The sequence below is a fragment of the Hydrogenophaga luteola genome, assembly GCF_042648585.1.
GTDB classification, from domain to species: Bacteria; Pseudomonadota; Gammaproteobacteria; order Burkholderiales; family Burkholderiaceae_C; genus Hydrogenophaga; species Hydrogenophaga luteola.
The window spans coordinates 165,480-387,556 of sequence record NZ_JBHRXX010000010.1; the positions used below are offsets into that span (position 1 = coordinate 165,480).

The window sequence follows — 222,077 nt, forward strand, 5'->3', positions numbered from 1 at the left end:
TCGGCGTGGCCTCCACCAAGGCCTTCACCACCCAGCTGGCCGGCCTGTTCTTGCTCACGCTGGCCCTGGCCCAGGTGCGCGGGCGCCTGTCGGACGAGCAGGAGGCGGCGCACCTCAAGGCCATGCGCCACCTGCCTGTGGCCCTGCAGGCGGTGCTGGCGCTCGAACCCCAGGTCATCAGCTGGGCCGAGGATTTCGCGCGCATGGACAACGCGCTGTTCCTGGGCCGCGGCCTGCACTACCCGATCGCGCTCGAAGGCGCGCTCAAGCTCAAGGAAATCAGCTATATCCACGCCGAGGCCTACCCGGCCGGTGAACTCAAGCACGGCCCGTTGGCCCTGGTGACCAGCGCCATGCCGGTGGTGACAGTGGCGCCCAACGACGCGCTGCTGGAGAAACTCAAGAGCAACATGCAGGAAGTGCGGGCCCGCGGCGGCGTGCTCTACGTGCTGGCCGACGCCGACACCCGCATCGGCAGCGGGGAAGGCATCCACGTCATCCGCATGCCCGAGCACTACGGCGCGCTCTCGCCCATCCTGCATGTGGTGCCGCTGCAACTGCTGGCCTACCACACGGCGCTGGCCCGGGGCACCGATGTCGACAAGCCACGCAACCTGGCCAAGAGCGTGACGGTGGAGTGAGCCTTTCTTGTGGAGACCAGCAGGTTTCGTTGATCTCCATTGGTTCCTGCTTGTCAGCTTCGGTGACAGAATGTTCCACACCAGCAGCCAGCGGCCCATTGCATGCCACAGGAACCACAGACAGGTGCAGGACAGGAAACCGGGAGGACCCTGAACCGCAGGGGCCTGCTGTCCTGTCTGGCCTTGGGCGTGGCGGCGCTGGCCGGCTGTCAACCGCCGCCCCAGGCACCGCTGAAGCTGGGTTTGAACCCCTGGGTCGGCTACGACCCGATGGTGCTGGCGCGCGAAAGGGGGCTGCTGGATGCGGCGCAGGTCAAGGTGGTGGAGCTCGCTTCCAGCTCGGAAACCATGCGCTACCTGCGCAACGGCTTGCTGGACGGCGCTGCACTGACGCTGGACGAGACCCTGCGCCTGGCGGATGACGGGGTGGATCTGCGCATCGTGCGCCTGCTGTCGACCTCGGCCGGTGCCGACGTGGTGATGGCGCGCCCGGACATCCGCACCCTGACCGACCTGCGCGGCCGCTCGATCGCCGTTGAGCGGACCACGGTGGGTGCCCTGATGCTGCAGCGACTTCTGCAGGCCGGAGGCCTGCAGCCACACGAGGTGCAGGTCCGCAACCTGGAGGCCTCGCGGCATCTGGCCGCGCTGCGCAACGGACTGGTCGATGCGGTCGTCACGTTCGAGCCCCTGGCCGGACCACTGCAGGCCGAAGGGTTGCGACCGCTGTTCGACAGCCGGCAGATGCCGGGAGACATTGTGGATGTGCTGGTGGTCCGCGCAGAGGTGTTGTCGGCCCGTCGGTCGCAGGTTGAGGTCGCCGTGCTCGGCTGGCGCCGCGGGCTCAGTGCCCTGGAGAGCGATCCCCAAGCGAGCGCCGAGCTGCTGTCGGCGGGGGTCGATCTCTCGCCCGGTGACTACCTGACCACCTTGAAGGGGCTCAAGTTCTACAGCGACCAGGAAAGCCAGGCGCTCCTGTCCGGCCGGCCGCGCGCGCTGGGCCAGCAGTCGGAAGGTCTGGCGATCACCCTTGGATTCATGGGCCTGATCCGGGAGACTCCGGACTGGGGGCGCCTGCTGGACGAGGACTGGGCCGACCGCCTGCGGACCCTCGAGGGTGCGCAACCGTGATGCAGGCACTGCACCACGGTCTGCTGGGCATGTCCGGCCGCCGGCTGGTGCCGATGCTGATCTTTCTGGTGGCCTTGCTGGCGATCGGCATCCGGTACCAGTACCAGATGGACCAGATAGTGGTCGAGGTGGAGTCCATCGAAACCCAGCGTCTGCGCGACCGTCTGGGGATCGACCAGAACCGCATCGATGTGCAGATGGGCATGTCCGACCCTCTGACGCTGCGACGGATCGTGAGTTCGCTGGGCCTGCACGATGGCCTGGACCACGCCTATCTCGTCAGTCCCCAGAATGCGGTGCTGGCCTCGCTGTCGCGGGCCGACATCGGACGGTCGCTGGACGAGGCACTGTCACGGGTCGGCGAGAGCGAGCGCCTACGGACACTGCTCACCGGGCCGGCGCGCACCGGGATCGACATCTCGGTGGACCGGAAGGCCTCGCTGCTGACGGGATGGGTCCCCCTGCTGGACGGGCACCGCCTGGGTGTGCTGGTGGACATTGGTGTTCCCCTGGCGCAGCGCCGGCAACTGGCGCAACAGGAAATGGCCGCCGAGGCGCTGGCTGCCCTGGGTGTGGCGACCCTTCTGGCGCTGTTGCTGCACCTGATCTGGTTCCGGCGGGCTCAGAAGCTGGTCTCGGCCCTGGACCGCATGGGCGCCGGCGACCTGTCGGTGCGCGCCGGGCTGACCGGGGAGGACGAACTGGCGCAGATCGGGCGCGCCACCGACCACATGGCCCAGCAACTGCAGGCCGACCGGACCGTGGCCCTGCACCTGATCGAACTGGTCAACCGCTCGCCGCTGGTGGTGATTGAGTGGCGCCTGGAGCCGGGCTGGCCCGTGCACTATGTCAACGACAACATCCGTCAGTGGGGTTACGACCCGCAGGCGCTGGTGGCGGGGGGCGTGCCGTTTGTCTCGCTGCTGCACCCGGACGATGCGGGGTGGGTCGGGGCCGAGGTGGACCGCTTCCTGGAGCACGGGCCGGACGAGTACCACCAGGAATACCGGATCCTGCGGGCCGACGGGGCCATCGCCTGGGTGCACGATCACACCCGCTATGAGCGCAACGAACTCGGGCAGGTGGTGCGCATCAGCGGCATCCTGCTGGACATCAGTGCCCAGAAGGAGGCCCAGCAGGCCCAGCGGGAGCAGGCCGAGCTGCTGCGCATGTTCTACGAGCTGCCCTTCCTGGGCATGGCGATTTCCTCGCCGACCGACAAGCGATGGCTGCAGGTCAACGATCGGCTCTGTGACATGCTGGGGTATTCGCGCGAGGAGTTGCTCGGCAAGAGCTGGGCGGAACTGACCATGCCGGAGGATCTCCAGCGCAATGCCGGCCTGTTCGAAGAACTCATGGCGAATCGGCGGGACGGGTACCGCGTTGCAAAACGGTACTTGCGCAAGCATGGGAACCCGATCCACGTGGAGGTTGACGTGCGGGCCCTGCGCGATGCGGGCGGTCAGGTCCAGCAGGTGTTCACGACGGTGCAGGACGTAACCGAACGCCAGCGCTACGAGCTGGCGCTGCAGCAGATGCAGGACCAGATGCTCAAGGCGCAGCGCCTGGGCAACATGGGCAGCTGGACGATCGACCTCCGCAACCGCCGCTTTGTGGCCTCGCTGCAGGCGCTGGTGATCTATGGCACCGACCCTGCGCGCCACGAGATGTCGCTGGATGAAGCCGACGCTCTGGTGGTGCCCGAGGACCGGGCGCTGGTGCGGGAGGCCGTCCGGCGCGGTGCCGTCACCGGTGAGCCCTGCGACCTGCGCTGCCGGGTGCAGAACCCTGAGCGCGGCGTGCGCCACCTGCACGTGCGGGCCGAGTTCGAACGCGAGGACGGGCAGTTCGTGCGCTGCGTCGGCATGGTGGTCGATGAGACCGAACTGGTCATGGCACAGCGCGACCGGGACCGCCTGATCTCGGTGCTGGAGGCGACCCCGGACATTGTGAGCATGGCCAACCCTCAGGGAGAGGTGTTCTATTTCAACCGGGCCGGCTACGAGGTGCTGGGGCTGCCCCAGGACGCGCCGCTTGCGGATGCGATCGGCCGCGTGCACCCCCAGTGGGCCGTACGGCTGGTGAAGGAGGAAGGCATTCCGGTTGCGATCGCGCAGGGCCGCTGGCTGGGCGAGACGGCGGTGAACGGAGCGGATGGCCGCGAGATCCCGATGTCGCAGATGATCCTCTCGCACCACGGGTCGGACGGGCAGCTGATGTACCTATCCACCATCCTGCGCGACATTTCCGAGCGCAAGGCGGCCGAGGCCACGTTGCGCGAACAGGGCCGGGTGCTGGCCGAGGCGCAGGAACTTGCGCGCATGGGCAACTGGCGCATCGATCTGCGGTTGCGCCGGGTGTCCTGGTCGAGAGGCCTGTTTTCGCTGTTGGGCTACGACCCGGATGCCGACCAGGCCTCGATGGAGAACTTCCTGGTCAGCATGCACCCGGACGACCGTGCGCGCATGGAGCGCACCATGCAGGAGCACCTCGGTGGCAAGGACGGCGATACCCGTGTGGTCGACCACCGTGCGGTGACGCCGACCGGTGTTCGGTACCTGGAAACCCGGGCGCGGCTGTCTTGCGACGACCAGGGGCAGCCGGTGGGCCTGTTCGGCACCACGATGGACGTCACCGAGCGGGTGCTGGCTTCGCAGGTGGTGACCGATCTCAAGGACATGCTGGAGCAGGCAGAGACGGTGTCGCTGCTGGGCAGCTGGGCCGGCGACGCTGAAACGCAGCGGCTCAATGTCTCGGCCCAGCTGTTCCGCAACCTGGGCCTGGAGCCGGCGAACCGGCCGCCGACGGATGCGCAGTACCTCGACCGCATCCACCCCGACGACCGTCCCATGGTGATCGAGGATATGCAGACCATCCGAGCGGGCGAACCGCCGCAGGACTTCGTGTTCCGCACAAACCCCGCCCACGGCCCCGTACGCTGGATGCGCCGGACCGCGCGCCGCATCGACCGCAGCGCCGAGGGCCTGCGGCCGCGCTACATCGGCACCCTGCTGGACATCACCGAATCGGTGCAGGCCGAAGAGCAGCTGCGGCACATCAACCAGGCGCTGGAGCAACGCGTGGCCGAGCGCACCGCGCAGCTGATCCAGGCGAACCAGGAGCTGGAGGCGTTCTCCTACACCGTGTCGCACGACCTCAAGGCGCCGCTGCGGGGCATCGACGGCTACAGCCAGCTGCTGGTCGAGGAGTACGGCGAAAAGCTCGACGAGGAGGGCCGGCATTTCGTGCACCGCATCCGCCACGGGGTGCAGCAGATGGGCGAGCTGATCGCCGACCTGCTGGAGTACTCGCGCATGGAGCGGCGCGACATGGCGGCCGCTCCGGTGGCGATCCGGCCGCTGGTCGAATCGATCCTGGATGGCTTCCATGCCGACATCGAGCGCCAGGGTGTGCAGGTGCGCACCAGGCTGGACGACTTCACGCTGGCGCTGGACCGCGAGGGCATTTCGGTGGTGCTGCGCAACCTGATCGGCAATGCGCTGAAGTTCAGCCGGGACAGCCACCCGCCGGAGGTCGAGATCGGCAGCCGCCTGGAAAACGGGCGCCGTGTCCTCTGGGTGCGTGACAACGGGGTGGGTTTTGACATGAAATACCACGATCGCATGTTCGGCATCTTCCAGCGCCTGCATCGGGCGGAGGAGTTTCCGGGCACCGGCGTCGGCCTTGCTCTGGTGGCCAAGGCCGTGCAGCGCATGGGCGGACGCGTGTGGGCCGAAAGTGCCCCGGGCGCCGGCGCCACCTTCTATCTGGAGTTCTCGCAATGAACACGGCTGTGCAACCTCCTCCGATCCTCCTGGTTGAGGACAACCCGATGGATCTGGACCTGACCCTGCGCGCGTTCACCAAGAAGCGGTTGAGTAACCACGTACAGGTGGCGCGCGACGGCGAGGAGGCGCTGGCTTTCATGGCGCGCTGGGATGCGGGTGAGCCGGTGCCGGCGGTGATCCTGCTGGACATCAACCTGCCCAAGGTCAACGGGCTGGAGGTGCTGCGCCAGCTCAAGGCGCACGAGCGCTTCCGCCGCATCCCGGTGGTGGTCCTCACCTCCTCACGCGAGGACCGCGACCTCACGACCGCCTACGACCTGGGCGCCAACTCCTACATTGAGAAGCCGGTGAGCTTCAGCAAGTTCATGGAAGTGGCCGAGCAGATCGAGCTGTACTGGTGCGTGCTCAACGAGCGGCCCGGCCGGGTCTGATCAGAGGTCCAGCACCAGGCGCGCGCTGCTGGCGCGCGAGCAGCAGGGCAGGAACTGGTTGTTCGCCGCCCGCTCCTCGGGCGTGAGGTACTGGTCGCGGTGGTCGGGCACGCCGCTTTTCACCCCCGTCAGGCAGGTGCCGCAGACGCCCTGTTCACACGACATCGGAATGTCCAGGCCGGCCGCCAGCAGGGCGGCCAGTGCCGTCTGGTCGGCCGCCACCGGAATCACGCGGCCGCTGCTCGCCAGTTCCAGCTCGAATCCGCCGTCACCCGCCGTGCCGGTGGGCGCGGCCGCGAAGTATTCGCGGTGCAAGCGCGCCTCGTCCCAGCCCTGGGCGCGGCCTTCGGCCAGCACCGCCTCCATGAACCCGGTGGGGCCGCAGACGTAGAGGTGGCTGCCGGCCGGCGCGCTGCGCAGCGTGGCGGATAGGTCCAGCTTCTGCATCGCCGGACCGTCGTCGAAATGGTGGTGCACCCGGTGTGCGTAGGGAGCGGCCGCCAGCTGTGCCACGAACGGCGTGCGTTCGCGCGTGCGCGTGGCGTGGTGCAGGGTGAAGGCGCCGCCCTGCGCCGCCAGCTGTTCTGCCATCGCCAGCAGCGGCGTGATGCCGATGCCGCCAGCCAGCAGCAGGTGGTGCTGTGCCGACGGGTGAAGTTCGAACAGGTTGCGCGGCGCGCCGATGTCCAGTTCGGTGCCGACTTGCAGCTGGTCGTGCACCGTGGCCGAGCCGCCGCGCGAGGCTGCGTCGCGCAGCACGGCGATGCGGTAGCGGTGCGTCTCGCCCGGCGCGTTGCACAGCGAGTACTGGCGCACCAGGCCGCCGGGCAGGTGCACGTCGATGTGAGCGCCGGCGCTGAAAGCCGGCAGGGCGGTGCCGTCGGTCGCCACCAGGTCCAGGCTGCAGATGTCCAGCGCCTCGCCCTGCCGGGCTGCCACGCGCACGCGGATGAGCTGGCTCATGCTGCCGCTTCCTTCTCGGCTGCGATCACGCGCTCGATCACCTTGCGCGACTGCACGCCCCCGGTGTCGATGTTGAGCTTGAGCAGCGCGCGGTCGGGGAAGGCGCTGAGGTTCTTCTGCTGGCGCTCCAGCATGTCGAGGTCTTCCGCAAAGATCTTGCCCTGGCCTTCGCGGATTTGCGCGGTCAGCGCCTTGTCGCCCGGATTGAACTTGCGCGCCATGCCCCAGAAGTAGTGCATCGAGGTGTTGGTCTCGGGCGTGATGAAGTCGATCACCTTGCTGTAGACCTTGTGCTCGGCCGGCGCGTCGTAGCCGCCGTGGCCCGCGTGGGCCACGCCCACTTCGATGATCACGTGGCTGGGCGGGGTGAAGCGGCAGATCTGCCAGCGGTCCACGGGCACGTCGTCGGCCAGGCCCTTGGCGCGCAGTGCGGCCTTCCAGAACGGCGGTGCGGGGATGTCGGTCATGAAGCGGCTGGTCACCACCTCGTCGCCGTTGACCGTGGTCTTGCAGGGCGTCTCGTCGATCTCGGGCTGGCCGATGCTGGTCGCGTGCACATAGGTTTCGTGCGTCAGGTCCATCAGGTTGTCGATCATCAGGCGGTAGTCGGCCTTGACGTGGTAGAGCCCGCCGCCATAGGCCCACTCGGGGTTGTCGTGCCACTCCATGTGCGGGATCAGCGCCGGGTCGGCCTTGTCCTTCTCGCCGGGCCAGACCCAGACGAAGCCGTAGCGCTCTTCCACCGGGAAGCTGCGGATCGCCGGGAAGCCACCGACGCGCTGGCCCGGCATGGCGATCGTCTTGCCGTCGCAACCCATCTCCAGCCCGTGGTAGCCGCAGACCAGCTTGCCCTCGCACACGTAACCCAGCGACAGCGGCGCACCGCGATGCGGGCAGAAGTCCTCCACCGCCGCCACCTTGCCCTCGTGGGCCCGGTAGAACACGATGGCCTGGTTGCAGATGGTGCGGCCCAGGGGCTTTTCGTCGATCTCGTCGGCCGTGCAGGCCACATACCAGGTGTTGACGGGGAACATGTGGGTCTCCTTGGTGGGTGGTTTCTTCATTCAGTATGCTGAATGAAGCGCATTGTAAGAACGGCGTGCAAAGAAAAAAAGACCCCGGAAGTCCGGGTTAACCCTGATCCGAAGGGGCGGTCGATTGTTCGTTGAGGTGCACGAACTTGCGCAGCAGGCGCAGGAACTCGTCCCGCTCGCGGGGCTCCAGCGGCTCCAGCAGGCGCGAGTACATCGGGTGCACGCGCGGCAACATGTCGGCCAGCACCGCTTCGCCGTCGGCGGTCAGGCGCAGGGCTCGCTGGCGCCGCGGCAGCAGCTCGCGCACGATCCAGCCTTTGGCGTCGAGGCGGGTGGCGATGTCGGCGGTGGTGGAGGTGTCCAGCGCCACCCGGTCGGCCAGTGTCACCTGGTCGATTCCGGGTTCGGCCTTGAGCGCGCGCAGCACGGCGTACTGCACCGGCGTGACCTGCCGGCCATGGGTGTCGTGAAAGGTGGAGACCGCGAGCTGGTGCGCGCGGCGGATCAGGTGGCCGGGTTCGGCCTGCAGCGTCAGGTCGGTCGAAGTGTCCGTGTTCACGTGGTGCTCGGCGGCTGTGGTGAGCCCGGATCTTAAGCGCGCACCTGCGGCAAGGTGCAGAAACTCAGCACGCGCGCAGCCGCGCCAGGATCGACTCAAAGTCGGGAGATTCGACGATGGACAGGATGGCGAGTGCGTAGGACGCTTCGGCGGCCTCCTGGCTGAACAGGCGGCTGAGCGTGCCGGGCGCCAGCAGGCGGTTGACGCGGGTGCCGGGCGCCGTGGCGCGGATATCTTCGAGCACCTGGGCGAGGGGCAGCGCAGGCGTGCCCTTGGGAAAGCCCAGGGTTTCGACAAAGCTTGGCGGTTCGATGACGGGCTGGGCTGCCTTGGCGGCGACCAGCCACGGATCCGGCTGGGGCAGGGCGCCGTAGGCGGACTCGGTGAACAGCTCGCGGGTTTGGGGGCACATGGTGTGGCGGAAGGCGGTCTGACGGGACAGGAGCGGTTGCTGCAGCAATCTTGCCCCGGTTGCTGTCGCGGACGGCTGTCAGGACTGACAGGGGGCCTGCAGTGCCGGCCCCAGGGCGAGACTTTCCGCACACGGTGTGACCTGGTGGCATCGGCGCAGGCCGGCATGGTCATCGCGGCACTCGCATGGCATCATGGCCCGACGGTCCTGCAAGGGGCGGGGCCATTCGCTGGAGGTGATCGCCATGCTGAACATCCTGATTCCGGTCGACGGTTCCTCTCACGCGCTGCTGGCGGTGCACCACGCGGTGCGGCTGGTGCACGCGGGGTTGCGGGCGCGTTTTGTGGTGGCGAACGTGCAGGAGAGCGCGACACTGTACGAGATGGTGGTGGCGCACGATCCAGAGGTGCTGGAGAAGGTGAGCGAGGGTGCGGGGCTGGACCTGATGCGGCCAGCGGTGGCGCTGCTGGAGGCGGCCGGTCAGAAGGTCGAGAAGGAAGTGGCCAGCGGTGATCCGGCGAACACCTTGATCGACATCATCGAGCGGTACGGCTGCCACGCGGTGATCATGACGGCGGGCACCGGCGGGGGCTTGCGGGCGGCCCTGCTGGGTTCGGTGACCCAGCACCTGGTGGACCACTCGCCGGTGCCGGTGACGGTGGTGCGGGAGCCAGTCGCGCCTTCCGAAGAAGACGCGTAGTTTTCTTTCTCCGGCGGCCTGTCTTCGTACGTTGCGTTGTTGGGGACTCCCCCTCTTTGCGCCAACGGCGCGGGGTGACCACTCCGCTCATGTCCCCCGGACCGGCTGCGCCGGTCCTCCCCCTTTACTTCGCTGCGTGATCACCCCGCGCCGTTGGCGCCCGCACGACTGTGGGCAAACCTCCGTGGGTGCGCCTGCAATGTTTCGCCCGAAAGCGGTTGGGTGCCCTGCAGAGCGAAGTAAAGGAGGAGACGGCCGCAGGCCGTCGGGGGACATGAGCGGCGCAGGGCACCCAACCGCTTTCGGGCCAGCGAAGGAGCAGCCGAAAAACGCCGCGAAAGTCGCTTTCCCGGGTTGAACTGAAATTACGTTTAGAGAAACGTATTTACCAATAAGAAATTCTGAGCTACAGTACGCCCCGGACCAAACCACCCGGCCGGCAGACCAAAACACGCCGGTGCAGACCACGCAGGAGACAGACCTCGATGGGAACCTACAGCTACCCCACCTTCCCGTACCGCGCCCCCGCCGACCTGATGGCCGGCGCGCCCCAGCGCAAACCCCTCATCGTCATCGGCGCCGGCCCGGTCGGCCTGGCCGCTGCCATCGACGCCCGACTGCAGGGCCTGGACGTGCTGCTGTTCGACGAAGAAGACAGCGTCTCCTTCGGCTCGCGCGCCGTCTGCTACGCCAAGCGCGCGCTCGAAATCCTCGACCGCCTCGGCGTCGGCGACCCCATCGTCGACAAGGGGGTGAGCTGGAATGTGGGCCGCACTTTCCTGCGTGAGGAAGAGGTCTACCGCTTCAACCTTGTGCCCGACGCCGGCCACAAGCGCCCGGGCATGATCAACCTGCAGCAGTACCACCTGGAAGAGGCGCTGGTCAAACGCGCCACCGAACTGGGTGCCGACCTGCGCTGGAAGTACAGGGTGGCGGGTGTCACGCCCCTGGGCGACAACGGCAGCGCAGGGGCCCGCGTGAGTGTCGAAACCCCGGACGGGAACTTCGAGATCGACGCCGACTGGCTGATCGTGGCCGACGGCGCGCGCTCCAACGTGCGGCGCCAGCTGGGGCTGGACATCGAGGGCCATGTCTTCAAGGACCGCTTCCTGATTGCCGACGTGGTGATGAAGGCCGACTTTCCGGCCGAGCGCTGGTTCTGGTTCGACCCGCCGTTCCACCCCAACCAGAGCGTGCTGCTGCACAAGCAGAGCGACAACGTCTGGCGCATCGACTTCCAGCTCGGCTGGGACGCCGACCCCGAGGAAGAGAAGAAGCCCGAAAAGATCATCCCGCGCGTGAAGGCCATGCTGGGCGACGAGCGCGAGTTCGAACTGGAGTGGGCCAGCATCTACACCTTCCAGTGCCGGCGCATGAAGAACTTCCGCCACGGCCGCCTGCTGTTCGCCGGCGACGCGGCGCACCAGGTCTCGCCCTTTGGCGCGCGCGGCGCCAACTCCGGCTTCCAGGACACCGACGACCTCTTGTGGAAGCTGGCGCTGGTGATCAAGGGACAGGCGCCGGAGGCGCTGCTCGACACCTACGACGCCGACCGCATCTACGCGGCCGACGAGAACATCCGCAACTCCACCCGTTCCACCGACTTCATCACGCCCAAGAGTGCGGTCAGCAAGCTGTTCCGCAACGCGGCGCTTGAACTGGCACGCAGCCAGCCCTTTGCGCGCAAGCTGGTGAACTCCGGTCGCCTGTCGATGCCGGCATTTCTGGTGCATTCGGCGCTGAACACACCCGATGTCGACGCCTTCGACGGCAACATGGTGCCGGGTGCGCCCATGGACGACGCGCCAGTGCGCGTGGCCGGCCGGGACACCTGGCTGCTCGACCAGTTGGGCAACCGCTTCGTGTTGCTCGCTTTCGTCGACGACCCGGGCCAGCTGGAGCTGTCGTTGCGCGCCCAGGCCGCAGCGCTGGCCGCCGGAGCGGTGCCGGTCGAGACCGTGCTGGTCACGCCACACGGCGGCAGCGCCGCCGGATTCACCGTGCTGCAGGACCGCGACGGCCTGTTCGCCCAGCGCTACGACGCCCGCCCGGGCACGACCTACCTGGTGCGTCCCGACCAGCACGTGGCCGCCCGCTGGCGCCGCGCCGATCTGGCCGCCGTCCGGGTCGCGCTGGCCCGCGCCACCGGGCAGGGATTGACCGCGGCATCCCAACAGCCCGAAGCCGTCGCCGCCTGAACCCGAGGAGACCTTGATGAGCCTGCAACTGCAACCCAATCTCGCCGAGCCCGGCCAGCGCTATTTCCGCGACTTCACGCCTGGTGACGATTTCTACGAGGCACTGATCGAGACCCACCGCGACCTCAGCGACGAACAGAGCCAGATGCTGAACGCCAAGCTGATCCTGCTGCTGGCCAACCAGGTCGGCGACATTTCTGCCCTGAAGCAGGCCCTGGCCATCGCGCGCGAAGGCGTCTGAATCTCATTCCTGAAGGAGACCTCCATGAACATCCGCAAGATCCACCATGTCGCCTATCGCTGCAAGGACGCCAAGACCACGGTCGAGTGGTACCAGAAGCACCTGGGCATGAACTTCGTGCTCGCCATCGCCGAAGACCAGGTGCCCTCGACCCACGCGCCCGACCCCTACATGCACCTGTTCATGGACGCGGGCGGCGGCAACATCCTGGCCTTCTTCGAATTGCCCAACTCACCCGAGATGGGCAAGGATCCGAACACACCCGACTGGGTGCAGCACATCGCGCTGGAGGTCGACACCGTGGCCGAGCTGGAATCCACCAAGGCCCGGCTGGAGGCGGCCGGCATCCCCGTCGTGGGCGTGACCGACCACACCATCTTCAAGTCGATCTACTTCTTCGACCCCAACGGCCACCGTCTGGAGCTGGCGGCCAACACCGCCACGCCCGAGATGATGAAAAAACTCGACGATGTGAAGTGGGACATGCTGGACGAGTGGAGCAAGACCAAGCGTGCGCCCAAGCACGCCGCCTGGATGCACGAAAAAGAACTCGCCGCCAGCTGAAACTGGGGGGTGAAAACCCCTCAAGTTCCGGTTTAGGTGGTCGAAAACCCGGAGGACCAGCGGAATTGTCATGGCCGCTGACCCGTTGAAGAGGGGTTTTCCATGTTGAACATCAGTACCAGCCAGCCCGTGAGCTGGCCGACCGCGGCGCCAGTGTCCGTGGCGCCGGTGCCTGCCGTTTCGTCGGTCGGGGCTGCACAGCCGTCTGCACGAGATCCCCAGGCCGATTCGGGCCGCGGCGGTCAGGGTGCGCGCGGCGGCGTTCCGTCCACGGTCCGCACCGGCCAGGACGCTGGTGCTGGTGCGCCCAACGTGCAGCCGGCGCCCATTCTGCCAAGCGGTCGCAAGGACGCCGAACGAAGTTCACCCGCCGACTACCTGGCCGATGCCAAGCTGCGCGCCGAGCAGCGCCAGGAAGAAGAGCAGAAGGCCCGTGAGCAGGCGGAGCAGAAGCTCCAGCTGCAGGAAGTGCTGACCACGGTATGGAAGGCCAGCGCCGCCGTGGTCGATGTGGTGCTTAAGCGAGAGCAGGAGGCCCCCGCTGTCGACGCCTCGGCGACGACCGGGGTGCGGGACGTGGGGGCCGCGAACCAGCGGCCCGTCGCCAACGACGCCCAAGGGAACCTGCCGGGCATCGAGGCCGTTCCGGCCGCGCTGCGGCGGGAACAGGAGCCGGTGGCCTACACCGAACAGGGCGCCAGCACCTGGCCACCACTGGAAACCGGCAGCCTCCTCAACCGTCGGGTCTGAACACCGGGAGGCCAGGGCGCTGCCCCGTTCAATCTTCCCAAAAAAAACAGCAGGTCGTTGACCTGCTGTTTTTTTGGGCCGAACCGGTGGCGAAGCTTCAGGCCGCCTGCACCGCCTCGAAGTCGCGCAGGGCCTGGCGGGTGAGGTCGGCTTCGCGCAGCAGCTGCTGGCCCAGTTCGGAAGGCACCGGGTCTTCGGTCTGGGTGGCGATGTGCTCGATCTGGGCAGATGTCCTCACCAGAGCGCGGAAGCCCATCAACATGGCCGTGCCCTTGAGCTTGTGGGCGTTGTAGCCAATGGACTGGCGATCACCGTCGAGCAGGGCCTGGCTCAGCACATGCACCGTGCCTTCGGGCGGCTCGAACAGGGTCTTGAGCAGCTCGTCCAGCGACTCCTCCGGCATCATGTCCAGGATCTCGCGGTAGGACTCGGGGTCGACCAGACCCACCGCCACATGGCTCAGGTTGGGCAGGCGCACCGGCATCTCGTAGGACGACAGCGGGAAGGGGCTGGAGGCGCGCAGGGTGGACGGGTCCAGCTCTTCCACGGTCATGCCGGGATCGTCCAGCAGGCCGCAGCGGCGCAGCGCCCGCTTGAGGTCCTCGGCCTGCAGCGGCTTGCTGGTGAACTCGCTCACGCCGACTTCCAGCGCCCGCTTGCGCGTGTCGTTGACGACGTCGGCGGTCACCAGGATCACCTTGATCTCCGACACAGGGCCGTCGATCCGGCGGATCGCCTCGGTGGTCGCCAGGCCGTCGAGCACCGGCATGTGGTAGTCCAGCAGCACCACGTCGAAGGGTTCGCACGCCAGCAGTTGCAGCGCCTCCTGCCCGTTTTCGCAGAAGGTGGCCTCGTGGCCCATCTTCTCGAGCAGGATGCTCATGTACTTCAGGTTGATCGGGTGATCCTCGGCCACCAGCACCTTGAGCTTGCGCTGGATGCTGCCGATGACCGAGACCGGCTCTTCCTCGACCGGGGCCTTGGTCTCCGGCAGGTCCAGGTGCACGGTGAACACCGAGCCCACACCCGGCTGGCTGCTGACCTCGATGTCGCCGCCCATCATGCGGGCCAGGTTGCGCGAGATCTCCAGACCCAGTCCGGTACCGCCGATGCGGCGGCGCAGTGAGTTGTCGGCCTGGTAGAAGCGGGTGAACAGGCGGCTGACCGTTTCTTCGTCCATGCCCATGCCGGTGTCGCGCACGGTGAATAGCACACCGGTCTTGCCCGCGGGCGCCCGGGTCAGCTCGGCGATCACGCTGCCTTCGCTGGTGAACTTGATGGCGTTGTTGATCAGGTTGAACATGATCTGACGCAGGCGCGTGGCGTCGGCCTCGACCCAGCCGGGCAGGTCGGCCGCGGCGTAGATGTTCAGCTCCAGGCCCTTGTCGCGCGCGGCGACCTGCATCAGGCCGTCGACCTCGTGCACCACGCTGGGCAGGTGGATCGGCGCCACCGTCAGCTTGAGCGTGCCCGACTCCATGGTCGAGACGTCCAGGATGTCATTGAGTACGCCCAGCAGGTGCATCGCGGAGTCGCGCGCGGTGCCCAGGTAGTCGCGCTGCTGGCTGCTCAGCGAGGCGTTGTCCAGCAGGTTGAGCATGCCCAGCAGGCCCTGGAACGGGGTGCGGATCTCGTGGCTCATGTTCGCCAGGAAGACGCTCTTGCCATGGTTGGCAGCCTCGGCCTGGTCACGGGCTACCTCCAGCTCCTGGCTCAGCTTCTGCAGCGTGGCGTACTGACGCTGCTGCTTGCGGATGTGCTGCACCAGCAGGCCGACGAAGAGCAGCATCACTGCGATCTGCGCAGCGGCCAGGCCGATCACCAGCAGGCCCTGCTGGCGCAGCTGGGTGTTGCGCTCGTCGACGAATCGGGCCACGGCGCGGTTGGCCTCGCGCGTGAGCTCACCCATCAGCGGTTTGAGGTCCTCGATGGCACGGTCCAGCCGGGCCAGCTTCCCGGGGCTGGCCGCCAGCGCCTGCGGATCGGCGAACAGCGGGTCGGCAATCTGGTTGAAGTCCTTGACCTTGGCCATGGTCGAGGTGTATTCGAAGGACGCTTCAAGCAGGTCGCGGCGCGGTATCTTGGTCAGCAGGTCGATGCGGCTGAGGTAGACCTCGTAGCGCTCCAGCAGCTCGTAGCCGTCGACCGTGCCGGGCGCCTGGAGGGCGTCCATGATCGCGTGTTCGAGCCGCCCCAGCTCGCGTTCGAGCTGGTAGGCCTGCCACATGATGGAGTCGACCTGGTTGGTCGACACATCGTCGAGCATGCGGTACTGGCGCCACTGGATCCAGCCCAGTGGCGTGAGAGTGATGGCCAGCATCAGCGAGATGGCCATGGCCCATTGCCGACCTTGCCAGCGGGCCAGATTCGGCAATTTGATGGTCATTGGATGTCCAGTGCCTTGAGCTGCCAGATGGAGCGCTCGTAGTAGGTCGAGGTGCGCAGCTCGGCGCTGCTGTCGAACGGATAGACCACGAACAGCGGGCCCTTCTCGCGCACCGGGATCGGCTTGTCGTCGATTAGGCGGGCGACGATCACCTTGAACTTCGCGGCGTCGGCCGCAGGGATGGTGATCTTGTAGTCGTTGATCGCCACGGCGCTGATGCTGGTACCGCTGGCCTTGACGGCGGCCAGCACGTCGGCCAGCAGCGGGCCGGTGAACTTCACCGGCTTGTCGAACCAGGGCGTGCTGGTGGTGAACGTGTGCTGGGGCAGGGCCTCGATCATCTTCATGTCGAAGCGCGCCACGTCGCCAGCGTTCTTATCGGCGATCTTGCCGCTGATGACTAGGATGGGGCGCTCTTTGGGCGTGTCCAGGGCCAGCGCGGCGCTGGAGAGGTTCAGCGCGCAGAGCAGGGCGCTGGCTGTGAAGAGGCGGCGGTTGTTCATGGCGGTTTCGCGGATCAGCGTGTGTGGGGTGAATGGGGGCTCAGATGCGGTGCCGCACCAGGGCGGGGTTGCTGGCCAGGCGGTTGAGCAGGGCCGGGGCGATCTGCTTGAGGGGCAGGACCTCGTGCGCCGCGCCGGCCTGGATGGCCATGCGCGGCATGCCAAAGACCACGCAGCTGGCCTCGTCCTGCACGTAGTTGTAGCTGCCAGCGTCCTTCATCTCGCGCATGGCCAGGGCGCCGTCGGCGCCCATGCCGGTGAGCATGATGCCCAGCGCATTGGGGCCAAGCACGCGCGCGGCCGACTTGAACAACACCTCCACCGAGGGTCGGTGGCGGTTCACCGGTTCGGTGTCTTCGACCACGGCGACGTAGTTCGAGCCGCTGCGGTCGATGCGCAGGTGGTGGCCGCCCGGGGCGATGTAGGCGTGGCCGGGCAGGATGCGCTGGCCGTCGCGAGCCTCTTCGACGCGGATCTTGCACAGCGAGTCCAGCCGGGCGGCAAAGCTGGTGGTGAAGCCCGGCGGCATGTGCTGGGTGATCACGATCGCGGGCGAATCCGCTGGCAGCGGCGTGAGCACCTCGCGGATGGCCTCGGTGCCCCCGGTGGAGGCACCAATGCAGATGATCTTTTCGGTAGTGGCCAGACGCGGCAGCGGCGCCCGCGGGGCCTCAGCCGCTGCCGCAGCCGAGGTGGCCTGGGTGGTGGCGCCGGGCGCAGCCGGCGTCGGGGCCAGGCGCCGCACATGTGCAGCCGCAGCGATGCGGATCTTGTCGACGATATCGCCGGCCAGTTCGTTCAGGCCGCTGGTGATGCCGATGCGAGGCTTGGCCACGTAGTCGACCGCGCCCATTTCCAGCGCACGCAGCGTGATGTCGGCGCCCTGTTCGGTCAGCGTGGAGACCATCACCACTGGCATCGGCCGCAGCCGCATCAGGCGCGAGAGGAACTCCAGCCCGTCCATGCGCGGCATCTCGACATCCAGCGTGATGACATCGGGGTTGAGCTCGCGGATCATCTCGCGCGCCACCAGCGGGTCGCTGGCTGCGCCCACGCACTGCATGTCGTGCTGGCGGTTGATGATTTCGGTCAGCAGGCTGCGCACCAGCGCCGAGTCGTCGACCACCACCACCTTGATCTTGGCCATTGTTGTGCTCCCTCAGAACAGGTCCACCGAGCCGCCGGCGTTGGTCTTGGCGACCGTTGCGGCATTGCCCTTGCGTTCCTGCGTTTCCAGCGTCTCCGGGTGCGAGTGGGCCAGGCGCTTGACCATGGCCTTGCCCGTCGCCGGGAAGTAGCAGACCTTGCGCGGATAGATGTCCAGCACGTCCTTGGAGATGACGGCGATGCGTTCGGTCTGCAGGTAGTCGAGCACGAAAGCGGTGTTGCGCTCCCCCACGTTCATGGTGGTGAAGCTGTGCATCACCTGGCCACCGCCGAACACCTTGGCCTGCATGCTCTCGCGCCGGGCGCCGAGCTTGATCATCTCGTTGATCAGCAGTTCCATCGCATACGAGCCGTAGCGGCCGGAGGTGTCGCCGGCGCCTTCGGGCAGCATGAAGTGGTTCATGCCGCCCACGCGCACCTTCGGGTCCCAGATGCAGGCGGCGATGCACGAGCCCAGCACCGTCATGATCATCATGTCGTCGGTGGTCACGTAGTACTCGCCGGGCAGCACCTTGACGGTGTCGACGTTGAAGTGGTGGTCCCGGTAGAAGAACGAGGCCTCGCCCGGCTTGGGCGTGCGGGCCTTGAGGATCTCCAGGCTGCCGCGACCCGCCGGGGCGGCCATGGCTTTCAGCGCAGCGCCGGCCAGTGGCGGCGTGGGCGTGCTGCGGACCCGGGGGGCGGCGTCAAATGCGCTCATAGACCGTCTTTCCCCGCAGCGTGAACAGGCTGCGCGCGTCGCTGAAGTTTTCGGCGTGACCGACGAACAGCATGCCGCCGGGCTTCATCACGCGGTGGATGCGCTCGAGCACCTGGCGCTGTGTGGCCGTATCGAAATAGATCATCACGTTGCGGCAGAACACCACGTCGAACGGCTCGCGGAACGGCAGGTCGTGGATCAGGTTGATGGTCATGAACTCCATGTGCTTCTGGAGTTCGGGCTTGACGCGCATCAGCCCGGCGTTGGCACCCTTGCCGCGCATGAAGTGGCGCTGCAGGCGTTCGGGGCTCAGGCCCTTGACGCCGTCGGCCTTGTAGACACCGCGCGCCGCGGTGGCCAGCACCTTGGTGTCGATGTCGCTGTTGACGATGTGGAAGCTGCCAGAGGCGCCCAGCGTCTCCGCAGCGGTCATCGCGATCGAATAGGGCTCCTCGCCGGTGGAAGCGGCCGAGCACCAGATCTTCCAGTTGTGCGAACGCCTGGCCGCCAGCATCTCTTCGAGCACGCCGAAGTGGTGCTGCTCGCGGAAGAAGGCGGTCAGGTTGGTGGTCAGGGCGTTGATGAACTCCTGCCACTCCGGACCGTCGTGCTGCTCCAGCGCGTCCAGGTAGCTCTTGAAGCTGGTGTGGCCGGTCTCGCGCAGGCGGCGCGAGACGCGGCTGTAGACCATGGCGTGCTTGCCGTCGTGCAGGCTGATGCCCGCCTTTTTGTAGATCAGCGCCTTGATGCGCGAGAAGTCGGCGTCGGACCAGACGAACTCGCGCCCCTGGGCCAGCGGACCGTCGTCGAACACCGGCAGATCCAGCGTGGACGCCGAGGGACGGGAAGGGGTGCGTGTCTGCTGCAGCATCGGTTGTCCTTGGGACCGGTCCGTTCAGTGGCGCGAGCGGCGCACCAGGCCTGAGGTGTCCAGGATCAGGGCGACCTTGCCGTCGCCCAGGATGGTGGCGCCCGAGACGTTGGGGACCTTGCGGTAGTTGGACTCCAGGTTCTTGATCACCACCTGCTGCTGCCCCAGCAGCTCGTCCACCATCAGGGCCACCCGCGATCCCTCGGCCTCGACCACGACCATGATCGGGCTGCCGCCATGGAACTCGAAGCGCGGCACGCTGAAGATCTTCTCCAGCTCGATCACCGGCATGTACTCCTCGCGCACCTTCACCAGCTGCGCACCTTGCGCCACGGTGTTGATGTCGCTGGGGTTGATCTGGAAGGACTCGATCACCGAAGACAGCGGCAGGATGTAGACCTCGTCGCTGACGCGAACGCTCATGCCGTCCATGATGGCCAGGGTCAGCGGCAGGCGCACCTTGACGCTCATGCCGTAGCCCTCGGCGGAGTCGATCTCCACCGTGCCACCCAGCGAGAGGATGTTCTTCTTGACCACGTCCATGCCGACACCGCGGCCGGACACGTCGGTCACCACCTCGGCGGTGGAGAAGCCCGGCGCCATGATCAGGTTCCACACCTCGGCGTCGGTCATCGAATCGGGCGCATCCATGCCCTTTTCGCGTGCCTTCCTGAGCAGCTTCTCGCGCGAGAGGCCCTTGCCATCGTCGCGCACCTCGATCAGGATGCTGCCACCCTGGTGCGAGGCCGAGAGCGTGATCGTGCCGTGCTCGGTCTTGCCTCGGGCCAGGCGCTCCTCCGGCATCTCGATGCCGTGGTCGCAGCTGTTGCGGATCAGGTGGGTCAGCGGGTCGGTGATCTTCTCGATCAGGCCCTTGTCGAGTTCGGTGGCCTCACCGTGGGTGATCAGCTCGACCTTCTTGCCCAGCTTGGAGGCCAGGTCGCGCAGCATGCGCGGGAAGCGGTTGAACACCACCGACATCGGGATCATGCGGATCGACATCACCGCTTCCTGTAGGTCGCGGGTGTTGCGGTCCAGGTCGACCAGGCCGGCCAGCAGCTGCTGGTTGGCGGTGCTGTCGAGTTCGCGGCTCTTCTGAGCCAGCATGGCTTGAGTGATGACCAGTTCACCCACCAGGTTGATCAGCTGGTCGACCTTGCTCACGGACACGCGCAGCGTGCTCGATTCCAGGCCGCCGGCAGCGGCCGGGCGTGCCTCGGCGCGCGCTGCCGGTTTGGCCGCGGGGACGGGAGCGGCCGGGGCCGGGGTCACCGGGGTGGCTTCTGCCACCGGCGCGGCCGGCGCGACCGCCGCAGGGGTGCCCGGTGCGTCGTCGAAGAAGCCGAAATCCTTGCCTTCCCCTGCGATCGATGCGGGGGCGGGGGCCGGTGCTGCGCTGGCGCTGGAAATCTGGATCTGCTCCTTGCTCACATGGAAGGTGAACAGGTCCAGCAGGTCGCTGTCGCTCGACCGGGTGAGCACCTCGAACGATCGGACCTTGCCGTCGTCATTCGTGGATTCAATGCGCCCGAGACCGGCGATGTCGCGGAACAGCTCGGCGATGCCGTTGGCCTGGTCCAGGTGGTCCAGCGGGCCGATGCGGATGGTCAGCTTTCGCTCTCCTTCGGCCAGCGCCACAGCGGGTGCAGGCGCAGTTGCCTGCACCGGGGCTGGCGCGGCGGCCACAGGTGCCGCGACGGGGGCTGGAATTGGCGCCATCACGGCGGCGGTGCCGTGCGCCAGCGCGCTGATGCGCGCCACCAGCTCGCCCGTGGGCGGCGGCTCCACGCTCTGGCCCTGGTGGCGGGCGAGCAGCAGCTTGAGCGCGTCGGACGATTCCAGCAGCACATCCACCATGGGCGGTGTGGGCTGCAGCTCGTGGCGGCGCAGCTTGTCCAGCAGGGACTCCATCTGGTGCGTCAGCTCGGCCACATCGGCAAAACCGAAGGTGGCGGCGCCGCCCTTGATGGAATGGGCGCAGCGGAAGATGGCGTTGAGTTCCTCGTCGTCGGCCGTCTCCAGGTCCAGCGCGAGCAGCATCTGCTCCATCTGGTCCAGGTTTTCGCCGGCTTCCTCGAAGAAGATCTGATAGAACTGGCTCAGGTCGATGTTGCCACCGGCGGAGGAGTGTTCGTGGGTTGCTTCTGCCATGGGGCGCTCCTCAGCGGATCACTTTCTGGATGACCTCGATCAGGCGACCCGGATCGAAGGGTTTGACCAACCAGCCGGTGGCCCCAGCGGCGCGGCCGGCCTGTTTCATCTGGTCGCTGGACTCGGTGGTCAGGATCAGGATGGGCGTGGCCTTGAACTTGGCGTTCTCGCGCAGCTTCTTGGTCAGGCCCAGCCCGTCCAGACGGGGCATGTTCTGGTCGGTCAGCACCAGGTCGATGTGGTGGGACTGCGCCTTCTCAAGCGCGTCCTGTCCATCGACAGCCTCCACGACATGAAAGCCTGCCCCTGTGAGGGTGAAGGACACCATCTTTCGCATGGAGGCCGAGTCGTCGACGGCAAGAATGGATTGCATGTGGGTTCTCCGTGGTTCGTTCGGATATCGGCAAACAGATGGGGCTCTTTAGAACAGGTCGATGGAACCAGCGTCCATCTCGTTCTGGGTGACCGGGCTGGGGCGGTCGGGGGTTGGGTCCAGGCTCACCGGCAGTTCGTCTTCCTCCGGCTCCATGGCCTCTTCGGCCAGCTTCCAGGCGCAGCCCTGCAACACCTTGCCGGTGTGTGCGATCAGCTGGGTCGCCATGTCGTGGAACTGCAACTCGGTCACGGCCTGGTGCAGGCTGCGGCGGATGTTCAGCAGGTCGTCGTTCTCGTTGCCGGCCAGGTGGGCCAGGGCGTGGTTGGCGGTGGAAAAGCGTTCCATCAGGTTGCCGGTGGCGTGGTCGAGCAGACCTTCCAGTCGCTTGAGGTCGGTCATGGCCATGAGCAGGGAGTCCTGGACATCGGCGACCAGATTCACTGGCAAGTTGACAGATGGCGAGGTCTGGGGCGTCATCGGCGGGTCCTTGTGGTCGGGCTTGAGGGTCGTTTTCGAGACCGCTCCAGTGTGTTGGGGCAGTACAATTTTCAGGATCTGTGACAGGCTGTATCGGCAGAAAACGGCCCGAATTCAGCGCTATTTCGAACACTGCGAGCCGCATGCCCGATACCACTGAATCCCGTCCTGTCCGCATCCTCCACCTCGAGGATTCCCGCGTCGACCACGCCCTGGTCAAGTTCGCGCTGCAGAAAAGCGGTCTGAACCACGACATCCAGCTGGTCGACACACTCGACGACTTCGAGCGCGAGCTGCGCGAGAACCGCTACGACATCGTGCTGGCCGACTACCACCTGCCCGGGTTTTCCGGGCTGGACGCCTGGGAACGGCTGCAGGAGATCGGGATGGACCTGCCGTTCGTCATCCTCTCGGGTGCCATCGGCGAGGCCGCGGCTGTCGAGGCCATGCACCGTGGCGTCAGCGACTACCTGCTCAAGGACAGCATGAACCGGGTGGCGCACGTCATCCAGCGCGCCATCGAGGTCTCCGAAACCCGCCGCGCCAAGGCCCGGGCCGACGCCGAACTGGCCGACTCCCAGCGCCGCCTGGCCGAACTGGCCGAGCACCTGCAGACCAGCATCGAGCAGGAACGCGCCGACATCGCCCGCGAAATCCACGACGACATCGGCGGCTCGCTGGCCGCCGTCAAGCTTGACCTGGCCTGGATCGCCCGCCGCCCGGCGCTGGAGCCCGAGGTGCGCCAGCACATGGACACCGCGCTGGAGATGCTGCAGCACGCCCTGGGTGCCAGTCAGCGCATCATGATGAACCTGCGCCCGCCCATCCTCGACCAGGGCCTGGTGGCCGCGGTGCTGTGGATGGCCAGTGGTTTCGAGAAACGCAACGGCACCCGTGTCACCGTGCGCCGTTCGTCCGAGCACATCGACGTGCCGCGCGCCGTGCAGCTGGTGGCCTACCGCACCGCGCAGGAAGCGCTGACCAATGTGGCCAAACACGCCCGGGCGACCGCCGTCGACATCGACCTGAGCGACCGCGAACGCGTGCTCACGCTCGAGGTCAGCGACAACGGCCAGGGCCTGAGCGCCGACGCCCTGCGCAAGGCCAAGTCCTTCGGCCTGCTCGGGCTCAAGGAACGCGCCGCCAAGGTCGGCGGCTGGCTGGACATCAGCAGCTCATCGCGGGGCACCTCGGTGATCCTCTCGGTGCCGCTCGATGGCGAGGACGGTAACCACCACAGGGACGAAGAACAATGATCAAGGTCATCTTGTGCGACGACCACGCAGTCGTCCGTCGCGGCATCCGCGACACCATCTCGGAAGCGGTCGACATCCAGGTCGTCGGCGAAGCCGGCAGCTACCCCGAGCTGCGCGAACAGATGCGCAAGACCGAGTGCGACGTGCTGGTGCTCGACCTCAACATGCCCGGCCGCGGCGGGCTGGAGGTGCTGGCCGCGCTGCGCGAGGAGGGGTCGCAGGTCAAGACCCTGGTGGTCTCGATGTACCCCGAAGACCAGTACGCCATCCGCTGCCTGCGGGCCGGCGCGCGGGGATACCTGAACAAGGCGGGCGAGCCGGCCGAGATGATCGCCGCCATTCGCACGGTGAACCAGGGCCGCAAGTACGTCACGCCCGAGGTGGCGCAGATGCTGGTGGACAACCTGAACGCGCCCGAAACCGAAGAGCTGCACGCCAGCCTGTCCGAGCGCGAACTGCAGACCTTGCAGAAGATCGCCTCGGGCAAGAAGCTCTCCGAGATCGCCGACGAGCTGATGCTCAGCCCCAAGACCGTCAGCGTCTACCGCGCGCGGGTGCTGGAGAAACTGCACCTGTCGAACAACGCGGAACTGACGGTGTATGCGATCCGGAACAGTCTGGTGTGATGGGTTGCTGGATAAAGGGGTTCACAGCAGTGGATTGATGAATGAGTCAGTGGCCTCAAGCAAATGCGCTGCTGTTGCAGCAAGTAGTACAGCCGCTCAGGGCGGGCCCGGGAAAGACGCTGGTCGCTGTGCACTATGGGCTGTTTCCATATGAGGCGGAATCGTTCCGACTCAGCGAGTTGGGGCCGTTGTCACTGGATGCAGAGGTTCGGCTGTGCTTTTCGGACGGCACCAAACTGTTTGTCAGCTGGACCCAAACAGCAGGCTGGTCGGAAACGAACTCGCTTGCCGTGGCCGTTTCTTCCTTTCACTGCGCAGGCTCGCTTGTCTATGAAGATGCAAGCCTCCTTTCCAACTGGACGTCCTGTCTTGGCGCCCGCCTGGTTGCTGCAGATGTACTCGGTTGGCTCGAAACGCCCGCCTTTTTGAGGCTGAAGTTCGAGCATGCGTCGATTCTGATAGGAGTGGGCTACGAAAGTGGGTTCGGCAATGCCGACCGCGTTATCGTGCGTCCACACGAAGACATGTGGCTTGACGAGGCTGTTGTTCTTTGGAGTTCGCATGCTGGCGGTGCGTAGTGCGTCGGCCCTAAACGAACCCCATATCGAAAACAGATTGGGTTGCCAACGCAGTGTGGATTCATGTGTCGAAGTGATGTCCGGTTGGAAGCTGCATTGGTGCCCCGTGTGAGCTGGAGCACCTTCTCTTCCATTTGTTGGGCAAGGCGTACCGGTTTGTTTTGTGAGATTTCTGTCAGTTGATGGGGGCATATGGGAAGCAATGTTCAGGGGTACCAGATGGTGAGACCCCCAACCCAGGACGAGGTGGAACTACTGGCTGTGATCTTGGGTGTCAGTGTTTCTCTGGCGGCATTGGCGTTTCTGTGTGTGGTGGGTGCCGCTTTAATGGTGGCGGTGAGGACGCGATTGCCAGGACGGTTTAGCGTTCTTTTGAGTGTCCTGGTGTTGCCGCTTTGGTGGGTTTTCGAGCAACTTTGGGGCGGCAGCCTTGAGTTGACGTTTGGACCAGTGGCTCAGTTGGTTTCGGTGATCTTCTATTCGGCGTTCGCTGTGGTGTTCTCATTTGGATTCGTCAGGATGTGCCGCGCTTTTCTCGCGGTCTCTGCCGTGGATTCGCGCGATAGGTGAGTTTGTTACGTGAGCCAACTTGGCGTAGCTTCCTGACGGCGGACGATCCAGATCGCAACATCACCATGCACCGCCGCACCGCCTCCCTCATCCTGCTCGTCACCGCCGCCGGCCTGTTCACTGCCTGCAGCAAACCCGACCCGCAGACCGCGCTGGAAGCCGCGGTGCAGCAGCTGCAGGACCACCTCGAAGCCCGGGACAGCAAAGCCGTGCTGACGATGCTGGACACGCGGTTCCGGGCGCAGGACGAGTACGACGCCGAGTGGGCGCGCAAGACCATGGCGCTGATGTTCCTGCGCTATGCCAACGTGAAGGTGATCGCGGTCACGCGCAGCAGCCGCATCGACCCGCCGGGTTCGAGCATCGGCATCACCGAGGCTCAGGTGCTGTTCACCGGGGCGCAGGGCCTGATCCCCGAGCGGGCTTCGCCCTATTCGGTGCAGCTGCAGTGGGCGCTGGACGGGTCGGACTGGAAGCTGCGCGACGTGCGCTGGGAGTGAGCCGCAGGCTCAATTTCCGGTGAACATGCCGGTGGCGAGCTTCATCAGCGCCACCACCGGACCTTCCAGCATGGGCAGGGTGACGGCGATGCCCAGCAGGCCGGTGGTGAGGGTGAGCGGGAAGCCGATGGCGAAGGCGTTCATCTGCGGCGCCACGCGCGAGATGAAGCCCAGCACGATGTTGACGAACAGCAGCATGCCGACCATGGGCAGCGCGATCCACAGGCCGTAGCGGAACACGACCGAACCCAGTTCGTGCAGGCGCATGCGTTCGATGGCCTCGAACGCGCCGGTGCCCAGCGGGAAGGTCTCGAAGCTGGCCACCACGGCCTGCAGCACCATGAGGTGGCCGTTGAGCACCACGAACAGCAGCATGGTGCTGTTGCCGTAGAAACGGCCGACGGCGCTGGTCTGCTGGTTGGTGCTGGGGTCGAAGAAGCCGGCGAAGTTCAGGCCCATCTGCAGGCCGATGACTTCGCCTGCCAGTTCCACGGCCGCGAACACGATGCGCACCGCCAGGCCAATCGCCAGGCCGATCACCACCTGCTGCACCACCACGCCCATGGCCTGCGGGTCGGTCAGGCCGATCACCGGCTGGTCGGCCAATGCCGCCTGGGCGCAGATGGCCACCAGCATGGCCAGCGCAACGCGGGCGCGCATGGGCACCGAGCGCGCCGAGAAGATGGGCGCGCTGGAGAACACCGCGAGGATGCGCAGGAAGGGCCAGAACACCGGCGCCACCAGCGACATGATGTCCGCTTCAGTGAACGAGAACATGGCGCCGCGTGATCGATCAGATCGCGTGGTTCGGAATGGCCAGGATGGTGTTGCGGATGAACTCGACCAGGGTGGTCATCATCCACGGGCCGGCGATCGCGAACACGGCGATGGCGGCGATCAGCTTGGGCACGAAGGAGAGGGTGGCTTCGTGGATCTGGGTGATGGCCTGGAACAGGCTCACCAGCAGGCCCACGCCCAGCACCACGGCCAGCACGGGCGCGGCTACCATGAGCACCATGAAGAGGGCGTTCTGGCCCATCGTGAGGGCGGCTTGGGGGTCCATGGGGTTTCCTTGACTATGTGGCGAACGAGGCTGCGAGGGAGCCCAGCAGCAGGTTCCAGCCGTCGGCCAGCACGAACAGCATCAGCTTGAAGGGCAGGGCGACCAGCACCGGCGAAAGCATCATCATCCCCAGCGACATCAGCACGCTGGCGACCACCATGTCGATCACCAGGAAGGGGATGAAGATCATGAAACCGATCTGGAACGCGGTCTTGAGTTCGCTGGTGACGAAGGCCGGCACGATGACGCGGAAGGGCGCGGTCTCGGCCTTCACGTCTTCGGGCAGCTTGGCCAGGCGGGCGAACAGCTCGAAGTCGCTCTGGCGGGTCTGCTTGAGCATGAAATCGCGCATCGGGCCCTGCGCGCGGTCCAGCGCCTGGTCGAACGGGATCTGGTTGCTGGTGTAGGGCTGGTAGGCCTCGTTGTAGACCTTGTCCAGCGTCGGTCCCATGACGAACAGCGTGAGGAACAGCGAGAGGCCGATGATCACCTGGTTGGGCGGCGCGGACTGCGTGCCCAGGGCCTGGCGCAGCAGCGAGAGCACGATGACGATGCGGGTGAAGCCCGTCATCAGCAGCAGCACCGCGGGCAGGAACGAGAGCGCGGTGAAGAACAGCAGGGTCTGGATCGGCACCGAGTAGCTGGTGCCGCCCGCGCCCTGGCCGACCACGATGGGCAGCGCGGCGTTGCCGGTCTGCTGGGCCCAGGCGGGCACGGTGGCCAGCAGCAGGAGCGCCAGGCCGAGCAGGCGGGCGCCGCGGAAACGTTCAGCGGTTTGCATCACCGTCCTTGCGGAACAGGGCCAGCCGCGCGGCGAAGCCGGCGGGGGCGGGGGTATGGCCCGGGGCGGCAGGTGCCTCGGTGGCTTCGGGCGGCAGCGGCATCTGGTGCAGCGCGGTGACGCTGCCCGGCGAGACGCCGAGCACGAGGCAGACCGCCTGCTCGCCCTGGCCGACCTGCAGCGTGACCACGCGCTGCTGCGGGCCGATCGCGACACCGCCCAGCACCTGCAGGTGCGGGCCGGCGCGGTTCGCGGCGCCGGGCAGGTGGCGGCGGTAGCGTTGCAGCAACCAGGCGATGCCCACCATGACGATGAGCAGCACGATGGCCGGGGCGGCGTTCTGGAGCATGGGCAGCCTTCAGCCTTTGGAGAGACGGCGCATGCGCTCGGACGGCGTGACGATGTCGGTCAGGCGGATACCGAACTTGTCGTTCACCACCACCACCTCGCCCTGGGCGATGAGGTAGCCGTTGACCAGCACGTCCATGGGCTCGCCGGCCAGCGCGTCGAGCTCGACGATGGAGCCTTGTGCCAGCTGCAGGATGTACTTGATCGGCACCTTCACCCGACCCAGTTCCACCGTCAGCTGCACCGGGATGTCCAGCACCATCTGGATGTCCTGCACGACGTTGCCCGCGCTGGTGGCAGGTGCCGAGGGGTGGTCGTCGAACGCGGGCGCGCTGTCGTGGGCGCTGGCCACGGCCTGTTCTTCGAGGGCCTGGGCCCAGTCGTCGGCAACGGAATCGTTCATGGTGTCGGTGTTCTCAGTGGACATACGGATCTCCTTGCCAGGTCTTGTCGGTGCTGTTGCTCAGCTTGCGGTCGATGCGCAGCGCGTATTTGCCCTTGTGCGTGCCGTACTGGCACTCGAACAGCGGCACACCGTCGACATGGGCTTTGATGGCGGGGTTGCGGTCCAGCTCGATGAAGTCGCCGACCTGCATCGCCAGCAGCTGTTCCACCGTGGCGTCGGTCTGGGCCAGCTCGGCGACCATGGTCACCTCGGCCGCCTGGATCTCCTGGCCCAGCAGCTTGACCCAGCGGCGGTCGACTTCGATGGCATCGCCCTGCACGCTGGAATACAGCACGTCGCGAATGGGTTCGAGCGTGGCGTAGGGAATGCAGATGTGCAGCGAGCCGGTGATGTCGCCAATCTCCAGCGTGAAGCTGGTGGAGACCACGATCTCGCTGGGGGTGGCGATGGTGGCGAACTGGGGCTGCATCTCCGAACGCTGGTAGGCCAGCTCGATCGGGTACACGCCGCGCCAGGCCTTCTTGTATTCCTCGGCCACCACCTCGACCAGGCGGTCGATGACGCGCTGCTCGGTGGGCGAGAAGTCGCGCCCCTCGATGCGGGTGTGGAACTTGCCGTTGCCGCCGTAGAGGCTGTCGATCACGCCGAACAGCAGGTTGGGTTCGCACACCACCAGGCCATTGCCGCGCAGCGGGCGCACGGCCATGATGTTGAAGTTGGTGGGCACCGCCAGCTCGCGCAGGAAGGCGCTGTACTTCTGCACCTGCACGCCGCCGACCGACACCTCCGGGCTGCGCCGGATGAAGTTGAACAGCCCCAGGCGCAGGTTGCGCGAGAAGCGCTCGTTGACGATCTCCATCGTGGGCATGCGCCCACGGACGATGCGTTCCTGGCTGGAGAGGTTGTAGACCCGGACGCCGTCGGTGGGGACGTCGTCCTTTTCGAGCTTCTGGCTCTCGCCCGTGACCCCTTCCAGAAGGGCGTCGACTTCTTCCTGGGACAGAAACGAATCGGCCATGGCGTCAGGTCCCCTGGGTCACTGCACGATGAAACTGGAGAAAAGCACACCCTCGATCGGGTTGGGCGCGGCCTTCTTCTTCTTTTTCTTGCCTTTGGGGGAGGGCTCCGGTTCGGCGTCCGGGTGCTCGTAGTCGTAGCCCATCACATCGGAGATCTCGGCCATGATGTCCTGCGTCAGGGCCTGCTTGCCGTCCGCGCGAAGCATCTGTTCGGCGGTGCGCTGCGAGACCAGGATCAGGATGCCGTTGCGGATGCTGGGCATGTAGGTTTTCATGTCCTCGCCGGTCTTGGCATCGGCCAGTTGCAGCGTGATGCCCAGCTGCGCGAATCGGTTGCCGCCCGGGTCGGCCAGGTTGACCACCATGCTGTCCAGCGGCAGGAAGGTCGGCGGGGTCTTGGGGTCGCGCAGGGGGGCGGCGTGGCCCTCGTCCTCGGCCGTCACTTCGGTGCCGTCCTCCTCGTCTTCGCTGTGGGACTTCTTCAGCAGGAAGAAGGCCGCACCCGCGCCGACCAGCGCCAGCACCACCACGCCGATGATGATGAACAGCAGTTTCTTGCTCTTGGGTTTGGCTGGGGCCTCGCCATTGGCGGGGGCGGCAGCAGCGGCAGCAGACATGGACATCCTCCGGAAGGGCGCCCCGCGGGGGGCGATGCCCGCCGAAAGGAACGGCGGGCTGTGGAGGAATTATTGGAGCCACCCCCCCCGGGCGTAGCCCTGAATAGCGCCGGAAAACCCCGCTATTCGCCGGCTCCGCGCGGCCCGGTTGGCGTTCTCAGACGAACAGGTCCAGCGGCCGGCTGCCGTCGCTGCGCGGCCGTGGCGTGGCCGGCACGGCGCTGCCAGCCGGTGCCGTCGCGGTGTCGGCACGGACCGATGGCGCGCCGGTACGGGCGGGGGCTGCGGACGGGCTGCCCTGCCCCTGCTGGCCGCGCTGGTCGCTGACGTTCACGTCGCCCAGCTGGATGCCGCCGCGCTGCAGCAGGTCGGCCAGCGTGCCCTCGGCGTTCTGGCGCAGTTCGGCGCGCGCCTCGGCGTTGTCGGTACGGAAGCTCAGGTCCAGCTCCTGGCCGGTGAGCGAGAGCCGCACGTCGATGGCGTTCTCGCCGTCCTCGCCGATGCGCAGGCTGGCCTGGCGCAGGTGCGGCGAGGCGAAGCTGTCGAGCCGCTCTTCGGCCTCGGCATCGGCCTGTGCCAGCGTCTCTTCGTAGGTCTCGTCGCGTGCGTCGCTGCTCAGCCCGTCGCGGGTGTCGGTGTGGTCGCCGCCGTCGGCGCCCGCCTCGCCGCCGGTGCCCGGCTGGCCGCTGTGGTCCGCACCGCCGGCCATGGGCACCACGCCGCCCTGCAGCGGCACGGCCGTCAGCGGGGCGTCGGGCGTGGTCTCGTCGCTGATGGTTTGCGCAAAGCGCTGGTCGAGCGCCACCGTGCTGTGCAGCGGCAGCGATGGTCCGGTGTCGACCCGCACCGCGGCGCGCTCGACGCCCGGGCCCGACTGGGCCTGGGTGTGGTGCCACTGCTGGAGGGCGCTGGTGCCCGCCATCTGGGCGGTGCTGCGCCAGGCCGCGGGCCGGGCGGCGGCTGGCGCCGGGGCGCTGTTGCCTGCGGCCGGCGGGCTGGCGTTGGCCGCCGAGAGCTGGGCCTGGGTCTGTTCGTCCAGCGCCTCGGGTTGGTCCAGCACCTGCATGCCCTGCAGCGTGTCGGCAGGCGCTCCGTCGCTCGCCAACACCTGGGGGGGCGTTCCGGTGTCCGGGGAGGGGCCGGCCAGAGCGCGCGGGCCGGTGGCGGTGCCGCTGGCCAGGACGCCCGATGCGTCGGCGGTCGCAGAGGCCGCAGTCGGTGCGTCGGTGCTGGGGACTGCGGTGGTGGATGTGCCTGCGGAGGGCAGGGCGGCCCAGGCCATCATGGCTTCCAGCTGGGCTTCGCCAGAATCGGTCGCCGGGTTACCGGCCGTCTCCTGCACCAGTTCGGCCGGCGCGTCGGCGGCCAGGGGCAGCGTGTCGTTGGTGGCGCTCAGCAGCGACAGCAAGTTGGCGAACAGGTCGGCGCCGGTCTCCTGGCCACCGGGTTTGCGGGCGCCCTGGGCGCCGTTGCGACCGGCGGCCTGGGCCGCCTGGGTCGGTCCTGCGGACGCGCTGTGCGAGGTGGAGGGGGCGGTGCTGCTCATGAACGGGCTCCGTGGACGGCCGAGAGGGCCTGGCGCAGGTGGATGGTCAGGGCCATCTCGTCGGTGGCCTTCTGTTCCTGGCGCATGGCGCGGTGTTCGATCGCCTGCTGCTTGCGCTCAGCGTACTTGCGCAGGCCGGCGACGTCGCGCTCGGCGGCGTAGACCTGGGCCTGGGCGCGCTCGACCACCTCTTCCCGGCTGCGCTGCACCGCCTGCTGGAACTCGATGGCGTGGGTGATCTTTTCCATGAACTGGCGGTGGTGGTGCAGCAGGTTGGCGTCCACGCCACCGGTGGTGCTGCGCTGCGCCCAGCGCTGCAGGGCCTCGTCGGCGTAGTTGCGCAGCTGGTTCATCTGGGCCTGCGCCGCCTGCAGTTCACGCTGGGCCTGGCCGAGCGCAGTGAGCGCGTCGTCGCGGCGCCGGGTGGCCAGGTCCACCACCTTGTGCAGGGTCTGCAGGTTGCTCATGCGTGGGTTCCTTCATACAGGTTGTGGTGGGCGTGCCCGCGCGCACCGCGGCCGTTGCGGGCGGGCTGGTCTTCCTGCAGCGCCACGGCCAGCTGCTGCAGGCTGTGTTCCATGGTCGCCGCCTCGCGCATGTCCTGCATCAGGAAGCGCTGCAGCGCGGGATAGAGCACGATGGCGCGGTCGGTTTCGGGGTCGCTGCCAGCGGCGTAGGCGCCCAGCTGGATCAGGTCGCGGCTCTTCATGTAGCGCGAGTAGTAGTTGCGGAACTTGCGCGCCAGCTCCAGGTGCTGCGGCGTGGCCACGTTGTGCATCACGCGCGAGGCCGAGGCCTCGACGTCGATGGCGGGGTAGTGGCCCGACTCGGCCAGCGCGCGCGAGAGCACGATGTGGCCGTCCAGGATGGCGCGCGCCGCGTCGGCGATCGGGTCCTGCTGGTCGTCGCCTTCGGACAGCACAGTGTAGAAAGCGGTGATCGAGCCCACGCCGTTGAGGCCGTTGCCGCTGCGCTCCACCAGCTGCGGCAGCTTGGCAAAACACGACGGCGGGTAGCCCTTTGTGGCCGGCGGCTCGCCGATGGCCAGGGCGATCTCGCGCTGCGCCATCGCGTAGCGGGTGAGCGAGTCCATCAGCAGCAGCACGTGCAGCCCGTCGTCGCGGAAGCGCTCGGCGATGGCCGTGGCGTAGGCCGCGCCCTGCATGCGCACCAGCGGCGGCGCGTCGGCCGGCGCGGCCACCACGACGGAGCGCTTGCGGCCGTCTTCGCCCAAGATGTCCTCGATGAATTCCTTGACCTCGCGGCCGCGTTCGCCGATGAGGCCGACCACGATCACATCGGCCTTGGTGTAGCGGGCCATCATGCCCAGCAGCACCGACTTGCCGACGCCGGAGCCGGCGAACAGGCCCAGGCGCTGGCCGCGGCCGACCGTGAGCAGGGCGTTGATGGCGCGCACGCCGGTGTCCAGCGACTCGCGCACCGGGTCGCGGTCCATCGCGTTCAGCGGCGCCTGGTTCATGGGCTCGATGTCGACCTCGGTGATCGGGCCCATGTGGTCCATGGGATTGCCGTGCGAGTCGACCACGCGGCCCAGCAGCCCGCGGCCCAGCGGCAGGCGCAGCAGCCCGCGGTCGCCGGCCGATGGCGGCTTGTTGACCTGGCCCATGCGCGGCACCGGGCGGTAGGGTGCCAGCGGGGTCACGCTGGCGCCACTGGCCAGGCCGCGGGTGTCGCCCGCGGGCATCAGGAAGGCACGGTTGCCCGCAAAGCCCACCACCTCGGCCAGCACCGGCTCGCGTTTGCCGTTGGCAATCAGGCACTGCGAACCGACCGGCACGCGCAGGCCCACGGCTTCGAGTACCAGGCCGGCCAGGCGGGTGAGCGTGCCGCGCACCTCTAGCGGGGTGTGCACGTTGGCCCCGATGCGCAGGTCGTCCATGTACTGGGCCCAGCGGCCGTCGGGTTCAGACATCGCCGGCCTCCGGATTCCAGGGTTCGTCCAAGCCCAGGTTGCCCAGGGCCCGTGCCCAGCGCTTCTCGATGGTGGCGTCCACCGTCGCGCCCGGGGTCTGCAGCAGGCAGCCGCCGGGGGTGATGGTCACGTCCGCCACGAAGTCGGGGGCGTTTTCTCCCAGGGTCTCCACCAGCGCACCGCGCATCAGCGCGAGGTCGTCGGGGTGCATGCGCACGGTGGCGGGCAGGCCGTCCTCGACGATCTGCTCCAGCGCCTCGCCGATCACGGCGCGCAGGTGGCCGGTGTTGCTCTGCAGCTCCTGCCGCACCACCTGGCGCGCGACGTCGCAGGCCAGGTCCAGGATCTGGCGGCCGATCTTCTGCTCGGCGGCGATCAGCTGCTCGGCCATGCCGTGCAGCATCTGGCCCATGCGCACGCCGGTCTCTTCGATGGTGCGGCGCATCGCGGCTTCAAGCGCGTCGCGCACCTCTTTGCTGCCGGTGTCGTGGCCGTGGGCGAAGCCATCGGCATAGGCCTGCTGGCGGGCCTCGTGCAGCGCTTCCTCCAGGGCCCTGTCGGGTTCGGACTCGGCCGCCACCGCCACCGCGGCGACCGGGAGCGTGTCGCTGCCGTCCATGGACGAGAAGTGCCAGGCCGACACGCCGTCGATTTCCTCCCGCGGGATAAAGCGGGTGTGCGCGCTGGGCTTAGACGAAGCCTTCATCGTCGCCTCCGCCGATCGCGATCTGACCCTCTTCGGACAGGCGCCGGACGATCTTCAGGATCTCTTTCTGCTGGGCTTCCACCTCGGACAGGCGGACCGGTCCGCGCGATTCGAGGTCGTCGCGCAGGCCTTCGGCGGCGCGCGAGGACATGTTGGTGAAGACCAGTTCGCGCAGCTCCGTGGAAGCGCCCTTGAGCGCGATCACCAGCGACTCGGACGCCACTTCCTTGAGCACCAGCTGGATCGACTTGCCGTCGAGTTTGAGCAGGTCTTCGAAGGTGAACATCTTGTCCATGATCTTCTGGGCCAGGTCGGCGTCGAAGTTGCGGATCGACTCGATCACCGAGGTCTCGATCTGGTTGCCCATCATGTTGATGATCTCGGCCGCGGTCTTGACGCCGCCCATCGAGGTCTTGCGGATCTTGTCGCCACCGGCCAGCACCTTGTAGAGCACCTCGTTGAGGTCCTTGAGCGCGGTGGGCTGGATGCCTTCGAGCGTGGCGATGCGCAGCATCACGTCGTTGCGGGTGCGCTCGGTGAAGTTCTTCAGCACGTCGGCGGTCTGGTCCGATTCGAGGTGCACCAGGATGGCCGCGACGATCTGCGGATGCTCGTTGCGCAGCAGCTCGGCAATCGACAGCGGGTCCATCCACTTCAGGCTCTCGATACCCGAGACATCGCCGCCCTGCAGGATGCGGTCGATCAGCAACGCGGCCTTGTCGTCGCCCAGGGCGCGCCGCAGCACCGATCGCACGTAGTTGTCGGTGTCGGACACCAGCAGGCTCTGCGAGGAGGCCACCGAGGTGAACTTCTGCATCACCTGATCGACCCGCTCGTGGGACACGGCGCGGGTCTTGGCAATGGCCTCGCCCAGCTTCTGAACTTCCTTGGGGCTCAGGTGCTTGAAGACCTCGGCCGCCTCTTCCTCGCCCAGCGTCATGAGGAAGATAGCGGCGTCCTGGATTCCCTGTTCTTCCATGATCGTCTTTCCTTGGCTCGCTTACGCGGGCGCTTCGCCGTTGACCCAGCTCTTGACGATGTTGGCCACCGCCATCGGGTTTTCCAGCGCCAGCCGCTTGGCGTCCGTGAGGCGCTGGTTTTCCTCCGGCATCGGCAGGCCTGGGCGCTCGGGCGCTTCGTCGAGCACGGCGTCGAGCTGCTGCACCTTGGCCTTTTCCTCGGTCTTGGTGACCACTGGCTGGCGCATCATCTTCATGCCCGGGCGCACCATGCCCATGAGGATCAGCAGGGCCACGCCCAGGGCACCGACCGGCCAGGCCAGGCTGCGGGCCAGTTCCATGTTCTCGGGCTGCTTCCACCAGGCCACCGGCACTTCCTCGACCGGTGCGGGAACGTTGAACACGGCGTTGACCACGTTGACGGAATCCCCGCGATCCTGTTTGAAACCAATGGTCTCGCGCACCAGGGCGGTCATCTGCTCCAGCTGCTCGGGCGGGATGGCTGTCGTGATGACCTTGCCCGTCTTGTCGGTGACGCTGCGGTGGTTCACCACCACGGCGGCGGTCAGGCGCCTGACGGTGCCGCTGGCCTCGCGCACGGTGCGCACGGTCTTGTCGATCTCGTAGTTGATGACCGATTCCTTGCGCATCGTGCCGGCCTTGTCGGCGTTGCTGGCCACGCCCAGCGGCGCGGCGGCGCCGTTGATGGGGGCGGTGCCGGTCGCAGGGGGCTGGTTGGTGGTGGCGCCGGGCACGCCCGCGGGCTGGGCCTGGGCGGGGGTGCCGTCCTCGACGAGCTGCTGGCTGCGCACAGCGCCGGGCTCGCCGCCCTGGTTGGGACGGTGCTGCTCGGAGGTGGACTCGGCCAGCGAGAAGTCGATGTCGGCGCTGACCTGGGCCTTGACGTTGCCGGCGCCCACCAGGGGCTCGATCATGTCCAGGATGCGGCGGGTGTAGAGCTGTTCAACCTGCTGGGTGTATTGCAGCTTCTGGGTGTCGGCGCCTTGGGCCATGCCGTCGGGCGTGGCCGAGAGCAGGGTGCCGGCGTCGTCCACGATGCTGACCGCCTTGGGGTTCATCTCGGGCACGCTGGAGGCGACCAGGTGCACGATGCCGGCGATCTGCGCCTTGTCCAGCGTGCGACCGGGGTGCAGGGTCAGCAGCACCGAGGCGCTGGGCTTCTGCTGCTCACGGAAGAAGCCGTTCTGGTTGGGCAGCGCCAGGTGCACGCGGGCGGCCTGCACCGACGAGAGCGACTGGATCGAGCGGGTCAGCTCGCCTTCCAGACCGCGCTGGAACGTCAGACGCTCCTGGAACTGGGTCATGCCGAAGCGGTTGGCCTCCATCAGCTCGAAGCCGCTGACCGAGCCCTTGGGCAGGCCCTGCGAGGCCAGGCGCAGGCGGGTGTCGTGCACCTTGTCGGCCGGCACCATGATGGCGCCCCCGCCCTCGGTGTACTTGTAGGGCACGTTCATCGTCGTCAGCTGCGCGATGATGGCCCCGCCATCCTTGTCGCCCAGGTTGTTGTAGAGCACCTTCCAGTCGGGCTGGCGGCCCATGAAGAACAGGGCGATGGCGATCGCCAGCAGACCGAAGGCGCCCAGGCCCATCTTGATCTTCTGCGCGCGGTCCAGGCGCGAGAGTCCGGCGCTGAGCGCGTTGCGGTTCTCGGGTGCAAGGTCCATTTCGGCGACGGCGGTGCTCATGGCGGGGGGCTTCGAAGTGGGTCGGCAAGTGGGGGAATCTTCCCTGTTGCGACCGAGTATCCGGTCCCGCTCACCCCGGCATAGCCATGAAAAAGGCCGCCTTTGACCCCCTATTCCCGGCGCGCGGAAGGGGGCCTCTCACTAGCATCGAGTCCTGCACCCGTCAGAGTGAAAGGACACCGCCATGGACCTGCGAATCAATGCCCTGAACAGCCAGGCCGTCAACGGCATCGGCCGCCCTGCGGCTGCGCGCGGTGGCGCGTCGGCCGGCGTGGGCGGTGTCGGCAGCGGCTTTGCCGACAACTTCAAGACCGCCCTTCAATCGGTGAGCAAGGCCCAGAACGAGGCCTCCCAGCTGCAGAACGAAGTGCAGAAGGGCAACCCCAACGTAAGCCTGGAAGAGACCATGCTCGCGATGCAGAAGGCCCAGATCGGCTTCCAGGCCACCATGCATGTCAGAAACCGCATGGTCCAGGCCTACACCGACATCATGAATATGAGCGTTTGAACAAAGCCCGCGTGGCGGGCTTTGTTCAGTGCACCTGTTTTGCGTCCATCAGCTGTTCGAGGTCGCCCAGCCAGGGTTCGGCCAGGCAGCGGATCTCGGCGTCGGCGCGCAGGATGCGCTGCATGATCTTGGCCTTTTCCTTGCGCTCGTCGGGCGCCAGCTTCATGTTGCGCGACTTGTGGCGCAGCTGGGCGATCAGCACCGCGCAGGTGCCCTCCAGGTGAACGATCTGGTCCCAGTCTTCCACCCGGGCGGCCTCCAGCATGCGCTGGCTGGCAGATTCGATGGCTTTGTAGTAGTCCAGCAAGCTGTGCTCCATGATCAGGCTCCACGGCCCGCAACGGGCTGCAGGTAGGCGGGGCCCGGGCCCCCGATGAGCTTCCACGACTGCGCCACGGGCTCGATGAGTTTGCTCACCTCTTCCAGCGCCGCGGGATCGTTGCGCAGGTTGCCCTGGGTCAGCCGCAGCGTGCTGTAGGCATAGAGATCGCGCAGGTTGGTGGCGATCTCGCCCCCCTCGCGCAGGTTCAGGCCGGCCTTGAGTCCTTCTTCCAGGATGCGCACGGCCTTGCCGAGCGCGGCACCCTTGGCGGCGATGTCGCCGCGCACCATGGCGCCGCGGGCTTCGGAGATCGACTGCAGCAGGGCGTCGAACAGCAGGCCCACCAGGGTGTGGGGGTCGGCGCCCTGCACGCTGGTTTCGGCGGCAACGCGTTTGTAGGCAGAGGCGGCGCGGTGGCTGGCAGAAGTGAACATGGTGTCGGTTCCTTGTTGCTGATGCCTTTTTTTATCGGCATCGGCGAGAGGGACTGTAGTCACGGAAGTGTTCATTTGCGTCAGCTCTTGTTCCACATGATGATCTGCTGGCTGACGAAAGCGCTCAGGCCATTGAGCGAGCCCACGGCAGCGTCCATGGCGTTGTACTGGGCCAGCAGGCGCTTCTCGGAGCGCGCGGCTTTGTCGTTGACGCGGTCCTGGTCCAGGGAGTTGCGCTTGATCGAGGCCTTCAGGGCATCGGTCTTGTTGGAGACCGTGCCGTCGGCGTCGATCAGGCCCTCCGCAAAGCTCTTGATCTTCCAGCCGAAGCCGGTCGCCGTGGCGTCGTTGCTGGTAGACGTGAACAGGGCCTTGAGGTCGTCCAGGTTGTCCATGGCGGCGTCCATCTTGGTCGCGTCGATTTCCAGCTTGCCTCCGGACTTGAGTTCGATGCCGACGTCGGAGAGGCGGCTGTAGGGCGTGCTGGCGGACACCGATCGCATCATGCCGCGAAGGGCGTTCTGCAGGCCCACCGTGGTGGCGTCGCCCTGCAGCGGGCCGGCGGTCTTGGTGGCCTCGTCGTAGCGCAAGGCGCTGGTCAGCGTCGTGTTGAGCGTGTTGTACGCATCGACGAAGGCTTTGACGTTGCTGCGGATGGCCTCGGTGTCGTTGGTGACATCGATGTTCACAGGCGCGGTGGTCTCCTGGCTGAGCTGGATCGTCATGCCCGTGAGGGTGCCGCTGAGCGTGTTGCTGGCCGAGGTGACGGGCACGCCGTTGATCGTGGCCTGCGCGTTCTCGGCGCTCTGCGAGCGCGACATGCCGTTGGCATTGCCGACGCTGAAGGCCAGGCGCGAGAGGCCGGCGGCGTCGGTGTCGTCGCCGTCGTCGTCGGCGACCGTGATGCGGAAGGCGTTCTCTTCACCCGTGGCCTTGGAGCGCACCAGCAGGCGCTCGCCCGAGGCGTCGCGCAGCACGGTGGCGCTCACGCCAGCGTCGGACTCGTTGATCTTGGCGGCGATGTCCGATAACGAGTCGTCGCCTGCCTCAATGTCGATGGTGACCGGTGTGCCGCTGCCTGCGGTGAAGCTGCTGCCGCTCCATTGCCCAAGTTCGATGGTCATGCTGCCGGTGCCCATGGCGGTGCCCGTGGTCACGGCAGCGGAGGCGGTGGACTGGGCCTTGGCCAGGTTCTGCACCTCCATGGTGATCGAGGTGGCGGGCGCGCCGGCCTTGACCGTCACGCCGACAGCGGACGGGTTGGACGAGGTGGCCTTGACCGGGTCCCAGCCCGAGGCTTTGGACAGCTTGGCCGCCGCATCGCCCAGCGCCGACACCTGGGACTTGATGGTGCCCATGGTCGAGAGCTTGGTCTGCAGGGAGGTGGCCTGCGTCTTGAGCTGGGTCAGCGGCGCCTTTTCCAGGGCGACGAGTTGCGAGACGATGCTCTGGATGTCCAGGCCGCTGGCGATGCCTGGTGACGAGATGGTGGCCATGGGCGCTCCTTGTCATCCCCGACGGGATGTACCCATCGCACGCGGGCTGCATGCGATCGGTGCATGCCCCGAAAGACGACGCGACGGGGCACCGGGGTGCCGCCGTCGCCGGTCGCCACACCCGAAGGTGTGACGAAACGGTGTCGTGAATCAGCGCAGCAGGGACAGCACGCCCTGGGGCAGCTGGTTGGCCTGCGCCACCATGGCGGTGCCGGCCTGTTGCAGGATCTGGCCGCGCGAGAGGTTCGAGGTTTCCACCGCGAAGTTCGCGTCCACGATGCGGCCACGGGACGCAGCCAGGTTCTCGGACGCGACCTGCAGGTTGGCGATCACCGAGTCGAAGCGGTTCTGCTTGGCACCGTAGGTGGCGCGGGCGGTCGTGATCTCGTCGATGGCGGCGTCCAGGTCGTCCATGGCGGCCAGAGCACCAGAGCTCGTGCCGATGGCGCCGGCCACGACGGCCGTCACGCCCGAGCCGGCGGTCAGATCGGTCGTGTCGATGTCGATCTGGTCGGTGGTCACGTTGTCGGCGCCGACCTGGAAGGTCAGGGAGGCCGAGGTGTTCAGCAGGTTGGTGCCGTTGAACTTGGTGCCGTCCAGCACGCGGGTCACTTCCAGGGCCAGTTCCTGGTATTCCTCGTCGAGGTTGGCGCGGTCGTCGTCGGAGTTCGAACCGTTGGCCGACTGCACGGCCAGTTCGCGCATGCGCTGCAGCGCGTCGCCGACGCGGCCCAGTGCGCCTTCAGCGGTCTGCGCCAGGGAGATGCCGTCGTTGGCATTGCGGATCGCGACGTTCATGCCCTTGACCTGCGCGTTCATGCGCTCGGCAATGGCCAGGCCAGCGGCGTCGTCCTTGGCCGTGTTCACACGCAGGCCGGAAGACAGGCGCTGCATCGAGGTGGACAGGGAGCCGGTGGACTGGGCCAGGTTGCGTTGTGCATTGAGGGACTGCACGTTGGTGTTGATGGTGCTCATCGTTAACTCCTAAAGTTGGACAAAGTAATCCGGCATTGCTGCCAATCTCAACGCCCGTCTTTCGACGGGCCGCCATGACCGGTGCTCGTTGCCGCCAGCCGGTTGGCCCTCGGGCCGCTGACCGTCTCGCCGCGTTGCTTGCCGGACGACGAACCTTTTAGAAGTTCGTTGAGATGCTTTTCGGTGGCCCTGACATATTCTTTAGCCCCGCGCTATACCGAATCGGCGAAATAAGCAAGGGTTGCACGTCCCTGTTCCGGTCTTAGTGCCGCCACCCGCCCACAGGGGTGCGCGCCGGCGGGTGCTCGGTGGACACCCGGATGAGTACCTAGGTTGTAGGAAGAAATCCGACACGGTGTCGGGTGCGCGCCGACAGTGCGAACAGCCGTTTCCCGATTCAAGTTTTTTTACCGGCCGACACAATTACTCACACCAAGTCAGCAGATGTAGCAACCCGCCAGCAACGCCGACCGACCTCTAGGAGAAACACCATGGACAGCGAACAACTCTTGGCTGAAATCCGCGAAGCCAACCTGACCTACCTGATGCTGGCCCAGAACCTGATTCGCAAGGACCGCGCCGAAGCGCTGTTCCGCCTGGGCCTGACCGAAGAGGCTGCCGACCTGCTGGGCATGCTCTCGACCGCCCAGCTGCTCAAGATCGCTTCCACCAACATGCTGCTGTGCCGCTTCCGTGTGGACGACGACCTGGTGTGGAACCTGCTGACCAGCCACAACGTGAAGAAGGTCGACAACGCCACCACGACCCAGCTGCACGCGTCGATCCTGATGGCCGGCAAGTTTGCCGAGTCGATGGCGAACACCACGCACTGAGCTTTTACCTTCCGGAGCACGCACCATGGCCACCGCAAAAAGCATCCTCAACGAGTCGCGCGACATCGCCCGTGCCGTGGCCCTGATCCAGCTCGGTGCCCGCCTGCAGGTTCTGGAGTACGAAACCAGCCTGTCGTATGAGCGCCTGCTGCGCCTGTACAAGGAAGTGGCCGGCAAGTCGCCCTCCAAGGGACAGCTGCCGTTCTCGACCGACTGGTTCCTGACCTGGCAGCCCAACATCCACGCCTCGCTGTTCCTGAACATCCACGAGTACCTCTCCAAGACCAGCGACCTGGAAGAGATCGACACGGTGATCAAGGCCTTCCGCCTCTACAGCGAGCAGATGCAGGCCAGCGCCATCGAGCCTCTGCTGTCCGTCACCCGCGCCTGGCGCCTGGTGAAGTTCGTGGACAGCGGCATGCTGACCCTGACCAAGTGCTCCTGCTGTGGCGGCCACTTCGTGACCGAGCCCTACGAGAACGCCAAGAGCTTCGTCTGCGGCCTGTGCGAGCCGCCGGCCCGCGCCGGCAAGGGCAGCGCCAGCGGCGGCCTGCGCCTGCACTGAACGCGCGCTCCGTTCAAACCCTGAAAAGGACCCTTGCGAGGGTCCTTTTTGCGTTTCTGGCGGACCTCAATCACCCCTAGAGTTGGACCGATAGGAAAGACAGTCGTTGGGGCTTTGCGCTCCGGGTTCCGTTTCAATTCAAGGTTCACTTCATGTTTGTCATCGTCGGCTTCCTGATCTCGATGGCCTGCATCTTCGGGGTCTACATCTTTCACGGCGGCAACATTGGCGTGATCCTCAAGGCGCTGCCGTTCGAGATGACCACCATCTTCGGCGCCGCCATCGGCGCCTTCCTCATCAACAACCAGATGAAGGTGGTCAAGGCCACGCTCGCAGGATTCGGCCAGTGCTTCAAGGGCAGCCGCTTCACCAAGGCGCGCTACATGGAGCTGCTGGCGCTGCAGTTCGACATCCTGCAGAAGGCGCGCAAGGAAGGCCTGATGGCCATCGAGCAGGACGTGGAGAACCCCGAGCAGTCGGCGCTGTTCAAGAAGTACCCCGTGATCTCGGCCGACCACCACGTGGTGGAGTTCATCACCGATTACCTGCGCATGATGGTTTCGGGCAACCTGAACGCCCACGAAATCGAGTCGCTGATGGACGCAGAGATCGAGACCCACCACCAGGAGGCACACGCCCCGGTGGCGGCCATCGGCCGCCTGGCCGGCGCGCTGCCGGCCTTCGGCATCGTGGCCGCCGTGCTCGGTGTGGTGAACACCATGGGCTCGGTGGGCCAGCCGCCGGCGGTGCTGGGCGGCATGATCGGATCGGCCCTGGTCGGCACCTTCCTCGGCATCCTGCTGGCCTACGGTGTGTTCGAACCGCTGGGTGGCCTGCTGGAGCAGAAGACCGAAGAGGCATCCAAGGAATTCCTCTGCATCAAGACCACGCTGCTGGCCTCGATGCAGGGCTACGCGCCCTCGACCGCCATCGAGTTTGGCCGCAAGGTGCTGTTCTCTGATGTGCGCCCGAGCTTCTCCGAGCTGGAAGGCCACGTCAAAGGGAAGAAGTGATGGCCGACGGCAAGAAGCTCCAGCCCATCATCGTCAAGCGCGTCAAGAAGGGCGGGCACGCGGCGCACGGCGGCGCGTGGAAGATCGCGTACGCCGACTTCGTGACGGCCATGATGGCCTTCTTCCTGCTGATGTGGCTGCTGGGCTCGACCTCGTCGGGCGACCTCAAGGGCATCGCCGACTATTTCTCCAATCCGGTCAAGGTCACGCTGATGGGGGGCAACGGCACCGGCAACAGCGACTCCGTGCTGCCCGGAGGCGGACAGGACCTCTCGCGCCGCGCCGGCCAGGTCGACACCGGCGACGCCGAACGCGCGGCCAAGCTCATGGGTGCGCAGATGGCGCGGGCCGAGCTCGCGCGCAGGGACGCCCAGCGCATCGACGCGCTGCAGGTCAAGCTCAACGAGTTGATCGAAAGCAACCCGGCGCTGTCCGAATTCAAGTCGCAGATCCGCATGGAGAAGACCGCCGACGGGTTGCAGATCCAGATCGTCGACGACCAGAACCGCCCCATGTTCGACGTCGGCAGCGCCATGGTCAAACCCTATATGCGCCAGATCCTGCGCGAGATCGGCGGGGCCATCGGCGACATGGAGAACCGGCTCGCACTATCGGGCCACACCGACGCCACGCCCTACGGCAGCGGCGACCGCGGCTACAGCAACTGGGAGCTGTCGTCCGACCGCGCCAACGCCTCGCGCCGCGAGCTGGTGGCCGGCGGTCTGCCCGACAACAAGCTGGCGCGCGTCGAGGGTCTGGCCTCCAGCCGGCTGCTGGACGCCAACCAGCCCGACGCGCCGATGAACCGGCGCATCAGCATCCTGGTGATGACCCGCGAGGCCGAGGAGCGCATGGCGCCCACCGGCGACGGCACGGCGCTGCGCCCACCTGTTGCCGAGGTGCCCGCCGAGCCCGCTGCCGGGGCCATGCCGGTACCGCAAGCCGGCGCAGAAACGGCCGTTCCCCAGGTTGAAGCGCCCGTCGAACCGGTGCGCAAGCTGCCGATGGGCCTGCCCGATCTTCAGAAACTGGCAGAAGTGCCGAAACCCCGAGAAGAGGCTGGGCCTGTCAAGCCCCGCTAACCGCCACTGTTTCCTGACAGGAGACCCCACCATGTCCACCCCGATGAAATTCCTGATCGTTGACGACTTCTCCACCATGCGCCGCATCGTGCGCAACCTGCTCAAGGAGATCGGTCACGCCGACGCCGATGAGGCGGAAGACGGGGTGATCGCGCTCAACAAGCTCAAGAACGGCAGCTTCAACTTTGTCGTCAGCGACATCAACATGCCCAACATGAACGGCTTCCAGCTGCTGGCCGAGATCAAGAAGGACGAGGCGCTCAAGCACCTGCCGGTCCTGATGGTGACGGCCGAGGCGCGCAAGGAAGACATCGTGATGGCCGCACAGGGCGGCGCAGCAGGCTACATCGTCAAGCCGTTCACCAAGGCCACGCTGGAAGACAAGCTCGCCAACATCTTCAAGAAACTCGGCCTCTGAGCCCAGCGGGAGTTCACATGTCAAAGAGCAACAGCCCGGGCAACCCGGAAATGTTCCAGCAACTGGGCTCCATCACGCGCCAGCTGCACGACGCCCTGAAGGAACTGGGGTACGCCGACAAGCTCAAGGGCACGGTCGACCAGCTGCCCGACGCGCAGAGCCGGCTCTCCTACATCGCCCGCCTCACCGGTGAGGCGGCCGAAAAGGTGCTCAACCACGTGGACGGCGCTAAGTCCGAACAGGAGCTCATCACCGAGCGTGGTCGCCAGCTGACCTCCACCATCGCTGCTGTGCCGGGTCTGGCCAAGGCCATGCCGGAGCTGCTGAACTGGGCGAAGGACGTGGTCGAGCTCAGCGAGAAGAGCGACGCGCGCCTGACCGAGATCATGATGGCGCAGGACTTCCACGACCTCACCGGCCAGGTGATCAACCGGGTGGTGCAACTGGCCGCCACCATCGAGGAACAGCTGCTGGCCCTGCTGCTGCAGTCGGCGCCTTCCGGCGCCCCGGGCCAGGACAAGGCCTACGACATGAGCGCCCTGCAGGGGCCGGTGGTCGACCCCGAAGGCCGCACCGACGTGGTGGCCGACCAGAAGGACGTGGACGATCTCCTCGCTTCCCTCGGATTCTGAGTTTTCAGTTTTCGCGCTGGGGGAATAGGGCGGTGCTTCACCGCCTTTTCACGCATTCATTTCGGGGGCCGACTTCCACAATCTGACTCAAGTTTTCCTGAGCCAGACCGATGTCCTCCTCCCAAGACAAGAACCTGCCGGCCACCGCGCACCGCCTGAAAAAGGCGCGCGAGGAAGGCCAGCTGCCGCGTTCGAAGGAGCTGTCCAACTTCGCAGTGCTGGGCGGTGGCGCGGTGCTGCTGATGCTGCTGCTGCCGATGGGTTTTGCGCATCTGCAGACCGCACTGGCCTCGCAGCTGCGCTTTGACCACAGCGCGCTGCTGCAGCCCCAGCTGCTGATCGAACGCCTGCACGCCAGCCTGGGCCTGGGCCTGGTGGTGTTCATGCCCCTGGGTCTGGCCACCCTGGCGCTGGCCGTGTTCGCCGCCTTCGCCTCGGGCAGCTGGACCATCACCACCCACACCATGGCCCCAGACCTGACCCGGCTCAGTCCCATCGCCGGGCTGGGGCGCCTGTTCTCCAAGCAGCAGCTGTTCGAGACCGTCAAGCTGGCGGTGATGACCCTCATCGTCGGCTTTGTGGGCTGGAAGTTCCTGTCCTCACACATCGCCGGCTTCGCCAGCCTGCTGATGCAGCCGCTGGAGGGCGGCCTGGGCCAGCTGGCGCAGTGGATGCGCACCGGCGTGGGCATCCTGCTGGGGGTGGTGATGCTGTTCGCGCTCATCGACTTCCCGATGCAGAAGTTCCTGCACGCCCAGCGCCTGCGCATGTCGCGCGAAGAGGTCAAGCAGGAACACAAGCAGAACGAAGGCGACCCGCACGTCAAGGGCCAGCGCCGCCGCCGCCAGCGCGAGCTGGCGCACCGCATCAGCATCGGCGCCGTGCCCAAGGCGGATCTGGTGGTGATGAACCCGACCCACTACGCGGTGGCCATCCAGTACGACGACGCCACCATGAGCGCGCCGCGCGTGATCGCCAAGGGCGCCGACCTGCTGGCCCTGCGCATCCGCGACGTGGCCAAGGAACACAAGGTGCCGGTGCTGCAGTCGCCCATGCTGGCGCGCGCGCTCTACGCCCACGCCGAGCTGGACCAGGAAATCCCGTCCGCCCTCTACACCGCGGTGGCCCAGGTGCTGGCCTATGTCTACCAGCTCAAGGCCGCGCTCGCCGGTCGTGGTGCCATGCCCGGCGCCGCGCCCGATCCGCAGGTGCCGCCCGAACTCGATCCGCACTGGAAGCAACCTCCGACCCGGGGAGCCGCTGAATGAACGCCCAACTGAAATTCCTGCAGCAGTGGTTCGGCCGCCACGCCGCGCTGGCCCAGGGCCTGGCCGCACCGATGCTGGTGGTGCTGGTGCTGGCCATGATGGTGCTGCCGCTGGCGCCCTGGGTGCTGGACACCTTCTTCACGCTGAACATCGCGATCGCGCTGGTGGTGATGATGGTGGCGGCCTACATGCGCGCGCCGCTGGACTTCTCGGTCTTCCCCACCGTGCTGCTGCTGACCACACTGCTGCGCCTGTCGCTGAACGTGGCCTCCACGCGCGTGGTGCTGATGGAGGGCCACACCGGCCCCGGCGCCGCGGGCGCGGTGATCGAGGCCTTCGGCCACTTCCTGATCGGGGGCAACTTCGCGGTCGGTTTCATCGTGTTCGCCATCCTGGTGGTGATCAACTTCGTGGTGATCACCAAGGGCTCGGAGCGCATCGCTGAGGTCTCGGCGCGCTTCACCCTGGACGCCATGCCGGGCAAGCAGATGGCCATCGACGCCGATCTGGGCGCGGGCCTGATCAACGAACAGGAGGCCAAGCGCCGCCGTGCCGAGGTGGGCGAAGAGGCCGAGTTCTTCGGCTCCATGGACGGTGCCTCCAAGTTCGTGCGTGGCGACGCCATCGCCGGCATCCTGATTCTGTTCATCAACATCATCGGCGGCCTGGTCATCGGCATGGTCCAGCACGGCCTGTCGGCCGGCGAGGCCGCCGACAGCTACATCCTGCTGGCCGTCGGCGACGCGCTGGTGGCGCAGATCCCGGGCCTGCTGATCTCGGTGGCCGCCGCCATGGTGGTTTCGCGCGTGGGCAAGGAGCAGGACCTGGGCGTGCAGATGGTTGAGCAGATGTTCATGTCCTCGCGCGTGCTGGGCATCACGGCCGGTGTGCTGTTCCTGCTGGGCGTCATTCCCGGCATGCCGCATCTGGTCTTCCTGACCTTCGCCGCGGCCATCGGTGGCCTGGCCTGGTGGCGGCTGCAGGAAGAGCGCCGGCCCAAGCCCGCCGAGCAGCCGGTCGCCCCGCCCAGCGATGGTGAGGCCACCTGGGACGACCTGCAGCCGGTCGACCTGCTGGGCCTGGAGCTGGGCTACCGCCTGATTGCCATGGTCGACAAGAACCGCCAGGGCGACCTGCTCACCCGCATCAAGGGCGTGCGCAAGAAGTTCGCGCAGGAGGTGGGCTTTCTGCCGCCGGCCGTGCACGTGCGCGACAACCTCGAACTGCGCCCCAGCGGCTACCGCATCACCCTGCGCGGCGTGGTGGTGGGCGAGGGTGAGGTCTTCCCCGGCATGTTCCTGGCCATCGACCCGGGTGGCGTGGGCACGCCGCTGATCGGTACCCCCACCAAGGACCCTGCTTTTGGCCTGCCCGCGCACTGGATCGACGAGAAGCAGAAAGAGAACGCGCAAATGGCCGGTTTTACGGTGGTTGATTCCGAGACCGTGCTGGCGACCCATCTTTCACACTTGATGCAAGTCCAGGCCGCCAAGTTGCTCAGCCGGACGGAGACCCAGGACCTGGTCGAACACGTGACCCGCCTGGCCCCGAAACTGATCGAAGAGGTCGTGCCAAAAATGGTCCCCGTCGCCACCTTCCAGAAAGTGCTGCAGCTGCTGCTGGAAGAGTCGGTGCACGTGCGCGACATCCGCACCATCATCGAATCCCTGGCCGAACACGCCGGCAGCACCTCCGACCCGGTCGAGCTGGCCCGCCGCGTGCGCACCGCACTGTCGCCGGCCATCGTTCAACAGATTTACGGCGGTTCGGTCAAGGAACTTGAGGTCATCGCGATCGAACCCGGCCTGGAGCGCCTGCTGATGCAGGCCCTGACCGGCAACGGTGCCGGTGCGCTGGACCCTGGCGTGGCCGAGACGCTGTCGAAGTCGGCCGCCGAAATCGCCAACCGTCAGGAAGAGCGGGGCGTGCCCGCCTGCCTGCTGGTGCCCGACGCCATCCGCACCGCGATGGCCCGCCTGCTGCGCCGCGCCGCACCGCGCCTGCAGGTACTCGCCCACAGCGAGATTCCTGAAACCCACCTTATCCGTATCGGCCCGATTCTTGGGGAGCTTGCAGCATGAACATCCAGCGATTCACCGCCCCGACCTCGCGCGAAGCCATGGCCAAGGCCCGTCAGGCCTTCGGCGACAGCGCCGTCATTCTCTCCAGCCGTGCCACCGACGGGGGCTTCGAAGTGATGGCCGCCGCCGAAGAAAGCCTGGCGCCCGTGGCCCAGCCCGGTTCGCTGGCCAGCCGCGCCGAGGAGCGCATGCCGGTCATCCGCACCCGCCGCGCCGATCCGCCCGCCTTCCGCGACTCGGTGCAGGACGACACCGAGCAGATGGCCATGAGCACGCTCTCGTTCCAGGAGTACGTGCGCGAGCGCATGCTGCGCAAGCGCCGCGCCGCCATGGAGGGCGAGGGTGCCGAGAACAGCGCACCGGCCGCCCGCGAGGCCGCCGCACCCCGCGCTCCCGCCGCCCGCGTGCAGGCCCCGACCGAGCGCCCCGCGCCGGTGCGCCTGGCCATGCCGCCGGCCCCGATGGCCACGCCCGAGCCTGCGCCGATCCGCACCCGAGCCGCCGCACCGGCCCCGGTCTGGTCCGACAGCGAGGCACTGGCCCCGCGCGCCGCCTCTGCCGCCTCCGCCAGCGAAGGCCGCATGGCGGTCGAACTCTCGGCGCTGAAGGACATGATCGAGGAGCGCTTCAACACGCTGGCCTGGCTCGGCTCTTCCAAGCAGAACCCCATCCAGTCCACGATGATGCTCAAGCTGATCCGCGCCGGCTACTCGCCTGCGATCGCCCGCGCCGTGCTCGAACGCATGCCGGCCGACACCGGTGCCAGCCAGGCCGTGCGCTGGGTGATGGACACCCTGACCCGCAACCTGCGCACCGCCACCCCGGGCAGCGGCCTGTGCGACGAAGGCGGCGTGGTCGCCCTGATCGGCGCCACCGGGGTCGGCAAGACCACCACCGCCGCCAAGCTCGCTGCGCAGTGCGTGCGCCAGCACGGCGCCGCCAGCGTCGGCCTGATCACCCTGGACACCTACCGCGTCTCGGGTTACGAACAGCTGCGCGCCTATGGCCGCATGCTCGGCGTCGTCGCCCACCTGGCACACGACCGCGCCGCGCTCAAGGACCTGCTGGACCTGCTGTCGAGCAAGCGCATGGTCATCATCGACACCGCCGGCCTGGGCCAGCGCGACCAGCGCATCCAGGAGATGCTGGACGTGCTGGACATGCCCTCGGTCAAGAAGGTGCTGGTGCTCAACGCCGGCTCCCACGGCGACACGCTGGACGATGTGCTGACCTCGTTCAAGTCCAGCGGTCTGCACGGCGTGGTGCTCTCCAAGGTCGACGAAGCCGTCAAGCTCGGCCCGGCCATCGACGCCCTGGTGCGCCACCAGGTGGTGCTGCGCGGTGTGGCCAACGGCCAGCGCGTGCCCGAAGACTGGCAGAACCCCGATGCCGCCACGCTGGTGCGGGTGGCCATGGGCACCGAGGGCAAGTCGGCCTACGACCCGGTCGCCACCGACATGGGCTTCTATTTCTCCCAGGCCTCCTCGCGTGGCATCCAGCTGGGGGCTGGCCATGTTTGAAGCTGGTTGCGACCAGGCCGCCGGCCTGCGCGCCCATCCGATGCGCGAGGGCCCGGCCCTGCTGGCGGTGGCCAGCCCGGCCCAGCCGGCCAGCGCCTACGAGCTGCTGTGCCACCTGTCGGCGCAGCTCAAGGCCCAGGGCCGCCTGCCGGTGATCCTGGACGGCACCGCCACCGAAGCCGCCGAACGCCGCAGCGGCGACGGCCACCACCTGGGCCTGCTGCACGCCCTCAACGACTCCGCCATCTGCGGTCTGGGCCATCCGGCCGACGGCCACGAGTGGCTGGTGATGCCCGCCGCCCAGGGCCTGCGGGCCCTGCAGCGCACCGCGCTGACCGCCGGCGGGACGGTGGCGCTCTCGCGCCTGCTGGCCCCCTTCACCAGCGGCACCCTGCTGCTGTTCTTTGCGCCCGCCCACGAGCTCTCGCCGCTGTGCAGCGAGCTGCAGGCACGAGTGGTGGTGCCGGTGCTGCCCCATCCACAGGCGGCCATCGACGCCTACGGCGCGGTCAAGCTGCTGCACATGGCCGGCGCCCGCCCGGTGCTGGCGCCCGTGACCAGCGCCGACCCCGACCAGGCGCTGGACACCGTGCTGGCCACGGTCTGCGACTGCGCGGACCGGCACCTCGGCTTGGACCTAGAGCGCTGGAGCGAGCCCGTGTGGGCCGCCTGCGCGCAGGAACACGCCCTGACCCGGCCCCAGCGCCAGGACACCTTCCACGGTCTGCGCGACAACCGGTTTGCCGCCACCGGACCGTCCCCTGTGGGCGCGATGCCCTCACTCTGGAGTTGAACGACATGTACACCGCCAAAGGCACCCTCAACCGGGACGACCAGTTGCGCAAGTACAGCCCGCTGGTGCGCCGCCTGGCCCACCACATGATCGCCAAGCTGCCGCCCAGCGTGGAGGTCGACGACCTGATCCAGGTCGGCATGATCGGCCTGACCGAAGCCATCGCGCGCTTCGAGCCCTCGCAGGGCGTGCAGTTCGAGACCTTCGCCAGCCAGCGCATCCGCGGCGCCATGCTCGACGAGCTGCGCGAGGGCGACTGGATGAGCCGTGGCTCGCGCAAGAGCCAGAAGGACATCGAGCAGGCCGTGCACCGCCTGCAGCAGAAGCTGCACCGCGCGCCGATGGAATCCGAGATCGCCGCGGAACTGGGCATGAGCCTGGCCGACTACCAGCACATGCTGGCCAAGGTGCGCGGCACCCAGCTGGTGTACCTGGAAGACATCAGCGGCCGCGACGACGACGAAGAAGGCTTCCTGGATCGCCACATGGGCGACGACGAGGCCGACCCGTCGAGCCTGCTGCAGGACCAGCGCATGCGCATGGCCCTGGTGGAAGCGATCAAGAACCTGCCCGAACGCGAGCAGCAGATCATGTCCATGTACTACGAGCACGACATGAACCTCAAGGAGATCGCCGCCGTGCTGGGCGTCACCGAATCGCGCATCTGCCAGCTGCACAGCCAGTCGATTGCCCGCCTGCGCACCAAGCTGCGCGAGCACTGAGCCGACCGGTCCCCAACGCCAAGGAACCCCCATGTTCGAAGCCGAATTCCCCCGCCTGGTCCGCATCGAGCGCTTGCTCCAGCGCCAGGACTACGCCGCGCTGGAGACCCTGGTCGTCAAGGAAATGCCCCGGCAGCTGCTGAGCGAGGAGACGCTGGACGCTGCCCGCCTGCTGCGCCAGAACGCCACCGTCGTTTTCCTGGCCTCGCTGGCGGTCGAGAACCTGCCCAAACCCTTCCGCTTCAAGGCCTGGCTGGCGGTCTACCAGTCCATCGCGAACGGTGCGGCCACCGCCGAACTCGCCGCACTGCCCGGCCGCCACCCGCTGCGCCTGATCGCTGAAGCCATGGTCCGCAAGACCGCGGTCGATGCCGCCGTGCTGAAAAACGGCCACGGTCCGCTGGACGACTGGTGCCACGCCGCCGAACTGGCCATCGACCAGCAGCGCTTCGATCTGCTGGAGCAGATCGTGCGCGAGCTGGTGCGCCGCAAGCCCGGCGTGCAGGACTGGCTGCGCTTCACCCAGGTGCTCATCTCAAGGCACATCCACATTCCCCAGACCGCCGACACCGTCGCCCTGGGCCGCGCCTACAGCTGCATCCGCGACCACCTGATCGCTCGCCTGCCCGCGGTCGACAAGGTGCGCAGCCGTCTGGCGCTGTACATCAGCCAATGCCACTTCAGGGCGGGCAACTACGCGGCCGCCATCGAGGCGGCCCGGCACGCCACCTCGGCGGACCACCGCATCCACGCCGCCTTCGATACGGCGCGCGCGCACTGCTTCTCGGGCGACCTGGACCAGGCCCTGGTGTGGATGGACCAGGTGCTCGAACTTCAGTGCGCGCGCGGTCCAGTCCAGACGCCGCAGCCAGTGACCGAGGTCCACGCTGGCCAGGCGCCCAAACAGGACAAAGGGCCGCCCAAGACGATCTTCGACCCGGTGCAGGCCTCCGGGGCCTTGCTGGACCTGCAGAACGCGCTCGAGCCCATCGGCAAGAAGGCCTTCCTGGTCTCGGGCACGCTGCTGGGCTTCCACCGCGAAGGCGGTCTGCTGGCGCACGACAAGGACATCGACGTCGGCATCATCGGCTGGGAAGACCAGTACGAGGTGGTCAACGCGCTGCTGCAGAGCGGCCGCTTCGGCATGGACCTGCGGCGCCTGCACGGCCACAAGACGTACCACGTTCCGGTGCGCCACATCGGGACCGGCGTGAGCATCGACATCTTCGTCTACCACGAGGAGGGCGGCAAACTGGTGACGGGTGTCCAGTCCGAATTCGGCTACCTGCAGAAGTTCGCCTTCACGCCCTTCGGCCTGAACAAGACCGGCTTCCTGGGCATCGAGTTCTACGTGCCCGACGACATCGAGCGCAACCTGGCCGAGAACTTCGGCAACTGGCGCCAGTCGGACCCCGACTACATCTCGCACCTGCAGTCGCCCTCGACCGTCGATGTCGGCGGCAAGGTGTTCCAGATCGTCGGTCGCATCCGCGCGCTGGAGGCGATCAACGCGGGCAAGCTCGAGAAGCTCTCGCGCGTCATCCAGATCATGACCGAGCACCAGGACCGCCCCGGCGGCATGTCGCCGCACATCCTGGAGCTGCTCCAGACGGCCTACGACCAGCGAACCGTTGCAGAGGTGGCGTGATGAACGATTTTGCTTTTGTCCTGCTGGCCGGTGGCAGCGGCACCCGGCTCGATTCCCCGATTCCCAAGCAGTTCATCCGCGTGGCCGGCAAGACCATCGTGGAACACAGCTTCGACGCCCTGCACAGCTACGCGCCCGACGCGCGCATCGTGATTACGGTGCCGGCCGACGCACTGGAGATGGCGCGCAAGCTGTTCAAGGACACTCGGGCCGAGGTCATCGTCGGCGGTTCCTCGCGCCAGGCCTCGGCCTGGGCGGCGCTGAAGTACCTGCGCGCCGACCCGCCGAAGAACGTGATCCTGCACGACTCGGCGCGGCCCTTCCTGAGCCACCAGATCATCCACGACGTGGTCGACGCGCTCGAATCGCACGAGGCGGTGGACGTGGCCATCAAGACCAGCGACACCATCATCGTCGAGCGCGACGGCTTCATCCAGAGCATCCCCAAGCGCGACCACATCTACCGCGGCCAGACGCCGCAGGGCTTCCGCTACGGCGCCCTGGTCAAGAGCTACGAAGAGATCGGTCCCGAGAAGATGGGCGAGTTCACCGACGACTGCGGCATCTACATGGCCTGCCACCCGATGGGGCAGGTGCGCATCGTCAAGGGCAGTTCCGAGAACATCAAGATCACCGACTCGGTGGACCTGGTGCTGGCCGACGAGCTGTTCCGCATCCGCCAGCAGCAGCTCGCGCCCAACCTCAACGGCCTGGACCTCAAGGGCAAACACTCGGTGGTGTTCGGCGGCAGCGCCGGTATCGGCAAGGCCATCGTGCAGATCCTCGAAGAAGCCGGCAGCACGGTGCACAGCGTCTCGCGCCGCACCGGCTGCGACATCGCCGACCACGACCAGGTCGAGGACACCTTCGGGCGCCTGATGAAGGAATGGGGCCGCATCGACCACGTGGTCAACGCCGCCGGCCTGCTGATCAAGAGCCCGCTGGAACAGCAGTCGCCCGCCGACGTGGCGCAGCAGGTCTCGGTGAACCTGCTGGGTTCGCTCAACGTGGCGCAGTGCGCGCACGCGCCGCTCAAGGAGTCGCACGGCATGCTGCTGCAGTTCTCCTCGTCGTCCTTCACCCGCGGCCGTGCCGACTACTCGGCCTATTCGGCCTGCAAGGCGGCCATCGTCAACCTGACGCAGGCGCTGTCGGACGAGTGGAAGGACGACGGCATCCGCGTCAACTGCATCGTGCCCGGCCGCACCGACACCGGCATGCGCCGCAGCAACTTCGCCGGCGAAGACCAGCGCACCCTGCTCAGCCCTTACGAGGTGGCGCTGGCATCGGCCAAGCTGCTCAGCTCCAGCGACACGGGCGTGATCGCCCGCGTCTGATACCGCAACCATTCATTCCGTACCGTGGAGAACCCCATGAGCCAATGCCCCGTCTGTGGCGGTGAAGAAGACATCGTCGCCCACACCTGCCGCGTCAAGCCGTACCAGGGCAAGACCATGCGCGGCCACCAGTGCCGCTCCTGCGGCCTGATCCGCTACCCCGAGAACCTGGGCAGCTACGTCAAGATCATTGCCCGTCAGTCGTCCGAGGCTGCACTGCGCGAACTGCGCAACGCCAACGACGAGCGCCCGGGCCGCGAGTTCTACATGGCCGAGATGGGCATGGAGATCGTGGGCAAGCACAACGCCAGCATCAGCTTCTTCGGCTCGGGCCTGAACACCGACCATGTGTGGGTCAAGCGCATGTACCCCGAGGTGCAGACCAAGCTGGTCGACCTGGAGAACATGCAGGAGGCCGAGAACTTCGAGCCCATCGCCGAGGCCACACCGTCGGACGTGGTCATCGCCTCCGAGGTGATCGAACACTTCACCGAACCGGTGGCTCACTTCGAGTCGCTGCTGCGCCTGCTCAAGGACGATGGCATCCTGATCTGCAGCTCCAACATCTACGACGGCAGCAACATCACATTCCACCAGTACCCCTTCGTGCCGGGCCATGTGGCCTACTGGACGCCGCTGTCGCTGATCAAGGTGGCGGCCGACCACGGCTGCTTCGTCGACTTCCGCACGCCGGAAGTGGGCCTGACGCGCGGTGGCCCACGCAAGAAGTACATCATCTTCTACAAGCGCACCGAGACCCTGTTCCGTATGAGCAACTACTTCGGCACGCACATGCACGCACCGTCCGAGAAGGCGTGAGCGGCTCAGGAGCCTGAGGTCGGCAGGTCTGCAGCCCCGGCGTTCATGCCATAGCGGGTGTTCAGCAGCACCCGTATGGCCGCCGCGATGGCGTCGCATTCGCCAGGATTCAGCGGGCTGAACTGCGCAGTCCAGGCGTCCGAATCGGCGAACGCCGGAAACCGCGGCGGCTCGCCCCATTGCCAATCGGGATGCGTCGCCTTCGGGCTTCGCCCAAACACATGCAGGTGCACCCTGCGGTGTAGCCGGGGGGTTTTGGGGCCCATCGGATGGGCCTTCTCGTTGAGCGCGTTGTTGCCGGCCTCCCAGTAGTTGAGGCACCCTCCGTCGAGCTGCGGCAAGGTGTCCAGCATCGCCTTCCCGGTGGCAGCCACCAGGCAGGCCAATCGCGTCAGCTCATCGGGCGTGAGCTCGCTTCGTTCCCAGACCGGCCGCGGCGGGTGGACCAGCAGGTGCCCGCCGTCGCTGCGGTGGTTCATCGGCCGCGCAGGCAGATCCACGGTGCCGCCCGCGCAAACCACGAGGGTGCGATGCAGGTTCATTTCAATGTCTCCAGAAAGCAGGGGAAAAAGGGCATCCGCGCCACGTGCAGTCAGCGCTTGTGCGGCTTGAGGCAGTCCATCGCCGTGGTGGCCAGCAGCAGCGCCGCGCCGCCATAGATCCACGCGGCCGGCACGACGGGCAACAACAGCCCAGCCAGCACCGGACCACCGCCGGCGCCCATGTCGCGCCAGACAGACCGCGTGGCCAGGGCTTGTATGCGCCCTGGCCCCGGCGTGCGAAGCGCGACCAATGTGGGCAGCAGCGGCAGCAGCAGGGCGCGCAGGATCACGATGGCCAGTGCGCAGCTCCACAACCAGCCGAAGCCGAAGCCCGCGATGGCGATCGACGTGAGTACCGCGAAGACCACCAGCAGCACGGTCGGGTCGTGCTTGTCCGCCAGGTGCCCGCCCGAAGACGCCAGCACGATTTCCGCCAGGTAGCGGACCGACAGCAGCAGACCCGCCACGAGGACTGGTTGACCCGGCAGCAGGTCCCGACCCAGGTAGGACAGGCCGATGATGAACAGGCCGTCCAGCACCAGGCCTTCAACGAAGGAAAAGCGGTCGAGGCTGCCCGGCAGCTTGCTGCTCTTCTTCTCTGGCTGGGGCTCTGCGTGGGGCGCGTCGGGCAACTGGCGGGCCACCGCCACCGCCACCAGCGCGGCCATCGCGAACAGGAAGAAGATGATTTTGGGGCCCGCCCACAGCGCACACACGCCACCCAGGGGCAGCGCCAGCATCGGCCCCAGGGCCGTCACCGCGCGCGAGCGGCCGGCCCGGCGCGCGGCGCCGGCCGGTTCCGCCGTGGCCAGGGCCTGTGTGGCCAGGTTCAGTGCTGCGAACGCCAGCCCCCACACCAGCCGGAGGCACAACAAGGCGATGAAGCCGGTGAGGGTGGCGTAGCCCAGCGCACACACCGCCGCCGCCAGCGCCGCCAGCGTGCAGGTGCGCCGCTCGCCGTGTCGGGCATAGGACCGCGCCACCGCACCGTACCCGGCGATGCGCACCAGGCGGTTGGCCGCCAGCAGCATCCCGGCCTCGGGCAGGCTGACTCCAAAGGCCGGCGCAAACATGGGCAGGAGCAGGTAGAGCGCTGTGTCCCCGGGCAGGGACAGCCCCAGCACCCAGGCGGCGCGGCGCGAGTGTTGGTCGGTGAGGAGGAGGGTGTCGGGTGTGGGCATGGGGTCATGGTGCGCAGCGCCGCCACGCGCGACAAACGGTTTTGCTGCGCGGCATGCGTGAGAAAATTGCACGCATGCCGCCCCGCCTGCCTCCGTTGAACGCTGTCCGAGCTTTCGCGGCCGCTGCGCGCCACCAGAGCTTCACGCTGGCCGCACTGGAACTGCACGTGACGCACAGCGCCATCAGCCGCCAGGTCCAGGCGCTGGAGGCCCATCTGGGCGTGGTCCTGTTCGAACGCAGGACCCGGCAGGTGCTGCTCACGGCCGCCGGTCACCAGTTCCATGCGCAGGTGGGTCCGGCGCTCGAGCAGATCGGTGCCGCCGCCGAGTCGCTCAAGGGCAGCGCGTCGCTGCGCACGGTGAAGATCAACGTCAGGCCCTCGTTCGCGGTGCGGTGGCTGATCCCGAGGCTGCCGGGGTTCGTGGCCCGGCATCCGGACATCGAGCCGCAAGTGATGACCACCACCTTGCCGCCCGACAAGGCGCTCGACGCCTACGACCTGGCGATCCGGCGCGGCACCCAGGGGTGGCCGGCGGCGATGGAGATCCATCCGTGCCTGGACGACGAGGCGGTTGTGGTGGGGTCGCCCGCGCTGTGGGCCAGATGCCCTGTGCACGAACCTGCGGCCCTGGCGTTCCATGTGCTGCTGCTGTCCCGATCGCGCAGCGAGGACTGGGAGCACTGGAAGCGGCTGGTGCGCGCGCCCGGGTTGATGCCCTCCGGCTGCCTGCAGTTCGAACACCTGCACTTTGTGCTGCAGGCGGCCGTGGACGGGCTGGGCTTCGCCCTGGCGCCAACCTCCCTGATCGCACACGACGTGGCGTCGGGGCGTCTGGTCTGCCCCTTGCCCGATGTGCGGATGCCTTTGAGCGGCCATTGCATCGGAGTGGCACCGAACGCGTCCCCGCAGACCCAGCCCTTTCTTCAGTGGCTGCTGGACGAGATGAAGACCACCATCGACATAGGCCCGCCATGAACCTGCGATTCGTCGAAGCCTTTCACTGGGCGGTGTCCCTGGGCAGCGTGACCCGGGCCGCTCAGAAGCTGCACATCACCCAGTCCGCGCTCTCGGCACGCATCTCCGCGCTGGAGGAGGAACTGGGCACGGTGCTCGTCGACCGGCGCGACAAGCAGTTCCGCCTCACGATTGCGGGGCAGCGCTTCCACACGCTGGCGCAGCAGTTGCTGTCGATGCAGCGCCAGATCAAGGAAGCCATGGGCCACAACAGCGGCGACATGGTCACCGTGCGCATCGGTGCCATCGAGTCGGTGGTGCACAGCTGGCTGCCGCGCTGGCTGGTGCAGATGCGGGCCGACCAGCCCGACTTCGCGTTCGAGCTCACGGTGGAAACCTCGCCGGTGCTGGTGGACCAGGTGCGCCGCGGCGCGCTCGACCTGGTGTTTGCGGCCATCCCCGCCAACGACGCCGGACTGCGCTCGGTGGCCTTGCCGGCCATGCAGATGTCCTTCGTCGGCCACCAGGACATGCACCTGGCCCGGCGCTACCGGCTCAACGACCTGGCCTGTCTGGAGCTGCTGACCTTCCAGCGCGGATCGCAGCCGCACCAGGCGTTGCTGGAGCTGTTCCAGGGCGACGAAACACCCACGCCCCGCATCCACACCATCTCCTCGATCTCCGCCATGGTGCAGCTGGTGGAGGCGGGATTCGGGGTCGCCACGCTGCCCTCCGAGGTGGTGTCCGCGCTGGCGCACCGCTCGCCCCTGCGGGCTCTGCCGGGCGCCCCGGCGCTGGCGCCGCTGCCCATCCACGCCAGTTACCGCGAGGACCCCACCAGCACGCTGACGGAGTCGCTGCTGGCCTCGGCCACCGCGCAACTGAGGTCCTCGCGCACCCGATCGAAGCCCTGAGTGCACCGCGCCGGTGCTTAGGGTTAACCTTGATAGGGTTAATACGCACTCGATCAGGTCATCGATTTTTTCGATGAGGTCGCGCGCAAATTTCTCGTTGGATGAATCCGGGCGCAATGCCCAGAATCCGCGCCATTCACCCATGGCCGATCCCATCCAACATGAACAGCACCGTTCCGCATCACCTGCATGAAAGCTCCAGCGCGCTGGAGGTTCGCCTCGCCGCCCGGTCCGGCCAACTGACCGGGCACACCAGCGGTCTGGCCCGCCAGCATGTGCAGGCCAACCTCGCCATCCTGCCCAAGGCCCTGGCCGACGACTTCCTGCGCTACTGCCAGCGCAACCCCAAGCCCTGCCCGCTGCTGGCCGTGGGCGAGCCGGGGCAGTACCGCCTGACCGAGCTGGGCCACGACCTGGACATCCGCACCGACCTGCCCCGCTACCGTGTGTGGCAGGCCGGCGAGCTGGTCGACGAGCCCACCGATCTCGCCGCCGTGTGGCGCGACGACATGGTGGTGTTCGCCCTGGGCTGCTCGTTCTCGTTCGAGCACGGCCTGCTGGCCGCCGGCATCCGTCTGCGCCACGTCGAACAGGGCCGCAACGTGGCGATGTTCAGGACCAACATCCCGACCCGCCGCGCCGGCCCGTTCCAGGGGCCGATGGTGGTGACGATGCGCCCGCTCAAGGCCGCCGACGCCATCAAGGCGGTGCAGATCACCTCCCGCGTGCCGGAGGTGCACGGGGCGCCGGTGCACATCGGCGACCCGTCGCAGATCGGCATCAGCGACCTCTCCCGCCCCGACTACGGCGATGCCGTCGAGGTCATGCCCGACGAGCTGCCGGTGTTCTGGGCCTGCGGCGTCACACCGCAGGCCGCCATCGCGGCGTCCAAGCCCGCGTTCTGCATCACCCATGCGCCCGGCTGCATGTTGGTGACCGACCGTCTCAACGACCAACTCGGCCTGGGATGACCCGGCCCTTTTCCAACCCCACCCCACGAGGAACCGACATGACCATCTCCAAACGAACCCTGCTCGGCGCCAGCGCCGCCCTGGTGCTGCTGGCAGCGGGCCCGAACGCCCTGGCCCAGTCGCCCGCCAAATGGGACCTGCCCACCGCCTACGGCGTCGGCAGCTTCCAGACCGAGAACCTGCAGACCTTTGCCAACGACGTGGACAAGGCCACCGGCGGCAAGCTCAAGATCACCCTGCACCCGGGTGCCTCGCTCTACAAGGCCAACGAAATCAAGCGCGCGGTGCAGACCGGCCAGGTGCAGGCCGGCGAGTTCATCCTCTCGGGTCACAGCAATGAGAACCCGCTGTTCGGCACCGACTCGCTGCCCTTCCTGGCCGACAGCTACGCCGAAGCCCGCAGGCTCGCGCAGATCGAGCGCCCCTACATGGAGAAGCTGCTTGCCAGCCAGGGCATGAAGCTGCTCTACACCGTGCCATGGCCGGGCCAGAGCCTCTACAGCACCAAGCCGGTGGAGTCGGTGGCCGACCTCAAGGGCACGAAGATGCGCGCCTACAACCCGGCCACCTCGCGCATCGCGCAGCTGGCCGGCGCGCAGCCCACCACCATCCAGCTGGCCGAACTCGGCCAGGCGCTGGCCACCGGCACGGTGGAGAACTTCCTCACCAGCAGCGCCAGCGGTGTGGAAAGCAAGCTCTACGAAAGCGTGAAGTACTTCTACCGGGTCAACGCCTGGCTGCCCAAGAACGCGGTGGTGGTGTCACAGAAGTCCTTCGACGCGCTGGACAAGCCCACGCAGGAGGTGCTGCTCAAGGCCGCCGCCGAGGCCCAGGAGCGCGGCTGGAAGCTCAGCGAGGCCAAAGACACCGAGTACCAGAAGGCGCTGACCGCCAAGGGCATGCGGCTGGCCGATCCGAGCCCGGCCCTGAAGAAGGACCTCAAGGCCATCGGCGACAAGCTCACCGCCGACTGGCTGGCCACGGCGGGCGCCGACGGCAAGGCCATCATCGACAGCTTCCAGAAGCCCTGAACCGCCATGAGACGCCTTCTGGATTCGGTCTACGCCGCGCTCGCGTGGCTGGCCATGCTCGGCCTGGCCGCCACCTTCGGCATCATCGCGCTCGGGGTGCTGGCCCGCCAGCTGCACTGGGACGTGCAGGGGCTGGACGGTTACGCCGGGTACGCGATGGCCGCTGCGCTGTTCCTGGCGCTGCCCGCCACCTTTCAGCGCAACGAACACATCCGCGTCACCCTGCTGATGGAGAAGGTCTCCGGGCGGTGGCGGGGTGCGCTGCAGGTCTGGAGCCTGGTCGCCGCCAGCGTGCTCAGCCTGTTCCTGACCTGGGCCTGTGTGCGGCTGGTGTGGATGTCCCGCACCACACACGACATCGCGCAGACCATGGACGCGACGCCCCTGTGGCTGCCGCAGCTGAGCATGGCCATCGGTGCCGCGGGACTGGCCCTGGCCTGTATCGACGCCACCGCCAGCCACTTTGCCGGTCGTCCGTTCTTCAAGCATGCCCCGGCCGGCGAAACGGCCCGGGTCGAATGAGGAGACCACCATGGATGCCCTGATTGCGCTGCTCCTGATCGTCTTCATGCTGGTGGTCCTGGGCTCCGGCCTGTGGATCGGCCTGTCCCTGCTCGGCGTCGCGGTGGTCGCGATGCAGTTCTTCACCGAACGCCCGGTGGGCGACGCCATGGTGCTGACCATCTGGGGCAGCACCACCAGCTGGACGCTGACCGCCTTGCCGCTGTTCCTGTGGATGGGCGAGATCCTGTTCCGGTCCAGGCTGGCCGAAGGCATGTTCCGCGGTCTCGCGCCGTGGCTCAACCGCCTGCCCGGGCGCCTGCTGCACGTCAACGTGATCGGCTGCACCATCTTCGCGGCCGTCTCGGGCTCCTCGGCCGCCACCTGCGCCACCATCGGCAAGATCACCCTGCCCGAGCTGGACAAGCGCGGCTACCCCGACCGGCTGTCCGTCGGCACGCTCTCGGGCGCGGCCACCCTGGGCCTGCTGATCCCGCCCTCGATCATCATGATCGTCTACGGGGTGGCGGCCAACGTCTCGATCGCCGAGCTGTTCATGGCCGGCGTGATCCCGGGCGTGCTGCTGGCGCTGCTGTTCATGGGCTACATCGTGTTCTGGGCGTTGCGGCACCCCGATCAGATCCCGGCCGCCGACGCCGCGCTCACGCTGAAGCAGAAGCTCTACGAAGGGCGGCACCTGCTGCCGGTGGTGGCCCTGATCGGTCTGGTGCTCGGCTCGATCTACACCGGCGTGGCCACCGCCACCGAGGCCGCCGCGCTGGGTGTGGCGGGGTCGCTGGCACTGTCGGCCATCGAAGGCTCGCTCTCGCGCCAGCGCCTGCTGGACGGTCTGGCCTCCGCCGCGCGGGTCTACTGCATGATCGGCCTGATCCTGGCGGGCGCCTCGTTTCTCACGCTGTCGATGGGCTTCATCGGCCTGCCACGGCACCTGGCCGAGTTCATCGGCGGCCTGGGGCTCTCGCCCTTCGCGCTGATGGTGATGCTGGTCATGTTCTTCATCGTGCTGGGCTGCTTCCTCGATGGCATCTCCATGGTGGTGCTGACCATGGCCGTGCTGCTGCCCACCGTGGAGGCCGCCGGCTTCGACCTGGTCTGGTTCGGCATCTTCATCGTGCTGGTGGTGGAGATGGCGCAGATCACGCCCCCGGTCGGCTTCAACCTGTTCGTGATCCAGGGCCTGACCAAGCGCGAGATCACCTGGATCGCCCGGGTCTCCATGCCGCTGTTCCGGCTGATGTGCGCCTTCGTGCTGTTCGTCTACTTCGTGCCCGGCACCGTGACCTGGCTGCCCGGCCTGATGCAGTAGCCCCCGCGGCCCTCTGCCCTCCCGTCCCTTCCGACCCAGGAGACTCCCATGCGCCGACGCAACATGCCGGTGGCCCTCGCGGCCGCCCTGGCAGGGTGGAGCACCGCCCGCCATTGCCTGGCCGCCCCGCCCGCGGCCTGGACCGTGGCCACCGGCTACAAGGCCGACGGCTACCACGCCAGCACGCTGGCGTGGCTGGGCGCTGCGGTCGAGCAGGCCACCGGGGGCGCGCTGCGCTGGACCGTGGTGGCCGAGGGCAAGCGGGTGCCGCTCGCCAAGATTCCCGAGGCGGTGGCGACGGGCCAGCCCGAGGCGGGCGAATGCATCATGACCACCATGGCCAGCACCTGGCCGGTATGCGGCGCCGACGCCATTCCGTTCATGACCCGCCACATGAACGACGCACGCCGCCTGTGGAAGGTGCAGCGGCCGGTGGTTGAAAAGGCGCTGGCGTCGGCGGGGCTTGTGCCCCTGTACACCGCCCCATGGCCGGGGCAGGGCCTGTACTGCACCGAGCCCGTGCGCAGCGCCTCGGACTTGCGCGGCCGTCGCATGCGCACCTACAACGCCACCACGCGGCGCATCGCCGAGATGCTGGAGGCGGTGCCGGTCGAGGTGCCCATGGCCGAGGTTGGCCAGGCGCTGGAGAGCGGGCGCATCGACAGCATGATCACCTCGTCCGTGACCGGTGTGGAACAGCAGGTGTGGCGCTGGATGCGCCACTTCTACGACCTCAACGCCTGGATGCCCAAGAACCTGGTCATGGTCCACCACGGCGCGCACCAGTCGCTTGATCCCGCGGTGCGCCAGACGCTGGCCGAGCTGTCGCTGCAGGCCGAGCAGCGCGGCTGGGCCGCCGCCGAGAAGGCGGCCCAGCAGTCCGCCCAGACGCTGGCGGGCAACGGCATCCAGGTCGAACCCACGCCCACGCAGCTGCGCGGCACCCTGGTCCGCATGGGCGAGCGCTTCGCGCGCGAATGGGTGCGTGAGGTGGGCCCCCAGGCCAACCAGATCTTCATTCCCTATTTCAGTCAACAGTGAATTCCGACATGACCGACATGAACCCGACACACGTTCCCCCTTCGCTGCGCTGGCAGTTCTGGATCGACCGGGGCGGCACCTTCACCGACCTGGTCGGCCGTGCACCCGACGGCGGCCTGCACACGCTCAAGCTGCTGTCCGAGAACCCTGAGCAGTACAAGGACGCGGCAGTCGAAGGCATCCGCCGCCTGCTCGGTCTGGCGCCCGGCGCGCCCATCACGCCCGAGTGGGTGGAGTGCGTGAAGATGGGCACCACCGTGGCCACCAACGCGCTGCTCGAACGCAAGGGCGACCGCGCCGTGCTGGTGACCACGCGGGGCTTTCGCGACGCGCTGCGCATCGCTACCCAGGCCCGGCCGCGCCTGTTCGACCGCCACATCGTGCTGCCCGAGCTGCTGTACGAGCGCGTCATCGAGGCCGAGGAGCGGGTGGGCGCCGACGGCGTCTGCGTGACCCCGCTGAACGAAGCTGCGCTGCGCGTGGACCTGCAGAAGGCCTACGACGAGGGCATCCGCGCCTGCGCCATCGTGTTCCTGCACGGCTGGCGATCGCCCGCGCACGAGATGGCCGCCCAGGTCATGGCGCGGGCCATCGGCTTCACCCAGGTCTCGGTGTCGCACGAGGTCAGCCCGCTGATGAAGTTCGTGCCGCGCGGCGACACGACGGTGGTCGACGCCTATCTCAGCCCGATCCTGCGGCGCTACGTGCAGCAGGTGGCCGACCAGATGCCCGGCGTGCCGCTGCTGTTCATGCAGAGCTCGGGCGGTCTCACCCAGGCCGACCACTTCCAGGGCAAGGACGCCATCCTCAGCGGCCCCGCGGGCGGCATCGTGGGCATGGTGCGCACCGCCCAGGCCGCCGGCCTGCACAAGGTGATCGGCTTCGACATGGGGGGCACCTCGACCGACGTGAGCCACTTCTCGGGCGAGTTCGAGCGCGCCTTCGACACCGAGGTGGCCGGCGTTCGCATGCGCGCGCCGATGATGAGCATCCATACCGTGGCCGCCGGGGGCGGATCGATCATCCGCTTCGACGGGCACCGGCTGCGCGTGGGTCCCGAGTCCGCGGGGGCGAACCCGGGGCCAGCCAGCTACCGCCGCGGCGGCCCGCTGGCCACCACCGACGCCAACGTGATGCTGGGCCGCATCCAGCCAGACCACTTCCCGAAGGTGTTCGGCCCCGGCGCCGATGAGCCGCTGGACCGCGAGGTGGTGGTCGACCGCTTCGCGGACATGGCCCGCGCGATCAACGCGGCCCGCACCGTGGCGGGAACGCCCGCGGTGACCGCCGAAGAAGTGGCCGCCGGTGCCCTGCAGATTGCGGTGGCCAGCATGGCCAACGCGGTCAAGAAGATCTCCGTGGCCCGCGGCTACGACCTGGCCGACTACGCGCTGCAGTGCTTCGGCGGCGCCGGTGGCCAGGCCGCCTGCCTGGTGGCGGACGCGCTGGGCATGGGGCGCATCCTGGCGCACCCGCTGGCCGGCGTGCTCAGCGCCTACGGCATGGGCCTGGCCGACCGCACGGTGATGCGGGAAGGCTCGGTGGAGCGCACGCTGGACGAGCCCGGTCTGGCCGCGGCGCGCGGGCGCGCGCTGGCCCTGCGCGAGGAAGCGCTGGAAGAGATGCGGTCCCAGGGCATCGACACCCAGGCGGTGACCACCGGCTTCAAGGCCCTGGTCCGTTACGAGGGCACCGACACCGCGCTGCCCTGCGCGCTGGGTCTGAACGAAACACCGGCCCACGAAATGGCGTCTCTGCGCGATGCCTTCGAGACCGCTTACCGCCAGCGCTTTTCCTTCCTGATGGCGGACCGTGCGCTGGTGATCGAGTCGGTCAGTGTGGAGGCCAGCCTCGCCGGGGAGCCGGTGCAGGGCGGCGGGGCCACGGCGGCGGGCACCGCGCACCGGCCGGACCCGGTGACCACCATCCGCATGTACTGCCTGGCCGATGAACAACCCGCCGGCTGGCGCGACGCGCAGCTGTTCCAGCGCGAGGCGCTGCGGGTGGGCGCGACCATCGATGGCCCCGCCGTGGTGGCCGAGCGCAACGCCACCACCGTGGTCGATGCCGGCTGGCAGGCCGTGATGACCGGGCGCGGCAACCTGCTGCTGCAGCGCACCCGGCCGCGTGTGCAGGCGGTGGCCGTGGGCACCCAGGTCGACCCGGTGATGCTGGAGGTGTTCAACAACCTGTTCATGAACATCGCCGAGCAGATGGGCCTGCGGCTGCAGAACACGGCACAGTCGGTGAACATCAAGGAGCGTCTGGACTTTTCCTGCGCCATCTTCGACGGCCAGGGCCAGCTGATCGCCAACGCGCCGCACGTGCCGGTGCACCTGGGCTCCATGAGCGAGTCCATCCGCTCGGTGATTGAGCGCAACCCGGACATGCGGCACGACGACGTGTTCGTGCTCAACGACCCCTACCACGGCGGCACGCACCTGCCCGACATCACGGTCGTGACGCCGGTGTTCCTGTCGGTCGCCGACCGCAAGCCCGCCTTCTATGTGGCCAGCCGCGGGCACCACGCCGACATCGGCGGCATCACCCCCGGGTCCATGCCGCCGTTCTCGGCCACCATCGAAGACGAAGGTGTGCTGATCGACAACATGAAGCTGGTGCGCGGAGGCCGCCTGCAGGAGGGCGCCCTGCTGTCGCTGCTGCGGTCGGGTCCGCACCCCAGCCGCAACCCCGAACAGAACCTCGCCGACCTGCGCGCGCAGATCGCCGCCAACCGCAAGGGGCAGGAGGAGTTGCTCACCATGGTGCGCCAGTACGGCCAGGACACTGTGCGGGCTTACATGCAGCACGTGCAGGACAACGCCGAAGAGTGCGTGCGCCGGGCCATCACCGCCCTGCGCGACGGCCAGTTCGAACTGCACATGGACAACGGCGCCTGCATCCGGGTGGCGGTACGTGTGGACAGCGCGCGCCGTTCGGCGGTGATCGACTTCAGCGGCACCAGCGAACAGCAGCCGAGCAACTTCAACGCCCCGCGCTCGATCACCATGGCGGCCGTGCTGTATGTGTTCCGCACCCTGGTCGACGACGCGATCCCGCTGAACGCCGGCTGCCTCAAACCGATTGAGGTGATCGTGCCAGAGGGCTGCCTGCTCAATCCGCGCCACCCCGCAGCGGTGGTGGCCGGCAACGTCGAGGTCTCGTCCTGCGTGACCAATGCGCTCTACGGTGCCCTGGGGGTGATGGCGGCCAGCCAGTGCACCATGAACAATTTCACCTTCGGCGACCACGAGCGGCAGTACTACGAGACGATTGCCGGCGGTTCCGGCGCCGGTCCGGGGTTCGACGGCACGTCGGTGGTGCAAACCCACATGACCAACTCGCGCATGACCGATCCGGAGGTGCTGGAGTGGCGCTTCCCGGTGCGGGTCGACGAATACGCCATCGCCCGGGGCACGGGCGGGGCAGGGCGCTGGAAGGGCGGCGACGGCGGCGAGCGGCGCATCCGTTTCCTGGCACCGATGACGGCTTCGATCCTCAGCAACGGCCGCCGCTACGGCGCCTTCGGTGCCGCGGGTGGTCAGGCGGGCAAGCCCGGGGCCAACTGGGTGGAGCGGGCCGAGGGCAAGGTGACGGACCTCTCGCACATCGGAGAGGTGGCCATGCAGCCGGGGGATGTGTTCGTCATCCGCACGCCCGGCGGCGGCGGATGGGGCCAACCGGTCGCCGAGGCGGCGTGACAGATAGAGCCGATTCAACCAGTCACTCATGACCGCCACGCCCCCTCTGCGGATCGCCGCCGCGCAGTCATCGTCCCTCCCCGGCGATGTGCGCGGGAACCTGTGCCTGCACCTACCGTTTGTCGAGGCCGCGGCAGCGGAGGGTGTGTCGCTCATCCTGTTTCCCGAGCTGTCGCTCACCGGTTACGAGTTGCCGCTGTTGAAGCGCCATGTCCTGTCGGCGGACGCTCCGGTGCTGGAGCCGCTGCGCAGGCTGGCTCGGCTGCGCCGCATCGCAGTCGTTGTGGGCGCGCCGGTGCCGGGGGTGTCGGACGCACTGCCTGCCATCGGCGCCATCTGCCTCTGCCCCGATGGTTCCAGCGCCATCTACCGCAAGCGGTTCCTGCACGCCGGCGAAGCGCAGTTCGCCTCACCGGGGGAGGTCAACGCCCACGGCCTCGACGTCGGCGACCAACGGGTGTCGCTGGCCATCTGCGCCGACACCGTTCACGCCGAGCACCCCCGCTGGGCCAGGGCCGCCGGGGCGACGGTCTACGCCGCGGGCGTGCTCTGGAGCGGTGCGGGGTACGCCGCGGATGCTGCCATCGTGCGGAACTGGGCCGCCGCACATGACATGGCGGTGCTGGTCGCCAACCATGGTGCACCCACGGGCGGTCTTGTTGCGGCAGGACGGAGCGCGCTCTGGGGCCCGGGCGGGCAGCTGCTTGCAGCAGCTCCTGCCACTGGCGATCACCTGGTGCTGGCCGAACGGTGTGATGGAGGGTGGCTGGGCACCGTCCGGAAGGTGGATGTCGAATGAACCAGACGCCGGAACAACGCCTTGCAGCGCTTGGAATTTCGTTGCCCGAGCTGACCGCTCCTCGCGGCAGCTTTGTCACCTACGTCCGCAGCGGAAAGACGATTTATCTGTCCGGCAAGGGGGCGCCCCTTCGACCGGCGGGTGTGCCTGTGCCGAAGGTGGGCGCCGAAGTCAGCGTGGCCGACGCGAGACAGTGCGCCAGAGAGGTGGCCATCTATCTGCTGGCGGCCATGAAGGAGGCGCTCGGCGGGTTCGAGAACCTCCGCCAACTGGTCAAGGTGTTTGGCATGGTGAACGCCACGCCCGATTTCACCGAGCACACCGAGGTCATCAATGGCGCGTCCGATCTGTTCGTGGATGTGCTGGGCGCTGAAAAGGGGTCTCACGCACGTTCGGCCGTGGGTGTCGGGTCGTTGCCCAAGGGGTTCGCCGTTGAAATCGAGGCCATCGTCGAGCAGGTCTGACGCGGCACTTTGCGGTTCGGGCGTCTTCTACGCCCGCAGCACCAATCAGGCCGAGAGGTAGGCTTGGCCGGCGCCGCCGGTGGAGGGGTTCTGGCCGGCGAGGCGGCCGTAGGTGCCCGGTGCCTGCTGGGGCAGCAGGCTGCGCACGGCGCGCTGGCTCTGGGCCTGGGCGCGCAACACGGCCTGGCGCAGCAGTCCGAAGCGGTGGGCGGCCTGCAGCATGTCGTCGCGCAGGCGGCTGCCGGGCACAGCGAAATCGGCGGTGCGCGGGGCTTTTTTCAGCACCGTCTGCACGTGCTGGCTGGCACGTTCGACGGCCGGGGCGTCGCCTTGCAGCAGCGCTTTCTCCAGCCCGTCCAGACCGACCTGCAGGGCGGCGATCCAGGGGTGGGGCGAGGTGCGCTGGTTCATGGCGTGCTCCTGGGGGAGATGGATCAGCCGCGCGGTGCGCCGGTGTTGGCGCTGAGCATTTCGGCGGCGTTGGACAACATCTTGTCGGCGATGGCCTCGGCGTTGACCTTGAAGCTGCCGTCGGCGATGGCCTGTTTCATGGCCTCCACCTTCTCGGCGTTGAACACATCGCTGCCACCGCCGCTGGACAGGGCCTGCGAGGCGGACGACGACAGGGTCACGGTGACGCCGGCCTGGGGCTGTGCCGTCGCGGCGGCCAAGCCTCCGGCGGCAGCGGCTTCGGCGCCTGCGTTCGGCTTCTCGGCGGCCTTCTGGGGGCCGCCAGCCACGGAGCCGATATAGGAATCCGGTGCAGAAGATTCGACTTTCATTTCACTCTCCAGACCCCGCATTTGGGGCGTTGTGGAATGACTATCGGCTCAAAAGCGGGGGGACTTGAGCCCTTTTTCGTGGAGTACATCACAAAAGTCCCGCTAAATCTGGATAAAAAAGGTTTCACAAGCGCACGTCGACCGTCTGGCCGTCGCGCACGGTGCCCGTCACGATGCGGCCGCCGGCCAGGCGGACCCGCACGCTTTGCCCCGGCACCCCGGCGGTCAGGGCCTCGCCGCTGACCACCACCTGGAAGCCGGCGCCGATGCTGCTGACCCGCACCTGGGCGCCCGGCCCGAAGGCGGCCACCGGCCGCACCATGTTCTGACGGATGGCCTGGCCGGGCTGCAGTGCGTAGGCCGCCTGCTGGCCGACCCAGCGGTCCGGGTTGGCCAGCACCGCGTAGGGTTGCTCCGCCCAGTCCATATCGGCCATTTCCGCGTCTTCCTGAGCCAGCACCGAGCCGGCCGGCACCGGGCGCTTGAGCACCCAGCCCGGGCCCCAGGCCTTGACCGTGACCGGCATGAACACATTCCAGCGCACCGGGCCGTCCAGGCAGCGCAGGCCGATCCGGCTGCGGCCCCACAGCCGCGTGCCCGGTGGCAGGTAGGGCTCGATGTGGGTGCAGGGCGTCAGCTTCAGTCGCGAGTCCAGGGAGCCGAACAGGATCTCGGGGCGCAGCGCGCCGCCACCGTCCGGCCCGGTGACCGAGGCCAGCGCGGGCTGCACCCACTCGCGCGCCATCTGTTCGAGCTGCGCAAATTCGCTCTGCGAAGCCACCGCCTGTGCGCGCGCCAGGCCGGTGGCCATCAGGCCGGCCAGCAGCCAGCCCAGGGCGCGTGAAAAGGGGTAAAGACAAGTTCGCATAGGGCCACTGTAGGTCGGATGAAGAGCTCGCTAAGGACCGAAATGCGGGTCAAACCCGCGCTTTCTTTCGGCGTTGTCGACCCTCAAGTTTTCGCACACTTGTCCGCAACCCGGTGCCTGTCCCTGTGGCGCCGCCTTCCTTCAACCTGCGGGAGAACACCATGCTCGAACAGATGACCGCCCGGCTCGACGCCTATGGCCAGTCGCTGATGCTGCGTTCGCACCGCCAGCAGGTGATCGCCAGCAACATCGCCAACGCCGACACCCCGGGCTACGTCGCGCGCGATTTCGATTTCGCCGCCGCACTCAAGGACGCCAGCGGTGGCACGAACCGCCAGGGCCTGGCCCAGACCGCGGCCGGCCACATGCGCCTGTCCGGCCCCCAGCCCGGCGACCCCAAGATGGGCTACGCCGTGCAGACCCAGCCCAGCCAGGACGGCAACTCGGTCGATCTCGACCGCGAGCGCGCCAACTTCGTCGACAACACGATCCGCTACGAGTCGACGCTGCGCTTCATCAATTCCAACGTGAAGACCATGCTGTCCGCCATCACGGGGCAGTGAAGGAGTCCCTCATGTCCATGTTCTCGATCTTCGGCGTCAGTGGCAGTGCGATCAGCTCGCAAGCCCAGCGCCTCAACGTGGTGGCCAGCAACCTGGCCAACGCCGACGCTGTGGCCGGCCCCGACGGCCAGAGCTACAAGGCGCGCCAGGTGGTGTTCCAGACCGTGCCCATGGGCGACCAGGCCACGGCCGGCGTCAAGGTGCAGAACATCACCGAGAGCGAGGCCCCGGGCCGCCGCGTGCACAACCCGCACCACCCCAGTGCCGACGCCGAGGGCTATGTGACGCACTCCAACGTCAACCCGGTGGAGGAGATGGTCAACATGATCGCGGCCTCGCGCGCTTACCAGAACAACGTCGAGGTCATGAACACCGCCAAGTCGCTGCTGCTCAAGACGCTGCAGATGGGCCAGTCGTAAAGGGAATCCCACCATGAGCCTCATGAGCCCCCTGGACCTGAGCAACCTCGGCACCACCGTGGGCAGCACCACCGGCGCCGGTGGGAACACCACCAACGATCCGCAGGCGATGCAGGACCGTTTCCTCAAGTTGCTGGTCGCGCAGATCAACAACCAGGACCCGCTGAATCCGATGGACAACGCCCAGATGACCACGCAGATGGCGCAGATCAACACGGTCAGCGGCATCCAGCAGCTCAACGAGACACTCAAGGGCATGGCCGACCAGATGGCCTCGTCGCAGGCGATGCAGGGCACCACGCTGATCGGCAAGGACGCGCTGGTCGAGGGCGATGCCCTGGCTTTCGACGGCAGCACCGGCAAGGGCGCCTTCACGCTCGACGGCGCCGCCACCAGCGTCAAGGTCGACATCATCGGCAAGAACGGCGAGACCCTGCAGACCCTCGACCTGGGCGCGCGCGAAGCCGGCCAGCACGGCTTCGAATGGCCCGCCGGCGCGATCGACCCGAACCAGGTGGCCAAGTTCTCCGTGCGCGCCAGCAACGGCAGCACCCCCGTCACCGACACCGAACTGCAGCGCGTGCGCATTGCCTCCGTGGGCCTGTCCAACGGCGCCATGAGCATCCAGCTGAGCAACGGCCGCACCCTGGCGTACGACCAGGTGCGCGGCTTCATGTAACCCATCCGCATCCGATTTCCACCCCCCGAAGGACACCACCATGGCATTCCAGCAAGGACTTTCCGGCCTGAACTCCGCCAGCCGCAACCTGGACGTGATTGGCCACAACATCGCTAACGCCAACACCGTCGGCATGAAGGCCTCCCGCGCCGAATTCGGCGAGATCTATGCCAGCTCCATCAACGCCGCAGGCAGCGCCAACGCCGGCATCGGCGTGCAGGTGTCCGCCGTGGCGCAGCAGTTCACGCAGGGCAACATTTCCGTCACCGGCAACTCGCTGGACGTGGCCATCAACGGCAACGGCTTCTTCGAGCTGACCATGCCCGACGGCTCGCTGGCCTATTCGCGCGCCGGCATGTTCAAGCTCAACCGCGACGGCGACATCATCAACAACCTCGGTGGTCAGCTGATGGGCTATCCGACCGATATCGAAGGCGTGCGCCAGGGCTTCGAGTCGCAGCCTCTGACCCTGCCCACGGGCGGCCCGATCCCGGCCCGGGCGACCACGGCCATCGACACCCAGGTGAACCTGGATGCCCGCGCGCCGATCGCGGCCGCCGTCGTACCGCCCACGCCGTTCGGCACCTATGGCACCTCCGTCATCGCCTACGACCAGCAGGGGCTGGAGGTTCCGGTCAGCCTGGTGTTCGAAAAGATCGGCAACAACCAGTGGAACGTCTACACCGGTGTCAACGGTGCCGACCCGGCGGCGTCGGTGCCGTTTGCGCTGAACTTCTTGGCCGATGGCACCCTGGACCCCGCCACGGTGATTCCGCAGCTGCAGCTGGCCTCGCCCAATGACCCGGCGCAGACCTTCATGGTCGATCTCGGTTTTGGCGACACCACCCAGTTCGGTGTCGACTTCGCGGTCAACGAGCTCACGCAGGACGGCTACCGCCCCGGCGAACTCACCAGCCTGAACATCAGCGACGCCGGTGTGATCATGGCCCAGTACTCCAACGGCCAGTCGCAGGCGGCCGGTCAGATCGCGCTGGTCAACTTCCGCAACGTGCAGGGCCTGCAGCCCAACGGCGGTGGCAACTGGACGCAGACGTTCGCCTCGGGCGAACCGGTTCGCGGCGCGCCGGGCGAAGGCAACATGGGCCTGCTGCGCTCCGGCGCGGTAGAAGACTCCAACGTCGACCTCACCGCCGAGCTGGTGAACATGATGACCGCGCAGCGCGCCTACCAGGCCAATGCGCAGACCATCAAGACGCAGGACCAGGTCCTGTCGACCTTGCTGAACATGCGCTGATCGTCTGACGCGACTTCTTTAGGAGCCCTGCATGGACCGCATGATCTTCACCGCCATGACCGGCGCCAACGCCGCTGCCCACCGGCAGCAGCTGCTGGCGAACAACCTGGCCAATGCGTCCACGCCGGGTTTCCGCGCCGAGCTGGCCACTTTCCGCGCGGTGCCGGTGCGCGGCGACGGCACCAGCTCCCGGGTGTTCGCACTCGAAGCCAGCGCCGGTCACTCCGAAGTGTCCGGCCCGATCAACCCGACCGGTCGCAGCCTGGATGTGGCCGCGCGCGGCAACGCCTGGTTCGCGGTGCAGGGCCTGGACGGTACCGAGGCCTACACCCGCGGCGGCGCCTTCGAGGTCAGCGCCGACGGTGCCCTGGTGAACGCACACGGCCTGCCGGTGCTCGACGACGGCGGCTCGCCCATCAGCGTGCCGGCCAACGCCCAGCTTTCTTTCGGTGCCGACGGCACGCTGACCGCGCGCGTCGGCGACCAGGCGCCGCAGCGCGTGGCCAAGCTCAAGCTCGTCACACCGAACGACGAGAACCGCCTCAAGCGCAGCGAGGACGGCCTGTTCCGCCCGGTGGTGGGCGAGGCGCTGGACGCCGATGCCAACGCCCGCGTGCAGGGCGGGGCGCTGGAAGGCAGCAACGTGAACCCCATCGAGGCCATGGTCGGAATGATCGCGGTCTCGCGCCAGTTCGAGCAGCAGATGCGCATGCTGCAGAACGGTGAAAAGAACGACCAGACCGCGTCGCGTCTGCTCAACATGAACGCCTGATAGGAGCACACCATGATCAACTCCCTCTGGATTTCCAAGACCGGCATGCAGGCCCAGCAGACGCAGCTGGACGTGATCTCGAACAACATGGCCAACGTGTCCACGAACGGCTTCAAGCGCGCCAGCGCCGTGTTCGAGGACCTGATGTACCAGAACCTGCGCCAGGTCGGCGCGGCCGACACCGAGCAGAACAACCTGCCCACCGGCCTGCAGGTCGGCCTGGGCGTGCGCACCGTGGCCACCTCGCGCCAGTTCAGCCAGGGCAGCCTGCAGCAGTCGGGCAACCAGCTGGACATCGCCGTCAACGGCCAGGGTTTCCTGCAGGTGGCGCTGCCCGACGGCACCACCGGCTACACCCGCGACGGCAGCCTGCAGGTCGATTCGCAAGGCCGGCTGGTGACCTCCAACGGCATGGCGATCGCGGGCGACATCACCGTGCCCGCCGAGGCTCAGAGCGTGACCATCGGCAGCGATGGTGTCGTCACCGCCAAGGTGCCGGGCAATGCCCAGCCCCAGCAACTGGGCAACATCGAGCTGGCCACCTTCATCAACCCGGCCGGCCTGGAGCCCCGGGGCCAGAACCTCTACACCGAGACCGTGGCCTCGGGCAACCCGGTGACCGGCGCGCCCGGCACCGCCGGCATGGGCACGCTGATGCAGGGCTATGTCGAGACCTCCAACGTCAACGTGGTGCAGGAACTGGTGACCATGATCCAGACCCAGCGCGCCTACGAGATGAATTCCAAGGCCATCCAGACGTCGGACCAGATGCTTCAAAGGCTGGGGCAACTCTGATCACGACCATGAAACACCTCCTGTTGCTCGCCGCGGTCGCGCTCAGCGGCTGCATGACCAAACCGGTCGATGTGGTGCCGGTGCGACCCATCAACTATGTGCAGACCACTGCGCCCGCGCAGACCGGCGGCAGCCTGTTCTCGGCGGCGCGCTACCGGCCCGCGTTCGAGGACCCGCGCGCGCGCCTGCCAGGCGACACACTGACGATCCAGATCACCGAGAAGGTCAGCGCCAGCCAGTCGTCCTCGGCCAACATCAACCGCACCGGCAGCGCTTCGGGCTCGATCTCCGCCATCCCCGGCATCGTCGCCAAGGAACTCACGCGCGACCGCAACTTCAACCTCGGCGGCGAGTCGGGCAACGAGTTCGCCGGCAAGGGCGACAACGCCAACGAAAACGACTTTTCGGGTGTCATCACCGTCACGGTGCAGGAGGTGCTGCCCAACGGCCACCTGCTGGTGGCCGGTGAGAAGCAGATTGGCATCAACAGCAACGTCGACGTGCTCAGGTTCTCCGGCACCATCGATCCGCGCCACATCCGCCCGGGCAACACCGTGGCCTCGACCCAGGTCGCCAACGCGCGCATCGAGTCGCGAGGACGAGGCGCCGTGGACGAAGCGCTCTCAATAGGCTGGTTGGGACGGTTCTTTTTGAATGTTTTCCCGTTCTGAGGCTGCCTAGCATTGCCCTCATGAACCCGCAGCACCGCTCCCTTTCCCTCGACGCCAGCCTGCGCCGCCTGCTGGCCTGGTCCGCGCTGGCCATCGGCCTGCTGATCGGGATGGGCTGGCCGCTGCCGGCCAACGCCATGCGCATCAAGGAGATCGCGGCGGTGCAGGGCGTGCGCACCAACCAGCTGACCGGTTTCGGCCTGGTGGTGGGCCTGGACGGCACAGGCGACCAGACCACCCAGATGCCCTACACCTCGCAGGGCATGAACAACTACCTGCAGCAGCTGGGCCTGACCCTGCCGGCCGACGCCAAGGTGCAGATGAAGAACGTGGCAGCGGTGCTGGTGACTGCGCAACTGCCCGCGTTCGCCCAGCCGGGGCAGATGATCGACGTGACCGTCTCGTCCATGGGCAACGCCAAGTCGCTGCGCGGCGGCACGCTCATCACCACGCCGCTCAAGGGTGCGGACGGCGAGATCTATGCGCTGGCCCAGGGCAACCTGCTGGTTGGCGGTGCCGGTGCCTCGGGCGGCGGAAGCAAGGTGCAGATCAACCACCTGAGCGCTGGCCGCATCCCGTCCGGGGCGCAGGTCGAGCGCGCCGTGCCCACGGCCTTTGCCTTCGGCGACACCATCGACCTGGGCCTGAACTCGGCCGACTTCCAGACCGCACGCCGCGTGGCGCAGGCGATCAACGAGCGCATGGGCGCCGGCGTGGCCAGTGCGCTGGACGGACGCCTGGTGCGCCTGCGCGCGCCGGCCAACCCCGATTCGCGCGTGAGCTTCATGGCCGAGATCGAGGAGATTCCGCTGGAGGCCACGATCCCTGTGGCCAAGGTGATCATCAACACCCGCACCGGCTCCATCGTCATGAACCAGGCCGTCACCCTCGGCCCCTGTGCGGTGGCGCATGGCAACCTCTCGGTCAGCATCAGCTCGACGCCGGTGGTCAGCCAGCCCAACCCCTTGTCGCAGGGCCAGACCGTGGTGGCCGAGAAGACCGACATCAAGATCAGCCAGGACAGCGGCGCGCTCATCAAGATGGACGCTGCGCCACAGCTGGCCGACCTGGTGCGCATGCTCAACGGCCTGGGCGCCACGCCGCAGGACCTGCTGGCGATCCTGCAGGCGATCAAGGCCGCGGGCGCCATGAACGCCGAGCTTGAGGTGATCTGACGCCATGGCTTCGTTGTCCCCCACCACCCAGGGCCTGGCCGCCGATCCCGGCGCGCTCAACGCACTGAAGTACAGCGCCGCCAAGGAAGGCGACGGTGGCAAGGGTGCGCTCAAGGAAGCGGCCAAACAGTTCGAGTCGCTGTTCATGCGCGAGCTCATCAAGAGCATGCGCGACGCGACCCAGAAGTCCGGCCTGCTCGAAGGCGAAGGCAGCGACCTCGGCACCGACCTGCTCGACCAGCAGCTGGCGGTGCAGCTCTCTGGCCTGCCCGGGGGCTTGAGCGAGTCGATCGAACGCCAGCTCAGCCGCCAGATGAACGCGGCGCAGGCCAAGGCCGGCACGGCCACCGACGCCTCGGGCGAGACCCCGGCCGGCGCGCCGTCGGCCAGCACCGCCGGTGCGGGGGCTCCGGTGGAGTTCAAGCCGCTCAAGCGCTCGGACCTGCGCAACCTGCTCAAGTACGCACCGGCCACGCCCGCGACCGGCGCCGAGGCATCCGCCGCCACCGACCAGACCTCTGCCGCCGCACGGCGCGCCATGTCGCCCAGCCAGCGCCATGCCGCCTTCGTGCAGCAGCACCAGCAGGCGGCGGCCACCGTGGCGCGCGAATCGGGCATTCCGGCCGGCTACATGATCGGCCAGGCCGGCCACGAGACCGGCTGGGGCAAGAGCGAGATCCGCATGCGCGACGGCACGCCGTCCTACAACCTGTTCGGCATCAAGGCCACGTCCTCGTGGAAGGGCAAGGTGGCCGAGGTGACGACCACCGAATACGTCAATGGTGTGCCGCGCAAGACCACGGCGCGCTTCCGAGCGTACGACTCCTACGCCGATTCCTTCCGCGACTACGCGCGCCTGATCACGCGCAGCCCGCGCTACGACAAGGCCATGGACCAGATCGGCTCGGTGAACGGCTTCGCCAGCAGCCTGCAGCGCGCCGGCTACGCCACCGACCCGCAGTACGCGGCCAAGCTCAGCCGGGCGATCAACATGACGCTCAACCTGCAGCGTGCGCAGGTCTCGGCCCTGAACTGAGCGCAGGAACACCGCCATGTCGTCCGCACTCAACATCGGCTCCCAGGCCCTCACGGCCAACCTGTCGGCGCTGCAGGTCATCGGGCACAACATCGCCAACGTCAACACCGCCGGCTACTCGCGGCAGACGGTGGAAATGCGCAGCGCGGGCTACCAGGCGATGGGCGGCTTCTTCCTCGGCAAAGGGGTCGAGCTGGGCACCGTGGCTCGCATGCACGACGCCTACCTCACGCGCGAGGCCCAGCTCTCCAGCTCGGTGGCGTCCGCGGACAGCGAGCGCCTGGCGCGGCTGGCGCAGCTGGAGAACATCTTCCCGACCGGTGAGAGCGGCCTGGGCGCGGCGATGAACGACCTGCTGAACGCCTGGTCGGACGTGGCCTCGTCGCCCACCAACATGGCCGCGCGCTCGGTGGTGATCGGGCGCGGCGAGGAGATCGCCTCGCGCCTGCGCGACACCGCAGGCCAGCTGGACATCCTCAACACCAGCGCCCGCCAGCAGGTGGGCGACACGGTGAACAACATCAACCGGCTGGCCGAGGACATCGCCAAGATCAACCAGAAGATCATGGAGAACCAGGGCAGCGCTGGCGAACCCAACGACCTGCTGGACCAGCGCGACCAGCTCATCGGCGAGCTCAGCAAGCTGGTGCAGGTGAGCACGGTGAACGCCGACGACGGCCGCATCAACGTGTTCGTCGCCGGCAGCCAGCCGCTGGTGCTGGGCAGCGGCGCCGCCCGCCTGGCTGTGGTGCCCGACAGCACCGACGGTGCGCAGCAGCGCATCCAGTTCCAGCAGGGTGGCTCTTCCATGGAGCTCGCCGGCAGCGCCCTGGGCGGGGAGCTGGGCGGCGTCATGCAGTTCATCGACGAGGACCTGAAAGACGTCACCAACCAGATCGGCCGCATGGCGCTGGCACTGGCCACGACGGTGAATACCCAGCACGCACTTGGCGTGAATCTGCAGGGCGGCACCGGCGAGCCCTTCTTTGTGCCGCCGGCCGATGTGGCCGGCCTGCCCGTGCCCACCAACACGGGCAATGCGGCGATGCATGCCGAGGTGAGCGACCCCACGGCCCTTCAGCCGTCGGACTACCAGGTCAACTTCACGGCCACCGGTGTCGACATCGTGCGCCTCTCCGACGGCCAGATCAGTTCCTTCGCCGGCCTGCCCGCGGAGCTCGACGGCCTGAGCTTCCAGATCGACAGCGGTGCCGCGGCCACGGGCGACGGCTTCCTCGTGCGCCCGTTCGCAGCGGTCGCCCGCAACATGCAGATGGCCGTGAGCGCGGCCGACCGCCTTGCCGCGGCCAGCCCGGTGATGGTCGCGCCCGGCAGCGGCAACACCAGCGGCATGGGCATCGTCAGCCTGTACCCCGTGGAGCCCTCGGCCAACCTCACCGACCCGGTGACCCTGACCTTCCTGGCCGACGGCAGCTTCACCGCCACCGGCCTGGGCCCGGGCAACCCGCCGCCCGACAACGTGGGCCCGCCCGCGAGCTACAACTACACGCCGGGCCAGCCCATCGTGCTCAACGGCTGGAGCCTCACGCTGCGTGGCAACCCGTCTGCGGGCGACAGCTTCGCCATTACCGCCGCGCCCAGCACCAACTACGGGCAGAACGGGGGCAACGCCGGCGGCATGCTCGCGCTGCGCGACCTGGCCACCTTCGACGGCGTCTCGCTCGCCAACGGCTACAGCTCGGTGCTCTCCGACATCGGCACGCGGGTGCAGGGCGCGCAGTTCGCCGCCAGCTACTCCGGCCAGGTGGCCGCCAGCAACGAAGCGGCGCGCGCCGCGGTCTCGGGCGTCAACCTGGACGAGGAGGCCGCGCGCCTGCTGCAGTACCAGCAGGCCTACCAGGCCGCCGCCAAGTACATGCAGATCGCCCAGGGCACTTTCGACACGCTGATTCAGACCATGCGCTGATCCACCGGAGCACCGACATGAGAGTCGCCACCGCCCACGCCTACGACACCACCATCGCCCAGATCACCAAGCGCCAGGCGGAGATGGCTGCGCAGCAGGAGCGCATTTCCAGCGGCAAGCAGGTGCTGCGCGCCAGCGACGACCCGGTGGCCGCCGCCCTGTCCGAAGCGGTGCAGACCCGGCTCTCGCGCGTGCAGACCGACCAGCGCGCGCTGGAGTCCTCGCGCACCAGCATCCAGCAGGCCGAGAGCGCGCTGGGCGAAGCGGGCGACCTGGTGCAGCGGGTGCGCGAACTGATCATCGCGGGCGGCAACGCCGGCTACGGCCCTGCCGAACGCCAGGCGCTGGCCAAGGAGATCGAAGGGCTGCGCGAGCAGCTGTTCGCGGCGGCGAACCGCCAGAACAGCAGCGGGCAGAGCCTGTTCGGCGGACTGGGCGGCTCGCCCGTGCCGTTCGTGCAGGAGTTCGGCAGCGGCAGCAACGAGGTGCGCTTTGATGGCCAGCGCGGCCAGAAGGCCGCCGGCGACAACCAGCTGCCCAACGCCATGGACGGCGAGGCCATCTGGATGCGCATTCCCGCTGGCAATGGCACCTTCTCCATCGACCTGGCCGCCGGCAACACCGGCAGCCTGCGCGCCGACACCGGCCAGGTGAGCGACCCCTCGGCGCTCACCGGCCACGACTACCGCATCGACTTCAGCGGCACCGCCGGTGCCATGCAGTACAGCGTGGTCGACGTGACCACCGGCACCCCCGTGGCCGGCCAGACCGGCATGCCCTACAGCAGCGGATCGCAGATCGAGTTCGACGGCATGTCCTTCCAGCTCACAGGCGATCCGCGCGCCGGTGACCAGCTGGACATCACCCCGTCCACCGCGCCGACGGACATGTTCCGGGTGATGCAGGACGCCATCGACACCTTGCGCCTGGACAACGGCAGCAGCGGCGACGCCGCCCAGCGCACCCACAACCTGGGCCGCGCCCTGACCGAACTCGACGCTGGGCACGAGCGCATGCTGATGGCCCGTGCGCAGGCCGGTGAATGGCTCAACCGCGCGGACGCCATGGACAACATGCTCGGCAACCGGGAGGCTGACCACACCATCGAGAACTCCCGGCTCGTGGACATCGATCTGGTCAAGGCCTACTCGGATTTCAAGACCATGGAAGTGGGCGCCCAGGCGGCGCTCCAGTCCTATGCCTCGATCCAGAAGCTCTCGCTGTTCCAGTACCTGGGCTGACACCGGACCCGCTGCATGAGCCACACCGTCCTTGACAGCGTCGCGATGGCCTACCAGCCGGTCTGGAACCGGCACCGGCTGCTCGCGGCGGTGCGCCTGACGGTGCTGCCGACCGACCCGGCCTCGGTCGACGCAGCCCACCTGATGCAGGTGCTGGGCGACGACTGGCCGGTCGCCGCGCCCATGCTCATCCTCGCGCTGGAATCGCCCTCGCTGCTGCATCAGGCCCTGCGCTGCGCGCCGGTGCCCAACACCTGCCTGGAAGTGCCGTCGGCGCTGTTCGGCCACCCGGAAAGCCTGGCCCTGCTGTCCCAGGCCGTGCAGCACGGCCACCAGCTCATCCGCCGCGCGGACTTCGCCGAGGTGCGCCACCAGTACAACGTGCCGCTGGACGTGCGCAGCCTGCTGCACCTGGACGCGGCCGACGCCCTGGAGGCTCTGCAGTGCCGGCCCAGCGCGGCGATGCCCGCGCCAGCCCGGCCCAGTCCGATCCGGTCGGGACAGATCTACCGCAACGTCTGCAGCCGGGCGCTGGCCGACCACTGCCTCGACGAGGCGGGCGCCTGGGGGGTGCTGGGATGGCCCGACGAAGACGTGCTGCACAGCACCCGCCACCGCGCGCCCGGCTGCGACCCGGTGGCCATCGCCCTGATCCGCCAGGCGCTGGAAAAGGACGCCTCCATCGAACGCGTCGAGCGCTACGTGCGCCAGGACCCGGTGCTGGCCTACCGCCTGCTGCTGCGCGTGAACTCTGCGCTGTACGGTGGCCGGCACGAGATCGGTGCGCTGCGCCACGCCATCATGATGCTGGGCTTCTCGGCGCTGGATCGCTGGCTGGTCGAGCAGCAGGCCGGAGCCGACGAGGACATGGCCCTGCACCCGGTGCGCTACGGTCGCGTGATGCAGGCGCGGCTGGCCCAGCACCTGCTCGACCCCGGGTCCGACGAGGCGCTGCGCGCCGAGGTCTACACCACTGCCATCTTCGGTCAGCTCGACCGGCTGCTGCACGAGCCGCTGGCCCAGCTGATTGGCCACCTGCCGCTGTCGCCGCGCGTCGCCGATGCCCTGCTCAGCCACATGGGGCCCTACTACCCGCTGCTGGACGTCGCACGAGCGCAGGGCGACGCCGACCGTATCGACCGGCTGCAGGGCATCTGCGAGCGACACGAGGTCTCTCTGGAACACGCCAACCGCGGCCTGCTGCGCATGCTGGCCACCAGCCGCGACCACGGGCTCGCACCCGCTCCACAGGCTCCCTTGAGGGGAGTCTGAAGCCCGTGGCCGCTACCATGCGCGGATGAACGCGCAGACCCGCACCGCCCACCACACCAGCGCCCTCGTCCTGTTCTCAGGCGGACAGGACTCCACCACCTGCCTGGCCCACGCGCTCGCGCGCTACCCGCGCGTCGAAACGCTGGGCTTCGACTACGGCCAGCGCCACAGCGTCGAGCTGCAGGCGCGCACCGTGGTGCTGCAGAAGCTGCGGGAACAGTTCCCGGCCTGGAGCGACCGACTGGGCGAAGACCACCTGCTGGATCTCGCCGTGCTCGGCAAGGTCAGTGAAACCTCGCTCACCCGCGACATGGCCTTCAAGATGGAGTCCAGCGGCCTGCCCAACACCTTCGTGCCCGGCCGCAACCTGCTGTTCCTCACGCTCGCAGCCGCGTTGGCCTACCGGCGCGACATCCAGGTCATCGTCACCGGCGTCTGCGAAACCGACTTCAGCGGCTACCCCGACTGCCGCGACGACACCATGAAGGCGCTGCAGGTGGCGCTGTCCCTCGGCATGGACCACCGCTTCCTCATCGACACGCCGCTGATGTGGATCGACAAGGCCCAGACCTGGGAGCTCGCGCACGCACTCGGCGAAGACTCGGGCATCGTCAACGGCGGCCACTCGCTGGTCGACCTGATCGTCGAACACACCCACACCTGCTACCTCGGCGACCGCGAACACCGGCACGACTGGGGCTACGGCTGCGGCAGCTGCCCGGCCTGTGAGCTGAGGGCGAGGGGGTGGGCGGGGTACCGCACGCTGCGATGACCCCGGCCGGCGCCGCAGCACGGCAGACCGGCTTTTTGTGTGCGTTTGTATCTGCACACAAATGGTGCTGACCGACGATGCGCGGGCGTCGCGGCACGTGGCCATGACAGGCTGTTACGTGTCTGAAACAACCCGCCCGCAGTGATCCCTCGGGCGGTGGATTCGCCCGCGAGGGGGCGGGCATAGCATCGCCGCCGCTGGAGACGTGCCGCACCGCGACACCTGTCCGGCACCGCGGCGGATCATCGAGAGCAGCGCTGCAGAAGTACAAGCTCTGGAGAGCAGCCTTCGCCCACGTGAATCTGTCACCCATGTCTGAGCGGACCACCGTGTCCGCGCCTTTCAGGAGTGTCACGATGGATCAGAAACACCATGCCCGCAGCCACGGGTACAGCACCGACAACGCCAACCCTACGCGCAGCAACCTGCAGAAGCCCGGCCGCTTCGGCCTGCTGTTTCCAGAGCTCGCCGCCGTGCCCTGGACCACCGGCAACCCCATGCAGGACGAGACCGTCCTGCGCGAACTGGGTGAGGCCATGCACGTGGCCGAACGCAAGGACGGCGCGATTCCCGCCGGCTTCACCTACTTCGGCCAGTTCGTCGACCACGACATGACCTTCGACCCCACCAGCCTGGGCGAGAACGCGGTGGACGTGGACGACCTGGTCAACTTCCGAACACCCGCGCTCGACCTGGACAGCGTGTACGGCTCCGGTCCGCGCGACCAGCCCTACCTCTACCAGCGCAACACCACCACCGCCTCGGCGCAGATGCTGGTCGGGCCGGCGCAGGCCGTACCGCCCCAGGCCCCGGGCGGCGGCGACGCGCAGGTGCAGGCCCTGGACGGCGCGCTCTACGACCTGCCGCGCGTGGCCGACGGCCTGCCCGAGCGCACGGCGGTGCTGGGCGACAAGCGCAACGACGAGAACCTCATCGTGGCGCAGCTGCACCGCACCATGCTGCACTTCCACAACGCGGTCAGCCTGCGCTTTCCCGAGCTGTCGTTCGCTGACGTGCGCAAGGTGGTGACGCACCACTACCAGCAGATCGTGCTGCACGAATTCCTGCCGGCGGTGGCGGGCGCCCAGGCGGTGGAGAACGCGCTCAAGGAGCTCAAGTACTACCTGATCGGCCCGGGCTACCTGGCCAGCTCGCCCTACATGCCGCTGGAGTTCTCGGGCGCGGCCTACCGGTTCGGTCACAGCATGGTGCGACCGGCCTACAACTTCAACAAGGTGTTCAACTTCGCAGCGGGGCCCCAGCTGGCGGACTTCCGCCTGGCGTTCGCCTTCACCGGTGACGGCGGCTTCACCCCCGACCCCAGCATCCCCGGCGGCACACGCTATCCCACCAACTGGCTGCTCGACTGGCGCCAGATGTTCGACGGGCTGGGCGCCACGGCGCAGCGCGCCTTCGCCATCGACGCCGCGCTCACCGACCGGCTGCGCATCGGCAACGCACCCGACTCGCCGTTCCTGGCGCAGCTGAACCTGCTGCGCGGCGCGAAGCACTACAAGCTGCCCTCGGGCCAGGCGGTGGCCGCACGCATGGGCATTGCGCCGCTGACGGCGGCGCAGCTGCAGTCCGGTACCGCGGGTGCCGTGGTCCAGAAACACCAGCTGACCCACCAGACGCCGCTGTGGTTCTATATCCTCAAGGAGGCCGAGGTGCTGGAAGAGGGGCAGCACCTGGGGCCGATCGGCGGCACCATCGTGGCCGAGGTGATCGTGGGCCTGATCAAGGACGACCCGGAAAGCGTGCTCAATGCCGGCACGCCGCGCGCCCTGCCGAAGGCGGGAGCCCACTTCACCATGGCCGACCTGTTCAAGTTCGTCGAGAGCATGAAGGGGCAGGGCAACATACCGGCCGCCGGGGTGATCAATCCGCTGGGGTGAGGCGCGTACGGCCTGCGGGCCGGTCCTGCCTGTGCGCCCTTAGACTGTGGCCTACCTTGGGGAGATCCAGCGCATGGCCACCATCCGAACAGGCAACCGGTCCGCATTGCTCATCGTCGACGTGCAGGTCGGTGTCGTCGCCGCTGCGGGCAACATTTCCCGTCAGATCGACGCCATCACGCTCGCCGTGCACAAGGCCCGTGATGCGGGTGTGCCCGTCATCTGGGTGCAGCACGACGACGATGAGTTGCCCCGGGGCAGCGCCGAATGGCAGTGGGTGCCGGCGCTGCAGCCCCAGGTGGACGACATCCGCGTCTACAAGCGGCACAACTCATCGTTCGAACAAACCACGCTGGAGGCCGAGCTGGCGGCGCACGGCGTCGCCCACCTCGTGCTGTGCGGGGCCGTCACCGGCTGGTGCATCCGCGCCACCGCCTACGCCGCGCTGGAACGCGGCTACGACCTCACGCTGATCGGCGACGGCCATATCGCCAAACGCCTGGACGCTGGAAATGGCTACGCGGTGGAAGCCGACGCCATCGTGCGCGAGTTCAATGCCGTGCTGCCCTGGCTGTCGTACCCGGGGCGCGGGAACTGGGTGGTGGCGGCAGCGGAGCTGGTGTTGTGAGCACCGAGGACCAAGATGTCCTGCGCACGGCCTCGATCGACTGGTTTCACCAACTGGCTGAACTCGGGTCAGACCAGATCGCTGCTCGGTTTTCCTCGGCAAGCCTGGCGCGGCTTCAGGCCCATGTGGTGCTCTGTCTGGACGGTGCCGAGCTCCCTGCGATCAGGACGCCAGCGCAATTCTCTGAAACGGTGCTCGACCTACGCGCCAACGAAAGTGATTGGAACCGGGCAACGATGTCGGCGATCATCCGGGCCGACGACCTGATGCTCGCAGGCCAGACGGAAGAGGCGGTTGAGGTGTTGCTGTCGTTTGCCGCCTCGTGCCCATGGGTGCTGTTTCGCGAGGCGGCTGAAAACCAGGCGGGCCTGCTTCCTGGCCACTGAATTCGGACGTTTCCATCATGCTCACCACCTTCCTCACCATCGCCGTGCTGCACTGGGTCGCCCTGGTCACGCCGGGCGTGAACTTCGTGCTGATCCTGCAGCTGGCGGCGGGCAGTCCGCGCAGCGTGTCCCTGTCGGCGGCGGCGGGCATCACGACCGTGACCTTTCTCTGGGCCTTGCTGGCGATCCTGGGTATGGGGGCGGCGTTCTCCGCCCACCCGGCGCTGCGCCAGGCGTTCCAGATCGCCGGTGGCGCCTACCTGTGTTACGTCGCGTGGAAGCTGTGGCGCGCGCCGGCGGCCGTCGCCACCGAGGTGACGGCCGTGACGACCAGCCGTGCGGCGGCGTTCCGCATGGGCTTCATCACCAATGTCTTCAACCCCAAGACGGCGTTGTTCTTCGGCAGCGTGTTCGCCACCGCGCTGCCGCCCTCGCCAGGGCCGGCGGTGCTGGCTGGCGCGGTGCTGCTGTGCTGGTTCAACGCGGTGGTGTGGCATGTGTTCCTGGCGCTCGCGTTTTCGCACGGCCGCGTCCAGTCCGCCTACCAGCGAGGGCGCACGGTGTTCAACCGCGGGGCGGCCGGCCTGGTGGGCGCCTTCGGGCTGCGCCTGCTCGTGACGACGGTGCAGGAACTGCGGGCACGGGTCTGAGGCCGGTTCCAAGGAGGGCGCACCGCATGTTTTCCCACATCTTCATCGGCGTGGCCGACTTCCCGCGGGCCCTGGCGTTCTACCGCGCCCTGATGCCCGTGCTCGGTGTGCAGGAGCGCTTCTGCGAACCCGGGCGCCCTTGGGCCGGCTGGCAGTCGTCGCCCGACCCGCGCCCGCTGCTGCTCATCGGAACCCCTTTCGATGGCCAGCCGCACACACCGGGCAACGGGGCGATGACGGCCTTCATGGCCAGCAGCCGCGCCATGGTCGACCGAGCCCACGCGGCCGCACTGGCCCATGGCGGTCGCTGCGAAGGGCCGCCGGGGCTGCGGCCCGAGTACCACGCGAACTACTACGGTGCCTACTTCCGCGACACGGAGGGCAACAAGCTGTGCGTGGCCTGCCACGACCCCGAGGCGCCTTGACCCGGCCTCTCGCCCGCGGCCACGGAATCAGGGCTGCTGGCCTGGCCAGACGCCGGTGGCCATGAAGATGCCACCCATCCAGGTCGGCTGCACCTCGAAGCGGGTGAGCCGCGGGGCCAGTTCGCTCCAGGGCTGCGCCAGACCGTCCAGCGAACTCACCGAGTACAGCGCCGCACCGAGCACGAACAGGTTGACCGGCCAGACCCAGGGCGCTGCCCACTGAAGTCCGGTGGCGACCACGCGCGCGCCGGGCGCGAGGTGGGCCAGCACGTTGTCAAGCGCGCGCGGGTTGCGCAGGATGTCGTGCGTGAAGTGGAACAGGGCGGCATTGGCCTGGCCCGGCCACTGCGCCTCTTCCACCGGGGCCTGCACCAGCCGCAGCTGTTGTGCGTGCTGGTCGATCAAGCGCAGGCGTGCCCGGGCCATCATCTCGGGGCATTGTTCGATGCCGACGATGTGGCCGGTGGGGCCGAGCTGGTCGAGCAGCGGCCCGAAGCTCAGACCGGTGCCGCAGCCCACGTCGAGCACGGTCTCGCCGGGCCGCAGGTCCAGGCGCTGTATCGCCTCCCGGCGCAGGGGTTCGAACGGTTCCAGTTCGCTGTCGTACCGGTCGGCCCGGGCCCTGTACTGTTGCAGGGCCTGGTGACGGGCCGGCGACGGGCGCCTGGTCGCAGACGGCAGGTGTGTGTCCACGGCGTATCTCCACCACGGAAAGCACCCAGCCTACGGCGGCGCAACCTGCCGCGCAAGGCCTTGCCGGCCGAGAGTGTTACCAGGCGTCGCTCAGCGCGCCGCCAGGGTGAAACGGGCTCCGTCCGCGGCGCCGGGTTCCAGCTCCCAGCGCTGGGCATGGAAGGCCGCGACCGTGGGCCGGTGGGCGATGGACACCAGGGCACCGTTCTGGGCCCGGACCAGCGCGTGCAGCTTTTCGTAGACCGCGTGTTCGGCCGCCTCGTCCAGTGCGCTGGTCGCCTCGTCGACGAACAGCCAGCGCGGCTGCTTGAGCAGGGCGCGCGCCACCGCCAGCCGCTGCTGTTCGCCGCCCGAGAGCTTCTGGCCCCAGCTGTCTTCTTCGTCCAGCCGGTCGGCCAGGTGCGGCAGCAGGGCGTCGACCAGCGCCTGCCGCAGCAGGTCGTCGCTGTAGCGGTCGGCTGGTTCGGGGTAGGCCAGCGCCTTGCGCAGGCTGCCCACGGGGAAGTAGGGCCGCTGCGGCAGGAACATCACGCGCTGTTCAAAATCGGCCGGTTTCTGCAGCTTGCCTTTCGCCCAGGGCCAGATGCCGGCCAGGGCACGGAACAGGGTCGACTTGCCGCTGCCGGACGGGCCCTTGACCAGCAGGCTGTCGCCCGCCTTCAGGCTCAGTCCGCCGGCCGACATCAGCGCGACACCGCCCGGCAGCGCCAGGTCCAGCGCCTCTATCTGCAGCGTGTCGGTCTGGGTGGCCGGCGCCGATTGCAGCGGCGCCGCCTGCAGCGCCTGGAAGCTTTCTTCGAAGCTGGTGATCCGGTCGGTGGTGGCGCGCCAGGCGGCCAGGGCGTCGTAGTTGTCGACGAACCAGGACAGCGAGTCCTGCACCCGGCCGAAGGCCGAAGAAATCTGCATCAGCTCGCCGAGCTGGATCGCACCGCTGAAGAAGCGGGGCGCGGCGACGATGAAGGGAAACACCACCGCGGCCTGGCCGAATCCGTTGGTGAACCAGATCAGGCGCTTCTGGGCCTTGATGAGCTTCCAGTAGTTGTCCAGCACCGCACCGAAGCGCTCGCCCAGGTGCTGGCGCTCCACCGGTTCGCCGCGGTCCAGCGCGATCGATTCGCTGTATTCGCGCACGCGCACCAGGTGCACCCGGAAGTCGGCCTCCACGCGTTGCTGCTGGAAGTTGAGCTTGATCTGCGGCCGGCCGATGTAGTGCGCCAGCACGCTGCCGATGGCGCAGTACAGCACCGCCATCCAGACCATGAAACCGGGAATCGTGTACGAACCCCCGTTGAAGTCGAACGAGAAGCTGCCCGAGAGCGTCCAGAGGATGCCGACGAAACTCACCAGCGTGATCACCGAACTCAGCAGGCCCATCGACAGACCCAGCGTCGAGCTGGTGAACAGGTTCAGGTCCTCGGCAATGCGCTGGTCCGGGTTGTCGGGCGGTGCGTCGGTGTCCTTGGCGAAGCGGTTGAGTTCGAGCTGGTAGAAGGCCTTGTTGGACAGCCAGCGGTCGAGGTAGTGCTTGGTCATCCAGGTGCGCCAGCGCATCTCCAGCACCTGGCGCAGGTAGAAGCGGTAGACCGCGATGATGATGAAGCCGAAGGCCAGATAGGTGAAGCGGCCCAGCTCGCGCCAGAACGTCACCTGGTCCTTGTTCTGCAGCGCGTCGTAGAACACGCGGTTCCACTCGTTGAGCAGCACCAGCATGTACACGGCCGCGAGGTTCAGCACGATGATCGCCGCCAGCAGGCCGCGCGCCTTCCACTTTTCCTCCGAGTTGAAGTAGGGGACTGCGAGCGCAAGCACCTTGCGGGCAAAGGCGCGAAAGCTCTGGAATTTGTTCATGGATCAGTTGTTCGAAATGCCGCTGGCCACATGCCCGGCCGGCACATGGAGCGAGGCCGATTCGATGTGGCCGGTCTGGTCGTCGAAGAAGAAGTCGGGTTCGAACTCGCGCAGGAACGGCCCCTTGGGCAGACCACCCAGGAACATGGCCTCGTCCACGTCGATGCCCCAGTCCATCAGGGTGCGGATGGCGCGTTCGTGCGCCGGTGCCGAGCGCGCCGTGACCAGGGCGGTGCGGATGCGCATCGCGTTCGTGCCCTCGGCCTGCAAGCGGTGCAGGGCTTCCAGCAGGGGCTTGAACGGGCCACCCGCCAGCGGTTGCGCGGCCTTGTCGCGCTCGTGCTGCTGGAAGGCGTTCAGGCCCTGCGCCTGGAACACGCGCTCGGCCTCGTCGGAGAACAGCACCGCGTCGCCGTCGAAGGCGATGCGCACCTCGTGCGGGTGGGCGTCGCTGGCATGCACAGACTGCGGATAGACCTGTGCGGCCGGCACGCCCGCGTCGAGCGCCGCGCGCACATCGGCCAGGTGGGTCGACAGGAACAGGTTGGCGCGCAGCGGTCGCAGGTAGCGCCAGGGCGGTTGGCCGCGCGTGAAGCTGCCGCGCTGGATCGGCAGGCCGTAGTGCTGGGCCGAACGGAACACCCGCATGCCCGACACCGGGTCGTTGCGCGAAAGGATGACCACCTCGACCCGCTGGGACTGCGGGTCGTTGAAGGCCAGCAGCTTCTTCACCAGCGAGAAGGCGACCCCCGGCTGGGCGGGCTGCTCCAGCCGGTCCAGCTGCAGCTTCATGTAGGCCCGGTCGTCGCCGGTCTCGAAAACGCGGTTCTCTTCCTCGAAGTCGAACAAGGCGCGCGAGGAGATCGCGACCACCAGCTGCCCGTCCAGCGTCACCGGCATGGTGGCCTCACTTCACAAGTTGATTCAGTTGAATGATAGGCATCAGCACTGCCAGCACGATCAGCATCACGACCACGCCCATGGCCACGATCAGCAGCGGTTCCAGAATGGTCGCCAGGTGCATGGCGCGGCGCTGCACCTCGGCGCCGAGCTGAACGGCGGCGCGCTGCAGCATCACCGGCAGCTGCCCGGTCTGTTCGCCCAGCCGCGCGAACATGGACACCAGCGGCGGAAAGCGCTTCTTGCTGGCCAGCGCGGACGCCAGTGGCGCGCCCTCGCGCACCAGCACCAGTGCGTCCAGCGCGTCGGCGCGCATTGACCGGTTGGACAGGGTCTCGGCGGCGGTCTGCAGCGCGCGCAGGATCGGCACCCCCGCCGCCGCGAGCATGGCCAGCGTGGCAGCAAAGCGGGCCGCGTTGTAGCCGCGCGCCAGGCGCCCCACCAGAGGCAGGCGAAGCCAGGCCGAGTCCATGCGCAACCGCAGCGCGTCGTTGCGCCGGGCCAGGACCAGCCCCACGCCGGCCAGCACCAGCAGGCCCAGCATCAGCCAGCCGTAGCTGCGCACGAAGTCGCTGATGGCCAACATCACGACGGTCAGGAAGGGAAGGGCGCGCTTGCTGCCCGCGAACACGCCCGCCACCTGCGGCACCACGTAGCTGACCAGGAACACCACGATCACGATCGCCACCACCGTCACGATGGCCGGGTACAGCGAGGCGCCGATCAGCTTGTTCTTGAGGGCCTCTCGCGTTTCGAGATCGTCGGCCAGGCTTTCCAGCACCGTGCCCAGCTGCCCGCTCTGTTCACCGGCGGCGATGACGCCGGTGTAGATGGGCGAGAACTCGCGCGGATGCTGCCCGAGCGCGGTGGCGAAGGCCGCACCGGCGTTGACCTCGGCGCGCAGGCTGGCCACCAGGCGGCGCTGCTCGTCCTTTTCGGCTTCCTCGGCCAGCGCAGAGAGTGCGCGCTCCAGCGGCAGACCCGAGGACACCAGGCCGGCGAGTTGCCGGGTCCAGACCGCCAGCGTGGTGGCGTTGAACACGCGACCGCCCCAGAGCGTCATGTTCAGCCCGCTGCCACGGCCGCCGCTGTGGGACGACACCGCCGGCTCGACCGCCAGCGGCACCAGGCCCCGGCCCCGCAGCATGCTGCGCGCCGCCTTGGCGGTGTCGGCGTCGATCAGACCTTTCTGCGTCGCGCCCTGCGCGTTCAGCGCTTCGAAGGAGTAGGCGGGCATGAGAACGCTCAGTCTCGGGTGACGCTCAGGACTTCGGCTTCCGACGTGATGCCTTCGTCGATCAGCCGCTGGCCGTCGGCGCGCATGGTGCGCAGGCCCGCGGCTTCGGCAGCCACGAAGATCTTGCTTTCGGCGGCGCGGTTGTGGATGAGGGAGCGGATCTTGTCGCCGGTCACCAGCAGCTCGTAGATGCCGGTGCGGCCCTTGTAGCCGGACTGGTTGCAGTGCGCACAGCCCACCGGCTGCCAGCGGCCGTTGGCGTCCTGGCGCTTGCACTTCGGGCAGAGCTTGCGCACCAGGCGCTGCGCGAGCACCCCCAGCAGCGAGCTGCTCAGCAGGAAGGGCTCGACGCCCATGTCGATCAGGCGGGTGACGGCGCTGACGGAGTCGTTGGTGTGCAGCGTGGCCAGCACCAGGTGACCGGTGAGCGAAGCCTGGATGGCGATCTGTGCGGTCTCGAAGTCGCGGATCTCACCGATCATGACCACGTCCGGGTCCTGGCGCAGGATGGCGCGCAGGGCGCGGGCGAAATCGAGGTCGATCTTGGCGTTGACCTGGGTCTGGCCGATGCCGGGCAGCTCGTACTCGATCGGGTCCTCGACCGTCATGATGTTCTGCTGCGTCGCGTCCAGCCGCTGCAGCGAGGCGTACAGCGTGGTGGTCTTGCCCGAGCCGGTCGGCCCGGTCACGAGAATGATGCCGTGCGGCTGGTGGATCAGCTTCTCGAAACGTTCGAGCACATCTCCCTGCATGCCGACCGCCTCCAGGTTGAGACGGCTCTCGCTCTTGTCCAGCAGACGCAGCACCGCGCGCTCGCCATGGGCGCTGGGCAGGGTGGAGACGCGCACGTCGACCGCGCGCGTGCCGATGCGCAGGGAGATCCGGCCGTCCTGCGGCAGGCGCTTCTCGGAGATGTCCAGCTCGGCCATGATCTTCAGGCGCGAGATGAGTGCGGCGTGCAGCGCCCGGTTGGGCTGCACCACCTCGCGCAGCGTACCGTCGACGCGGAAGCGCACGCTCGAATGGCGCTCGAAGGGTTCGATGTGGATGTCGCTGGCGCCGTCGCGCGCGGCCTGGGTCAGCAGCGCGTTGAGCATACGGATGATGGGCGCGTCGTCCGCTGTCTCCAGCAGGTCCTCAATGGCCGGCAGCTCCTGCATCATGCGGCTGAGGTCGGCGTCGCTCTGCACCTCGCTGACCACCGCCGCGGCGCTGGACTCACCCTGGGCGTAGGCGGCGCTGATGCGCTGGGTCAGCAGTTCACCGGGCTCCCACTGCAGCTCCTCCACGTCGTGGCAGCGGAGGATCTCCGACAGCGCAGAGAGCCGGCGCGTCTGCGCATCTTCGTCTTCGGCGGCGCTGGAGCTGCCCCGCAGGGTCAGCCGCCCGTCCTCCTCTTCCAGCAGCCAGAGGTTCTCGCGCGCGAATGCGTAGGGCAGCGGGTGTTTCATCGTGGCTCCGTCAGTTCGACGGCGCGGCCGGTGGCGCAGGCGTGGCAGCAGGAGCGGCCGGGGGTGTGCTTTCGGGAGCGCGCTGCGGCGGCATGACCGGACCCACATTCACGGGAACCACAGCGCTGGAGGAAGGCTGCGCGTCCTTCTGCGCCGACCGCATCAGTTCGTAGCGGTCGAGCGAGAAGCTGTTGGTGGAGCGTGCGTCGCGCAATACCACCGGCCGCAAGAACACCATCAGGTTGGTTTTCTTGCGGTTGCGGCTCTCGCTCTTGAAGAGGTTGCCAAACAGCGGGATGTCGCCCAGACCAGGCACCTTCTCCTGGTTGCCGGAGTACTCGTCCTGCAGCAGGCCGCCCAGCACCACGATGCCTCCGTCGTCGACCAGCACGGTCGATTCGATGGTGCGCTTGTTGGTGATGAGGCCGGTGGTCGAGTTGACCGACGACGCCTGCACGCTGCTGACCTCCTGGAAGATGGTCATCTTGATGGTGCCGTTCTCGCTGATCTGCGGTTTGACGCGCAGCGTCAGGCCCACGTCCTTGCGCTCGATGGTCTGGAACGGATTGACGGAACCGTTGTTGCCGGTGCCGGCACCGGTGTTGGTGAACTGGCCGGTCACGAAGGGCACGTTCTGGCCGATCACGATCTTGGCTTCTTCGTTGTCCAACGTCAGCAGGTTGGGGGTGGACAGGATGTTGCCGTCGCCGTTCTGCTGCAGGAAGCGCGCCAGGAAGCCCAGCAGGTAGATGCCGTTGCGGCGCGAGGCCATGCCGAAGTTCAGCCCGGTCCCCGGCGCCTGGATGTTGGCGGTGTCGGCCTGGGCGATGGGCAGCAGGTTGGTCAGGATGTTGTTGCCGCCGGTGCCGAAGTTGGTGCCCAACAGCCCGACGGTGTTCTCGCCGAGGTTGCCCAGCGGGCCCTGCCACTGGATGCCGAACTCGGCCGCCTTGTCGGCGTTGACCTCGGCGATCAGGCTTTCCACATAGACCTGCGCGCGGCGCGAATCCAGCTGGTCGATCACGGCGCGCAGCTGGCGGTACTGCGGCTCGGGGGCGGTGATGATCAGCGCATTGGTTGCCGGGTCGGCCTGGATCTGGCCGCCGGTGGACGGGCCGGCGCTTGCCGTCACTGGCGTTGTGGCAGGGTTGGCGGCGGTGCTGGGCGTCTGAGAGGTGCCACCGGTGCTGTTGCGCACGGTCGTGACGCCACCCGACCCGGCTGCTCCACTGCTGCCTTCGCCGGCCATGGCCGCTCGCAGCGTGGTCGCGAGGTTGACCGCATCGGCATTCTTCAGATAGACGACGTGGATGTTGCCGGCCGCATCAATGCTGCTCGGGCGGTCCAGCTGAGCCACCAGGGATCTGGCCAGGGCCAGGCGCGCCGGGTTGGCGGCCCGCATCACGAGGCTGTTGCTGCGGGGTTCGGCGATCAGGGTGGTCTTGTACGAGGTGTCCCCCGCCTGCCCGGCGGCCGCTACCCCCGTGCTGCCGGGTTCGATCAGCTTGAGCACCATGGGGGCCAGGTCGGCCGCCAGGGCGTGCTGCAGCGGAATCACTTCCACGTCGGTGGCGCCAGCGACATCCAGCGACGCGATGATGCGCCCGATGCGCTGCAGGTTGTCGGCATAGTCGGTGATGACCAGCGAGTTGTTGCCCGGGTTGACGTTGATGGTGTTGTTGGGGCCGATCAGTGGGCGCAGAACGGGCACCAGATTGTTGGCCGATTCGTGGTTGAGGCGGAAGATCTGGGTGACGATCTGGTTGCTGGCGGGCAGCTGGCTGACCGGGCCGGCACTGACGGTGTTGCTCTGGAGCTTGGCGTCGGCCTCCGGCACGATCTTGTAAAGCCCCCCCGTTTCAATCAGCGAAAAGCCTTGCAGGCGCAGCGCGGCGGCGAACTGGTTGAGGGCCACGATGGGGGCCACCGGCCTGTCGGTCGACAGGTTGACGGTGCCCTTGACCCGCGGGTCCACCACGACATTGCGCCCGGTGATGGTGGCCATGGTGCGGGCCACGGCTTCAATCTCGGCGCCGACGAAGTTGAGCACGACCGGCTCGGCAGCGTTCTTGGACTGGGCCCATGCGGTCGGGGCGCCCAGGGTGCCGGTCAGCACGGCGAGCGCCAGTGCCAGCACGGCGGGGGAGTGGGTCGATTTCATCGGTTGATCCTATCGCGAAGTCTCGCTCTGGCTGTTAACCAAACGTCAACAGGGTACGGGCGCCGTCGCGGCGGCCAATGATGCTCAGCAGGTTGGCCAGCGCCGACTCCTGGCCTGGTGCGGCCGATGCCACGCCCCGGAAACGCAGGCGACCGCCCGACCACTGACCATCGCCATCGAGCAGCAGGCCGCCTTTGAGCGTGGCCAGTTTCAGTGCGGCGTTGTCTCCACCACCCTCCGAGCGGAACTCGACGCGGTAGCTGCCTAGGGGGCGCAGAGTGGATACGCGCGTGGCGAGGTCGTGGGCCTCCACCACCAGCAGCCCGTCCAGACGGGGGCGCCCGCCGTTCAGGGCCAGGGAGAACCCGGGCGACTGCAGCAGCAGTTGTCCGTCCATGCGCAGGGTGTTCCACGGTGTGCCCAGGCCCACCAGCATGGCGGCCGGCCAGCGGCTGCTGAAGGCGTCGACGTGCACATGCGCACCGCCGAAGCCGGGACGCAAGGCGATGGCCATCGGCTGTTCGGTGCAGCAGGGCGAGACCAGGCTCACGCGCAGCACCGGGCCCTGGGACCAGCCGGGACGCAGTTTCCAGCGAAGTCCCTGTGGCAGCGCCGTCTGCCCGCGGCTGCCCTCGCCGCCGCTCAGAAGCACATCGCCTTGCCCGCTCCACACCGTGCCCGCGGTGTTGAGCAGTTGCACTTTGCCGCTGGTGTAGTGCGAGAGCAGGGCGCCCACCCACAGGGCGGGCGCAAACGCGACCAGGGCGAGCAGCGCGCCGAAGAAGGCCCCCAGCCAGGCCCAGCGTGCGGGCTTGCGGTGTTCTGTCATTGGCCCAGTCCCGGACCGGCCAGCACCACCTGTCCTGTCCATGAGGGGTTGTTGCCGCTGCGCTGGAGCTGCACCTGCACCGGCACCACGCGGGCGTTCACGCGCACCTGCTGCAGCCACTGTGCCAGGGTCGCTGCCGGAATCTCCCGCAGGGTGACGGTGACGCGATCGCCCTGTTGCGCGAGCTGCGCGCCGGCGCCCAGTCCGCTGGTGGCCTGCTCCAGCGCCTGCCTGGCCACTTCGGGTGCGGGCACAGGGGCGGCGTTCTGGGTGCGGATGATTTCCGCGCTGGCCGCCAGTTCCTGCATGCGCCCCAAGGCCTTGTCCAGCTCGTTGTGCTGTGTGCGTGCCTGCCGCAGGGTGGACACGGCCGGTGCCAGCGCCACCCACCACAGGAGCGCCATCCCCACCACCCAGGCCGCAAGGCGCAGCGCCTTCTGCTGGCGGGCAGGCAGACCCTGCAAGGAGGCGCCGAGGCGCTGGCCCACCCGGGCGAAGGGCGAAGAAACAGTGATAGATCGTTTGGCAGACATCAGGGAGCCTTCGCCTGGACATTCAACATGCCCGAATCCGAGCTGACCTGCCAGCCCCGCGAGGCCATGGCCTGTTGCAGCGCCATCAGTCGGTCTTCGGGCAGACCCCCGATGCCCAGCCTTGCTTCGCCACTGAGGAAGTCGATGCTGCTCAGCGATGCGCCGGGCTCGGTTGTCGCGATGAAGGCGAGCATGCCTTCGAGATCCTGTGCCGACAGGGTGCCACTGGCCTGCTGCAGCCGGGTGAGTTCGCGCTGCATCTGCACTGGGGCGTCCAGCACGAGGCCGACTTCGGGGAAGGTGCTCTGCAAGGTCTGCCGGATAGCCTGCTGCTTGGCCTGAAGGGCCGAACGCTCCTTCCAGGCCATCGCGTTCACCCCACCCAGGACGGTCAGCACGAGCGCCGCCAAGGCCCATCGCGCCGGTTTCCATGGTGCGGCGCTGGCAAAGTGGCGCCATCCTTGCCGCATGCGCTGCGTGCGCCGTGCTCCGCTGGACAGCCGGAGATCGAACTGGGCGAGGTTCCAGTCGGACTGTGCGCAGCGCAGCAGCCAGTCGGCGGTCGGCATGAGGTCGAAGCGCTGGTTGCACACCTGTTCGGCCAGACCGATGATCGACGGGTCCGCGAACCAGCTCGTGGTGGCTGGGTCGGACGCCGCGGTCAGGGTGTACTCTGGGCCTCGGCCGGTTGAAGAGCCTAGGCTGCCGAAACTGGAGTCGCCGAAGGTGCTGGCCGGACCAAAGGAGCTGTCGGGGCCGAACCTGCTGTCGGTGCCGAACCGGCTGGTGGCGCCGTAGGTGCTCGAACCATTCTCGCGCAGGGGAATGCTGCGCACCCCCAGCGGGCTGGCGGTGGACAGCCAGACGCGGTTGCCTTCGTCGTGCGCCCAGTGCACGGTTTCACCGTATTCAGAACCTCCCGCCGACGTGGGCCAGAGGGCTGGCACGATGCGTGTGGCGGGCCGTCCCGCCGCTTCGAGGGCCTGGAGCCAGGCCTGGAGCCAGGCCTTGTTGCAGGCCGCGACCCAGAGCGTCTGCCCGGGACGGCTGCCCGGTTCGAGGGCCATGTGAAGCTCCGCGGGATCGTTGAGCAGCCGGTCCTCCAGCATCCCGTCCAGGGCGGCCTTCACGCGGGCGCTTGCCACCTTGGGCAGGGCCACCCGGTGCCAGGACACGAGACGGGGCGGCAGCATCAGGACAACATCGTCGTCGGCGGGCAGCAACGACAGCGCGCAGCCCCCGTGGTCCGACACGACCCGGCCGTTGGAAGAAAGCGCCCAGTCCAGCACCGAAGTCGATGTGGGCATGGCGGCGCTGAAGTTGGTCGGAGTGAGGATCAGCACGTGATAGAGGGGCTGCAATGCCCCGTGGGTACTGGGCGGAGGACTATTTTAGGGACGAGCCGGGGCCAGCGGATGAAGCGGGCTCTCATGATGGCGCCACCCGTTCGCGCCAGTGCACCCGGGTTCTCAAGCCATCACGTTGAACCAGCGAACGTTCTTCGATCACGGTGTCGTCCAGTCGAAGACGGATGTACACCTCAAAAAACCGGCTGCGCACATCATGGCGCTGGCTGCCGACCGATTGCTGACTGGCGCCAGGGATGCGCTGGATGGCATCCTCCAGTTTGGTGAACGGCGCGGTGTCCCGTGCAGCCACCACCTGCTGGGCCAGCGCCAGGTCCAGGCCCTGTACGCTGGCGCTGAGCACTTCGGGCGTGACTGTGTTCAGGTTGAGAAGGGTGCGTTCGGGTAGGACCGTCACATGAGGCCGCAGGGCCTGCAGGGTGGTCGGACTCAGGCCCAGCCAGGCCAGCTGAGCGAAGCGCTGGGGTGTCAGCGGCGAGGTGGACGGTTCCGGGTCATTGAGGGCCCGTTCGGTGGTCTTGAGCAGGTTGGCCGACGCCGCTTCCAGTTCGGGCTTGGGCAGGTTCAGCAGGGTGAACAGGCGCTCGAACATGGCAAGGTCGGTGGTCGACAGCTCGACCTTCGATTGCGAACCCGTCTGGCTGACCCTGACGAGGTTGCCGAAGTTCAGCTTGGATTGGGCATCCTTGATCTCGCCGGACAGAAACGCGGGCATCAGGTCGTCCGCGCTGTTGTTCTTGTCGGCGGCGAGAAAGGAAGACAGTCGGGCTTCTTCCAGAGGGGTCGCCCAGGGTTCGCCCAGGTGATCGGCGGCGCCACTGGTGCGGTTGCTGCGTCCGTCTTCGCGCAGGATGAGCCTCGCCCAGTCCAGGGCACCCACCAGGATCCAGCCGGCCTGAAGGCGTTGCCGTTCGGCGGCCTCGACTTCGGAAGAGCGCCACTGCTGCCAGAGAGCCGCCGAGGCCAGGGTCGCCACCAAGGTGACCGTGAGCATGGCCAGCAGCAGGGCGGCCCCGTGTTCTCTGGACGAAGCGTGCGTCTTCTTCATCAGCGTGCAGCCAGAAGGGACGGGCGCACCCAGTCGCTGGACAGCGTTCCGGAGAGGCCCCGTCCCGCCGAAAGCGTCAGCACCAGCCGCACGCCGTTGGGGATCGCGTCGTCGCCCCCCAGGGTGATGCCAGCGTTCTCGTTGCCGACAGACGACTGCGGGTTGCCCCAGGTTTCCCCGCGGTGATAGAACAGCTGCCATTGGTCGATCGCAGCCAGTGTGACCTGGGTGTCGCGTGGATCGATTTCTGCTGGCGAGTCGATCCAAGCCGCGGCCCGATCCCATGCATCGGCCAGCTCGTCACGGCGCTTGATCGGTCCGGATTGCCAGCGCATCCACTGGGTGCCGGCCGCATTGCCGGACTGCAGGCGGGCCCAGGCCACCACTCGGATGCCATCGCTGCGCAGCCCGCTCTCGGCGGCGTCCCGCCGGGTCAGCCGCAACACCCTGCCGTCGAACGCCAGCGGGCTGAGCTCCTTCGTGTCCACCAGTGCGTCCAGGTCGGCGGCCCATTGGCCCAGCGCCGCCTGCAACCGCAGCAGTTCGTCGGCCCGCTCCTGGGTCAGGGCCTGGGTTCGCTGCATGGCATCGATCGAGCGCCAGCTCAGCATGGCCAGCATGGACATCACCGCCAGCGCCACCAGCAGTTCGACCAGGGTGAAGCCCCGTTCGTGTGGCCGTGCAGTCGGGTTACCCGCGCGCATCAGTACCGCCCCATCACGGTCGACAGGCTCAGCAGCCGGACTTCGTTGCCATCAACCGCACCCTCCACGATCGCATCGACGCGCTGGAAATTCGGGTTGGGGGTGGGCTGCACCGACAGCCTCACTTTGAGGGTACGGCCCGCCTGCTGGCACTCGCTGGTGCTTTCACCGGTGCCCGGCAACTGCCGCAGCAGGCGCAGCCGGATGAGCTCGTTTTCGGCGCACAGCTGCGCCAGCCACTGGTCGCTCTGGCGTGCGGCGGCCCGTGTGAGCGCCGAGGTCGCCTGGGAGCCGGCGGCCAGCGCCACGGCCACCACGGCCAGGGCCACGAGGATCTCGATCAGCGTGAAGCCGCAGCTGTGCCGGTTCATGGCGTGGATGGATCAGCGATCACGGCAAAGGGTGCGAGGCCGTCTGTGCCCAGCACCAGGCGCTGCTCGCCTCGGGCCAGTTCTATGCGCTGGGCGGCGATCAGCGGTTCCGGCCCGAGCAGCAGCTCCGAAGTGCCGGGCGGCTGGACCACGCGCACCCGTGTTTCCGGGTGGAGCCAGCTGCGGGGTCGGGTCAGTGAGTCTGCCGACTTGGAACGCGATGTGATGCCCTGGAACTCGAAACCCTCTCCATTGGGTTTCCAGCGCACCGGCACGCCGCTGGCTCGCGACTGCGCTCTCGCCGACTCGAGCAGTGCGGCCAGCCGGAGAGACTCGTTCTCCAGCGCCGTGGAATCGCTGTCCCGCAAGGAAAGACTCACGCCGGCGGTGGCCAGCGCGATGATGGACACCACCACCAGCAGCTCCAGCAGTGTGAAGCCGCGTGTGCGGATGTTCACTGCCAGCTGCCGATATCGGCGTCCTTGCCCTCTCCGCCGGGTTGACCATCAGCGCCCAGCGACAGCACATCCACCTCGCCGTGCACACCGGGGTTCACGTACTGGTAGGGCTGGTTCCAGGGGTCGGCGGGCAGCTTGTCGAGGTAGGGGCGCCAGTTGGGCGGCACCGGCGCAGCGGTGGGCCGGGCCACGAGTGCGGTCAGGCCTTGCGCACTGGTGGGGAAGCGCTGGTTGTCCAGCTTGTACAGCTTGAGCGCCTGCATGAGGTTGTTGACGTCCGTCCTGGCGGCGGTCACGCGCGCATCGTCGGCACGGTTCAGGACGTTGGGCACGATGAGGGCTGCCAGCACACCGATGATGACCAGCACCACCATCAGCTCGATCAGCGTGAAGCCGCGCTGGCGCCGACCGTGCGCAGGCGAAGGACCAAGGGTGGGGATCGAAGTGACAGAGGCAGATTTCAAGACAGGCTCCCGGAAGCGCGCGGCGCGGTGCGCCGGAGAAGGTGGATGATAATGTGTTCATGCTCAAGACACCTTCCCTTGCAAGCCTCACGGCCGGCCTGCTCTGGCTGGTGGTGGCACTGCTTTCGGGTTACTGGATGTTGCAGTTGTGGGGCCGAGGACCGCTGGTTCCCGTGAGTGCTCTCGGCACCCCGCCGATCCAGTCGGACGCGGCGGGTGTTGCCCGCGTTCTCGGGGCCGTGCCCGAGGCGCAAGCGGCTGCTCCGGTGGCGCCGCCCCTGTCATCCCGTTTCAGGCTTCTGGGGCTGGCCAGTCAGCCAGACCAGAGCGGCTCCGCGCTGATTGCCATCGATGGACAGCCGCCGCGCCCCGTGGTGGTTGGTGATGTGGTCGATGGTGAACTCCGACTGCTCTCGGTCGGGCCCAAAGTAGCCCGCCTGGGCAAGACTCCTGGCGACCCGGCCGCGCTGGAGCTCAATCTCCCGGAGCTCGTGGAGTCCCGGTGAGCCATGCGCCATCTGCCCCCAGCCCGTCCGCCTCGCTGCTGGACCAGCTGGCGGCGGAACTGGGGCGATTCCCTCCGTTCGCCGAGATGGATTCGGGGCACGTCAGGGCTTTTGTGGAGGGGTCTCGGCAAGCGTACTTCGCTCCCGGCGAGGCGCTGGTGAGGCCCGAGGATGGACCCGCCAGCGAGCTGTTTTTCATCCGCCGCGGCGCGGTGGTGGGCAAACGGGGCCTTTCCGATGTCGCCGGCGGGGCGTTTGAATACGAGGCCGGAGATCTGTTCCCGATCAGCGCCGTGCTCGCCCAGCGCGCCACCAGCACCGCCTACCTGGCCACCGATGACACCTTCGTGCTGCGCCTGCCGGCCGAGCAGATGCAGGCCCTGGCGCAGCGCAGCCCGGTGTTCGGGGACTTCCTGAACCGGCGTGTGCTGCGGTTCCTGGAGCTTTCACGCGCGGCGCTGCAAGCGGCCTACGCATCGAGGGTCCTGGCCGAGCAGTCGATGGAAACACCGCTGGAGCGGCTGTGCCGCCACGCGCCCGTCAGCTGCGCGCCCGGCACGCCGCTGCGCCAGGCGCTGGAGGACATGCACCGGTTGCGCATCGGGTCTATGTTGGTGGTGGACGAAGGGCAGCGCCCCGTCGGCATCCTCACCCGCTACGACGTGCTGGACCGCGTCGCACTGGCCGGAGTGTCACTGGACGTGCCGATGTCGGCGGTCATGGTGGGGCCGGTGCACGCGCTGGAGTCTGACCGCTGCGCCCAGGAGGCGGCGCTGCTGATGTCGGCCAAGGGCATTCGCCATGTGCCCGTGACGCAGCAGGGGCGGCTGGTGGGCATCGTGTCCGAGCGCGACCTCTATGCCCTTCAGCGCATGAGCCTCAACCAGGTCAGCGAGCGCATCCGCCAGGCGTCAGATACCGCCGCACTCCAGGCGGCCGCCAGGGAGGTCCGCGAGTTTGCGCGGCACCTGCTCGGCCAGGGTGTGCAGGCGCTGCAGCTGACCCAGCTGATCAGCCACCTCAACGACCTGCTGACGGCTCGGCTGGTGGCGTTGAAGGCCGCCGAACACGGTATTGATCTGCAGCGTTTCTGCTGGATCGCCCTGGGCTCCGAGGGACGGGGTGAGCAGACCATTGCGACCGACCAGGACAATGCGCTGATCCTTGCCGACGACGTGGATCCTGGTGAGCGGGACGCCCTGTTGGGCATGGCACAGGACATCAACCAGGCCCTGGACGCCTGCGGCTACCCGCTGTGCAGGGGCAACATCATGGCCGGCAACCCAGGGTGTTGCCTCACGCTGTCCCAGTGGCAGCACCGTTTCGAGCAGTGGATTGAGCATGGGGCACCCAAGGATCTGCTCAATGCCAGCATCTATTTCGATTTTCGCGCCCTGACCGGGCAGGTGGGCCTGGCCACCGGTCTGCGCGGTTTCGTGACCCAGCGAGCGTCGGCCAATCCGCGTTTTGTGCGCCAGCTGGCGGTTAATGGTCTCGTGCAGGCTCCCCCGTTGAACTGGCGCGGCCAGATCGACACCACGCCCGTGGGTGGTCTTGACACGCTGGACCTCAAGCTGCAGGGCACGGCCATCCTGGTCGATGTGGCCCGGCTGTATGCGCTGGCCAACGGCATCGCAGCCACCTCGACCCGGGAGCGGTTCGAAACCGCGGGTCCGAAGCTCGGCGTCCCTGCCCGCGAATACCAGGCCTGGGTGGCCGGGTTCGAGTTTCTGCAGATGCTCCGTCTGCGTGCCCAGCTCGATGGCAGCTCGGTGGGCGACAACCCCAACCGCATCGCGGTGGGCGCACTCAACGACATCGACCGCCGCATCCTGCGCGAGACGCTGCGGGTGGTGCGCAGCCTGCAGCAGCGTGTGCAGCTCGACTACCAGCGATGAGTGCAGCGCTTCTGGCGTCCGTGCGGTCGTGGTGGGGGCTTCAGGATCCAGGAGCGCCTTCCGATGCTCGCCGCTGGGTGGTCGTCGATGTGGAAACCAGTGGACTGGACGCAAAGAATGACCGGCTCCTGGCCATCGCAGCCATCGGTCTCAGGGTTGGTCCTGCGCCGGTATCGCGGCCGGAGATCGTGCTGGGCGACAGCTTCGAGGTGGTGTTGCGTCAGGACGCGGTGTCCAATCGCGACAACATCCTTCTGCACGGTATCGGGGAACAGCGCCAGCGCGACGGTGTGGATCCTGCGGCAGCGCTGCAGGCCTTTGTCGACTTCATCGGCGAATCGCCGCTGCTGGCCTTTCACAGTGCCTTCGACGAGACCCTGATCGACCGCCATTGCCGGCGACACCTCGGACACCGACTGCTCAACCCATGGCTGGATCTGGCCGATCTCTGCGCCGTGACCCATGAGGAGGTGCAGGCCAGGTCGCTGGACGATTGGATGGCGCATTTCCACATCCAGTGTCCGGCCCGGCACCAGGCGTCCGCCGACGCGCTGGCCACGGCCGAGTTGTTGCTCCGGTTGTGGCCTCGCATCGCACTGGAGGGTGGTCGTTGGCGCGACCTTGTCAGGCTGGCCGGACGCCGGCGCTGGCTGGCCGAGCGCTGAGGGCGGACTGGGCCGCCGGTCAGTGCTGGAGCAGTTGCTGGGCCGCTTGCAGCAGCGGCCAGGCCAGCAAGGCCCCGACGCCCTCGGCGCTGCGCAGCTCCATGTCCAGCAGCGGATTGGCCTGGAGGTGGATCAGCAGGAGCCGGTGTCCAGGCTCGGCCGAGCGGTGAGCAAACACCAGGTAGTCCGCCACAGCCGGAACAAAAGCGCGAGCCACCAGCGCGGCGGTTCCGGCCACGAAGCCATCGACCAGCACCACCCGTCGCTCGCTGGCGGCCTGGATCATCGCGCCGCACAGCATGGCAATCTCGAAACCTCCCATGGCGGCCAGAGCCGCCGGCGCCGAGATGGCGCGGCGGTGCCTGCTGGCGGCGACGAACAGCCGCTCCAGCTTGCGCTGTCCGAACACCTCGTCGGCCTCCTGGTCCTTCCCGCAGGCATCGGACAGCGGAACCCCGCAGAGGCGGGACAACAGCAAAGCCGCCGAGGCTTCACCTGCAACGCCGATGCTGCCCAACGCCAGTACATTGCCAGGCAGGTGGCGCACCACATCCATGCCCGCCTGGATGGCTGCGCGTGCCTGCGCTGGCGACATGGCCGGTGCCAGTGCCGCGTTGCGGGTGCCGTAGCCGATCTTGCGCAGAAGAAGGGTGGCGGCGGTCTCGGTGCCCTCGGGCAGCTGCAGGTGATGCGCGACACCGGCATCCACCAGGGTCACATCGAAGCCATGGAGCCTGGCCAGCGCGTTGGCCGGGCTCCTGCCTGCGAGCAGCTCGCAAGCGCATTGATGTGTCAAGTCTTGAGGGGACTTTGATACACCTTCATCTGCTAGGCCGTGGTCGGAAGCAAACACCACCAGCTGGGGAGACTCGAGCCGACTCTCCTCCAGTCTGTGTCCGGAGAGGTGCTGGATGCGGGCCAGTTGCATGGCCAGTCCCTCAAGACGCCCAAGAGGTGGCTCCTGCCCATGGATGCCCCGCAGACGGTTCTGCACCATCTGGTCGAGTTGGGTGTTCGCCGTCTGAGACACTTCAGGCCATGGCGGCAATACCCGGTCGTCGCTGTCCGTTGACAGGTCCGCAAGGGGGCCGGGCCGTTGGTTCATGGGCTTGCTCAGCTCTTGAGAAACAGTCGATACACCGGATTGTGGGTCTCTTCCACGCAGGGGTAGCCCAAAGTCCCCAGAAACTTTGCAAACGCCTTGTCGTCTTTGGGCGGCACCTGCAGCCCGACCAGAATCCGGCCATAGTCGGCACCCTGGTTGCGATAGTGGAACAGGCTGATGTTCCATCCTGGACGCATCAGGCTCAGGAACTTCAGCAGCGCGCCGGGTCGTTCCGGAAACACGAAACGCAGCAGGCGTTCGTCCTGGGCCAGAGGCGAGTGGCCGCCCACCATGTGTCGGATGTGTTCCTTGGCCAGGTCGTCGTGCGTCAGGTCCAGCGACTCGAAACCCCGCTTGCGGAAGTTGCTGGCGATCTTGGTCGACTCACCTGGTCCTTGTGTGGTGAGACCAACAAACACATGGGCTACTTTCGCGTCACCAATGCGGTAGTTGAACTCGGTGATGTTGCGCGGGCCGCCGGGCAGCGTGTCGAACGACTCGAGGAAGCGCTTGAAGCTGCCCCGCTCCTCGGGAATGGTGACTGCGAACAGCGCCTCGCGTTCCTCGCCAACTTCTGCCCGCTCGGCGACAAAACGCAGGCGGTCGAAGTTCATGTTGGCCCCGCACAGGATGGCGGCGTAGGTCTCGCCCTTGGTCTTGTGCTTGGCCACGTACTGCTTCATGGCGGCCACGGCCATCGCGCCCGACGGTTCAACAATGCTGCGGGTGTCCACAAAAATGTCCTTGATGGCGGCACAGACAGCGTCGGTGTCCACCACCACGAACTCGTCCACCAGGCCGCTGGCGATGCGGAAGGTTTCTTCTCCCACAAGTTTGACCGCGGTGCCGTCGGCGAAGAGCCCGACGTCTCCGAGCGTGACCCTCTCTCCCGCCTGGACGGACTTCAGCATGGCATCCGAGTCGACCGTCTGAACGCCGACCACCTTGATCTCGGGGCGTACGGCCTTGATGTAGTTGGCCACGCCGGAGATCAGGCCTCCCCCGCCAATGGCGACGAACACCGCGTCCAGATGGTCTGACCCGAGGCTTTGCAGCTGGCGCAGGATCTCCATCGCGATCGTGCCCTGTCCCGCGATGACGTCCGGATCGTCGAATGGGTGGACAAAAGTAAGCCCTTCCTTTTTTTGGAGGTGAACCGCGTGCCCATAGGCATCGGAATAGCTGTCGCCGTGGAGCACCACCTCACCGCCAAAAGAGCGAACGGCGTCCACCTTCACCTGGGGTGTGGTGGTGGGCATGACGATGACCGCGCGCGTGCCCAGCTTGTGGGCACCCAGCGCGACGCCCTGCGCGTGGTTGCCAGCCGAAGCGCAGATCACGCCTTTGCGAAGCTGCTCGGTCGTCAGGTGCGCCATCTTGTTGTAGGCGCCCCTCAACTTGAAACTGAACACCGGCTGCTGATCCTCGCGCTTGAGGAGCACCTTGTTGTGGAGGCGGCGACTGAGGTTGCGGGCCGGCTCCAGTGCAGACTCCACAGCGACGTCATAGACGCGCGCATTGAGAATTCTGGTGAGATAGTCCGAAGGGCTGAGCGGGGCTCTGGTGCGAGGCGCCAGTGCCGCGGCCCCCTTCTTGTTGGATCGTGTGGTCATTGTTAGTCCTGTCCAACGATGATAGCGAGCCGAGGCCTCGAAAAAAAACCCGGACTGGTGGAACCGGTCCGGGTTTGAATCCACCCGTAGAGGGCAGAGGAGACAACCTTCAATACAATGCCGCTATTGTATCGAGAAATGCTGCGGCGCAACACAGTCCGACGTGTTTTTGCTAGCTTTTAGGGAGCTGACTCTCGATCTGTCAGATTTTTCACAACCGACACACCTATGGAATGCACCGTGACCTGGACCGGCGCCGCCGGCACCCGCTCCCACATGGGATTTGTCGCAGAAACCGGTAGTGGCCACGTTTTGACCATGGATGGCGCGCCGGATGCCGCCAAGCCTGAGAATGGAGGAGCGAATCTGGCGCCCAGGCCGATGGAAACTGTGCTGGCCGGGACGGGCGGGTGCACTGCCTACGATGTGGTCCTGATTCTCAAGCGGGGCCGCCATGATGTGCGGGGCTGCAGCGTGAAACTCACGTCCGAGCGCGCGCCGACTGATCCGAAGGTGTTCACACGGATCCACATGCATTTCACCGTGACCGGTCGGGCAATTCCCGCGGCTGCCGTGGAGCGCGCCATTGCGATGAGCCACGAAAAGTACTGCTCTGCCAGCATCATGTTAGGCAAGACTGCGGAAATCAGCACCAGCTTTGATCTGCTGGAGGGCTGAGCGGCCTGCCTTTGTCTAGATGCGGTGAGCCAAGGTGGTCATCACCTTGGCGGCGGCCTTCATGAGTACCTTGGCTGGCAAAGGTAGTTCCACTGCGCCCGCATGCTGGGCTTCCCGGGCATGCCGAGCCTCATCAGCTTTCATCTGGGCCACGATGGCACGTGATGCCTGGTCAGAGGTGGGCAGCCGGTCCATATGAGAGGCCAGGTGATCCTCGACCTGGCGCTCGGTTTCGACCACAAACCCCAGGCTGATGCCGGACCCCATCCGTCCGGCGAGCAGTCCGATTCCGAACGCCCCTGCGTACCACAGCGGGTTGAGGAGGGACGGGTGGGCGCCCAGTTCATCCAAGCGCTTCCGTGTCCAGGCCAAGTGGTCGGTCTCTTCCCTCCCCGCCGCTTCCAGTTGTTGCGCCAGTCGTTCTCGTTGTGGATGGGTGCTGTTGCGCGCAGCCATCGCCTGAGCGGTGTAAAGCGCTTGTGCGCACACCTCACCGACGTGGTTCACGCGCATCAGTGCACCAGATAGTGCCTTGTCCTTTGCACTCAGACGGGTGTTCTGGACTTCAGCCACTGTGTTGCAGGGGCGAGTCGTCCGCGGCTGTGCAAAGAGGGTTCGCAAAGCAGAGTCGGCAGCAACCAGAAGAGAGTCCATGGGTTTTGCGGTCATGAAAATTGGCAAATGGATTGTCGCTTGATGATTCGCACAAGGATGATTACTAATGTTCTAGGTAATCGCCCGAATAAGGGCTTTTCCTTGTTGTCCATGAACGACAAACAAGGCCGAAAGCTTTGCGCCCCTAAAGTCCTTCTGGTGCAATGAAGACACTTCCAGTAACGGAGGTTGGCTCGGAGGCTCAGACCGCCGGCCCATTCATTAACCTTGGAGATTCCCTCAATGAAAAAGACCCTGATTGCTCTGGCCGCTGTGGCTGCCACCGGTGCCGCGTTTGCACAGTCTTCCGTCACGATCTACGGCAAGGTCGACGTTGGCATTCGCAAGATGAGCGATTCTTCGGCTGATCTGTACACGCCCCATGGTTCGCGTTTGGGTTTCCGTGGTGAGGAAGATTTGGGTGGCGGACTGAAAGCCAAGTTCCAGATTGAGCACCGCTTCCGCCCTGACGATGGTACCGATGCAGGTTACACCGCTGCTTCCACCAACCCCACCACCGGTGTGACCACTCCTGCTGTGGCGCGGTTCTGGAACGGCCTGTCGACAGTTGGTCTGGCCGGTGGCTTCGGCGAGTTGCGCCTGGGTCGCTACTACAGCGCCAACTTCCTGGGGGCCAACAACAAGGCCGACCCGTTCGGTGGCGATGGTGCTGCAGCCCTGCGTGGTGTGGGTATGCTGACGACTGCTCCTTACATCCGGACTGCCAACGTCATTCACTACAGCGGTAACTTCAGTGGTGTGAACGTGGCCGTATCGACTGGCCTGAAAGAAGGCGCGGCGAAGGCCCACAACAGCATCGCGGTGGGCTACGCCAATGGTCCTCTGGACGTGGGGGTCGGTCGTGACAACGGTCAAGACGATGGCAACCTGACCAACCTGTACGCAACCTACGACCTGGGCGTTGCCAAGCTGGCCGTTGGTATGGGCCGCCGCTCCACCGCTGCCGGCGTCGACACCGACGGCCTGTTGGTTGGCGCCACCATTCCTGCTGGTCCTGGTCGTGTTCTGGTGGGTTACGCCCGCAACAAGACCGACGACGTGACCAACGCTTCCAAGGTGGGTCTGGGTTACTTCTACCCGCTGAGCAAGCGCACGACCATTGAATTCACTGTGGGCAGCGACAGCAAGGCCACCACCAACAAGCGTGGCTACGACCTGACTCTGCATCACAACTTCTGATGGTCTGTCGGCCAGCAAGCGCTGGCTGATGCACAAAAATCAAAGCCTGTCTTGGGAACAAGACAGGCTTTTTTTGTTCCTATCAGCGACCTTCTGTGCCGGTGCTGTTGGGGTGTCGCCAAAATCCCACAGCTTGCTATCTTTTTACGGGTTTTCCCTCGAAGTGGGAGAAGGCTCGCGCTACCATGAAGTGTCAGTTTCTCAACCGGGCTGCAAAGCCCAGCATTAAAGGATGTTGATATGAAGAAATCTCTGATTGCTCTTGCTGTTCTGGGTTCGGTGGCCGGCGTGGCCCAAGCCCAATCCTCCGTCAGCGTCTACGGCGTTGCTGACGCTGTGCTGCACAAGGACAAAGGCGTGTCCGCTGCTTTGACCTCGGGTGGTGTGAGCGGCAGCCGTCTGGGCTTCAAGGGCACGGAAGATCTGGGCGGTGGCCTGAAGGCCAACTTCCTGCTGGAGCACGGCTTCAAGATCGACACCGGCATGCAAGGTCAGGAAGGCGCTTCGTTCAACCGTCAGGCCTACGTTGGCCTGTCGGGTGGTTTCGGTGAGTTCAAGCTGGGCCGCATTTGGACCGCCTATGACGACATCTCTGGCGCTACCAACCCGGTGTTCGACTCTGTTCTGTCCCCGACCAATGTCTGGGCCAGCTCCGGCTACGCTGCCAACCCGTCCAACGGCATCTACTACGCTTCGCCGGCCATGGGCGGCGTGAGCGGTGCTTTCAGCACCAACCTGAAGGAAGGTTCGGGCAACCAGTCCAACGCTTTCCACGTCAAGTACGAAGGTGGCCCGGTGTACGCTGGCGTTGCTTACCAAGTGGACAAGACCGCCACTGGCGATACCAAGTTCACCCGCGTGAACGGTTCCTACGACTTGGGCGCTGCCAAGCTGCTGGCTGGCTACGGCAACGTGAAGGCCGGTAGCGTCAAGACTACCGACCTGACCTTCGGCGCCGACGTGCCGCTGGGCGCCAATCTGGTGCTGTCCGCTGGTTATGCCTCCTCCAAGACCGACGGTGCCGAGCGCCTGTCCGGCCTGGGTCTGGGCGTTGCTTACTCGCTGTCCAAGCGCACCACCGTTTACGGCGGCTTCCTGGACACGAAGAACACCGGTCCCGACACCCGTTACGGCTTTGGCCTGAAGCACACCTTCTGATGACGGCGGCTTCGGCCGCTTGAGTCTGAAAGTGAAAAAGCCACTTGGCAGCGCCAAGTGGCTTTTTTTTGTGCTTGTTGTTTACTGTTTGGGGGCAGATGCCGCACTGGGCTTGGCGGTTTTGTCGGTGGGTGACTTGGCGCTAACGACAGGTTTGAAGGCTTCGCCGTTCACCGTCAGACCTTCTGCAGACAACTTGGCTGCCCGCTTCTCGCCAATGCCGGGCATGCGTTCGATCAGGTCTGCCCAGTCCTTGAACTTGCCGTTCTGGCGGACTTCAAGGATTTTGGTCGAGGTGCCAGGGCCGATGCCCTTGATGCTGTCCAGATCGGCCGGATTGGCGGTGTTGACATCCACGGCTGCAAATGACGTGGCCGCGAACGCGGCGATGAACAGAGACAACAGCTTTTTGTACATGGGTTCCTCCTTGAAAATGAACGGGCTGTGTTGAGCGTGGGCGCTTGGGTGAGCCCACGGCGAAAAATGTATCGAATACCCTGATTTTTGACTTCCCCAGAGCGGGGTACGCACGGGCCAGAGGCGATAGACTGGAGTGCGGTTACTTTTTGTCGCAGAAACAAAGTTCGTGGGGTATGGATGCGCGGCGCAATGAAAAACCGTTTGATCAGGGCATTGCCGGGCGCTGTGGTGGTCTCGCTGCTCGTCGCCTGCGCGGCACATGCACCTCAGTTTGGAGAGCAGAGTCAGGCTTCACTCGCATCACCGAGCCGTGGTGAGGGCTCGTATCAGCAGGCGCAGTGGCGCACGGCCGTCGATGAACTGCTGAAAACTCCACCAGGCGGAGATGCCTGGCAACCCTTTCTTCTGCCCGGGAAGCGCTTCGCAGATTTTGAGTTGGCCGGGCAATCTGCGCGTGCGGCACTGTCGGTGAGCGCCGATGGATCGGTCAGCATTCTGCGCAAGCGGTTCGACAAAGCTCTTCCAGACGTCGACCGGATTGCTTTCTCGTGGAAGGTCGACGGTCTTCCCGACGATGCCCGTCTGGGTGAGGCGGGGAAGGACGATGCGCCTGTGCGGATTCTGCTGTCGTTCGACGGCGACCGAAGCAAGTGGACGGGGCGCAACCATCGCATGTCCGAAATGAGTCGTCTGCTCACAGGGGAAGAGTTGCCCTATGCCACGCTGATGTACGTCTGGGCGAACCACGATGCCCCAGAGACAGTCATCGTCAACGCACGAACCGACCGCATCCGCAAGGTGGTGGTGGAGAGCGGTGCGCAGCAGGTGGGACGCTGGCGGGACTATCAGAGGAACATCCGCGAGGATTTCGTCCGGGCATTCGGTGAGGAACCCGGACCCCTGCGTGCGGTGGCAATCATGACCGACACCGACAATACCCAGTCCAGCTTGCGCGCCTGGTACGGCAGCATGACTCTCACCGTTCGATGAGTCTTGTGGCATCTTGCCTAGGTGCTCCCTAGGGTTAGCACGCTTGGGTGGCTGGAACAGTTGTTGCAAAGTCTTTGTACGTTCTGCGGCTGCTCTCTATGGGTGCGGCCAGTGTCCAGCCACGCGTCTCAGATCGTTCTTCATGTTTGCATTTGTCTTACGACGCATGGCCCAGGCTGTGCTCGTCATGGTCAGCGTGGCGCTCATCGCCTTCATGCTGTTTCAGTACGTTGGCGACCCAGTGGTGTTTCTGCTGGGGCAGGACGCCACACCGGAGCAGATCAGGAACCTTCGCACCGATCTCGGGCTGGACCAGCCCGTGGTGGTGCAGTTCTGGCACTTTCTGGTCAACGCGGTGCAGGGTGAATTCGGCATCAGCTTGCGCCAGGGGGCCAAGGTCTCGCGCCTGATCGCCGAGCGCCTGCCTGCCACGGTTGAACTGGCGATGGTGGCCGCTGTGCTCGCCTTGCTGCTGGGCATCCCGATGGGGGTGTATGCGGCCCTGAAGCGTGGCACCTTTGTGAGTCAGCTGTTCATGACCGTCTCTCTGCTGGGGGTGTCCCTGCCAACGTTCCTGATCGGCATCTTGCTGATCCTGGTGTTCGCTGTGAACCTGGGCTGGTTTCCGAGCTTTGGTCGTGGCGATGTGGTCCAACTGGGATGGTGGAGCAGCGGGCTGCTTACCGCCAAGGGGTGGCACCACATTGTCTTGCCGGCGCTGACGCTGGCGATCTTTCAGCTCACGCTGATCATGCGCCTGGTCCGGGCAGAGATGCTGGAGGTGCTGCGCACCGACTACATCAAGTTCGCCCGCGCTCGTGGGCTGACCAACCGGGCGGTGCACTTCGGCCACGCGTTGAAGAACACGCTGGTGCCCGTGATGACCATCACCGGCCTGCAGCTCGGGGGGCTGATTGCTTTTGCCATCATCACCGAGACGGTGTTCCAGTGGCCTGGCATGGGCCTGCTGTTCATCCAGGCCGTGACCTTCGCCGACGTTCCGGTGATGGCCGCCTATCTCTGTCTGATCGCATTGATCTTTGTCGTGATCAACCTGGTGGTCGATCTGCTCTATTTTGCGGTCGATCCCCGTTTGCGCATTGAAAGGGCCGGAGCCCACTGATGATGCCTCACACCTCCCGCATCCGCGCCCATGGCCGCGCGTTCGCCCACATCGCGGCCCTGCACCCTGAACTGACGGCGCTGCGCCGCGAGCTGCACGCCCACCCGGAACTCGGTTTCGAGGAGCACTACACCGCCCGGCGGGTGGTCGAATCCCTGAAGGTCTGTGGTGTGGATGAGATCCACACACAGATCGGCAAGACCGGCGTGGTGGCGCTGATTCACGGACGCCGCCGGGACAGCGGTCGGATGATCGGACTGCGCGCCGACATGGACGCGCTGCCGATGACCGAGCTCAACGACTTCGCCTGGAAATCGACCCGGGCGGGTCTGATGCACGGCTGCGGACACGACGGGCACACCGCCATGCTGATCGGTGCGGCCCGCTACCTGGCCGAGACGCGGCGCTTCGACGGCACGGCGGTCCTGATCTTCCAGCCGGGCGAAGAAGGCTTTGCAGGCGCCAAAGCCATGATCGAGGACGGGCTGTTCGAGCGCTTTCCGGTGCAGTCGGTCTACGCCATGCACAACTGGCCGCAGATGCGGCCCGGTACCGTGGGTGTGAACCCCGGGCCGATGATGGCTGCGGCTGACCGCATCACCATCGAAGTCACCGGCAAGGGGGGACACGGTGCGCACCCCTACCTCACGGTGGACCCGGTGCTGGTCTCGGCCCACATCATCACGGCGGTGCAGAGCATCGTCTCGCGCAACGTGCGGGCCATCGACAACGCGGTCATCAGCCTGTGCTCGATGCAGGCGGGCGATCCAGGGGCCTTCAGCGTGTTGCCTGGCAAGGCCACGATGGTCGGTACGGTCCGCACCTTCAGCCCCGAGATCCAGTCGCTGGTCGAGCGGCGGTTGAACGAGGTGTGCTCCGGCGTAGCGCTGGGTCTGGGCGCCTCGGCGCACGTGCGATACGAGCGCATCTATCCCGCCACGATCAACACGCCCGACGAGGCCCGGTTCGCCACCCGCGTGGCGCGCGATCTGGTGGGCGACGAGCATGTCGACTCGGAAATGGACCCCAGCATGGGCGCCGAAGATTTTTCCTTCATGCTGCAGGTCAAACCCGGCGCCTACCTGCGGCTGGGGCAGGGCGGTGAGGGCAGCTGCTTCCTGCACAACAGCCGCTACGATTTCAACGACGAGGTGCTGCCGCTGGGTGCGGCCCTGCACGCCGGCCTGATCGAACAGGGCATGCCCCTGTCCGACGACACCCCCTGAGCTTTCATCCAACCGACCAGGAGAAACCATGAATTTCAAGCATTCGCTGATCGCCTCCATCGCTCTGGCCGCCGTCGCGGGCACGGCGATGGCGCAGACGGTGCGCATTGGCAACCAGGGCGACGCCTTGTCGATGGACCCGCACTCGCTCAATGAGTCCCTGCAGCTGAGCGTGACGGGCAACGTCTATGAAGGCCTCGTGGCCCGCGACAAGGATCTCAAGCTCGTGCCGGCGCTGGCGACCAGCTGGAAGCAGACCTCGCCAACCGTGTGGCGCTTCGAACTGCGCAAGGGCGTGAAATTCCACGACGGCAAGCCGTTCACGGCCGACGACGTGCTGTTCTCCTTTGCCCGCGCGGCCGGCGAAGGCTCCGACATGAAGAGCTACACCAACGACTTCAAGGAAGTGCGCAAGGTGGGCGACTTCACCGTCGAGATCGAGACCAAGGCGCCGTTCCCCATCCTGCCCGACCTGCTGGCGCTGGTTTACATCATGAACAAGCAGTGGGCCGAGGAGAACCAGGCCACCCGGCCGGTGGATCGTCGCAAGGGCATCGAGAACGCGGCCTCCTTCCGCTCCAACGGCACCGGTCCTTTCCGCCTGCGCGAGCGCCAGCCCAACGTCAAGACCAGCTTCGTTCGCAACGGCAGCTACTGGGGCAAGATCGAAGGCAACGTGGTGAACGTGGAGTACACGCCGATCGGCAACGACGCCACGCGTGTGGCGGCCCTGCTGTCGGGCCAGGTGGACGTGATCGAACCGGTGCCGCTGCAGGACGTGGCGCGCATCAACGCCAGCGGCAAGTCCAAGGTGCTGCAAGGGCCGGAGCTGCGCACCATCTTCCTGGGCATGGACCAGAAGCGCGACGAGCTGCTGTATTCGAACGTCAAGGGCAAGAACCCGTTCAAGGACAAGCGCGTGCGCCAGGCCTTCTACCAGGCCATCGACATCAACACCATCCAGCGGGTGGTGATGCGCGGTGCATCCAAGCCCACGGCGCTGATGGTCGGCCCCGGCATCAACGGCTTTGACGCCGCGATGAACACCCGTCTGCCCTACGACCCCGAGGCCGCCAAGAAGCTGCTGGCCGATGCCGGTTACCCCACCGGGTTCGAGGTGGCCATGAACTGTCCGAACGACCGCTACGTGAACGACGGCGACATCTGCCAGGCGGTGGCCGCGAACCTCGCGAAGATCGGGGTCAAGATCAACCTGCAGGCCGAGACCAAGGGCACCTACTTCCCCAAGATCCTCAAGCGCGACACCAGCTTCTACCTGCTGGGCTGGACGCCGGGCACCTACGACTCGCACAACGCGCTGAACGCGCTGATGCGCTGTGTGGACGAGAAGGGCAGCGGCCAGTTCAACCTGGGTGCGTACTGCAATCCGAAGGTCGACGAGCTGACCAACAAGATCCAATCGGAGACCGACAAGCCCAAGCGCGACGCGATGATCAAGGAAGCCTTCAAGCTGCACGCCGACGATGTCGGGCATCTGCCGCTGCACCAGCAGGCCCTGGCCTGGGGCGTGGCCAGCAACGTGCAGCTGGTGCAGCTGGCGGACAACTTCATGCCGTTCCGCTTCATGTCGGTGAAATAAACACCCCCGCGCCGCCTGCGGCGTCACCCCCTCAAGGGGGCGCCAGCAGCGGCCCGGCGGAGCCGGTTCCGCGCAGGCCTCGCCTGAACTGCCCTTCGCTCGCTTTTTTTGAGACCCATCCATTGATTGCGCTTGTACGACGCTGGCTCGACAGCGATGTCGGCCACAGTTTCCGTGCCTCGCCCACCGCCATGGTGGCGGCGCTGATCGCGTTCGTCTGCGTGTTCTGTGCGGTGTTCGCGCCCTGGGTGGCGCCGCACAACCCGTTCGACCTGGCCACGCTGGAACTGAGCAATGCGCGCCTACCGCCAGCCTGGATGGAGGGCGGCAATCCCGCCTTCCTGCTGGGCACGGAGGACCAGGGGCGCGACATCCTCTCGGCCCTCATGTACGGCGCGCGCATTTCGCTGGCGGTGGGCCTGACCTCGGTCGTGCTGTCGGTGCTGATCGGGGTGGTGCTGGGGCTGCTGGCCGGTTTCCTGGGGGGCTGGGTGGACGCCTTCCTCATGCGCCTGTGCGATGTGATGCTCTCGTTCCCGCCGATCCTTGTGGCGCTGCTGATCGCGGGTGTGGGTCGGGCGCTGTTTCCCAACTCGCAGGACGAGCTCGCGTTCGGTGTGCTGGTGCTGGCCATCACGCTGACGGGCTGGGTGCAGTACGCCCGCACGGTGCGCGGCTCTACTCTCGTCGAGCGCAACAAGGAGTATGTGCAGGCCGCCCGCGTGACCGGCGTGCCGCCGCTGCGCATCATGCGCCGCCATGTGCTGCCCAACGTGATGGGGCCGGTGCTGGTGCTGGCCACCATCCAGGTCGCCACCGCCATCATTATCGAAGCCACGCTGTCCTTCCTCGGCGTCGGCGCACCCATCACCGCGCCCTCGCTTGGCACGCTGATCCGGGTTGGCAACGACTACCTGTTCTCGGGCGAGTGGTGGATCACCGTGTTCCCCGGCGCCATGCTGGTGCTGATCGCACTCTCGGTGAACCTGCTGGGCGACTGGCTGCGCGACGCCCTCAACCCCAAACTGCGATGAGCCTGCTGCAAGTCAAGAACCTGGTCGTCGAGTTCCCGGGCCGCCGCGGCACGCTGCGCGCGCTGGACGATGTGTCGTTCGACATCGCGCCCGGCGAGATCCTGGGCGTGGTGGGCGAGTCGGGTGCGGGCAAGTCGCTCACGGGGGCGTCCATCATCGGCCTGCTGGAGCCGCCGGGACGCATCGCGGGCGGCGAGGTGTTGCTGGAGGGGCGCCGCATCGACAACCTGCCCTTCGCCGAACTGCGCAAGGTGCGCGGGCGGCAGATCGGCGCGATCTTCCAGGACCCGCTCACCTCGCTGAACCCGCTGTACACCGTGGGTCGCCAGCTCACCGAAACCATCCGCACCCACCTGCCGGTGAGCCAGGCCGAGGCGCGCGAGCGGGCGATCCAGCTGCTGCGCGACACCGGCATCCCCGCGGCCGAGCAGCGCATCGACCACCACCCGCACCAGTTCAGTGGCGGCATGCGCCAGCGGGTGGTGATCGCGCTCGCGCTGGCCGCCGAGCCCAAGCTCATCGTGGCCGACGAACCGACCACCGCGCTGGACGTGTCGATCCAGGCGCAGATCATCACCCTGCTCAAGACCATCTGCCGCGAGCGCGGCGCGGCGGTGATGCTGATCACGCACGACATGGGCGTGATCGCCGAGACCTGCGACCGCGTGGCCGTGATGTACGCAGGCCGCGTCGCCGAGATCGGGCCGGTGCACGACGTGATCCACCGACCTGCCCACCCCTACACCGCGGGCCTGATGGCCTGCATTCCCGACATGACCCAGGACCGCGAGCGCCTGCACCAGATCGACGGCGCCATGCCACGGCTGAACGCCATTCCGGCGGGCTGTGCCTTCCACCCGCGCTGCGACCGCGCGTTCGACCGCTGCCACGCGCAGCGGCCCGACCTGATGCCGGCCGCGTCGACCCGGGCGGCGTGCTGGCTGCACGCCGATGCCACAGGAGCTTCGTCGTGAGCGCCGATGCCTCGGCGCAGCCGCTGGTGCGCGCCACCGACCTGGCCAAGACCTTCGACGTCTCGGCGCCCTGGCTCAACCGTGTGCTGGAGCGGCGTCCGCGCCAGCTGCTGCGTGCGGTGGACGGCGTGAGCTTCGACATCCAGCGTGGGCAGACGCTGGCGCTGGTGGGCGAATCGGGTTGCGGCAAGAGCACGGTGGCGCGACTGCTGGTGGGGCTGTACGAACCCACGCGCGGCGGCTTCCAGTTCGACGGGCAGGACGCGCACGCGGCGTTCAGGACGCCGCAGGGGCGTCAGCTGCGCCGCCGCATCCAGATGATTTTCCAGGACCCGTACGCGAGCCTGAACCCGCGCTGGCGCGTGCAAGACATCGTGGCCGAACCGCTTGTCGAACACGGTCTTCTGTCGGGGGCCGGCGAGCTGCGCGAGCGCGTCGGCGAACTGTTGCAGTCGGTGGGGCTGTCGCCGCTGGACGCGGCGAGGTTCCCGCACCAGTTTTCTGGCGGCCAGCGCCAGCGCATTTCGATCGCGCGGGCCCTGGCCACGCACCCGGAGTTCCTGGTCTGCGACGAGCCGACTTCGGCACTGGACGTGAGCGTGCAGGCGCAGGTGCTCAACATCATGAAGGACCTGCAACGGCGGCAGGGCCTGACCTACCTGTTCATCAGCCACAACCTGGCGGTGGTGCGGCATGTGAGCGACCAGGTGGGGGTGATGTACCTCGGGCGCCTGGTGGAGCTGGCGCACAAGCACACGCTGTTCGACAGTCCGCGACACCCGTACACGCGCATGTTGCTGGACGCGATCCCGAAGATCCACGACACCGGCAAGGCCCGCACGCCGGTGCAAGGCGAGGTGCCGAACCCGCTGGACCCGCCGGCCGGGTGTGCGTTCAATCCGCGCTGTCCGCATGCGAACGAGCGCTGCCGGGTTGAGCGGCCGGTGCTGCTGGATGTCGGTGGCACCCGTGTGGCCTGCCACGCGGTGGAAGAAGGCCGGATCTGATCGAAGGCGGGTGGGCGTTGGCCCGGACGAGGGGCGCTCCCCGCAGCGAAATAAAGGAGGAAGCCCGCGCAGCGCGCACGGTCACGCGTAGCGTTTACTTCTCAGGTTGTTTTTCATTTCCTTGAGCAGCGGCTGCAGCTTGTTGCCGCCGATGCGCAGCGCCAGGCAGGTCGCCACCACGTCGATCACCATCAGGTGCATCAGACGCGAGGTCATGGGGCTGTAGCGGTCGTAGCCCTCGGGGTGATCGGCCGCCAAGTGGATGTGGCCGGCGGTGGCCAGGGGTGAGCCACTGGCGGTGACGGTGATGACGGTGGCTCCGTGTTTGCGCGCGATGTCGGCCGCGTCCATCAGGTCGCGCGTGCGGCCCGAGTTGGAGACGATCACCAGGCAGTCGCCCGGGCCCAGCAGCGAGGCGCTCATCACCTGCATGTGGCCGTCGCTGTAGGCGATGGCGTTGATGCCCAGACGGAAGAACTTGTGCTGCGCGTCCTGCGCCACGATGCCCGAGTTGCCCGCACCGTAGAACTCGATGCGGCCCTTGTTCTTGTAGGTGGTCAGCAGCGCTTCGACGGCTTTCTCGATGGAGTGCGTCGAGGCGTCGTTGCGGTATTTGAGAAAGGCCGCGACCGTGTTATCAATCACCTTGACCAGCACGTCGCTGACCTTGTCGTCCACGTCGACGCTGCGATGGATGAAGGGCACGCCTTCGCTCACGGTGCCGGCCAGCTTGAGCTTGAAATCGGACAGGCCGTCGTAGCCCATGCTGCGGCAGAAGCGCACCACGGTCGGCTTGCTCACATGGGCACGGTCGGCCAGCTCGGAAACCGGCAGGCTGGCGAAGCTGCGCGGGTCGAGCAGCACGAGTTTGCCCACGCGCTGTTCCGCGGGCGCCAGTGAGGGCATGGAGGCTCTGATTCGGTCAAGCATGCGAAAATGGTAACCCAGTTACATCTTTCTGTGAAACCTCGACAACCCTGAGAGAGAGACCGATGAACCAGCTCGATGCCCTCAAGCAGCTCACCACCGTGGTCGCCGACACCGGCGATTTCAACCAGATCGCCGCCTACTCGCCGCGCGACGCGACGACCAACCCGTCGCTGATCCTCAAGGCGGTGCAGAAGCCCGAGTACGCGCACCTGCTGCAGGAAACCGTGGCCAAGTACGGGCAGCACGGTGTCGACGAGGTGATGAACCGGCTGCTGGTGCGCTTCGGCATCGAAATCCTCAAGCATGTGCCCGGCCGCGTCTCGACCGAGGTCGACGCGCGCCTGAGCTTCGACACCGAAGCCACCGTGACGCGCGCGCGTCGCATCATTGACCTCTACCAGGGCGAGGGCGTGCACGTGGACCGCATCCTGATCAAGATCGCCTCGACCTGGGAGGGCATCCAGGCCGCGGCGCGGCTGGAGCGCGATGGCATCCACACCAATCTGACGCTGCTGTTCTCGTTCTGCCAGGCGGTGGCCTGCGGCCAGGCCAAGGTGCAGCTGATCTCGCCCTTCGTCGGCCGCATCTACGACTGGTACAAGAAGCAGGCCGGCGCGAAATGGGACGAGGCCGCCATGGCCGGTGCCAACGATCCGGGCGTGCAGTCGGTGCGCGCCATCTACAACTTCTACAAGAAGCACGGCATCGCCACCGAGGTGATGGGCGCGAGCTTCCGCAACGTGGGCCAGATCACGGCGCTGGCCGGTTGCGACCTGCTGACCATCAGCCCCGACCTGCTGGCCCAGCTGCAGGCCAGCGAGGCGCCGCTCGCCAAGGCCCTGGACGCCCAGGCCGCCCAGGCCATGGACATCCCGTTCGTGCAGTACGACGAAGCGGCTTTCCGCTTCGCGCTGAATGAGGACGCGATGGCGACCGAAAAGCTGGCCGAAGGCATTCGCGCCTTCGTGGCCGACACAATCAAGCTCGAAGCGATGATGCGCTGAGCGCCCGGATCAGCCGATGCGGTGGAACCGCCACCGCAGGCGCTGGGTCATCGACTGGCCCTGCGCAAGGTGGCGCAGTCCCGGTCGGCCCGGCAGGTGGACCGCGTCGATCGGGTGGCTGACCGGTTCCAAGCAGAAGCTGGGACCGTGCTCCGGCCGGAACAGCAGCAGGCAGCCGTCCCCAGTCGGCGTGGTGTCCTCCACGGTCAGGGCCCAGCCGCTTTCCGGCCATTCGATGCGGGCCGTGCCGTCCCAGCCGGTGAAGGCGTTGTCGATCAGCGACCCGTGGGCCTCGATGCCGGCGCTCAGGTCCCAGTCCGGTGGCACGGCCGCGTGGGCGAGGGGCAGGCGGTCGGGGTGGCTGAGCCAGACGCCGCTGACCCGTGCCTGCACCCGGGTGCCCGGCGTGCGCAGCAGCCAAGGGTGCTGCCCGAGGCCATAGGGCAGGGAGCTCTCGCCCCGATGGGTCACCGACAGGGTCTGTTCGATGCCGTCGGGCAACAGCTGGTAGCGCTGCGTGGCGATGTAGTCGTAGGGGCTGCCCATGAAGCGGCGCGAGGCCAGCCGCAACTCGATCTGCCGCTCGTCGTGGGTGACCACGTCCCAGGCCCGCAGCCAGCCTTCACCGTGGATGGGGCAGGCCTCCCCGGCGCGGTTGGGCGCCAGCGGATGGAACACACCGTCCTGCTCGAAGCCGCCGCCGCTGATGCGGTTCGACCAGGGCACCAGGGGCAGCGAGGCCACGCTGAACGGATCCGGGTCGCCGAACCAGGGGCGCCAGAGGTGGAACGGCACCTCGGGCTGGCGTGGGGCCGCACCGGCCTGCGGGTGCAGCAGCCAGGCGGCGGCACTGCCGCCGAAGCCGGGCACCAGGCCCAGGCGCTGGCGCCCGTCGTCGAGCCAGTGCACGGTGTGCGCGCCGCAGCGGGTGATGAAGGCGGTCGTGGTGTCGGCGGTCATCGTGCGCCCATCGCCAGACCGATCACGCGCTCGGCGACACAACGGCCCTGGGCCTTGCCACCTTCGATACCGCTTCGGAAGTGGATGCCGGCGTACATGCGGGAGATCGCAGCCTCGTCGGCTGCGGCCCGGAAGCTGGCGAAGCTGCGCGGGCCCCAGCCGCGGTCGTTGTGGGTGTTGTCGGTGAAGCGGGTGCCCGCACCGAACTCCTGTTCCAGCACGCCGGCGGCCGCCGACGACAGCACCGAGTGGCCCGAGGGGTATTCGGGAAACGGCGGCGTGTGCATCAGCGTGGGCACCCACTGGCTGTCGATGGTCAGCTGCACCGCCGTCACCGGCCGCAGCAGGTTGACCGTGTACTTGGTCTTCCAGGTGGCGATGAAGGCGTCGGCCATGGCCAGGTGCAGGCGCGCATACACCCGGGCCGCGCGCGCCAGGCTGGCCTTGCCGGTGCGCAGCTGGTCGGTGGCGATGAAGGACCAGTGACCCGCAGGCGTGGGTGTTTTCAGCGGGTCGTCGGCCCAGTACAGCGAGACCTGCCGCTGCTCCTGCGTGGCGGCCTGGCTGATGCGGTGGACCTCGGCGGTCTCGCGCTGGAATGCCGAGCCGGCCTCTTCGGAATAGGCGGGTGGCGGCGGGGCCTGGCAGGCGTCGGCGGATGGCAGCGCGAACGGCCGCACCGTGCCCCACCAGGGCAGCAGCGCGGCGGCGTAGGCTGGCGGTGTGGGCGACCACTGGCCGGCGCCGCTGGGCGGCACGTAGTTGGCCTGGTGGCGGCGCAGCGGGCCCCAGGCCTCGTGGCCGCCGTCGGTGCGGGCCCAGGTCATCAGCGCCATGGCCATCAGCTTGCCGAAGGTCTCCGAGCGCGTGCGCACCTCGGCGTTCACCCGCTGCGGGTCGAAGTCGCGCGCGAGCTTCTGCGGCAGGCTGCGTTCGAGCAGGTCGATGCGGTTCTTGTTCTCGGCACTGGCGTGCGGAAACATCATGCGCGTCATGCTGGCCATCGCCGTGTGCGCCACGGTCGGCCAGTGCAGCGCCTCGTCCGGCTGCGCCCAGGGCAGCGACTGCAGCTCGTTGAGCTGGCCGGCCAGGCTGCGCTGCCCCGGCAGGCCGGGCACCACCGACTCGTACAGCGCCAGGCTCAGGTAGGCCAGCGCGCGCGAAGCCACCGGCGGACTCATGCCCGGGGTCTGCTGGGTCAGCAGCAGGGCCAGGGCGAACCACTCGGTGGCGACCTCGGCGCTGTAGGCGTCGGCCGATGGCGTTGCGGCGGTAGGAACCGAGGCGGGCGACTGGGCCTGGGCGGCAGGAAGCCCGGCGCACAGCGCGGCCAGGCACAGCAGCCCGCGCGACAGGGGGCGGCGGATCATGGTGCTCTCCAGGGGCTCAGCCCCGAGGGGGTGAGGTTGTAGAAGCGGTCGGCCTCCACCGGCTGCCAGGCGCTCCAGCCACCCTGTGGCCATTGCACGCGCACCTGGGCGCGCTCGCCGCCGCCGAGGCCGAAATGCATCCAGCCCAGGTGGCCGCTGGCGTGGCCGCCGCCCACGGTCAGCTCCTGGCGCAGCACGGGCGCGCCTTCGTCCGCGCCCGGCCGCACCTCGACCCAGGCGCCGATGGCGTCGCGGTTGCCGCCCTCCTGCTGCAGCCGCAGCTGCAGCCAGTGGGCGGGTGGCGTGGCGCTCGCGGGCAGCTGGCGCCAGAGCTGCGCCCGGTCGCCGCGGTTGACCACCACCACGTCCAGCAGACCGTCGGCGTTGAAATCGGCCACCATGCCGCCGCGGCCGCGCAGCACGCTCGCCAGTCCCGCGGTGTGGCCGGCCTCGACGAACTGGCCGTCGGCGGTCTGCAGCAGCAGGTTGTTCGGGTCCAGTGCGGCGAAGTCGGGCATGGAAGAGACGTTGCCCTTGACCACGAACAGGTCGGCGCGGCCGTCGTTGTTGAGGTCCGCGAACTGCGCGTGCCAGGCGGTCGAGGGCCGCACGTCGCCACCCACGTAGGGCCGGTGCGCGGTGGCGCCGCGCTTGAACGCGATGTCCATGTAGCGCGGCTGGGTCGCGCCGGCTTCCAGCGTCTGGAGCTTGTTGTCGGACATGCTGGTGAGGTAGAGCTCGGGGAGGCCGTCGCCGGTGATGTCGTGGCTGGCAATGCCCATGCCCCAGATCTGCAGCGGCTTCCAGCCGTCGGCCGTGCCGAAGCGCACCGGCTCGGCAGCGGCGGGGATGCGCCAGAGCTGCTCCTCGCCGCCCTTGTAGTACTCGCGGTCGTTGCTCACGCGCAGTGCGGCGCTGCCCGAGCGGTTCCAGTCGGAGAACAGCATCGACAGTGCGCAGTGGCCCGGCGTCAGCGGCTGCACGGGGCCGAATCCACCGCCGCCCGCCTTCGGGCGGATGAACAGCGTGGGCGTGCAGCTTCCCCACGGGAAGTCGGGCTTGGCGCGGTCGACGTAGGTGCCGATCGCCAGCGTGGGCCAGGTCTGCCCGGCCTCCCAGGTGGCCGAGAAGGCGGTGTGCCAGCCGTTGCCGGTGTGCAGGTTCCAGGCCTCGTTGGCGCGCTCGAAGCGGCACTGGCCCTGGCCCCGGTACACCTGCACCTCGCCCACGCGCAGCACCACCAGGTCGGTGAGGCGGTCACCGTCGATGTCCAGCGGGTAGGCGCCAATGGCATTGGTGGTCTCCAAGCCCGAGCGGAATTCCTGCAGCTTCAGCGCCCCGCCGCGCGCGCTGCGGTTGCGGTAGAGCCGTGCCTTGCCGACACCCGCGGTGACATACAGCTCGGGCAGTCCGTCGTCGTCGCAGTCGAAGCTGGCGACGCCGCCGCCCACCATGTACTCGTCCTCGCCCTCGAAGCGGCTGAACAGGCCGGCGCTTTCGGTCTCTTCGACGAAGCGCGGCACCGCCGGGCTGGCGGCCTGCGCCCGCAGGGCGCCGGGCAACACCAGGAACAGGGCCGCACACAGGGCGGGCAGCGACGGAATCGACGGGGACACGGCGGGCCTTTTCGGGGGAAAGTCGCTGCCGATCTTATTAAGTTCACTGATCAAACTATGTCGGGTTTGTCCCAATGGGAAGCGCCGTGGCGGCATCGAATAATTAGTTTGTCGTTCGTACTAAATGGCTGCCGGCGAGGGGCCAGCGCACGATGTGTCCAACCAATCCGTTCAATAACCGCGGCCCGCAAGCAGGCCGTTCACTGGAGACAAGGATGAAACTGAAGACAACGTTGACCGCTTTGGCGCTCGGTCTGGCCAGCGCTGGCGCGTTCGCCCAGGTGGTGGGGGTGAGCTGGTCCAACTTCCAGGAAGAGCGCTGGAAGACCGACGAGAAGGCCATCAAGGACCAGCTGGCCAAGCTCGGCGCCAGCTACATCAGCGCCGACGCCGGCGGTTCGCCCGAGAAGCAGCTCTCCGACGTGGACTCGCTGATCGCCAAGGGCGCCAAGGTGCTGATCATCCTGGCCATGGACAAGGACGCCATCCTGCCCGCCGTCAACAAGGCCAGCCAGCAGAAGATCCCTGTGGTCGCCTACGACCGCCTGATCGAGGCGCCCGGTGTCTTCTACATCACCTTCGACAACGTCGAGGTCGGCCGCATGCAGGCCCGCGCCGTGCTGGAAGCCCAGCCCAAGGGCAACTACGTGATGATCAAGGGCTCGCCCACCGACCCCAACGCCAACTTCCTGCGCGGTGGCCAGCAGGAGGTGCTGGAAGCGTCGATCAAGAAGGGCGACATCAAGATCGTGGGCGAGGAGTACACCGACGGCTGGAAGCCGGAAGTGGCGCAGAAGAACATGGAGCAGATCATCACCAAGACCGGCGGCAAGATCGACGCCGTGGTGGCGTCCAACGACGGCACGGCTGGTGGTGTGGTGGCGGCACTGACGGCCAAGGGCATCAAGGGCATTCCGGTCTCGGGCCAGGACGGCGACCACGCCGCGCTGAACCGCGTGGCCATGGGCTCGCAGACGGTGTCGGTGTGGAAGGACGCGCGCGACTTGGGCCGCGACGCGGCCACCGCCGCCGTGTCCCTGGCCAAGGGCCAGAAGGTGGCGGGTGCCACGACCTGGGCCGGCGGCGAGAAGAAGGTGTCGTTGCAGGCGCAATTCCTCAAGCCGGTGCCCATCACGGCCAAGAACCTGGACCTGGTGGTCAAGGCTGGCTGGATCAAGAAGGAAGACCTGTGCAAGGGCGTGGACGCCGCCAAGGGCCCGGCCGCCTGCAAATGACGCGACGCCTGAATCTGAGTTCGTTTTTCTCCTGATGGATGGAGGCCCTCGGACCGCGGGCTGGGTTCAGCCCGCGGTCCTTTTTTCTGGCGGAGTGCGTCTGTGAGTCCTGTTCCCAATGTCCTCAGGCAACTGGCCATCGACTGGCGGCTGGTGTTGATGGGGGCGGTCCTGGTGGCCACCGCCATCGTGTTCAACATCCTCTCGGGCGGCCTGTTCCTCTCGCCCGAGAACCTCTACAACATCGCCCAGCAGACGGCGGTGGTCGGCATCGTCGCCACGGTCGTGGTGCTGGTGATCGTTGCGCGCCATATCGACCTCTCGGTGGGCTCGGTGATGGGCTTTGTCGGCGTGCTGATCGCGACGCTGATGTACACCGCCGGCTGGCACTGGGTCGAGGCCTCGCTGGCCGGACTGGCGGTGGCGATTGCGGTGTCGCTCTATCAGGGCGCGCTGACGGCCATGCTCGGCGTGCCGTCCTTCGTGGTCACGCTGGGCGGGCTGATGTCCTTCCGAGGCGCGGCCTTCCTGGTGGCCGACGGCAAGACACAGCCGGTCAACGACGCTTTCTTCCAGCGACTGGGCGGTGGCTTCGACGGCGCCATTGGCGTGCAGGCCAGCTGGGTGCTGGCCGCCGTGCTGGTGGCAGCGCTGGTGCTGCAGACCGTGCTGCGCCGACGCGCCAAGGCCGCCTACGACGTGCCCAACCCGCCGCTGTGGCTGGACGCGCTGGTCGCGGCCGTGCCGGCGCTGATCGTGGTGGGTTTCGTCGCCACCATGAACGCTTATCAGATCCCGAGCAAGGACGCGCCGCAGGGCGTGCCGATCCCCGTGCTGATCTGGGGTGCCGTCGCGCTGGTGCTGTCCTTCATCGTGCATCGCACGCGTTTCGGTCGCTACGTGTTCGCCATGGGCGGCAACCCCGAGGCCGCGGCCCTGGTCGGCATCCCGGTGCGCCGGGTCACGCTGATGCTGTTCGCCCTGATGGGTGTGCTGATCACCATCGCCGCCATGGTCTCCATCGCGCGGCTGAACGCCGGCACCAACTCGCTGGGTACCGGCATGGAGCTGTACGTGATCGCTGCGGCCGTCATCGGCGGCACGGCGCTGGCCGGCGGCAGCGGCTCCATCCTCGGCTCGGTGCTGGGCGCGCTGATCATGCAGAGCATCGACAGCGGCCTGCTGCTGCTGGACATCTCGATCGGCCTTCGCTACGTGATCATCGGCCAGGTGCTGATCGCCGCGGTGGTGTTCGACGTGGTCTATCGCCGCATCACCGGAGATCTGTCATGAGCGCCCCGCTGGTGGAAATGCGCCAGATCGGCAAGTCCTTCGGCGGCGTGCGTGCGGTCGACGACGTGTCGATCAATCTCTACCCTGGCGAGGTCGTGGCCCTGCTGGGCCACAACGGTGCCGGCAAGTCCACGCTGATGAAGATGCTGGCCGGGGCCTACCCCATCGACAGCGGCGAGGTTCGGATCAACGGCGAGAAGGCCCACATCCGCACCCCGGTCGACGCCCAGCGCTGCGGCATCGAATCGATCTACCAGACCCTCGCGCTGGCCGACAACCTCGACGCGGTGGCCAACCTGTTCCTGGGCCGCGAGTTGCTCACGCGCTGGAACACGCTGGACGACCACCGCATGGACGCCGAGGCGCGCAAGGTGTTCCACCGTCTGAACAAGAACTTCAGGAACGTGCGCACGCCGGTGCGCCGCCTCTCGGGCGGTCAGCGCCAGGTGGTGGCGATCTCGCGCGCCATCTACTTCAACGCCCGCATCCTGATCATGGACGAGCCCACCGCAGCGCTGGGTCCGGAAGAGACGGCAATGGTCGGCAACCTGGTGCGACAGCTCAAGGCCGAGGGCGTGGGCATCTTCCTGATCACCCACGACATGCCCGACGTGTTCGGCCTGAGCGACCGCCTGGCGGTGATGAAGAACGGCCGCCTGGTGGGCGCCTACCGCACCCCCGACGTCACCGAGGACGAGGTGTTGGGCATGATCATCGCGGGCAAACAACCTGAAGGAAAGGCGCAGACCCACAGCCTCTGAGGCCTGGCGCGTTCCACCACACCGCATGAAAACCACCGGCGACCAGCAACTTGTCAAACGCATCAACCGCAGCGTGCTGTTGCGGCTGCTGCGGCGGCGCAGCGGCCTCTCGCGGGCCCAGCTCGCGCAGGAGAGCGGCCTGACCAAATCGACGGTCAGCCTGCTGGTGCGCGAGCTGATCGACGAAGGCTGGGTCACCGAGACTGGTCTGGCCACCGCGCAGGGCCTGGGCCGGCCGTCGACGCCGCTGCGGCTCGACGGCAGCCGCCGCGCCATGATTGGCGTGGAAATCGCGGTCGAGTCGCTGCGGGTGGTGGGCGTGTCGCTCACCGGTGAGGTGCTGTGGTCGGCCGAAGAACCGCTGACGGACCGCGATCCAGGGGCCGTGTGTCGCCAGGCGGCGCAGCTGGTGGTGCGCGCACACGCCGAACTGGCCGCCCGCCCGGTGCTGGTGTCGGGCGTGGGCATCGGCCTGCCGGGTGCGTTCGACGAGGCCAGCGGCACCGTGCGCTTCGCGCCCAACCTGGGCTGGCGCAATGTGGCTTTCCTGCCGCTGATCACGCGGGCCTTGGCCGAGGCGGGCTGCCCGCCGGTGGCGGTGCACGTGCAGAACGAGGCCGACACCGCAGCACTCAGCGAATACGAGTTCAGCGATGGCGACGCCATGGATTCGCTCATCTTTGTCACCTGCGGCGTCGGCGTGGGCGCCGGCATTGTGCTCAACGACCGCCTGTTTACCGGCTTGCAGGGCATGGCCGGCGAAATCGGCCACAGCATCCTGCAGATCGACGGTCCGGCCTGTTCCTGCGGCCGTCGGGGCTGCGCCGAGACCTTCTTCGGCGCGCGCGCACTGGGCCAGCTGCCCGACCCGGCGCGCGGCGGCGTGTACCTCGGCGTGGTGTTGCAGAACCTCTGGACCACCTTCAACCCGGGCGCCCTGGTGGTGGGCGGCTCGTCCTGCGAGCAGCACCCGGGCATCGTGCGCACCGCGCGCGACACGCTCGACGCCTACGCCACCAGCGCAGGTGTGCCGCCGCCGCCGGTGCGCCCGGCGCGCTACGGCCTGCTGGCTTCGGCCGTGGGCGCGGCCGCCCTGGTGCTGCACCACGAACTGCGGCCCATGCACGCCCCCGTCGTCAACCAACTGCCGGACGCTGCCCCTGCGCCCGAGCCCGCCGCACAACCCCTCGTCCACTGACACCCCACCCCATGTACATCGGCATCGACATCGGCACCTCCGAGGTGAAGGCCCTGCTGCTCGGCCCTGAGCAGCGCGTCATCGGTTCGGCCGGCTCGGCGCTCAGCGTCTCGCGGCCCCACCCCGGCCACAGCGAGCAGAACCCGGCCGACTGGTGGGCCGCCACCCTGGCCGCTCTGGCCGCGCTGCGCGCCGCGCACCCGGCCGAATACGCGGCCACCGAGGCCATCGGCCTGTCGGGCCAGATGCACGGCGCGGTGCTGCTGGACGCGCAGGACCGCGTGCTGCGCCCAGCCATCCTCTGGAACGACACGCGTTGCGCTGCCGAGTGCAGCGAGATGATGGCCGAGCTGCCCGCGCTCAGCGAGCTCGGCGGCAGCCTGGCCATGCCCGGCTTCACCGCGCCCAAGTTGCGCTGGGTCGCGCGCCACGAACCCGAGATCTTTCAGCGCGTGGCCAAGGTGCTGCTGCCCAAGGACCATGTGCGCCTGATGCTGACCGGCGAACACGTGAGCGACCTGTCCGACGCCAGCGGCACGCTCTGGCTCGACGTGCGGCGGCGCGACTGGTCCGACGAGCTGCTGGCGCTGACCGGTCTTTCGCGCGCCCACATGCCGCGCCTGGTTGAGGGCAGCGAGGCCAGCGGCCAGCTCAAGGCCGACGTGGCCCAGGCGCTGGGTCTGCGGCCGGGCACGGTGGTGGCCGGTGGTGCGGGCGACAACGCCGCCAGCGCCGTGGGCATGGGCGCGGTCGAGGCGGGCCAGGGCTTCCTGTCGCTGGGCACCAGCGGCGTGCTGTTCGTGGTCACGCCCGACTACCAGCCCAATGCGGCCAGCGCCACCCACGCCTTCTGCCATGCGGTGCCGGGCCGCTGGCACCAGATGAGCGTGATGCTCTCGGCCGCCAGCGCGCTGCAGTGGGTGTCTGACCTGCTGGGCGCTGCAAACGCGGGTGAGGTGGCCACGCGTGCCACCTCCCTGAGTCCACAGGACCGCACCGCATCCCCGCTGTTCCTGCCCTACCTGAGCGGCGAGCGCACGCCGCACAACGACGCCAATGTGCGCGGCAGCTTCCACGGTCTGGACTTCGACACCGACGCCGCGCGCCTGGGCTACGCGGTGATGGAGGGCGTGAGCTTCGGCCTGCTGGATGGTCTGGCCGCGCTGCACGCCGCAGGCAGCAGCGTCTCGCGCCTGTCCCTGGTGGGCGGCGGTGCGCGCAGCCCCTTCTGGGCGCAGATGCTGGCCAGCGCACTCGATGTCGAGATCGTCACCCACGGCGGCTCGGCCGTCGGCGGCGCGCTGGGGGCGGCCCGCCTGGGCGCGCTCAGCGTGGGCGCGCCGATGGCCTCGGTCTGCCTGCCGCCCCCTGTCGACACCGTCTACTGCCCCGACCCTGCCGAGCGCGCGCTGCTCGCACCGCGCCACGAACTGTTCCGCAGCCTGTACCGCAGGCCCTGATCACCTTCACCGAACGACTTCACCCGAGACACCCATGAGCACCTATTTCTCCGACATTCCCGCCATCGCCTACGAAGGCCCAGAGTCCACCAACCCGTTGTCCTTCAAGTGGTACGACAAGGACCGCCTGGTGCTGGGCAAGCGCATGGAGGACCACCTGCGCTTTGCCGTTTGCTACTGGCACAGCTTCTGCTGGAACGGCTTCGACCCCTTCGGCTACGACGGCACCTTCGAGCGCCCCTGGCAGCGCGTCGCCGACCCGATGGCTGCGGCCCGCATGAAGGCCGACGCCGCGTTCGATTTCTTCTCGCGCCTGGGCGCGCCCTACTACTGCTTCCACGACCGCGACGTGGCGCCCGAGGGCAGCACGCCGCGCGAGAGCGTGAACCACCTGCACGAGATGGTCGAGGTGCTGCAGGCCAAGCAGGCGCAGACCGGCATGAAGCTGCTCTGGGGCACGGCCAACCTGTTCAGCCACCGCCGCTTCATGTCGGGCGCGTCCACCAACCCCGACCCCGAAATCTTCGCGCTGGCCGCGCTGCAGGTGAAGGAGGCGATGGACGCCACCCTGAAACTGGGCGGCGAGAACTACGTGCTGTGGGGCGGGCGCGAGGGCTACGAGACCCTGCTCAACACCCGCGTCGGGCAGGAGCTGGACCAGATGGGCCGCTTCCTGAACATGGTGGTGGACTACAAGCACAAGATCGGCTTCAAGGGCACCATCCTCATCGAACCCAAGCCGCGTGAGCCGTCCAAGCACCAGTACGACTTTGACACCGCCACGGTCTACGGTTTCCTGCAGCGCCACGGGCTGGAGAAGGAGATCAAGGTCAACATCGAGGCCAACCACGCCACGCTCTCGGGCCACAGCTTCGAGCACGAGATCGCCACCGCCATCGATCTGGGCATCTTCGGCTCCATCGACATGAACCGCGGCGACATGCAGTGCGGCTGGGACACCGACCAGTTCCCCAACAACATTCCCGAGACCGCGCTGGCGCTCTACCTCATCCTGCAGGGCGGCGGCTTCACCACCGGCGGCCTGAACTTCGACGCCAAGGTGCGTCGCCAGTCCATCGACGCCGAGGACATGTTCCACGGCCACATCGGCGGCATGGACGTCTCGGCGCGCGCGCTGCTGATCGCAGAGCAGATGATCACCGACGGCCAGCTGGCGCGCCATGTGGAAGCGCGCTACGCCGGCTGGAACACGCCCTTCGGCCAGGACCTGATGGCCGGTCGCCTGGGCCTGGACCAGGTGGCCGAGCGGGCGCTGGAGCGCAACCAGGACACGCGGCCAGTCTCCGGGCGCCAGGAGCTGCTGGAGAACCTGCTCAACCGCTACATCTGAGCATTGAACTGAACCGGGAGCGCGCATGAAACCAGTGGTGTGGGGCGTGCTGAGCACGGCCAAGATCGGCATCGAGAAGGTGATTCCGGAGATGCTCGCCAGCCCGCTGGTCGAGCTGCGTGCGATCGCATCGCGCAGCCTGCCGTCCGCGCAGGCGGCAGCGGGCCAGCTGGGCATCCAGCAGGCCTACGGCAGCTATGAGGACCTGCTGGCCGACCCGGCCATCGAGGCCATCTACAACCCGCTGCCCAACCACCTGCATGTGCCGCTGACCCTGCAGGCGGCCGCGGCCGGCAAGCACGTGCTGTGCGAGAAGCCGTTCGCCCTCAGCGCGGACGAGGCGCTGACCGTGCAGGCCGCGGCCACCCGGGTGCACATCGAAGAAGCCTTCATGGTGCGGCACCACCCGCAGTGGCAGCGCGCCCGCGAACTGGTGCGCACTGGTCGCATCGGCACACCGCGCGCCGTGCAGGTGTTCTTCTCCTACTTCAACGACGACGGCGCCAACATCCGCAACCAGGCGGCCATCGGCGGCGGCGCGCTGTACGACATCGGCTGCTACGCGGTGCTGGCGGGGCGCTACCTGTTCGAGGCCGAGCCGCTGCGCGTGGTCTCGCTGGTCGACCGCGACCCGGCGATGGGCGTCGACCGGCTGACCAGCGCCCTGCTGGACTTCGGTGGCGGGCGGCAGGTGAGCTTCACCGTGTCCACCCAGAGTGTGCCGTTCCAGCGGGTGCAGGTGGTCGGCACCACCGGCCGCATCGAACTGTTCATCCCCTTCAACGCGGCGCGCGGCGGCCAGATGCGGCTGGCGCTGGACGAGGGCGGGGCGCTGGACGGCAGCGGCGTGACGGTCGAGACCCTGCCTGCGGCCGAGCAGTACCGGCTGGAGGTGGAGGCGTTTTCGCGCCGGGTGCGTGCCGGCACACCGCCCGACGCGTCCGGGCTCGGTGACGCGGTCGCACAGGCCCGCGTGATCGATGCGCTGTGGCAGTCCGAGCGCAGCGGAGGCTGGAAGTCGGTTGAGTAACGACAGGTGTGACAGTTGGTGGGGCTAGCCAAAAGCCGAGTGAACTTTGTCACGTGACGTGGGACTTTCCAGTCCTCGTTGCTGAAAATCCATCAGTTTCCTGAGAAGGCGTCGATACAGTACCTAGTACCGCGTCGTCTCGCGCGACAGCCGCATGTCGCCGACGAGGCATGTCGTTTTCTCATGGATTCACTCAAGCTAGGTCTGGTCGGTCTCTCCGCCGCAGAAGAGTCACTGGTTCAGACACTGTTTCGCCTACACAAAGTCGATCCGTCGTTCATCTGGACCTTGGCGACTTCCTCGCCTTTTGATGCGCTGCTGGTGGATGCCGGCTGCGACCCTCTCTCATATCAGACCCTGCGGGGCAGCGGGACCGCGGTCAAAGTTCTTGGGCGACTTAATGACGATGCCGAGGGGGTGATGCCTCGCCCTATCCGGTCCGACCTGCTGGTGCACTGGCTCAACTCCATCGAGGTCGGCATATTGCACGGTGGCCACGATCAGTTCGCTTCGACCGCTGGTCAACAACAGTCGCAAGGCGCGGGCGGCGGGTGGCGCGCAAGCCGTCTGCACGGGAAGGTGTCGTCTTTGCTGGGCATCGAAGCCGGGGATGCTATGGACCCGTTCATCGCGGGAGATTGCCTGTTCAAGCTCAAGCGCTGGCCGCCGCCGGAGTTGCTGTTGGGCGATGTGAACAGGATTCGGATCGCCACCCTGTTGTCCCGAAAGCACCTGAGCCTCAAAGATCTGGCGTCGTTGTCCCGTGTGCCTGCAGACAAGTGTTCGATCTTTGTGCGGACCCTGTTCAAGGAACAGCTGCTCGAGTCGAAACCGGTATCCGTGGCTGCGAAGTCTGCGGTACCTGATGCAGCCGCGGCGGTCACCATGACGTCGCCCTACGCGGCAGAGGAGCAGGACAGCTCCTCTGCGCCTGCCACTCCCCCAAGGACACGCGGCCTCGGGAGTTCGCTCATCGCCAGCATCCGCAAGCGGTTCGGAATTCTCTGAGTCATGAAGGAACACAAAATCATCATCACCGGCACCATGGGGGCCGGTAAGACGACCGCCATCGCTGCAGTCAGCGAAGTGCCGCCCATCGTCACGGATGTCACGAACAATGACCGGTCTGTCGACAAGGAGCTGACGACCGTCGGTTTCGACTACGGCGTGCTGACACTGGACAACGGCGACCGCATTCGTTTGTTCGGTACACCCGGTCAGGAGCGCTTCCGATTCGTGTGGTCCGTGATCGCCAAGCGCGCACTGGGCCTGATCATCCTTCTGGACAACTCCCGGCCCCAGCCGCTGGCCGATCTGTCGGTGTATCTCGATGGGTTTGGTGATGAGCTGAAAACCATGCCCTGCGTGGTGGGTGTGGGACGCACGGAGACGCATCCCTTACCCGGTGTCGAGGACGTGGCCGCCGCGCTGGAACTGCGCGGATATCTTTTTCCCGTGCTGCCCGTGGATGTGCGCCAGCGCGGGGATGTGGTGCTGCTCATCGATGTCCTGCTGTCGCAGCTCGAAGCCGATATGTTGTGAAGTTGAAGGCCTTGTTTTAGATGAATCCCGAAGAACTCTTGAGCGCTCTCTCCATCAACCTCGCCAACCGCAGGGCGCAGGAAATTCTGGAGGCGGGCATGGGCGTACAGGCGGTGGTGTTGGCCACCGTGGACGGGTTCCCGGTGGCCTCGTCGCTGGCAGGCAACGGTGATGCCGGTCGCATCGCGGCGTTGGCCAGTTCGATCGCCAGCATTGGCTCTGTGGCCACCCAGGAGGCGGGTCTGGGCCGCTGCATCAACCTGGTCCTGAACACCGACCAAGGCTTCGCCGTGGTACGGCAGTTCGTCCTGGAGCGCGTCGAGTTGGTGCTGATTCTTGTCGCAGACGGCAGCAGCTTGCTCGCGCAGGTGATGTACCAGGCCAATCAGTTTGCGAAGGGCATGGCCCAGTCATGATGCGACCCGAGTCTTTGCGCGAAGCGCTCAGCGACATGGCCGCACAGCGTGGCTTTCAGGCGGCCGCATTGGTGGAACTTGACGGCGGCATGGTCTGGCATGCCGAAGGAGACGCGGCATTGTGTGATGCCGTGGTGTCCACCGTGTCCGACTACTGGCGTCTGTACCGACGCAACCGGGAAGTCTTCTCGCCCGTGGGCGAATTGCAGGTGGCCATCCTGTTTCACCGCGCTGCGCGTATCACGGTCAGTGAATGCGGCCCTGGTCTGATTCTCGTGATCATCACAGACAGGGACGCGGACGTGGACTGGGAGCGATGGAAGAAAGCGCATGCCCGGTTGTCAAAGGGCCTAAGGGCCGCTTGAGCAGTTTCAGTCTTGATACGACCGTTTTGGAGTCTGCGCAGCAGGATGGCCGTAACCGAAAAACACTGCGCTAACCACGAGGAAAATTCGAATGGCAACCATTAAACAAACGCTCGACGAAGTTCTCACCCTGGACGGTGCAATGTGCGCGGCCATTGTGGACAGCACCAGCGGCATGATGCTGGGTAGCGCCGGGACCGGTGTGGATCTGGAAGTGGCGGCTGCGGGCAACACCGAAGTCGTTCGCGCGAAAAACAAGACGATGCGCGCACTGGGCCTCAACGACGTGATCGAAGACATGCTGATCACCCTCGGAAAGCAGTACCACATCCTGCGTCCCTCCTCTCGCAAAGAAGGTGTGTTCATCTATGTGGTGTTGGACAAGTCCCGTTCCAACCTCGCCATGGCTCGCCGCAAGGTTCAGGACGTGGACAAGGAAATGACGTTCTGACAGCCGATGCCACGCGCAGCCGGTCAAACGAAAAGCCCCGCGAGGAGAATCGTGGGGCTTTTTTCTTGGGGGCGCATGCTCATGTCCGAGGCCTGTCATGTATTGCGGGCCTGCGTGGCACGGCACGATCCATCGAGTTGGCGATGAAGTCTCCGATGGGCACCTGGTCGCTATGGTTGGCTTCAGTCCGTCGGGAACCGGGGTGGCATGCCGTCCTGCCACTGGCGCGGTGTGAGGCCGGTAAGGTCGCGAAAGGCGCAGTGCAGGCCGCACACCGAGCGGAAGTCGACCGATTGGGCCTGTGGCAGAACCCGGCAGCACAGCTCAGATTCCACCGCATGGTTGCCATGCGTACATGAGCTACTACAACACGCAGGCCTTCCTCGGCGCTCGGTAGTCGCCCTCAGGCTTCCTGCCTCGGGGGTGCGCCCATTGCAACGCAAAAGCTAGCGCGTGCTAGCCTGCGGCCATGTCCGATCTGCTCTCCCATCCGTCCTTCGTCCGCTTCTGGTGCGCCCGGGTGGCGGCCGTTGCGGGCACCCAGATGCTGATGCTCACCATCGGCTGGCACATGTACGAGCTGACCGCCAGCGCCTGGGACCTGGGGCTGGTCGGGCTGTTCCAGTTCGTGCCGGCACTCGCGACGACGCTGCCCGCCGGTCACGCCGCCGACCGCCACCACCGGGCCCGCATCGTGGCCCTGTGCCTGTCCGCGCAAGCCGCCGTGGCGGTGCTGCTGGTGGGCGGCACGCTGGCGCACGCGGTCTCGCGCGAATGGCTGCTGGCGCTGTCGGCGCTGCTGGGGGCGGTCCGTCCGTTCCAGATGTCGGCCCAGCAAGCGCTGCTGCCGTCGCTGGTGCCGGCGCCGCTGCTGGCCCGCGCCACGGCCGTCACCTCGACGGGCACCCAGGCTGCCGTCATCGGCGGGCCGGCCCTGGGCGGGCTGATCTTCGCGGTCGATCTGAACGCGGTCTACATCGTGTGCACGCTGCTGTTCCTGGGCGCCGCCCTGGCCTGCCTGTGGGTGCGTTATGAGCGCCCACCGGTCGTGCGTGAGCCGGTCAGTGCGGCGACCCTGCTGGCAGGTGTGCGCTATGTGTGGGGCCACCCGGTGCTCCTGGGGGCGGTCTCGCTGGACCTGTTCGCGGTGCTGCTGGGCGGGGCGACTGCACTGCTGCCGATCTTCGCCAAGGAGATCCTGCAGGTCGGTCCCGAAGGGCTGGGCGTGCTGCGGTCGGCGCCGGCGGTCGGGGCGCTGGTGGCGGGTGTGGTGCTCTCGCGCCATGCGCTGGAGCGGCGCGTCGGCCGCACGCTGCTGGTGGCGGTGGCTTTGTTCGGGCTGTGCATGGTGGTGTTCGGCCTGTCCACCTCGTTCTGGCTGTCGCTGGCGGCGCTGGCGGTGTCCGGCGCGGCCGACATGGTCAGCGTGGTCATCCGCCAGACCCTGGTGCAGCTGGAAACACCCGACCAGATGCGGGGTCGCGTGGCGGCGGTCAACACGCTCTTCATCGGCGCCAGCAACCAGCTCGGCGAGTTCGAGTCGGGCGTGACCGCCGCGGCCTTCGGGCCGGTGGGCTCGGTGGTGCTGGGCGGACTGGGCACCCTCGGCATCAGCCTGGCCTGGTGGCGCCTGTTCCGGCCGCTGGCGATGCGCGACGCGCTGACCGGGCCGCAGCGCGTGTCCTGATCTTCCGGCCCCCCAGCAAGGCCCAAAGAAAAAGCCCCGCAAGTGGCCTTGCGGGGCTTTTTCTCTGGCAGGGGGGCCGAAGCCCCCGGGCCGGGTCAAGGCATTACATGCCCATGCCCATGCCGCCCATGTCGCCCATGCCGCCGCCGGCGGGCATCGGAGCCTCGTCCTTCGGAGCCTCGGCGACCATGCACTCGGTCGTCAGCATCAGGGACGCCACGGAAGCGGCGTTCTGCAGCGCGGTGCGGGTGACCTTGGTCGGGTCCAGGATGCCCATTTCGATCATGTCGCCGTAGGTGTCGTTGGCAGCGTTGAAGCCGAAGTTGCCCTTGCCTTCCAGCACCTTGTTGATCACGACGGAGGGCTCGCCACCGGCGTTGGCCACGATCTCGCGCAGCGGGGCTTCGATGGCCTTCAGGACCAGCTTGATGCCGGCGTCCTGGTCGGGGTTGTCACCCTTGATGGCGCCAGCGGATTGCTTGGCGCGCAGCAGGGCCACGCCACCACCGGCGACGATGCCTTCTTCCACCGCAGCGCGGGTGGCGTGCAGGGCGTCTTCCACGCGGGCCTTCTTTTCCTTCATCTCGACTTCGGTGGCGGCACCGACCTTGATGACGGCCACACCGCCGGCCAGCTTGGCCACGCGCTCTTGCAGCTTCTCGCGGTCGTAGTCGCTGGTGGCTTCTTCGATCTGCACGCGGATTTGCTTGACGCGGGCTTCGATGTCAGCGGCAGCGCCGGCGCCGTCGATGATGGTGGTGTTTTCCTTGCCCACTTCGATGCGCTTGGCCTGGCCCAGGTCGGCCAGGGTCACCTTCTCGAGGGTCAGGCCCACTTCTTCGGCGATGACCTTGCCGCCCGTCAGGATGGCGATGTCTTCCAGCATGGCCTTGCGGCGGTCGCCGAAGCCAGGGGCCTTGACAGCGACGACCTTCAGGATGCCGCGGATGGTGTTGACCACCAGGGTCGCCAGGGCTTCGCCTTCGACGTCTTCGGCAATGATCAGCAGCGGACGGCCGGCCTTGGCCACAGCTTCCAGCGTGGGCAGCAGATCACGGATGTTGCTGATCTTCTTGTCGAACAGCAGAACAAACGGGTTGTCCAGCAGGGCGGCCTGCTTCTCGGGGTTGTTGATGAAGTAGGGCGACAGGTAGCCGCGGTCGAACTGCATGCCTTCCACGACATCCAGCTCGTTTTGCAGGGACTTGCCGTCTTCCACGGTGATCACGCCTTCCTTGCCGACCTTGTCCATCGCGTTGGCGATGATGTCGCCGATGGAGGAGTCGCTGTTGGCGGAGATGGAGCCGACCTGGGCGATTTCCTTGCTGGTGGTGGTGGGCTTGGAGGCCTTCTTCAGCTCGGCGATCAGGGACTCGACAGCACGGTCGATGCCGCGCTTCAGATCCATCGGGTTCATGCCGGCGGCCACGTACTTCATGCCTTCGCGCACGATGGCCTGGGCCAGCACGGTGGCGGTGGTGGTGCCGTCACCGGCGTTGTCGCTGGTCTTGGAAGCGACTTCCTTGACCATCTGGGCGCCCATGTTCTGGAGCTTGTCCTTGAGTTCGATTTCCTTGGCCACGGACACACCGTCCTTGGTCACGGTGGGGGCGCCGAAGGAGCGCTCAAGCACCACGTTGCGGCCCTTGGGGCCCAGGGTGGTCTTGACCGCGTTGGCCAGGACGTTCACGCCTTCAACCATGCGGGCGCGGGCTTCGCCGCCGAAAATGACGTCTTTTGCTGCCATGTTGATTTCTCCGATTCAGTAAATGGGGATGGATGAGGGGCGAATTACTTCTCGACGACTGCGAACAGGTCGTCTTCCTTCATGACCAGCAGTTCGTTGCCGTCGACCTTGACGGTCTGGCCGCTGTACTTGCCGAACAGAACGCGGTCACCGACCTTGACGTTCATGGCCGACAGTTCGCCCTTGTCGTTTTTCTTGCCGGGACCGACGGCCAGGACTTCGCCCTGGTCGGGCTTCTCAGCGGCGGCGTCGGGGATGACGATGCCAGAGGCGGTCTTGGTTTCGCTGTCAATGCGCTTGACGATCACGCGATCGGCGAGAGGACGAAGGTTCATTGCATCTCCTGAAATGGATCAAATGTTGGGGGTCAGATGGGCGGGGCCACTGGCCATGGGGCAGGGCCCCGCGGATCGACTGGGAATCGGGTGTTAGCACTCAACTCCAGCGAGTGCTAATCATAAGGGCCACCCCTGCCCATTTCAAGTGCGTACCGGGAAATTCCCCGGTACCGCCTGGACTGCCACTTGGCAGTCATTGGCAGACTGGCAGTGCTCCAGCGGCCCAAGGGCGATGGCAAGTGCCTGAATCCAAAGGCTTTTGTGTCTGGCACGGTTTTTGGACAGTGGCTGGCATCGGCAGTCCTTCCCCACCCACCACCATGTCCACCACGACCGCAGCCACCGCCGCATCGACAGCCAGTCCCGAGCCGGACACCGTTGAAATCTCCCTGTACGAGTCGCGCAAGAAGATCCAGACGCGTTCGGTCAGCGGCACCTTCACCCGCCTGCGCTGGGCCGCGGTGTGGTTCACCCAGATCCTGTTCTACGCGCTGCCCTGGTTCAACTGGAACGGCCGCCAGGCGGTGCTGTTCGACCTGCTCTCGCGGCGCTTTTACCTGGGTGGCCTGGTGCTCTACCCGCAGGACTTCATCTACCTCACCGGCCTGCTGGTGATGTCGGCGCTGTCGCTGTTCCTGTTCACTGCGGTGGCCGGGCGCCTGTGGTGCGGCTACGCATGTCCGCAGACGGTCTACACCGAGATCTTCATGTGGATCGAGAAGAAGATCGAGGGCGACCGGGCGGCACGCATCCGGCTGGACGACGCGCCCCTGAGCGGCACCAAATTCGCCCGCCGCGGTGCCAAGCACCTGGCCTGGGTGCTGTTCGCGCTGTGGACCGGCTTCACTTTCGTGGGCTACTTCACGCCGATCCGTGCCCAGACCGCCGAGGTGCTGGCGGGCACCATGGGCGCCTGGCAGACCTTCTGGATCTTCTTCTACGGCTTCGCCACCTACGGCAACGCCGGTTTCATGCGCGAGCAGGTCTGCAAGTACATGTGCCCGTACGCGCGTTTCCAGAGCGCGATGTTCGACAAGGACACGCTGATCGTGACCTACGACGACGCCCGCGGTGAACCGCGCGGGTCGCGCGGCAAGAAGGTCGATCCGAAGGAAAAGGGCCTGGGCGCCTGCGTGGACTGCACCCTGTGCGTGCAGGTCTGCCCGACCGGCATCGACATCCGCAAGGGCCTGCAGTACGAGTGCATCGGCTGCGGCGCCTGTGCCGACGTGTGCGACGAGGTGATGGACAAGTTCGGCTACGCGCGTGGCCTGGTGAAGTACTCGACCCAGAACGCCATGACCGGCGGCTGGGACAAGGCGCAGATCGTCCGCCGGGCGCTGCGCCCGCGCGTGCTGGTGTATTCGGCCATCCTGGGGGCCATCGCGGTGGCGGTGGGCGTGAGCCTGTACCTGCGGGTGCCGATGAAGGTCGATGTGATCCGCGACCGCGGCGCGCTCGCCCGCATGGTGGAGCAGGGGCGGATCGAGAACGTCTACCGTCTGCAGATCATGAACGCCACCGAAGAACGGCAGCTGATCCGGTTGGCGGTGGAGGGCATGGAGGGCATCGCCCTGGCCTCGGAGCCCGTGGTGGACGTGCTGCCGACCGAGGTGCGCACGCTGGCCGTGCGGGTGCAGGTGCCCCCGGGCGCCGCGAGCGGTTCACACCCCATCGTGTTCCGCTTGCAGTCGAGCACCGATTCCGCGATCCGGCTCGACGAGAAGACCACCTTCCTCGTGCCACGCTGACGCCTTTGCGCGCGATTTGCGCGCGGGGGAAACCCGCGCGGGTATCGCGCCGTGCTTGCGGTCACAATGCCCGCCCAAGGGAGTTGACCAAGCACTGAAAGCCGTTGGCTGTGGCCCCTTCTTTTGCCCTCACTTCTTCCACCCCCTCTGTTTTTGACCGCGCGGTGTTCCAGGCGGCGGCTGCCGGCACGGCGCTGCTGCTGATCTGGACCGCCTGGCACTACCCCGGCCTCACCCTGGCCCTGGTGGGCTCGTGCGCGGTGATGTTCTGGGTCTGCGCCTGGTCGGCCACCCGGCTGCTGGGTTACCAGCGGACGCGCGCATTGATGCTGCTGGCCCTGGGCCTGGGCTGGTTCGCCGAACAGATGGGTTCCTCGCGCGGCTGGTTCTTCGGCCGCTACACCTACACCGAGGTGCTCGGCCCGCGGCTGGGGGACGTGCCGCTGGCCATTCCCCTGATGTGGTTCGCGCTCGCGCTGATCGGCTATGTGATGGCCTCGCTGATGCTCTGGCGCCGGCCGGTCCATGCCCATCCGGATTTCCGGAGCGGCCTGCTGACGGCCTGGCTGGCGGCCATGGTGATCACCGCTTTCGACCTCGGCGCCGACCCGTACTTCGTGTTCGTGCTCAAGGCCTGGATCATGCAGAAGACCGACGGCGGCTGGTTCGGCGAAACCCTGCAGGGATTCGCCGGCTGGATGGCCGTGTCGCTGGTCATCGTCGGCAGCTTCCAGGCGCTGGCCGCCCCGCGTCGCTCGCCACCGCCCGCGGATGGCCTGCCCCTGGCGGTGCTGGTGCCCATCCTCATCTACGCCTCCGGGCTGGTGTTCCAGGTGCTGCTGGGCCACCCCATCGAGGTGCGGGCCATCGCCTTCTTTGCGATGGGCCTGCCGGTGGTCGTGGCCTGGGCGGCCTGGCGCCAGTGGTCCCACCCGCACCAGCGCGCCGCCCATGCGCGGCCCCTGGCCGGGCTGGATCTGGCCGCCCAGTCGATGCAGGCCGACCCGACCGCGGACGACACCATCACCGCCCTGATCGGCCGGCGCACGGGCGACAGCGCGGTCACAGGGGAGGGGGCGACCCGCCTGGCGCAGGCCAACCAGCTGATGTCGGCCTGGACCCACAACGCGGCGCTGGCACCGGGCTGGGCGGCAGGCCGTCAGGCCGACCCCGAGGTGGCGGCCGCACTGGAGGCCTATGTGGCGAAGGCCCGTGCGCTGCCGGACTGGGCCGACCCGGGCAAGATCGCGCGGGCCGAGGCGATCTTCATGGAGCACGGTCCGCTGTCCTGCACCCTGCTGTTCTGCTCCAGCCTGCCCGAGTGCTACGTGATGCCGCAGCTGGCCGAGGTACTGCACATCGCCGGTCAGTTGGAGCAGCACACCGAACACCGCATCCGCCAGACCGCTGCCATGGTGTTCCCGGTGATGATGAAGGGCGGCCTGACCGACCCCGAGGGCTCGGGTGTGGCCCAGGTGCTCAAGGTGCGGCTGATCCACGCCACGATCCGCCACCTCATCCTGCGAGGTGATCCGCAGACCGTGCGCGGCCGCGTACTGCCGCAGGTGCTGGCGGATGCCGACCGCCGCATGCACAGCGCACTCGCCGCGCACGGCTGGGACGTCGACGCCCAGGGCCTGCCCTGCAACCAGATCGAACTGGCCTACACCCTGCTGACCTTCAGCTACTCCTTCCTCAAGGGCATGCGCACCCTCGGGCAGGGTCTGCCGCGCGAGGACGAAGAGGCCTACCTGCACGCCTGGAACGTGATGGGCCATGTGTTGGGCGTGCGCCGCGAGCTGATGGCCTGGACCATGGACGAGGCGGCGGCGCTGTTCGACCTGCTGCAGGCCCAGGCCCCGCTGCTGCCGGGCCAGGCCGACCCGCGGCCGCCGCTGGGCCGGGCGCTCGTGGCGGCCATGGCGCATTCGATCCGTGTGCCGGTGCTGCGCGGCCTGCCGGTGCCGCTGACCCGGTGGCTGATCGGGCCCGAGACGGCGGCCCGCATCGGCATCGACGAGCATGTCTCCTGGGCCACGCGGCTGGTGTTCCAGCTTGGGCGCCTGCTGGTGGGCGTGACCGACGGCGTCGTCGGCCTGGTGGTGCCCGGCTTTTCGCTGTCCCGGCTGTTCACCCGCGCCGTCGGCTATCACCTGCTCACCCGCTTCCTGATGAACCAGACCCGGCCCCTGGCGCTGCCGGACCGGGTGCTCCATCCCATGGGCGAGCTGATCGCCGGCTGGAGCGACGACCCGTTGGCACCGGACTGGGTGAACCGGCTGGAAGACCGGCTGACCACCACCGGCGACTGGCACCGGCGGCCGATCCTCGGCGTTCACGCGACAGATGGCGCCAAGGCCGGATGAATGGCGTGATCTTTGTTACATCTGCGCGGTGCAGCCGCTACGATCCGGCCATGCCGTCTCGCGCCATTGCCCACATCTGCACCCGTTTCCACGTCTGTTGGCGCATGGTGTTGCTGGGACTGCTGGCGCTGGCCGCGCTGCTGCCTCTGGCGGCTCGGGCCGATGAGGTGCCGGGCGAGGGCGACATCACCCTGTCCACGCGGTTCTGGATCGATCCCTCGGGCAGCGCCACCGTGGACCAGGTCGCCGCCGAGCCCGCGGGCACCTGGGAGGCGATGGACCACTACCGCTCGTTCGAGCTCGGGTCGTCGGCGCTGTGGGTGCGCATCGAGCCCGGTCCGCTGGACACCCAGCGGCGCTGGTTCCTGCTGCTGACGGCCTCCGCCTTCACCAACGACGCTCGCCTCTACACCCGCGCGGCGGATGGAGGATGGACCGAACAGCGCGCCGGTGACCACCTGCCGGTGGCCCAGTGGAGCCACCCCGACCAGACGCCGGTGTTTGCGGTGGCCCCCGGGCTCACCGAGCCGCTTTGGCTGCGGCTGACCAACTCGCCGACACCCACCAGTCCGCGACTGCAGCTGTTGACCGAGGAGAACCTGCAGTCCAAGCGCTACACCACCTTCCTGTTCATCGGCGGCTACCTCGGGTTCGGGCTGCTGGTGCTGTTCCTGGGCTGGGTCCACGTCCGGCTCTACGGCGACCGCGCTTTTGTCGCCTACTGTTTCTATGTGGCGTCCATGCTGGGGTTTCAGGCCTCGTTCACCGGCATCGGGGGGCTGTTTTTCTGGCCTCACTGGGCCACCTGGAACGACGTGGCGCCGTCGTTCTTCATGCTCTGGCTCACCGGCTCGGGCATCTGGTTTGTGCGCGAGGCCTGCGCGGTGCCGCGCCATTCCCAGAGGGTCGACCGCTTCGTGGTGGCCTGGGCGCTGTTCGGCATGGTCTATTCCCTGGTCTACGCGGCCCTGCTGTCACCGCTGGCCTTCAAGCTGCTCAATCTCTACGGCCTGCTGTCGGTCCTGCTGAGCATCGCGCTGTGCCTCTGGACCTGGCGCCGGGGCGAGACCTACGCGGGCTGGCTCTTCCTGGGCTTTCTGCCGGTTCACTTGGGTTATCCGTTTCCGGCGCTGCGCAGCGCCGGCGTGCTGCCCGACAGCCTGGCGACGCAGTACGGTGTGCTGATCGGCTCGGCGATCGAGATCCCGCTGCTGCTGTACATCCTGCACCGCCGGGCCAAGGACTTCAGCGAGAACCGGGCGCGACTGCGCGCGATGGAAAGCACCGACCCGCTGACGGGGCTGACGATCGCGCCGGTGCTGCGCCTGCGCCTGCGCGATGCGCTCAAGCGGGCGCGCCGCTCGGGGCATCGCTGCGGGGTGATGCTGGTGGAGCTGTCCAACCACGCGGACATCGTGGCGCGCGAAGGGCGCGAGGCCGGAGACCGGGCGCTGGTGGTGGCGGCGTCCCGCCTGAGCGGCGTGGTGCGCGACGTGGACACGGTGTGCCGCATCTCGGACACCCGCTTCGCCATGCTGATCGAAGGTCCGCAGAAGCCCGAGCTGCTCAAGCTGCTGGGCCAGCACGTGGTGGCCAAGGGACTGGAGAAGGTGCCCAACCTGCCAGTCGACCTGCCGCTGCGCTTCCGCCTGGTCTCCAGCACCCCGCCAGACGACAAGGACTCGCTGGAAGACGCGGTCAGCGATGAGCGCCTGCTGGAGCGCCTGAACCGGGCGCTGGATCGCCTTTCCGACGATCCGCGCAAGGTGGTGCTGCACCTCTCGCAGCCGCCGCTGCAGGTCTGAGCCCGGCGGTGGGCCGGGTGCTCAGACCGTCAGGTCGGCCATCGAGGACTTCGGAAAGTCCATCTCGGGTTCGGGCCCATCGAACGGCAGCGTGAAGTAGAAGGTGCAGCCCTCGCCGGGCGCGCTCTCGGCCCAGATGCGACCGCCGTGGCGCTCGATGATGCGCTGCGACAGCGCCAGGCCGGTGCCCGTGCCCTCGAAGTCCATCGAGTGGTGCTGGCGCTGGAACATCACGAACAGGTTGTGTGCCTTTTCCAGGTCGAAGCCCACACCGTTGTCGTGCACGTAGAAGGTACGGCCACCCACGGGGTTGATCTTCCAGCCGACCTCGATGTGGGCCTTCTCGCGCGGCCGCGTGTACTTGACCGAGTTGTTCAGCAGATTGCCGAAGGCCTGGGCCAGCAGCATCGCGTCACCGCGCACCACCGGCAGGTCGTCTTCGACCACCCATTCGATGTTGCGGCCCTGGCTCTCCTGTTTCAGGTGCGCGATCAGCCCCTCCAGCAGCGGTGCCATCGGCACCGGCTGGGCTTCGATGGCCACACGGCCGAGGCGGGCGTATTCCAGCAGGCCTTCGATCATGTGGCTCATGCGTTTGCTGGCCTTGTTGATCGAGTTCAGGTACTGCTGCGCGATCGGGTCCTTGACCTCGCCCAGCTGCTCCTGCAGCAGGGTGACGAAGCTGCTGATGTGGCGCAGCGGCGCACGCAGGTCGTGCGAGACCATGTGCGAGAACACGTCCAGGTCCTTGTTGGCCGCCACCAGCTGCTGGGTGCGCTCGGCCACCCGCTTTTCAAGTTCCTTGTTGAGGTCGTTCATCACGTCCTCCAGGCTCTTGGCGGCGGTCATGTCGCGCGTGATACAGGACAGGCCCTGCAGTTCGCCAGCCTCGTTGCGCAGCGCCGTCAGCACCGTGTGCGCCCAGAAGCGCGAGCCATCGTCGCGCAGGCGCCAGCCGCGGGTCTCCCACTGGCCGTGGGCCGTGGCCAGGCGCAGCACCTGCGCCGGGTCGACCTCGTCCTCACCGGCGTTGTCCACCGCCAGCAGCCGCAGGTAGGGCTTGCCGATCATCTGGGTGCGGGTGAAGCCGTGCAGGCGCTGGGCGCTTTCGGTCCATTCGGTGACGGCGCCCGACTCGTCGACGAAGTAGATGCAGTGGTCCTGGATCGCGTCGACCATCAGGCGGTAGCGCTGCTCGCTCTGGAACAGCTCGGCGGTGCGTTCGCGCACACGCTCTTCGAGATCGCGGTTGGCCTCCAGCACGAACTCCTCGGTGCGGCGGCGCTCGGTGATGTCGTGCAGCTCGATGAAGATGCCTTCGACGGTGCTCAGCTGGAAGTCGGGAATGTAGTGAATCTCGTAGAAACTGCGCGAGCCGTCGGCCTCAAGGCGCTCTGCCTCGAAGGTCTGCTTCTGGCCGTTGAGGGCGTCGGCCACGTGCGGCAGGATGTCCGGCAACTGCTCGGGGTCCACCAGCTGGCTGAGGTGGGCCCCCACCATCTCGCTCACCAGTCGGCCGCTGCGCGCCGCATGGGCGGTGTTGGCAAACCGGCAGATCAGGTCCTTGTCGTAGTACGCCAGGTGCGTCGGTATGCGGTCGGTGATGCTGCGCAGGAAGGCGTCGTGTGCGGCCAGCCGCTGCTCGGCCGCCTTGCGCTCGCTGATGTCGGTGACCGTGGTGTTGCTGTAGAGGAAGCGGCCCTGCGCATCGACCACCGAGGTCGAGGAGCACAGGGCGTGGAAGCGGGAGCCGTCCTTGCAGCGAACCTCCAGCTCCAGCGGATCGGTGCGGCCCGTGTCGATCAGGTTCTGCATGCGCACGCGCATGAGCGCCGCCCACTCCGGCTCCAGCAGCGATGCCAGGTCGCGATGCTGGTCGATCAGTTCCTCGCGCTCGTAGCCAAGCCAGTCCAGCAGGGTACGGTTGAGGTTGACGAATCGCAGGTCGGCGTCCAGCGACAGGTACCCGCAGGGGGCCTGGTCATACAGCGACTGTGCACGCTCCAGGGCGATCTTGAGCTCCTGCGTGCGCAAAGCCACCAGGCGTTCAAGTTCGGGACTGGCGGTGTCGGTCCGATCCGGGCAGACAGGGGTTTCCATGGTTCCAGGCTCCAGGTCGTGGCGTTGCAAAAGGCATGAGTTGCCGTTCCATCCGTATCGGCGACCGGACGGAAAACTTCAGGCATTGTGGACCTGTGACCCGCCACTTGGAACCATAAAAAAGCCCCGCGATGCGGGGCTTTTGTCCAGAGGAAGGCAAAGGACTTACAGTCCTGCGGCGGCGCGCAGCGCCTCCACCTTGTCGGTGCGCTCCCAGCTGAACTCCGGCTCCTCGCGGCCGAAGTGACCGTAGGCGGCGGTCTTCTCGTAGATCGGACGCAGCAGATCCAGCATCTGGATGATGCCCTTCGGCCGCAGGTCGAACACCTCGGCGACGATGGCCGAGAGCTTCTCGTCGCTGATCTTGCCGGTGCCTTCGGTGTAGACCGTGATGTTCATGGGCTTGGCCACGCCGATGGCGTAGGCCACCTGGACCTGGCACTGGCGCGCCAGGCCCGCCGCCACCACGTTCTTGGCCACATAGCGGGCGGCGTAGGCGGCCGAACGGTCGACCTTGGACGGGTCCTTGCCCGAGAACGCGCCACCGCCATGCGGGCAGGCACCGCCGTAGGTGTCGACGATGATCTTGCGGCCCGTCAGGCCGCAGTCGCCCTGCGGGCCGCCGACCACGAAGCGGCCGGTCGGGTTGATCAGGTAGCGGGTGTTCTGCAGCCACTCCTTGGGCAGCACCGGCTTGATGATCTCTTCGATGATGGCCTCGTTGAACTCGGGCTTCATCTTGTCGCCAAGGCTCCACTCGGGCGCGTGCTGGCTGGACAGCACCACGGTGTCGATGCTGTGCGGCTTGCCGTCCACGTAGCGCATCGTCACCTGGCTCTTGGCGTCCGGGCGCAGGAAAGGCAGGCGGCCGTCCTTGCGCAGCTGGGCCTGGCGCTCGACCAGGCGGTGCGCGTAGTAGATGGGCGCGGGCATCAGCTCGGGCGTCTCGTCACAGGCGTAGCCGAACATCAGGCCCTGGTCGCCGGCACCGGTGTTGAGGTGGTCGTCGGAGGCGTGATCCACGCCCTGGGCGATGTCGTTGGACTGCTTGTCGTAGCAGACCATGACTGCGCAGCCCTTGTAGTCGATGCCGTACTCGGTGTTGTCGTAGCCGATGCGCTTGATGGTGTCACGCGCCACCTGGATGTAGTCGACGTGGGCGTTGGTGGTGATCTCACCGGCCAGCACCACGAGGCCCGTGTTGCACAGCGTCTCGGCGGCCACGCGCGAGCGCGGGTCCTGCTTGAAGATCGCGTCGAGGATGGCATCCGAGATCTGGTCGGCGACCTTGTCGGGGTGGCCTTCGGAGACGGATTCGGACGTGAAGAGGAAGTCGTTCGCCATATAAACTCCAGAGTGTTTGAACCGGCGTTGCCGGTTTTTCTGGGTTCGGCGAACGCTTTAGCGGCATTTGTGAATCGCCCCGCAATTAGTTCAATAACTCGGCGATGGGCGGATTTTACGCCCATCCGCATGGCGGCAGCGTGTTGACCGAGCCTGGAGATGCGCTCAAAAGCGGTGGCGTGACCCGCCTTCTTGTTGGTTTGACGGCTTTGTATCCACTCCTGTTCCGGTTTCTGTCGCGCCTGCCCCTGCCACTGCTGCATGGCCTTGGCTGGCTGTTGGGCTGGCTGAGTTTTGCCCTGTCCGGTCGCTACCGGCGCACGCTGTTCAATCACGCGGCACAAGCCGGGTTTCCCCGTTCGGTGGCACTCGCTTCGGTGGCGGAGGCGGGCAAGATGGTCACCGAGCTGCCGCGCCTCTGGCTGGGGGCTCCCGTGCACCTGGAGTGGGAAGGCCGAGAGCTCATCGAGCAGGCCATCGCCGAGGGCAATGGTGTTCTCTTCCTGACCCCACACCTCGGGTGTTTCGAGGTCACGGCACAGCTGTTTGCCCAGCATTTCGGGGACCGCATGCCGGTGACGGTGCTATACCGTCCGGCGCGCCAGCCCTGGCTGCGCGAGATCATGGAGCAGGCCCGCAGTCGGCCTGGGTTGCTCACCGCACCGACCACGCTCGCCGGGGTCAAACAGCTGATCAAGGCCCTCAAGCAGCGCCAGGGGGTGGGACTGTTGCCTGACCAGGTGCCGCCCGAGGGGCAGGGGGTCTGGGCACCTTTCTTCGGCCGTGACGCCTACACGATGACGCTGTCGGCCCGGCTGGCGCTGACAGCAGGGGCTCGCGTGTTGCTCATTTGGGGCAAACGCCTATCCTGGGGGCGAGGCTATCGGGTGTGTCTGCGACCCTTCCGCCCGGAGGCGGGCGGGCAGCTGTCGTCCGATCCGCAGGAGGCGGCGCACCAGATCAACCTCGCCATGGAGTCCCTGGTGCGGGAGTGTCCTGCCCAGTACCTGTGGTCCTACGACCGCTACAAGTCGCCGTCCGGGATCAGCCATGCGGCACGGCTGGAGGCCGAGCGCTCCTCATGACCGCTTCTTCAACTTCGCGCGGCCCGATCCTGAAGACCATGCTGAGCCTGGCGGTGCTGGGCATGTTGCGCGTTACGCGCCACCTGCCGCTGTCCTGGCTGCGTGCGCTGGGTGCGGTGCTGGGCTGGCTGTTGTACGCCCTGGTGGGCCGCCGCCGCCGCATCGCCGAGATCAACCTCGGGCTCTGTTTTCCCCAGCAGGGCGCGGCGCAGCGCCGGCGCATGGTGCGTCGGCATTTTGTGCTGTTTGCCCAGGCCTGGCTCGACCGAGGATGGCTTTGGCAGGGGCACCCGGAGCAGGTTCGCAGCCGCCTGCGCCTGCGCGGCGCGGTGCACGAGCTGCAGAGCACCGCCCCGACGCTGCTGTTCGCACCCCATTTCGTTGGCATGGATGCGGGCTGGATCGGGCTGACGGCCCATGTGGAGCGCCGTTTCTGTGGTCTGTACGCCCGCCAGCGCAACCCGGTGATGGACCAGTGGATGGCCGAAGGCCGGCGCCGCTTTGGCGAGCCGCACATCGTGGCCAAGAGCGCCGGGCTCAAGGCACTGGTCAGCGCGTTGCGGGCCGGGGAGCCGCTGTACTTGCTGCCCGACATGGACTATGGGCCCCGCGACTCGGTGTTCGTGCCGTTCTATGGGGTGACGGCGGCGACGATTCCCTCACTCTCCCGATTTGCGCGCATGGGAGGCGCGCGGGTGCTGCCCATCCTGAGTAGGCTGACGCCGGAGGGCTACGACATCACGGTGTTGCCTCCCTGGCAAGACTTTCCGACCGAGGACGTGGTGGCCGACACCGCGCGCATGAACCGGCTGCTGCAGGAGTGGATCGACGAAACACCCGAGCAGTACTACTGGGTGCACAAGCGTTTCAAGACCCGGCCAGCGGGTGAAGCCTCGTTCTATCGCTGAGTGTCAACGTCGCCGACATCGTCCGCAGGCGGCGGGGTGGTCGGGGCTTCATGGGCCCAGTCCCACAGCAGCAGCGCCACCTCGTCCAGGCCATGCTTCTTGAGCGCGGAAAACAGGCGGACCTCACCACCGCCGGCCTGCAGCTTCGCGATCGACAGCGCTTTGTTGGCCTCTGCGCGGTTGAGCTTGTCTGCCTTGGTCAACAGCACCAGAAACTTCAGACCGTCCTCGACGCGAGGGCGGATGATTTCCAGCAGGGCCTCATCCAGCTCGGTCAGCCCCAGGCGCGGGTCGCACAGCAGCACCACAGCACGCAGGTTTTCCCGCGTGACCAGGTAGTTGGCCATCACGCGCTGCCAGCGCAGCTTGGCCTCCTTCGGCACCGCGGCGTAGCCATAGCCCGGAAGATCGGCCAGCACCGCATCGGTGGTTCCCTGCTTGCCCAGTGCAAACAGGTTGATGCTTTGCGTGCGACCCGGCGTCTTGGAGGCGAAGGCCAAGCGCTTTTGCTGGGTCAGGGTGTTGATCGAGGTCGACTTGCCAGCGTTGGAGCGCCCGACGAAGGCGATTTCCGGCAGATCCAGGGCCGGCAGGTGCTCGAGCTGTGGCGCGGTGGTCAGGAATCGCGCCGTGTGTAGCCAGCCATGGGCGATCTTGGGGTCCGGGCGCGTGGGGCGCGGGGCGACGGAGGAGGTGGTGGGGGCGTGGGTCATCAGGGGTATTACCAATGGGCCATTGTAAAATCCTCCGGTTGCCTTCCGTTTCCCTGCGAATTCCAATCAACCCGACGCCGTCCCTGTGACGACAGCCCCAGACATGAAATTGCCTGCATCACTTCTTTGCGCCGCCGCAGCGGCCGTTCTGTCGTTCAGCGCTCATGCTCAGACCGCCAAGCCCGACCTTGCCAAGGGTGCTGCCCTGTATGGCCAGGTGTGCGTGGCCTGTCACGCGGCCGATGGCAACTCGACCACGCCCGCCAACCCCAAGCTCGCGCGTCAGCATCCCGAGTATCTGGTCAAGCAGCTGCAGGAGTTCAAGTCGGGCAAGCGCGACAACGCGGTGATGAAGGGGTTTGCTTCCGCCCTGTCCGACGAAGACATGCGCAATATCGCCTACTGGCTGGCCGACCAGAAGGCCACCACCGGTTTCGCTACCGAAAAGGACCTGGTCCGTGTCGGTGAGCGCATCTACCGGGGTGGTATCCAGGATCGCCAGATCGCCGCCTGCGCCGGCTGCCACGGTCCCACCGGTTCGGGCATTCCGGCACAGTACCCGCGTCTGTCGGGCCAGCACGCGGAATACACCCGCACCCAGCTCAATGCCTTCCGCGCCGGCACACGCAACAACAACGCCCAGATGACCGGCGTGGCCGCCAAGATGAACGACATGGAGATCAAGGCCGTGTCGGACTACATCGCCGGCCTGCGCTGACCGGATCACCCCCGCGATGTCCGGGGATATAAGCGACCAATAATATTTGGCGGGAAAATGCGGGTGCGATTGCATGCCGGTTGAACCGCCAGCCCACTGACGACTCACAACAGGGTGTGTTCTGGCTGTCCCGGAACCGCCCTGTTTCTGTTTTCAACGCCTTCATGACCGCTTCCACCCAAGGTTTCCAGCTCCGATCCGGTTCCCGTGTGCTCGGCAACATGGTGGAGCTGCTGTCGTCGATGCGGTTCGCGATCTCGCTGCTGACGGTCATCTGCATCGCTTCGGTGATCGGCACCGTGGTCAAGCAGCACGAACCGCTGAACAACTATGTCAACCAGTTCGGGCCATTCTGGGCCGAGGTATTTGGCAAGGCCGGCCTGTTCACGGTCTACAGCGTCTGGTGGTTCCTGCTGATCCTGGCGTTTCTGGTGATCAGCACTTCCCTGTGCATCGTCCGCAACACCCCCAAGATCTTTGCCGACTTCAAGGCCTTCAAGGAGAACATCCGCGAGCAGAGCCTGAAGTCCTTCCCGCACCGGGCGGAGAGCACGCTGGCCGAACCCCCGGAAGCGGCGGCGCACCGGGTGGGTCAGACCTTGCTGGCTTCCGGGTGGCGGGTGAAGTTGCAGTCGCGTGCGCTCTCTGACGGGCAAGGCTGGATGGTCGCGGCCAAGAAGGGTACGGCCAACAAGATCGGCTATCTGGCGGCGCACAGCGCCATCGTTCTGGTGTGCATCGGTGGTCTGCTGGATGGCGACCTGATCGTGCGGGCCCAGATGTGGTTCAACGGCAAGAGCTCGTTCAGCGGCGGCGGCATGATCGCCGATGTGCCGGCACAGCACCGCCTCTCGCCATCCAACCCGACCTTTCGCGGCAACCTGCTGGTGACCGAAGGCACCAGTTCGTCCACCGCCATCCTCAGCCAGTCCGACGGTGTGCTGCTGCAGGAGCTCCCTTTCTCTGTTGAGCTCAAGAAGTTCATCGTCGAGTACTACGACACCGGCATGCCCAAGCTGTTTGCCAGCGATATCGTGATCCACGACCACGAGACGGGTGAAAAGAAGCCCGCGCGTGTCGAGGTCAACCACCCGGCCAACCACCGTGGCATCAACATCTACCAGAGCAGCTTTGACGACGGTGGTTCGAAGGTGAGCCTGCAGGCCTACCCGATGGGCGCCGTGGTCGCTCCATTCGAGATTTCGGGGGTGATCGGTGGGTCGTCTTCGCTCACCAATGGCGACAGCAAGCTGACCCTGGAATACACCGGGCTTCGGGTCATCAACGTCGAGAATTTCAGCCAGGACGACAGCGCTGCCACCGATGTGCGCAAGGTCGACCTGCGCGAGTCGATCGAGAGCCGGCTGGGTTCGGGCCACAAGACGGTCACTGAAAAGAAGCTGCGCAATGTCGGCCCCAGCATCACCTACAAGCTGCGCGACGCGGCGGGGCAGGCGGTCGAGTTCCACAACTACATGCTGCCGATGGAGCTCGACGGCGCCCGGGTCTATCTGATGGGTGCCCGCGAAACTCCGTCTGAACCGATGCGCTATTTGCGCGTGCCGGTGGATGACAAGGACGGCATCGAAGGCTTCGTGCGTCTGCGCTCGGCACTGGCCGATCCGGCGATGCGGGCCCAGGCCGTCAAGCGCTACGCCGCGCTGGCCGTGGAGCCGGACAAGCCAGAGCTCGGCCAGGCGCTGGAGGCTTCGGCGCAACGGGCCATCAGCTTGTTTGCCGGTGCCGAGAAACTGCCACCCGCCAAGGACGCGCCCCCCGGGGCGGACGCCGAGATCCGTGGCGGCCTTCCGGCGGTGTCTGCATTCCTTGAATCCAACGTGCCCGAGGCCGAGCGTGAGCGCGCCAGCGAGGTATTGGTGCGTATCCTCAACGGCACTTTGTTTGAACTGGCTCAGCTGGGCCGGGAGAAGGCGGGTCTGGCGCCGCTGCCGCGGGACGACGCGACCCAGCAGTTCATGTCGCGCGCGGTGCTGAGTCTGAGCGACAGCTTCTACTACCCGGCGCCGATGACCTTCCAGCTCAAGGATTTCCAGCATGTGCAGGCCAGCGTATTCCAGGTGGCGCGCGCCCCTGGGCAGACCATCGTCTACCTGGGCTGCGTGTTGCTGATCCTTGGCGTGTTTGCGATGCTGTATGTGCGCGAACGCCGCGTCTGGATCTGGCTGGCGCCCGGTGCAGACGGCCACAGCCAGGCCTCCATGGCCCTTTCGTCCAACCGCAAGACGATGGAGTCGGACCAGGAGTTCGAACAGTTGAAGACCCAATTGCTGAAGGTGAATGCATGAACACTGCAACCCAGACCTTTGAACTGAAGAACAACCGGCAGGGCGCGGGCCTGGGCCCGGGTTTCCTCGCGAGCCGCACGGTGTGGGACTGGCTGTTCGCTGCCCTGGTGATCGGAGGGGCCGCTTGGGCGTTTGTGCGCTACGACGCCGCGATGGACATCTACGAAAAGTGGATCCTGGTGGGCACCGCTCCGGTGCTGATCTGGCTGGGCTGGTTCTGGCGCCCGATGAGCCGGCTGATGGCAGTGGTGGCAGTCCTGTCCTTGTTGGCGATCTGGCTTTATCTGCCACCGGACGGCGGGGCTGCTGTGCTGGCGCGAGCCGACACCGTGTTTTTGCTGAAGTACTTCATCTCCAGCCAGTCGGCCATTCTCTGGATGAGCATGCTGTTCTTCATGAGCACAGCGTTCTACTGGTTCGGCATGTTCTCGCGCGACGGCAACACCTTCGAGACGCTGGGGTCGCGCCTGGCCTGGGTGGCGGTGACGCTGGCCCTGGTCGGCACCATGGTGCGCTGGTTCGAGAGCCACCAGATCGGCCCCGACATCGGCCACATCCCGGTCAGCAACCTCTATGAAGTGTTCGTGCTGTTCTGCTGGATGACAGCGGCCTTTTATCTGTACTACGAGGACCAGTACAAGACGCGCTCCATGGGGGCTTTCGTGATGCTGGTGGTCAGCGCGGCGGTCGGTTTCCTGCTCTGGTACACGGTGGTGCGCGAAGCGCACCAGATCCAGCCGCTCGTGCCGGCGCTCAAGAGCTGGTGGATGAAGCTGCATGTGCCGGCCAACTTCATCGGCTACGGCACCTTCGCGATTTCGGCCATGCTGGCCTTTGCCTACCTGATCAAGCAAAGTGCCGCCGAGACCCGCTGGTACAAGCTGGCGCCGCTGTTCGTTCTGGGGGTGGTGCTGTGCTTTGAACCCATCGTGTTCCGCCAGGGCGCGGCCGAGAAGGGCGGCAGCTATTGGTTCATTTATTTCGGCATTTCGGCCCTGATCGTCGGTGGCATCCTGGCGGCGCGCGGTCGCATTGCGGCGCGCCTGCCCAGCTTCGAGGTGCTGGACGACGTGATGTACAAAGCCATCGCGGTCGGCTTCGCCTTTTTCACCATCGCCACCGTGCTCGGTGCCTTCTGGGCCGCCGAGGCTTGGGGGGGCTACTGGAGCTGGGACCCCAAGGAAACCTGGGCCCTGATCGTCTGGCTGAACTACGCCGCTTGGCTGCACATGCGCCTGATGAAGGGGCTGCGCGGCACGGTCGCGGCCTGGTGGGCGCTGGTCGGCCTGGCGGTGACCACGTTTGCGTTCCTGGGCGTGAACATGTTCCTGTCGGGGCTTCACAGCTACGGCGAGCTCTGATCGCCGAACTTGTAAGAAACTGGCGGCTCCCACGACGGATGTCCATCCTCAGGAGCACGCCATGATCGTCCGGCCCACCGACAACGGTTTCCAACACCTCGTTCCCAGCGAAATCACCTCACGCAGCGCCTACCTCGGTCGACGGGAGTGGATGCAGCGCATGGCGCTGGGGGCGGGCGGTGCGGTGCTCGCTGCTTGGGCCTCGCGCGATGCGCTGGCTCAGACCGCAGTCGGTCGGCCTGGCAAGCTGTTGCCTCTTCCGTCCGTGCGGTCTTCGGTCGCGGGTGCCATGGCCACCGACAAGGTCACCGCCTACGAACACGCCAGCACCTACAACAACTTTTACGAGTTCGGCACAGACAAATCCGACCCGGCGGCGTATGCGAAGACCCTGAAACCGCGCCCCTGGACCGTGTCGGTCGAGGGACTGGTCAACAAGCCGCGGACCTTCGGTATTGACGACCTGATGAAGCTGGCACCGATGGAAGAGCGCATCTACCGCCTGCGCTGCGTCGAAGGCTGGTCGATGGTGATCCCCTGGGTGGGCTTTTCGCTGGCTGAGTTGATCCGCCAGGTGGAGCCCCAGGGCAGTGCCAAGTACGTCGAGTTCGTGACCTTGGCCGATCGCAATACGATGCCCGGTGTCACCTCGAATGTGCTGCTCTGGCCGTATGTGGAGGGTCTGCGCATGGACGAGGCTCGCCACCCGCTGACCCTCCTGGCTTTTGGCATGTATGGCGAGGTGCTGCCGAACCAGAACGGAGCGCCGGTGCGGCTGGTCGTGCCGTGGAAATACGGTTTCAAGAGCGGCAAGTCGCTGGTGAAGATCCGGTTCGTGGAGAAAGAGCCGAAGACCGCGTGGAACATCGCAGCGCCACAGGAGTACGGCTTCTATTCCAACGTGAACCCGGATGTGCCGCACCCGCGCTGGAGCCAGGCGACCGAGCGCCGAATCGGCGACGAGGGCGGTCTCCTCGCCAAGCGGCGCAAGACCGAGCGCTTCAATGGCTATGAGGCGCAGGTCGGGTCTCTCTACGCCGGCATGGACCTCAAGAAGTTCTACTGATGCGCTGGCTGGGCCACCCGGCGGTCAAGCCGGTGGTGTTTGTGTTGTGGCTGCTGCCTGCGGCGTGGCTGGTATGGGCGGCGTTCAATGACCAGCTCGGCGCCAACCCGGCCGAGGCGTTGATCCGTTCGCTGGGCGACTGGAGTCTGCGCGCGCTGGTGCTGGTGTTGATCGTCACGCCGCTGCGCGTGTGGCTGGGCTGGCCGCAGCTGGCGCGGTTGCGCCGCATGCTGGGGTTGTTTGTGTTCTTTTATGCCAGCCTGCACTGGCTGGCCTACGCCTGGTTCGACATGGGTTTCGTGTGGCGGGACATCGTGGCCGACGTGCCCAAGCGGCCGTTCATCCTGGTCGGGACACTCGGCTGGCTGCTGTTGCTGGTGCTGGCGGCCACGTCGTTCAACCGGGCGATTCGCTGGCTTGGGGCTGCCCGATGGCAGGCCTTGCACCGCTCCGTCTATGCCGTCGCCGCGCTGGCGGTGCTGCACTTCTTCTGGATGCGGGCGGGCAAGCAGGACTTTGCGGAAGTCGCTGTGTATGCCGCGATTTTCGGCGGTCTGCTGGGATGGCGGCTGCGGCGCTGGCTCAGGCGCCCCCTGCAGGGCTCGCAAGCGAGTGGGCAAGTCAGCGTGCGGGAGCGGTAGTGTTCTCGACAGGTTCGGGTGTTGCCGGGTTGTTCGCCGCAGCAGGCGTGGCGGGCTTCGCTCCGGCGGGAGCCGCAGCCTTGGGGGCCGGCATGTAGAGAGGGCCCTTCTGGCCACAACCCGCGATCACCGTCGAAGCGACCAGCAAGGCCACGGTCGACCATGCTCTGCAACGGGAGATACGGCCACCTACAATGGTTTCGTTCGACATAGTGGTGGCATTGTAATGACCGATTCCGAATACATGAACCTGGCCGAAGCGCTCCTCAAGGCCGTGGAGCGCAGCTGCGACCGCATCAACGATGAGAGCGATGCCGACCTGGACAATCAGCGGGTGGGAGGGATGATTACGCTGACGTTTTCCAACCGCAGCCAGATCATCATCAATCTGCAGAAACCGCTGCATGAGGTCTGGATGGCTGCGCGCGCGGGAGGGTTCCACTACCGGTGGGATGGCGCCCAATGGATCGATACCAAAGGGCATGGTGAGTTTTTCGACCATTTGTCGCGCTGCGCCAGCGAACAGGCGGCGGAGCCGCTGCGCTTCAGTTCCTGAACAGATCCAAGATGCTGCGCCGGTCCTCGCCCTCGGCAGGCGGCTTGCCTGTGTCGCCCGCGTCCTGATCGCCCGAGCCGGGGTCTCCGGTCGATGTGGAACCTGGCCAGGGGTCGTTCAGCCCCAGTCCGCGCACGCCACGGCCCGGACCGTATTCCTCGTAGTACCACTCGTTGCCGACGTGGATCACCCCGGCCGGGGCCTCGATCTCAGCTACCGGCACACCCTTGAGTGCCTCTGACATATAGGAAATCCAGATCGGCAGGCTGAGGCCACCACCGGTTTCGCGGCTGCCCAGGTTGCGTGGCGTGTCGTAGCCGACCCAGGCGGCCGCCACCACGGTGGGCTGGTAGCCGACAAACCAGGCATCCATCGAATCGTTGGTGGTGCCGGTCTTGCCATACAGGTCGGGGCGCTTGAGAACGGCCTGGGCACGCGCCGCCGTGCCCGAGCGCGTGATCTCCTGCAACAGATTGCTCATGACAAATGCGTTGCGTGGTTCGATGGCTCGCTGCGATTCGGCGGGAGCCTCGGGCTGGCTTTCGTACAGCACCCGCCCCTTGTGCTCGACCACCTTGGTGATCAGCGAGGGTGTCACCCGATAGCCGCCATTGGCGAACACGGCGTATCCGGCCGCCATCTGCATGGGGGTGACGGCGCCGGCGCCCAGGGCCATGGTGAGATACGGCGGGTGCTTGTCGGCCTCGAAGCCAAAACGGGTTACCCATTCCTGGGCGCTTTGTGTGCCTACGAGCTGCAGCACACGGATGGAGACCATGTTCTTGGAGCGCGCCAATGCGCGCCGGACCGACATCGGCCCTTCAAACTGACCATCGTAGTTCTTGGGTTCCCAGGGCTTGCCGCCGGTTTCCGCGGCGGAATAGAACAGTGGTGCGTCGTTCACCACCGTCGTCGGTGTCACTCCCTTTTCCAGCGCTGCCGAGTACACGAATGGTTTGAAGCTGGAGCCGGGTTGGCGCCAGGCCTGCGTCACGTGGTTGAACTTGTTTTTCTGAAAATCGAAACCACCCACCAGGGCACGAATCGCACCGTTGCGAGGGTCCAGCGCCACAAACGCAGACTCCACCTCCGGCAACTGTGAAATCCGCCAAGCGTTGTTCGGCCCTTTGACCACCCGAATGACCGCACCAGGCCGGATGCGGACATTCGGCGCTGCGCGCTCGCTCAAGCCCGACGCTGCAGGGCGCAAACCTTCTCCCGTGATCTCAAAGGGGTCGCCGTCCTGCCGGATGGCCACCACCTTGCGCGGGCTGACGGACAGCACCACGGCCGACAGCAGATCATCGTTGTCGGGACGCTCGTTGAGGGCATCATCGATGGCATCCGCCTGTGCGGTTTTGTCTTCGGGCAGGGTGACGAACTGTTCGGGGCCGCGGTATGCCTGACGGCGCTCGTAGTCCAAGATGCCCTGGCGCAATGCACGATAGGCCGCTTCCTGTTCGTTGGCCTTCAGGCTGGTGGTGACCACCAGGCCGCGGGTGTAGGCCTCTTCGCCGTATTGCTGGACCATGGCCTGGCGGACCATCTCGGCCACGTATTCGGCATGCACCTTGAGCTGGACATGCATGGGTCGAAGCTTGAGTTGCTCGGCCTTGGCTTGCTGCGCCTCGTCGGCGGTGATGAAGCCGTTTTCCAGCATCCGGTCAATGATGTAGAGCTGCCGGGTGCGGGCCCGCTTCGGATTGCTGATCGGGTTGTAGGCCGATGGGGCCTTGGGCAGGCCAGCCAGCATAGCTGCCTCGGCGATGGTGACATCCTTGAGCTGCTTGCCGAAATAGGTCTGAGCTGCGGTGGAGAACCCGTACGCGCGCTGACCCAGGAAGATCTGGTTCATATAAATCTCAAGGATTTGCTCCTTGGTCAGCAGATGCTCCAGCTTGAATGTCAGCAGCACCTCGTAGATCTTGCGGGTATAGCTCTTTTCTGCGGAGAGATAGACGTTCCGCGCCACCTGCATCGTGATGGTGGAGGCGCCCTGACTTTTGGCCTGTCCCAGATTGGCGAGCGCCGCTCTTAGCATGCCCCGATAGTCAACCCCGCTGTGCTCGAAGAATCGGGAGTCTTCGATGGCCAGCACCGCATTCTTCATGACGTCCGGAATGTCCTTGATGGACAGCAGATTTCGTCGCTCCTCTCCGAACTCCCCGATCAGTTGGCCATCAGCGGTGAGCACGCGCAGCGGCAACTTCGGCCGGTAGTCGGCCAGGTCTGCTACGTCAGGGAGATTGGGGTAGGCCACCGCCAGCGCCAACCCCACGCCCATCAGCACCGCCAACGTTGACGCGACCGCAAGCCCGGCGAGGGTGGCCAACCCCTTGCCAATCCATCGAAGCACGAGGGGCGCACCGGTCGGGTTGTCGGGTCGTGATGCGTCGGTTTCTTGGGCCATGCGTTGGTTGGAAAGCTGGGTTGGAACATCGAAACTCAGGCCCCTGAGTGACGACCCGGAACACTGGCTCCATATTGTCGGCGGTCAGGGCTTGCCGCGGTCTTGGGGGTGGTGTTCCCCGGTCTGCCCCCGACTTTTTGCGTATGCTTTTGACAACGTTTCTGTTTGTGCCAAACATGTAAATTCTTTGCTGCACAAGGGGCTTGCTGCTAGCATTGAAGTGATTTCTTAAGTCCGGCGCCCTCTGGCGCCACCATTTCTGGGGGCCACCTTGATCTCATTGGGGTCGTTTTTCAGCCGGGATCCGGCGCCGCTGCTGGGCATCGATGTGAGCTCGTCGAGTGTCAAGCTGGTTGAACTGGGCCGCAACCGATCTGGAGATCTGGTTCTTGAGCGATGCGCCATTGAGCCACTGGAGCGGGGCTGGATCACCGATGGCAACATCGAAAAGTTCGACGAGGTGGCGGAGGCGGTTCGCCGGGTGGTGCGCAAGAGCGGCAGCAAGACAAAAAACGTCGCTATGGCTCTGCCGGCATCGGCTGTGATCACCAAAAAAATTGTGCTGCCCGGCGGCCTGTCGGATAAGGAGCTGGAGGCTCAGGTTGAGTCCGAGGCCAATCAGTACATCCCGTTCTCACTTGACGAAGTGAGCTTGGACTTCTGTGTGATTGGTCCGAGTGCCAATTCCGTCGGGGATGCCGAGGTGTTGATTGCAGCATCTCGCAAGGAAAAGGTGTCTGATCGCCAAGGCCTCGCTGAAGCAGCTGGGCTGAAGCCGGTGATCATGGATGTGGAGCCCTTTGCCTCCCGGATGGCTGCGGGCCGTGTGATCGAGACGCTGCCCAACCAGGGTGTCGACTCACTGGTTGCACTGTTTGAAGTGGGTGCGATGACCACGAGCATGCAGGTGATGCGCAACGACGATGTGTTGTATGAGCGTGACCAGGCGTTTGGCGGTGCGCAGCTGACGCAACTGATTGTTCGACAGTACGGGTTTTCTGCCGATGAGGCGGAAGCGAAAAAACGTTCGGGTGATCTGCCGGACGACTATCGATCTGCTGTTTTGGAGCCGTTCATCGAGAGCATGGCTCAAGAGGTTGGCAGGGCGCTCCAGTTCTTCTTTACCAGCACTCCACACAACAAAGTGGATCACATCTTGCTGGCTGGTGGAAGTGCCGCACTGCCCGGATTGACTGAAGCTGTGACCCATCAAACCTCCTTTGCGTGCATGGTGATCAACCCGTTTGACGGCATGGAAATGGCGTCCTCGGTTCAAGCAAGAAAGATCGCCAGGGAGGCCCCCTCCTATCTCACCTCCACCGGTCTGGCCTTGCGGAGGTTTCACCAATGATTCTCATCAACCTGCTGCCGCACCGAGAAGCAACTCGAAAGCGGCGGAAAGAGCAGTTCTTCACCCAGTTGGGTTTGTCTGCTTTGCTCGGCGGCATCATTTGTGGAGCGGTGTACACGTGGTACCAGGGTCGAATCGCCGACCAGCAGGCACGCAACGCATTCTTGAAGCAGGAATCCGCGCGCTTGGACGCTGAGATCAAGGACATTGCGACTTTGCAGGCACAGATTGCCTCGCTTCGCGCTCGTCAAACAGCGGTTGAAGATCTGCAAGCGGACCGCAACATGCCGGTCCACTTGTTGGAGGAGTTGGTGAGCGAGCTGCCCGACGGTATCTATTTGCGAAGCATGAAGCAGGAAAACCAAAGCGTGCTGTTGATGGGGACGGCTCAATCGCAGGAGCGGGTATCCGATTTTCTGCGCAGTCTTTCGACGAAGACCAAGTGGCTGGTCAAGCCGGAACTTGTTGAAATCGTTGCTTCTAGGGCTTCGGCATCTGACAAAGAACAGCGTCGGGTGTCCAACTTCACGATCCGTGCCATGCTGAATCGTCCTTCTAGTGCCTCCAAGGCAACTGAATCGACTGAGGCCAAACCGCCCAAGCCGGCAGCGCGAGCTGCCGCTGCGAGCAAAGTCTGAGGGTTCTCCAAAATGGCCAAACCCTCCAAGGTCTCGGTTGACCTCAAATCAGTCCAAGAAAAGCTGCGTGTCCAGTTCTCTGGACTGGACCCTAACGATCCGTCCCAATGGCCAGCACTGCCGAGGAACCTGCTCTTCATCGTGGTTTGTGTTGCTGTTATTGCCGCGCTCTGGTTCACATGGCTCAAATCTGTTGATGAGGAGCTTTTGACCGAACAGTCTCGCGAGCAGACGCTTCGTGACGAGTATCGAAAGAAGCTGGTGCAGGCGGTTAATCTGGATGCATTGAAAAAGCAGTTGGAACAGGTGCAGCAATACGTTGCACAGTTGGAGAAGCAGCTTCCGAGCAAGGCTGAAATGGATGCGCTTCTGTCTGACATCAACCAGGCGGGATTGGGTAGAAGTTTGCAGTTTGAGCTGTTCCGTCCTGGTCAAGTTTCTGTCAAGGAATACTATGCAGAGCTGCCTATCACTGTCAGAGTCACCGGTGGCTACCATGACATCGGACTTTTCGCTGCGGATATTGCCAATTTGTCCCGCATCGTGACATTGAACAACTTGGCGATCGTTCCTGTGAAAGACAGAGATGGCTTTTTAACTCTTGACTGCGTGGCCAAGACTTTCAGGTACCTTGATCCGGAGGAGGTTGCTATGCAGCAAAAAGCGACCCCAGGGAAGAAGCCTGCAGGCAAAAAGACGACCGAGGCAGCCAAATGAGTACCAGATATTTTGTCGGAGGGGGTTTGATATTGGCATTGACTTTGGGAGTTGCGGGCTGTGCGGACTCTGACCAGGAGGAACTCAGTGCATGGATGCAGCGAGAGCGAAACTCCATAAAGCCGGATGTCAAGCCAATTCCTGAGCCTACCAAATTTGAGCCATATGCTTATGGTGGGGAGCGTTTTGTTGAGCCATTCAGCAGTGAAAAGCTTGCCAGTATTCTGAAAAGCGGGCAGGCATTGCCGTCTGGCCAGTCTGCACTGATTGAGCCCGAGCTCAATCGGAGGAAACAACCTCTTGAGGCATTTCCTCTTGATACCATGAAGATGGTGGGCAGTCTGAATCGAAGTGGTCAACTTGTCGGACTTTTGAAGGTCGGTGCTCTGCTGTATCAGGTAACTCCAGGAAGCTATCTGGGTCAGAACTACGGGCGCATCTTGAAAATTGAAGAAAACCAGATTGTTCTGCGTGAAATCGTGCAGGACGCGGCTGGTGAGTGGATTGAGCGACCTGCGGCACTGCAGTTACAAGAGGAATCGACCAAATGAAAAAAATGCATCAGGTGGCGTTACTTGGCGGGCGCCAGAACGTTCTGCGTGGTTTGTCACTGTTTGCAGGCTTCTTGCTGGCCTGCACCATTGCTTATGCGCAAAATTCCATCCAGTCACTGACGGGCAGCGTTCAGTCGGGGGCTGAGGTGATTCGTATTGAAACCGCTGAGCCGCTGAGTGCAGTTCCTTCTGGGTTCACGATTCAGTCCCCTGCACGCATTGCCTTGGACTTCCCGGGTGTAGTCAATGGGATCGGGCGCAGTGCACTGGATATCGGTCAAGGCAATATCCGCTCTGCCAATGTTGTACAAGCGGTAGATCGGACCAGGGTGGTCATCAATCTCAAGCAACCGTCGACATACCAAGCCAAGCTGGATGGCAAGACATTGCTGCTGGTTCTGGATGGATCATCTTCTGCTTCGTCGGCACCTGTTGCACAGAGTGCACCTGCGGCATTTGCACCATCAGGAAACGCAGATCCCGCAGCGCTCAAGGACATCGACTTTCGTCGTGGGGTTGGCAATTCCGGACGGGTTGTGGTCGAGCTCGCAAACAGTCAGACAGGCGTAGATATCCGACAACAGGGCAAAGATCTGGTGGTCGACTTCCTCAAGACCACACTTCCGGAAGGATTGCGGAGAAAACTGGATGTGACCGATTTCGGTACTCCGGTTCAGTCGGTTGTGACGAGCCAGGTGGGTGATAGGGTGCGCATGCTGGTGACCCCGACGGGTCTGTGGGAGCATTCCGCGTACCAGAGTGACAACCAGTTTGTGCTGGAAATTCGGGAGCAGAAGCTGGATCCTTCCAAGCTGACTCAGGGGCCGGGTTACAACGGGGAAAAGTTGTCGCTCAACTTTCAAAACATCGAGGTTCGCTCCCTGTTGCAGGTGATCGCCGATTTCACCAACTTCAACGTGGTGACTTCCGATTCCGTTTCTGGTGCTGTGACCTTGCGTCTCAAAGATGTCCCTTGGGATCAGGCTTTGGACATCATCCTGCAGGCCAAAGGTCTGGGAATGCGTAAGAGCGGCAACGTGCTCTGGATTGCTCCGAAGGATGAAATCGCAGCGCGAGAGAAGCAGGAGCTTGAGTCCAAGGCATCTGTCGAGAGTTTGGAAACTCTGCGCACGCAGGGCTTCCAGATGAATTACGCCAAAGCCAGTGACATTGCTGGGCAAATCACCGGTGCTGGTGCCGCTGGTGGCGGCGCCAGTGCCCGCATCCTTTCCCCGCGAGGAAGTGTCATCGCTGAGCCTCGAACGAACCAGCTATTCGTGACAGATATTCCTTCCAAACTTGAGCAGGTTCAGCAACTGATCGCCAAACTGGATATCCCTGTTCGTCAAGTGTTGATCGAGGCGCGCATTGTGGAAGCCGACGACCGCTTCGGCCGGTCGCTGGGCGTGCGCCTGGGGGGCAGTGACTTGCGTGGTGTCCGCGGAGGTGAAGCGGGATACCCGGTGAGTGGCCCCAACCGGGTGGCCATTGGTGGCAGCTACAACGCTGTGTCCAGCACCACGGTCGAATCAGAAAACACACTGGATACCGTCAACACGAGCTTTGTCAACCTGCCTTCGACGGGCGCTGGCGGCTTCCTGCCTGCTGCGTTTGCTGTGTCACTGTTCAGTTCCGCCGCCAACCGTTTCCTGAATCTTGAGATCTCGGCACTGGAGGCGGATGGTCGGGGCAAAATTGTTTCTAGCCCGCGTGTCGTGACAGCCGATCAGGTCAAAGCGCTGATCGAGCAGGGCACGGAGTTCCCCTACCAAACGGCCACATCCAGTGGTGCTACAGCGGTAGCTTTCCGCAAGGCCAACCTCAAACTGGAAGTGACTCCCCAGATCACGCCGGAAGGCAACATCATTCTGGACGTCGATATCAACAAGGACAGCCGTGGCGAAACGACGGCGGCCGGCATCGCCATCAACACCAAGCATGTGCAGACACAGGTGCTGGTGGAGAACGGTGGAACGGTGGTGATCGGTGGCATCTTCACTGAAGAGGAGACCGAGGACGTGGCCAAGGTGCCTCTTTTCGGAGATCTGCCGATTGTCGGAAATCTGTTCAAGAACAAGAACAAGTCGTCGCGTAAGCAGGAGTTGCTGATCTTCATTACGCCGCGTTCCATCACCGAAGGCGCCATGGCGCGACGCTGAACTGACTGAATTTAGGAGTTACGCATGCTGAAAAAAACGGTGCAGGTTGCAGGAAGTCTTGTTGTAGTGATCGGTCTGGTGTCTTGTGGAGGGGGTGGAGACATTGCGGGAGACTCGACGGACTTCTCTGTTAGTCCTGATGAAGCCAAGTTGACAGTGATTTCTGCAACCGGTAGTTGTGCCAGTGCGGCAAATGAAGATCCCGTTGTTTTCACGATCATTGGTGGACAGGCGCCTTTTCGCATTGTCAATGCGAATCCCAGTGGGTTGATTGTTGACAAGACGGAGGCGACCGGGAAAGATCCAAAGTTTACGGTTCGGCCGACCGGGCAATGTGGTGACCCGTTTGTGATTACCGTTTTGGATTACCACTCCAGAACAGCTACTGTCGAATACACGGTGGAAGCCGAGAAGCCCGACGAGGAAACCACACCTACAGAGTGACAGTAGGTCCTGGCAGATTTCAGGATATTGAGAGGCGCTTGCTATCTTTTTATGGGTGGCAGGCGCATTGACTTTCATGAGTTGATCACTTGTCCTCCATCGCACTGATCGGTTTGCCTGGCTCTGGCAAATCGACCATTGGCCGGCAGCTGGCGCGCCGGCTTTTACTTTCGTTTGCTGATTCCGACCATGTGATCGAGCATCGTCTGGGTTGCTCCATCCGGGAGTTTTTCGAGCGCGAGGGTGAAGACAGATTCAGGGACATCGAGGAATCGGTGATCGATGAGCTCTCCCAAGGGCAGGACTGTGTGCTCTCGACAGGCGGTGGCGCCGTTTTGCGTCCGGCCAACCGGCAGCGGCTTCATGATCGTTGTCAGGTGGTTTACCTTCGTTCTTCACCAGAAGAGGTGTTTCGCCGTTTGCGACATGATCGCAACCGGCCGTTGCTTCAGGTGGCCGATCCCCTGCAGCGGCTCAAGGACCTGTACGCCGCGCGCGATCCCCTGTACCGGGAGGCTGCGCACTATGTCATCGATACGGGCCGACCGTCAGTGGCCACGCTGGTGAACATGATCGTCATGCAGCTGGAGCTTGCGCCAGGGGCTGCTGCGCGAGGTGGACCCGGCCCCGTTTGACTTTGCCGGTCTTTTCAGGCGGGCAATTCCTGGCCCTACACTTGGGTCATGCACAGAGATCTTTCGCTTTTGGGTGTCGAACAGGTGGTCATCGACCTGGGTGACCGCAGCTATTGCATCGACATCGCGGCAGGCTTGCTTGATCGGGCCGACGCCTTCTCGGGGCTGCCGTCGGCCTCCGCCGCCATGATCGTGACGAACGAAACCGTGGCGCCCATCTACTTGGAGCGACTAAGGGGCTCGCTTGCGCCGCACTACCGCACAGTCCTGCATGTGGTGCTACCTGACGGTGAGTCCTTCAAGACCTGGGACACGCTGAATCTGATCTTCGATGCGCTGTTGGGCGCTGCGTGTGACCGGAAAACGGTGCTGTTTGCCCTTGGGGGCGGTGTGGTGGGCGACGTGACCGGTTTCGCCGCTGCCGCGTTCATGAGAGGCGTGCCCTTTGTGCAGGTGCCCACCACTTTGCTGGCCCAGGTGGATTCTTCGGTGGGCGGCAAGACGGCGATCAACCACCCGTTGGGCAAGAACATGATCGGCGCTTTCTATCAACCTCAGAGGGTGTTGTGCGATCTGGCGACGCTCGATACCCTGCCGGAGCGCGAGTTGAGTGCGGGGCTGGCCGAAGTGATCAAGTACGGGCCGATCGCCGACATGGCGTTTCTGGACTGGATCGAGCGCAACATGGGGGCGTTGCGCAAGCGGGACCCGCAGGCCTTGGCACACGCGGTCAAGCGCAGCTGCCAGATCAAGGCAGAGGTGGTGGGGCAGGACGAGCGGGAGTCGGGGTTGAGGGCAATCCTGAACTTTGGGCATACCTTCGGCCATGCGATTGAGGCGGGCATGGGCTACGGCGCCTGGTTGCATGGTGAAGCGGTGGGCTGCGGCATGGTGATGGCCACCCGGCTTTCTGCGCGTATGGGGCTTGTCGACAACGCGTTTGTCGAGCGCATCAAGGCGGTGGTAGAGGCCGCCGGACTGCCGGTTCATGCGCCTGTGCTGGATGGAGCCGATAACGTGGGTCGCTACCTGTCCCTGATGAAACTGGACAAGAAGTCAGAGGCGGGCGAGATCCGGTTCGTGTTGGTGGACGGAAGCGGGAGGGCCCTGATGAAGGGTGCACCCGACGCGGTGGTGGGTGAGGTGATTGTCGAAAGCTGCGTCGCTTGAGACGCTGGTGCTCGTGCTGACGCCCAAGATGGCCATGTCGTCAACGCCGCGGCAGAAGCTGTTGGCGTCCTATGCGGCTGAACCGGCGTGCAGCCGGGGGCGCCGCTTTGCGGAGCCTGAAGCACCCACCCGCTCTGTATTCCAGCGCGACCGCGACCGGATCATCCATTCCACCGCGTTCCGGCGCCTCGTCTACAAGACACAGGTCTTCCTGAACCACGAAGGCGATCTGTTCCGCACCCGTCTGACGCATTCCCTGGAGGTGGCGCAGTTGGGGCGCAGCATCGCTCGCACGTTGGGTTTGAATGAGGACCTGGTCGAGGCGATCGCCTTGGCCCATGATCTGGGCCACACGCCTTTCGGCCATGCGGGTCAGGATGCGCTCAATGCGTCGATGAAGGCCGCACGCCCGGACGTGCCCACGGCCGACGAGGCGGACTGGGGCTTCGAGCACAACCTGCAGAGCCTGCGGGTGGTCGATGCGCTGGAGGAGCGTTATCCGGCGTTTGATGGACTGAACCTGACGTTCGAGACACGGGAGGGCATCCTCAAGCACTGCTCAAAAGTCCATGCCGAGCGCTTGCTCAAGGCCGAACCGGGGGGGGTGGCGCAGCGGTTCGTGTCGGGAGGCTGCCCGTCGCTGGAGGCGCAGCTCTGCAATCTGGCCGATGAAATCGCCTACAACGCCCACGACATCGACGACGGTGTGCGTTCCGGATTGCTGACACTGGAACAGATCTCCGAGGTACCCCTGTTCGACCGCTATCGCCGCCAGGCCCTGAGCGCACACCCCGAGCTGGGTGGGCGTCGCCTGCTGTTCGAGTCAATCCGGCTGATGCTCAGCGACCAAGTCTACGACGTGATCGATACGACGCGGGCACGCATCGAGGCCTCGGGAGTGGAGACTATCGATCAGGTACGCGCTCAGGCGCGTCCGCTGGTGGGCTTCTCCGATGCGATGAGGGCCGAATCGCAGACGCTCAAACACTTCCTGTTGCGCAACCTGTATCGCCATCCTCAGGTGATGGCCACCACGGAACGGGCGGCCCAGGTGGTCACGGAGCTGTTTTCAATGTACCTCGAGCGCCCGGACGAGTGGCCGAATTCGCCGCTCAAGGCCCGCCAGCCAGCGCGGGCGGTGGCGGACTACATCGCCGGCATGACGGACCGCTTTGCCATCCGCGAACACCAGCGCCTCAGCGGGCGGGTGCTGTTTCCATGAGCCGTCCATGAACCACCCGGCGTCTCCCGTGCGTCTCGGCAGCGCTGATGGTCAGGGTGTGGCCCTGGTGGTGGTCGGTGTCGGCGTTTGCTCCGCGTTGCACGTGGGCAAGCTGCCGGTGGCCATCCCGTATCTCCAAGCCGAGCTGGCGCTGAACCTGGTGCAGGCCGGTTTTTTGCTGTCGCTGGTGCAGCTGGCGGGTCTGTCGCTAGGTCTTGTCGTCGGGCTGCTGGCCGACCGGTTGGGCCCGCGCAGGTTGATGCTTGCGGGATTGTGCGTGCTGGCCGCGGGCAGTGCTGGTGGAGCGCTGGCGCCTGACGTCAATCGGCTGCTGGTGTTCCGGGTGGTGGAGGGTGCTGGATTCCTTTTGACGGTGCTGCCGGCGCCGGGTCTGCTGAGATTGCATCTGCACGACCCGGTGCGCCTGTCCCGGGCGCTGGGCTGGTGGGGCACCTACATGCCGATGGGCACCGCAGTGGCGCTGCTGCTGGGCGTGCCGCTGATGGCCTGGTCGGGCTGGCGCGCCACCTGGTGGCTGCTGGCATTGTTCAGTCTGGCGGCGGCGGCCTGGCTGGCGCTGAGGGTGCCGACTTCGGTGTCCGGCCCCTCGGATGTGGGGGCTGCAGGGGCATCGTCCCTCTGGCCGCGACTGAAGCGAACCTTGCGGGCACCGGGTCCCTGGCTGGTGGCTTTGGGCTTTCTTCTCTATTCGGGCCAGTGGCTGGCGGTCATCGGCTTTCTGCCCACGATCTATGTTCAGGCTGGTCTCGGCGCTGCAGAAGTGGCGGCGCTGAGCGCGTTGGCTGCGGCGGTGAACATGTTGGGCAATGTGGCTGCGGGGCGCTGGCTGGCTCGGAGAGCGCGTCCCGGGGCGCTGGTGGCGTTGGGATATGGCGCGATGGCGGCCGGGTCAGTGGTCACCTTTGGTGCGGTGGGGCATCCGGTGCTGCAGTACCTGGCGGTATTGCTCTTTTCGTCTGTCGGGGGACTCATTCCGGGCACGCTGTTTGGCGTGGCGGTGGTGCTGGCCCCGGGCCGGGATACGGTGTCGACCACCGTTGGCTGGATGCAGCAGTTCTCTGCCCTTGGTCAGTTCATCGGTCCGCCCGCGGTGGCCTGGTGGGTGACCCGGATGGGTGGCTGGCAGTGGACCTGGGTGCTGACGGGGGCATGCTCCCTGTTGGGCTTGCTGCTGGCTGTGCGGCTGCAGCGGGAGTGGACTGCACGGCACGGGGTCGCGGCCGACTGAGGGGCGATACACTGCCGCCGATGAGGGTGCGCGCCAACGCCGCCCAGGGCAGGACCAAGAGGACGAAACCCATGAGCTATCTCCAGCAGCTCAAACGACAGGCGCAGGCCCGCCAGGCCGAGCAGGGCGAACAGCAGCACGGGCTGGAAGCCCGCACTGCGGCCACCGAAGCGGCCTGCCAGGTGGTCTGGAATTACCTATCTGAGCTGGCTCGCCAGTTGAGCGTGATCCAGCCGCCGGCGCAGCGGTTGGGGCTCGATCACAAGCACCTCTGGCCCGGCATGCGGCAACACGACTTCCGGTTCGATGCCCGGAAGAAGCGCCTGCGCGACCGCGAAGTGTTCGACTATTTGGCGCTGGGCTGGAAGCTGGGGCCCCGCGAGGGCGAAGTGCGTCGCGGCCGGGTGAGCGTCAACTTCCCGCCAGACCTGGAGCGGGTCCAGAAGCGCCTGGCCGCGGGCCATGTGGTGCATGAGCGCATCGAGCAACGGCACCCCGAGTCCAATGCCCTGCTGGCGCTGGTCTTTGACTTTGAGATGGCAGCACGGGCAAGCGTGATGGTGACAGCCGACCACGACGCTGCGCTGCTGCGGTTCCGGCTGGCTTGCGTCGGCGGTATGGAGGTTGTGACGACCGAACTGCCGGTGGGTCAGGTGAACCCGGCGCGGCTGGACGAATTGGCGCGTCTGATCGTGGGAGAGCCCAGCCAGTTTCTGTAAGGCGATTGACGACCTCAGGGACATAATCGGGGTCGGATTCCAACGGAGACTGTTGTGGCTCGACTGGCCCGCCTGACCCTGTCCGGGCAGGTTCATCATGTATTGCACCGTGGCAACAACCGGCAGGCCATCGTGCTGGACGACACCGATCGCGAGACCCTGCTGGACTTGCTCTGGGCTCGGGCCCAACAGCTGAAGGTGGCGGTGCACGCCTATGTGCTGATGCCGGACCACTTCCAGTTGCTGTGCACACCCTCGACCACCGACGGCGTGCCCCGCCTGATGCAGGGTGTGGGCAGGGACTATGTGCGCTGCTTCAACCGGCGCCACGGTCGCAGTGGCACCCTCTGGGAGGGCCGCTATCGCTCCACGCTGATCCAGGCTGAGCGCCACCTGCTGTCCTGCATGGTCTTCATTGATCTGGATCCGGTGCGGGAGGGGCTGTGTGCCGAAGCGCAGTCCTATCCCTGGTCCAGCCACCGCCACCACGCGGGGCAGCTGCAGGACCGGCACATCACGCCCCATGCGATGTACTGGACGCTGGGCAATACACCGTTTGCGCGCGAGGCCGCATACGCCGATTTGGTGCGTGCCGGGCTGAATGCGCAACAGATGGGTGCCATCGCCGATGCGCTGTGGCATGGCTGGGCACTGGGTGACCCGGACTACCTCGCCTCCCTCAGCAAAGACACCGAACGTCGGCTGACTCCTGCGCGTGCTGGACGACCCCCAAAAAAGCCGTCCTAACAGAGATTGGAAAAAAACCCAATCAAATCAAAGCTTTCCTTCATATTTTAATTTGACCCTTATTTTTTCTTTCGGGAGCCTTGTTAAGATTTATGGGAATCTGACCCTAATTATTTTTCTTGGCACCGATGTTGCAGTGCATTAAGCTTCGCGTCCCGCGCATTTTTTGCAAGCCCTTGTCCAGAAAAGGAAGCGCCATGACCACGGCAGCCGAACAACAGCAGTTCCAGCAACAGGGTCTGTACGACCCGGCCAACGAGCACGATGCCTGCGGCGTCGGTTTCGTGGCCCACATCAAGGGCGAAAAGCGCCACGACATCGTGACCCAGGCGCTCAAGATCCTAGAGAACATCGATCACCGCGGCGCCGTCGGTGCCGACAAGCTGATGGGCGACGGCGCCGGCATCCTGATCCAGCTGCCGGACGCGCTGTACCGCGAGGAAATGGCCAAGCAGGGCGTGGCCCTGCCGCCCGCCGGCGAATACGGCGTGGGCATGATCTTCCTGCCCAAGGAGCACGCCAGCCGCCTGGCCTGCGAGCAGGAGATGGAACGCGCCATCAAGGCCGAGGGCCAGGTGCTGCTGGGCTGGCGCGACGTACCGGTCAACAAGGACATGCCGATGTCCCCGACGGTGCGCGAGAAAGAGCCGATCATGCGCCAGGTCTTCATCGGCCGTGGCAACGACGTGATCGTGCAAGATGCGCTGGAGCGCAAGCTGTACGTGATCCGCAAGACCGCCAGCGCCCACATCCAGGCGCTCAAGCTCAAGCACAGCAAAGAGTATTACGTGCCCAGCATGAGCAGCCGAACCGTGGTCTACAAGGGCCTGCTGCTGGCCGACCAGGTGGGCACCTATTTCCTGGACCTGCAGGACCCGCGCTGCGTCTCTGCCCTGGGCCTGGTGCACCAGCGCTTCTCGACTAACACCTTCCCCGAGTGGCCGCTGGCCCACCCGTACCGCTACGTGGCGCACAACGGTGAAATCAACACCGTCAAGGGCAACTACAACTGGATGAAGGCGCGCGAGGGCGTGATGTCTTCGCCGGTGCTCGGCGCCGACCTGCAGAAGCTCTACCCGATCAGCTTCGCCAGCCAGTCCGATACCGCCACGTTCGACAACTGCCTCGAACTGTTGACCATGGCCGGTTACCCGATCAGCCAGGCTGTGATGATGATGATTCCCGAGCCTTGGGAACAACACACCATGATGGACCCGCGCCGCCGCGCGTTCTACGAATACCACGCCGCTATGCTGGAGCCCTGGGACGGCCCGGCCTCCATCGTGTTCACCGACGGCCGCCAGATCGGCGCGACGCTGGACCGCAACGGTTTGCGCCCTTCGCGCTACTGCATCACCGACGACGACCTGGTGATCATGGGCTCGGAGTCGGGCGTGCTGCCGATCCCGGAAAACAAGATCGTGCGCAAGTGGCGCCTGCAGCCCGGCAAGATGTTCCTGATCGACCTGGAGCAGGGCCGCATGATCGACGACGAGGAGCTCAAGGCCAACCTCGCCAACAGCAAGCCCTACAAACAGTGGATCGAGAACCTGCGCATCCGCCTGGACGACGTGGAGCACCCCGTCGCCGGTGAAGACGCGGTCGAGCTGCCCATCGCCAAGACCGAGCCGCAATCCACCGGCACCGAGCGCGTGTCGCCCGAGCTGCTGGACCAGCAGCAGGCTTTCGGCTTCACGCAGGAAGACATCAAGTTCCTACTCAGCCCCATGGCCGCCAACGGCGAAGAAGGCATCGGCTCCATGGGCAACGACAGCCCGCTGGCCGTGCTCTCGGGCAAGAACAAGCCGCTGTACAACTACTTCAAACAGCTGTTCGCCCAGGTGACGAACCCTCCGATCGACCCGATCCGCGAAGCGATCGTGATGTCGCTGGTGTCCTTCGTCGGTCCCAAGCCCAACCTGCTGGACATCAACCAGGTCAACCCGCCGATGCGGCTGGAAGTGAGCCAGCCGGTGCTGGACGCGGCCGACATGGCCAAGCTGCGCAACATCGAGTCGGTGACGCAGGGCAAGTTCAAGAGCGCCACGCTGGACATCACCTACCCGGTCAGCTGGGGCAAGGAAGGTGTGGAGGCCAAGCTGGCCTCGCTGTGTGCCGAGGCCGTGGACGCGATCAAGGGTGGCAAGAACATCCTGATCATCAGCGACCGTGGCGTCAGCCGCACCCAGGTGGCCGTGCCCGCGCTGCTGGCGCTGTCGGCCGTGCACCAGCACCTGGTGCGCGAGGGCCTGCGCACGACCGCCGGTCTGGTGGTCGAGACCGGCACGGCGCGCGAAGTGCACCACTTCGCCGTGCTGGCCGGCTACGGCGCCGAAGCCGTGCACCCCTACCTGGCCATGGAAACCCTGCAGGCCATCGCCGCGGACCTGCCGGGCGAGCTGAGCGCCGACAAGGCGATCTACAACTACATCAAGGCGATCGGCAAGGGCCTGTCCAAGATCATGTCCAAGATGGGCGTGAGCACCTACATGTCCTACTGCGGCGCCCAGCTGTTCGAGGCCATCGGCCTGAACAGCGAGACCGTGTCCAAGTACTTCACCGGCACCGCCAGCCGCGTGGAAGGCATCGGCGTGTTCGAGATCGCCGAAGAAGCCATCCGCATGCACAAGGCTGCTTACGGCGACGACCCGGTGCTGGCCAACATGCTGGAGACCGGCGGCGAATACGCCTGGCGCGCCCGCGGCGAAGAGCACATGTGGACGCCCGATGCCATCGCCAAGCTGCAGCACAGCACGCGCGCCAACAACTGGAACACGTACAAGGAGTACGCCCAGATCATCAACGACCAGAGCCGGCGCCACATGACGCTGCGCGGCCTGTTCGAGTTCAAGATCGACCCGTCCAAGGCGATCTCCATCGACGAGGTGGAGCCGGCCAAGGAGATCGTCAAGCGCTTCGCGACCGGCGCCATGTCGCTGGGTTCGATCTCCACCGAAGCGCACGCCACCCTGGCCGTGGCCATGAACCGCATCGGCGGCAAGAGCAACACCGGCGAAGGCGGCGAGGACGCGCTGCGCTACCGCAACGAGCTCAAGGGCATCCCGATCAAGCAGGGCCAGACCATGTCCGACCTGCTGGGCAACATCTTCGAGGTGGACTACCCGCTCGAAGCCGGCGACTCGCTGCGCTCCAAGATCAAGCAGGTGGCCTCGGGCCGTTTCGGTGTGACCGCCGAATACCTGGCCAGCGCTGACCAGATCCAGATCAAGATGGCCCAGGGCGCCAAGCCCGGCGAGGGCGGCCAGCTGCCCGGCGGCAAGGTGTCGGAATACATCGGCAAGCTGCGCCACAGCGTGCCGGGTGTGGGCCTGATCAGCCCGCCGCCGCACCACGACATCTATTCGATCGAAGACCTGGCCCAGCTGATCCACGACCTCAAGAACGTGGCGCCTCACAGCGACATCAGCGTCAAGCTGGTGTCCGAAGTGGGCGTGGGCACCATCGCCGCGGGCGTGGCCAAGTGCAAGGCCGACCACGTGGTGATCGCCGGCCACGACGGCGGCACGGGCGCCTCGCCCTGGTCGTCGATCAAGCACGCCGGATCGCCCTGGGAAATCGGTCTGGCCGAAACCCAGCAGACCCTGGTGCTCAACCGCCTGCGCAGCCGCATCCGTGTGCAGGCCGACGGCCAGATGAAGACCGGCCGCGACGTCGTCATCGGCGCGCTGCTGGGTGCCGACGAGTTCGGCTTCGCCACCGCACCGCTGGTGGTCGAGGGCTGCATCATGATGCGCAAGTGCCACCTCAACACCTGCCCGGTGGGCGTGGCCACGCAGGACCCGGAGCTGCGCAAGAAGTTCTCGGGCAAGCCCGAGCACGTGGTCAACTACTTCTTCTTCATCGCCGAGGAAGCGCGCCAGATCATGGCGCAGCTGGGCATCCGCAAGTTCGACGACCTCATTGGTCGTGCCGACCTGCTGGACATGAAGAAGGGCATCGAGCACTGGAAGGCCCGCGGTCTGGACTTCAGTCGCCTGCTGGCCACGCCGGCGGTGCCGGCCGACGTGCCGCGATTGCACGTCGAGAAGCAGGACCACGGGCTCGAGAAGTCGCTCGACAACGTGCTGATCGCCAAGAGCAAGGCCGCCATCGAAAAAGGCGAGAAGGTCCAGTTCATCGAAGTGGCCCGCAACGTGAACCGTTCCGTGGGTGCCATGCTCTCGGGCGCGGTCACCAAGGTGCACCCCGAGGGGCTGCCGGACGACACCATCCGCATCCAGCTCGAAGGCACGGGCGGCCAGTCCTTCGGCGCCTTCCTGACCAACGGCATCACGCTGTACCTGATCGGCGACGCCAACGACTACACCGGCAAGGGGCTGTCGGGTGGCCGCGTGGTGGTGCGCCCGAGCATCGACTTCCGCGGTGAATCGACCCGCAACATCATCGTGGGCAACACCGTGATGTACGGTGCCACCTCCGGTGAAGCTTTCTTCAGCGGCGTGGCCGGCGAACGCTTCGCCGTGCGCCTCTCGGGCGCCACGGCGGTCGTCGAAGGCACGGGCGACCACGGTTGCGAGTACATGACTGGCGGCACGGTGGTGGTGCTGGGCAAGACCGGCCGCAACTTCGCGGCCGGCATGAGCGGCGGCATCGCCTACGTCTACGACGAGGATGGCCTGTTCGCCCAGCGCTGCAACACCGCGCAGGTCGCGCTGGAGAAGGTGCTGCCCGCCACCGAGCAGGAAGCCACCACCGACAAGGCGATCTGGCACCGTGACCAGACCGATGAAGCACAGCTCAAGAAGCTGCTGCAGGAGCACAACCGCTGGACCGGCAGCAAGCGCGCGCGCGAACTGCTGGACAACTGGGCCGAGGCCCGCGCCAAGTTCGTGAAGGTGTTCCCGACCGAATACAAGCGCGCCCTGGCCGAGATCAATGCCAAGAAGGCGGCCGTGGCCGCCACCGGCAAGGCCCAGGGCAGTGCCAAGAAGCAAGCAGCTCCCGCCAAGTAAGAAGCAATCACCCCACGCAGGATCAACATCATGGGAAAAGTCACCGGCTTCATGGAATATGAGCGTCTGGAAGAGGGCTACAAGCCTGTTGCCGAACGCCTGAAGCACTACAAGGAATTCGTGCTCGCGCTGGACGACAGCCAGGCCAAGATCCAGGGCGCGCGCTGCATGGACTGCGGCACGCCGTTCTGCAACAACGGCTGCCCGGTCAACAACATCATTCCGGACTTCAACGACCTCGTGTACCAGGGCGACTGGCAGAACGCCATCACCGTGCTGCACAGCACCAACAACTTCCCGGAGTTCACCGGCCGCATCTGTCCCGCGCCCTGCGAGGCGGCCTGCACCATCAACGTGAACGGCGACGCGGTGGGCATCAAGTCCATCGAGCACGCCATCATCGACAAGGCCTGGGAAAACGGCTGGGTCCAGCCGCAACCGGCCAAGCACAAGACCGGCAAGACCGTGGCGGTGGTCGGCTCCGGCCCAGCCGGTCTGGCCGCGGCCCAGCAGCTGGCGCGCGCCGGCCACGACGTGACGGTGTTCGAGAAGAACAGCCGCATCGGCGGCCTGCTGCGTTACGGCATTCCCGACTTCAAGATGGAGAAGTCGCACATCGATCGCCGCGTCGCTCAGATGGAAGCCGAGGGCGTGGTGTTCAAGACCAGCACGCTGATCGGCACCCTGCCCGAAGGCAGCAAGGTCACCAACGATGCCAAGACCGTGATCAGCGCAGAGGACCTCAAGGCCCAGTTCGACGCCGTGTTGCTGACCGGTGGTTCCGAGCAGAGCCGCGATCTGCCGGTACCGGGGCGTGACCTGGACGGTGTGCACTTCGCGATGGAGTTCCTGCCGCAGCAGAACAAGGTCAACGCGGGCGACAAGCTCAAGGGCCAGCTGCGCGCCGACGGCAAGCACGTCATCGTGATTGGTGGCGGTGACACCGGTTCCGACTGCGTGGGCACCAGCACCCGCCATGGCGCCGTCAGCGTGACCCAGTTCGAGGTCATGCCCCAGCCGCCCGAACAGGAGAACAAGCCGCTGGTGTGGCCCTACTGGCCGCTGAAACTGCGCACCAGTTCCAGCCACGACGAGAGCGCAGAGAAGGGCATCCTGGCGCGCGAGTTCGCCATCTCCACCAAGGAGTTCATCGGCAAGAACGGCAAGCTCACTGGCCTGAAGACCGTGAACGTCGAGTTCAAGGACGGCAAGATGGTCGAGGTCGCCGGCACCGAGAAGGAATACAAGGCTGATCTGGTGCTGTTGGCCATGGGTTTCGTGAACCCGGTCGCCACTGTGCTCGATGCCTTCGGCGTCGAGAAAGATGCGCGCGGCAACGCCAAGGCCTCGACGGACTTTACAGGTGGTTACATCACCAACGTGCCCAAGGTGTTTGCGGCGGGTGACATGCGCCGCGGTCAGTCCCTGGTGGTGTGGGCCATCAGAGAGGGACGCCAGGCGGCGCGGGCGGTGGACGAGTTCCTGATGGGGCAGTCCGACCTGCCGCGATGAGCCCTGGGGGATTGCCGGTAGCGGGCCGGGTGTTTTCGACGCGCATGCGACAATGCCCGGTCACACATCTGGCCTCATGAGCGATACCCCCTTTATCGACATCGACCATGTCACCTTCGGCTATGACAGCCGAAGGACCATTCTCAACGACATCTCCCTCCAGTTCGCCCGCGGCAAGATCACGGCCGTTCTGGGCGGTTCCGGCTGCGGAAAAACCACGCTGCTGCGCCTGATCGGTGGCGTGCATGCACCCAGCAGCGGCCGCGTGGTGTTCGACGGCGAGGTGGTGAAAACCGCCGACAAGGCGCAGCTGTTCCGGCTGCGCCGCCGCCTGGGCATGCTGTTCCAGTTCGGTGCCCTGTTCACCGACCTGAACGTGTTCGACAACGTCGCCTTTCCTCTGCGTGAGATGAGCGACCTGCCCGAGCCGCTGATCCGTCACATCGTGCTGATGAAGCTCGATGCGGTTGGCTTGCGGGGCGCGGCCCATCTCAAGATCAGCGAAGTCTCCGGTGGCATGGCACGCCGCGTGGCGCTCGCCCGGGCCATCGCACTCGACCCGGAACTGATCATGTACGACGAGCCCTTCGCGGGCCTCGATCTGGTGTCCATGGGTGTGGCCGCCAAGCTCATTCGGACCCTGACCGACGTCACCGGTGCCACCTCGCTGCTGATCTCACACGACATCCCGCAGTGCATGGCGATCAGCGACCATGTGGTACTGCTCGCACCCGGCGGTCGTGTGGTGGCGCAAGGAACACCCGCCGAACTCATGGCCAGTACCGATCCGGAGGTGCGCCAGTTCGTGCGTGGCGAACCGGACGGACCGGTCAAGTTCCATTACCCGGCCCGCTCGGTGGCCGAAGACTTTGGTCCGAGGGCCTCGGCATGAACCTATTGCAGACGATTGGCCAGGCGGTCCTGGCCCAGTTGGCGCGCTGGGGCCACGGCGCGCTGTTCTTTCTGGACTTGCTGCGTGCGATGCCGTCGGCGCTGCGCCGCTTCGGCCTGGTTGTTGGACAGATTCACGCGATCGGCAACCGCTCTCTGGTGATCATCGTCGCCTCAGGCCTGTCCGTTGGCTTTGTGCTGGCCCTGCAGATGTACTACGCGCTGACCACCTACGGCGCGGCCGAGTCGCTGGGCCTGATCGTCAACCTCGCGCTGGTGCGCGAACTGGGGCCAGTGGTCACGGCGCTGCTGTTCGCCGGTCGCGCCGGCACCTCGCTGACGGCTGAGATTGGACTGATGAAGGCTGGCGAACAGATCGCGGCGATGGAGCTGATGGCCATTGATCCGAAGGCCCGGGTGCTGGCACCGCGCTTTCTGGGCGGCATTCTGTCGATGCCCTTGCTCGCGGCCCTGTTTTCCACCGTCGGTATTCTGGGCGCCTACGTGGTCGCTGTGCTCCTGATCGGCATTGACTCTGGCAACTTCTGGTCGATCCAGCAAAACGGCGTCGATGTCTGGCGTGACGTTGGCAACGGCGTCGTCAAGAGTGCGGTGTTCGGTGTCATCTGCACCGCCGTGGCGCTTTACCAGGGCTATGAAACCGAAGCCACACCAGAAGGTGTGGCCTATGCAACCACAAGAACGGTGGTCACCGCCTCGCTGGGTGTGCTGGCGATGGACTTCATCCTGACCGCCCTGATGTTCTCGACCCCCTGATTCGGGAGAACCCATGAACAAGAAAAGCATTGAAATCTTCGTTGGCCTGTTTGTCGTTCTTGGCGCTCTGTCGCTGCTGTTCCTCGCACTAAAGGCGGCCAACCTGGCCAGCTTCACCAACGGTGGCGATACCTACACGCTGCAGGCGCGCTTCGACAACATCGGTGGTCTGAAGGCCCGTGCGCCCGTGCGCTCGGCGGGCGTCCATGTCGGGCGGGTGACCAGCGTGACCCTCGATCCCCAGACCTACCTCGGGGTGGTGACCATGGAAGTCAACAAAGGGGTGACCTTTCCCAAAGACTCGTCGGCCAAGATCCTGACCTCGGGCCTGCTGGGTGACCAGTACATCGGCATTGAGCCCGGGGGTGACGAAAAGAACCTGGCAGCCGGTGACGTGATCACACAGACCCAGTCTGCGGTGGTGCTGGAAAACCTGATTGGCCAGTTCCTGTTCAACAAGGCCGCCGACGGCGGTGAACAGAAGCCGCAGTGAGTGAGCGGGAAATGCATGCCCTGGAGATGGACATGAAGTTCGATGGCCCTCGTGTTTTGCGTTGGCTGGCATCACTGCTGCTCGTCGGCGTGCTGGCGGGTTGTGCCAGTGGTCCCAACGCAAGCCCGCGCGATCCGCTGGAACCCTTGAACCGCCAGGTGACAGCGTTCAACGATGCGGTGGACGGTGCGGTTCTCAAGCCGGTCGCCACCGTGTACCGCGACGTCACGCCCGACCCGGTCCGTACCGGGGTCAACAACTTCTTCGAGAACCTGCGCGACGTCTGGTCGTTCATCAACGCATCGTTGCAGTTGAGGCCCCGTGAAGCCGCCGAGAACTTCCTCCGCTTCAACGTCAACACCTTCTTTGGTGTGGGCGGCCTTTTCGATGTGGCTTCGGAAATGGGGATTGAGCGCACCCGCCTGGATTTCGGCCAGACGCTGGGCCGATGGGGTGTCCCCTCTGGGCCATACCTCGTGCTGCCGATCTTCGGCCCCTCGACCGTGCGCGATGCGGCGGGTTTCAGCATCGAGTCCAGTGGCGACCTGGTGCAGGGCATTTCCGACATTCCGACCCGCAACTCCCTGTATGTGTTGCGAGCGGTGGAGACCAGGGCCAACCTGCTGCGTGCCACGTCCCTGTTGGAGGGCGCTGCGCTGGACAAATACAGCTTCACCCGCGACCTGTATCTGCAGCGCCGGGAAAGCCAGATCGAGGACCTGAAAGACAAAGGCATCGGGCTCAAGGACGGGGCCGACTGACCCACAAACCGATACCTCTGAATTACAGTTCCGACACATTCACCGGGAACCGGTGCCGTACAGTCCCGGTCCCATGCGGACAGAAGAGCCGGCACTGAGCCGGGTCATGCACCGCTTCTGAAAGGACATCGCACATGCAACGCCGCCACTGGATAGTCAGCCTCATCACCGCCGCCGCTGTTTTCGCAAGCCCGCTGGCCATGGCCCAGGAGGAGGCGCCGGATGCACTGGTCAAGCGCATTTCCAGCGATGTGCTCGCTTCCGTGAAGGCCGATCCGGCGATCCAGAAGGGTGACATCAGTCGCATCGTGGCCTTGGTGGACGCCAAGATCATGCCCAGCGTCAACTTCTCCCGCATGACGTCCATGGCCGTTGGTCGTGCTTGGCGCCAGGCGACGCCCGAGCAGCAGAAGCAACTGCAGGACGAATTCAAGACGCTGCTGGTCCGGACCTATGCCGGAGCCCTGGGTGAGGTGCGAGACCAGACCCTGAGCTTCAAGCCGATGCGCTCCAAGCCGGAAGACACCGAAGTGGTGGTGCGTTCCGAGGTGCGTGGCAAGGGCGAGCCCATTCAGCTCGACTACCGCCTCGAAAAGTCGGACAGCGGCTGGAAAATCTACGACCTGAACGTGCTGGGTGTGTGGCTGGTGGAGACCTACAAGTCCCAGTTTGCCCAGGAAATCAACACCAAGGGCATCGATGGCCTGATTGCCAACCTGGTCCAGCGCAACAAGAGCGCTGCCGGCAAGACCAGCTGAGGCCGGCTGAACGTGTCCGATACCGCCGCCATCCCCTTGCCGGAACAGCTCACCCTCTCCGGCGCCGCCCAGACGCTCGAGAGGCTTCGGGAAGCGCTGCTCCGCCAGGCTGGTCCGACCGTGGTGCTGAACGCCGAGCCGCTGCGGGTGTTTGACACCTCGGCGGTCGCGGTGTTGCTGGAGCTGCGCAACGCGCTGCTGACCCAGGGCAAGACCTTGCAGGTCTCCCGCATGCCGCAGCGCCTGCAGGCGCTGGTCACGCTGTACGGCGTGGCCGAACTGTTGCCTGCCTGAGCCAGCCGCCAGCGGTGTTGCGCGCCGCGACATAAAATCGACGGCTCACCCGCGGTCAGCAGATGTCCTGCCAGCGTCCGGTGACCTGGCCCGCCTCCGCAATGCCCGCAGTTTCCTTCCAGAACGTTTCCAAGACCTACGCCTCGGCCCGCGGCGAACTGCAGGCGCTCAAGGGCGTGTCCTTTGACATCCAGCCCGGGGAGTTTTTTGGACTGCTCGGCCCAAATGGCGCCGGCAAGACCACCCTGATCAGCGTGCTGGCCGGTCTGGTGCGGGCCAGTGGGGGGCGCGTGCTGGTGCAGGGGCACGATGTCCAGTCCGATTACGCGGCGGCGCGGCGGGCGCTTGGTGTGGTGCCCCAGGAGCTGGTGTTCGATCCGTTCTTCAACGTCCGAGAGGCACTCCGCTTCCAGTCGGGCTATTTCGGCATCCACCACAACGACGACTGGATCGACGAGCTGCTGCAGGGGCTGGGACTGGCCGACAAGGCGGGCGCCAACATGCGCCAGCTATCGGGGGGCATGAAGCGCCGTGTGCTGGTGGCACAGGCCCTGGTGCACAAGCCGCCGGTGATCGTGCTCGACGAGCCCACAGCGGGCGTGGATGTGGAGTTGCGGCAGACCCTCTGGCAATTCATCAGCCAGCTCAACAAGCGTGGCAGCACGGTGCTGCTGACGACCCACTATCTGGAAGAGGCCGAGGCTTTGTGTGGCCGCATCGCCATGCTCCAGCAGGGCAGGGTGGTGGCGCTGGAGACAACATCCGACCTGCTGCGCCAGGCCTCGTCCAACGTGCTGCGATTCAAGACCGACCAGGCGCTGCCGCCCGGGCTGGCGGCCCAGGCGCGCGTCACGGGGCGGGTGGTGCAGCTGCCGGCGCACAACGCTATCGAGGTCGAGCAGTGGCTGGCACGGGCCCGGGAGGCCGGCGTGGTGGCGGAGGATGTGGAAATCCGCAAGGCTGACCTGGAGGATGTGTTCATCGAGGTGATGGAGCGGGCTTCCGGTCAGGCACAGAAGGTCACTCCATGAACGGCTGGCAGACCCTGTTCTACAAGGAGGTGCTGCGCTTCTGGAAGGTCGGCTTCCAGACGGTGGCGGCGCCGGTCATCACGGCCATCCTGTACATGATGATCTTCGGGCACGTGCTTGAAGGCAGCGCCAAGGTCTACGGCCAGGTGAACTACACCGCCTTCCTGCTGCCCGGCCTGGTGATGATGAGCGTGCTGCAGAACGCGTTTGCGAACAGCAGCTCGTCGCTGATCCAGAGCAAGATCATGGGCAACCTGGTGTTCCTGCTGCTCACGCCGTTGTCCCACCGCGCCTGGTTCTTCGCCTACGTCGGCTCCTCGGTGGTTCGCGGCCTCGCGGTGGGCGCGGGTGTGATGGCCGTGACTTGGTGGTATGCCCAGCCCAGTCTGGTGGCGCCGCTGTGGATTCTGGTGTTCGGGTTCATGGGCGCAGCCCTGCTGGGGGCCCTGGGCCTGATCGCGGGGCTCTGGGCCGAGAAGTTCGACCAGATGGCGGCGTTCCAGAACTTCATCATCATGCCCATGACCTTTCTCTCGGGCGTGTTCTATTCCATCCACTCCCTGCCCGACTTCTGGCAGACGGTGAGCCATCTCAATCCGTTCTTCTACATGATCGACGGCTTTCGCTACGGCTTCTTCGGGGTGAGCGATGTGTCGCCCTGGATGAGTCTGGGGCTGGTGGGAGGCGCGCTGGTGGCCGTCAGTGCCCTGGCCCTGCACCTGCTGCGCACCGGCTACAAAATCCGCCACTGAGCGATTACTTCCATGACTGCTGAACAGCTGCAACAACTCATCGCCGCCGGCCTGTCCTGCGAGCACATCGAAGTCACCGGTGATGGTCGCCACTGGGCGGCGGTGATCGTCTCGCCCGAATTCGAGGGCAAGCGGCCGATCGCTCGCCACCAGCGCGTCTATGCCACCTTGGGCGAACGCATCAAGACGGACGAGGTGCACGCCCTGTCCATGAAGACCTTCACCCCCGCCGAATGGGCGGCCCAGAACTGAGCGACCCGACACCATGGACAAACTGCGAATCACCGGTGGCCGCCCCCTCAACGGCGAGGTCACCATTTCGGGTGCCAAGAACGCGGCGCTGCCCGAAATCTGTGCGGCCCTGCTCACTGCTGATCCGGTGCACCTGAACAACGTGCCACGTCTGCGCGACGTGGCCACCATGCGCCTGCTGCTCGACAACATGGGCGTGCAGACCGAAACGCATGGTGAGCGCGGCGGTATGAGTTTCGTGGCGCCCGACAGCCTCAACCCCGAAGCCCCTTACGAGCTGGTCAAAACCATGCGCGCCTCGGTGCTGGTGCTGGGCCCGCTGCTGGCGCGGTTCGGTCGCGCCAAGGTGTCGCTGCCGGGCGGCTGCGCCATCGGCTCGCGCCCGGTGGACCAGCACATCAAGGGCCTGCAGGCCATGGGTGCCGAGATCGTGGTCGAACACGGCTACATGGTGGCCCAGCTGCCGCAGGGTCGCAGCCGCCTCAAGGGTGCACGCATCGCCACCGACATGGTGACAGTGACCGGCACCGAGAACTTCCTGATGGCCGCCTCACTGGCCGAGGGCGAGACGGTGCTGGAGAATGCGGCGCAGGAGCCTGAGATTCCCGATCTGGCCGAGATGCTGATCGCCATGGGCGCGAAGATCGAAGGCCATGGCACCAGCCGCATCCACATCCAGGGCGTGGACCGATTGCATGGCTGCACCCACCAGGTGGTGGCCGACCGCATCGAGGCGGGGACCTTCCTGTGCGCAGTGGCCGCCACTGGGGGCGATGTGGTGCTGCGCCACGGCCGCGCTGATCATCTGGACGCCGTGATCGACAAGCTGCGCGACGCTGGGGCACAAATCGAGGCTGGCGATGGCTTTATCCGTGTGCGTGCCTCGGGCCGCCTGAAGGCGCAGAGCTTTCGCACCACGGAGTACCCGGGCTTTCCGACCGACATGCAGGCGCAGTTCATGGCGCTCAACTGCATCGCGACCGGCACCAGCAAGGTCACCGAGACGATCTTTGAAAACCGGTTCATGCACGTCAACGAACTGGTGCGTTTGGGCGCCAAGATCCAGACCGACGGCAAGGTGGCCGTGATCGAGGGCATCGACCGCCTGCAGGGTGCCACCGTGATGGCCACCGATCTGCGCGCCTCGGCCAGTCTGGTGATCGCCGGCTTGGTGGCCGAGGGCGAAACCATCGTCGACCGCATCTACCACCTGGACCGGGGCTACGACCAGATGGAAGCCAAGCTGCGTGGCATCGGTGCCGACATCGAAAGAATCAAATGATCACCCTGGCGTTGTCCAAAGGTCGCATCTTCGACGAAACCCTGCCGCTGCTCGCGGCCGCGGGCATCCAGGTGCTGGAAGACCCGGAAACCTCCCGCAAGCTGATCCTGCCGACGAACCAGCCGGACGTGAGGGTGGTGCTGGTGCGCGCAACCGACGTGCCGACCTACGTGGAATACGGTGGCGCCGACCTCGGCGTGACGGGCAAGGACACCCTGATCGAGCACGGCGGCCAGGGCCTGTACCAGCCGCTGGACCTGCAGATCGCCAAGTGCCGCGTGAGCGTGGCGGTGCGGTCCGACTTTGACTATGCCTCGGCGGTGCGCCAGGGCTCGCGCCTGAAAGTCGCCACCAAGTACACGGCCATCGCGCGCGAGTTCTTCGCCAGCAAGGGCGTGCACGTGGACCTGATCAAGCTCTACGGCAGCATGGAGCTGGCGCCGTTGACCGGCCTGGCCGACGCCATCGTCGACCTGGTGTCCACTGGCAAGACGCTCGAGGCCAATAACCTAGTCGAGGTGGAGCAGATCATGGACATCAGCTCGCGCCTCGTGGTCAGCCAGGCAGCGCTCAAGCTCAAGCAGGCCCGCATCCGCCCCATCCTTGACGCCTTCTCACAAGCCATTTCCAAACAGTCCGTTCCATCATGAGCCTGTCCGCCCAGCCCGCCCGACTGAACACCTCCGCGCCCGACTTCGAGGCGCAGTTTGCAGCCCGGCTGCACTGGTCGGCGGACACGGACCATGCAATCGAGCAGCGGGTGGCGGACATACTGGACGACGTGAAGCGGCGCGGTGATGCCGCAGTGCTGGAGTACACGGCGCGCTTCGACGGCCTGCAGGCCGCCTCGATGGCCGAGCTGGAGCTGACGCAGGCCGACTTCAAGGCCGCCTTCGACGACTTGCCCGCCGCCCAGCGCGAGGCGCTACAGAATGCGGCGCGCCGCGTGCGCGGCTACCACGAGGCGCAGAAAAAAGCCTCCGGCGAGAGCTGGACCTACCGCGACGAGGATGGCACGCTGCTGGGTCAGAAGGTCACGCCGCTGGACCGCGTGGGTATCTACGTGCCCGGCGGCAAGGCGGCCTACCCGTCGAGCCTGATCATGAACGCGGTGCCTGCGCACGTGGCCGGTGTGGGTGAAATCATCATGGTGGTGCCGACGCCGGTGCGCGGCAGTGTCGCCACCGGCGGCACGGGCGTGACCACTGCCGCCCGCGGCGAGCGCAACGAACTGGTGCTGGCCGCCGCCTATGTGGCCGGCGTCACGCGCGCCTTCACCATCGGCGGCGCCCAGGCGGTGGCTGCTCTGGCCTACGGCACCGCGACCGTGCCCAAGGTGGACAAGATCACAGGCCCCGGCAACGCCTACGTGGCCAGTGCCAAACGCCGCGTGTTCGGCACCGTGGGCATCGACATGATCGCTGGCCCGAGCGAAATCCTGGTGCTGGCCGACGGCAGCACGCCGGCCGAGTGGGTGGCGATGGACCTGTTCAGCCAGGCCGAACACGACGAGCTGGCGCAGAGCATCCTGCTATGCCCCGATGCCGCCTACCTAGACGCGGTGCAGCGCGAGGTCGATCGCCTGCTGCCCACCATGCCGCGCGCGGCCATCATCGCCAAGAGCCTGAACGACCGTGGTGCGTTGATCCTCACGCGCGACATGGAAGAAGCCTGCGCCATCAGCAACCGCATTGCCCCTGAGCACCTGGAGGTCTCGAGCAGCGATCCGCACCGCTGGGAGCCGCTGCTGAAACACGCCGGCGCCATCTTCCTGGGCGCCTACACCAGCGAGAGCCTGGGCGACTACTGCGCCGGCCCCAACCACGTGCTGCCCACCAGCGGCACGGCCCGCTTCTCGTCCCCGCTGGGTGTGTACGACTTCCAGAAGCGCAGCAGCCTGATCGAGGTCAGCCAGGCCGGAGCACAACCGCTAGGCGCCATCGCCGCCGAGCTCGCCTATGGCGAGGGCCTGCAGGCCCATGCCCGTGCTGCCGAGCTGCGCCTGTCCACCGTGCCGCCGATGCGGGGCGCGAAGTGAACGCAATGAGCACCCCGAACCCGCTGCGGAACATCCGGCAGGACATCCAGTCCATGCACGCCTATGCCATCCAGGACTCGACCGGCATGGTCAAGCTGGATGCGATGGAAAACCCGTTTGGGCTGTCGCCCGAGCTGCAGGCGGCCCTGGGCGAGCGCCTGGGCGCGGTGGCCGTCAACCGCTACCCCGGCGCGCGCATCGAGGACCTGAAGCAGTCGCTGGCGCGCTACGTCGATCTGCCCGATGGCTGTGCCCTCATGCTGGGCAATGGCTCGGACGAGCTGATCTCGCTGCTGGCGATGGGCTGCGACGTGCCCGGTTCCAGTATCCTCGCGCCCCTGCCTGGCTTTGTGATGTACGCCATGAGCGCCCAGTTGCAGGGCCTGGCCTTCCACAGCGTGGATCTCACGGCCGATTTTGAGCTCGATGAAGCCGCCATGCTGGCCGCGCTGCGCGAGCACAAGCCCACCATCACCTACCTCGCCTACCCGAACAACCCCACCGCCAACCTGTGGGATGCCGCGGTGATCCGCAGCCTGATCGCCGAGGCGGCCGCCTTCGGTGGCCTGGTGGTGATGGACGAGGCCTACCAGCCGTTCTCCAGCCGCAGCTGGCTGGACGAGATCCGCGCGAACCCGGCGGCGAATGCCAACGTGCTGCTCATGCGCACCCTGTCCAAGTTCGGTCTGGCCGGCGTGCGTCTGGGCTACATGCTCGGCCCGCAGGCGCTGGTGCACGAGATTGACAAGCTGCGCCCGCCCTACAACGTGAGCGTGCTCAACGCCGAGTGCGCGTTGTTCGCGCTGGAGCACGCCGACGTGTTCGCCCGGCAGGCGGCCACCATCCGCGCCGAGCGCGAGCGCCTGGTCGCCGCCCTGGCGGCCATGCCGGGCGTCCAGCCCTTTCCCAGCCAGGCCAATATGGTGCTGGTGCGGGTGCCCGATGCGCAGAAAGCCTTTGACGGCCTGAAGGCGCGCGGCGTGCTGGTCAAGAATGTTTCTAAAATGCACCCACTGCTGGGCCACTGCCTGCGCCTCACGGTCGGCACCCCCGACGAGAACACGCAGCTGATCGCCGCCCTGCAATCCAGTCTATGACCACCCCTTCTTCCGCCCCGGCCCGCGTGGCCGACGTCCAGCGCAACACTTCCGAGACGCAGATCCGCGTGCACGTCAACCTTGACGGCTCGGGCAAGGCGCAGCTCTCTACCGGCATCGGCTTCTTCGACCACATGCTCGACCAGATTGCCCGTCACGGGCTGATCGACCTAGAGATTGACGCCAAAGGCGACCTGCACATCGATGGTCACCACACGGTGGAAGACGTGGGCATCACCCTGGGTCAGGCCTTTGCCAAGGCGGTGGGCGACAAGAAGGGCATCCGCCGCTACGGTCACGCCTATGTGCCGCTGGACGAAGCGCTCTCGCGCGTGGTGATCGACTTCTCCGGCCGCCCGGGCCTGCACATGCGTGTGCCTTTCAAGGCCGGCATGGTCGGGGCCTTCGATACGCAGCTGGCCTTTGAGTTCTTCCAGGGCTTTGTCAACCATGCGGGTGTGACGCTGCACATCGACAACCTGCACGGCGAGAATGCCCATCACCAGGCCGAAACCGTGTTCAAGGCCTTTGCCCGCGCGCTGCGCATGGCGCTGGAGCGCGACGAACGCCTGGGTGACGTGATTCCCTCGACCAAAGGTTCGCTCTGAGTCTTTCCTCTTCAGGGTCCTGATGAAATCCAAGACAGTCGCCGTGGTGGACTACGGCAGCGGCAACCTGCGCTCCGTTTCGCAGGCGGTGATGCATGCCGCCATCGGTTCCGGGGTCGACGTGGTCGTCACCTCCGATGCGCAGGCCGTGTTCGACGCCGAACGTGTGGTTCTGCCCGGGCAGGGCCACATGGCGGACTGCATGAATGAGCTCGCCTCCTCAGGCCTGAAGGACGCCGTCTTGCATGCGGCCGCCCACAAACCCCTGTTCGGGGTCTGCGTCGGCATGCAGATGCTGCTGGAACGCAGTGAGGAGGGTCCGACCGACGGACTGGGTCTGATGCCGGGCGAGGTAGTGCGGTTCCGCCTTGGCGACCGTCTGCAAGAGGACGGCAGCCGTTTCAAGGTGCCCCAGATGGGCTGGAACCAGGTGTTCCACCGCCTGGACGGCCGTGCCGAACACCCGATGTGGTCCGGCATCGCCGATGGCGCTTATTTCTACTTCGTGCACAGCTACTACACACGTCCTGCCGATCCGGCCCATGTGGTGGGCGAGACCGACTTTGGCGGCCGCTTTGCGTCGGCGATCGCGCGCGATAACATTTTTGCGACCCAGTTTCACCCGGAAAAAAGCGCCGACCAGGGCCTGGCGCTGTACCGGAACTTCCTGTCCTGGAAACCCTGAGTGCCCTCACCTCTTCAACCATCATGCTGCTGATTCCCGCCATTGACATGAAAGACGGCCAGTGCGTTCGCCTCAAGCAGGGGGACATGGACCAGACCACGGTGTTCGGCGAAGACCCGGCGGCCATGGCCCGCAGCTGGGTCGACAAGGGTGCGCGGCGCATCCACCTGGTCGATCTCAACGGTGCCTTTGCGGGCAAGCCCAAGAACGAACAGGCCATCCGCGCCGTGCTCAAGGAGGTCGGCTCTGAAGTCGATGTGCAGCTCGGTGGTGGCATCCGCGACCTGGACACCATCGAGCGCTATCTGGACGCCGGTCTGCGCTACGTGATCATCGGCACCGCGGCGGTCAAGAACCCCGGCTTCCTGCAAGACGCCTGCACCGCCTTCGGCGGCCACATCATCGTCGGCCTCGACGCCAAGGACGGCAAGGTGGCCACCGACGGCTGGAGCAAGCTCACCGGCCATGAGGTGGTGGACCTGGGCAAAAAGTTCGAGGACTACGGCGTCGAATCCATCATCTACACCGACATCGGCCGCGACGGCATGCTCAGCGGCATCAACATCGAGGCCACCGTCAAGCTGGCGCAGTCCTTGTCGATCCCTGTCATCGCCTCGGGCGGCCTGTCCAACCTGGAAGACATCCGCAAGCTGTGTGCGGTGGAAGACGAGGGCGTCGAAGGCGTGATCTGCGGTCGTTCGATCTACAGCGGTGATCTGGACTTCGAGGCGGCGCAGGCGCTGGCCGACGAGTTGAACGGATAAGGCCGAGATGCTCGCCAAACGCATCATCCCCTGCTTGGACGTGACCGGTGGCCGTGTGGTCAAGGGCGTCAACTTCGTGGAACTGCGCGACGCCGGTGACCCGGTGGAGATCGCAGCGCGTTACAACGAGCAGGGCGCCGACGAGCTGACCTTCCTCGACATCACCGCCACCAGCGACGGTCGCGACCTGATCCTGCACATCATCGAGGCGGTGGCTTCGCAGGTGTTCATCCCGCTCACGGTCGGTGGTGGCGTGCGCACGGTTGAGGACGTGCGTCGCCTGCTCAACGCCGGCGCCGACAAGACCAGCTTCAATTCGGCGGCCATCGCCAACCCCCAGGTGATCCGCGACGCGTCCGACAAGTACGGCGCCCAGTGCATCGTGGTCGCGATCGACGCCAAGCGTCGCCACAGCGACGACCTGGCCGCGCGGGGTGCCGGCTGGGACGTCTACAGCCACGGCGGCCGCAAGAACACCGGTCTGGACGCCGTGACCTGGGCGCGCCAGATGGCCGACTACGGCGCTGGCGAAATCCTGCTGACCAGCATGGACCGCGACGGCACCAAGAGCGGCTTCGACCTGGAGCTCACGCGCGCCGTTGCCGACGCGGTCAGCGTACCTGTCATCGCGTCCGGCGGCGTGGGCAACCTCGATCACTTGGCCGACGGTGTTCAGCAGGGGGGGGCGGACGCGGTGCTGGCCGCCAGCATCTTCCACTACGGCGAGTACACCGTGGCCCAGGCCAAGCAGCGCATGGCTGAGCGCGGCATTCCGGTGAGGTTGTGATGGACTGGCTCGACGCCATCAAGTGGGACGCGCAGGGCCTGGTGCCCGTGATTGCGCAGGAGGCGGCCACAGGCGACGTGCTGATGTTCGCCTGGATGAACCGGGAAGCGCTGCAGAAAACGGCCGAACTGGGCCGGGCGGTTTATTTCAGCCGTTCGCGCAACAAGCTCTGGTTCAAGGGCGAGGAGTCGGGTCATGTGCAGACGGTGCACGACATTCGCCTGGACTGCGACAACGACGTGGTGCTGCTCAAGGTGACGCAACTCGGGCATGAGCCCGGCATCGCCTGCCACACCGGGCGTCACAGCTGCTTCTTCCAGAGCCATCAGAATGGGCAATGGGTGTCGGTCGATCCTGTCCTCAAAGACCCCGAATCGATCTACAAGTGAGCACTATGTCCGACACAGATTCTTTGGCCCGTCTGGCCGCTGTCATCGAAAGCCGCAAGCCAGCCAATGGCGGCGATCCCGAGAAGAGTTACGTTGCTCGGCTGCTGCACAAGGGTCCGGACGCTTTCCTCAAGAAGATCGGTGAGGAAGCCACCGAGGCGGTGATGGCCGCCAAGGACTGTGACCATGGTGGCGACGTGCAGAAGCTTGTGAACGAGGTGGCCGATCTGTGGTTTCACAGCATGATCGCGCTCGCCCACTATGGCCGGGCGCCGGCTGACGTGGTGGCCGAACTGGCGCGCCGTGAAGGGCTGAGTGGTCTGGAAGAAAAAGCCCTGCGCAAGGCGGTGGCGCGCGAGGCGGAACCCAAATCCTGAAAGGAGCCGACATGAGTGACATCATCGACGTCAAGGCAGTGGACAGCGAAAAAGCCGAATCCCTCAAGACGGTCGGCTGGATCAGCTACCTGCTGCACCTGATCGTTGCGGTGGCGGCGGTTCTACCGGGTGCGCAGGGGGGCGTTGGCATCCTGCTGGTGGCGCTGATCATCGACCTGGTGAAGAAGGGCGATGCCGAAGGCACCTGGCAGGCCAGCCATTTCTCTTGGCGCATCCGCAGCGTGATCTGGGCCGGCATTCTGTACGTCCTCACCTGGCCGCTGTGGCTGCTGTTGCTGCTACCTGGCATGATCGCTTGGGCCATCGTCTCCATCTGGTTCCTCTACCGCATTGTGCGGGGCATGGTGCGCATGAATGCCAGCCAGGCCATGCCTTCCTGAAGTCGCCCAAAACCCCATGAGTCATCAAGACCCCAACTGCATCTTTTGCAAGATCGTTGCTGGCCAGATCCCGTCCCGAAAGGTGTACGAGGACGAGGAGTTGTATGCGTTTCACGACATCCATCCCTGGGCGCCGGTGCATTTCCTGCTGATACCCAAGCGGCATCTGGCCTCCATGGCGCAGCTGACACCCGCTGACGAGGGCTGGATGGGGCGTCTGATGGTGCTGGCGCCCAAGCTGGCACTGGAGCAGGGTTGCAATCCGTATCCTGAAGGTGGCTTTCGCATGGTGTGCAACACCGGTGTTGAAGGCGGTCAGGAGGTTCAGCACCTGCACTGGCATGTGATGGGCGGTCCTCGTCCCTGGGCGCGCGGCTGAACCAAACCCGGGGTCGTAGAATCCCAGCATTGGCGCCCACCGCGCTTTCACACAACGTTTCTGGAGATACTCATGGGCTCATTCTCGATTTGGCATTGGCTAATCGTGCTGCTGATCGTGGTCATGGTGTTTGGCACCAAAAAGCTGAAGAACATCGGCTCCGACCTCGGCGGCGCCGTCAAAGGCTTCAAGGACGGTATGAAAGACGGTGGGCAGTCCGCAGATGCAGCGCAAGCTGCTCAGGTGGGTCAAGACAGCCGCAGCGAAAAGACCACCATTGACGTCGAAGCCAAGCAAAAGAGCTGAGTCACCGCGGCGCACGACCATTGGTGTGCCGTATTTGATGTCTTGCCGCACACCGGTCCATGATTGATCTCGGTATCTCCAAGCTAGCGCTGATCGGAGCGGTGGCGCTCATCGTCATTGGCCCTGAGAAGCTCCCTCGTGTGGCTCGTACAGTCGGGACCTTGCTGGGCAAGGCTCAGCGCTACGTGGCCGACGTGAAGGCGGAAGTCAGCCGGTCCATGGAGCTCGAAGAGCTCAAGAAAATGAAAGAGTCGGTGGAGACGGCGGCGCGCGACGTAGAGTCGTCGGTTGCATCCGGTGCCAGCGATTTCGAAAAATCCTGGTCCGAAGCCACGTCCGGTCTGGATGGATCGGCGTTTTCCTCGGATACCGCGGACGCACTCTCCCAGCTCGGCACCGAAAGCGTTCCTTCCTACAAGCACCCCCGGAAGAACTGGCGCATCAAGCAGAAAGCGATGCCTCAGTGGTACAAGGCCCGCACGGGCGTGCGCACGCGTGCCCAATCCGGTGCGGCCCGCGTGGCCCGATTCCGCCCACGCCCCTCTTCCGCCTCCCGCTGATGTCCGATCCTGACAAATCCACCGACGAGCTCGCCGGTTCAGAGCAGCCATTTGTCCAGCATCTCATGGAGCTGCGCGACCGGTTGCTGTATGGCATTGCCGGCCTCGGGGTCTGCATGGCTTTGCTGGCCATCTGGCCAGGCCCCAGCGGACTGATTGATCTCATTGCGGTACCCATCCGGGCGCACATGCCGCCCGATGCCAAGCTGATCGCTGTGGGGGTGTTTTCGCCATTCTTTGTGCCGCTCAAGGTGCTGGCCATGGGAGCGTTGCTGCTCTCGCTGCCCTGGTGGATGTACCAGATCTGGGCGTTTGTGGCGCCGGGGCTGTACAGCCATGAAAAGCGATTTGCGGTTCCGCTGATCATCCTGGGCAGCCTGCTGGCTTACGTGGGCATTGCCTTCGTCCAGTTCTTCGTGCTGGACAAGATGTTCGGCTTCATCCAGCAGTTCACTCCCCAGAGCGTGGCAGCGACCCCTGACATTGCCTCGTATGTGGAGGCGATCCTGTCGCTCTATCTCGCCTTTGGCCTGGCGTTCCAGGTGCCGATCGTGGTGGTGCTGCTGGTGAAAATGAACATGGTCAGCGTCAAGCAGCTGAAGGAGTTCCGGGGTTACTTCATCGTCGTGGCGTTCGTGATCGCCGCCGTCGTGACCCCGCCGGACGTGATTTCACAGCTCGCGCTGGCGGTGCCCATGTGCCTGCTGTACGAGCTGGGCATCTGGGGCTCGCAGTGGTTTGTGCGCAATACCAGGGCCCCCGACGAATCTGTGAAAGACGGCGCGGCGTCCTGATCAGCGGTTGGGCTGGGGCCTGGGCAGGTTGCGCTTGCCCGGCGTGATCTGGATGCGCTGTTTTCCGTCCTTCCTGACGATCTCCAAACTGGAGGGCACGCCCGGCGCGAGAGCCGCCACGGCAGACAGCAACTGGGATACGTTGCTGACCGGTTTGTCGCCCACCTGGGTCACCACGTCGCCGGGGCGGATACCGGCCTGGGCGGCCGGCCCGTTCTGTAGCACACCGGTGATGATGACGCCCGTGCCCGAGGGGATCGAAAAACTCTCGGCCAGCTCCGGGGTCAGGTCTTGCGGTTCCACGCCAATCCAGCCCCGAGTGACCTTGCCATCTCGCACGATGGCATCCATCACGCTGCGCGCGGTAGAGGTCGGGATGGCAAATCCAATGCCCATGGAGCCGCCCGAACGGGAATAGATCGCGGTATTGATGCCCATCAGGTGTCCGTGGATGTCCACCAGCGCACCGCCCGAATTGCCCGGGTTGATGGCCGCATCGGTCTGTATGAAGTTCTCGAAGGTGTTGATGCCCAGCTGGGTACGCCCCAGGGCGCTGACGATGCCGCTCGTCACGGTTTGACCGACCCCGAAGGGGTTGCCAATCGCCAGCACCTGGTCGCCGATGAACAGCGCTTCCGAGTTGCCCAAGGTGATCACCGGCAGATTGCCCAGACTGATCTTCAAGATGGCCAGATCGGTTTCCGGATCGGTGCCAATGACCTGGGCAGTGCTTCGACGGCCATCGTTGAGCACCACCTCGATCTGGTCCGCTTCTTCAATCACGTGGTTGTTGGTCAGGATGTAGCCTGCTTCGCTCACGATCACGCCTGAACCCAGGCCGGCCTGAGGTTGTCCCTGCCCCTGCTCGCCGAAAAAGAACCGGAACCAGGGGTCGGCCATCTGGGTCTGATCAGGTGCTTTGCTGGTGTTGATGCTCACGACCGCGGGGGATGCCCGCTTGGCCGCCTCTCTGAAGCTGGTGGCCGATGCTTCCTCGGAGATGGGTCCGGGAGACTCAACCACCGGCACCACCGTTGGCAGCACATTGCGGCGGTCCAGCCAGTGGGGCTTGAGCGTGCCCACGACAAAAAGGACGGCCACCGCAACGGTGACGGTTTGGGCGAAAAGTAGCCAGATGCGTTTCATGTTGGAAGGGTGCAAAAGGAACGGGAGCTTTGGAGCATTTCGCTGCATCCCTGTTGAGATTGTCACGTATATGACCACGCGGCTAGCTGGTTCAAGCCGATTGATGCAGGTCAATGCGAACAGCGTGGCTTGGAGATGCAATGGCTGCCTGTTGTCACAGAGGACTGGAGCACACGATGAAAGCCATTGCAGATCTTTTTTCCACCGACTACGGGCTTTTCAGCATCGCAGGCATTGCTTTCATGATCGGCATGGCAATCTGGTTCTACCGGTTTTTCAACCGCAAGATGCTGGAGTCCGAGCGGGCCGAACGCAAACGCGGCTGAGCAGCGCCAGTCAAGGCAGCGTTCCAAGGTGGGCGGTGACAGAATAGAACGCTGGCGCCAGGATGTCCCTGGTGACCTGTTCTGATTCACCGTCTGCATGCCATCCGACACACCTTCTGTTCAAGGCGTCCTGCGCGACGATCTGCTCGCAGCCTGCGACCGCATTCTGCAGCCTGCGCTTTTCAAGGACTACGGACCCAACGGTCTGCAGGTCGAGGGTCGTATGCGGGTGCGCAAGCTGGTCAGCGGGGTGACTGCCAGCCTGGCGTTCATTGATGCGGCCATCGACGCCGGAGCAGACGCGCTGTTCGTGCACCACGGACTGTTCTGGCGCGGTCAGGACGGACGGGTGACGGGTTGGATGAAACAGCGTCTGGCGCGCCTGCTGACGCACGACATCAATTTGCTGGCATATCACCTGCCGCTGGATGCACACGCCGAGCTGGGCAACAACGCGCAGCTGGCGCGCCGCATCGGTGTCCGTGTGCTGGATGTAGGGGACGGCCGTTTTGGCGACCAGTCGCTGGGCTTCCTGGGGGTGCGCCCGCCTGCGCCGGCGGCCGAACTGCTCAAGGATATCGAGAGTTCCTTGGGGCGAGCCGCGCTGCTGGTCGGAGATCCGGGGCGCCGTGTGGAGCGCGTGGCGATCTGCACGGGTGGTGCCCAAGGCTATTTCGAGGCGGCCATCGCCGCCGGCGCCGACGTGTTCATCACGGGTGAGATATCGGAGCCCCAGACGCACTATGCGCGGGAGGCCGGTGTGGCCTATATCGCCTGTGGTCACCACGCGTCGGAGCGCTACGGCGCGCCAGCGGTGGCTGGTCACGTGGCGGAGCTGCTCGGCATTGAGCATCAGTTCATCGACATTCCCAACCCGGCGTGACACTGTGACCACTCCTGTTTTCGAGAGTCCCGGGCGTCACCGCCCGCTTGTGGTCACCATGGGAGACCCCGCCGGGATAGGGCCCGAAATCGTGGTCCGTGCCCTGCTGGAACGCCCCGATCTTCAGGGACAGGTGGTGGTGGCCGGTGATGCGGCCACGCTGCGGCGCGCAGCGGATGTCGTCCGGCTGCAGTGTGGGGGTGCGCGGTTGGATGTGATGGTGCTCGGGGGGCTGAGGGAGTGGGCTCATGCTTCTCGCCCTGGGCTTGCTTTGATTCAGGCATGTGTGCCGGGCTCCTTGGCGCCTTGGGGTCGAATCAGCGCCGAAGCCGGCCGAGCCGCCGCTGACAGCATCGCTGCCGCTGCACGGTGGGTGCTGGCGGGCCAGGCGAGGGCATTGGTCACCGCACCTGTGCACAAAGAGGCTCTGGCCGCTGCTGGGCTGCCGCACCCGGGGCACACCGAGTTCCTGCAATCCTTGGCCGCTGAGCATGCGGGTGTGCCTGTGAGTGAGATGCCGGTGCGCATGATGCTCAGTGCGCCTGGGCTGGCCACCGTGCTGGTGAGCATCCACGTGTCGTTGCGGCAGGCGCTTGAGGCCGTCACCACCCAACGCGTGATGGACACCATTCGCATCACCGCGGCGCACTACCGTCGCTGCGGCATGCCTGAAGTTCGCATCGCCGTCGCAGGACTGAATCCCCATGCGGGCGAGGGGGGGCTGTTTGGCCGTGAGGAAATCGAGATCCTGCAGCCGGCAGTGGATCGTTCACGTGCCGATGGGTTGCACGTCAGCGGCCCACATGCACCGGACACCGTGTTCATGCGGGCTCGCCAGGGGGAGTTCGATGTGGTGGTGGCGATGTACCACGACCAGGGGCTGATTCCGGTCAAGCTGCTCGGCCTGGAGCATGGTGTCAACACCACGCTGGGTTTGCCCATGGTTCGCACCAGCCCAGACCATGGCACCGCCTTCGATCTGGCTGGTACCGGAAGGGCGAGTGCCACAAGCCTGCTGGCGGCGGTGGATGCTGCTATCTGGATGAGCCGCTTGAGCCAGTCTTAGCGGCTGTGGATGCCTTGGGTTGGGGCTGTCGGCCGACCCTGCGGTGGATGGCTCACTTGCGCAGGCTGTCCCTGATTTCCCTCAGCAGAACCACTTCCTCCGGTGTCGGCGCCGGTGGCGCTGGAGGTGCCTCTTTGCGCAGGCGGTTCATCTGCTTGACCATCATGAAAATGATGAACGCCAGGATCACAAAGTTCAGCGCGATGGTGATGAAGTTGCCATAGGCCAGTACCGCCCCAGCCTTTTTTGCCTCTGCCAGTGGAAGGCCTGCGGCCTGGCCCGCGAGGGCGATGTAGTAGTTGGAGAAGTCGAGGCCTCCGAATACCTTGCTGATGACGGGCATGATCAGGTCGCCCACGATCGAGTCCACGATCTTTCCGAAGGCGCCGCCAATGATCACGCCCACAGCCAGATCCATGACGTTGCCTTTGACGGCGAATTCTTTGAACTCTTGCAACATGGCCATTCGATGGGCTCCTTCAATGGACGTTCTACAAAACAATGGCCCTTTGGACCAGGAAAATTCATTCTCGCACAGAACACATTTGTATTACCCGTTCCTGACGCTGGCAACGAGGCTCAACGCCCACAAAGTGGTGGGTTTGTCTTGTCTGGATCGGTGAAAAGTCGGCTTGTAACGCTCCGGTACAATGCAGGGTTGACCCTAGTGGGCCACGTCTTGAACTTCCTTGAAAGATCCCCATGAGTGAAGCAACCGTCGCTGCGTCTGTGGACAACAGCCGCCGTACCTGGCTGATCACCTCCGCCGCCATGGGTGGCGTGGGAGCAGCCGCCGTCGCCGTCCCCTTTGTCAGCAGTTTCCAGCCGTCCGAGCGGGCAAAGGCTGCGGGTGCCGCAGTCGAAGTGGACATTTCTACCCTGCAGCCCGGTGAGAAGCGCGTGGTGGAGTGGCGCGGCAAGCCTGTGTGGATCATGCGTCGCAGTTCCGAGCAACTGGCGGCTCTCGAGAAGATCGAGCCTCAGCTGGCCGACCCGACCTCTGAGCGCAAGGCCTACCCGACTCCCGAATACGCCAAGAACCGCCATCGTTCGATCAAGCCGGAAGTTTTCGTCGGTGTGGGTATATGTACGCACCTGGGGTGTTCGCCTGGCGACAAGTTCACGCCAGGCCCTCAGCCCTCGCTGCCCGATGACTGGGTGGGGGGGTTTCTCTGTGCCTGCCACGGCTCGACGTTCGACCTTGCTGGTCGTGTGTTCAAGAACAAGCCTGCGCCAGACAACCTGGAAGTGCCTCCGCACTACTACACGTCCGACACCACGCTGTTGATCGGCGAAGAGAAAAAGGCCTGACCTGCTTTCAGCAGGCAATACGACCCCACAGAGGCATCCATGGCTGAATTCAAAGAAATTTCCCCCGACGCGCCCGTTGTCCAGAAGGTCACGAACTGGTTCGAAAACCGGATTCCCTCGGCCTTCTACATCTACAAGCGCGATATGGCCGAGTACTACGCGCCGAAGAACTTCAACTGGTGGTACATCTTCGGTTCGCTGGCAATGCTCGTGCTGGTGATCCAGATCGTCACAGGCATCTTCCTGGTGATGCACTACAAGCCTGACGCCAACCTCAACGCGGCTGGCGTGCCGGTGGCCTTCGCCTCGGTCGAATACATCATGCGCGACGTGCCATGGGGCTGGCTGATCCGCTACATGCACTCCACGGGGGCTTCCGCCTTCTTTGTGGTGGTGTACCTGCACATGTTCCGTGGTCTGATCTATGGCTCGTACCGCAAACCGCGCGAGCTGGTCTGGCTGTTTGGCTGCGGCATCTTCCTGGTGCTGATGGCCGAGGCCTTCATGGGTTACCTGCTGCCATGGGGCCAGATGTCCTACTGGGGCGCGCAGGTGATCGTGAACCTGTTCTCTGCCATTCCGTTTGTGGGCCCCGACCTGGCCCTGCTGATTCGTGGCGACTACGTCGTCGGTGATGCCACCCTCAACCGCTTCTTCAGCTTCCACGTGATCGCCGTCCCCCTGGTACTGCTGGGTCTGGTGGTGGCCCACCTGATGGCGCTGCACGATGTGGGTTCCAACAACCCCGACGGCGTGGAAATCAAGGCAGGCCCCAAGGGTAACCGCTGGTCCGTGTCTGCACCGGCCGACGGTGTCCCGTTCCATCCGTACTACACGGTGCACGACATTTTTGGTGTGTCTATGTTCCTGATGGTGTTCTCGGCCATCGTGTTCTTCGCGCCAGAGTTCGGTGGGTACTTCCTGGAGTTCAACAACTTCATTCCCGCAGACCCCCTGGTTACCCCGCTGCACATTGCACCTGTCTGGTACTTCACGCCGTTCTACTCAATGCTGCGCGCCATCACCAGTGAGATGATGTATGCCCTGATCGCGTGTGTGCTGGCTGCAGCCCTGTTTGCTGTGTTCAAGTCCAAGCTCGCAGCGATGTTCAAGGTGGCGGTGCTCGGTGCCGCGGCGGTGACCGTGGTGCTGATGCTGGCCATCGATGCCAAGTTCTGGGGCGTGGTGACCATGGGTGGTGCCGTGATCATCCTGTTCTTCCTGCCTTGGCTGGACAACAGCCCGGTGAAGTCGATCCGTTACCGCCCGAGTTGGAACAAGTGGCTCTACACCGTCTTTGTGATCAACTTCCTCATTCTGGGATATCTGGGTGTACAACCCCCGTCCCCCGTGGGTGAGCGCGTTTCTCAGGTTGGCACGCTGTTCTATTTCGGCTTCTTCCTTCTGATGCCGTGGTGGAGCCGCCTGGGCGAGTTCAAGCAAGTGCCCAGCCGTGTCACCTTCAAGCCCCACTGAGTGCGATCCGGAGAATCACCAACATGAAAAAGATGCTTCTGGGCCTGATGCTGGCCCTCGGTCTGAGTGGGGGCGCCATGGCCGCCGGCTCCGGCTTTCCGCTGGACAAGGCGCCGGCCCGCACCAACGACATGGCGGCGTTGCAAAACGGTGCCAAGCTGTTCGTCAACTATTGCCTGAGCTGCCATTCGGCTTCGTTCATGCGTTACAACCGTCTGCGCGATATCGGCCTGACCGATAAGCAGATTGCAGAAAACCTGACTTTCACGACCGACAAGATCGGTGACACCATGAAGGCGGCCATCGATCCCAAGCAGGCCAAGGCTTGGTTCGGTGCCAATCCGCCCGACCTGACTCTGGTGGCGCGCTCGCGCTCCAGCGGTGCTGGCTCAGGTGCCGACTACATCTACACCCTTCTGCGCAGCTACTACCGTGATGAGACCAAGCCCACGGGCTGGAACAACCTGGTCTTCCCCAACATCGGAATGCCGCATCCTCTGTGGGAGCTGCAAGGTGAGCGCAAGCCGGTTTTCGAAAAACACGAAAGCCACGGTCAGCAAGTTGAGCTGTTCAAGAGCTGGGAGCCCGGCAAGGCCGGTACCATGTCGCAAGAGCAGTACGATCAAAATGTTGGTGACCTGGTGGCCTACCTGCAGTGGATGGCCGAGCCAGCACAGAACAGCCGGGTGCGCATCGGCGTCTGGGTGCTTCTGTTCCTGGCGGCATTTACCATCGTTGCTTGGCGACTGAACGCTTCGTTCTGGAAAGACGTCAAGTAAATCGAACATGCTGGGGCCCCGATGCCGTATCGGGGTCACCCATGAAATTTGCAGTGGTTTGCGGTTCCGCGGGTGCGCGGCCAAGCAAACCACTGTTTTGTCTTAGGAGACTCCCTCATGATGGTCTTGTACTCGGGCACCACCTGCCCCTATTCCCACCGCTGCCGCTTTGTCTTGTTCGAAAAGGGCATGGACTTCGAGATTCGCGATGTGGACCTCTACAACAAGCCAGAAGATATCAGTGTCATGAATCCGTATGGTCAGGTGCCGATCCTGGTGGAGCGTGACCTGATTTTGTATGAGTCGAACATCATCAATGAGTACATCGATGAGCGTTTCCCGCATCCCCAGCTGATGCCCGGAGACCCGGTGGACCGCGCCCGTGTTCGGCTGTTTCTGCTGAACTTCGAGAAGGAACTTTTCACGCACGTGTCCGTGCTCGAGTCGCGCAGCAGCAAAGGCAACGAAAAGGCCCTGGAAAAGGCCCGCGCCCATATCCGTGACCGCCTGACCCAGCTCGCGCCGGTGTTTCTCAAGAACAAGTTCATGCTGGGTGACAACTTCTCCATGCTGGATGTGGCGATCGCTCCACTGCTCTGGCGCCTGGATTTCTATGGCATCGAGTTGAGCAAGAACGCTGCGCCGCTGCTGAAATACGCCGAGCGGATTTTTTCTCGTCCTGCCTATATAGAGGCACTGACGCCATCCGAGAAGGTCATGCGCAAGTGATGAGGTTTCGCCTCACTTGATGCGAGCCCTCAGCGATGATTCGTGACGACATGGAACCAACGTCCACCCGGCCCTACCTCATACGTGCCTTGCACGAATGGTGCACAGACAACGGATATGCGCCCCATATCGCTGTGCGTGTGGATGGGTCGGTGAACGTGCCTATGGAGTACGTCCGCAACAGCGAGATCGTGCTCAACGTGAGCTTTGATGCGACCAATGGTTTGCGCCTGGGCAATGAGTTCATCGAGTTCAAGGCGCGGTTCGGTGGCGTCCCTCGGGATGTGGTCGTGCCAACGACTCATGTGATTGCGATTTATGCGCGAGAGAATGGGCAGGGCATGGCGTTTCCTCCGCCAGACGGACTGCATACGGTTACAGCGGATCCTGTGCAGATGACGCCGGAGTCTGGTGAGCAGGCAGCGGCTGACCGCGTGTCTTCCCTCCGGTCGGTACCGGTGCCTGCTGGGTCTGAAGAGGGCGGCGCGGAGCCCCCGCCGGATGGGTCTGGTCGCAGTGGTGGTCGACCCCAGCTCAAGCGCGTCAAGTAGAATTTTCACCCAAGCCGCTTTAGCTCAGTTGGTAGAGCACTCGCCTTGTAAGCGATAGGTCGTCTGTTCGAGTCAGACAAGCGGCACCATCCGAAGATCTCACCGCCTTGGTGTTTGGATTTTCAGGCGAATGGAGTTAATCTCCATGCCGTTTTGCGCCAGTCGCTGCCGAATGGACGGCAGGAGTTGGCGAAGTTTGGTTGACGCGGCGGCGCTGCTGACCAGCACGCACCACTCACCGTTCTCCAATGGGCCAGGTTGAACCTGTGACCGCAGCGGCGCTGGTATCAGTGCCGTGACCGCTTCCAGGCAATTCCGGGATGCGCGAATGCGCTCTTGCAGAAGTGCCAATGTGGGCTCTTCGCCAACAGCCTGTTCGAGGCTGAACACGCGTCTGTTGTACCGGGAGGCGGTGGTCATGCTTAGCAGGCTTAGCAACGCTTTGCTGCCGTTGAAAGAGGTGGTCTGACAGTGCACATCATTATCACGGATGCTTGGCTGGCCAAGAGCCAGGCGCTCCATCTGAGCGGTCTCAAGCTGGCCCTTTCCGGCATTCTGTTGTCGGTAGTGGTCATGCTGGGTTCTGTGGCCGCATACCACTGGGTGTTCCTGCAAGGAGTGCGTCAGGGGTGGCCTGGCTTCGAGTCGGTGGCTCGTCTGGTGACTCAGGGCGATGTCGACTCCAAAGAGCTGTACATGCGAGAGAACCTGGACGCCATGGCGCGCAAGCTCGGCGAAATGCAGGCCCGCATGCTCCAGATCGAGTCGCTGGGGGAGCGCGTGGCCGGACTCGCAGGGCTCAAGCCTGAAGAGTTCAAGGTGCAGCCGGGATCGGGGGGGGCTTTGGTGTCCGGGCGGGACATCACCCTGCCCGAGCTGATGTCTGCCATGAACCAGCTGGACAGGGTCAGTGGCGCTGGTGTGGACTGGCTCACCGTTATCGAGTCGCGACTGTTCGACCAGAAGATACAGCGCACGCTTGTTCCGACGGAAGAGCCGGTGGCGGGTGGCCGCATCGGCTCTCCGTTTGGGTTTCGCATTGATCCCATCACTGGTCGTTCAGCGCTGCACACGGGCCTGGATTTTCCCGCAGACACCGGAACGCCCATCTTGGCAGCCGCTGGTGGCGTGGTGGTGGTTCAGGATGTGCATCCTGCCTACGGCAACATGGTCGAAGTGGATCATGGCAACGACCTGATCACCCGTTACGCCCATGCTTCACGGGTGCTGGTCAAGAAGGGGGACATCGTCAAGCGTGGTCAGGTCATTGCCGAGGTGGGCTCCACTGGTCGGTCGACGGGTCCACATCTGCACTTCGAGGTGTGGGTGTCGGGTGTACCGCAGGACCCCTCCCGGTTCCTGGCCGCAGGAGAGACGCTCGCGGCGGCCCAGCTGGTCCCAGGCAACCCGCGGAGGCCCTGATCGGGATCATCGAAACCGCCGGGTAAAATTGCAGCTTTGCTCTTGAAACAGCAGCGTTTGCCGGCACCTTTCGCGTGCCCGTGCAAGCCGATCCGGCTGGCAGGAGTTGTTCGATCATTTCGCCTGCCTGGCATTTGAATGCCCGTTGCCGGTCCGCACCTATGGCCACAAATTTCCTCACCAAACTGTTCGGTAGTCGCAACGACCGTCTGCTCAAGACCTACCGCAAAACGGTGGAACGCATCAACAGCCTGGAGCCGCAATTCGAGAAGCTCAGCGACGATGAGTTGAAGGCGCAGACGGAGGTCTTCAAGCGCCGCTTGGCCGACGGAGCCACCCTGGATGCGATCCTTCCCGAGGCATTTGCTGTGGTGCGCGAGGCCAGCAAGCGCGTGATGAAGATGCGCCACTTCGATGTGCAACTGGTCGGTGGCATTGCGCTGCATTCCGGCAAGATTGCCGAGATGCGCACCGGTGAAGGCAAGACACTGACTGCCACGCTGCCGGTCTACCTCAATGCGCTGTCGGGCAAAGGCGTCCACGTCGTGACCGTGAACGATTACCTGGCGAGTCGCGATGCCCAGTGGATGGGTCGGCTTTACAACTTCCTTGGGCTGTCGGTCGGTATCAACCTGCCCCAGGCCCCGCGTGAGGACAAGCAAGCGGCTTACGGTGCCGACATCACCTACGGCACCAACAACGAGTACGGCTTCGACTACTTGCGTGACAACATGGTGCACGAGGCCAAGGACCGCGTGCAACGAGGACTGAACTTTGCAATCGTCGACGAGGTGGACTCGATCCTGATCGACGAAGCCCGGACGCCGCTGATCATCAGTGGTCAGGCTGAGGATCAGACGCCGGTCTATACCGCCATCAAGCAACTAGTGCCGCACCTGACCCGCCAGGAAGGCGAGGCAGACCCCCGCACCGGCGAGGGCGTGATCAAGCCAGGGGACTTCACGGTGGACGAGAAAGCGCACTCCATCCACATGACCGAGCAGGGGCACGAAAATGCCGAGCGCCTGCTCAGCCAGGCGGGTCTGTTGCCAGAGGGCGCTTCGCTGTACGACCCGGCCAACATTGCTTTGATGCACCACTTGGTGACGTCGCTCAAGGCTCATCACCTCTACCACCGCGACCAGCACTATGTGGTGCAGAACGGTGAGATCGTCATCGTGGACGAATTCACCGGCCGGCTGATGTCCGGTCGCCGCTGGAGCGATGGCCTGCACCAGGCGGTGGAGGCCAAGGAAGGCGTCGCGATCCAGCCCGAGAACCAGACGCTGGCATCGATCACGTTCCAGAACTACTTCCGTCTGTACGGCAAGCTGTCGGGCATGACCGGTACAGCTGACACGGAGGCCTACGAATTCCAGGAAATCTACGGTCTGGAGACCGTGGTGATCCCGCCCAACCGACCCAGCCAGCGCATCGACCAGCTCGACCGCGTGTACAAGACGACTAAGGAGAAGTACGTTGCGGCAATCCAGGACATCCGCGAGTGCCACGAGCGTGGGCAGCCAGTGCTGGTGGGTACGTCCTCGATCGAAAACTCGGAAATCATCTCCGGTCTGCTGACCGCTGAAAAGCTGCCGCACGAGGTGCTCAATGCCAAGCAACACGCCCGCGAAGCGGACATCATCGTGCAGGCGGGGCGCCCGGGCGCCATCACCATTGCCACCAACATGGCGGGCCGCGGCACCGACATCGTGCTCGGTGGAAACCTGGAGAAGATGGTCGCTGCGGTTGAGGCCGACGAGTCGCTGGACGAGGCCAGCAAGTCGAAGCGCGTGCAGGCGCTTCGTGATCAGTGGCAGTCGGATCACGAAAAGGTGAAGTCGCTTGGCGGCCTGCGCATCATCGCGACCGAACGCCATGAAAGCCGCCGCATTGACAACCAGTTGCGCGGCCGCTCTGGCCGCCAAGGCGACCCGGGTTCGTCCCGTTTCTACCTGAGCCTGGACGACTCGCTGATGCGGATCTTCGCCGGCGAAAAGGTGCGAGCGATCATGGACCGGCTGAAGATGCCGGAGGGCGAGGCCATCGAGGCCGGCATCGTCACGCGCAGCATCGAGAGTGCCCAGCGCAAGGTCGAGGCCCGAAACTTCGATATCCGCAAGCAGCTGCTGGAATACGACGATGTGTCCAACGACCAGCGCAAGGTGATCTACCAGCAGCGCAACGACATCCTGGATGCTCAGAGCTTGCGGGCCCAGATCGACGCGCTGCGCGAGGGCTGCATGACGGACCTGGTGCACCAGTTCGTGCCCGAAGGCAGCGTGGAGGAGCAATGGGATCTGCCCGGCCTTGAGCGTGTGCTGCGCGAGGAGTGGTCGGTGGATCTGCCGGTCGCCAGCTGGGTGTCGGAGTCCGAGTCGGTCGAAGTCGACGACATCGTCGAGCGTGTTCAGAAGGCTGCCAAGCAGGTGTTTGAGGACAAGGTGGCGCTGGTCGGAGATGAGAACTTCACGCAGTTCGAGCGCATGGTGCTGCTGCAGACCATCGACAGCCAGTGGAGAGATCACCTGTCCGCACTCGACTACCTGAGGCAGGGCATTCACTTGCGAGGCTACGCCCAGAAGCAGCCCAAGCAGGAGTACAAGCGCGAGGCCTTCCAGCTGTTCGGGCAGTTGCTCGACAGTGTGAAGAACGACGTGACCCGCGTTCTGATGAATGTGCGCGTGCAGTCGGCTGAGCAGATCTCCGAAGCCACCGAGCAGATGGAAGCCAGCGCCGAACAGATTGCCAACGTGACCTATACCGCGCCGACCGAAACCGGTGAAGCACAGAGCGTCGTCGACCCTGCGACTGCGGTGACCGAGATGCCGCGTGTGGGGCGCAACGATCTCTGCCCCTGTGGCAGTGGCAAGAAGTACAAACACTGCCATGGCGCGCTGACCTGATGCCCTTTTGACCGGAATCTGACGCCATGGCTGTGAACTACATCGCCCCCCAAGCCCAGGACCTGTTGCCCGTTGCGGGTGTTCGCATCGGCGTGGCCGAAGCTGGCATTCGCAAGGCGAATCGCAAGGACCTGACCGTTTTCCTGTTGGATGAAGGCAGTGTCGTCGGGGCCGTGTTCACGCAAAACCGCTACGCGGCTGCGCCTGTGCAAGTGTGCCGAGACCACCTCGCCGCGGGCCAGGGCATCCGGGCCATGGTGATCAACACGGGCAACGCCAACGCCGGTACAGGTGAGCCGGGTTTGCAGAATGCACGGCAGACCGCGAATGCGCTGGCGCTGGCCTTGGGTGTGCAGCATGAGCAGGTGCTGCCGTTTTCGACCGGCGTGATCATGGAGCCTCTGCCACTGGAACGCCTGCTCGTCGGATTGCCTGCCGCCCTGTCCGACGCGGGCAGCGCCGCCGGTGCCACTGGTGCGCAATGGCTCAAGGCGGCCGAGGGCATCATGACCACCGACACGCTTCCCAAGGCGATCAGCCGCCAGGCAGTGGTGGGGGGCAAGACCGTGACCGTGAGTGGCATCGCCAAAGGGGCTGGCATGATCCGCCCCAATATGGCGACCATGCTGGGCTATGTGGCTACCGATGCGGCGGTGGCGCCCGCGCTGATGTCAGCGTTGGCCAAGCGGCTGGCCGACGGTTCCTTCAACCGCGTCACGGTCGACGGTGACACCTCGACCAACGACTCCTTTGTGGTGGTGGCCACGGGCAAGGCCGGCAATCCGGTCGTGACCGATCTTGCCAGCGCTGACGGCCAGTCCCTGCTGGTGGCCATGACCGAAGTGGCCCAGTTCCTGGCCCACGCCATCGTGCGCGACGGCGAAGGCGCGACCAAGTTCATCACAGTGCGGGTGGAAGGTGGGGCCAACAGCGACGAATGCCTGAAGGCGGCCTACGCCGTGGCCCACTCGCCGCTGGTCAAGACCGCTTTTTTTGCCAGCGACCCCAACCTGGGCCGTATTCTTGCGGCTGTTGGGTACGCCGGCATCACCGACCTCGATGCGTCCAAGATTGAGTTGCATCTGGGGGATGTGCATGTCGTCAAGGCCGGAGGCCGCAACCCCGACTACCGCGAAGAGGACGGGCAGCGCGTCATGAAGGCTGCCGAAATCCTGGTGCGCATCGGGCTGGGGCGCGGAAGCGCCACCGAGACGGTCTGGACCTGCGACTTCAGCCACGACTACGTGACCATCAACGCCGACTACCGGTCGTGAGCCAAGGCCGCTGGGCATGAACGAGCAATTCGAACGGCTCCTGCAAAGAGCAGAACAGCTGATCTCCCGCATCGAGTCGGTGTTGCCCCAGTCGTTGGGCGCTCCCGACTGGAACGCGTCTATCGCATTCCGCTATCGCAAGCGCAGCAGTGGTCATGGTGTCCTTGAGCCGGTGCGCCAGGTGGCTCAGATGCGCTTGGCCGACTTGCGGGAAATTGACGGGCAGAAGGAAAAGATCCAGCGCAACACCGAGCAGTTCGTGCGAGGTTTGCCTGCCAACAACGTGTTGTTGACGGGTGCGCGTGGTACCGGCAAGTCGTCCCTGATCAAGGCCTGCCTGAACGAATACGCGCCCCAGGGCTTGAGGCTGATCGAGGTGGACAAGGCCGATCTGGTGGACCTGCCCGATATCGTGGATGTGGTGGCCGACAGGCCCGAGCGCTTCCTGGTGTTCTGCGATGACCTGAGTTTCGAGGACGGCGAGGCGGGGTACAAGGCCCTCAAGTCCATCCTCGATGGCTCGGTGTCGGCGGTGGGGCAGAACGTCCTGATCTGCGCCACCAGCAACCGGCGGCACCTGCTGCCGGAATACATGAAGGAAAACCTCACGTACACCCACACCGCCGATGGCGAGGTGCATCCTGGCGAAGTGGTGGAAGAAAAGATTTCCCTCTCCGAGCGATTCGGGCTCTGGGTCAGCTTCTACCCATTCAGCCAGGACGAATACCTGACCATCGTGGCCCAGTGGCTGGCCTCGTTTGGCGTCCCGCCTCCCGAGATCGAAGCAGCCAGACCCCAGGCCTTGGTCTGGGCACTCGAACGGGGTTCGCGCAGCGGGCGCGTGGCATACCAGTTCGCCCGCGACTACGCGGGGTCCCACCGTTCGCAGTCATGAGCCAGACCCCCCTGGTGTTGGTGGTCGATGGTGGTGGCACTACGGACGGTGTACAGCGCCCCGTCACCGAGGTGGCGGTCGGCATTCTTGTCGACGCTCAGGGCCGCTACCTCCTCACCTCCAGACCGCCTGGCAAGGTTTACGCCGGGTACTGGGAGTTTCCTGGTGGCAAGCTGGAGACTGGTGAAAGCGTGGAGCAGGCCTTGCGGCGTGAGTTGCAGGAGGAGATCGGAGTCACCATCGGTTCGGCCGTGGTCTGGAGGCATTCGCTGGTCGACTATCCCCATGCATTGGTTCGCCTGAACTTCTGCAAGGTGTACGACTGGTCCGGCGCCCTGCACATGCATGAAGGGCAGAACCATTGCTGGGAGCGATTGCCGGTGAGCTGCGAGCCCGTGTTGCCAGGGACGGTGCCGGTGCTTGCCTGGTTGGCAGAAGAAGAGGCGGGCGCGGCTCCTTCTCCCTGTTGAATCGACTCAGTGTTCTTCGAAACCCGGCTGGCGGTCGGACGCCTGCTCAGGCACTTTGAACTGTTCGCTGGCCCATGCGCCCAGATCCATCTGCTTGCAGCGTTCGCTGCAAAAAGGTCGGTAGCGGTTGGTGGGGGCATACAGGCTCGGACCTCCGCAGGTCGGGCATGTCACCTGTTTGGGCACCTGGCTCATGAAGGCGTTCAGGAGCAGAGCGTGAGCTCGAAGGACGCATCCTCCCCGGCAGGATGCAGGCGTTCATCCTCTCCCAGGCGCAGCAAGCGGACCGACAGCATCAGGCGGTTGCCACTGATCTCCGGGATCAGCCCAAGGCGCGGATCGATGGCAAGGCGCAGCAACTGGTAGGTACGGCCTTGGGGAAGGTTTTGCTGAAACTGGCCGCCAGGAGCCACCACTTTGTGAGGGGACCCGGAGTCCCGCATCATCTTCAGCAGCAACATGATGGCTTCAGCCAGCGGAGCCAGGGGTTGCACCCAGCGCTGAAGGTCGGCTTGGCGCAGCGGCGCTGATTGGTGCTGCCAGTGAAAGTAGCCCGGCAAGTCAAACTCGCAGGTACCGCCCGGAATGCCGATTCGGCTTCGAATGGCCATCAGCCAGTCGTTGTCGGTTAGGGACTGGCCGGTCTTGCCGGTCGCACCGCTGAGTTCTGAAAAACTGGCATCCAGCTGACCAATGACTTCGTCGAGCACCCTTTCGGAGATGGCCGGGTTGCCGCGGTAGCCGTTGAGCTGGATGCGGTGCCGGTCAATGTCTTTGAGGACGTCTGACTTCATGTCCGCGCGGGAGGCCACGTCCATGATCTCGAAGATGGTCTGGATGGCGAAGTGGTGATCCAGCGCGTCTGTGCGAGTCACCAGCTCGGACAGGCGGGTGAACAGATGCTCCAGCCGGAGGTACGTCCGGACGCGCTCGTTGAAGGGATATTCGTACAGGATCACAGCGTCAAAGGGCGCAGAGGTTCAGTCATGGGCCTGTTCATCATAGTCCCAACCGGCGGGCCATTCCCAGGACCAAGGCTTGCAGCGTTGGCAAATCGATTCCATCGTTCCAGAGCACGCCGTCAGCACTGACCAGCCGTTGGGCGCGTGGGCTCTGCTGGGCGATGACGGTCTCGACCTGATGGCGGGGCCAGCCATTGCGCGCCATGACCCGGGCGATCTGGGTTTCGTAAGCACAGTCCACCACGAGTACGGTGTCGAGACGAGAACGCCAGCGGCCCGATTCGACGAGCAGTGGGACATCAAACACCACGCAATCAGCACGGCTTGTTTGCACCAATCGCTCCAGTTCTTCATGGACCCTTGGGTGGATGATGGACTCCAGCAGCTGCTTGGCTTGCGGGTTTGCAAACACGTGCGTCCGCATCCTGTCGCGGTCCATGGACCCATCCTCTGCGACGAATGCATCGCCGAAGTGGTGCCGAATGTCCGGCATGGCTGCTCCGCCTGCCTGGGTGCACATGCGCGAGATGTGATCTGCGTCCAGAACGGTGGCCCCGCACTCTTGCAACACGTTGGCCACGGTGCTCTTTCCGCTGCCGATACCTCCTGTCAGGCCCACGCGGTGCATGGCTGAAGGGGATGTCAGAGGCCGATCACGGCCAGAATGGCGCGGGGCCCGAAGAACAGCGAGGTCAGTCCAGCCAGGGCCAGGAAGGGGCCGAACGGCACATAACCCCCTTCTCGCAGCTGGGAGAACACCTTGATGCCAATGCCGACGACGGCACCGAGGACCGATGCCATGAGGATGATCGGCACCAACGCTTGCCAGCCGAACCATGCCCCCAGCGCGGCAAAGAGCTTGAAATCGCCGTAGCCCATGCCTTCCTTGCCCGTCGCCAGCTTGAACCCCCAATACACCAGCCACAGCGACAGGTAGCCGCCGGCCGCACCCCACAGCGAGTCGGGCAGTGGCACGCCAGTGAACCCCAGCGCCGACGTACACAGACCCGCCCACAGCAGCGGCAACGTAATGTCATCGGGCAGCAGCGTGGTGTCCCAGTCGATGCAGGTCAGTGCTACCAGACTTGCAGCGAATCCGCTCCAAGCCAACGACTCCCATCCAAGGCCCCAGGTCCAGCCGCACCAGGCGAACAGAGTGCCGGTCACGAGTTCTACCGCAGGGTAGCGGGCGCTGATGGAGGTCTTGCAGCCGGCACATTTGCCTCCTAGAGCCACATAGCTGATCACGGGTACGTTCTCGAACCAGCGGATCTGATGCCCGCAATGCGGACAAGCAGAGCGGGGCACCATGAGATTGTAGGGAGCTGCGGCATCGGACTTGTCTGCAGTACCTTGCAGTTCCGCACATTCGGCGGCCCACCGCAACTCCATCATCTTGGGCAGTCGGTGGATGACCACATTGAGGAAGCTGCCGACCATCAGGCCCAGAACGCCCAGCAGTGCAGCGTCCAGCAGGTTGACCATGCTGATCAAACGACCTGGCCCAGCTTGAAGATTGGCAGGTACATCGATACCACGATGCCACCGATCACCGTACCGAGCACCACGATGATGATGGGCTCCATCAGGCTGGACAGCCCCGCAACCATGTCGTCCACTTCGGCTTCGTAGAAGTCAGCGGCCTTGCCCAGCATGTGGTCGATGGAGCCGGACTCTTCGCCGATGGCACACATTTGCAGCACCATGGAAGGAAAGATGTTGGCATTGGTCATGGCGTTGGTCAGGCTGGTGCCGGTCGACACTTCCTGCTGGATGCGTTCGGTGGCTTTGGAAAACACCGAGTTGCCCGATGCTCCGCCGACGGAGTCCAGTGCTTCGACCAACGGTACGCCGGCCGCAAACATGGTGGACAGCGTGCGGGTCCAGCGTGCGATCACCGACTTTTCCACCAGTACCCCGAAGATAGGCACCTTCAGCAGCAGGCGGTCCATGAACATCTGCACTTTTTCATTGCGCTTCCACGCCTGCATGAAGAAGTACGAGACGCCGAAGATGCCTCCGAAGATGAGCCACCAGTATTTGGTGAAAAACTCGCTCATCGCAATCACGAATAGGGTAGGGCCTGGAAGGTCAGCACCGAACGAGGTGAACACCTGCTTGAAGGACGGTATCACGAAGATCATGATCACCGCCACCACCACGAACGCCACAATGATCACCGCGACCGGGTACATGAGGGCAGACTTGATCTTCGACTTCAGCGCCTCCGTTTTTTCCATGTAAGTGGCCAGGCGGTCCAGCAACTCTTCCAAAATACCGGCCGCTTCGCCTGCCTCGACGAGGTTGCAGTACAGACTGTCGAAATACAGCGGGTACTTACGGAAGGCCGCGCTGAGGGACGTACCGGTTTCCACGTCGGACCGGATGTCGTTGAGCAGCTTGGAGAGGCTGGGGTTTGGGTTGCCACGCCCGACGATGTCAAATGCCTGCAGGAGGGGGACGCCTGCTTTCATCATGGTTGCCAACTGGCGGGTGAAGATGGCGATGTCCTTCGGCTTGATCCGCTTGCCCGAGCGCATCCGGCGCTTCTTGACCTTGGTGACCACGATGCCCTGGCGGCGCATTGCGGCCAACACCTGGTTTTCTCCAGCGGCCCGTGTCTCACCTCGAACCGCTTTGCCGTTGCGATCCTTCCCCTCCCACTCGAACACGAAATCCTGGGTGCCTTTTGTTGCTGCGGTAGCCATGTGTTCCTCGTTTCCCGGTCCGGATGGCGATTTATTCGTTCGTGACGCTGAGCACTTCGTCCAGTGATGTCACACCCTGCTTGACCTTGAGGAGCCCGGACTCGCGCAAGGTCCTGACCCCTTCGCGCGATGCCTGCTGGGCAATGTCCAGCGCGCTACCCCCCTTGAGGATGATCCGCTGGATTTCCTCCGAAATGGGCATCACCTGATAGATGCCGACTCGGCCCTTGTAGCCGTTGTTGCAGGACGAGCAGCCCACCGGCTTATACGGTGTCCAGCTTCCGTCCAGTTCTTCTGCCTTGTAGCCTGCATCCAGCAAGGCTTTGCGGGGCACATCCAGTGGCGCTTTGCAATTGGGACACAAGCGCCTCGCCAGTCGTTGCGCGGTGATGAGGATCACGCTGGAAGCGATGTTGAACGTGGGAATGCCCATGTTCATCATGCGCGTGAGTGTGGTGGGTGCGTCGTTGGTGTGCAGCGTCGACAGAACCATATGGCCTGTCTGGGCAGCCTTGATCGAGATGTCCGCAGTCTCCAGATCTCGGATTTCACCCACCATGATGACATCCGGATCTTGCCGGAGGAACGCCTTGAGCGCGGCGGCAAAGGTCAAGCCCGCCTTTTCGTTGACGTTGACCTGGTTGACCCCGGGCAGGTTGATTTCCGACGGGTCTTCCGCGGTGGAAATATTGATGCCTGGCTTGTTCAGCAAATTCAAGCAGGTATACAGCGAAACGGTCTTGCCCGAACCTGTCGGTCCCGTGACGAGCACCATCCCGTACGGGCGTGAGATCGCGCTGAGCAGACGTTCCTTTTCTTCCGGCTCGTACCCGAGGGCATCAATGCCCACTTTTGCACTGCTGGGATCGAGGATACGGATCACGATCTTCTCACCGAACAGCGTCGGCAAGGTGCTGACACGAAAGTCGATCACCCGCTCGGGCCCCACCTTGAGCTTCATGCGACCGTCCTGGGGAACCCGCTTCTCGGAGATGTCCATTCTGGAAATCACCTTGATGCGGGAAGCAAGCTTGTCCTTGATCGCAACCGGCGGCGACGCGATTTCGCGCAATTCCCCGTCGATGCGAAAACGCACCCGGTAGTTGTGCTCGTATGGCTCGAAGTGGAGGTCCGACGCACGCATGTTGAACGCGTCCAGCAACATCTTGTGCAAGAACTTGACTACTGGCGCATCATCGACTTCCGACGATGTGGTCTTGTCGGATTCGGTGGTGACAGCTTCGGCTGCAAACTCGTCGAACTCGAACTCGCCGCCGACAATCTGGTCCATCGCCTCATTGGCGGTGGTTGACTGTGTTTCGACGAGCTTGCTGAGCTTGTCGTACTCGGCGATGACCCAGTCCACGCCGAGCTGGGTTGCAAACTTGATTTTCTCTGCAGCTTGTTGATCGGCCGGGTCGGCCGTAGCCACCATCAAACGGTTGTTGCGTTTGCTGAGGACAACAATGCGGTAGTCGCTACAGATCTTGGGGTCGAGCAGACCCTTGGGCAGCCTCTGAAGGTCGATCGCATCAAGATCCAGCAAAGGCGCTGCGAACGCCGTGGACATTGTGTGAGCGAGATCAGAGGCGGAAACGGCCCCGGAGCCTGTCAGTTCTGCAATGAAGCTGGTGCGCCCACTTTGAGCCTTCTTGTACAGGTCTTCGGCTGCCTTTTGTCCCAGCTTTCCTGCGCTCACCAGCGCCCTACCCAGTCCGGGCAGAGCCATGGAGGGCGTATCTTGAGGGGCTGTTTCGACAGATGCCATAACCGCGTAATCTATCGTAAATCAATGACTTGGAAGACACAATTCACCCAAACTGTGTCGAAATCGTACCTGCGCATAGGCCGCACGTTGTATGAAGGTGTCGATTGGTGCCCACGAGGCCGGTGGAAACCGGTGCAGGCAGACAAAAAGTTGGTCGGGGTGAGAGGATTCGAACCTCCGGCCTCTACGTCCCGAACGTAGCGCTCTACCAGGCTAAGCTACACCCCGCCGAAGCGCTCGATCTGGCAAGAGCCGATCTGCGCCGTTTTTGTCTGTCAGGAGCGTCGCTCCAACAAGTCAGCCGCCAATTGTAGCAAAGCCGAACGGTGCGGGTTCTCCGGAAGCGTTTGAACTGCTTCCATGGCTCGCCGGGCCTCGGTCATGGCGCTTGATCGTGCTGCCTCAAGAGCGCCCGTTTCGCGAATGATGTTCAGGATGGCGTCCATGTGTTCCACGTCGCCTTCAACGATGGCGGTCTTTAGGAGTTGCTGCTGTTCGGGTGATGCCTTTTTGAGCGCGCAGATGATGGGAAGCGTCACTTTTCCTTCGCGCAGGTCGTCGCCCAAGTTCTTGCCCAGCTGTTGGGCATCTCCTTCGTAGTCCAGGACATCGTCAATCACCTGGAACGCTGTGCCCAATGCCTGGCCGTAGACGGCGCATGCGTTTTCCACCTCGGTAGACGCTCCTGCAAGGATTGGAGCCAGTCGGGCACTGGCTTCAAACAGCTTGGCGGTTTTTGACCGGATGACACGCAGGTAGGCTGTCTCATCGAGGGAGGGATCGTGCATGTTCACCAGCTGCTGCACTTCTCCCTCAGCAATGACATTGGTGGCATCTGACAGCACCTGCATGACTCGCATGTTGTTCACGTCTACCATCATCTGAAATGCGCGGGAGTACAAAAAGTCTCCCACCAGTACGCTGGGTGCATTTCCGAATCGTTCATTGGCGGTGGCGCGACCTCTTCGCAGTGTGGACTCGTCAACCACGTCGTCATGCAAAAGGGTTGCGGTGTGGATGAACTCGACCACAGCGGCGAGGGTGTGGCGGTGCGGGTGGTTGCTCCCCAGTGCACCGCTGACCAGCAGAAGCAGAGCGGGGCGCAGTCGCTTGCCGCCCGCGGAGATGATGTATTGGGATACTTCCTTGACCAGAGGGACCTCGGAGGTGAGGCGCTCATTGATCACCAGGTCAACGGCTCGCATGTCCAGCCGTATCAGGTCGAGAGGCGAGTCGTTGGAAGGGCTTGCTGGTGTCAAGATCGGCTACCGCGGTTCGGCTGAATGAAGTGGGCGGATTATAGGAACCGGTCAAGGTGCGCCCGATCGACGGCCGGGTACGTGTCTCGGCCTTTGGGGCGCCCGATTGGGATGTGTCTTGCTACTTCCTGTGGAGGGCGGAAGGGTGCTACAATTTGCGGTTCGGCGGAAGTCCGTCTGCCGAGTGCCAGGCAAATCCCTGCTGGCAACAACTTCATGAGGTTCCTATGTACGCGGTCATAAAAACCGGTGGCAAGCAATATCGCGTTGCTGCCGGCGAAAAAATTAAAGTAGAACAGATTGCTGCGGAAGTGGGCCAGGAAATCGTGATCGACCAAGTTCTGGCTGTCGGCAATGGCAGTGAACTCAAGGTCGGCACCCCCCTGGTCTCCGGCGCAACAGTCAAGGCCACCGTGGTGGCTCATGGTCGGCACGACAAAGTGCGCATTTTCAAGATGCGTCGTCGTAAGCACTACCAGAAGCGCCAGGGTCACCGTCAAAATTTCACCGAGCTGCAGATCGCTGTGATCGCTGCCTGAGGAGTGGTTTGAAATGGCACAGAAAAAAGGCGGCGGCTCTACGCGAAACGGGCGCGATTCCAAGCCCAAAATGCTCGGTGTGAAGGCTTTCGGTGGTGAGCTGGTCAGTGCCGGTTCCATCATCGTGCGCCAGCGCGGTACCAAGTTCCATCCCGGCACCAACGTCGGTGTGGGCAAGGACCATACCCTGTTCGCGACTGTGGATGGGCATGTGACCTTTGCTACCAAGGGTGCACTGAATCGCCATACCGTCAGCATCACGCCGGTGTGATGCGGTGGCCCTCCAGGGCCACTGGCTGGATGGCAGCATCCTGTGTAAAGGCCCGCCGTTCGCGGGCCTTTTTTGTTTGATTTTCGGAAGCGCTGATCATGAAGTTTGTGGACGAAGCCACGATCGATGTCGCTGCAGGCGACGGCGGCAACGGCTGCGCGTCGTTCCGGCATGAGAAGTACAAGGAGTTCGGTGGTCCGGACGGTGGGGACGGTGGTCGTGGCGGCCATGTCTATGCGCTTGCGGATGCCAGCCTGAACACGCTGGTGGACTTTCGCTACACGCGCCGTTTCGAGGCGCAGCGGGGCGAGCACGGCAAGGGATCTGACATGTTCGGCGTCAAAGGGGAAGACATCATCCTCAAGATGCCGGTAGGAACCATCATTTCAGACGCCGAAACAGGCGAAGTGCTGTTCGAGCTGCTCAAGCCAGGTGAGCAGATCACCATCGCCAAGGGTGGCGATGGCGGTTTTGGCAACATGCACTACAAGAGTTCCACCAACCGTGCCCCGCGGCAGAAGACGCCCGGTTGGCCGGGTGAGCGGCGCACGCTGAAACTGGAGCTCAAAGTGTTGGCGGATGTCGGTTTGCTGGGCATGCCCAACGCGGGCAAGTCGACATTGATTGCGGCCATTTCCAATGCGCGCCCGAAAATAGCGGACTACCCTTTCACCACGCTACACCCCAATTTGGGCGTGGTGCGCGTGGGGCCGGAAAAGAGCTTTGTGGTGGCCGATGTGCCGGGCCTGATTGAGGGCGCCTCGGAAGGCGCGGGACTGGGGCATCAGTTCCTTCGGCACCTGCAGCGCACTCGGTTATTGCTGCATCTTGTGGACGTAGCGCCCTTTGACGACGCGGTGGACCCGGTCCAGCAGGCCAAGGCCATTGCGGCCGAGCTCAAGAAGTTCGATCCGGAGCTGTACGCCAAACCTCGATGGCTGGTGCTCAACAAGCTGGACATGGTGCCTGCCGAAGATCGGGCGGCCCGGGTGAAAGACATCGTCAAGAGACTCAGGCACAAGGGGCCGGTGTTCGAGATTTCGGCGCTCACCCGCGAAGGCTGCGAGCTGCTGGTGCAGAAGATCTATGCACACATTGCCAAGGTTCACGAAGACGCGCAGGCTCCCGCCGTGGTGGATCCGCGCTTCGCTGGCAGTGATCAACAACCTGATTGACGAAACTCCGATACGACCATGGCAGATGTGGGAAGCCTTGCGACCGCTCCGATCAACGACCTCGGCGGTGTTCCTCCTGTGGTGAAGTCTGCGCGACGCATCGTGGTCAAGGTGGGTTCCAGCCTGGTCACGAATGAAGGGCGTGGACTGGACGAGGCGGCCATTGGCCATTGGAGTCAGCAACTGGCGGCCTTGGTCCAAGATGGGCGCGAGTTGATCGTGGTCAGCAGCGGCGCAGTGGCTGAGGGCATGAAGCGCCTGGGCTGGACGATTCGTCCGAAAGAAATCAACGAGCTGCAGGCCGCGGCGGCCGTCGGGCAAATGGGTCTGGTCCAGATGTACGAGACCAAGCTGCGCGAGTGTGGCGTCGGCAGTGCGCAGGTTTTGCTGACGCACGCCGATCTGGCTGATCGCGAGCGCTACCTCAATGCGCGTTCCACGCTGCTGACCTTGCTGCAGCTTGGCGTGGTTCCTGTAATCAACGAAAACGACACCGTTGTCAACGACGAGATCAAGTTCGGTGACAACGACACGCTGGGCGCCTTGGTGGCCAATCTGGTCGAGGCGGATGTGCTGATCATCCTGACGGACCAGAAGGGGCTGTACACGGCCGATCCTCGTCGAGATCCTTCAGCGACCTTCGTGCACGTAGCACGCGCAGGAGATCCCCAACTGGAGACGATGGCCGGCGGTGCAGGCTCCGGCATTGGCAAGGGAGGAATGATCACCAAGATACTGGCAGCCAAGCGTGCAGCTGGTTCGGGCGCGTCCACCGTGATCGCGTGGGGGCGTGAGCCGCGCGTGTTACAGCGGCTTTGCGAGGGTGAGGCCATCGGCACCTGTCTGGTGGCCCAGACCGCGAAGCAGCAGGCGCGCAAGCAATGGATGGCCGATCACTTGCAGATGCGTGGTGCAGTGGTGGTCGACGCAGGGGCGGTCGAGAAGATCGTGGGCGAAGGCAAGAGCCTGCTGCCCATCGGCATGACAGCCGTCGAGGGGGAGTTCTCGCGTGGCGACGTGATCGCGGTGCGGGGGGCAGACGGACTGGAGATCGCGCGTGGTCTTGCGAACTACGCCAGCCCAGAGGCACGTCTGATCTGCCGCAGATCGTCGGCGGATTTTGAACGCCTGCTGGGCTATGCCGCGGAGCCCGAGATGATCCACCGCGACAACCTGGTGCTTACACGCACCTGAACCTGAGCAGGGGACTCGCCCCAGGTAGTGGGTCCAGTCAGTCCAGGCTTGGACGAGGCTGGGCCTGGGGGTCGGGATCGAAGCTGGCGCCCGGGGGTAGCTCCATTCCGCCAGGGCACAGCCGAGGCATGGCGTGCGGGACCTGTTCCGAGGCTGATCGCTGCGGCCTGCCGCCCGAGCGCAGGTAGCGGTTGCGGTGGTCGTTCTTGGGCAGGTAACGCGCCAGTTCGGTCAGCGCCATTTCGTACACGCCGCGCTTGAACTCGACCACCACATCCAGCGGTACCCAGTAGTCGTGCCAGCGCCAGGCATCAAACTCGGGATGATCGGTTGCACGCAGGTTCAGGTTCCAGTCCTGCGCTACGAGGCGCAGCAGGTACCAGATCTGTTTCTGACCTTTGTAGTGACCGCGGGCATCCCTGCGGATGAACCGGTCTGGCACTTCGTAGCGCAACCAGTCCCGCGTGCGGGCGACGATGCAGACATGTTCGGGCTTGAGCCCCACCTCTTCGTGCAGCTCCCGGTACATGGCTTGCTCGGGGGTTTCACCCCGGTCGATGCCGCCCTGCGGAAACTGCCAGGAGTGGGAGCGGATGCGCTTGCCCCAGAACACCTGATTTCGCTGGTTGAGCAGAATGATGCCGACATTGGGCCTGAAGCCTTCTCTGTCAAGCATAATCAACCCCAAATTTTTGAACTGTCTGGATTATGCATCGCGCATGACAAATTGCGTACCAAATGCGATGCGGCATCGGCCCAACGCCGGGTAAACACCGACCGACGGAGCCGCTGTTCTCCAGCCTCATTCCGACCTGCCACCAAGTCTTTTCCACCCTCGTGGTGGTTCGCTCATGAAAGCTTCCCAGTTCCTCATCACCACCCTGAAAGAAGCCCCCGCCGATGCCGAGGTGGTGAGCCACCAGCTCATGACCCGTGCCGGCATGATTCGCAAGCTCGGCGCCGGCATCTATAACTACATGCCCATGGGGTTGCGCGTGATCCAGAAGGTGGAAGCCATCGTGCGCGAGGAGATGAACCGGGCCGGCGCGGTCGAGATGACCATGCCCGTGGTGCAGCCGGCCGAGCTCTGGCAGGAGACCGGCCGTTTCGAGAAGATGGGGCCGGAGCTGTTGCGCATTCAGGACCGACATGAGCGCGACTACGTCATCCAGCCGACCAGCGAGGAGGTGGTGACCGACGTGGCGCGTCAGGAACTGCGCAGCTACAAGCAGCTGCCCAAGAACCTGTACCAGATCCAGACCAAGTTCCGCGACGAGCGCCGGCCGCGCTTTGGTCTGATGCGCGGGCGCGAGTTCATCATGAAGGACGCCTACTCCTTCGACCGCGACGAGGCTGGCGCCAAGGCCAGCTACCAAGTCATGGCCGCTGCCTACCGCCGTATCTTCGATCGCTTTGGCCTGAAGTACCGCGCGGTGGCGGCCGACAGCGGCGCCATCGGTGGCGATCTGAGCGAAGAGTTCCAGGTGATCGCGGCCACCGGCGAGGACGCCATCGTCTACTGCCCGGCCAGCGACTACGCGGCCAACATGGAAAAGGCCGAGGCTTTGGCACCCGCCGGCCCGCGGCCCGCGCCTGCCAACCCTATGGTCAAGACGCCCACGCCCGGCAAGAGCACCTGCGCCGATGTGGCGGAGTACCTGGGCGTACCGCTGGCCACCACGATCAAGTCGCTGGTGCTGGCCACCGACGAACTCAATGAGGCCGGCGAAGTGGTCAAGAGCCAGGTCTGGCTGTTGCTGCTGCGTGGCGATCACGACATGAACGAGGTCAAGGTCGGCAAGGTGCCGGGTCTGGACAAGGGATTCCGTTTTGCCAG

Annotated in this window: 225 protein-coding genes and 2 tRNA genes (2 of these 227 cut by a window edge); 152 read left to right on the plus strand and 75 right to left on the minus strand. The window is 65.7% G+C overall.

Annotated features, from left to right (window positions below; translation table 11 throughout):
• The 4 genes from glmS to ACFOPI_RS22645 form a co-directional block, all read left to right on the plus strand.
• On the plus strand, positions 1-641 hold the final stretch of the coding sequence (glmS, locus tag ACFOPI_RS22630; RefSeq protein ID WP_382179221.1) for a glutamine--fructose-6-phosphate transaminase (isomerizing). Its footprint begins 1,222 nt before the window's first position; 641 of the gene's 1,863 nt are visible here — the last part of the coding sequence; its start codon lies beyond the left edge, outside the window; its stop codon occupies positions 639-641.
• 102 nt (positions 642-743) lie between these two features.
• On the plus strand, positions 744-1,772 hold the full coding sequence (locus tag ACFOPI_RS22635) for an ABC transporter substrate-binding protein (protein WP_382179223.1): 1,029 nt from the start codon (positions 744-746) through the stop codon (positions 1,770-1,772).
• Entirely contained in the window at positions 1,772-5,557 is a 3,786-nt protein-coding gene (locus ACFOPI_RS22640; RefSeq protein WP_382179225.1) for a PAS domain-containing protein, read from the plus strand. Before ACFOPI_RS22635 ends, ACFOPI_RS22640 begins: the two co-directional genes overlap by 1 nt.
• Positions 5,554-5,991, plus strand: a complete 438-nt coding sequence (locus ACFOPI_RS22645) for a response regulator (protein ID WP_382179227.1) — start codon at positions 5,554-5,556, stop codon at positions 5,989-5,991. The genes ACFOPI_RS22640 and ACFOPI_RS22645 overlap by 4 nt, the downstream gene beginning before the upstream one ends.
• Here the strand turns inward: ACFOPI_RS22645 and ACFOPI_RS22650 are convergent, their stop codons facing one another.
• The 4 genes from ACFOPI_RS22650 to ACFOPI_RS22665 form a co-directional block, all read right to left on the minus strand.
• Positions 5,992-6,954 carry a PDR/VanB family oxidoreductase gene (locus tag ACFOPI_RS22650; RefSeq protein ID WP_382179229.1) on the minus strand — a complete coding sequence of 321 codons (963 nt, stop codon included), beginning with the start codon at positions 6,952-6,954 and terminating at the stop codon, positions 5,992-5,994.
• On the minus strand, positions 6,951-7,988 hold the full coding sequence (locus tag ACFOPI_RS22655) for a Rieske 2Fe-2S domain-containing protein (protein ID WP_382179231.1): 1,038 nt from the start codon (positions 7,986-7,988) through the stop codon (positions 6,951-6,953). Before ACFOPI_RS22655 ends, ACFOPI_RS22650 begins: the two co-directional genes overlap by 4 nt.
• A 97-nt stretch (positions 7,989-8,085) precedes the next feature.
• A complete protein-coding gene (locus ACFOPI_RS22660; protein ID WP_382179234.1) occupies positions 8,086-8,547 on the minus strand; it encodes a MarR family winged helix-turn-helix transcriptional regulator in 462 nt (153 codons plus the stop codon).
• Positions 8,548-8,611: 64 nt separating this feature from the next.
• Positions 8,612-8,959 (minus strand): hypothetical protein, encoded by a 348-nt coding sequence (locus ACFOPI_RS22665; RefSeq protein ID WP_382179237.1) that lies wholly within the window; start codon positions 8,957-8,959, stop codon positions 8,612-8,614.
• Between the two features lie 193 nt (positions 8,960-9,152).
• Between ACFOPI_RS22665 and ACFOPI_RS22670 the strand changes: the two genes are divergently transcribed.
• From ACFOPI_RS22670 to ACFOPI_RS22690, 5 genes are all read left to right on the plus strand, one after another.
• Entirely contained in the window at positions 9,153-9,659 is a 507-nt protein-coding gene (locus tag ACFOPI_RS22670) for a universal stress protein (protein WP_382179240.1), read from the plus strand.
• A gap of 485 nt (positions 9,660-10,144) precedes the next feature.
• A complete protein-coding gene (locus tag ACFOPI_RS22675; RefSeq protein ID WP_382179243.1) occupies positions 10,145-11,857 on the plus strand; it encodes an FAD-dependent oxidoreductase in 1,713 nt (570 codons plus the stop codon).
• A 16-nt stretch (positions 11,858-11,873) separates the two neighbouring features.
• Positions 11,874-12,098 carry a DUF2783 domain-containing protein gene (locus ACFOPI_RS22680; protein WP_066154945.1) on the plus strand — a complete coding sequence of 75 codons (225 nt, stop codon included), beginning with the start codon at positions 11,874-11,876 and terminating at the stop codon, positions 12,096-12,098.
• A gap of 24 nt (positions 12,099-12,122) precedes the next feature.
• The gene (locus tag ACFOPI_RS22685; protein ID WP_382179246.1) at positions 12,123-12,662 is read left to right on the plus strand and encodes a VOC family protein; all 540 of its coding nucleotides are present in this window, start codon (positions 12,123-12,125) and stop codon (positions 12,660-12,662) included.
• Positions 12,663-12,764: 102 nt separating this feature from the next.
• Entirely contained in the window at positions 12,765-13,412 is a 648-nt protein-coding gene (locus ACFOPI_RS22690; protein WP_382179248.1) for a hypothetical protein, read from the plus strand.
• Between the two features lie 97 nt (positions 13,413-13,509).
• On the opposite strand, the gene ACFOPI_RS22695 is transcribed toward ACFOPI_RS22690, so the two are convergent.
• Genes ACFOPI_RS22695 through ACFOPI_RS22730 form a run of 8 tightly spaced genes read right to left on the minus strand, consistent with a single transcriptional unit; the run spans position 13,510 to position 22,043 of the window.
• Positions 13,510-15,798 carry an ATP-binding protein gene (locus ACFOPI_RS22695; RefSeq protein WP_382179251.1) on the minus strand — a complete coding sequence of 763 codons (2,289 nt, stop codon included), beginning with the start codon at positions 15,796-15,798 and terminating at the stop codon, positions 13,510-13,512.
• Positions 15,795-16,301 carry a hypothetical protein gene (locus ACFOPI_RS22700; protein ID WP_382179253.1) on the minus strand — a complete coding sequence of 169 codons (507 nt, stop codon included), beginning with the start codon at positions 16,299-16,301 and terminating at the stop codon, positions 15,795-15,797. Before ACFOPI_RS22700 ends, ACFOPI_RS22695 begins: the two co-directional genes overlap by 4 nt.
• Positions 16,302-16,341: 40 nt before the next feature.
• Entirely contained in the window at positions 16,342-17,448 is a 1,107-nt protein-coding gene (locus ACFOPI_RS22705) for a protein-glutamate methylesterase/protein-glutamine glutaminase (RefSeq protein ID WP_382179256.1), read from the minus strand.
• 12 nt (positions 17,449-17,460) lie between these two features.
• A complete protein-coding gene (cheD, locus tag ACFOPI_RS22710; protein WP_382179259.1) occupies positions 17,461-18,168 on the minus strand; it encodes a chemoreceptor glutamine deamidase CheD in 708 nt (235 codons plus the stop codon).
• Positions 18,155-19,039, minus strand: coding sequence for a CheR family methyltransferase (locus ACFOPI_RS22715; RefSeq protein ID WP_382179261.1), 885 nt, complete (start codon positions 19,037-19,039; stop codon positions 18,155-18,157). Before ACFOPI_RS22715 ends, cheD begins: the two co-directional genes overlap by 14 nt.
• 24 nt (positions 19,040-19,063) lie before the next feature.
• Positions 19,064-21,190, minus strand: a complete 2,127-nt coding sequence (locus ACFOPI_RS22720; protein WP_382179264.1) for a chemotaxis protein CheA — start codon at positions 21,188-21,190, stop codon at positions 19,064-19,066.
• Between the two features lie 10 nt (positions 21,191-21,200).
• On the minus strand, positions 21,201-21,563 hold the full coding sequence (locus tag ACFOPI_RS22725) for a response regulator (protein WP_066261228.1): 363 nt from the start codon (positions 21,561-21,563) through the stop codon (positions 21,201-21,203).
• Between the two features lie 48 nt (positions 21,564-21,611).
• Complete coding sequence (locus ACFOPI_RS22730) at positions 21,612-22,043, minus strand: hypothetical protein (protein ID WP_066261280.1); 432 nt, start codon at positions 22,041-22,043, stop codon at positions 21,612-21,614.
• A 143-nt stretch (positions 22,044-22,186) separates the two neighbouring features.
• On the opposite strand from ACFOPI_RS22730, the gene ACFOPI_RS22735 reads away from it, so the two are divergent.
• The 5 genes from ACFOPI_RS22735 (at position 22,187) to ACFOPI_RS22755 (ending at position 25,573) form a co-directional block, all read left to right on the plus strand.
• Positions 22,187-23,299, plus strand: a complete 1,113-nt coding sequence (locus ACFOPI_RS22735; protein WP_382179267.1) for a hybrid sensor histidine kinase/response regulator — start codon at positions 22,187-22,189, stop codon at positions 23,297-23,299.
• Positions 23,296-23,925, plus strand: coding sequence for a response regulator (locus ACFOPI_RS22740; RefSeq protein WP_382179269.1), 630 nt, complete (start codon positions 23,296-23,298; stop codon positions 23,923-23,925). Before ACFOPI_RS22735 ends, ACFOPI_RS22740 begins: the two co-directional genes overlap by 4 nt.
• Before the next feature lie 41 nt (positions 23,926-23,966).
• Positions 23,967-24,503 carry a hypothetical protein gene (locus tag ACFOPI_RS22745; RefSeq protein ID WP_382179272.1) on the plus strand — a complete coding sequence of 179 codons (537 nt, stop codon included), beginning with the start codon at positions 23,967-23,969 and terminating at the stop codon, positions 24,501-24,503.
• A 246-nt stretch (positions 24,504-24,749) separates the two neighbouring features.
• Complete coding sequence (locus ACFOPI_RS22750) at positions 24,750-25,073, plus strand: hypothetical protein (protein WP_382179275.1); 324 nt, start codon at positions 24,750-24,752, stop codon at positions 25,071-25,073.
• Positions 25,074-25,138: 65 nt separating this feature from the next.
• Positions 25,139-25,573 carry a hypothetical protein gene (locus ACFOPI_RS22755; protein WP_382179278.1) on the plus strand — a complete coding sequence of 145 codons (435 nt, stop codon included), beginning with the start codon at positions 25,139-25,141 and terminating at the stop codon, positions 25,571-25,573.
• A gap of 9 nt (positions 25,574-25,582) precedes the next feature.
• On the opposite strand, the gene fliR is transcribed toward ACFOPI_RS22755, so the two are convergent.
• The 13 genes from fliR to fliF all read right to left on the minus strand — a co-directional run bounded on the left by fliR (position 25,583) and on the right by fliF (position 36,657).
• A complete protein-coding gene (gene fliR / locus ACFOPI_RS22760; RefSeq protein ID WP_382179280.1) occupies positions 25,583-26,350 on the minus strand; it encodes a flagellar biosynthetic protein FliR in 768 nt (255 codons plus the stop codon).
• A 16-nt stretch (positions 26,351-26,366) separates the two neighbouring features.
• A complete protein-coding gene (fliQ, locus tag ACFOPI_RS22765) occupies positions 26,367-26,636 on the minus strand; it encodes a flagellar biosynthesis protein FliQ (RefSeq protein WP_066154898.1) in 270 nt (89 codons plus the stop codon).
• A gap of 13 nt (positions 26,637-26,649) precedes the next feature.
• Positions 26,650-27,417 (minus strand): flagellar type III secretion system pore protein FliP, encoded by a 768-nt coding sequence (gene fliP, locus ACFOPI_RS22770; RefSeq protein ID WP_382179283.1) that lies wholly within the window; start codon positions 27,415-27,417, stop codon positions 26,650-26,652.
• Entirely contained in the window at positions 27,404-27,766 is a 363-nt protein-coding gene (locus ACFOPI_RS22775; RefSeq protein ID WP_382179286.1) for a FliO/MopB family protein, read from the minus strand. Before ACFOPI_RS22775 ends, fliP begins: the two co-directional genes overlap by 14 nt.
• 9 nt (positions 27,767-27,775) lie before the next feature.
• Positions 27,776-28,192: a flagellar motor switch protein FliN gene (gene fliN / locus ACFOPI_RS22780; RefSeq protein WP_066261215.1), complete on the minus strand. Its 417-nt coding sequence runs from the start codon at positions 28,190-28,192 to the stop codon at positions 27,776-27,778.
• Entirely contained in the window at positions 28,182-29,189 is a 1,008-nt protein-coding gene (fliM, locus tag ACFOPI_RS22785) for a flagellar motor switch protein FliM (protein ID WP_066261213.1), read from the minus strand. Before fliM ends, fliN begins: the two co-directional genes overlap by 11 nt.
• 18 nt (positions 29,190-29,207) lie before the next feature.
• On the minus strand, positions 29,208-29,807 hold the full coding sequence (locus ACFOPI_RS22790) for a flagellar basal body-associated FliL family protein (RefSeq protein ID WP_382179290.1): 600 nt from the start codon (positions 29,805-29,807) through the stop codon (positions 29,208-29,210).
• A gap of 157 nt (positions 29,808-29,964) precedes the next feature.
• Entirely contained in the window at positions 29,965-31,353 is a 1,389-nt protein-coding gene (gene fliK, locus ACFOPI_RS22795; protein ID WP_382179293.1) for a flagellar hook-length control protein FliK, read from the minus strand.
• Positions 31,350-31,820: a flagellar export protein FliJ gene (fliJ, locus tag ACFOPI_RS22800; protein ID WP_382179296.1), complete on the minus strand. Its 471-nt coding sequence runs from the start codon at positions 31,818-31,820 to the stop codon at positions 31,350-31,352. The genes fliK and fliJ overlap by 4 nt, the downstream gene beginning before the upstream one ends.
• A complete protein-coding gene (gene fliI / locus ACFOPI_RS22805; RefSeq protein ID WP_382179298.1) occupies positions 31,817-33,286 on the minus strand; it encodes a flagellar protein export ATPase FliI in 1,470 nt (489 codons plus the stop codon). The genes fliJ and fliI overlap by 4 nt, the downstream gene beginning before the upstream one ends.
• Positions 33,279-33,992: a FliH/SctL family protein gene (locus tag ACFOPI_RS22810; protein WP_382179301.1), complete on the minus strand. Its 714-nt coding sequence runs from the start codon at positions 33,990-33,992 to the stop codon at positions 33,279-33,281. Before ACFOPI_RS22810 ends, fliI begins: the two co-directional genes overlap by 8 nt.
• On the minus strand, positions 33,976-34,971 hold the full coding sequence (fliG, locus tag ACFOPI_RS22815) for a flagellar motor switch protein FliG (protein ID WP_382179304.1): 996 nt from the start codon (positions 34,969-34,971) through the stop codon (positions 33,976-33,978). Before fliG ends, ACFOPI_RS22810 begins: the two co-directional genes overlap by 17 nt.
• A 21-nt stretch (positions 34,972-34,992) precedes the next feature.
• The gene (fliF, locus tag ACFOPI_RS22820; RefSeq protein WP_382179306.1) at positions 34,993-36,657 is read right to left on the minus strand and encodes a flagellar basal-body MS-ring/collar protein FliF; all 1,665 of its coding nucleotides are present in this window, start codon (positions 36,655-36,657) and stop codon (positions 34,993-34,995) included.
• A gap of 184 nt (positions 36,658-36,841) precedes the next feature.
• Between fliF and fliE the strand changes: the two genes are divergently transcribed.
• On the plus strand, positions 36,842-37,165 hold the full coding sequence (fliE, locus tag ACFOPI_RS22825; RefSeq protein ID WP_066261204.1) for a flagellar hook-basal body complex protein FliE: 324 nt from the start codon (positions 36,842-36,844) through the stop codon (positions 37,163-37,165).
• Between the two features lie 25 nt (positions 37,166-37,190).
• Here the strand turns inward: fliE and ACFOPI_RS22830 are convergent, their stop codons facing one another.
• The 4 genes from ACFOPI_RS22830 to ACFOPI_RS22845 form a co-directional block, all read right to left on the minus strand.
• Complete coding sequence (locus ACFOPI_RS22830) at positions 37,191-37,484, minus strand: flagellar protein FliT (protein WP_066261203.1); 294 nt, start codon at positions 37,482-37,484, stop codon at positions 37,191-37,193.
• Between the two features lie 2 nt (positions 37,485-37,486).
• Positions 37,487-37,921, minus strand: coding sequence for a flagellar export chaperone FliS (fliS, locus tag ACFOPI_RS22835; protein WP_382179309.1), 435 nt, complete (start codon positions 37,919-37,921; stop codon positions 37,487-37,489).
• 80 nt (positions 37,922-38,001) lie between these two features.
• Complete coding sequence (fliD, locus tag ACFOPI_RS22840) at positions 38,002-39,417, minus strand: flagellar filament capping protein FliD (RefSeq protein WP_382179312.1); 1,416 nt, start codon at positions 39,415-39,417, stop codon at positions 38,002-38,004.
• 150 nt (positions 39,418-39,567) lie between these two features.
• Complete coding sequence (locus ACFOPI_RS22845) at positions 39,568-40,392, minus strand: flagellin N-terminal helical domain-containing protein (protein ID WP_382179315.1); 825 nt, start codon at positions 40,390-40,392, stop codon at positions 39,568-39,570.
• A 491-nt stretch (positions 40,393-40,883) separates the two neighbouring features.
• Here ACFOPI_RS22845 and flhD point away from each other — a divergent pair, with 491 nt between their 5' ends.
• The 14 genes from flhD (at position 40,884) to ACFOPI_RS22915 (ending at position 55,123) form a co-directional block, all read left to right on the plus strand.
• On the plus strand, positions 40,884-41,225 hold the full coding sequence (gene flhD / locus ACFOPI_RS22850) for a flagellar transcriptional regulator FlhD (RefSeq protein ID WP_382179318.1): 342 nt from the start codon (positions 40,884-40,886) through the stop codon (positions 41,223-41,225).
• Between the two features lie 25 nt (positions 41,226-41,250).
• A complete protein-coding gene (gene flhC, locus ACFOPI_RS22855; RefSeq protein WP_308327067.1) occupies positions 41,251-41,790 on the plus strand; it encodes a flagellar transcriptional regulator FlhC in 540 nt (179 codons plus the stop codon).
• Positions 41,791-41,942: 152 nt separating this feature from the next.
• A complete protein-coding gene (motA, locus tag ACFOPI_RS22860; protein WP_066261194.1) occupies positions 41,943-42,803 on the plus strand; it encodes a flagellar motor stator protein MotA in 861 nt (286 codons plus the stop codon).
• A complete protein-coding gene (gene motB, locus ACFOPI_RS22865) occupies positions 42,803-43,885 on the plus strand; it encodes a flagellar motor protein MotB (protein ID WP_382179322.1) in 1,083 nt (360 codons plus the stop codon). Before motA ends, motB begins: the two co-directional genes overlap by 1 nt.
• A 31-nt stretch (positions 43,886-43,916) precedes the next feature.
• Positions 43,917-44,303: a chemotaxis response regulator CheY gene (cheY, locus tag ACFOPI_RS22870; RefSeq protein WP_308327064.1), complete on the plus strand. Its 387-nt coding sequence runs from the start codon at positions 43,917-43,919 to the stop codon at positions 44,301-44,303.
• A gap of 17 nt (positions 44,304-44,320) precedes the next feature.
• On the plus strand, positions 44,321-44,935 hold the full coding sequence (locus ACFOPI_RS22875; RefSeq protein WP_382179325.1) for a protein phosphatase CheZ: 615 nt from the start codon (positions 44,321-44,323) through the stop codon (positions 44,933-44,935).
• A gap of 110 nt (positions 44,936-45,045) precedes the next feature.
• Positions 45,046-46,203, plus strand: a complete 1,158-nt coding sequence (locus ACFOPI_RS22880; RefSeq protein WP_382179327.1) for an EscU/YscU/HrcU family type III secretion system export apparatus switch protein — start codon at positions 45,046-45,048, stop codon at positions 46,201-46,203.
• Positions 46,200-48,284 carry a flagellar biosynthesis protein FlhA gene (gene flhA, locus ACFOPI_RS22885; RefSeq protein WP_382179329.1) on the plus strand — a complete coding sequence of 695 codons (2,085 nt, stop codon included), beginning with the start codon at positions 46,200-46,202 and terminating at the stop codon, positions 48,282-48,284. Before ACFOPI_RS22880 ends, flhA begins: the two co-directional genes overlap by 4 nt.
• Complete coding sequence (gene flhF, locus ACFOPI_RS22890) at positions 48,281-49,804, plus strand: flagellar biosynthesis protein FlhF (protein WP_382179332.1); 1,524 nt, start codon at positions 48,281-48,283, stop codon at positions 49,802-49,804. The genes flhA and flhF overlap by 4 nt, the downstream gene beginning before the upstream one ends.
• Complete coding sequence (locus tag ACFOPI_RS22895) at positions 49,797-50,597, plus strand: hypothetical protein (RefSeq protein ID WP_382179335.1); 801 nt, start codon at positions 49,797-49,799, stop codon at positions 50,595-50,597. Before flhF ends, ACFOPI_RS22895 begins: the two co-directional genes overlap by 8 nt.
• Before the next feature lie 5 nt (positions 50,598-50,602).
• Positions 50,603-51,319, plus strand: coding sequence for an RNA polymerase sigma factor FliA (locus tag ACFOPI_RS22900; protein WP_382179338.1), 717 nt, complete (start codon positions 50,603-50,605; stop codon positions 51,317-51,319).
• A gap of 31 nt (positions 51,320-51,350) precedes the next feature.
• Positions 51,351-52,967, plus strand: a complete 1,617-nt coding sequence (locus tag ACFOPI_RS22905; RefSeq protein WP_382179341.1) for a hypothetical protein — start codon at positions 51,351-51,353, stop codon at positions 52,965-52,967.
• Complete coding sequence (locus ACFOPI_RS22910) at positions 52,967-54,304, plus strand: SDR family NAD(P)-dependent oxidoreductase (RefSeq protein WP_382179345.1); 1,338 nt, start codon at positions 52,967-52,969, stop codon at positions 54,302-54,304. Before ACFOPI_RS22905 ends, ACFOPI_RS22910 begins: the two co-directional genes overlap by 1 nt.
• Positions 54,305-54,340: 36 nt before the next feature.
• A complete protein-coding gene (locus tag ACFOPI_RS22915; protein ID WP_382179348.1) occupies positions 54,341-55,123 on the plus strand; it encodes a class I SAM-dependent methyltransferase in 783 nt (260 codons plus the stop codon).
• Positions 55,124-55,128: 5 nt separating this feature from the next.
• Here ACFOPI_RS22915 and ACFOPI_RS22920 read toward each other — a convergent pair whose 3' ends face one another.
• On the minus strand, positions 55,129-55,665 hold the full coding sequence (locus ACFOPI_RS22920) for a hypothetical protein (RefSeq protein ID WP_382179350.1): 537 nt from the start codon (positions 55,663-55,665) through the stop codon (positions 55,129-55,131).
• Positions 55,666-55,715: 50 nt separating this feature from the next.
• Positions 55,716-56,846, minus strand: coding sequence for an MFS transporter (locus tag ACFOPI_RS22925; protein WP_382179352.1), 1,131 nt, complete (start codon positions 56,844-56,846; stop codon positions 55,716-55,718).
• Positions 56,847-56,920: 74 nt separating this feature from the next.
• Here ACFOPI_RS22925 and ACFOPI_RS22930 point away from each other — a divergent pair, with 74 nt between their 5' ends.
• The 10 genes from ACFOPI_RS22930 to ACFOPI_RS22975 all read left to right on the plus strand — a co-directional run bounded on the left by ACFOPI_RS22930 (position 56,921) and on the right by ACFOPI_RS22975 (position 68,551).
• Positions 56,921-57,823: a LysR substrate-binding domain-containing protein gene (locus ACFOPI_RS22930; RefSeq protein WP_382179354.1), complete on the plus strand. Its 903-nt coding sequence runs from the start codon at positions 56,921-56,923 to the stop codon at positions 57,821-57,823.
• Positions 57,820-58,716 carry a LysR family transcriptional regulator gene (locus ACFOPI_RS22935; protein ID WP_066261165.1) on the plus strand — a complete coding sequence of 299 codons (897 nt, stop codon included), beginning with the start codon at positions 57,820-57,822 and terminating at the stop codon, positions 58,714-58,716. The genes ACFOPI_RS22930 and ACFOPI_RS22935 overlap by 4 nt, the downstream gene beginning before the upstream one ends.
• Positions 58,717-58,877: 161 nt before the next feature.
• Positions 58,878-59,687, plus strand: coding sequence for a putative hydro-lyase (locus ACFOPI_RS22940; RefSeq protein ID WP_382179357.1), 810 nt, complete (start codon positions 58,878-58,880; stop codon positions 59,685-59,687).
• Between the two features lie 38 nt (positions 59,688-59,725).
• Complete coding sequence (locus tag ACFOPI_RS22945) at positions 59,726-60,718, plus strand: TRAP transporter substrate-binding protein (protein ID WP_382179360.1); 993 nt, start codon at positions 59,726-59,728, stop codon at positions 60,716-60,718.
• 6 nt (positions 60,719-60,724) lie between these two features.
• On the plus strand, positions 60,725-61,240 hold the full coding sequence (locus tag ACFOPI_RS22950; protein ID WP_382179363.1) for a TRAP transporter small permease: 516 nt from the start codon (positions 60,725-60,727) through the stop codon (positions 61,238-61,240).
• 10 nt (positions 61,241-61,250) lie between these two features.
• Positions 61,251-62,546 (plus strand): TRAP transporter large permease, encoded by a 1,296-nt coding sequence (locus ACFOPI_RS22955; RefSeq protein ID WP_382179366.1) that lies wholly within the window; start codon positions 61,251-61,253, stop codon positions 62,544-62,546.
• Between the two features lie 48 nt (positions 62,547-62,594).
• Positions 62,595-63,587 carry a TRAP transporter substrate-binding protein gene (locus ACFOPI_RS22960; RefSeq protein WP_382179369.1) on the plus strand — a complete coding sequence of 331 codons (993 nt, stop codon included), beginning with the start codon at positions 62,595-62,597 and terminating at the stop codon, positions 63,585-63,587.
• A 17-nt stretch (positions 63,588-63,604) separates the two neighbouring features.
• The gene (locus ACFOPI_RS22965; protein ID WP_382179813.1) at positions 63,605-67,288 is read left to right on the plus strand and encodes a hydantoinase B/oxoprolinase family protein; all 3,684 of its coding nucleotides are present in this window, start codon (positions 63,605-63,607) and stop codon (positions 67,286-67,288) included.
• 28 nt (positions 67,289-67,316) lie between these two features.
• Positions 67,317-68,087 carry a carbon-nitrogen hydrolase family protein gene (locus tag ACFOPI_RS22970; RefSeq protein WP_382179372.1) on the plus strand — a complete coding sequence of 257 codons (771 nt, stop codon included), beginning with the start codon at positions 67,317-67,319 and terminating at the stop codon, positions 68,085-68,087.
• A complete protein-coding gene (locus ACFOPI_RS22975) occupies positions 68,084-68,551 on the plus strand; it encodes a RidA family protein (protein ID WP_382179373.1) in 468 nt (155 codons plus the stop codon). The genes ACFOPI_RS22970 and ACFOPI_RS22975 overlap by 4 nt, the downstream gene beginning before the upstream one ends.
• Positions 68,552-68,596: 45 nt before the next feature.
• Here ACFOPI_RS22975 and ACFOPI_RS22980 read toward each other — a convergent pair whose 3' ends face one another.
• The 3 genes from ACFOPI_RS22980 to flgA all read right to left on the minus strand — a co-directional run bounded on the left by ACFOPI_RS22980 (position 68,597) and on the right by flgA (position 70,201).
• Positions 68,597-68,962, minus strand: a complete 366-nt coding sequence (locus ACFOPI_RS22980; protein ID WP_382179375.1) for a hypothetical protein — start codon at positions 68,960-68,962, stop codon at positions 68,597-68,599.
• Positions 68,963-68,985: 23 nt separating this feature from the next.
• Positions 68,986-69,333: a flagellar biosynthesis anti-sigma factor FlgM gene (gene flgM, locus ACFOPI_RS22985; protein ID WP_308327047.1), complete on the minus strand. Its 348-nt coding sequence runs from the start codon at positions 69,331-69,333 to the stop codon at positions 68,986-68,988.
• 124 nt (positions 69,334-69,457) lie between these two features.
• Positions 69,458-70,201 carry a flagellar basal body P-ring formation chaperone FlgA gene (gene flgA, locus ACFOPI_RS22990; RefSeq protein WP_382179378.1) on the minus strand — a complete coding sequence of 248 codons (744 nt, stop codon included), beginning with the start codon at positions 70,199-70,201 and terminating at the stop codon, positions 69,458-69,460.
• Between the two features lie 161 nt (positions 70,202-70,362).
• On the opposite strand from flgA, the gene flgB reads away from it, so the two are divergent.
• From flgB to ACFOPI_RS23080, 18 genes are all read left to right on the plus strand, one after another.
• Positions 70,363-70,764: a flagellar basal body rod protein FlgB gene (gene flgB / locus ACFOPI_RS22995; RefSeq protein WP_066154805.1), complete on the plus strand. Its 402-nt coding sequence runs from the start codon at positions 70,363-70,365 to the stop codon at positions 70,762-70,764.
• Between the two features lie 11 nt (positions 70,765-70,775).
• Complete coding sequence (gene flgC / locus ACFOPI_RS23000; RefSeq protein WP_382179381.1) at positions 70,776-71,183, plus strand: flagellar basal body rod protein FlgC; 408 nt, start codon at positions 70,776-70,778, stop codon at positions 71,181-71,183.
• Positions 71,184-71,205: 22 nt separating this feature from the next.
• Complete coding sequence (locus ACFOPI_RS23005) at positions 71,206-71,862, plus strand: flagellar hook assembly protein FlgD (protein ID WP_382179384.1); 657 nt, start codon at positions 71,206-71,208, stop codon at positions 71,860-71,862.
• A gap of 40 nt (positions 71,863-71,902) precedes the next feature.
• Positions 71,903-73,117, plus strand: coding sequence for a flagellar hook protein FlgE (flgE, locus tag ACFOPI_RS23010; RefSeq protein ID WP_382179387.1), 1,215 nt, complete (start codon positions 71,903-71,905; stop codon positions 73,115-73,117).
• A gap of 31 nt (positions 73,118-73,148) precedes the next feature.
• The gene (gene flgF / locus ACFOPI_RS23015) at positions 73,149-73,889 is read left to right on the plus strand and encodes a flagellar basal-body rod protein FlgF (RefSeq protein ID WP_382179390.1); all 741 of its coding nucleotides are present in this window, start codon (positions 73,149-73,151) and stop codon (positions 73,887-73,889) included.
• 12 nt (positions 73,890-73,901) lie between these two features.
• Positions 73,902-74,684: a flagellar basal-body rod protein FlgG gene (gene flgG, locus ACFOPI_RS23020; protein WP_066261145.1), complete on the plus strand. Its 783-nt coding sequence runs from the start codon at positions 73,902-73,904 to the stop codon at positions 74,682-74,684.
• Between the two features lie 8 nt (positions 74,685-74,692).
• Positions 74,693-75,355, plus strand: coding sequence for a flagellar basal body L-ring protein FlgH (locus ACFOPI_RS23025; protein WP_382179392.1), 663 nt, complete (start codon positions 74,693-74,695; stop codon positions 75,353-75,355).
• Between the two features lie 20 nt (positions 75,356-75,375).
• Positions 75,376-76,530: a flagellar basal body P-ring protein FlgI gene (locus ACFOPI_RS23030; protein WP_382179395.1), complete on the plus strand. Its 1,155-nt coding sequence runs from the start codon at positions 75,376-75,378 to the stop codon at positions 76,528-76,530.
• Between the two features lie 4 nt (positions 76,531-76,534).
• Positions 76,535-77,566, plus strand: coding sequence for a flagellar assembly peptidoglycan hydrolase FlgJ (gene flgJ / locus ACFOPI_RS23035; RefSeq protein WP_382179397.1), 1,032 nt, complete (start codon positions 76,535-76,537; stop codon positions 77,564-77,566).
• Between the two features lie 16 nt (positions 77,567-77,582).
• Positions 77,583-79,493 (plus strand): flagellar hook-associated protein FlgK, encoded by a 1,911-nt coding sequence (flgK, locus tag ACFOPI_RS23040; RefSeq protein WP_382179400.1) that lies wholly within the window; start codon positions 77,583-77,585, stop codon positions 79,491-79,493.
• 17 nt (positions 79,494-79,510) lie between these two features.
• Positions 79,511-80,734, plus strand: a complete 1,224-nt coding sequence (gene flgL, locus ACFOPI_RS23045) for a flagellar hook-associated protein FlgL (protein WP_382179402.1) — start codon at positions 79,511-79,513, stop codon at positions 80,732-80,734.
• A gap of 15 nt (positions 80,735-80,749) precedes the next feature.
• Complete coding sequence (locus ACFOPI_RS23050; protein ID WP_382179405.1) at positions 80,750-82,006, plus strand: HDOD domain-containing protein; 1,257 nt, start codon at positions 80,750-80,752, stop codon at positions 82,004-82,006.
• Between the two features lie 25 nt (positions 82,007-82,031).
• Positions 82,032-82,778, plus strand: a complete 747-nt coding sequence (gene queC, locus ACFOPI_RS23055) for a 7-cyano-7-deazaguanine synthase QueC (RefSeq protein WP_382179408.1) — start codon at positions 82,032-82,034, stop codon at positions 82,776-82,778.
• A gap of 356 nt (positions 82,779-83,134) precedes the next feature.
• The gene (locus tag ACFOPI_RS23060; protein ID WP_382179410.1) at positions 83,135-84,673 is read left to right on the plus strand and encodes a peroxidase family protein; all 1,539 of its coding nucleotides are present in this window, start codon (positions 83,135-83,137) and stop codon (positions 84,671-84,673) included.
• Between the two features lie 73 nt (positions 84,674-84,746).
• Positions 84,747-85,301: an isochorismatase family protein gene (locus tag ACFOPI_RS23065; protein WP_382179413.1), complete on the plus strand. Its 555-nt coding sequence runs from the start codon at positions 84,747-84,749 to the stop codon at positions 85,299-85,301.
• Positions 85,298-85,687, plus strand: coding sequence for a hypothetical protein (locus ACFOPI_RS23070; protein WP_382179416.1), 390 nt, complete (start codon positions 85,298-85,300; stop codon positions 85,685-85,687). The genes ACFOPI_RS23065 and ACFOPI_RS23070 overlap by 4 nt, the downstream gene beginning before the upstream one ends.
• A gap of 17 nt (positions 85,688-85,704) precedes the next feature.
• Positions 85,705-86,337, plus strand: a complete 633-nt coding sequence (locus ACFOPI_RS23075) for a LysE family translocator (protein WP_382179419.1) — start codon at positions 85,705-85,707, stop codon at positions 86,335-86,337.
• A gap of 26 nt (positions 86,338-86,363) precedes the next feature.
• Entirely contained in the window at positions 86,364-86,762 is a 399-nt protein-coding gene (locus ACFOPI_RS23080) for a VOC family protein (protein WP_382179421.1), read from the plus strand.
• A 27-nt stretch (positions 86,763-86,789) separates the two neighbouring features.
• Here the strand turns inward: ACFOPI_RS23080 and ACFOPI_RS23085 are convergent, their stop codons facing one another.
• The 14 genes from ACFOPI_RS23085 to gspG form a co-directional block, all read right to left on the minus strand.
• The gene (locus ACFOPI_RS23085) at positions 86,790-87,455 is read right to left on the minus strand and encodes a class I SAM-dependent DNA methyltransferase (RefSeq protein ID WP_382179423.1); all 666 of its coding nucleotides are present in this window, start codon (positions 87,453-87,455) and stop codon (positions 86,790-86,792) included.
• A 90-nt stretch (positions 87,456-87,545) separates the two neighbouring features.
• A complete protein-coding gene (locus tag ACFOPI_RS23090; protein ID WP_382179425.1) occupies positions 87,546-89,306 on the minus strand; it encodes an ABC transporter ATP-binding protein/permease in 1,761 nt (586 codons plus the stop codon).
• A gap of 3 nt (positions 89,307-89,309) precedes the next feature.
• The gene (locus ACFOPI_RS23095; protein WP_382179428.1) at positions 89,310-90,206 is read right to left on the minus strand and encodes a 5'-nucleotidase; all 897 of its coding nucleotides are present in this window, start codon (positions 90,204-90,206) and stop codon (positions 89,310-89,312) included.
• A gap of 7 nt (positions 90,207-90,213) precedes the next feature.
• Positions 90,214-91,443 (minus strand): type II secretion system inner membrane protein GspF, encoded by a 1,230-nt coding sequence (gene gspF / locus ACFOPI_RS23100; protein WP_382179431.1) that lies wholly within the window; start codon positions 91,441-91,443, stop codon positions 90,214-90,216.
• 8 nt (positions 91,444-91,451) lie between these two features.
• Complete coding sequence (gspE, locus tag ACFOPI_RS23105) at positions 91,452-92,894, minus strand: type II secretion system ATPase GspE (protein ID WP_382179434.1); 1,443 nt, start codon at positions 92,892-92,894, stop codon at positions 91,452-91,454.
• 10 nt (positions 92,895-92,904) lie between these two features.
• Complete coding sequence (gene gspD, locus ACFOPI_RS23110) at positions 92,905-95,055, minus strand: type II secretion system secretin GspD (protein ID WP_382179437.1); 2,151 nt, start codon at positions 95,053-95,055, stop codon at positions 92,905-92,907.
• A 34-nt stretch (positions 95,056-95,089) separates the two neighbouring features.
• Positions 95,090-95,884 carry a type II secretion system protein N gene (gene gspN, locus ACFOPI_RS23115; RefSeq protein ID WP_382179441.1) on the minus strand — a complete coding sequence of 265 codons (795 nt, stop codon included), beginning with the start codon at positions 95,882-95,884 and terminating at the stop codon, positions 95,090-95,092.
• On the minus strand, positions 95,881-96,417 hold the full coding sequence (gene gspM, locus ACFOPI_RS23120; protein ID WP_382179443.1) for a type II secretion system protein GspM: 537 nt from the start codon (positions 96,415-96,417) through the stop codon (positions 95,881-95,883). The genes gspN and gspM overlap by 4 nt, the downstream gene beginning before the upstream one ends.
• A complete protein-coding gene (gene gspL / locus ACFOPI_RS23125; RefSeq protein ID WP_382179445.1) occupies positions 96,417-97,760 on the minus strand; it encodes a type II secretion system protein GspL in 1,344 nt (447 codons plus the stop codon). The genes gspM and gspL overlap by 1 nt, the downstream gene beginning before the upstream one ends.
• A gap of 85 nt (positions 97,761-97,845) precedes the next feature.
• The gene (gspK, locus tag ACFOPI_RS23130) at positions 97,846-98,832 is read right to left on the minus strand and encodes a type II secretion system minor pseudopilin GspK (protein WP_382179448.1); all 987 of its coding nucleotides are present in this window, start codon (positions 98,830-98,832) and stop codon (positions 97,846-97,848) included.
• Positions 98,832-99,536, minus strand: coding sequence for a PulJ/GspJ family protein (locus tag ACFOPI_RS23135; RefSeq protein WP_382179450.1), 705 nt, complete (start codon positions 99,534-99,536; stop codon positions 98,832-98,834). The genes gspK and ACFOPI_RS23135 overlap by 1 nt, the downstream gene beginning before the upstream one ends.
• Entirely contained in the window at positions 99,536-99,907 is a 372-nt protein-coding gene (gspI, locus tag ACFOPI_RS23140; protein ID WP_382179452.1) for a type II secretion system minor pseudopilin GspI, read from the minus strand. The genes ACFOPI_RS23135 and gspI overlap by 1 nt, the downstream gene beginning before the upstream one ends.
• A complete protein-coding gene (locus tag ACFOPI_RS23145) occupies positions 99,904-100,365 on the minus strand; it encodes a prepilin-type N-terminal cleavage/methylation domain-containing protein (protein WP_382179455.1) in 462 nt (153 codons plus the stop codon). The genes gspI and ACFOPI_RS23145 overlap by 4 nt, the downstream gene beginning before the upstream one ends.
• Positions 100,362-100,805, minus strand: coding sequence for a type II secretion system major pseudopilin GspG (gspG, locus tag ACFOPI_RS23150; protein ID WP_382179816.1), 444 nt, complete (start codon positions 100,803-100,805; stop codon positions 100,362-100,364). Before gspG ends, ACFOPI_RS23145 begins: the two co-directional genes overlap by 4 nt.
• 83 nt (positions 100,806-100,888) lie before the next feature.
• On the opposite strand from gspG, the gene ACFOPI_RS23155 reads away from it, so the two are divergent.
• The 3 genes from ACFOPI_RS23155 to ACFOPI_RS23165 all read left to right on the plus strand — a co-directional run bounded on the left by ACFOPI_RS23155 (position 100,889) and on the right by ACFOPI_RS23165 (position 103,898).
• Complete coding sequence (locus tag ACFOPI_RS23155) at positions 100,889-101,335, plus strand: type II secretion system protein N (RefSeq protein ID WP_382179457.1); 447 nt, start codon at positions 100,889-100,891, stop codon at positions 101,333-101,335.
• Positions 101,332-103,233 carry a DUF294 nucleotidyltransferase-like domain-containing protein gene (locus ACFOPI_RS23160; RefSeq protein WP_382179460.1) on the plus strand — a complete coding sequence of 634 codons (1,902 nt, stop codon included), beginning with the start codon at positions 101,332-101,334 and terminating at the stop codon, positions 103,231-103,233. The genes ACFOPI_RS23155 and ACFOPI_RS23160 overlap by 4 nt, the downstream gene beginning before the upstream one ends.
• Positions 103,234-103,310: 77 nt before the next feature.
• The gene (locus ACFOPI_RS23165; RefSeq protein ID WP_382179463.1) at positions 103,311-103,898 is read left to right on the plus strand and encodes a 3'-5' exonuclease; all 588 of its coding nucleotides are present in this window, start codon (positions 103,311-103,313) and stop codon (positions 103,896-103,898) included.
• Between the two features lie 19 nt (positions 103,899-103,917).
• Here the strand turns inward: ACFOPI_RS23165 and ACFOPI_RS23170 are convergent, their stop codons facing one another.
• Positions 103,918-105,003, minus strand: coding sequence for a nicotinate-nucleotide--dimethylbenzimidazole phosphoribosyltransferase (locus ACFOPI_RS23170; protein WP_382179466.1), 1,086 nt, complete (start codon positions 105,001-105,003; stop codon positions 103,918-103,920).
• 8 nt (positions 105,004-105,011) lie between these two features.
• Positions 105,012-106,616 (minus strand): threonine ammonia-lyase, biosynthetic, encoded by a 1,605-nt coding sequence (gene ilvA, locus ACFOPI_RS23175; protein WP_382179818.1) that lies wholly within the window; start codon positions 106,614-106,616, stop codon positions 105,012-105,014.
• 228 nt (positions 106,617-106,844) lie between these two features.
• Here ilvA and ACFOPI_RS23180 point away from each other — a divergent pair, with 228 nt between their 5' ends.
• The gene (locus tag ACFOPI_RS23180; protein WP_382179468.1) at positions 106,845-107,294 is read left to right on the plus strand and encodes an OsmC family protein; all 450 of its coding nucleotides are present in this window, start codon (positions 106,845-106,847) and stop codon (positions 107,292-107,294) included.
• 15 nt (positions 107,295-107,309) lie between these two features.
• Here ACFOPI_RS23180 and coq7 read toward each other — a convergent pair whose 3' ends face one another.
• Positions 107,310-107,963: a 2-polyprenyl-3-methyl-6-methoxy-1,4-benzoquinone monooxygenase gene (gene coq7, locus ACFOPI_RS23185; protein ID WP_382179471.1), complete on the minus strand. Its 654-nt coding sequence runs from the start codon at positions 107,961-107,963 to the stop codon at positions 107,310-107,312.
• A gap of 228 nt (positions 107,964-108,191) precedes the next feature.
• Here coq7 and ACFOPI_RS23190 point away from each other — a divergent pair, with 228 nt between their 5' ends.
• Together ACFOPI_RS23190 and ACFOPI_RS23195 are read left to right on the plus strand one after the other, a co-directional pair.
• Complete coding sequence (locus ACFOPI_RS23190) at positions 108,192-109,148, plus strand: porin (protein WP_382179473.1); 957 nt, start codon at positions 108,192-108,194, stop codon at positions 109,146-109,148.
• A gap of 240 nt (positions 109,149-109,388) precedes the next feature.
• Complete coding sequence (locus ACFOPI_RS23195) at positions 109,389-110,306, plus strand: porin (RefSeq protein ID WP_382179475.1); 918 nt, start codon at positions 109,389-109,391, stop codon at positions 110,304-110,306.
• Between the two features lie 81 nt (positions 110,307-110,387).
• On the opposite strand, the gene ACFOPI_RS23200 is transcribed toward ACFOPI_RS23195, so the two are convergent.
• Positions 110,388-110,723, minus strand: a complete 336-nt coding sequence (locus ACFOPI_RS23200) for a ComEA family DNA-binding protein (protein WP_382179478.1) — start codon at positions 110,721-110,723, stop codon at positions 110,388-110,390.
• A 192-nt stretch (positions 110,724-110,915) separates the two neighbouring features.
• On the opposite strand from ACFOPI_RS23200, the gene ACFOPI_RS23205 reads away from it, so the two are divergent.
• The 7 genes from ACFOPI_RS23205 to ACFOPI_RS23235 all read left to right on the plus strand — a co-directional run bounded on the left by ACFOPI_RS23205 (position 110,916) and on the right by ACFOPI_RS23235 (position 118,680).
• Positions 110,916-111,716, plus strand: coding sequence for a DUF3047 domain-containing protein (locus ACFOPI_RS23205; protein ID WP_382179481.1), 801 nt, complete (start codon positions 110,916-110,918; stop codon positions 111,714-111,716).
• Between the two features lie 142 nt (positions 111,717-111,858).
• Positions 111,859-112,839, plus strand: a complete 981-nt coding sequence (locus ACFOPI_RS23210) for an ABC transporter permease (RefSeq protein ID WP_382179484.1) — start codon at positions 111,859-111,861, stop codon at positions 112,837-112,839.
• Entirely contained in the window at positions 112,839-114,065 is a 1,227-nt protein-coding gene (locus ACFOPI_RS23215) for a M20 aminoacylase family protein (RefSeq protein ID WP_382179487.1), read from the plus strand. Before ACFOPI_RS23210 ends, ACFOPI_RS23215 begins: the two co-directional genes overlap by 1 nt.
• Positions 114,066-114,093: 28 nt before the next feature.
• Entirely contained in the window at positions 114,094-115,665 is a 1,572-nt protein-coding gene (locus ACFOPI_RS23220) for an ABC transporter substrate-binding protein (protein ID WP_382179489.1), read from the plus strand.
• Positions 115,666-115,787: 122 nt separating this feature from the next.
• Positions 115,788-116,699, plus strand: a complete 912-nt coding sequence (locus ACFOPI_RS23225) for an ABC transporter permease (RefSeq protein WP_382179492.1) — start codon at positions 115,788-115,790, stop codon at positions 116,697-116,699.
• A complete protein-coding gene (locus tag ACFOPI_RS23230; RefSeq protein ID WP_382179495.1) occupies positions 116,696-117,673 on the plus strand; it encodes an ABC transporter ATP-binding protein in 978 nt (325 codons plus the stop codon). Before ACFOPI_RS23225 ends, ACFOPI_RS23230 begins: the two co-directional genes overlap by 4 nt.
• On the plus strand, positions 117,670-118,680 hold the full coding sequence (locus ACFOPI_RS23235) for an ABC transporter ATP-binding protein (protein ID WP_382179497.1): 1,011 nt from the start codon (positions 117,670-117,672) through the stop codon (positions 118,678-118,680). The genes ACFOPI_RS23230 and ACFOPI_RS23235 overlap by 4 nt, the downstream gene beginning before the upstream one ends.
• An 81-nt stretch (positions 118,681-118,761) precedes the next feature.
• On the opposite strand, the gene ACFOPI_RS23240 is transcribed toward ACFOPI_RS23235, so the two are convergent.
• Entirely contained in the window at positions 118,762-119,610 is an 849-nt protein-coding gene (locus ACFOPI_RS23240) for a MurR/RpiR family transcriptional regulator (protein ID WP_382179500.1), read from the minus strand.
• A 62-nt stretch (positions 119,611-119,672) separates the two neighbouring features.
• On the opposite strand from ACFOPI_RS23240, the gene tal reads away from it, so the two are divergent.
• Positions 119,673-120,614 carry a transaldolase gene (gene tal, locus ACFOPI_RS23245; protein ID WP_382179501.1) on the plus strand — a complete coding sequence of 314 codons (942 nt, stop codon included), beginning with the start codon at positions 119,673-119,675 and terminating at the stop codon, positions 120,612-120,614.
• A 9-nt stretch (positions 120,615-120,623) separates the two neighbouring features.
• Here tal and ACFOPI_RS23250 read toward each other — a convergent pair whose 3' ends face one another.
• Genes ACFOPI_RS23250 through ACFOPI_RS23260 form a run of 3 tightly spaced genes read right to left on the minus strand, consistent with a single transcriptional unit; the run spans position 120,624 to position 124,560 of the window.
• On the minus strand, positions 120,624-121,574 hold the full coding sequence (locus ACFOPI_RS23250; RefSeq protein ID WP_382179504.1) for an aldose 1-epimerase: 951 nt from the start codon (positions 121,572-121,574) through the stop codon (positions 120,624-120,626).
• The gene (locus tag ACFOPI_RS23255; protein WP_382179506.1) at positions 121,571-122,944 is read right to left on the minus strand and encodes a vanadium-dependent haloperoxidase; all 1,374 of its coding nucleotides are present in this window, start codon (positions 122,942-122,944) and stop codon (positions 121,571-121,573) included. Before ACFOPI_RS23255 ends, ACFOPI_RS23250 begins: the two co-directional genes overlap by 4 nt.
• Positions 122,941-124,560, minus strand: coding sequence for a CRTAC1 family protein (locus tag ACFOPI_RS23260; protein ID WP_382179509.1), 1,620 nt, complete (start codon positions 124,558-124,560; stop codon positions 122,941-122,943). The genes ACFOPI_RS23255 and ACFOPI_RS23260 overlap by 4 nt, the downstream gene beginning before the upstream one ends.
• A 215-nt stretch (positions 124,561-124,775) precedes the next feature.
• Between ACFOPI_RS23260 and xylF the strand changes: the two genes are divergently transcribed.
• The 13 genes from xylF to ACFOPI_RS23325 all read left to right on the plus strand — a co-directional run bounded on the left by xylF (position 124,776) and on the right by ACFOPI_RS23325 (position 137,349).
• Positions 124,776-125,795, plus strand: a complete 1,020-nt coding sequence (gene xylF, locus ACFOPI_RS23265) for a D-xylose ABC transporter substrate-binding protein (RefSeq protein ID WP_382179512.1) — start codon at positions 124,776-124,778, stop codon at positions 125,793-125,795.
• A gap of 159 nt (positions 125,796-125,954) precedes the next feature.
• Entirely contained in the window at positions 125,955-127,088 is a 1,134-nt protein-coding gene (locus ACFOPI_RS23270) for a sugar ABC transporter permease (RefSeq protein ID WP_382179821.1), read from the plus strand.
• Entirely contained in the window at positions 127,085-127,849 is a 765-nt protein-coding gene (locus ACFOPI_RS23275; RefSeq protein WP_382179514.1) for an ATP-binding cassette domain-containing protein, read from the plus strand. Before ACFOPI_RS23270 ends, ACFOPI_RS23275 begins: the two co-directional genes overlap by 4 nt.
• 25 nt (positions 127,850-127,874) lie before the next feature.
• Positions 127,875-129,047, plus strand: coding sequence for an ROK family protein (locus ACFOPI_RS23280; RefSeq protein ID WP_382179517.1), 1,173 nt, complete (start codon positions 127,875-127,877; stop codon positions 129,045-129,047).
• 11 nt (positions 129,048-129,058) lie between these two features.
• A complete protein-coding gene (gene xylB / locus ACFOPI_RS23285; RefSeq protein ID WP_382179519.1) occupies positions 129,059-130,507 on the plus strand; it encodes a xylulokinase in 1,449 nt (482 codons plus the stop codon).
• Positions 130,508-130,541: 34 nt separating this feature from the next.
• The gene (xylA, locus tag ACFOPI_RS23290; protein ID WP_382179521.1) at positions 130,542-131,858 is read left to right on the plus strand and encodes a xylose isomerase; all 1,317 of its coding nucleotides are present in this window, start codon (positions 130,542-130,544) and stop codon (positions 131,856-131,858) included.
• 25 nt (positions 131,859-131,883) lie between these two features.
• Positions 131,884-132,888, plus strand: coding sequence for a Gfo/Idh/MocA family protein (locus ACFOPI_RS23295; RefSeq protein WP_382179524.1), 1,005 nt, complete (start codon positions 131,884-131,886; stop codon positions 132,886-132,888).
• Positions 132,889-133,071: 183 nt separating this feature from the next.
• Positions 133,072-133,896, plus strand: coding sequence for a hypothetical protein (locus tag ACFOPI_RS23300; RefSeq protein WP_382179526.1), 825 nt, complete (start codon positions 133,072-133,074; stop codon positions 133,894-133,896).
• Positions 133,897-133,899: 3 nt separating this feature from the next.
• A complete protein-coding gene (locus tag ACFOPI_RS23305) occupies positions 133,900-134,430 on the plus strand; it encodes a GTP-binding protein (RefSeq protein WP_382179529.1) in 531 nt (176 codons plus the stop codon).
• Between the two features lie 20 nt (positions 134,431-134,450).
• The gene (locus ACFOPI_RS23310; RefSeq protein WP_382179532.1) at positions 134,451-134,846 is read left to right on the plus strand and encodes a roadblock/LC7 domain-containing protein; all 396 of its coding nucleotides are present in this window, start codon (positions 134,451-134,453) and stop codon (positions 134,844-134,846) included.
• Positions 134,843-135,211 carry a hypothetical protein gene (locus ACFOPI_RS23315; protein WP_382179535.1) on the plus strand — a complete coding sequence of 123 codons (369 nt, stop codon included), beginning with the start codon at positions 134,843-134,845 and terminating at the stop codon, positions 135,209-135,211. Before ACFOPI_RS23310 ends, ACFOPI_RS23315 begins: the two co-directional genes overlap by 4 nt.
• 91 nt (positions 135,212-135,302) lie before the next feature.
• Entirely contained in the window at positions 135,303-135,662 is a 360-nt protein-coding gene (locus ACFOPI_RS23320; RefSeq protein ID WP_382179536.1) for a hypothetical protein, read from the plus strand.
• Positions 135,663-136,131: 469 nt separating this feature from the next.
• Positions 136,132-137,349, plus strand: coding sequence for an MFS transporter (locus tag ACFOPI_RS23325; protein ID WP_382179538.1), 1,218 nt, complete (start codon positions 136,132-136,134; stop codon positions 137,347-137,349).
• A gap of 103 nt (positions 137,350-137,452) precedes the next feature.
• On the opposite strand, the gene groL is transcribed toward ACFOPI_RS23325, so the two are convergent.
• Positions 137,453-139,096 (minus strand): chaperonin GroEL, encoded by a 1,644-nt coding sequence (gene groL / locus ACFOPI_RS23330; protein ID WP_382179541.1) that lies wholly within the window; start codon positions 139,094-139,096, stop codon positions 137,453-137,455.
• Positions 139,097-139,140: 44 nt separating this feature from the next.
• A complete protein-coding gene (gene groES / locus ACFOPI_RS23335) occupies positions 139,141-139,431 on the minus strand; it encodes a co-chaperone GroES (protein WP_066152738.1) in 291 nt (96 codons plus the stop codon).
• A gap of 323 nt (positions 139,432-139,754) precedes the next feature.
• Between groES and ccoG the strand changes: the two genes are divergently transcribed.
• The 3 genes from ccoG (at position 139,755) to ACFOPI_RS23350 (ending at position 145,356) form a co-directional block, all read left to right on the plus strand.
• Positions 139,755-141,185, plus strand: a complete 1,431-nt coding sequence (gene ccoG / locus ACFOPI_RS23340; RefSeq protein WP_382179545.1) for a cytochrome c oxidase accessory protein CcoG — start codon at positions 139,755-139,757, stop codon at positions 141,183-141,185.
• A 110-nt stretch (positions 141,186-141,295) separates the two neighbouring features.
• Positions 141,296-143,551, plus strand: a complete 2,256-nt coding sequence (locus ACFOPI_RS23345) for a carotenoid biosynthesis protein (protein WP_382179548.1) — start codon at positions 141,296-141,298, stop codon at positions 143,549-143,551.
• Positions 143,552-143,601: 50 nt separating this feature from the next.
• Complete coding sequence (locus tag ACFOPI_RS23350) at positions 143,602-145,356, plus strand: sensor domain-containing diguanylate cyclase (protein WP_382179551.1); 1,755 nt, start codon at positions 143,602-143,604, stop codon at positions 145,354-145,356.
• 21 nt (positions 145,357-145,377) lie between these two features.
• On the opposite strand, the gene ACFOPI_RS23355 is transcribed toward ACFOPI_RS23350, so the two are convergent.
• Together ACFOPI_RS23355 and metK are read right to left on the minus strand one after the other, a co-directional pair.
• Positions 145,378-147,456: a PAS domain-containing sensor histidine kinase gene (locus ACFOPI_RS23355; protein ID WP_382179553.1), complete on the minus strand. Its 2,079-nt coding sequence runs from the start codon at positions 147,454-147,456 to the stop codon at positions 145,378-145,380.
• A gap of 165 nt (positions 147,457-147,621) precedes the next feature.
• On the minus strand, positions 147,622-148,800 hold the full coding sequence (metK, locus tag ACFOPI_RS23360) for a methionine adenosyltransferase (protein WP_066257905.1): 1,179 nt from the start codon (positions 148,798-148,800) through the stop codon (positions 147,622-147,624).
• Positions 148,801-149,009: 209 nt separating this feature from the next.
• Here metK and ACFOPI_RS23365 point away from each other — a divergent pair, with 209 nt between their 5' ends.
• Both ACFOPI_RS23365 and ACFOPI_RS23370 read left to right on the plus strand, forming a co-directional pair.
• Positions 149,010-149,885, plus strand: a complete 876-nt coding sequence (locus tag ACFOPI_RS23365) for a lysophospholipid acyltransferase family protein (RefSeq protein ID WP_382179556.1) — start codon at positions 149,010-149,012, stop codon at positions 149,883-149,885.
• 38 nt (positions 149,886-149,923) lie between these two features.
• Positions 149,924-150,793 carry a lysophospholipid acyltransferase family protein gene (locus ACFOPI_RS23370; protein WP_382179824.1) on the plus strand — a complete coding sequence of 290 codons (870 nt, stop codon included), beginning with the start codon at positions 149,924-149,926 and terminating at the stop codon, positions 150,791-150,793.
• Here ACFOPI_RS23370 and yihA read toward each other — a convergent pair.
• Complete coding sequence (gene yihA, locus ACFOPI_RS23375; protein ID WP_382179559.1) at positions 150,784-151,506, minus strand: ribosome biogenesis GTP-binding protein YihA/YsxC; 723 nt, start codon at positions 151,504-151,506, stop codon at positions 150,784-150,786. The genes ACFOPI_RS23370 and yihA overlap by 10 nt on opposite strands.
• Before the next feature lie 103 nt (positions 151,507-151,609).
• Here yihA and ACFOPI_RS23380 point away from each other — a divergent pair, with 103 nt between their 5' ends.
• The 5 genes from ACFOPI_RS23380 to ACFOPI_RS23400 all read left to right on the plus strand — a co-directional run bounded on the left by ACFOPI_RS23380 (position 151,610) and on the right by ACFOPI_RS23400 (position 157,598).
• Positions 151,610-152,224 carry a c-type cytochrome gene (locus tag ACFOPI_RS23380; RefSeq protein WP_382179561.1) on the plus strand — a complete coding sequence of 205 codons (615 nt, stop codon included), beginning with the start codon at positions 151,610-151,612 and terminating at the stop codon, positions 152,222-152,224.
• 164 nt (positions 152,225-152,388) lie between these two features.
• Positions 152,389-154,530 carry a cytochrome c biogenesis protein ResB gene (locus tag ACFOPI_RS23385; RefSeq protein WP_382179564.1) on the plus strand — a complete coding sequence of 714 codons (2,142 nt, stop codon included), beginning with the start codon at positions 152,389-152,391 and terminating at the stop codon, positions 154,528-154,530.
• On the plus strand, positions 154,527-155,891 hold the full coding sequence (gene ccsB, locus ACFOPI_RS23390; RefSeq protein WP_382179567.1) for a c-type cytochrome biogenesis protein CcsB: 1,365 nt from the start codon (positions 154,527-154,529) through the stop codon (positions 155,889-155,891). The genes ACFOPI_RS23385 and ccsB overlap by 4 nt, the downstream gene beginning before the upstream one ends.
• A 61-nt stretch (positions 155,892-155,952) precedes the next feature.
• Positions 155,953-156,957: a protein-methionine-sulfoxide reductase catalytic subunit MsrP gene (msrP, locus tag ACFOPI_RS23395; protein WP_382179570.1), complete on the plus strand. Its 1,005-nt coding sequence runs from the start codon at positions 155,953-155,955 to the stop codon at positions 156,955-156,957.
• Positions 156,957-157,598, plus strand: a complete 642-nt coding sequence (locus ACFOPI_RS23400; RefSeq protein ID WP_382179572.1) for a protein-methionine-sulfoxide reductase heme-binding subunit MsrQ — start codon at positions 156,957-156,959, stop codon at positions 157,596-157,598. Before msrP ends, ACFOPI_RS23400 begins: the two co-directional genes overlap by 1 nt.
• On the opposite strand, the gene lptM is transcribed toward ACFOPI_RS23400, so the two are convergent.
• Entirely contained in the window at positions 157,579-157,809 is a 231-nt protein-coding gene (lptM, locus tag ACFOPI_RS23405; protein WP_382179573.1) for an LPS translocon maturation chaperone LptM, read from the minus strand. The genes ACFOPI_RS23400 and lptM overlap by 20 nt on opposite strands.
• Positions 157,810-157,824: 15 nt before the next feature.
• On the opposite strand from lptM, the gene cyaY reads away from it, so the two are divergent.
• Positions 157,825-158,154: an iron donor protein CyaY gene (gene cyaY / locus ACFOPI_RS23410; protein WP_382179576.1), complete on the plus strand. Its 330-nt coding sequence runs from the start codon at positions 157,825-157,827 to the stop codon at positions 158,152-158,154.
• On the opposite strand, the gene ACFOPI_RS23415 is transcribed toward cyaY, so the two are convergent.
• Complete coding sequence (locus ACFOPI_RS23415; protein WP_382179579.1) at positions 158,144-160,564, minus strand: penicillin-binding protein 1A; 2,421 nt, start codon at positions 160,562-160,564, stop codon at positions 158,144-158,146. The two genes, cyaY and ACFOPI_RS23415, sit on opposite strands and share 11 nt — an antisense overlap.
• A 271-nt stretch (positions 160,565-160,835) precedes the next feature.
• Between ACFOPI_RS23415 and ACFOPI_RS23420 the strand changes: the two genes are divergently transcribed.
• The 38 genes from ACFOPI_RS23420 to tatC all read left to right on the plus strand — a co-directional run bounded on the left by ACFOPI_RS23420 (position 160,836) and on the right by tatC (position 195,130).
• Entirely contained in the window at positions 160,836-161,915 is a 1,080-nt protein-coding gene (locus tag ACFOPI_RS23420; protein ID WP_066152775.1) for a pilus assembly protein PilM, read from the plus strand.
• Positions 161,912-162,553, plus strand: coding sequence for a PilN domain-containing protein (locus ACFOPI_RS23425; RefSeq protein ID WP_382179582.1), 642 nt, complete (start codon positions 161,912-161,914; stop codon positions 162,551-162,553). The genes ACFOPI_RS23420 and ACFOPI_RS23425 overlap by 4 nt, the downstream gene beginning before the upstream one ends.
• A gap of 12 nt (positions 162,554-162,565) precedes the next feature.
• Positions 162,566-163,270, plus strand: coding sequence for a type IV pilus inner membrane component PilO (pilO, locus tag ACFOPI_RS23430; protein ID WP_382179585.1), 705 nt, complete (start codon positions 162,566-162,568; stop codon positions 163,268-163,270).
• Positions 163,267-163,821, plus strand: a complete 555-nt coding sequence (locus ACFOPI_RS23435; RefSeq protein WP_382179588.1) for a pilus assembly protein PilP — start codon at positions 163,267-163,269, stop codon at positions 163,819-163,821. Before pilO ends, ACFOPI_RS23435 begins: the two co-directional genes overlap by 4 nt.
• Positions 163,822-163,826: 5 nt before the next feature.
• Positions 163,827-165,983 carry a type IV pilus secretin PilQ gene (pilQ, locus tag ACFOPI_RS23440; RefSeq protein ID WP_382179826.1) on the plus strand — a complete coding sequence of 719 codons (2,157 nt, stop codon included), beginning with the start codon at positions 163,827-163,829 and terminating at the stop codon, positions 165,981-165,983.
• 24 nt (positions 165,984-166,007) lie between these two features.
• Complete coding sequence (locus ACFOPI_RS23445; protein WP_382179591.1) at positions 166,008-166,427, plus strand: hypothetical protein; 420 nt, start codon at positions 166,008-166,010, stop codon at positions 166,425-166,427.
• Between the two features lie 89 nt (positions 166,428-166,516).
• Positions 166,517-167,062: a shikimate kinase gene (locus ACFOPI_RS23450; protein ID WP_382179594.1), complete on the plus strand. Its 546-nt coding sequence runs from the start codon at positions 166,517-166,519 to the stop codon at positions 167,060-167,062.
• 48 nt (positions 167,063-167,110) lie between these two features.
• The gene (gene aroB / locus ACFOPI_RS23455; protein WP_382179597.1) at positions 167,111-168,232 is read left to right on the plus strand and encodes a 3-dehydroquinate synthase; all 1,122 of its coding nucleotides are present in this window, start codon (positions 167,111-167,113) and stop codon (positions 168,230-168,232) included.
• Between the two features lie 34 nt (positions 168,233-168,266).
• Positions 168,267-169,454 carry a deoxyguanosinetriphosphate triphosphohydrolase gene (locus ACFOPI_RS23460; RefSeq protein ID WP_382179829.1) on the plus strand — a complete coding sequence of 396 codons (1,188 nt, stop codon included), beginning with the start codon at positions 168,267-168,269 and terminating at the stop codon, positions 169,452-169,454.
• Positions 169,455-169,461: 7 nt separating this feature from the next.
• A complete protein-coding gene (locus ACFOPI_RS23465) occupies positions 169,462-170,703 on the plus strand; it encodes an MFS transporter (RefSeq protein ID WP_382179600.1) in 1,242 nt (413 codons plus the stop codon).
• A gap of 71 nt (positions 170,704-170,774) precedes the next feature.
• Positions 170,775-171,422 (plus strand): hypothetical protein, encoded by a 648-nt coding sequence (locus tag ACFOPI_RS23470; protein ID WP_382179603.1) that lies wholly within the window; start codon positions 170,775-170,777, stop codon positions 171,420-171,422.
• A gap of 54 nt (positions 171,423-171,476) precedes the next feature.
• Positions 171,477-172,169 (plus strand): transposase, encoded by a 693-nt coding sequence (locus ACFOPI_RS23475; RefSeq protein WP_382179606.1) that lies wholly within the window; start codon positions 171,477-171,479, stop codon positions 172,167-172,169.
• A gap of 197 nt (positions 172,170-172,366) precedes the next feature.
• Complete coding sequence (locus ACFOPI_RS23480) at positions 172,367-177,142, plus strand: glutamate synthase-related protein (protein WP_382179607.1); 4,776 nt, start codon at positions 172,367-172,369, stop codon at positions 177,140-177,142.
• Positions 177,143-177,172: 30 nt separating this feature from the next.
• On the plus strand, positions 177,173-178,654 hold the full coding sequence (locus tag ACFOPI_RS23485; protein ID WP_382179610.1) for a glutamate synthase subunit beta: 1,482 nt from the start codon (positions 177,173-177,175) through the stop codon (positions 178,652-178,654).
• 76 nt (positions 178,655-178,730) lie between these two features.
• Complete coding sequence (locus ACFOPI_RS23490; protein WP_382179616.1) at positions 178,731-179,546, plus strand: ABC transporter ATP-binding protein; 816 nt, start codon at positions 178,731-178,733, stop codon at positions 179,544-179,546.
• Positions 179,543-180,322 (plus strand): lipid asymmetry maintenance ABC transporter permease subunit MlaE, encoded by a 780-nt coding sequence (gene mlaE, locus ACFOPI_RS23495; protein WP_382179619.1) that lies wholly within the window; start codon positions 179,543-179,545, stop codon positions 180,320-180,322. The genes ACFOPI_RS23490 and mlaE overlap by 4 nt, the downstream gene beginning before the upstream one ends.
• Positions 180,323-180,335: 13 nt before the next feature.
• On the plus strand, positions 180,336-180,815 hold the full coding sequence (gene mlaD, locus ACFOPI_RS23500) for an outer membrane lipid asymmetry maintenance protein MlaD (protein WP_382179622.1): 480 nt from the start codon (positions 180,336-180,338) through the stop codon (positions 180,813-180,815).
• A gap of 32 nt (positions 180,816-180,847) precedes the next feature.
• Complete coding sequence (locus ACFOPI_RS23505; RefSeq protein ID WP_382179625.1) at positions 180,848-181,576, plus strand: MlaA family lipoprotein; 729 nt, start codon at positions 180,848-180,850, stop codon at positions 181,574-181,576.
• Positions 181,577-181,710: 134 nt separating this feature from the next.
• Entirely contained in the window at positions 181,711-182,334 is a 624-nt protein-coding gene (locus ACFOPI_RS23510) for an MlaC/ttg2D family ABC transporter substrate-binding protein (RefSeq protein WP_382179628.1), read from the plus strand.
• Between the two features lie 12 nt (positions 182,335-182,346).
• Positions 182,347-182,628, plus strand: a complete 282-nt coding sequence (locus ACFOPI_RS23515) for an STAS domain-containing protein (protein ID WP_382179631.1) — start codon at positions 182,347-182,349, stop codon at positions 182,626-182,628.
• Positions 182,629-182,729: 101 nt separating this feature from the next.
• Positions 182,730-183,659 (plus strand): ABC transporter ATP-binding protein, encoded by a 930-nt coding sequence (locus tag ACFOPI_RS23520; protein ID WP_382179634.1) that lies wholly within the window; start codon positions 182,730-182,732, stop codon positions 183,657-183,659.
• Complete coding sequence (locus ACFOPI_RS23525; protein WP_079366769.1) at positions 183,656-184,411, plus strand: ABC transporter permease; 756 nt, start codon at positions 183,656-183,658, stop codon at positions 184,409-184,411. Before ACFOPI_RS23520 ends, ACFOPI_RS23525 begins: the two co-directional genes overlap by 4 nt.
• A gap of 12 nt (positions 184,412-184,423) precedes the next feature.
• Positions 184,424-184,663 (plus strand): BolA family protein, encoded by a 240-nt coding sequence (locus ACFOPI_RS23530; RefSeq protein ID WP_066257854.1) that lies wholly within the window; start codon positions 184,424-184,426, stop codon positions 184,661-184,663.
• Positions 184,664-184,676: 13 nt separating this feature from the next.
• Positions 184,677-185,945, plus strand: coding sequence for a UDP-N-acetylglucosamine 1-carboxyvinyltransferase (gene murA / locus ACFOPI_RS23535; RefSeq protein ID WP_382179637.1), 1,269 nt, complete (start codon positions 184,677-184,679; stop codon positions 185,943-185,945).
• Complete coding sequence (gene hisG / locus ACFOPI_RS23540) at positions 185,942-186,595, plus strand: ATP phosphoribosyltransferase (protein ID WP_382179640.1); 654 nt, start codon at positions 185,942-185,944, stop codon at positions 186,593-186,595. The genes murA and hisG overlap by 4 nt, the downstream gene beginning before the upstream one ends.
• Entirely contained in the window at positions 186,592-187,983 is a 1,392-nt protein-coding gene (hisD, locus tag ACFOPI_RS23545) for a histidinol dehydrogenase (RefSeq protein ID WP_382179643.1), read from the plus strand. The genes hisG and hisD overlap by 4 nt, the downstream gene beginning before the upstream one ends.
• 5 nt (positions 187,984-187,988) lie before the next feature.
• The gene (gene hisC / locus ACFOPI_RS23550; protein ID WP_382179646.1) at positions 187,989-189,080 is read left to right on the plus strand and encodes a histidinol-phosphate transaminase; all 1,092 of its coding nucleotides are present in this window, start codon (positions 187,989-187,991) and stop codon (positions 189,078-189,080) included.
• Positions 189,077-189,688, plus strand: a complete 612-nt coding sequence (gene hisB / locus ACFOPI_RS23555) for an imidazoleglycerol-phosphate dehydratase HisB (protein WP_382179649.1) — start codon at positions 189,077-189,079, stop codon at positions 189,686-189,688. The genes hisC and hisB overlap by 4 nt, the downstream gene beginning before the upstream one ends.
• 22 nt (positions 189,689-189,710) lie before the next feature.
• Positions 189,711-190,373: an imidazole glycerol phosphate synthase subunit HisH gene (hisH, locus tag ACFOPI_RS23560; RefSeq protein WP_382179652.1), complete on the plus strand. Its 663-nt coding sequence runs from the start codon at positions 189,711-189,713 to the stop codon at positions 190,371-190,373.
• Between the two features lie 23 nt (positions 190,374-190,396).
• Positions 190,397-191,137 carry a 1-(5-phosphoribosyl)-5-[(5-phosphoribosylamino)methylideneamino]imidazole-4-carboxamide isomerase gene (gene hisA / locus ACFOPI_RS23565; RefSeq protein WP_127804438.1) on the plus strand — a complete coding sequence of 247 codons (741 nt, stop codon included), beginning with the start codon at positions 190,397-190,399 and terminating at the stop codon, positions 191,135-191,137.
• A 7-nt stretch (positions 191,138-191,144) separates the two neighbouring features.
• Entirely contained in the window at positions 191,145-191,924 is a 780-nt protein-coding gene (gene hisF / locus ACFOPI_RS23570; protein WP_382179657.1) for an imidazole glycerol phosphate synthase subunit HisF, read from the plus strand.
• Positions 191,924-192,313 carry a phosphoribosyl-AMP cyclohydrolase gene (hisI, locus tag ACFOPI_RS23575; RefSeq protein ID WP_382179659.1) on the plus strand — a complete coding sequence of 130 codons (390 nt, stop codon included), beginning with the start codon at positions 191,924-191,926 and terminating at the stop codon, positions 192,311-192,313. Before hisF ends, hisI begins: the two co-directional genes overlap by 1 nt.
• Positions 192,314-192,318: 5 nt before the next feature.
• Positions 192,319-192,690, plus strand: coding sequence for a phosphoribosyl-ATP diphosphatase (locus ACFOPI_RS23580; RefSeq protein WP_382179662.1), 372 nt, complete (start codon positions 192,319-192,321; stop codon positions 192,688-192,690).
• 11 nt (positions 192,691-192,701) lie between these two features.
• Positions 192,702-193,091: a DUF4870 family protein gene (locus ACFOPI_RS23585; protein WP_382179665.1), complete on the plus strand. Its 390-nt coding sequence runs from the start codon at positions 192,702-192,704 to the stop codon at positions 193,089-193,091.
• Positions 193,092-193,107: 16 nt separating this feature from the next.
• A complete protein-coding gene (locus tag ACFOPI_RS23590) occupies positions 193,108-193,470 on the plus strand; it encodes a histidine triad nucleotide-binding protein (RefSeq protein WP_382179668.1) in 363 nt (120 codons plus the stop codon).
• 72 nt (positions 193,471-193,542) lie between these two features.
• Positions 193,543-193,776: a Sec-independent protein translocase subunit TatA gene (tatA, locus tag ACFOPI_RS23595; RefSeq protein WP_382179671.1), complete on the plus strand. Its 234-nt coding sequence runs from the start codon at positions 193,543-193,545 to the stop codon at positions 193,774-193,776.
• A 59-nt stretch (positions 193,777-193,835) separates the two neighbouring features.
• Positions 193,836-194,336: a Sec-independent protein translocase protein TatB gene (tatB, locus tag ACFOPI_RS23600; RefSeq protein WP_382179674.1), complete on the plus strand. Its 501-nt coding sequence runs from the start codon at positions 193,836-193,838 to the stop codon at positions 194,334-194,336.
• Positions 194,336-195,130: a twin-arginine translocase subunit TatC gene (tatC, locus tag ACFOPI_RS23605; protein ID WP_382179677.1), complete on the plus strand. Its 795-nt coding sequence runs from the start codon at positions 194,336-194,338 to the stop codon at positions 195,128-195,130. Before tatB ends, tatC begins: the two co-directional genes overlap by 1 nt.
• Here the strand turns inward: tatC and ACFOPI_RS23610 are convergent, their stop codons facing one another.
• The gene (locus tag ACFOPI_RS23610) at positions 195,131-196,276 is read right to left on the minus strand and encodes a trypsin-like peptidase domain-containing protein (RefSeq protein WP_382179831.1); all 1,146 of its coding nucleotides are present in this window, start codon (positions 196,274-196,276) and stop codon (positions 195,131-195,133) included.
• A gap of 176 nt (positions 196,277-196,452) precedes the next feature.
• Between ACFOPI_RS23610 and ACFOPI_RS23615 the strand changes: the two genes are divergently transcribed.
• The 3 genes from ACFOPI_RS23615 (at position 196,453) to pdxA (ending at position 198,551) form a co-directional block, all read left to right on the plus strand.
• Positions 196,453-196,602 carry a DUF3149 domain-containing protein gene (locus ACFOPI_RS23615; RefSeq protein WP_382179680.1) on the plus strand — a complete coding sequence of 50 codons (150 nt, stop codon included), beginning with the start codon at positions 196,453-196,455 and terminating at the stop codon, positions 196,600-196,602.
• A gap of 97 nt (positions 196,603-196,699) precedes the next feature.
• Positions 196,700-197,485 carry a Nif3-like dinuclear metal center hexameric protein gene (locus ACFOPI_RS23620; RefSeq protein WP_382179683.1) on the plus strand — a complete coding sequence of 262 codons (786 nt, stop codon included), beginning with the start codon at positions 196,700-196,702 and terminating at the stop codon, positions 197,483-197,485.
• Between the two features lie 58 nt (positions 197,486-197,543).
• Positions 197,544-198,551, plus strand: a complete 1,008-nt coding sequence (pdxA, locus tag ACFOPI_RS23625) for a 4-hydroxythreonine-4-phosphate dehydrogenase PdxA (protein ID WP_382179685.1) — start codon at positions 197,544-197,546, stop codon at positions 198,549-198,551.
• Positions 198,552-198,603: 52 nt separating this feature from the next.
• On the opposite strand, the gene mscL is transcribed toward pdxA, so the two are convergent.
• Positions 198,604-199,017 (minus strand): large conductance mechanosensitive channel protein MscL, encoded by a 414-nt coding sequence (gene mscL / locus ACFOPI_RS23630; RefSeq protein WP_066257821.1) that lies wholly within the window; start codon positions 199,015-199,017, stop codon positions 198,604-198,606.
• A 236-nt stretch (positions 199,018-199,253) separates the two neighbouring features.
• On the opposite strand from mscL, the gene petA reads away from it, so the two are divergent.
• The 6 genes from petA (at position 199,254) to ACFOPI_RS23660 (ending at position 203,486) form a co-directional block, all read left to right on the plus strand.
• Positions 199,254-199,862 carry a ubiquinol-cytochrome c reductase iron-sulfur subunit gene (gene petA / locus ACFOPI_RS23635; RefSeq protein ID WP_382179689.1) on the plus strand — a complete coding sequence of 203 codons (609 nt, stop codon included), beginning with the start codon at positions 199,254-199,256 and terminating at the stop codon, positions 199,860-199,862.
• A gap of 39 nt (positions 199,863-199,901) precedes the next feature.
• Complete coding sequence (locus ACFOPI_RS23640; protein WP_382179692.1) at positions 199,902-201,338, plus strand: cytochrome b; 1,437 nt, start codon at positions 199,902-199,904, stop codon at positions 201,336-201,338.
• Between the two features lie 23 nt (positions 201,339-201,361).
• Positions 201,362-202,117: a cytochrome c1 gene (locus ACFOPI_RS23645; protein ID WP_382179694.1), complete on the plus strand. Its 756-nt coding sequence runs from the start codon at positions 201,362-201,364 to the stop codon at positions 202,115-202,117.
• Positions 202,118-202,234: 117 nt separating this feature from the next.
• Entirely contained in the window at positions 202,235-202,846 is a 612-nt protein-coding gene (locus tag ACFOPI_RS23650) for a glutathione S-transferase N-terminal domain-containing protein (protein WP_066152914.1), read from the plus strand.
• Positions 202,847-202,881: 35 nt separating this feature from the next.
• Positions 202,882-203,397 carry a ClpXP protease specificity-enhancing factor gene (locus ACFOPI_RS23655; RefSeq protein ID WP_382179697.1) on the plus strand — a complete coding sequence of 172 codons (516 nt, stop codon included), beginning with the start codon at positions 202,882-202,884 and terminating at the stop codon, positions 203,395-203,397.
• A 13-nt stretch (positions 203,398-203,410) separates the two neighbouring features.
• Positions 203,411-203,486: transfer RNA gene (locus ACFOPI_RS23660), tRNA-Thr, on the plus strand.
• A gap of 10 nt (positions 203,487-203,496) precedes the next feature.
• Here ACFOPI_RS23660 and ACFOPI_RS23665 read toward each other — a convergent pair.
• Complete coding sequence (locus ACFOPI_RS23665) at positions 203,497-203,817, minus strand: DciA family protein (RefSeq protein ID WP_382179700.1); 321 nt, start codon at positions 203,815-203,817, stop codon at positions 203,497-203,499.
• 51 nt (positions 203,818-203,868) lie between these two features.
• Here ACFOPI_RS23665 and ACFOPI_RS23670 point away from each other — a divergent pair, with 51 nt between their 5' ends.
• From ACFOPI_RS23670 to ACFOPI_RS23690, 5 genes are all read left to right on the plus strand, one after another.
• Positions 203,869-204,819, plus strand: a complete 951-nt coding sequence (locus ACFOPI_RS23670) for a M23 family metallopeptidase (protein ID WP_066257815.1) — start codon at positions 203,869-203,871, stop codon at positions 204,817-204,819.
• A gap of 161 nt (positions 204,820-204,980) precedes the next feature.
• Complete coding sequence (gene secA / locus ACFOPI_RS23675; protein WP_382179703.1) at positions 204,981-207,725, plus strand: preprotein translocase subunit SecA; 2,745 nt, start codon at positions 204,981-204,983, stop codon at positions 207,723-207,725.
• 26 nt (positions 207,726-207,751) lie between these two features.
• Complete coding sequence (gene argJ, locus ACFOPI_RS23680) at positions 207,752-208,999, plus strand: bifunctional glutamate N-acetyltransferase/amino-acid acetyltransferase ArgJ (RefSeq protein WP_382179706.1); 1,248 nt, start codon at positions 207,752-207,754, stop codon at positions 208,997-208,999.
• Positions 209,000-209,015: 16 nt separating this feature from the next.
• Entirely contained in the window at positions 209,016-209,894 is an 879-nt protein-coding gene (locus ACFOPI_RS23685; protein ID WP_382179709.1) for an ATP-binding protein, read from the plus strand.
• Positions 209,891-210,364, plus strand: coding sequence for an NUDIX domain-containing protein (locus ACFOPI_RS23690; RefSeq protein ID WP_382179712.1), 474 nt, complete (start codon positions 209,891-209,893; stop codon positions 210,362-210,364). The genes ACFOPI_RS23685 and ACFOPI_RS23690 overlap by 4 nt, the downstream gene beginning before the upstream one ends.
• Before the next feature lie 6 nt (positions 210,365-210,370).
• Here the strand turns inward: ACFOPI_RS23690 and ACFOPI_RS23695 are convergent, their stop codons facing one another.
• From ACFOPI_RS23695 to ACFOPI_RS23730, 8 genes are all read right to left on the minus strand, one after another.
• Positions 210,371-210,559, minus strand: coding sequence for a DNA gyrase inhibitor YacG (locus tag ACFOPI_RS23695; RefSeq protein ID WP_382179714.1), 189 nt, complete (start codon positions 210,557-210,559; stop codon positions 210,371-210,373).
• Between the two features lie 8 nt (positions 210,560-210,567).
• Positions 210,568-211,323, minus strand: coding sequence for a cell division protein ZapD (zapD, locus tag ACFOPI_RS23700; RefSeq protein WP_382179716.1), 756 nt, complete (start codon positions 211,321-211,323; stop codon positions 210,568-210,570).
• A gap of 40 nt (positions 211,324-211,363) precedes the next feature.
• Positions 211,364-211,954: a dephospho-CoA kinase gene (gene coaE, locus ACFOPI_RS23705; RefSeq protein WP_382179719.1), complete on the minus strand. Its 591-nt coding sequence runs from the start codon at positions 211,952-211,954 to the stop codon at positions 211,364-211,366.
• A gap of 14 nt (positions 211,955-211,968) precedes the next feature.
• Positions 211,969-212,811, minus strand: a complete 843-nt coding sequence (locus ACFOPI_RS23710) for a prepilin peptidase (RefSeq protein ID WP_382179721.1) — start codon at positions 212,809-212,811, stop codon at positions 211,969-211,971.
• A gap of 5 nt (positions 212,812-212,816) precedes the next feature.
• On the minus strand, positions 212,817-214,034 hold the full coding sequence (locus ACFOPI_RS23715; RefSeq protein WP_382179724.1) for a type II secretion system F family protein: 1,218 nt from the start codon (positions 214,032-214,034) through the stop codon (positions 212,817-212,819).
• A 31-nt stretch (positions 214,035-214,065) separates the two neighbouring features.
• On the minus strand, positions 214,066-215,802 hold the full coding sequence (gene pilB / locus ACFOPI_RS23720) for a type IV-A pilus assembly ATPase PilB (protein WP_382179727.1): 1,737 nt from the start codon (positions 215,800-215,802) through the stop codon (positions 214,066-214,068).
• A gap of 151 nt (positions 215,803-215,953) precedes the next feature.
• Positions 215,954-216,030, minus strand: a tRNA-Pro gene (locus ACFOPI_RS23725).
• A 47-nt stretch (positions 216,031-216,077) separates the two neighbouring features.
• On the minus strand, positions 216,078-217,007 hold the full coding sequence (locus ACFOPI_RS23730) for a polyprenyl synthetase family protein (protein ID WP_382179730.1): 930 nt from the start codon (positions 217,005-217,007) through the stop codon (positions 216,078-216,080).
• Between the two features lie 281 nt (positions 217,008-217,288).
• On the opposite strand from ACFOPI_RS23730, the gene rplU reads away from it, so the two are divergent.
• The 4 genes from rplU (at position 217,289) to proB (ending at position 220,240) form a co-directional block, all read left to right on the plus strand.
• Positions 217,289-217,600: a 50S ribosomal protein L21 gene (gene rplU / locus ACFOPI_RS23735; RefSeq protein ID WP_066257794.1), complete on the plus strand. Its 312-nt coding sequence runs from the start codon at positions 217,289-217,291 to the stop codon at positions 217,598-217,600.
• A 13-nt stretch (positions 217,601-217,613) separates the two neighbouring features.
• Positions 217,614-217,871 (plus strand): 50S ribosomal protein L27, encoded by a 258-nt coding sequence (rpmA, locus tag ACFOPI_RS23740; RefSeq protein WP_066152967.1) that lies wholly within the window; start codon positions 217,614-217,616, stop codon positions 217,869-217,871.
• A 98-nt stretch (positions 217,872-217,969) separates the two neighbouring features.
• On the plus strand, positions 217,970-219,046 hold the full coding sequence (cgtA, locus tag ACFOPI_RS23745; RefSeq protein ID WP_382179733.1) for an Obg family GTPase CgtA: 1,077 nt from the start codon (positions 217,970-217,972) through the stop codon (positions 219,044-219,046).
• Between the two features lie 18 nt (positions 219,047-219,064).
• Positions 219,065-220,240, plus strand: coding sequence for a glutamate 5-kinase (gene proB, locus ACFOPI_RS23750; RefSeq protein ID WP_382179736.1), 1,176 nt, complete (start codon positions 219,065-219,067; stop codon positions 220,238-220,240).
• Between the two features lie 37 nt (positions 220,241-220,277).
• Here proB and ACFOPI_RS23755 read toward each other — a convergent pair whose 3' ends face one another.
• The gene (locus ACFOPI_RS23755) at positions 220,278-220,916 is read right to left on the minus strand and encodes an RNA pyrophosphohydrolase (protein WP_382179739.1); all 639 of its coding nucleotides are present in this window, start codon (positions 220,914-220,916) and stop codon (positions 220,278-220,280) included.
• A gap of 175 nt (positions 220,917-221,091) precedes the next feature.
• Here ACFOPI_RS23755 and ACFOPI_RS23760 point away from each other — a divergent pair, with 175 nt between their 5' ends.
• Positions 221,092-222,077: the 5' portion of a proline--tRNA ligase gene (locus ACFOPI_RS23760; RefSeq protein ID WP_382179742.1), read on the plus strand. It continues 760 nt past the right edge of the window; the window shows 986 of its 1,746 coding nt (coding positions 1-986); its start codon is at positions 221,092-221,094; the stop codon falls past the right edge of the window.

Coding starts and splice junctions, on each gene's coding strand:
- ACFOPI_RS23315 (WP_382179535.1), top strand. CDS start 134,843: ATGATGCGACCCGAGTCTTTGCGCGAAGCGCTCAGCGACATGGCCGCA.
- ACFOPI_RS23610 (WP_382179831.1), bottom strand. CDS start 196,276: ATGAAACGCATCTGGCTACTTTTCGCCCAAACCGTCACCGTTGCGGTG.
- ACFOPI_RS23435 (WP_382179588.1), top strand. CDS start 163,267: ATGAGTACCAGATATTTTGTCGGAGGGGGTTTGATATTGGCATTGACT.
- coq7 (WP_382179471.1), bottom strand. CDS start 107,963: ATGACCGCAAAACCCATGGACTCTCTTCTGGTTGCTGCCGACTCTGCT.
- ACFOPI_RS22930 (WP_382179354.1), top strand. CDS start 56,921: ATGCCGCCCCGCCTGCCTCCGTTGAACGCTGTCCGAGCTTTCGCGGCC.
- ACFOPI_RS22735 (WP_382179267.1), top strand. CDS start 22,187: ATGCCCGATACCACTGAATCCCGTCCTGTCCGCATCCTCCACCTCGAG.
- hisI (WP_382179659.1), top strand. CDS start 191,924: ATGGACTGGCTCGACGCCATCAAGTGGGACGCGCAGGGCCTGGTGCCC.
- tatA (WP_382179671.1), top strand. CDS start 193,543: ATGGGCTCATTCTCGATTTGGCATTGGCTAATCGTGCTGCTGATCGTG.
- ACFOPI_RS23650 (WP_066152914.1), top strand. CDS start 202,235: ATGATGGTCTTGTACTCGGGCACCACCTGCCCCTATTCCCACCGCTGC.
- ACFOPI_RS23520 (WP_382179634.1), top strand. CDS start 182,730: ATGCCCGCAGTTTCCTTCCAGAACGTTTCCAAGACCTACGCCTCGGCC.
- ACFOPI_RS23730 (WP_382179730.1), bottom strand. CDS start 217,007: ATGCGAGCCGTTGACCTGGTGATCAATGAGCGCCTCACCTCCGAGGTC.
- ACFOPI_RS22940 (WP_382179357.1), top strand. CDS start 58,878: ATGAACAGCACCGTTCCGCATCACCTGCATGAAAGCTCCAGCGCGCTG.
- ACFOPI_RS23690 (WP_382179712.1), top strand. CDS start 209,891: ATGAGCCAGACCCCCCTGGTGTTGGTGGTCGATGGTGGTGGCACTACG.
- motA (WP_066261194.1), top strand. CDS start 41,943: ATGTTTGTCATCGTCGGCTTCCTGATCTCGATGGCCTGCATCTTCGGG.
- ACFOPI_RS23310 (WP_382179532.1), top strand. CDS start 134,451: ATGAATCCCGAAGAACTCTTGAGCGCTCTCTCCATCAACCTCGCCAAC.
- hisH (WP_382179652.1), top strand. CDS start 189,711: ATGAAATCCAAGACAGTCGCCGTGGTGGACTACGGCAGCGGCAACCTG.
- flhA (WP_382179329.1), top strand. CDS start 46,200: ATGAACGCCCAACTGAAATTCCTGCAGCAGTGGTTCGGCCGCCACGCC.
- tatB (WP_382179674.1), top strand. CDS start 193,836: ATGATTGATCTCGGTATCTCCAAGCTAGCGCTGATCGGAGCGGTGGCG.
- ACFOPI_RS23665 (WP_382179700.1), bottom strand. CDS start 203,817: ATGACCACCGCCTCCCGGTACAACAGACGCGTGTTCAGCCTCGAACAG.
- rpmA (WP_066152967.1), top strand. CDS start 217,614: ATGGCACAGAAAAAAGGCGGCGGCTCTACGCGAAACGGGCGCGATTCC.
- ACFOPI_RS23580 (WP_382179662.1), top strand. CDS start 192,319: ATGTCCGACACAGATTCTTTGGCCCGTCTGGCCGCTGTCATCGAAAGC.
- ACFOPI_RS22910 (WP_382179345.1), top strand. CDS start 52,967: ATGAACGATTTTGCTTTTGTCCTGCTGGCCGGTGGCAGCGGCACCCGG.
- ACFOPI_RS23510 (WP_382179628.1), top strand. CDS start 181,711: ATGCAACGCCGCCACTGGATAGTCAGCCTCATCACCGCCGCCGCTGTT.
- ACFOPI_RS22700 (WP_382179253.1), bottom strand. CDS start 16,301: ATGAACAACCGCCGCCTCTTCACAGCCAGCGCCCTGCTCTGCGCGCTG.
- ACFOPI_RS22685 (WP_382179246.1), top strand. CDS start 12,123: ATGAACATCCGCAAGATCCACCATGTCGCCTATCGCTGCAAGGACGCC.
- ACFOPI_RS22695 (WP_382179251.1), bottom strand. CDS start 15,798: ATGACCATCAAATTGCCGAATCTGGCCCGCTGGCAAGGTCGGCAATGG.
- flgB (WP_066154805.1), top strand. CDS start 70,363: ATGCTCGAACAGATGACCGCCCGGCTCGACGCCTATGGCCAGTCGCTG.
- ACFOPI_RS22965 (WP_382179813.1), top strand. CDS start 63,605: ATGAACCCGACACACGTTCCCCCTTCGCTGCGCTGGCAGTTCTGGATC.
- ACFOPI_RS22690 (WP_382179248.1), top strand. CDS start 12,765: ATGTTGAACATCAGTACCAGCCAGCCCGTGAGCTGGCCGACCGCGGCG.
- motB (WP_382179322.1), top strand. CDS start 42,803: ATGGCCGACGGCAAGAAGCTCCAGCCCATCATCGTCAAGCGCGTCAAG.
- fliE (WP_066261204.1), top strand. CDS start 36,842: ATGGACCTGCGAATCAATGCCCTGAACAGCCAGGCCGTCAACGGCATC.
- pdxA (WP_382179685.1), top strand. CDS start 197,544: ATGGGAGACCCCGCCGGGATAGGGCCCGAAATCGTGGTCCGTGCCCTG.
- flgL (WP_382179402.1), top strand. CDS start 79,511: ATGAGAGTCGCCACCGCCCACGCCTACGACACCACCATCGCCCAGATC.
- groES (WP_066152738.1), bottom strand. CDS start 139,431: ATGAACCTTCGTCCTCTCGCCGATCGCGTGATCGTCAAGCGCATTGAC.
- fliM (WP_066261213.1), bottom strand. CDS start 29,189: ATGGCCGATTCGTTTCTGTCCCAGGAAGAAGTCGACGCCCTTCTGGAA.
- ACFOPI_RS22900 (WP_382179338.1), top strand. CDS start 50,603: ATGTACACCGCCAAAGGCACCCTCAACCGGGACGACCAGTTGCGCAAG.
- ACFOPI_RS22725 (WP_066261228.1), bottom strand. CDS start 21,563: ATGCAATCCATTCTTGCCGTCGACGACTCGGCCTCCATGCGAAAGATG.
- ACFOPI_RS23195 (WP_382179475.1), top strand. CDS start 109,389: ATGAAGAAATCTCTGATTGCTCTTGCTGTTCTGGGTTCGGTGGCCGGC.
- ACFOPI_RS23280 (WP_382179517.1), top strand. CDS start 127,875: ATGAAAACCACCGGCGACCAGCAACTTGTCAAACGCATCAACCGCAGC.
- ACFOPI_RS23505 (WP_382179625.1), top strand. CDS start 180,848: ATGAAGTTCGATGGCCCTCGTGTTTTGCGTTGGCTGGCATCACTGCTG.
- cheD (WP_382179259.1), bottom strand. CDS start 18,168: ATGAGCGCATTTGACGCCGCCCCCCGGGTCCGCAGCACGCCCACGCCG.
- ACFOPI_RS23485 (WP_382179610.1), top strand. CDS start 177,173: ATGGGAAAAGTCACCGGCTTCATGGAATATGAGCGTCTGGAAGAGGGC.
- cgtA (WP_382179733.1), top strand. CDS start 217,970: ATGAAGTTTGTGGACGAAGCCACGATCGATGTCGCTGCAGGCGACGGC.
- flgM (WP_308327047.1), bottom strand. CDS start 69,333: ATGAAAGTCGAATCTTCTGCACCGGATTCCTATATCGGCTCCGTGGCT.
- groL (WP_382179541.1), bottom strand. CDS start 139,096: ATGGCAGCAAAAGACGTCATTTTCGGCGGCGAAGCCCGCGCCCGCATG.
- murA (WP_382179637.1), top strand. CDS start 184,677: ATGGACAAACTGCGAATCACCGGTGGCCGCCCCCTCAACGGCGAGGTC.
- ACFOPI_RS22740 (WP_382179269.1), top strand. CDS start 23,296: ATGATCAAGGTCATCTTGTGCGACGACCACGCAGTCGTCCGTCGCGGC.
- ACFOPI_RS22970 (WP_382179372.1), top strand. CDS start 67,317: ATGACCGCCACGCCCCCTCTGCGGATCGCCGCCGCGCAGTCATCGTCC.
- ACFOPI_RS23370 (WP_382179824.1), top strand. CDS start 149,924: ATGCTGAGCCTGGCGGTGCTGGGCATGTTGCGCGTTACGCGCCACCTG.
- pilB (WP_382179727.1), bottom strand. CDS start 215,802: ATGGCATCTGTCGAAACAGCCCCTCAAGATACGCCCTCCATGGCTCTG.
- gspD (WP_382179437.1), bottom strand. CDS start 95,055: ATGAAATCGACCCACTCCCCCGCCGTGCTGGCACTGGCGCTCGCCGTG.
- flgE (WP_382179387.1), top strand. CDS start 71,903: ATGGCATTCCAGCAAGGACTTTCCGGCCTGAACTCCGCCAGCCGCAAC.
- ACFOPI_RS23210 (WP_382179484.1), top strand. CDS start 111,859: ATGTTTGCATTTGTCTTACGACGCATGGCCCAGGCTGTGCTCGTCATG.
- ccsB (WP_382179567.1), top strand. CDS start 154,527: ATGAACACTGCAACCCAGACCTTTGAACTGAAGAACAACCGGCAGGGC.
- ACFOPI_RS22975 (WP_382179373.1), top strand. CDS start 68,084: ATGAACCAGACGCCGGAACAACGCCTTGCAGCGCTTGGAATTTCGTTG.
- metK (WP_066257905.1), bottom strand. CDS start 148,800: ATGGCGAACGACTTCCTCTTCACGTCCGAATCCGTCTCCGAAGGCCAC.
- hisD (WP_382179643.1), top strand. CDS start 186,592: ATGAGCCTGTCCGCCCAGCCCGCCCGACTGAACACCTCCGCGCCCGAC.
- argJ (WP_382179706.1), top strand. CDS start 207,752: ATGGCTGTGAACTACATCGCCCCCCAAGCCCAGGACCTGTTGCCCGTT.
- ACFOPI_RS23200 (WP_382179478.1), bottom strand. CDS start 110,723: ATGTACAAAAAGCTGTTGTCTCTGTTCATCGCCGCGTTCGCGGCCACG.
- fliR (WP_382179280.1), bottom strand. CDS start 26,350: ATGTTCTCGTTCACTGAAGCGGACATCATGTCGCTGGTGGCGCCGGTG.
- ACFOPI_RS22880 (WP_382179327.1), top strand. CDS start 45,046: ATGTCCTCCTCCCAAGACAAGAACCTGCCGGCCACCGCGCACCGCCTG.
- ACFOPI_RS22875 (WP_382179325.1), top strand. CDS start 44,321: ATGTCAAAGAGCAACAGCCCGGGCAACCCGGAAATGTTCCAGCAACTG.
- flgJ (WP_382179397.1), top strand. CDS start 76,535: ATGGCTTCGTTGTCCCCCACCACCCAGGGCCTGGCCGCCGATCCCGGC.
- hisG (WP_382179640.1), top strand. CDS start 185,942: ATGATCACCCTGGCGTTGTCCAAAGGTCGCATCTTCGACGAAACCCTG.
- ACFOPI_RS23400 (WP_382179572.1), top strand. CDS start 156,957: ATGCGCTGGCTGGGCCACCCGGCGGTCAAGCCGGTGGTGTTTGTGTTG.
- ilvA (WP_382179818.1), bottom strand. CDS start 106,616: ATGACCACACGATCCAACAAGAAGGGGGCCGCGGCACTGGCGCCTCGC.
- ACFOPI_RS22935 (WP_066261165.1), top strand. CDS start 57,820: ATGAACCTGCGATTCGTCGAAGCCTTTCACTGGGCGGTGTCCCTGGGC.
- ACFOPI_RS23250 (WP_382179504.1), bottom strand. CDS start 121,574: ATGACCGCCGACACCACGACCGCCTTCATCACCCGCTGCGGCGCGCAC.
- ACFOPI_RS23480 (WP_382179607.1), top strand. CDS start 172,367: ATGACCACGGCAGCCGAACAACAGCAGTTCCAGCAACAGGGTCTGTAC.
- ACFOPI_RS23205 (WP_382179481.1), top strand. CDS start 110,916: ATGAAAAACCGTTTGATCAGGGCATTGCCGGGCGCTGTGGTGGTCTCG.
- ACFOPI_RS23695 (WP_382179714.1), bottom strand. CDS start 210,559: ATGAGCCAGGTGCCCAAACAGGTGACATGCCCGACCTGCGGAGGTCCG.
- ACFOPI_RS23620 (WP_382179683.1), top strand. CDS start 196,700: ATGCCATCCGACACACCTTCTGTTCAAGGCGTCCTGCGCGACGATCTG.
- ACFOPI_RS22775 (WP_382179286.1), bottom strand. CDS start 27,766: ATGCTCCAGAACGCCGCCCCGGCCATCGTGCTGCTCATCGTCATGGTG.
- ACFOPI_RS23355 (WP_382179553.1), bottom strand. CDS start 147,456: ATGGAAACCCCTGTCTGCCCGGATCGGACCGACACCGCCAGTCCCGAA.
- secA (WP_382179703.1), top strand. CDS start 204,981: ATGGCCACAAATTTCCTCACCAAACTGTTCGGTAGTCGCAACGACCGT.
- flgG (WP_066261145.1), top strand. CDS start 73,902: ATGATCAACTCCCTCTGGATTTCCAAGACCGGCATGCAGGCCCAGCAG.
- ACFOPI_RS22665 (WP_382179237.1), bottom strand. CDS start 8,959: ATGTGCCCCCAAACCCGCGAGCTGTTCACCGAGTCCGCCTACGGCGCC.
- ACFOPI_RS22955 (WP_382179366.1), top strand. CDS start 61,251: ATGGATGCCCTGATTGCGCTGCTCCTGATCGTCTTCATGCTGGTGGTC.
- flgC (WP_382179381.1), top strand. CDS start 70,776: ATGTCCATGTTCTCGATCTTCGGCGTCAGTGGCAGTGCGATCAGCTCG.
- ACFOPI_RS22675 (WP_382179243.1), top strand. CDS start 10,145: ATGGGAACCTACAGCTACCCCACCTTCCCGTACCGCGCCCCCGCCGAC.
- flhD (WP_382179318.1), top strand. CDS start 40,884: ATGGACAGCGAACAACTCTTGGCTGAAATCCGCGAAGCCAACCTGACC.
- ACFOPI_RS22650 (WP_382179229.1), bottom strand. CDS start 6,954: ATGAGCCAGCTCATCCGCGTGCGCGTGGCAGCCCGGCAGGGCGAGGCG.
- fliQ (WP_066154898.1), bottom strand. CDS start 26,636: ATGGACCCCCAAGCCGCCCTCACGATGGGCCAGAACGCCCTCTTCATG.
- tal (WP_382179501.1), top strand. CDS start 119,673: ATGAACCAGCTCGATGCCCTCAAGCAGCTCACCACCGTGGTCGCCGAC.
- hisC (WP_382179646.1), top strand. CDS start 187,989: ATGAGCACCCCGAACCCGCTGCGGAACATCCGGCAGGACATCCAGTCC.
- ACFOPI_RS23305 (WP_382179529.1), top strand. CDS start 133,900: ATGAAGGAACACAAAATCATCATCACCGGCACCATGGGGGCCGGTAAG.
- ACFOPI_RS22670 (WP_382179240.1), top strand. CDS start 9,153: ATGGCCCGACGGTCCTGCAAGGGGCGGGGCCATTCGCTGGAGGTGATC.
- pilQ (WP_382179826.1), top strand. CDS start 163,827: ATGCATCAGGTGGCGTTACTTGGCGGGCGCCAGAACGTTCTGCGTGGT.
- ACFOPI_RS22715 (WP_382179261.1), bottom strand. CDS start 19,039: ATGCTGCAGCAGACACGCACCCCTTCCCGTCCCTCGGCGTCCACGCTG.
- ACFOPI_RS23025 (WP_382179392.1), top strand. CDS start 74,693: ATGAAACACCTCCTGTTGCTCGCCGCGGTCGCGCTCAGCGGCTGCATG.
- ACFOPI_RS23295 (WP_382179524.1), top strand. CDS start 131,884: ATGAAACCAGTGGTGTGGGGCGTGCTGAGCACGGCCAAGATCGGCATC.
- ACFOPI_RS22635 (WP_382179223.1), top strand. CDS start 744: ATGCCACAGGAACCACAGACAGGTGCAGGACAGGAAACCGGGAGGACC.
- gspM (WP_382179443.1), bottom strand. CDS start 96,417: ATGTCTGCCAAACGATCTATCACTGTTTCTTCGCCCTTCGCCCGGGTG.
- cheY (WP_308327064.1), top strand. CDS start 43,917: ATGTCCACCCCGATGAAATTCCTGATCGTTGACGACTTCTCCACCATG.
- xylB (WP_382179519.1), top strand. CDS start 129,059: ATGTACATCGGCATCGACATCGGCACCTCCGAGGTGAAGGCCCTGCTG.
- mscL (WP_066257821.1), bottom strand. CDS start 199,017: ATGGCCATGTTGCAAGAGTTCAAAGAATTCGCCGTCAAAGGCAACGTC.
- msrP (WP_382179570.1), top strand. CDS start 155,953: ATGATCGTCCGGCCCACCGACAACGGTTTCCAACACCTCGTTCCCAGC.
- ACFOPI_RS23320 (WP_382179536.1), top strand. CDS start 135,303: ATGGCAACCATTAAACAAACGCTCGACGAAGTTCTCACCCTGGACGGT.
- ACFOPI_RS22645 (WP_382179227.1), top strand. CDS start 5,554: ATGAACACGGCTGTGCAACCTCCTCCGATCCTCCTGGTTGAGGACAAC.
- ACFOPI_RS23525 (WP_079366769.1), top strand. CDS start 183,656: ATGAACGGCTGGCAGACCCTGTTCTACAAGGAGGTGCTGCGCTTCTGG.
- ACFOPI_RS23170 (WP_382179466.1), bottom strand. CDS start 105,003: ATGAACCAACGGCCCGGCCCCCTTGCGGACCTGTCAACGGACAGCGAC.
- ACFOPI_RS22925 (WP_382179352.1), bottom strand. CDS start 56,846: ATGCCCACACCCGACACCCTCCTCCTCACCGACCAACACTCGCGCCGC.
- ACFOPI_RS23270 (WP_382179821.1), top strand. CDS start 125,955: ATGGGGGCGGTCCTGGTGGCCACCGCCATCGTGTTCAACATCCTCTCG.
- ACFOPI_RS22790 (WP_382179290.1), bottom strand. CDS start 29,807: ATGTCTGCTGCCGCTGCTGCCGCCCCCGCCAATGGCGAGGCCCCAGCC.
- ACFOPI_RS23585 (WP_382179665.1), top strand. CDS start 192,702: ATGAGTGACATCATCGACGTCAAGGCAGTGGACAGCGAAAAAGCCGAA.
- ACFOPI_RS23240 (WP_382179500.1), bottom strand. CDS start 119,610: ATGCTTGACCGAATCAGAGCCTCCATGCCCTCACTGGCGCCCGCGGAA.
- pilO (WP_382179585.1), top strand. CDS start 162,566: ATGGCCAAACCCTCCAAGGTCTCGGTTGACCTCAAATCAGTCCAAGAA.
- ACFOPI_RS22755 (WP_382179278.1), top strand. CDS start 25,139: ATGCACCGCCGCACCGCCTCCCTCATCCTGCTCGTCACCGCCGCCGGC.
- ACFOPI_RS22655 (WP_382179231.1), bottom strand. CDS start 7,988: ATGTTCCCCGTCAACACCTGGTATGTGGCCTGCACGGCCGACGAGATC.
- lptM (WP_382179573.1), bottom strand. CDS start 157,809: ATGTCGAACGAAACCATTGTAGGTGGCCGTATCTCCCGTTGCAGAGCA.
- flhC (WP_308327067.1), top strand. CDS start 41,251: ATGGCCACCGCAAAAAGCATCCTCAACGAGTCGCGCGACATCGCCCGT.
- ACFOPI_RS22810 (WP_382179301.1), bottom strand. CDS start 33,992: ATGAAGGCTTCGTCTAAGCCCAGCGCGCACACCCGCTTTATCCCGCGG.
- proB (WP_382179736.1), top strand. CDS start 219,065: ATGGCAGATGTGGGAAGCCTTGCGACCGCTCCGATCAACGACCTCGGC.
- ACFOPI_RS23325 (WP_382179538.1), top strand. CDS start 136,132: ATGTCCGATCTGCTCTCCCATCCGTCCTTCGTCCGCTTCTGGTGCGCC.
- ACFOPI_RS23685 (WP_382179709.1), top strand. CDS start 209,016: ATGAACGAGCAATTCGAACGGCTCCTGCAAAGAGCAGAACAGCTGATC.
- ACFOPI_RS22845 (WP_382179315.1), bottom strand. CDS start 40,392: ATGAGCACCATCAACACCAACGTGCAGTCCCTCAATGCACAACGCAAC.
- ACFOPI_RS23300 (WP_382179526.1), top strand. CDS start 133,072: ATGGATTCACTCAAGCTAGGTCTGGTCGGTCTCTCCGCCGCAGAAGAG.
- petA (WP_382179689.1), top strand. CDS start 199,254: ATGAGTGAAGCAACCGTCGCTGCGTCTGTGGACAACAGCCGCCGTACC.
- flgA (WP_382179378.1), bottom strand. CDS start 70,201: ATGCGAACTTGTCTTTACCCCTTTTCACGCGCCCTGGGCTGGCTGCTG.
- coaE (WP_382179719.1), bottom strand. CDS start 211,954: ATGCACCGCGTGGGCCTGACAGGAGGTATCGGCAGCGGAAAGAGCACC.
- ACFOPI_RS23065 (WP_382179413.1), top strand. CDS start 84,747: ATGGCCACCATCCGAACAGGCAACCGGTCCGCATTGCTCATCGTCGAC.
- ACFOPI_RS23380 (WP_382179561.1), top strand. CDS start 151,610: ATGAAATTGCCTGCATCACTTCTTTGCGCCGCCGCAGCGGCCGTTCTG.
- ACFOPI_RS22745 (WP_382179272.1), top strand. CDS start 23,967: ATGAGTCAGTGGCCTCAAGCAAATGCGCTGCTGTTGCAGCAAGTAGTA.
- hisB (WP_382179649.1), top strand. CDS start 189,077: ATGACCACCCCTTCTTCCGCCCCGGCCCGCGTGGCCGACGTCCAGCGC.
- ACFOPI_RS23415 (WP_382179579.1), bottom strand. CDS start 160,564: ATGGCCCAAGAAACCGACGCATCACGACCCGACAACCCGACCGGTGCG.
- ACFOPI_RS22705 (WP_382179256.1), bottom strand. CDS start 17,448: ATGGCCAAGATCAAGGTGGTGGTGGTCGACGACTCGGCGCTGGTGCGC.
- ACFOPI_RS23615 (WP_382179680.1), top strand. CDS start 196,453: ATGAAAGCCATTGCAGATCTTTTTTCCACCGACTACGGGCTTTTCAGC.
- gspF (WP_382179431.1), bottom strand. CDS start 91,443: ATGCCCGCCTACTCCTTCGAAGCGCTGAACGCGCAGGGCGCGACGCAG.
- tatC (WP_382179677.1), top strand. CDS start 194,336: ATGTCCGATCCTGACAAATCCACCGACGAGCTCGCCGGTTCAGAGCAG.
- ACFOPI_RS22830 (WP_066261203.1), bottom strand. CDS start 37,484: ATGGAGCACAGCTTGCTGGACTACTACAAAGCCATCGAATCTGCCAGC.
- fliD (WP_382179312.1), bottom strand. CDS start 39,417: ATGGCCACCATCTCGTCACCAGGCATCGCCAGCGGCCTGGACATCCAG.
- ACFOPI_RS22980 (WP_382179375.1), bottom strand. CDS start 68,962: ATGAACCAGCGCACCTCGCCCCACCCCTGGATCGCCGCCCTGCAGGTC.
- ccoG (WP_382179545.1), top strand. CDS start 139,755: ATGTCCACCACGACCGCAGCCACCGCCGCATCGACAGCCAGTCCCGAG.
- ACFOPI_RS23465 (WP_382179600.1), top strand. CDS start 169,462: ATGAACCACCCGGCGTCTCCCGTGCGTCTCGGCAGCGCTGATGGTCAG.
- ACFOPI_RS22950 (WP_382179363.1), top strand. CDS start 60,725: ATGAGACGCCTTCTGGATTCGGTCTACGCCGCGCTCGCGTGGCTGGCC.
- aroB (WP_382179597.1), top strand. CDS start 167,111: ATGCACAGAGATCTTTCGCTTTTGGGTGTCGAACAGGTGGTCATCGAC.
- ACFOPI_RS23090 (WP_382179425.1), bottom strand. CDS start 89,306: ATGAACAAATTCCAGAGCTTTCGCGCCTTTGCCCGCAAGGTGCTTGCG.
- ACFOPI_RS23190 (WP_382179473.1), top strand. CDS start 108,192: ATGAAAAAGACCCTGATTGCTCTGGCCGCTGTGGCTGCCACCGGTGCC.
- ACFOPI_RS22915 (WP_382179348.1), top strand. CDS start 54,341: ATGAGCCAATGCCCCGTCTGTGGCGGTGAAGAAGACATCGTCGCCCAC.
- ACFOPI_RS22960 (WP_382179369.1), top strand. CDS start 62,595: ATGCGCCGACGCAACATGCCGGTGGCCCTCGCGGCCGCCCTGGCAGGG.
- ACFOPI_RS23460 (WP_382179829.1), top strand. CDS start 168,267: ATGTCGTCAACGCCGCGGCAGAAGCTGTTGGCGTCCTATGCGGCTGAA.
- ACFOPI_RS23230 (WP_382179495.1), top strand. CDS start 116,696: ATGAGCCTGCTGCAAGTCAAGAACCTGGTCGTCGAGTTCCCGGGCCGC.
- fliJ (WP_382179296.1), bottom strand. CDS start 31,820: ATGAGCAACCTGCAGACCCTGCACAAGGTGGTGGACCTGGCCACCCGG.
- ACFOPI_RS22640 (WP_382179225.1), top strand. CDS start 1,772: ATGCAGGCACTGCACCACGGTCTGCTGGGCATGTCCGGCCGCCGGCTG.
- ACFOPI_RS23275 (WP_382179514.1), top strand. CDS start 127,085: ATGAGCGCCCCGCTGGTGGAAATGCGCCAGATCGGCAAGTCCTTCGGC.
- ACFOPI_RS23385 (WP_382179564.1), top strand. CDS start 152,389: ATGACCGCTTCCACCCAAGGTTTCCAGCTCCGATCCGGTTCCCGTGTG.
- ACFOPI_RS23470 (WP_382179603.1), top strand. CDS start 170,775: ATGAGCTATCTCCAGCAGCTCAAACGACAGGCGCAGGCCCGCCAGGCC.
- ACFOPI_RS23645 (WP_382179694.1), top strand. CDS start 201,362: ATGAAAAAGATGCTTCTGGGCCTGATGCTGGCCCTCGGTCTGAGTGGG.
- rplU (WP_066257794.1), top strand. CDS start 217,289: ATGTACGCGGTCATAAAAACCGGTGGCAAGCAATATCGCGTTGCTGCC.
- ACFOPI_RS23080 (WP_382179421.1), top strand. CDS start 86,364: ATGTTTTCCCACATCTTCATCGGCGTGGCCGACTTCCCGCGGGCCCTG.
- fliS (WP_382179309.1), bottom strand. CDS start 37,921: ATGTTCACTTCTGCCAGCCACCGCGCCGCCTCTGCCTACAAACGCGTT.
- ACFOPI_RS23425 (WP_382179582.1), top strand. CDS start 161,912: ATGATTCTCATCAACCTGCTGCCGCACCGAGAAGCAACTCGAAAGCGG.
- xylA (WP_382179521.1), top strand. CDS start 130,542: ATGAGCACCTATTTCTCCGACATTCCCGCCATCGCCTACGAAGGCCCA.
- fliG (WP_382179304.1), bottom strand. CDS start 34,971: ATGGAAGAACAGGGAATCCAGGACGCCGCTATCTTCCTCATGACGCTG.
- mlaD (WP_382179622.1), top strand. CDS start 180,336: ATGAACAAGAAAAGCATTGAAATCTTCGTTGGCCTGTTTGTCGTTCTT.
- ACFOPI_RS22895 (WP_382179335.1), top strand. CDS start 49,797: ATGTTTGAAGCTGGTTGCGACCAGGCCGCCGGCCTGCGCGCCCATCCG.
- yihA (WP_382179559.1), bottom strand. CDS start 151,506: ATGACCCACGCCCCCACCACCTCCTCCGTCGCCCCGCGCCCCACGCGC.
- ACFOPI_RS23155 (WP_382179457.1), top strand. CDS start 100,889: ATGCTCAAGACACCTTCCCTTGCAAGCCTCACGGCCGGCCTGCTCTGG.
- mlaE (WP_382179619.1), top strand. CDS start 179,543: ATGAACCTATTGCAGACGATTGGCCAGGCGGTCCTGGCCCAGTTGGCG.
- ACFOPI_RS22905 (WP_382179341.1), top strand. CDS start 51,351: ATGTTCGAAGCCGAATTCCCCCGCCTGGTCCGCATCGAGCGCTTGCTC.
- ACFOPI_RS23095 (WP_382179428.1), bottom strand. CDS start 90,206: ATGCCGGTGACGCTGGACGGGCAGCTGGTGGTCGCGATCTCCTCGCGC.
- fliN (WP_066261215.1), bottom strand. CDS start 28,192: ATGTCCACTGAGAACACCGACACCATGAACGATTCCGTTGCCGACGAC.
- ACFOPI_RS23445 (WP_382179591.1), top strand. CDS start 166,008: ATGCTGAAAAAAACGGTGCAGGTTGCAGGAAGTCTTGTTGTAGTGATC.
- ACFOPI_RS22945 (WP_382179360.1), top strand. CDS start 59,726: ATGACCATCTCCAAACGAACCCTGCTCGGCGCCAGCGCCGCCCTGGTG.
- ACFOPI_RS23710 (WP_382179721.1), bottom strand. CDS start 212,811: ATGGTCAACCTGCTGGACGCTGCACTGCTGGGCGTTCTGGGCCTGATG.
- ACFOPI_RS22920 (WP_382179350.1), bottom strand. CDS start 55,665: ATGAACCTGCATCGCACCCTCGTGGTTTGCGCGGGCGGCACCGTGGAT.
- gspE (WP_382179434.1), bottom strand. CDS start 92,894: ATGAAACACCCGCTGCCCTACGCATTCGCGCGCGAGAACCTCTGGCTG.
- queC (WP_382179408.1), top strand. CDS start 82,032: ATGAACGCGCAGACCCGCACCGCCCACCACACCAGCGCCCTCGTCCTG.
- ACFOPI_RS23215 (WP_382179487.1), top strand. CDS start 112,839: ATGATGCCTCACACCTCCCGCATCCGCGCCCATGGCCGCGCGTTCGCC.
- ACFOPI_RS23715 (WP_382179724.1), bottom strand. CDS start 214,034: ATGGCTACCGCAGCAACAAAAGGCACCCAGGATTTCGTGTTCGAGTGG.
- ACFOPI_RS23075 (WP_382179419.1), top strand. CDS start 85,705: ATGCTCACCACCTTCCTCACCATCGCCGTGCTGCACTGGGTCGCCCTG.
- ACFOPI_RS22680 (WP_066154945.1), top strand. CDS start 11,874: ATGAGCCTGCAACTGCAACCCAATCTCGCCGAGCCCGGCCAGCGCTAT.
- ACFOPI_RS23255 (WP_382179506.1), bottom strand. CDS start 122,944: ATGATCCGCCGCCCCCTGTCGCGCGGGCTGCTGTGCCTGGCCGCGCTG.
- hisF (WP_382179657.1), top strand. CDS start 191,145: ATGCTCGCCAAACGCATCATCCCCTGCTTGGACGTGACCGGTGGCCGT.
- ACFOPI_RS23490 (WP_382179616.1), top strand. CDS start 178,731: ATGAGCGATACCCCCTTTATCGACATCGACCATGTCACCTTCGGCTAT.
- gspK (WP_382179448.1), bottom strand. CDS start 98,832: ATGAAGAAGACGCACGCTTCGTCCAGAGAACACGGGGCCGCCCTGCTG.
- cyaY (WP_382179576.1), top strand. CDS start 157,825: ATGACCGATTCCGAATACATGAACCTGGCCGAAGCGCTCCTCAAGGCC.
- fliI (WP_382179298.1), bottom strand. CDS start 33,286: ATGTCTGAACCCGACGGCCGCTGGGCCCAGTACATGGACGACCTGCGC.
- hisA (WP_127804438.1), top strand. CDS start 190,397: ATGCTGCTGATTCCCGCCATTGACATGAAAGACGGCCAGTGCGTTCGC.
- flgF (WP_382179390.1), top strand. CDS start 73,149: ATGGACCGCATGATCTTCACCGCCATGACCGGCGCCAACGCCGCTGCC.
- fliK (WP_382179293.1), bottom strand. CDS start 31,353: ATGAGCAGCACCGCCCCCTCCACCTCGCACAGCGCGTCCGCAGGACCG.
- flhF (WP_382179332.1), top strand. CDS start 48,281: ATGAACATCCAGCGATTCACCGCCCCGACCTCGCGCGAAGCCATGGCC.
- ACFOPI_RS23220 (WP_382179489.1), top strand. CDS start 114,094: ATGAATTTCAAGCATTCGCTGATCGCCTCCATCGCTCTGGCCGCCGTC.
- ACFOPI_RS22730 (WP_066261280.1), bottom strand. CDS start 22,043: ATGACGCCCCAGACCTCGCCATCTGTCAACTTGCCAGTGAATCTGGTC.
- gspN (WP_382179441.1), bottom strand. CDS start 95,884: ATGACAGAACACCGCAAGCCCGCACGCTGGGCCTGGCTGGGGGCCTTC.
- ACFOPI_RS23135 (WP_382179450.1), bottom strand. CDS start 99,536: ATGCGCGCGGGTAACCCGACTGCACGGCCACACGAACGGGGCTTCACC.
- ACFOPI_RS23005 (WP_382179384.1), top strand. CDS start 71,206: ATGAGCCCCCTGGACCTGAGCAACCTCGGCACCACCGTGGGCAGCACC.
- ACFOPI_RS23530 (WP_066257854.1), top strand. CDS start 184,424: ATGACTGCTGAACAGCTGCAACAACTCATCGCCGCCGGCCTGTCCTGC.
- ACFOPI_RS23350 (WP_382179551.1), top strand. CDS start 143,602: ATGCCGTCTCGCGCCATTGCCCACATCTGCACCCGTTTCCACGTCTGT.
- ACFOPI_RS23755 (WP_382179739.1), bottom strand. CDS start 220,916: ATGCTTGACAGAGAAGGCTTCAGGCCCAATGTCGGCATCATTCTGCTC.
- ACFOPI_RS23640 (WP_382179692.1), top strand. CDS start 199,902: ATGGCTGAATTCAAAGAAATTTCCCCCGACGCGCCCGTTGTCCAGAAG.
- ACFOPI_RS22720 (WP_382179264.1), bottom strand. CDS start 21,190: ATGGCAGAAGCAACCCACGAACACTCCTCCGCCGGTGGCAACATCGAC.
- fliP (WP_382179283.1), bottom strand. CDS start 27,417: ATGCAAACCGCTGAACGTTTCCGCGGCGCCCGCCTGCTCGGCCTGGCG.
- ACFOPI_RS23050 (WP_382179405.1), top strand. CDS start 80,750: ATGAGCCACACCGTCCTTGACAGCGTCGCGATGGCCTACCAGCCGGTC.
- ACFOPI_RS23180 (WP_382179468.1), top strand. CDS start 106,845: ATGGAATGCACCGTGACCTGGACCGGCGCCGCCGGCACCCGCTCCCAC.
- ACFOPI_RS23030 (WP_382179395.1), top strand. CDS start 75,376: ATGAACCCGCAGCACCGCTCCCTTTCCCTCGACGCCAGCCTGCGCCGC.
- ACFOPI_RS23655 (WP_382179697.1), top strand. CDS start 202,882: ATGATTCGTGACGACATGGAACCAACGTCCACCCGGCCCTACCTCATA.
- ACFOPI_RS23060 (WP_382179410.1), top strand. CDS start 83,135: ATGGATCAGAAACACCATGCCCGCAGCCACGGGTACAGCACCGACAAC.
- ACFOPI_RS23590 (WP_382179668.1), top strand. CDS start 193,108: ATGAGTCATCAAGACCCCAACTGCATCTTTTGCAAGATCGTTGCTGGC.
- xylF (WP_382179512.1), top strand. CDS start 124,776: ATGAAACTGAAGACAACGTTGACCGCTTTGGCGCTCGGTCTGGCCAGC.
- flgK (WP_382179400.1), top strand. CDS start 77,583: ATGTCGTCCGCACTCAACATCGGCTCCCAGGCCCTCACGGCCAACCTG.
- gspI (WP_382179452.1), bottom strand. CDS start 99,907: ATGAACCGGCACAGCTGCGGCTTCACGCTGATCGAGATCCTCGTGGCC.
- fliF (WP_382179306.1), bottom strand. CDS start 36,657: ATGAGCACCGCCGTCGCCGAAATGGACCTTGCACCCGAGAACCGCAAC.